The organism is Mycobacterium ulcerans subsp. shinshuense (genome assembly GCF_002355775.1).
GTDB lineage: Bacteria > Actinomycetota > Actinomycetes > Mycobacteriales > Mycobacteriaceae > Mycobacterium > Mycobacterium marinum.
Genome location: NZ_AP017624.1, coordinates 229,981 through 460,666 on the forward strand (window position 1 = coordinate 229,981; position 230,686 = coordinate 460,666).

Here is a 230,686-nt window from a genome sequence, read left to right on the forward strand (position 1 = left end):
TCGTCGGATGGCGACGGCCGGCCCACCCGGCTGTGGGCCGCCCACAGCGCGGCATAGCGTCCGCCGGCGGCCAGTAGCTCGACGTGGGTGCCGTCCTCGACAATGGTTCCCTGCTCGAGAACCACGATCCGATCTACGAATTCGGCAATTGCCAACTCGTGGGCAATGATCAACGTGGTCCGGTCGGCTGCCAGGCCCAGGGTCGCCCAGTGCACCAAGGCCTCGGTAGCGGGGTCCAGGGCGACGGTGGCCTCGTCGAGCAGCAAGATGTCGGAATCGACCAGCCGCGCCCGAGCCAACGCCAGCAATTGCAGCTGGCCGGCGGACAGATTCCGGCCACCTGCGGCCACCTCATGCTGGTACCCGCCATCGAGCGCGGCGATCATGGGGTGTGCACCCACCTCGCGCGCGGCCCGTTCGACCTGCGCGTCGGTGGCATCGGGACGCCCGTATGCGATGGCATCACGGACCGTCCCGGCAAATAGGTAGGGTTCCTGCGCCACGATGCTGAGCCGGCTGCGGTAGCCGTCGATATCGAATTCCCGCAAGTCGCACCCATCGATCCGGATGATTCCGTCCGTCGGGTCGTAGAACCTGGACACCAACTTCATCAGGGTCGATTTCCCTGACCCGGTGGAGCCGACGAACACCACCGTTTGGCCGGCGGGAATCCGCAGATTGATCCCGGCCAGTGCGGGCGCATCCCGGGTCGAGTACCGGAAGTGAACGGCGTCGAACTCGATCTCACCGCGCAGCGTTCCCACCGGCGCCGCCGACGGCGAAAATGCGGTCGGTGTGCTCAGCAGCGACCGGATCCGTCCGACGGCAACCGCCGCGCGCTGATACTCGTCAAACATTTGGGACAGCTTGTCGACCGGCGCGAACAACATTTCGACATAGAGCAGGTAGGTCACCAGCGCGCCGACCGAGAGCACGCCCGCCTGTACGTCGCGGCCCCCTTCGAACAGCACCAGTGTCGTTGCCAGGCTGCAGGTTAACGGTACGAGCGGAAAATACAGCGCCAGCAGCCGTTGACCACGGACGCGGAGTCGTCGGTAGTCGTCGCTGTGCGCGAAATACGTTTGAAATCCTACGTATTCGGCACGGTAGGCCTGTGCGATTCGCAGCCCCGCGGAGTACTCCCGCAGGGTGGCGGTCACGGTCCCAAGCCGCTGCCGCGCCTGCCGGTAGGTCCAGCTCGACGCCCGGCGGAATTGCCAGGTCGCCAGGCCCAGCATCGGCAAGGTGGCGAAGATGAGCAACGCCAACTTGGCGTTGATGGCCAGCAGTGCCGCCAGAATGCCCACCGCCGTCATCAGGCTGACGATGGCGATGACCAGGCCCGTGCGCAGGAACGCCACGATGGCGTCTACGTCGGCGGTGACCGCGGTAATGATCTGGGAATCACCGTTGTCTTCGAAGGTGTCTAGGTCCAGACGCTGCGCATGGGCAAATACCAGGGAGCGCAATCGGAACAGCGCCTTCTCCCCGGCGGTTCCGGCGACCACGGCGCTGCCCCACTGTGCGACCAGGCGGATGGCCACGATGGCGGCGCCGGCCAGTGCCGCCCACCACAGCGCCGTTAGCACGTGCTGACGGATGCCGACATCGATACCGTGCCTGATGAGCAGGGGCGGCAACAATCCCGCACCGGTCTCGAGGGCTACCAGCAACAGGCTCACGATCAGTGGCCCGCGGAAGTCGTGCAGCAGCCGGCGCAACAGGTCGGGCTTGGGCGAGTGGTCGCTGGGTCCGGTCGCGTCAGCGGCGACGTCGATGGCCTCCGGTTCCGATTCCGGCTCGGGCACACCGTCTTCGAACGCGAGACTACGCAGGGGATCTGTTGCGGGCGAGAGTAGTTCGCGATAACGCGAACAACGTCCCCATAGCTGTTCCGGGGTGCCGATATCGAGCAGATGCCCGGAATCGAGCACCGCGACGCGGTCGGCCAAGGACAGCATGGAGCGGCGGCGGGTGAAGATGACCGCGGTCCGGTCTGCGAGGACCTCCCGCAACACGTCCTGGATCGAAGCTTCGATGACCGCGGCTACGGCCGAGGTCGGCTCGTCCATGATCAACAATCGGGGATTGCCAACGAGCGCCCGGGCCAGCGCGATGCGTTGCCGCTGCCCGCCGGACAAGGCCGCGGCGGTGATCTGCTCCAGCGTCACGTTCGAGCGGCCGTAGGAGATGTTCTCACCGATAGTTCCGGAAAACAGGATGGCCTGTTCGGGCACCAGGCCGATAGCCGAGCGCAACGAATCCAGAGTCAGGTCGCGCACATCATGGCCGCCGACGCGGACCGCTCCCGCGGTGACGTCATAGCAGCGCATCGCCAGCAGCGCCAAGGTGGATTTGCCGCTGCCTGGCGGGCCGACCACGGCAAGGGTTTCCCCGGGCCGAACGGAGAGGTCTATGCCGGGCAGGACGGGGTGTTCGGCCGCATAGCCGAACGATGCCTGCTCGAAGGCGAGGGATACCGGAGTCGACGAGGGCAGCTGCTTGGTGCCATCGACCAGAGTCGGCCGGCTGTCGATGAGTTCGAACACCCGCATGGCGCCCGTCCGCGCCTGCTGCGCGATGGTGAGCATCCCCTGCCAGATCACACGCCGGGCGCGACACCAGGGTCAGGCAAGACCAGAAGGCAACGAAGGTGCCCACCGTGATCGTGCCCTGCGCCGCCATCCATCCGCCGACCGCGAGGACCGCCATCTGCCCGAAGGCGGGCAGGCTTTGCAGCAGCGGGCCGAAGTATGCGTTGAGCCGGGCTACCCGCACGCGTGCTGCATAGAGCGCGCGGCCGGCAGTCGTGAGTTTCACCGTCTCCTGGGACTGCTGCCCGAAGGCCTTGACGACATGAATCCCGCTGACCGCGGCGTCGACCACACCGGTGACCACGGCATTGCGTTCTTGCGCGGCCTCGGTGGCTACCGCCAGCAGGCGGCGGCTGCGATGGGCGACCAGGCCGATCAGCGGGACAAGTAGCACCACGAGCAAAGCCAGTGGTAAGGACAGCCAGGCCATCACCGCGAGGCAGAGCAGCAGCGTAAGCAGATGCCGGATCACATTGGGCAGGTCGAACAGCAGCGTCTGCACCAGTTCCAGGTCATTGGTGGTCCGGACGATGAGCTGGCCGCTGCTCCAGCGGTCCTGCTGCCGGCCGTCCCAGCGCATCAGCGTCGCAAACGCGTCCACGCGGAGGTCATGCTGCACCAAATGGGCGATTCGACCGCCGTAATGCCGGCGCACGAAGGTCATGAAGTAGATCGCAACCGCAGCAGCAACCAGCACCAGAGCCCACGGCGCCAGAGGTCTGTGATCCGGCGCGATCGCATTGTCTATGACGCGTTTGGTGACCAGCGGAACCATGACCGTGATCGCGGTGCCGACCGCCGACGCGAACAATCCCAGCAGCAGGTCACGCCGGTACCGGAGAACGTATCGGGACAACCGTCCCCACCAGTTCGTCCGCATCCCGCGAACAGCCCTTTCCCGCGAACCCGGACGACCGCCAGCCCAAATGCGCTGGTGGCCGCCGCAGGCATTCTCCCACGCTGCCCGGATCACCTGCACATCTGCGAAATTTGTCCGGGGCCGCCACCCGGAACGAGTGAACTTGGCCTCGCCTCGTGATGAACCCCGCCGGTTGCTGGTCACCAGCGGGCGGCGTACCTGCGTCTTCGGGTGATGCCCGGCGCGCGCCGCCCTCGACGGCCGAACCGTGGCCCCGCGGCATCGAAATTAATTGAGATGCGCCGACACGTATCCTGTTGTGGACTTATACCACCAGTGGTGGTTGCGCAGCTTCGGTATGGGAAGGGAAACAGTGGCGCTCGTCGTGCAGAAGTACGGCGGATCCTCGGTGGGCAGTGCCGAACGGATTCGCCGCGTCGCCGAACGCATTGTCGAAACCAAGAAGCAGGGCAACGACGTCGTCGTCGTGGTCTCTGCGATGGGCGACACCACCGACGACCTGATGGACCTGGCGCTGCAGGTGTGTCCGGTACCGCCGCCGCGCGAACTTGACATGCTGCTGACCGCGGGCGAGCGCATCTCCAACGCGCTGGTGGCGATGGCGATCGAATCACTGGGTGCGCATGCACGGTCCTTCACGGGTTCACAAGCCGGCGTGATCACCACCGGCACCCACGGCAACGCGAAGATCATCGAGGTCACGCCGGGACGGCTGCAGGCCGCGCTCGACGAAGGCCGGATCGTGCTGGTCGCCGGCTTCCAGGGGGTGAGCCAAGACAGCAAGGACGTCACCACCTTGGGCCGCGGCGGATCGGACACCACCGCGGTCGCGCTGGCCGCCGCGCTGGGCGCTGACGTCTGTGAGATCTACACCGACGTGGACGGCATCTTCAGCGCGGACCCGCGCATCGTGCACAACGCCCGCAAGCTGGACACCGTCACTTTCGAGGAAATGCTCGAGATGGCGGCCTGCGGCGCCAAGGTGTTGATGCTGCGCTGTGTGGAATACGCGCGCCGGCACAACATTCCCGTGCACGTCCGCTCTTCTTATTCGGACAAACCGGGCACCCTCGTTGTCGGATCGATCAAGGACATAGCTATGGAAGACCCCATCCTGACCGGCGTCGCGCACGACCGCAGCGAGGCCAAGGTGACCATTGTCGGGATACCCGACATCCCGGGCTATGCGGCCAAGGTCTTCCGGGCCGTCGCCGAGGCCGACGTGAACATCGACATGGTGTTGCAGAACGTGTCCAAGGTCGAGGACGGCAGGACCGACATCACCTTCACCTGTTCGCGAGACAGTGGCCCCACGGCGGTGGCCAAGCTGGACTTGCTCAAAGACGAAGTCGGCTTCACCCAACTGCTCTACGACGACCACATCGGCAAGCTGTCGCTGATCGGCGCGGGCATGCGCAGCCATCCCGGTGTCACCGCGACGTTCTGTGAGGCGCTGGCAGCGGTCGGCGTGAACATCGAGCTGATCTCCACCTCCGAGATCCGGATCTCGGTGCTGTGCCGCGACACCGAGCTGGACAAGGCGGTTGTCGCCCTGCATGAGGCGTTCGGTCTCGGCGGGGAGGAGACGGCCACGGTCTACGCGGGGACGGGGCGCTGAGATGGGTGCCACCGGCTTGTCGATCGGGATAGTGGGGGCCACCGGCCAGGTCGGTCAGGTCATGCGCGCGCTGCTCGATGAGCGTGACTTTCCGGCGACCTCCGTCCGGTTCTTCGCATCCGCTCGGTCGCAGGGCCGCAAGCTGCCCTTCCGCGGCCAGGAGATCGAGGTCGAAGACGCCGAGACCGCCGATCCCAGTGGGCTGGACATCGCGCTGTTCTCGGCCGGTGGGGCCATGTCGAAGGTGCAGGCGCCGCGGTTCGCCGCCGCCGGCGTGACGGTGATCGACAACTCGTCGGCCTGGCGTAAAGACCCCGACGTGCCGTTGGTGGTGTCGGAGGTCAACTTCGAGCGCGATGTCGCGAACCGCGCTGGGCCTCTCACGAAGGGCATCATCGCCAACCCGAACTGCACCACGATGGCGGCGATGCCGGTGCTCAAGGTGCTGCACGACGAGGCTGGGCTGGTCCGCATCGTGGTCTCGTCGTATCAAGCCGTGTCCGGTAGCGGGGTGGCGGGCGTCGAGGAACTGGCGACCCAGGTGCGCGAGGTGATCGACGGCGCCGAGCAATTGGTGCACGACGGTGCGGCCCTGCAGTTCCCGGCGCCGGTGAAGTATGTGGCGCCGATCGCGTTCAATGTGGTGCCGCTGGCCGGATCGTTGGTGGACGACGGCTCCGGCGAGACCGACGAGGACCAGAAGCTGCGTTTCGAGAGCCGCAAGATTCTGGGCATTCCCGACTTGTCGGTCAGCGGTACCTGCGTGCGGGTACCGGTGTTCACCGGACACTCGTTGTCGATCAATGCCGAATTCGGGCGGCCGCTCTCGCCGGAGCGGGCGCGCGAACTTCTCGACGGGGCCCCGGGCGTCAAAGTCGTCGACGTGCCGACGCCGTTGGCCGCGGCAGGAGTCGACGAGTCGCTGGTCGGTCGCATCCGCCAAGACCCGGGTGTGCCAGACGGGCGCGGCCTGGCGCTGTTCGTGTCGGGGGACAACCTGCGCAAGGGGGCGGCGCTGAACACCATCCAGATCGCCGAACTGCTGGCCGCTGACCGGTGACCTAAGGGTGAGCTCCGCCCTGGTCGTGCGGTGCTCCCTGCTTGTCGTGCTGGTTATCGTTGCCTCGCAATGTTTTTGGATCGCCCACGCCGATCCGCCGGCGCCGGGGCCCGCGCCCATTCTACCGCCGTTGGCGCCCGGCCAAGTGTTGCGCATGGGGCCAACCGCCGGCACCGGAACGCCGACCGGCGACTACGGCATTGGCGCCACCGATCTGTGCGAGTTCGTCGAATTCCCCACCGAGCTGTTGCAGGTGTGCGGCGATAGCTTCGCCGGCCAGGGTGTCGGGTTCGGCGGCTGGTACTCGCCGATCGCATTGCGTGTCGACACCGCGTCCGTCGACGACCCGGCAGGGGTGCGCTACACCGGAGTCACGGGCATCGGCAGCCCGCTGCTTGCCGATCCCACACCTGCCGGGAACTCGCAGCTGCCCGCCGGAGTGGTGCAGATCAACCGGCACAACTACCTGATGGTGACCACGACCAAAGACCTGGAGCCGCAGAGTTCGAGGCTGGTGTTGGCGGTGCCGGAGCGTGCGGGCTGGCAGACCATCGCGGGCACCCAGCGCGCGGCCCGGTATCAGGACGGGTCACAGACTCAGATCAGCGGGTACTACGACCCCATTCCCACCCCCGATTCGCCCGGCGGCTGGGTGTACATCGTGGCCGACAATTTCACCCGCAGAGATCCGGTGCTGCTGTATCGGGCGACGCCGCAGACCTTCATCGACCGGTCCAAGTGGCAAGGCTGGGCCGGCGGGCCCGGCGGCGGTTGGAACAAGCCGCCGACACCGCTCTGGCGCGATCAGGTCGGCGAAATGAGCATTCGGCAGATCGATGGCATGACCGTGTTGTCGTATTTCAACGCGACCACTCTCAACATGGAAGTGCGAGTGGCCGCCAATCCGATGTTGCTGGGAGATGCGCCGGTCACGACGGTGGTGCAGCACGACGAGTGGCCGGAACCCGCGGAGAGTCTGCCGCCGCCATTCGACAACCGGCTCGCCCAGCCCTACGGCGGCTACATCTCGCCCGGCTCCACCCTCGACGAACTGCGGATATTCGTCAGCCAGTGGGACACCCGCGCGCGGATGAGCGGGCCGTATCGGGTGATCCAATTCGCGGTGAACCCGTTCAAGCCCTGAGCGGGGTTGGGGACGCATTCGGGTCCGCGAGCAGCTCGGACCTAAACGCCCCCGCGCCGCCGGCGCCGCCGGTGCCGCCGTCGCCGCCGGTCACCCCACTGGGAACACCACCCAAATCTCCGGTGTCGCCGGGGTCGCCGCTGCCGCCGTTGGTGCCCACCCCACCGTGGCCGCCGGTCCCGCCCTGGCCGCCTTGGGCGCCGGACCCGTCGGTAGTGCCGGTGCCGCCATCACCGCCTTGACCGCCGGTACCACCCTGGCCGCGGACGCCCCCGTCGAAGCCCGAACTGGCGGCGTTGCCCCCACCGCCGCCCATGCCGCCCATCCCACCCATGGCGCCGTTTCCGCCGGTGGCCCCCGCGCCGCTGGCGGTGCCGCCGGTCCCGCCGATGCCCCCGTTGCCGCCCGTTCCGCCGGTGCCTGCCGGTAGCCCCACGACGCTGGTGGTGGGCTGGCCCAGGCCACCGGTGCCGCCGGTCCCGCCGACGCCGCCGGCACCTCCGGTGTTGGTGGAAATGCCGCCGGTGCTGGTCCCGCCGACCCCGCCTTGGCCGCCGGCCCCGCCCGCGCCGCCATCGACGGTGGCGCTCAGCGATACCGGCACGGTGATGTTGCTGCCCGTACCCCCATTGCCGCCCTGACCGCCGGCGCCGCCGCTTTCGGCGAGGTCACCGGTGCCCCCGGCGCCGCCGTTGCCGCCGTTGCCGCCGCTGTAGCCGGTATTGGTCACGTGGTTGTAGAAATTGTTGAAGACGTTGCCCCCGTTGCTGCCGGTACCACCGGTGCCGCCGGCGCCGCCGATCGGGCTCGAGAACGTGCCGCCGGTTCCGGCCGTGCCCGCCGCACCGCCGTTGCCGCCGTTGCCGCCGTTGCCGCCGCGGCCACCGGCGCCGCCGTCGCCCGCGGTGGTACCGGAGCCGGCGTTGCCGCCATCGCCACCCGCGCCGCCCGCGCCGCCGAGTTGTCCACCGAAGGTGGACCCGCCATCGGTCCCGCCGTTGCCGCCAGTGCCGCCGGCGCCGCCGACGCCGCCGTCTCCACCGACGGATCCGGCGCCGGAGGCAAGGCCGCCGTCGCCACCCAGACCGCCCTTCCCGCCGGAGCCGCCGATGCCGGGTACGACGCTGGTGCTGCCGGTTGCACCCTTGCCGCCGACGCCGCCGATGCCGCCCACGCCGCCGTCCCCGCCGGTGTTGCTGGACAGGCCTCCGGTGCTGGTACCGCCGTTACCACCGGTGCCGCCGTTACCGCCGGAACCGCCTTGCAGACCTATTCCCTCGGGAGCGTTGAGAACCAGGCCGCCGGCGCCTCCCTTGCCACCGGCGCCGCCGGCCTCGACGAGGTCGCCGGTGCCGCCGTTACCTCCGTTGCCGCCGTTGCCCCCGTTGCCGCCGTTGCCGATCGCGCCGCCAGTGCCGGAGACGGCGCTGAGGCCGCCGGTGCCCCAGGGCTCCGGCGTTGTTGATTAGCAGGCTTGTGAGCTGGGGAATTGTGGATTGAGGAGGTCTAGGCGGCGGTTGGCGGTCAAAGCGGTGATCCGGCAGGCTTCGGCGATGTTGTCGGCGCCGTTGAGGCGGTGCAGATTGATCGCGGTGTTGCGTAGCGTTGCTAGGACCTGTGCGCCGTTTCCGGTATGTGCCCTTTGACGGTCTTCGTCGAAGGTGACGTCGCGTATCCAGTGCAGGCTGTTCTCGATTCTCCAGTGTTGACGCATCCAGGTCATGATCGCGGTAGGGCGGGCGTGCTCGAACGGCAGGCTGCAGATGGCATAGACCACCTCCACGCTGCGCTGGTCGGTGGCGGTGATCAAGCGTTCACGAGTGATCCGGATGATTTGTTTTGCGTAGGGGAAGCCGATTCCTCGTGCAGCGGTGATGATTTGCAGGGTGCGGGTCTCGACACGGCCGTGGCCGCGGGAGTCGTCGGTAGCGGCTGCGGGCACCTCGGCCCAGGGCAGCGCGGTAATACGCGCAAGTATTTTGGCTTGGTTGGACTTGACGATCATCAGGTAGTGCGACTTCAAGGTGGCGCAGATCAACTTCGCGGTGACGACCTGGGTATGCATCGCATCCACGGTGACCAGCCACCGCAAGCTACCCGGCAGCAGCGTGAGCAGGGCACGTACGCAGGGAATTTCATTGCTTTTCTCGGCGACAGCGAGTTGACCGAGCACCAATCGGGCACGGTGGGCGAACACCGACACGAGATGCGTGGCTGTCGCTTTGGCGCGTAAAGCACCACGCAGCATCTTGCCGTCCAACGCGATCGGCACCAATCCACTGGGGTCGCTGCTGGCCACGTGTGCAGTGAAGTAACTGCCCATCCTGGCGTTGAGGTCGGCGGGGTCTAGCCGAGACAAAACAGCGCGGAAGGTCTTCTCACTGGGCCGCCGGAACCGGACCCCTAATTGGGCCAACACATCATCGGGAGCGGTGGCCGCCCATGTGGCAAAATCAGCATAGCCGCGCATCCCCGCGGCAGTGGTCAGAACCGCGATCGCCAACAAAGCCATCAGCGAATACCTCCGACCGCGTGGGTCCCTCGGGTCTGGCACCGAGGCCAACACATCGAGAAACTCCGATCCGATGAGCTCGCTGCGCTCACCAGGACTCCAGCGGTCGAACACCTCTGGAACCGACGACACAGGCAATACTGAAACGGTAGGCACGGGCAACTCCAGACCAACGACGAACAGTAACCAACTCGATCGTTCTCCAGATAGCCCGTGCCTACACTCCGGCCCCAATAGCGCGGCACCAAAGATCATCAACCCAGCTCACAAGCCTGCTAATCAACAACGCCGGAGCCCTGGCCGGTGCCCCCGTTGCCTCCGGCGCCGCCGGTGCCGCCGACGGAGCTGAGCACGCTGCCGCCGGTGCCGGCGGTACCGGCGTCCCCGCCAATGCCGCCGTTACCGCCGTTGCCGCCGTTGCCGGTCCTGGCATTGCTGCCGCCGGTGCCGCCGTCGCCGCCGCTGCCACCGGCCCCGCTGGTGCCGTTGGTGCCGCCGGCGAAGGAATTGCCGCCGTCGCCGCCCTTGCCGCCGTTGCCGCCGCCGCCGCCATCGCCGCCGGCGGGGCCGCTGGCGGTAACAGTGCCGCCACCGTCGCCGCCGGTGCCGCCAGCACCGCCGGCACCGCCGTGACGCGCAACGAAGCCGCTACCCGCATCCCCAACGTCGCCGCCCTTGCCGCCCGCGCCACCGATGCTGCCGCCGGAGCCGTTGTCATTGCCGCCGGTGCCACCGCCGCCGCCCTTGCCGCCTTGGCCGCCGGCGCCGCCGGTGCCGCTGAAGCCCAGGCCGCCGTTGCCGCCGTTGCCGCCTTGGCCACCGTTGCCGCCGTTGTCGCCGAAGAGGCCTGGGTCGCCGTCGTTGCCCAAGGCGCCGGCGCCGCCGTTGCCGCCGTCGCCGCCAGTGTTCCCGGCGCCGGTGGTGGCGCCCGCGCCGGCGGTTCCGGCGTCACCGCCGTTGCCGGCGTTGCCACCGAACGGGGCGGTCAGGGTGGTGAATCCGCCGTGGTTGGGGTCGGCGCCGCCGTTGCCGCCGTTGCCGCCCTGGCCACCGCTGCCGGCGTTGCCCCCTACACTGCCGGTCCCGGTGGCGTTGCCGCCGTTGCCGCCCTGGCCGCCGCTGCCGGCGTTGCCCCCTACACTGCCGGTCCCGGTGGCGTTGCCGCCGTTGCCGCCGCGCCCACCGTCGCCGCCCATGTCACCCGCGGCGCCGGTATCGCCAGTGTTGCCGTGGCTTCCGGGCCCGCCGTTGCCGCCGTCGCCGCCGACCCCGCCGGCGCCGAGCCCGGCGCTGCCGCTGCCGGAGGTACCGGCGTCACCGCCATCGCCGCCGGCGCCGCCGGCGGGGGCAACCCCTGCGCCGACTCCGGTGTCATCACCGCCGGATCCGCCGTGCCCGCCGGCGCCGCCGCTACCGGCCTTGCCGCCGACCCCGCTGAACCCGGCTCCGCCGTTGCCGCCGTCACCGCCCCTGCCGCCGATGTCGCCGGACAGGCCGGGGTCACCGGCATTGCCGGCGCTACCTGCCCCGCCTTTACCGCCGTCACCCCCGGTGCCGCCGCTGCCCGTGGTCACGCCGGCGCCGACGATGCCGGCGTCGCCGCCGTCGCCGCCGACCCCGCCAGCGGGTGCGACGGCTGCGCCGGTCCCAGTGTCGATACCGCCGGTGCCCCCTTCTCCGCCCGCTCCGCCGCTGCCCGCGTTGCCGCTCACGCTGCCGGTGCCGGTGGCGTTGCCGCCGTTACCGCCTTGACCACCCGCGCCGCCGGCGTCGCCGGTAAGGCCGGGGTCAGCAATGTTGCCGGTGCTGCCCGCCCCGCCGTCACCGGCGTTGCCGCCGGTGCCGCCGCCGCCCGCGCCGGCTGCGCCAGTGCCGACCGCACCCGCGTCACCGCCGGCGCCGCCGTTGCCGCCGGCGGGCGCCACGGTGCCGCCGGTTCCGGTGTCGGCGCCGCCGTGACCGCCGTGACCGCCGGCCCCGCCGGCCCCGCCGCTGCCGGCGTTGCCGCCGTTGCCGCTGAACCCGGCGCCGCCGTTGCCGCCGTCACCGCCCCTGCCGCCGCCATCACCCGCGAGGCCGGCATGGCCGGTGCTGCCCTCGCTGCCTCCTCCACCGGCTCCGCCGTCGCCGCCGACTCCGCCGGTGCCCGCGGTGGCGCCGGCGCCGGCGATGCCCGCATCCCCGCCGCTGCCGCCGGCGCCCCCGCCCGGGGCAGCGGTGGCGCCGGTTCCGGTGTCGGCGCCGCCGGCGCCACCCAGGCCGCCTTTGCCGCCGTTGCCGGCATGACCGCCGACGCTGCCGGCGCCGGTGGCATCGCCGCCGTTGCCGCCTTGGCCGCCGTGGCCGCCGGTGTCGCCGTCGAGGCCGGGGTCCCCGGGGTTGCCGATGCTGCCGGCCCCTCCGTGACCGGCGGCGCCACCGGTGCCGCCCCTACCCGAGCCGGCGCTGCCGCTGCCGGCTACCCCGGCGTTGCCGCCGTCCCCGCCGGCACCACCGGCCGGGGCGAGGGTTGCGCCGGTACCGGTGTCCGCGCCGCCGGCCCCACCGTCACCGCCGGCTCCGCCGCTACCGGCATTGCCGCCGACGCCGCTGAGGCCGGTTCCACCGTTGCCGCCGGCGCCGCCCTTGCCGCCGGCGAAGCCGGCGTTGCCGGCCGTGCCCACATCACCGTTGCCGCCGTGGCCGCCACCGCCGCCGGCGCCGCCGGTCCCCACACCTGCGCTGCCGGTGCTGCCGAACAACAACCCGCCGGCACCGCCGGCTCCGCCGGCACCGGCCGCCCCGCCCATCCCGCCGGCGCCACCGTCGCCCCCCACCGTGCCAAAGGTCACCCCGGTGCCGCCGGTGCCGCCGTTGCCGCCGATGCCGCCCACTCCGCCCGCGCCGCCGGCACCTCCGGCACCGAACAGCAGGACCTTGTCGGCACCGCCGGCCCCGCCCGCGCCACCAGCTCCACCCGCGCCACCAACGCCGCCGGTCACGAACGGACCGGTGCCGCTTCCTCCGTTGCCGCCGATCCCGCCGGCGAAGCCTGCCGCCCCGAGACCGCCGGCCCCGCCGGCGCCGCCGGCCCCCACGAAGAGCCCACCGTTACCGCCGATCCCGCCGGCGCCGCCCACTCCGGCCACCCCGGCCCCGCCGGCGCCGCCGACCCCGCCATTGCCGAACAGGCCGGCCGACCCGCCCGCCCCGCCATTACCGCCGGGCGCACCGGACCCGCCGTTTCCCCCGTTGCCCCACAGCAGCCCACCATCGCCGCCGGCTTGCCCGGTCCCCGGCAAGCCATCGGCACCGTTGCCGATCAACGGGCGGTCGAACAGCGACTGGGCGGGCGCGTTGATCACACCCAGCAGGGCCTGCAGCGGTGCGGCGTTGGTGGCCTCGGCCGCCACATAGGCGCCGGCACCGGTGGTCGACGCCCGCACAAAATCGGCGTGAAACTGCGCGGCCTGGGAGCTGAGTGCCTGATAGTCCAGCGCGAAGGTGCCAAATAGCCTGGCAATGGCCGCAGAAACCTCATCCTGAGCCGCGGGCAGTAACTGCGTCGTGGTCGCCGCTGCCGCCGCGTTGGCCTCGCTGATCGTGGAGCGGATCCCGGCCAAGCTCTCGGCTGCCGTCGTGATCAGCTCAGGTGAAGCGAACAGATAGGACATCCCGTGGCTCCCTGGAGCGTCTGTGCGAATCGCTTACGTCTGCGTAAATCGCTTAACCGCATATGGTTCGCCGAGGTCACGGGGCGTTAGTAGGGTCTTTAGGCCCAATCCTGGGCGCCGCGGATCAACGGTCGGGGCACGGCTCATAGCTGTTACATAAGTAGTCCATAGCCGCCACTATTGTTTCCTTAGGCATCATTCGTGTCATGAGTGAAACGTCCGAAACTTCTGCCGCACCAACTTCGACCGTGGTCGCGCCGCCGCCACCACCGCAGCACCAGACTCCCAAGGTCTTCAAGGCCGCGGCGTGGGTGGCCATCGTTGCCGGGATCGTGTTCATCGTCTCGGTGATCTTCTTCACCGGATTCCGACTCGGTATGCACAGCGGTCACGGTGGTTTTCACCGCGGCCACCACCACAAGCACCACCCCGCGATGATGCTGCGCCCGGGAATGCACCACGGTGGAGCCCCGGCGGTCAGCCCCGGCTCCGGCCCGGGTGGGCCCGGCGAGGTCCCGACCTCGGTTGCGCCTTCCACCACACCAGGGCGCTAGACGACACCTTGACCCGGTAGCCCGGAGCTCGGCCCCCGAGCTCCGGGCTACATCAATTCATGGCAACTTTGCGGCTCAGACTCTTTACGGTTCCTGCAGGTTGAGCAATATTCGAAGGATGAGTGAAACATCCGAACCCGCAACTCCGCCGCCTGCGGTCGCTACCGCTGCGCCACCCCCACCGCCGCCGGTGGAAAAGGTGCCCGCTCTCTATCGGGTCGCGGCGTGGGTCGTCATCGTCGCGGGAATCACCTTCATCGCCTCGACCCTGTTCTTCGCCGGCGCCCTGGTCTTCGGGCACGGCGCCTGCCATCATCATCGCCACCACCATCACGGCATGTTCAAGCCCGGCGGTAGCGGTGGTCCGGGCGGTCCCGGCGGCCCCGGCGGGATGTTCTTTCTGCCCGGTCCGCCTCCTCCGGGGATGGGGCCGGGCATGGGTCCGGGCATGGGGCCCGGGATGAGCCCCGGCCCGCACGGGGGCGCCACCGGCCCCGTCCAAACACCGAGCGCACCCGCTCCCAGCACCCCACCGGCTCGCCCCTAGCGCCGCGCCGCCCGGTGATTCGGGCGCCAGAAATTGGGTATGGGCAACTAGGTGCCGGTACTGCGCGCGGTGCCAGGTGATAGCTGGCAGCGGTATCGGCAGATGTCCCATAGCTTTTCGCGGACCAGCCCAAACAGCACAATCACGCAAGGAGGTGCCGAAATGGCGGAACGCTACACCACCACCGACGCCGGCAATCCCGCGCCCAGTGACGACCAATCGCTGACCATCGGCCCCGACGGACCGATCCTGCTGCAGGATCACTACCTGATCGAACAGATGGCGATGTTCAACCGGGAACGCATCCCGGAACGCCAGCCACACGCCAAAGGTGGCGGCGCGCACGGCCACTTCGAGGTGACCCACGACGTCAGCAAGTACACCCGGGCGGCGGTGTTCGCGCCAGGTGCCAAGACGGACACGCTGATCCGCTTCTCCACCGTTGCCGGCGAGCGCGGCAGCCCGGACACCTGGCGGGACCCGCGTGGTTTCGCGTTGAAGTTCTATACCTCAGAGGGAAACTTCGACATGGTCGGCAACAACACGCCGGTCTTCTTCATGCGCGACCCGTTGAAATTCCAGCACTTCATCCGGTCCCAGAAGCGCATGCAGGCAACGAATCTGCGTGACCACAACATGCAATGGGACTTCTGGAGCCTGTCGCCGGAGTCCGCGCACCAGGTGACCTGGCTGATGGGTGATCGGGGGATTCCCAAGAGCTGGCGACAGATGAACGGCTACAGCAGCCACACCTACAGCTGGATCAATGCCGCCGACGAGATCTTCTGGGTGAAGTACCACTTCATCACCGATCAGGGCATCGACTTCCTCACCCAAGAGGACGCCGACCGGTTGGCCGGTACGGACGGCGACTACCACCAGCGCGACCTCTACGAAGCGATCGAGCGCGGTGACTTTCCCAGTTGGACACTCAAAATGCAGATCATGGGGTTCGAAGAGGCCAAGAGCTATCGGTTCAATCCCTTCGATCTGACCAAGGTCTGGCCACACAGCGACTATCCGTTGATCGATGTCGGCAAGTTGACCTTGGACCGCAACGTCACCGACTACCACACCGAGATCGAGCAAGCGGCGTTCGAGCCCAACAACATCGTGCCCGGTACCGGGCTGAGCCCGGACAAGATGCTCTTGGCCCGAGGGTTCTCCTACTCCGACGCGCACCGGGCCCGGTTGGGCACCAATTACCGCCAGATCCCGGTGAATTCGCCGATAGTGCAGGTCAATAGCTACTCCAAGGATGGCGCGATGCGGGTGCGCAACGCGTCGGATCCGGTATACGCGCCCAACTCCTATGGTGGCCCCCAGGCCGATCCGGCCCGCGCCGCGGAGGTGCGCTGGCACGCCGATGGGCAGATGATGCGCGCCGCGTACACGCCGCACCCCGAAGACGACGACTGGGGCCAGGCCGGCACCATGGTCCGCGAAGTTCTCGACGATTCAGCACGGGATCGGTTGGCCAGCAACATCATTGGGCATATTTGCAAAGGTGTGAAGGAGCCGGTGCTCTCGCGCGTCTTCGAGTATTGGCGCAATGTCGATCCCGATCTGGGCAAGGCGGTTGAGGAAGGGGTGCGGGCCAATTCCAGTTGAGCGCGGCCTCGCCTGGCATGATCGGCCTCATGACCAGTCCGACCCTCATGCGCCCCGCACTGGCGGCAGCGCTGCTCGGGCTGGGAGTGACTGCCTCGTTGGTGGCTTCGCCCGCGTTGGCCAACCCGTCGGATCCGGGCGTGGTGTCCTACGCGGTCCTCGGCAAGGGGTCGGTGGGCAATATCGTCGGCGCGCCGATGGGGTGGGAGTCGGTGTTCACCGAGCCGTTCCAGGCGTACTCGGTTGACCTACCGGTGTGCAATAACTGGGCTGACATCGGGCTACCCGAGGTATTCAACGATCCCGACCTCGCCTCGTTCAACGGGGCTACCACGCAGACCTCTGCCACTGACCAGACTCACTACGTCAAGCAGGCGGTCGGTGTATTCGCCACCACCGATGCCGCGAGCCGGGCGTTCCATCGCGTCGTCGACCGAACCGTGGGTTGTTCGGGGCAGACCACAGCCATGCATCTGGACAACGGCACCACCCAGGTTTGGTCGTTCGACGGTCCCGCGCCCACGGCTACCGACGCGGCGTGGACCAAGCAGGAAGCCGACACCGACCGGCGCTGCTTCAATCAAACCCGGCTGCGTGAAAATGTGTTGTTGCAGGCCAAAGTCTGCCAGTCTAGCAACGGCGGTCCCGCGGTCAACGTGCTGGCTGGGGCAATGCAGAACACCCTGGGCCAGTAATCCCCACGGATGTGGGTACCCGTCTGACCCGTGCAACCAAAACGTGCGGGAATATGTCGGGACGGTCTGGAAGATGACCTGGAAGATGGCATGTGGCGGTTATCGTTGCCGATAGCCGCGCAGCATCCGGCCCGGAGGGATCGTGATATGACGTTCGCCCCCAGTCCTGCGGCGACGTCGCAGCTGGACAGCTCTCGTGCGGCCGATGCCGACATCGCCGGTTCGGCGGTCGCGGCGCAGTACATCGCCAATGGGCGGCTGGTCGACGGCCCCATTGGGCGAGTCGGTCTGGAGATCGAAGCGCACTGCTACGACCCAGCCGATCCGCATCGCCGCCCGAGCTGGGAGGAGATCGGCGACGTTCTCGAGGGGCTGGGAAAGCCGCCGGGCGGGAGTGCGGTCACCGTCGAACCCGGCGGGGCCGTGGAATTATCGGGTCCACCGTGCGACGGCATCCTGGCCGCCATCGACGCGATGCACCGGGACCAAGCCGTGCTGCGGTCGGCCTTTGCCGACGCCGGGTTGGGCCTGGTCTGTCTGGGCGCCGACCCGATCCGTCCGACCATGCGGATCAATCCGGGTGCGCGCTACCAGGCCATGGAGCAGTTCTTCACCGCCAGCCAATCCGGGATGGCCGGCGCCGCAATGATGACGTCGACCGCCTCGATCCAGGTCAACCTGGACGCCGGACCGCAGTCGGGATGGGCGTCTCGGGTGCGGTTGGCGCACGCCCTGGGGCCCACGATGATCGCGATCGCCGCGAACTCGCCGATGCTGGGCGGCGAGTTCTCTGGCTGGAGATCAACGCGGCAGCGGGTGTGGGGGCAGATGGACGACGGCCGATGCGGGCCGATCCTCGGGGCCAGCGCGGATGATCCCGCCACCGACTGGGCGCACTACGCGCTCAAGGCCCCGGTGATGCTGGTGCACAATCCGGATGCCGTGGCGGTGACCCACCATGTGCCCTTCGCCGACTGGGTGGACGGTCGGGTCTTGCTGGGCGATCGGCGGCCGACCTACGCCGATCTCGACTACCACCTGACCACGCTGTTCCCGCCGGTGCGGCCACGCCAGTGGCTGGAGATCCGCTATCTGGACAGTCTTTCCAACGTGTTCTGGCCCGCCGTGGTGTTCACGCTGGTGACGCTGCTGGATGATCCCGGCGCCGCAGAGCTGGCCTTCGAGGCCGTCCAGCCGGTCGCCACCGAGTGGGACACGGCGGCGCGCGCGGGCCTGGGGGATCCGCGGCTGCATGCGGCGGCCAGCCGGTGTGTGGCCATCGCGGCCGAACGGGCGCCGGCCGAGCTTGCCGACGCCCTGCAGTCGCTGCTGGCCTACGTGCAGCGGGGCCGCTGCCCCGGTGACGACTTTGGCGATCAGGTGACCGAGCATGGCGTCGCGCCGGCGATCGCGCGGCTGGCCCGAGGGGAACAGTGACCTCACGAGAACGACTTGCCGAGGACCTGGATCGGGTCCGGACCCAAACGTTGCGGCTGGTCGATTTCGACGACGCCGAACTTCGTCGCCAGTACGACCCCCTGATGAGCCCGCTGGTGTGGGACCTGGCCCATATCGGTCAGCAGGAGGAGCTGTGGCTGCTACGTGAGGGCGACCCGGATCGGCCGGGGATGCTGCCGCGGGCGGTCGAGGGTCTCTACGACGCCTTCGTGCACAACCGGGCCAGTCGGGTCGAGCTTCCGCTGCTGTCCCCGGCGCAGGCGGACTCATATTGCCGGACGGTCCGCGGGGCCGTCCTGGATGCTCTCGACGCCCTGGACGGACAGGGCGATGACTTCACGTTCGGCATGGTGATCAGCCACGAAAGCCAGCACAACGAGACGATGTTGCAGGCACTGAATCTGCGATCCGGCCCGCCGTTGCTGGGGCAGACCCCCGCCTTGCCTCCCGGACGGGCGGGCCTGGCCGGAACGTCGGTAGAGGTCCCCGCCGGGCCGTTCGTGCTGGGTGTGGACGGTAGCGCCGAGCCGTACTCACTGGACAATGAGCGTCCCGCCCACCCGGTCGACGTTGCGGCGTTCCGGATCGGCCGGGTGCCGGTCACCAATGCCGAATGGCAGCACTTCATCGACGACGGCGGCTACCAACAGTCGCGGTGGTGGTCACCGCGCGGCTGGGCGCACCGCCAGAGCGCCGGCCTGAGCGCGCCGCAATTCTGGAACGCCGATGGACGAACCCGCACCCGATTCGGCTACCAGGAAGACATCCCGGCCGATGAGCCGGTGCAGCATGTCACCTACTTCGAGGCCGAGGCCTACGCGGCCTGGGCCGGAGCCCGGCTACCCACCGAGATCGAGTGGGAGAAGGCGTGCGCGTGGGACCCGGTGACCAATTCGCGCCGCCGCTATCCGTGGGGGGACTCCGCGGGGCCGGTCGGCAACTTCGCCGCCCACGCCAACCTGGGTGCCGCGGCGTTGCGTCCGGCACCGGTCGGTGCGTATCCGGCCGGCGCTTCGGCGTACGGAGCCGAGCAGATGCTCGGTGATGTCTGGGAATGGACCGCGTCGCCGCTGCGGCCCTGGCCGGGCTTCGCCCCGATGATCTACCAGCGCTACTCGCAGCCGTTCTTCGACGGCGACTATCGGGTGCTGCGCGGTGGATCTTGGGCGGTCGAGCCGGCCATCCTGCGGCCCAGCTTCCGGAACTGGGACCATCCGTATCGACGCCAGATCTTCGCGGGCGTTCGGTTGGCGTGGTCCATTGAGGATGCCGCCTGATGTGTCGTCATCTCGGTTGGCTCGGCAGCGAGGTCACGCTTTCCTCGCTGATCCTGGATCCGCCTTACGGTCTGCGGGTGCAGTCGTATGCGCCGCGCCGCCAGAAACACTGCCTGATGAACGCCGACGGCTGGGGTGCCGGCTTCTTCGACAGCCGTTACGACGACCCCGCACCCAGGCGCTGGCGTAGCCCGGCTCCGCTGTGGGGTGATGCGTCCTTTGATTCGGTGGCGCCGGCATTGCGCAGCTCGTGCGTGGTGGCCGCGGTGCGTTCCGCAACCGTCGGAATGCCAATCGACATCAGCGCGACCGCCCCATTCACCGACGGCCGCTGGCTGTTGTCGCACAACGGTATCGTCGACCGGGCCGTGTTGCCGCGCAGCGATTCAGCCGAATCGGTATGTGACAGCGCATTGCTCGCGGCGGCCATCTTCGAGCGCGGTCTGGATGCGCTGGGCGACACGATCCGCGAGATCGGGGCCGCCGATCCAGGTGCCCGGCTTAATGTGCTGGCCGCGAACAGGTCTCGCTTGCTTGCCACTACCTGGAACGAAACCCTTTCCATCCTGCGTCGCCCCGATGGGGTGGTGGTGGCCAGTGAGCCCTATGACAACGACACCGACTGGGAAGATGTGCCGGACCGGCACCTGGTCGAGGTCACCGCGGAAGGGGTTACCTTGACCGCATTGGAGCCCACGAAAGGAACGCGATGACGCTGTCGCTATCCAACCGCCTAGCCGAGGACTCGGTCTATCTCGCGTTGCGTCGCGACGTGTTCGACGGGCTGCAGAAGAGCCCAAAGTCGCTGCCGCCCAAATGGTTCTATGATGCCGTCGGCAGTGAGCTGTTCGATCGGATCACCCGATTGCCGGAGTACTATCCGACCCGCGCCGAGGCGCAGATTCTGCGTGCCCGGTCGGCCGACATCGCGGCAGCCAGCTCGGCCGACACCCTGGTCGAGCTCGGCAGCGGTACTTCGGAAAAGACGCGGCTGTTGTTGAATGCGCTACGAGACGGCGGCCTGCTGCAAAGATTCGTTCCCTTCGATGTCGACGAAAGTGTGCTGTCGGCGGCCGCAAGCGCGATTCAAAGCGAATATGCCGGCATCGAAATCAACGCCGTCTGCGGTGATTTCGAGGAACACCTGGCCGAGATCCCGACCGGCGGGCGTCGGCTGTTCGTCTTCTTGGGCTCGACGATCGGCAACCTCACGCCCGGGCCCCGAGCGGAGTTCCTGGCCGGCCTGGCCGCGGTGATGCGGCCCGGAGACAGTCTGTTGCTGGGCACCGACCTGGTCAAGGACACCGACCGGCTGATCCGCGCGTATGACGATGCCGCGGGAGTGACGGCGCGGTTCAACCGCAACGTGCTCGCCGTGGTCAACCGAGAACTCGATGCGGATTTCAACGTGGACGCCTACCAGCACATCGCCCGCTGGAACAGCGTGGAGGAGCGCATCGAGATGTGGCTGCGGGCCGAGGGCCGGCAGCTGGTGCGGGTGCGTGCGTTGGGATTGACCGTCGATTTTGCTGCCGGTGAGGAGATGCTCACCGAGGTTTCCTGCAAGTTCCGGCCGGAAGGTGTCAGTGCCGAGCTGGACGCGGCTGGCCTGCGTCGCATCCAGTGGTGGACCGACGAGGCCGGCGACTTCGGACTGTCCCTGGCCACCAAGTGACCGACACCCTGGCCGACCGGTGGCGGGCGGCACGTCCTCCGGCGGCGGGACTGCACTTGGACAGTGCCGCCTGCTCGCGACAAAGTCTCGAGGTGCTGCGGGCCGTCGCCGCCCATGGTCTACACGAGGCGGAGGTCGGTGGATACGTGGCCGCCGAGGCTGCCGCACCCGTGCTTGATGCGGGGCGCGCCGCGGTTGCGACCTTGTGTGGCGTGCCTGACGCGCGGGTGGTGTTCACCACCGGCTCGCTGCACGCACTGGATCTGCTGTTGGGCAGCTGGCCGCGGGAGAGCCGGACGCTGGCCTGCCTGCCCGGCGAGTACGGTCCCAACCTGGCGGTCATGGCCGCGCACGGATTCGAGGTTCGCCTGCTGCCGACGCTGGACGACGGCCGGCTCGCCCTTGACGATGCGGCCTACGAACTCGAGGAAGACCCACCGGAGCTGGTGCACCTGACGCCGGTGGCCAGCCACCGGGGCACCGTGCAGCCGCTGGCCATGATGGCCGAGCTCTGCCGCGAGCTGGGGCTGCCCCTGGTCGTCGACGCCGCTCAGGGGATGGGCCAGATAGATTGCGCCGTGGGCGCCGATGTCACGTATTCGTCGTCGCGCAAGTGGCTTGCCGGGCCGCGCGGTGTCGGAGTGCTGGCCATGCGCCCGGAGGTGCTGGATCGGTTGACGCCGCGCCTGGCGCCCCCGGATTGGTCCCCGGATTCACCGTCCACGTCGGTCGCCCAGATCCTGGAGTTCGGCGAAGCCAATATCGCGGCGCGAGTTGGTTTTTCACTAGCGGTGGGGGAGCATCTGGAATATGGGCCGGCGTTGATCCGGGCGCGCCTGGCCGAGCTGGGCGCCGCGGCCCGTCGGGTGCTGGCGGACGTGGACGGCTGGCTGGTGGTCGAAGAGGTCGACGAGCCCAGTGCGATTACCACTTTGGCGCCAATCGACGGCGCCGACCCGGCGGCGGTGCGGGAGTGGCTACTCGAGCAGCGCCGGATCTTGACCACCTACGCCGGAATTGCGCGGGCGCCCCAAGAGCTGACGGCCCCGGTGCTACGCGTCGCGCCACACGTCGATACCACGGCCGAGGATCTGGAAAACTTCGCTGAAGCGCTGATCGAGGCGACCGCGGCGACCACCGCTACCTGACGTTGCGGGGCTTGCTCACGCCTTGTGCGCGGTGAGCAAGTAGGCCGGAAACTTCATCCGACCCTTCTCGTCTCGTTGGTGCGGCGGAAACTCGATTGGCGATCCAGCTGGCAGCGGCGGGATGACCGGCACGTTGGCGTGGATGAATGCCGGCCGGATCTCGTCGATCTCCCAGTACTTGCCCACCGCGGCCCGCAGCTCGTCCTCGTCGACCTCACTGGGCTTGGTCTCCAACGCGGCCGGGAAGGCGCCCTTGGCGAACACCAGCACGAAATAGCTGGCCCCGGGGGCCGCGGCGCGGTGCACCGATTTCAGGTAATCGTCGCGCCCCGACACCGGCAGCGAGTGAAACAGGGTGCTGTCGATCACCGTGGCGAATCGGCCGGCGGAGCCGGCCGGATAGGCGTTGAAGTCGGTGATGTCGGCCTGCACGAAACTGGTGTTGCCCAATCCGCGTTCGGCCGCGGCCTTGGTAGCCGCCGCGATGGCGGTGGGTGTGATGTCGATGCCCACCACCGTGTACCCCTCGGCGGCCAGTGCCAGCGACAACTCGGCGTACCCACAGCCGGCATCGAGCACGTCGCTGTGGATCTTTCCGGCCGCGATCAACGCCGCCAGTTCGGGCTGTGGTTCACCGATATTCCACGGCGGCGGACCCTCGAACGCCCCTTGCTGCTGGTATGCGTCGTCCCAGTCCATCACCGGAGAAGTCATGATTGCCAACCTACTCGCGCTCTATCGGCCAGCTATGTACCGGCTCGTTGGCATGCATGTGTTCGCAATAGCGGCGCAGCATTTCGGCCAGCGCATCATCGCGGTTCATCCCCCGGTCCTGCAGCGCGGCCACGGTGGCCACCTGCCAGCTCGCTCCGTTGCGGCGGCTCTCGGCGCGGGCTTCGATGACGCCCAAGAACCGCTCCCGCACCTCGTCGGCGACACCGGATCGCTGCAGTCCTTCATGTGCCATCGGCAGCAACGTGCCCAACACCAGTTGCTGTGTCGTCACCTCACCCAATCCCGGCCAGTGCAGCCGGGCGTCGATCCCATAGCGGGCCGCGGTCAAGAAACTGTCTTGTGCGGTAGCAAAACTCATCTTGGTCCACGGTTGGGGGTCGGCCTCGGCCAAGGTGCGCAGCGCACCGTAGTAGAACGCCGAATTGGCCAGCATGTCGATGACGGTCGGTCCGGCGGGCAACACGCGGTTCTCCAACCGCAGATGTGGCCGCCCGTCGGCGACGTCATACACCGGCCGATTCCAGCGGTAGACCGTGCCGTTGTGCAGGCGCAATTCGGCCAGTTGCGGGGCCCGGCCGGCCGCAAGCTCGGCGACCGGACCCTCGTCGGACACCTCGGGCAGCAGCGACGGAAAGTAGCGGACGTTCTCCTTGAACAAGTCAAGGATCGAGGTGATCCACTGTTCCCCGAACCACACCGGGGGCGCACCCCCTGCGTCTTGAGCTCCTCCGGCCGGGTGTCGGTGGATTGGGTAAAAACCTCGATCCGCGTCTCCGCCCACAGCTGGTGGCCGAAAAAATAGGGTGAATTGGCGCCCAGCGCCAGCTGCGGCCCGGCCAGCATCTGGGCCGCATTCCAGTTGGGCGCGAAATCGTCGGGCGACACCTGCAGATGCAATTGCATACTGGTGCAAGCGGATTCGGGGGCAATGGATGCCGCCCGCCAGCTCAATGGCTCCGGGCCCGAGATATTGATCGGGATGTCCTCGCCGCGGGCATCGAAGATGGAGTCGTTGAGTGCGCTGTAGCGGGTCGATTCGCTCATCCAGTCTTGCGCGAAGTGCCGGGGCATCAGCGTGGGCAGAATGCCGATCATCACGATGTGGGCGCCGCCGGAGTTCGCCTTCTGCTCGGCAGCGTTGAGGCTGGCCCTTACCTCCTTTTCCAGCTGCAGGCCGGTATCGCCGGGAAGCGGCCGGGGCGGCACATTGAACTCGATATTGAACGCGCCCAATTCGGTTTGATAGGCCGGGTCGGCGATCGCGTCCAGCACATACCGATTCGACATGGCGGGCTGATAGTCGCCGTCGACCAGGTTGCACTCGATCTCCATGCCGGTGAGCGCTTCGTCGTCATCGAAGCCGCTCTGTGCCAGCATCGTCTCGACGACGTCGACACATAGTTGCAGTTTGCGCCGGTATTTCCGCCGGTGTGCGCGGTCATACGTGGTGCGCTTGACCTCTTCGCCCACTAGGCCGATGCAACCGGTTTAGCGTCTGCAGCGCAAGTGTCAGCCCGTTTACCACCGGTCTTCGGCCGGGCCGAGGCCCCGATAGACCATCATGGACGATTACATCCAGTGTTCGATGTCACCCGAGGAGAGCAGTGGCCGATTCCCCCGACTTTGTAGCAGCCATCGACCAGGGCACCACCAGCACTCGCTGCATGATCTTCGACCACCAAGGCGCCGAGATCGCCCGTCACCAACTCGAGCACGAGCAGATCCTGCCCCGCGCCGGCTGGGTGGAACACAACCCGGTGGAAATCTGGGAACGCACCGCCTCGGTGCTGATGTCGGTGCTCAACGCCACCGATTTGTCGCCGAAAAATATTGCCGCACTGGGAATCACGAATCAACGTGAAACCACGCTGGTGTGGAACAAGCGAACCGGCAGGCCCTACTACAACGCGATCGTCTGGCAGGACACCCGCACCGATCGCATCGCCTCAGCGCTAGACCGTGACGGTCGCGGTGACGTGATCCGCCGCAAAGCGGGATTGCCCCCGGCGACCTATTTTTCGGGCGGCAAGCTGCAGTGGATTCTGGCGAACGTCGACGGGGTGCGCGCCGCCGCCGAACGCGGTGATGCCCTCTTCGGTACCCCGGACACCTGGGTGCTGTGGAACTTGACCGGCGGCCCGCGCGGCGGCGTGCACGTCACCGATGTGACCAACGCCAGCCGGACCATGCTGATGAACCTGGAAACCCTGGACTGGGACGACGAGCTGCTGTCATTCTTTTCCATCCCCCGCGCGATGCTGCCCGCGATCGAGCTGTCGTCGCCGCTGCAGCCCTACGGCATCACCCAGGACACCGGTCCGGTCGGCGGTGAGGTACCCATCACCGGCATGCTCGGCGACCAGCACGCGGCCATGGTCGGCCAGGTGTGTCTGGACGCGGGCGAGGCGAAAAACACCTACGGCACCGGCAACTTTCTCCTGCTGAACACCGGCGAGACCATCGTGCGATCCAGCAACGGCCTGCTGACCACCCTGTGCTACCAATTCGGCGATGCCAAACCCGTGTACGCGCTGGAAGGGTCGATAGCCGTAACCGGCTCCGCGGTGCAGTGGCTACGCGATCAGTTGGGCATCATCAGTGGCGCCTCGCAGAGCGAGGCGCTGGCCCGGCAGGTCTCCGACAACGGCGGGGTGTACTTCGTGCCGGCATTCTCGGGCCTGTTCGCACCGTATTGGCGCTCCGATGCGCGCGGGGCGATCGTGGGGCTGTCGCGGTTCAACAACAACGCCCACTTGGCTCGCGCGACGCTGGAAGCGATCTGCTACCAGAGCCGCGATGTGGTGGACGCCATGGAAGCCGACTCGGGCGTGCGACTCGAGGTGCTCAAGGTCGACGGCGGCATCACCAGCAATGACTTGTGCATGCAGATCCAGGCCGACGTGCTCGGGGTGGACGTGGTGCGGCCGGTGGTCGCCGAGACCACCGCGCTGGGCGCCGCCTATGCGGCGGGGCTGGCCGTCGGTTTCTGGGCCGATCCGTCGGACCTGCGGGCCAACTGGCAAGAGGACAAGCGCTGGACGCCGCAGTGGACCGATGACCAGCGCGCCGCCGGATATGCCGGTTGGCGCAAGGCCGTGCAGCGGACCATGGACTGGGTCGACGTGTCCTAGCGGCCGGTTACGGCGAGCCGTCGAGCCCGTCTTGGCCAATCAGCGCTCCGCCGGTGCCGCCGCCGCCGGGACTGCCCGGGGTGCCGCCGCTGCCGCCGTTGCCACCGTCACCGGTCAATCCGGCGTTGCCGCCGGCCCCACCGGCCCCGCCGCTGTCGGCGCCGCCGACGTAGTCGCCCTCGCCACCGGTGCCTCCGCTGCCGCCGTTGCCTGACAACTGCCCACTGGTGCCGCCCGCCCCGCCTTGGCCTCCGGCACCGGTAAAGCTGATTCCGCCGGCACCGCCGGCTCCGCCGCCGCCCAGCAACACGGCGTTGCCCCCGGTCCCGCCGGTCCCGCCGGCCGTGGACCCGAATCCGCCGAACCCGCCGGCGCCGGCGTCGGAGAACACCAGCCCGGCACTGCCGCCGGTCCCGCCGGCCCCGCCGATTCCGCTGTAGCCGGATCCGCCGTTCCCGCCGCCGCCGCCGCTGCCGAACAACGTCCCGGCGTTGCCGCCGGACCCACCGTTGCCCCCGGGTCCGCTGGTGTTGTAGCCGCCCGCCCCACCGGTCCCGCCCGGTCCGCCGAGCAGGCCGGCATCGCCGCCGGCCCCACCGTTACCGGGGGTGCCGCCAAAGCCGGCCCCGCCGTTGCCGCCGGCGCCACCGCCGGCACCGACCAGCCCGCCGACCAGCCCGCCGCTTCCTCCGGCTCCGCCGTCGCCCCCGTCGTTGAACCCGGCCCCACCGACCCCACCGGCGCCGCCGGCGCTCAATAGTCCGCCGGCCCCACCGGTTCCGCCGGTACCTACCGAAGCGCCGCCGCCTCCGCCGCTTCCGCCGGCTCCGCCGCCTCCGCCGGCTCCGCCGCCTCCGCCGTCACCGAGTAGCCAGCCGCCGGCTCCGCCGGCCCCTCCGGTCCCGCCCGCGCCACCCGCGAGGCGCGCGCCCGCCCCGCCCGTACCGCCGGTGCCCAGCAAACCGGCGGCGCCGCCGTCGCCGAGTAGCCAGCCGCCGGGTGCGCCGTCGGTCCCGCTTCCGGCCGCACCCGGGGTGCCGTTGCCGATCAGTGGGCGCCCGGTGAGCGCCTGGGTGGGCTCGTTGATCACGCCGAGGGCTTGTTGCTGCAGGTTGTGTAGTGCCGAAGTGCTTGCCGGTGCGTTGAAGCCGTCCAGTCCCAGCAGCAGGCCGCTGATCCCGCCGGCGCCCGTGCTGCCGGTACTCAGGCCGGTGCCGCCGGTGCCGGCGTTGCCGCCGTTGCCGATCAGCACGCCGTTGCCGCCGTTGCCGCCGGCTCCACCGACGCCCGCACCGAAACCGAAGCTCTCGCCACCGGCGCAACCGGCGCCGCCGTTGCCGATCACCAGGCCGGCCCGGCCCCCGGCCCCGCCGTCGCCGGCGCCGACGCCACCGACTCCGCCGACCCCACCGTTGCCGAACAGCCCGGCGTTGCCGCCGGCTCCTCCGGCACCTCCGACGTCGTTGAGGGCGACGGCCGCGCCGCCCGCCCCGCCGGCCCCGCCGCTGCCGAACAGCAGCCCGGCATTGCCGCCGGCCCCGCCGGTGCCCCCACTGTCAGACATGTCGGTGCCGCCTGTTCCGCCGGTCCCGCCGGCCCCGCCTCGGCTGTATGCGTCGGTGCCGCCGGCCCCACCGTTGCCGCCAGTACCGGCGATCAGTCCGCCCGCCCCGCCAGCGCCGCCGGCGCCGCCCTCGTGATTGACGCCGGTCCCGCCGGCACCACCGTCGCCGCCGCCGGCGCCGAGAAACCCGGCCAACGCCCCGCCGGCGCCACCGGCGCCACCGGCCCCACCGCTCGCATTGACACCGGCGCCGCCGGCCCCGCCGAGCCCGCCGCCGCCGAAGAGCCCGCCGGCCCCGCCAACACCTCCGGCGCCGCCGGCGCTGCTGGAGCTGCCGCCGGCCCCACCGACCCCGCCCGGGCCGAATAGCCATCCGCCGGCGCCACCCGCGCCGCCGGTGCCGCCGGCGCCACCCGTTGAGCTGCCGCCGGCCCCGCCGGCGCCACCGGCGCCGATCAGCCCGGCCGCCCCGCCGGCCCCGCCGGCGGAACCCGCGGCGCCCGACCCGCCGGCCCCGTCGTTACCGATCAGCCAGCCGCCAGGCGCCCCATCGGTACCCAGGCCAGGGGTCCCATTGGCGCCGTTGCCGATCAAGGGACGGCCGGTCAACGCCGCAATGGGCTCGTTCACCGCGGCGAGCAATCCGGCGCTGCTGGCCTCCGCTCCGGAATAGGCGCCCGCGCCTGCGGACAGCGCTTGGGCCAACCGGGTATGGAATTCCAGAGCCCGCGCGCTGAGCACCTGATAGCCCTGGCCGTGGCTGGAGAGCACGGTCGCGATAGCCGCGGACACCTCGTCCTCGGCTGCCGCCACGATCTGCGTGGTTTGAGAGGCCGCGGCCGTGCTGGCCGCGCTGAGCGTTGAGCGCAGCGCGGCCAGGTCCGTGGCCGCGGCCTCGATGATCTCGGGAACCGCCATCACGTAGGACAAGTGAATCCCTCCCCAAACGGGCGCACGACCTAACTGGCGCCCAATCATTCGCGTTACAGTCAGCGAATCAGACGTAATCCGATCTGGGTTGGGAATCCCGGTTTTCATAGATGTTTGCGATATTTAAGTTGATTGAGTAACCAACCGGATGGTAGTGATCACTCCTCGCCGAGAATGCCGTAGATCTCCCGGCGCGCGTTGTTGATGATGTCGATGACGCGTTGCTGCTGCTCGGGGCTGGCGGCGTGGGCCGTTTGCATAACCGCGCCGATCAGCTGGCGCATCGCCGTGCGCAGGTTGATGTGTGCCGGGGCGACACCTTCGGCGATTTCATCCCACGGTGGGGTTTCGATCTTGTCGGCGGCCTCGCGTCCCTGTTCGGTCAGCTCGAAAAGTTTCTTGCTGCCATCGGATGCGCTGGCCGCGATCAGGCCCTCGTCATCGAGCAACTGCAGGGTGGGATACACCGAGCCGGGGCTGGGGCGCCACAGGCCGTTGCTGCGGTCGGCGATCCGCTGGATCATCTCGTAGCCGTGCATGGGCTGTTCGCTCAACAGCACCAAGATGGCCGCGCGCACGTCACCGCGCCGTCCACGGCCGGGGCCGCCGCGGCGCCCACCGCCTCGTGCGGCACCGGGGCCGAAGCCGAAACCGAGCCCGGGGCCAAAGCCGGGGCCGAACCCGCCGCCGAACGCGAGCGGTCCGTCATGGTCGGCGTCGTGGTCGCGGAGGTGTTCGAAGAATTCGCGCCGGGCGTGCCGCCTGGCGCTGTGTAGGGCACGCCGCTGTGCCGGTCCGGGTCCGAAGCCGAACCCGGGTCGCGGGCCGAACGGTCCGCCGGGGGGTGTGAACAGGTTGTTCATGTTGTGTTCCTTACGTGTCTTTTGGAAGGTCGCCACGATGGACGACTGGTATATCGAATACACATCACGATATATCGGGATCGAACGTAAGACAATGCCCGGATCGGCCGGTCGATCTGGATTGCGCGCGTCGTCAGCTCGGTGGCGAGAACCCGCCGCCGACGGGGCCCTGCGGCGGGCTCGGGGCCGGGTTGGGTGCGAACGGGGGCTGGATTAGGGGCTGGGGCGCGGGCTGGCCGGGCCACCAGACCGGAGCCGGCGGGGTCTGCGGCGGCCATCCCGGGGGTGCGCCTGCTCCCGCGGGGCGCAGCCGGGCCAGCTCGCGGCGGTGTCGCTCGGCGAGTACCGCGGCAAGCACGAGCTGTGGAGGCGTGCCCGGAGGCGGTGGTGGGGCGATGTGGGACAGCACGTCCCCGGCGATGCGATAGGCCATCTGGTGGCGCAACCGCAGATCCAGTTGTGGCGCTCGGGAAAGGAATTGGCGCGCGACCTCGGCCTGGCCCGCGCTGAGGCCGGAGAGCTGCAGCGACGATGCCCACCAGGCCAGGGTCGGTGGCATGGCCGGCGGTGGCGCCAGCCGGGGGCCGCGCTCGCTGACGACGATTGTGCCGGCGAAGATGTCACCGACACGTTTGGCTTTCGGCGATAGCATGCTGCAGATCACGGCCGGGCTGCCCAGCAGCATCCAGATCTCCACCACCGCCGCCAGCGCGCGAAACAGTGCCTGGCGGAAGCGTTCTGGGCCGCCGTCATCGGACACCACGCGTAGGCCCATGGCAATCTTGCCCAACGAACGGCCCCGGGTCGCCGTCTCCATGATCACGGGATAACTGACGAGCATCAGCACCGTGAAGATGATCAGGAACGCGATGGTCAATGCTTCGTCGAGTTCGCTCAGCGAGGCTGCCCACAGCGTCAACCCCATGATGTAGCCGATGAACATCACGGTCATGTCGATGATCGCGCTCACCGCGCGTACCGGCAGCTGGGCGATCTGCACGTCCAGCACCACCGCGTCCCCGGTTACCACCTCCGACATACCTGGGAACGGTACAGGCAGCCCGATCCCGCGGGATGGCTGCCGGTGTCGCGCCGGATGCCCGCCGTGACCTGGGCGAACCCCCGGCGGGATAGGCTGCGCAGGTGGATGTCGACGCGTTCTTGCTGACCCACCGCGCCACCTGGGACCGGCTCGACCACCTAGTCAAAAAACGTCGCTCGCTGACCGGCGCCGAGATCGATGAACTCGTTGAGCTCTATCAGCGGGTATCCACGCACCTGTCGATACTGCGGTCGGTGTCGTCGGATCCGTTGGTGACCGGCCGGCTCCCGAGTCTGGTTGCGCGTGCCCGCGCCGCGGTCACCGGTGCGCACTCGCCGCTGAGCAGCACGTTTGTTCGGTTCTGGACGGTGTCCTTACCGGTGGTGGCCTACCGTGCCTGGCGCTGGTGGTTGGCGACGGCGGTGGCATTCTTCGCGGTGGCGGCGCTCGTCGGGTTCTGGGTTGCCGGTAGCCCCGAGGTGCAGTCCGTCATCGGAACCCCCGCTGAGATCCACGAATTGGTCACCCACGACGTCGAGTCCTACTACAGCGACCACCCCGCGACCGCGTTTGCGCTGCAGGTCTGGGTGAACAACTCCTGGGTGGCCGCCAAGTGCATTGCGATGTCGGTGGTGTTGGGGGTGCCCATCCCGCTGGTGCTGTTTCAGAATGCGGCAAACGTGGGAATGATCGCGGGCCTGATGTTTGCGGCCGGCAAGGGCGGGGTGCTGTTGGGCCTGCTGATTCCGCACGGATTGCTGGAGTTGACGGCGGTCTTCCTGGCCGGTGCGGTTGGGATGCGGCTGGGCTGGTCGGTGATTGCGCCCGGCGACCGGCCGCGCGGGCAGGTTCTTGCCGAGCAGGGCCGCGGGGTGGTGTCGGTTGCCGTGGGTCTGGTGGGTGTGCTGCTGGTATCCGGGCTGATTGAGGCCATGGTGACGCCGGCGCCGTTGCCGACCTTCGTCCGGATCGCCATCGGCGTCATGGCCGAGGCGGCGTTCTTGGGCTACATCGTCTACTTCGGCCGCCGCGCGGCCAAAGCCGGAGAGACCGGTGATATCGAGGACGCACCCGACGTGGTGCCCACCAGCTGAACCCCTACAGCCGGCCGGTCGCTTTCATCGCCAGGTAGCGATCGGCGAGTGCCGGCGCAATTTCGGTGGGCGGCGCGTCGACGACCTCCACGCCGCTGCGGCGCAGGCGAGCGGCGATTGTGCCCCGGTCATTTCGGGCGCGTTCGGCGGCGGCCGCGTCATACACTGCCGCCGCGTCGGAACGCCCGATGGCCAGTTGATCGACCCGAGGGTCGGCGACCGCGGCCACCACGACCTGATGTTTGGCCGATAGCTGCGGCAGCACCGGCAGCAGGCCTTCGTCGAGGGCCGTCGCGTTGAGGTCGGTCAGCAACACCACCAAGGAGCGCCGGCGAGTCCGCCGCGCAATCGTGGCAACCATTGACCGCCAGTCGGATTCGACCAGCGCCGGCTGCAGCGGGGCCATCGCGTCGACCAGCTGGGCCAACAGTTCGGTGCGCGATGCGCCGAACACCGCCGCGCGGCTCACCCGGTCATGGGCGAGGAAGTCGACGTGATCGCCGGCGCGCGACGCCAGTGCGGCCAACAGCAGCGCGGCATCCATGGACCAATCCAGTCGCGGCCACCCCGCGGGATCGGCGTCGGTCGGGTCCACGCCAACCCGGCCCGCCGCCATGCGCCCGGTGTCGAGCACCAGCACCACGCGTCGATCGCGCTCCGGGCGCCAGGTGCGGACCATGACGTCGGCGCGGCGTGCGGAGGCGCGCCAGTCGATCGACCGCACGTCATCGCCGACGACGTATTCACGCAGCGAATCGAATTCGGTGCCCTGCCCGCGGATCAGCGTGGGCAACAATCCGTCGATCTCACGCAGCTTGGCCAGCCGCGACGGCAGGTGTTTACGGGACAGGAACGGCGGCAGCACCCGGACCTGGCCCGGCACCACCTGGGAACGCTGCCGCCCGGCCAGGCCCAGCGGCCCGATCGAGCGGGCTGTGACGGCGGCGCAGTGTTGGTCACCGCGGCGCACCGGTTGCAGCGCGGTGTTCACCTGCTGGCGCTCACCGGCGGCGATATTGATCGGGTGGGTGCGGGGCTGGGCACGCGCACTGGGCGGCCAGGCGTCGCGGACCAGGCCGCGAAACCGGCGGCGCCCCACATTGTGGATCACCAGGGCGGCATCGGCGGGCTGGCCCAACCGGATCGAGCTGTTTGCGCCGCGCGTGTAGCTCAACTTGCGGGGGCTGGCCGCCAGCGCGACGTCGATGGCCACCGCCACCGCCAATGCCAGCAGCAGCATTCCGAAAGCCCGTGGCGGCCAGGGGGACAGCGCGATCGGCAGCACGCCGATCAGCGCCATCAGTCCGGTTCGTCCGGTCAGGATCACTAGCGGGGCACCGGAACCGAGGCCAGAATTCCGGCTAGGACCCCGTCGGGGGTGGCGCCTTCGAGCTCGGCCTCCGGGCGCAACATGATCCGGTGGCGCAACGTCGGGCGAGCCATGGCCTTCACGTCATCGGGGGTCACGTAGTTGCGTCCGGATAGCCACGCCCAAGATCGGGCGGTGCCCAGCAGTGCGGTCGCGCCACGCGGTGACACACCCAGTTGTAGGGCGGGGGAGGACCTGGTGGCTCCCACGATGTCCACGATGTAGCCCAGCACCTCGTCGGCGATCAGCACCCGGCTGACGGCCTCGCGCCCGGCGGCCAGCTCGGCCGGGCCGGCCACCGGTTTGATCGCGGACAGGTCGCGGGGATCGAAGCCGTGTGCGTGGCGGCCGAGAATGGCGATCTCGGACTCCCGCGAGGGCAGACCCACGTTCAGCTTCAGCAGAAAACGGTCGAGCTGGGCTTCGGGCAGCTGATAGGTGCCCTCGTATTCGATGGGGTTCTGCGTCGCGGCCACGATGAACGGGTCCGGCAGCGGCTTGGCCTGGCCCTCCACACTGACTTGGCGCTCTTCCATCGCCTCCAACAGCGCCGCCTGCGTCTTGGGCGGGGTGCGGTTGATCTCGTCGGCGAGCATCAGATTGGTGAACACCGGGCCAGGGCGGAAGGCGAACTCCGCACTGTGCGCGTCGTAGACCAGGGAACCGGTGACGTCGCCGGGCATCAAGTCGGGAGTGAACTGCACCCGCTTGAATTCCAGCTGCAGTGCGGCGGCCAGGGCGCGGACCATCAGCGTCTTCGCCACCCCGGGGACGCCTTCCAGGAGCACGTGGCCCCGGCACAGCAGCGCGATCACCAAGCCGCTGATCACCCCCTCCTGGCCGACCACGGCCTTGGCGATCTCGGCACGTAATCCCAGCAATGCTTCGCGGGCCGGATCCGTGGTCGGGGACTGGGTGGGAGCCGGATGTGTCACGAGTGAGTGACCTGCCTTTCGATGTCGTCGAGTGCGCGGGCAAGCTGCAGTAGATCGTGGTCGTCCGCCGGTGGGGGGCCAAACAGGTGATACCAGACGTATCCCGCGTCGGCGCCGCTGCGCTGGGCAACGGTGATCGCGACCGCTTGCGGGTCCGCGCTGGAGCCGATGCCGAGTCGGGGTAGTAGCCGCTGCAATGTCGCGGTGCGCAGCGCATCCGCGGCGCGATCGCGGGCCCGACGGGACCGGTACAGCCGGCCGCGCCCCTCGACCGTCTCCGATGCCCGCACCACCACGGGCATCTCCTCGGCCACCAGGGGGCCCATCCGGCGGCCCTTCCACAGCGCCACCAAGATCACGGCCAGCCACAGCTGCCAGACGATCCAGCTGACGTTGGCCGGGATGAGATCGGAAAGCGAACTGGGAGATGATGTTTCACCCTCGACGAGGTGAGGTGCGTACCAGATGAGACGGGGCCGGGCGCCCGCCAGGTTCATCGCCAGCGCCGCATTGCCCTGCTCCAGCAATCCGTCGTTGGTCATGAAGTGATTGCTGCCCACCACGGTGACGGTTCGCCCGACGTCCTGGTAGCGAACCAATGCCCCGCCGTAGCAACTGATCATCGCGAGTTCGCCCTTGCCCCGATACGCGTCGCTCGGCCCAAAACGCACCGTGCCGGCTCGATCAGCTTCACGCAGTGGGCAATCTGGCCGGATGGCGAGCGTCTCTGCGGCACCGACGCGCAGCTTCGGCGTCAGCACCCTGCGGGTGCGCGCCGTGGGTTCCACCAGCAAGAGGTCGCCGGGGACGCGTGAGAGCCGGTTGAGTAGGGCGTTGTTGGCCAGATACTGGGTTTGCGCCACCAGTAGCAGCGTGTCGGCGCGGGCGGCGTTCTCGACGTCGGCGACGGTGTTGGCGACCACCACCTCGACCCCACCTTCGCGCAGCAATGTCACCAGCGCACGAGCACCCGAGCCGCTGGTCGATTCCGGGTCCATCGTGCCGCCGGGGCGCGGCGCGGTCAGGTAGGTGGCAATCGAGGCGATGACGGTGACCGCGGCCAGGGTGAGCAGCACGCCACGCCATGGTTTGCGTTTCCGGCTGGGGGTGTGCGCCGACTCGGCGCGTGCGGGCATCACCGGACCTGCGCCCAGGAGTCGCTGGGGGCGGGTCGCCCCACGCTCGGCGATGCGGTGGAACGTGAGCGCAAGTGGTCGTCGAGGTCGGCGATCAGCTGGTAGGCGGCTTCGGTGCCGGGCCGCTCACCGTAGGTCACGTCATTGAAGGCGGCCGCCGCCTGCGCCAATTCGCCGGCCAGATACGGCAACACATCGCCGGCATCGTTGGCCAACTCGTTGGCGGTGCGCCCGGGCGCGGGGTTGAGCACACCGGTCTCCTCCAATTCGCGGGCGACCGCGCGCAGCCGGTGCCGGATCGCCGCGGCCCAATTGCCGTCGGCGGCATAACCTTGCGCCGTGGCCCGGTGCTGGGCGGCGGTGAGTTGGCCGGCATCGAAGAGCTGGTAATCGCCGCCGCGATTGGTACGTAGGGTGCGACGTGCGATGTTGATCGCGACAACCACGGCGATCACCAGCAGGATTACCAATACGGTGATGGTGAACCAGCCGCCGGACACCGACGAGCCCTTCTCCAGCAGCCGATACAGCAACTCGTTGATCCAGTCGTTGAGATGCTGGGACAACGAACTCTTGGGATAGATGGGTTTATCGAGTTCGCGCTGTGCGGCCTGGTGCGCGGCATCGCGGTCGATGTCGATGGAAGGCACTGTCCGTCCTCACGAGTCCATTAGAGCGGCCGGGTGAGCCAGAGGGTGTCGGTGGACTCCACGGCGGCGGGGCCGCCGGCGGCCCCGGTTTGCAGAACCAGATCGAATGCCTCGGCCCGCATCCGCCGGTCGGTGTAAAGCAGCACGACAACCCCGGCGGTGAATGGCGCGGTAATGATCTGGCTGATCGCCGAGCCGATGGACGACAGGGTCATGCCCACCAGAAACATACCGGTGGAACCCTCGCTCGCGGTGGCGCCCAGCAGTATCTGGCCGACGATGCCAAACGGCGCCGAGATCGCGCCACCAACCAGGCCGACCACGATCGCGGTCAGCAGTCGGATGCCCAGAACCCGCCAGAAGCCGCCGGTTACCAGCGCAAACGATCTCGTGATCGCGTCGACCAGCGGCAGCCTCTCCAGCACGATCAGCACGGGCGCGAACATCAGCACCGTGTACAGGTAGGCCACCAGCAACCCGACCAGCAGCACCAGCGGGAAGCCCAGCAGTGCCGCGGTCGCTCCGTTGGCGGCGGCGGCCACCCCGACCAGGATGACGACCACCAGGCCCGCGAGCGCAACGAGTCCGGCGCCTTCCAGCAGCGCCAGGCCGATCAGCGCCAGGATCCGCCCACGGACCCTGGCCCAGGCTTCGCTGATGGTGATCGGCGACCCGAATACGGCCCGCCCGACGACGACGGTGAGTATTCCGCTGAGCAGCATGCCACCCAACCAGCTCACCAGCAGGCCGGCCGCCGCGGAGCCGGTCCACGCGCCCACCACGCCCCAGCTCAGTTCGGACGGGTGAGTGTCGAAGCGACTGGCGGCTTCCAGCGGGCCGATCGTGGCGAGCAATGTGATGACCTGCATGACCACCACGACGATGGCGGTCAGGCCGAGCGTCGCTTTCGGATTGGCCCGGATGTAGCCGACCGCGCCGTTGAAGATGTCGCTCAACGTCAAGGGGCGCAGCGGGATGATCCCGGGTTTTACGGCGCCGGGAACCAGCGGCGGCCCGTAGCCCGGAGGCGGCGGCCCGTAGCCGGGCGGTGGCCCGTAACCGGGGGGCGGCCCGTAGCCGGGTGGTGGTCCGTAGGCGGGTGGTGGTCCGTAGGCCGGCGGTGGGTCGGCATACCCCGATGGCGGGTAGCCGGCTGCTTCGTACCCGGGAGCTCCCGAATTCGGCTCGACCGGATATCCCGGCGGCGGCAGCGTGCTCACCGGGTGCAGCGGCTGTCGTCGATGGTCATGTGCTCCATCCTGTCGGCGGTTGGGATAATTCTCAATGTAGGCATGTAGTGTCGGGCGCCCCGCCCATTGGCGCGTAGCGTTTCTCCCATGGCGGAACTTAAATCCCGGCTAATCCCGGCTCCGGTCGGATCTGACCAAGGCGATGAAGTCGCAGGACAAGTTGCGTACAGCGACGTTGCGTATGGTGCTGGCCGCGATTCAAACCGAGGAAGTCTCCGGCAAGCAGGCCAAAGAGCTCACCGATGACGAGGTGCTCAAGGTGCTGGCCCGCGAGTCCCGCAAACGCGGTGAGGCCGCCGAGATCTATACCCAGAACGGGCGTGGCGAGATGGCCGGCAACGAGCATGCCGAGGCACGAATCATCGACGAATACCTGCCGACTCCGCTCACCGAGGCGGAATTGGCCGATGTCGTCGACACCGCAATTGCTCAGGTGGCCGAGCAATTGGGACAACGGCCCCACATGAAGCAGATGGGGATGGTCATGAAGGTCGCCACCGAGATCGCCGAGGGCAAGGCCGACGGCGCCCGGCTCTCCACCGCGGTCAAAGAACGCCTGTAGCGCGCCTGGCTCAACTCCCGCCGCGCGCGGCCCGGCCGGTGTCGACCCGCTCGCGCTGGGGCACCACCACGTACTTGGGATCGCGGGTGGATTCCACCCCGGCCTCAAACACCCCGAACCGCTGCAGCGCACTGCCGGTGAGCAGGGCCAGGCCGCACAGCGCGACGCCAAGGCGGTTGCGGCCCGCGGCGAGCGTGCCCAGCGCCCCGCCGACGGTCAGGTATTCGGCCCACTTGCGGGTCCGGTGCGCCGGCCCTGTCGTATAGGCCTCGCCGACCAGGCCGAGCCGCCGCTCGAGCAGCCGCGACGCCGCCACCTCCAGCGCCGCACCCGCGACGCTCATCCGCCGTGCCGGAGCGGCTTCGGCGACCGGTGCCAGCAGCATGCCCAATCCGCCGCCGCTGGCCGCGGCCGAGCCGGTGAAGACGAAGGGCAGGTACGGATGGGCTTCGTGCCAGGCCGGGACTGCCGTCTGGGACAGCAGCACGGCGGTATAGGACGCGACACCGGGAGCCACCGCGGCCGCCGACAGGCCCGCGGGCCGGGCCAACCGGGCCAGCAGCGCGCCGAGCCAGGTGCGCCGTAGCCGCGCCGGCATCAGTTCGGCGGCCCCGGCCAGCCCGGCGCCGGGCCCGTAGGTGGCCAGGATCCAGGTCCCCACGCTCATCGGCGAACTCGGCTTGGCCACCCGCAGCATGTGGTGAAACCGTTCCGGGCGGCCCAGATCGGCGATCAGGAAGTAGGAGCCGGTCGCGATGCTGGCCAGGGCGCCGACCCTGCTCACCCGGCGCAGTGCCGGTTGGCCGTTGAGATCGGCTCCCGCGGCCAGCAGCGCCGAACCCGCCGACAGGCCTCCGGAGAACAGGTAGGCGGCGATCTTCCACTCCCAGGCGGGTGTTTTGAGTACTGGGCGCCCGTAGTAGGAACGGAATTGCGCCCGCGGCACCGCGAGCTGCTCCCGGCTGCCCCGGCCGCCCGTCATGGCCGCCCTCGCCCGGCGAACGCCGACACGGCGATGGCAACCAGGGCCGACGCCGCCATTCCGGCGTAGCGCCACATCGCCGGCGTGTCCCGGGTGGGCACCACCGGGTCCGGGGGTAACCCGTAGACCTCCGGCTCGTCAAGCAGCAGAAAGAAGGCGCCGTTGCCGCCGACCCCGTCGTTGGGGTCATGGCCGTAGAGCCGGGCTTCGGGCACCCCGCGGTCGTGTAGCTGCTCGACGCGGTGTGCGGCGCGCTCGCGCAGTTCCTCTAGCGGGCCGAACTGAATCGAGTTGGTGGGGCAGGCCTTAGCGCATGCCGGTTCCAGACCGTCGCGCAGCCGGTCGTAGCACAGCGTGCACTTCCAGGCCCGTCCGTCGCCCTCGCGCCGCTCGATGACTCCATACGGGCAGCCCGACACGCAGTAGCCCCATCCATTGCAAATATCTCGCTGCACAACGACCGTGCCGAACTCGGTGCGGAACAACGCGCCCGTCGGGCACGCGTCCAGACAACCCGCGTGGGTGCAGTGCTTGCACACATCCGAGCTCATCAACCAGCGGAAATCGGCGCGGTCCTGCGGGCCGCTCGCCTGCCCGGGCCGCTCGAACTTCGGAACCCCGAGATCTACCGGGGGGCGGGCCTGTTCGATGAATGCGAGGTGGCGCCAGGTGCTGGCCCCCAGCATCCCGGTGTTGTCGAAGGACATCCCCAACAGATTGAAGCCGTCGTCGGGAACCTCGTTCCATTCCTTGCAAGCCACCTCGCAGGCCTTGCAGCCAATGCAAATCGAGGTGTCGGTGAAGAATCCCACTCGGGGTGGATGGTCGGTGTACCCGGCGTCGCCGGCGGGATCATCGAGCGGGCCGTAGAAGCTGTTGCTGCTCATGGGATTTCCTCCGGATCCGGGTGCGCGATCCCGTCGTCGCGGGTGGTGTCCAGATGCGTGCCGGTTTCCGTGGTAATCCCGGCCCGGCGGCGGTATTCGGCGATGTAGTCCAGTAATGCCGGTCCGCGGGGGTGCCAGCCGGGCTGGACATCGCAGGTGGCGACCTTGCTCTCCTGGATGAAAACGTTGGGGTCCAAGACCACTCCGAGCAGATCGTTGACCACGTCACCTTCGACCAGCCCGGTGTATCCCCAGTGGTATGGCATCCAAACCTGTTGCACTACATGGTCTTCAATGCGCAGCGGGCGCATCCGGTCGGTGACGAACACCCGAGCGTCCACCGCGGTGCGGCTGGTGATCACGTGCGCCCAGCCCATATGGGTCAGCCCGCGCATGCGTGCCAACTCCGGTGACACCTCCATGAACAGCGCGGGCTGCAGCTCGGTGAGGTAGGGCAGCTGACGACTCATCCCCCCGGCGGTGTGGTGCTCGGTCAGCCGGGCCGCGGTGAAGACGAACGGGAACACCTCGCCGCGTGCTTCCGGTGGGGAAGGGTTGGACGGGTTGTCCTCGCGCCCGAACACGATTCGCGTCGGGTTGCCCTGCTGGGCATACAGTGCGTTGCGTACCGGCGATTCGTGCGGCTCGTAGTGCGCCGGCAGCGGGCCGTCGGCCAGGCCGCTGGGGGCGAACAGCCAGCCCTTGCCGTCGGCCTGCATGACGAAGGTGTCATCACCGCGCAGCGCCTCGACGCCGACGGCACCCTCGGGTGGGCGGTAGCCCGGCGGCTTGTGCTTTTCGAAATCGGGCACATCGTGGCCCGTCCACTCGCCCAGCTCGGCATCCCACCACACCAGCTTCTTACGCTCGCTCCACGGCCGGCCCTGCGGGTCGGCGGATGCCCGGTTGTAGAGCACCCGGCGGTTCAACGGCCAGGTCCAACCCCACTCGTTCTCATAGGGGCGCTGCTCGTCGCGCGGTTTGCGCCGCGCCGCCTGGTTCACCTCGTCGGCGTAGACACCGGAGTAGATCCAGCAACCGCAGGCGGTGCTGCCGTCGGCCTTCAGACTCGGGTAGCCGTCGATGGTCCGGCCGGTGCCCAGATCGATCCCGTTCATGTGACGCAGCACATCTGCACCGGACGGCTCGTCGCCTTCGGTGGCGTAGTCCCAGGCCAGCTGAAGCAGTGGCCGGTCGCGCTCATCGGTTGAGCCGGAGAGCTTTTCGCGCAGCTTGCGGCCCAGATGGTAGAAGAACCACAGCTCCGAGCGGGCGTCGCCGGGCGGATCGACGGCCTTCTCCCGCCACTGCAGCATCCGCTGGGTCTGGGTGAAGGTGCCCGCCTTCTCGACGTGGGAGGCCGCCGGGAAGAAGAACACCTCGGTGCGGCAGGTCTGCGGCGAGATCTCACCGGTCTCCACCTCCGGCGCCTCCTTCCAGAAGGTGGCGCTTTCGATCATCACCAGGTCACGCACCACCAGCCAGTCCAGGTTGGCCATTCCCAGCCGCTGCATGCGGCCGTGGGCGGATCCGACGGCCGGATTTTGGCCGAGCAGGAAATAGCCGAACACCTTGCCGTCGATCATGTCCATCACCGTGCGGTAGGTGCTGTGGTCGCCGTTGATCCTGGGCAGTTAGTCGAAGCAGTAGTCGTTGTCGGCGGTTGCGTGCTCGCCCCAGTACTCCTTGAGCAGGGACACCATGTACGCATCGGCGTTGTGCCAGAAGCCCTTTTGGTTTCGGCTCTTGATGTTGTCCAGGTAGTCCGACAGGGTGGCCTGGCCGGCATAGGGCATGTCCAGGTAGCCCGGCAGCAGGTTGAACAGAGTCGGCACATCCGTGGAACCCTGGATGCTCGCGTGTCCGCGCAGGGCGAATATGCCCCCGCCGGGCCGGCCGATGTTGCCCAGCAGCAGCTGGATGATCGACCCGGCGCGGATGAACTGGGCGCCCATCGAGTGCTGGGTCCACCCCACGCTGTACACCAGTGCGGTGGTGCGCTCCCGGCCGGAGTTTTCCGTCCAGGCCCGGGCTACTTGTAGGAAACTCTGGGCTGGCACCCCGCAGACCCGCTCGACCATCTCGGGGGTGTAGCGGGCGTAGTGCCGCTTGAGGATCTGGTAGACGCAGCGCGGGTGCTGCAGCGTCGGATCGGCGTGATCGCCCGGTTGGTACCGCCAGGTGGCCGGATCGTAGGAGGCGCTGGCGTGGTCGTAACCGCTGAAAAGACCGTCGAGATCCTCGGCGTCGCAGTAGTCCTCGTCGACCAGGAACGGCGCGTTGGTATAGGCGGTCACGTATTCGCGGAAGTCCAGATCGTTGGACAGGATGTAGTCGATCACCCCGCCGAGGAACGCGATGTCACTGCCGGCGCGCAGCGGCACGTGCCGGTCGGCGACCGCGCTGGTGCGAGTGAAGCGCGGGTCGATGTGGATGACCTGGGCGCCGCGTGTCTTGGCTTCTATCACCCACTGGAACCCCACCGGATGGGCTTCGGCCATGTTCGAACCCATGATGACGATGAAGTCCGAAGTGGCGAGGTTTTGCTGGTAGTCCGTCGCCCCGCCGCGACCGAAGGAGGCTCCCAGACCGGGAACCGTGGCGCTGTGTCAAATACGGGCTTGGTTCTCGATCTGCAGCACGCCCAGCGCGGTGAAGAGTTTCTTGATCAGGTAGTTCTCTTCGTTGTCCAGGGTGGCACCACCGAGGCTGGCGATTCCCAGGGTGCGGCGCAGGGTGTGCCGGTCGGCATCGAAGTCCTGCCAGCCCTTGCTGCGGGCGTCCAGCACCCGGTCGGCCACCATGTCCATGGCGGTTCCGAGGTCGAGGTCTTGCCACTCGGTGGCGTACGGCGCCGGTAGCGCACCGTGGTTTCCCGTTGCGCACCGGTGACGAGCTGCTTGCTGGCGGATCCCTTGGGGCACAGCCGCCCTCGGCTGATGGGGCTATCCGGATTGCCCTCGATCTGAACGACTTTTCCGTCCTTGACATACACCTTTTGCGCACAGCCGACCGCGCAGAACGGGCACACCGAATGCGCGACCTCGTCGGCGGATGCGGTTCGTGGTTGCAGCTGCGCGGACCGTTTGGACTGGGCGGCCTGGCCGCGCCCCAGCGGATCGGCGCCGGTGAGCTGCCGGTAGATCGGCCAGGACTGGATCAACTTGCCGACGTCCTTGTTTCGGCTCATCAGCGTCACCTTTCTCCGGCCCGGGCTCTGCTGAGACTACGCGATGGGACCCGGTGTCGCCTACCTTCGGCGGCGCTGCCAACTATCGTCCGGTTGTATTGCCGGACAGTGTGTTTGGCGCAGGCCGGCGGGCGTTCGCAGTGGTTGATCTCAACGCAAGGTGCAGCAAGGGTGCGTACTGGCGAATTATTTCATCGTGGGTCATCGAGCAGGCGGGTTCCAGGCACAGGATGTAGCGGGTCACGATCAGACCGGCAATCTGACTGCAGAACATCGAGGCGCGTTTGCGCGCGTCTGTTCCGCCGAGCTGTGCCGCGATCTTGTCGATCAGCTCGCGCTCGACCATTTCCTTCACCCGGTTTGCCAGCGCCGGATCGTGGGCGGCGCCGGCCACCAACGTCCGCAGCGATGCGCCGCTGGCCGGGTCTTCCCACAATGCCAGTAGCCCGGCCAGGACACGCTGGGGAAATGTCGTCGGGTCGCCTTTGGCGACCGCCCGATCGAGCACATCGGCGGGGTTTGCCGACAAGGCAAGAGCCTCGCCGACGAGCCCCCGTTTCGACCCGAAGTAGTAGCTGATCAGTGCGAGGTCGACGCCGGCCTCGGCCGCCACCGACCGCAGCTTCACCCCTTGGTAGCCGCCTGCTAGGAAACGTCGCCGCGCGACCTCGAGGATCTTGGCCCGCGTATCGGGCTTGCCGGCCCTGCGCCCCCTGGCCCTCGAATAATTCATCACCGTTGAAATATTACCGGCGCGCGGGTCACGGTGGGCGGATGCTCACCACGTTGCCAACCCCGCCGCAGACCCCGCTGGTTCGCAGGCCCAGGCATCAGGGTCTGGTCTTGACCGTCACCTGCCTGGCCTTGGGAACGGTGGTCGCGGCGATGGCCTCGCTGAATGTGGCGCTGCCCGATATCGCCCGGCAGACCCATGCCGACCAGACCCAGCAGGCTTGGATTGTGGACGCCTACAGCCTGGTGTTCGCATCCTTGCTGCTGCCCGCCGGCGCGGTGGGGGACCGCTACGGCAGACGGTTGGCGCTGCTGGTCGGCCTGGTTGTGTTCGGCGCCGGATCCGGGGTGGCCACCCTGACCACCGACCCCACCGCGCTGGCCGGGCTGCGTGCCTTGCTGGGAGTCGGCGCCGCGCTGATCATGCCCGCCACGCTGTCGACCATCACCAGCAGCTTTCCGGCGCAGCGACGCGCCGCTGCGGTCAGCATCTGGACCGCCGTCGCCGGTGCCAGCGGGGTGGTGGGCTTGCTCGCCTCGGGGCTGTTGTTGCAGTGGTGGTCCTGGCAGTCGATTTTTTGGCTGAACGTGGTGCTGGCCGCGGTGGCGCTGACCGGCACGCTGCTCTTTGTGCCGGAGTCGGCCGAGCGCGATCCGCTCCCGCTTGACGTGGTTGGCGCGGTGCTGGCGGCCGCGGGCATCGCGGTGCTGGTCTACGCGGTGATCGAGGCTCCGGCGTACGGCTGGACCGATCCGGTCACGGTCGGCGGTATCGCGCTGGGCCTGCTCATCCTGGCCGGTTTCGTCGTCATCGAGATGGGGCGCCGCTACCCGTTGCTCGACCCGCGGCTGTTCACCAACAGCCGCTTTGCGGCCGGCTCGCTCGCGATCACCCTGCAGTTCTTCGCGCTGTTCGGCTTTCTGTTCGTGATCATGCAGTACCTGCAATCGGTTCGTCACTACAGCGCGCTGACCGCCGCACTGGGCCTGTTGACCATGCCGATCGGGATGATTCCCAGTTCCCGGCTCAGCCCCTACCTGACGGAAAGATTCGGCATCCGGCTTCCCTGGGTCGCCGGCCTGCTCATTGTGGCGGAGGGGCTGATGGTGCTGGCGCACCTGGACAGCGCCGACCCCTACTGGCACATCGCCAGCGGATTGATCCCGCTGGGGGCCGGGCTGGGGCTGGCGATGCCTCCGGCCACGACCGCGATCACCGGCGCGCTGCCCTCGCGTCTGCAAAACGTCGGCACGGCCGTCAACGACTTGGCTCGTGAGCTCGGCGGCGCGCTGGGTATTGCCGTGCTGGGCAGCCTGCTGACCGCGACGTATCGCAATCATCTCCCCACCGCCGGGGCCGTCTCGGCGTTCTGCACCGGCCTGCACGTCTCCCTGACCGGCGCCGCCCTGACCATCGTTGCCACCGCGATAGCGGTGGCCGCGCTGTTACGCCGGCCCCACCGGCCCGGCCGCCACCGGCGGTCCCGCTCAGCCTGGCGTGGTCGGCAACGTGCGCGTGCCGGCTTCACCGCGGCGAGTGATCCGAAGCGCGTCGAGCTGTTCCAGCAACGGCACCGCGACTCGGCGGGTGGTTCCCAGGACCCGACGCGCCTGGCTCACCGTGAACGGCTGGGGCAGTGTCGCGAGGATCTCGGCCGCCCGCTCGAACGCGTCCGGACCGAGCATGACCGCGTCGGCGACCCGGGTCAGCCGGCCGGCGCGTACCGCCGCGGCCAGCTCACGCGCTCCGAGCCCCAGCTCACCCAATTCGTCGGCTTCCGGGGCGCGAAACGGTTCGGCGGCCAGCCGTCCTTCGAGGGTGCGCACCGCCGCGTCGACCCGCGCTGGCAGGCCCGTGCCGGGCGGTCGCACCAGCCCGTCGGCCACGTCCAGCCCGGTTCCCACCAGCAGCGGGGGAACCAGCTCGGCGGCAGGTAGTCCCACTTGCTGGCGCAGCGTTTCCAATGGCATCCCCGCCGCGACATCGTGGTCGGCGGCCCAGTGGGTGACCGTTGCCGCGGCGTGTTCGCGTCTGGCGGCCCACCACTGCGGATCGACCAGCCAATCGCCCACCCGCAATCCGGCGAGCGGCAGCCCCATCGCGCGCAGCACCGCGGCCCGCGCACACTGTGGCGGCCGGATCCGCCCGCCCGTCAGCTCCTGGGCCCGCTCGCGCGCCGCACCGCGCCGGCGCAGGCTGGGCGGGGCGACGTCGAGGACCTCGATTCCGGCCGCGATCCGATGTTGCCCGGGGTCGCGCAGCAGTCCGATGTCGCCGACCCGCAACGGCAGCGGCCGGCTCAGCCGCAACTGTGCCGCTTCGGCTCCCAGCGCGCGCACGTACACCGGCACCGCCGCCGAGCCGAGGTGCGCCACCAGCTCACGGTGCAGCTTGACCGCGGACCGCAGGGACACGTCGATCTCGGTGGTGTCCAGCCAGGCCCCCGGAGTGCGCACGGTATCGCCGCGAGCGATGTGCCGGCGATCGACGCCTCGCAGGTTCAGCGCGACCCGGGCCACCGCCGCGACCTCGGTGTGATCGCGGCCCAGCGATTGCAGGCCGCGGACGGTGACGCGCTGTCCGGCGTGTTCGAGTTCGTCGCCCACCCGGATGGTGCCGGCGCTCAGCGTCCCGGTGACCACCGTGCCCGCACCGCGGACCGTGAAGGCGCGATCGACCCACAGCCGCACATCGGCGTCGCGGTCGGGTTCGGGGAGCCGATCGGTGAGCGCGAGCAGTTTGGTGCGCACCTGGTCTAACTCGGTGCCCAGCGCGACAAATGGGTCAGCCATCGATGTGGTGGCGAACCGTTCGGATGCCGCTCGAATGGCCGGACCGAGGTCGGCCAGATCGGCCTTGCTGATGACCAGCAGCGCGTGCCGAACCCGCAGCGCATCGAGGGCGGTCAGATGCTCCTCGGACTGCGGCATCCAGCCCTCGGTGGCGGCCACCACGAACAAGACCGGGCTATCCGGCGGCATCGCCCCCGAGCCGCCGAGCATGTTGGTGACGAATCGTTCATGGCCCGGTACGTCGACGAATGTCAGCTGGCGCCCATCCAGCTCGGTCCAGGCAAAACCCAGATCGATGGTCAGCCCACGGCGCTGTTCCTCGGCCAGCCGGTCCGGCCACATGCCGGTGAGCCGGTGCACCAACGTCGACTTACCGTGGTCGACGTGCCCGGCGGTGGCTATGACAAACACGCCCGCACCGCTGCCAACAGCAGCTCGTCCTCCTCGGGAGCCACGGTACGCAGATCCAGCAGGCACCGGCCGGCCTCGAGGCGGCCGACGACCGGCGGGCTACCGGTGCGCAATGTCGCCGCATAGGACTCGGGCAGGCTCAGCCCGGCGCTGGGCAACTCGACACCGGGGGCCCCACCTCCGCCGACGGCCGCGATGCAGTCCACCGCCGTCGCCCCCACGCTCTGGGGCAGCTGCGCGATGATCCGCTGGACCCGCGCGCGCAGATCGGTCAGGTCGGCGCCCAGCGCTTGGGCGACCGGCGTCGGCGGGCCCACCACGGTGGCTTCCAGGGCCGCGGGCGTGAGTTTGTCCACTCGCAGGGCCCGCGCCGCCGGATGGCGGCGTAGCCGTTCGATCAGGTCGGCATCGCCGAACAGCAGGCCGGCCTGTGGGCCGCCGAGCAATTTGTCACCGCTGGCGGTGACCAGGTTGGCGCCGTCGCGCAGCATCGTTGTCGCATCCGGCTCGTCGGGCAGCAGTGGATGTGGCGCCAACAGCCCTGACCCGATGTCGACCACCAGCGGGGCGTCCAGCTGCGCGAGTTCGCCGACGCCGACCGCCGAGGTGAACCCGGTGACGTGGAAGTTGGACGGATGAACCTTGAGTACAAAGCCGGTGTTCGGGCCGATCGCCTCGGCATAGTCGCGCAGGCTGGTGCGGTTGGTGGTGCCGACCTCACGCAGCCGCGAACCCGTGGACGCCAGCAGTTCCGGGATGCGGAAGCCGTCACCGATTTCGACCAGCTCGCCGCGGCTGAGCACGATTTCCTTACCCGGGGCCGCCAGCGTGAGGGCGGTCAGCAGCAGGGCGGCGGCGTTGTTGTTCACCACGTGCACGCCCGCCGCGCTGGGCACCGTGCGGGCCAAAGCGGCCAGCGCGCTGCGGCCGCGGCGGGCACGCCGGCCGGTGGCCAGATCGAACTCGACGTCGGTGGCCCGGCCGGCGGTCACCACCGCGTCCAGTGCGGCCCGCGATAGCGGCGCTCGCCCGAGGTTCGTGTGGACCACGACGCCGGTGGCGTTGATGGCCGGCCGCAAGCTCGATGCCGTGCCGGGAAGCGCGTCGATCGCGTGCTCGGCGACTTGGTCCGGCTCGATCTCGCCGGCGCGGGCGCGCTGCTGGGCCTGCAGAATCACCGATTTCACCAGGGTGCGCCCGAGCGTGCGCTGGGCCTCGGCCAGCTTGGGATGGGCGAGCAGCACGTCGGTGCGCGGCACCGCGCGGCGCCGGTCGCTGCCGTCACCCATGGCGATCGGCGCGGTGGCGGAGGCGGACGGGAATCGAACCCGCCAACGGCAGCAGCTGTCGCTCGACGGTTTTGAAGACCGCGCCGGTCACCAGACCGGAGACGCCTCCCTGGGCCATAGCGACAATTATGGGAATGGTGACAGACCAAGGGACTTACCGACTGACTCAGTACGCCCATGGCGGCGGGTGCGCCTGCAAGATTCCGCCTGGCGAGCTGGAGGAGGTGGTTCGGGGCCTGGGCGCGGCCGCGCCACGTGATCCGGTCGGCGAGCTATTGGTCGGGCTGGAAAGCGGTGACGACGCGGCCGCGGTGCTGATTGCCGAGGGCACCGCGCTGATCGCCACCACCGACTTCTTCACCCCGGTCGTCGACGATCCCTACGACTGGGGCCGAATCGCCGCCACCAACGCGCTTTCGGACGTGTACGCGATGGGCGGACGGCCGGTGGTAGCGGTGAAGCTGTTGGGATGGCCGCGCGATGTGCTGCCCTTCGAGTTGGCGACCGAGACACTGCGCGGTGGCCGCGACGTCTGCGCCAGCGCGGGTTGTCATCTCGCCGGTGGGCACAGTGTCGATGACCCGGAACCCAAGTACGGGCTTGCCGTGACCGGGATCGCAGACCCGAATCGTCTGTTGCGCAACGACTCCGGTAGGCCAGGAACTCCGCTTTCGCTGACCAAACCACTCGGAATCGGGGTGCTGAACAGTCGGCACAAGGCCACCGGGGAGCGCTTTGCGCAAGCCATTGACGCGATGACCACTCTCAACGCCGACGCGGCCGCCGCCGCGGTGGCCGCCGGCATCGAATGTGCAACCGACATTACGGGTTTCGGGTTGCTCGGGCATCTGCACAAGCTGGCGCGGGCGAGCGGGGTCACCGCAGTGATCGACTCGACCGCGGTGCCCTACCTGGACGGGGCGCGCCAGGCGCTGGCCGCCGGATACGTCAGCGGCGGCACGCGCCGCAATCTCGAGTGGGTGGGCCCACACGTCGACCTGTCCGCGGTCGATGAGTCCGAGGCGTTGCTGCTCGCCGACGCGCAGACCTCCGGTGGGCTCCTGATCGCGGGGGAGATCCCCGGTGCACCCGTCATCGGGGAGCTGGTCGCCCGCGCCGACCACACCATTGTGGTGCGCTGAGTTTGCGCGCCTGACGCTAGTTTGCCCGGTGCCGACCTGGGTAACCCGGTATGTGGTTTCGGCCGAAACAGTGCGGTCTTGACGTCTTGGTCTGCAGCGGCCACTTCTCGCCAACCGTTGCTGCACGCATTACGGGCGGCCTCGGGCTGACAACCAGGGCAAGGCCATGACCTATGAAACCTATGAAGGAGTATTCACATATGTCCGACGAATTGAACGGCAAGAGTATTGCCATGCTGGCCGCCGACGGAGTCGAGAAAGTCGAACTCGAGCAACCGCGCGCCGCCCTGCTGCAAGAAGGCGTGCGGGTCGAGGTGCTGTCGCTGCAAGAAGGTGACATCCAGGCCCGTGACCACGATCTCGAACCGGCGGGCAGATTCGCGGTTGACCGTCCGGTGCGGACCGCGTCGGTCGCCGAATTCGACGGTTTGGTGCTACCGGGCGGAACGGTGAACCCGGACAAGCTTCGGATGGACAAAGCTGCGGTCGATTTCGTCCGCGACTTTGTGGAATCCGGAAAGCCTGTTGCGGCAATCTGTCACGGTCCCGTGATGCTGGTGGAGGCCGGTGTGGTCCGAGGGCGAACGATCACCTCATATCCGAGTATTCGCACCGACCTGCGCAATGCGGGTGCCAACGTGGTCGACGAAGAGGTCGTGGTTGACGGCAATCTGATGACCAGTCGCTCACCGCCGGATCTACCGGTGTTCTGCGCGGCGATCGTCAAGCAATTCGCGGCCGGGGCATGCCACTGAAATTGGGTGCGCGAGTGTCGGACACCGCCGCTAGTATCGAATGTATGTTCGAATCGATGGGGGCGGCCACGCGCACCGACCACCCCTGTGATGCGCTCGCCGAGCGGCGCCAGTTGCGCACCCCGACGGCAGAGTCGGTGGGTTGGGTGCAGCGGATCGGTGCGGCCGCGCGGGCCGAGAACCGCGCCGCGGCCGCGCAGCTGATCGAGATCGGGCAATTGTTTGCCTACCGGCTGTCGCGGTGTTCGGAGACCGAGGACTGGGCGGTCGACACCATGGAGGCGGTGGCGGCGGAGGTGGCCGCGGGGCTGCGGATCAGTCAGGGTTTGGCGGCCAGCCGGCTGCGCTATGCCCGGGCCCTGCGTGAGCGGCTGCCCAAGACCGGCGCGGTATTCGCGGCGGGTCAGATCGACCTGCGGGCGTTTCAGACCATCGTGTTCCGCACCGATCTGATCGTTGACCCGCAGGTGATGGCCGCCGTGGATGAGCTGGTGGCCCTCAACGTGGGGCGGTGGCCATCGATGACGAAGGCCCGTCTGTCCGGACAGGTCGACGCCATCGTGGCCCGCGCCGATGCCGATGCGGTGCGCCGCCGTAAGGAACGCCACGCCGACCGGGAGATCTGGATAGGGCAGGACGCGGATGGAATCTCTCGCATCGACGGCAGCATGTTCACCATCGACGCGCACGCCTTGGACCGGCGGCTGTCGGCGCTGGCGGCCACGGTGTGCGCGCAGGATCCCCGCAGCCGGGAACAGCGGCGCGCGGGTGCGCTCGGGGTGCTGGCCGCCGGTGGAGACCGGTTGGGATGTCGCTGCGGGCTCCCGGACTGTGCGGCCGGTGCCCGGCCCGCTGCCCAGTCGGTGGTGATCCATGTGATCGCCGAACGGGCCACACTCGACGGCGACGGCGGGGCTCCGGCCTGGGAGGTGGGGGCTGACGGACTTGTCACTCCGGAATTGGTTGCCGAGCTGGCGAAGTCGGCCAAGCTGGTGCCGCTGCGTCACCCCGGCGATGTCCCGCCGGAACCGGGATATGTGCCCTCGAAGGCGTTGGCGGACTTCGTGCGGTGCCGGGATCTGACCTGCCGTTGGCCCGGCTGCGACCAGCCCGCGCTGAACTGCGATCTGGACCACACGATCCCGTACGCGCAGGGCGGGCCCACTCACGCCTCGAACCTGAAGTGCTACTGCCGCACCCACCATCTGGTCAAGACCTTTTGGGGCTGGCATGACCAGCAACTGCCCGACGGAACCCTGATCCTCACCTCGCCGGCCGGACACACCTACGTCACCACCCCGGGTAGCGCCCTGCTATTCCCCAGCCTGTGCCGTTCCACCGGCGGACTGCCGGCAGCCGAGGTCGACCCACCATCGGACTACTGCGACCAGCGCAGCGCGATGATGCCTCGACGTCAGCGCACCCGGGCACAAGACCGCGCCCGCCGCGTCGCCACCGAACGTCGTCAGAACCACCACGCCCGCAGCACCCAGCCGGGCGGGCAAGCCAGATCCGCCGCGCCGCCGACGCCGCCGCAGCCCGAGCCCCAGTCCCATCCACCGCCATTCTGAAACCCCCGGCTGCGGTGCGTCAGTCCTCCGCGGGCAACCGAAATGTCATGTCGATGGCGGTGCCGCCCGGACTGTTGTCGATTTCCACTTCATCGCTGATGGCCCTGATCAGCGTCATGCCTCGACCGCCGTTGCCCGGGCCGGCCGCGGGCTTCTTCCAGGAACCGGAGTCGACGACCCGGGCGTGAATTGCCCCGTCGGCGGCTTCAACGTCGAGCAGCATCGTCCCCACGCTCTGCCCGCGATAGGCGTGCTCGATGCAGTTGGTGCACGCCTCGCTGACCACCAGCACAATGTCACCCGCCTGCTCGTCGGGAACTTCGGCGGCCTGCAGCCACGACAGCAACTGGCGCCGAACAATAACCAATTGGTCTGGGGTAGCACTGGTTTCAATCCGCAGCGGCCCGTGCTGGTACCGATAGGCCACCATCGCGACATCGTCGTCGTAAGCCCCGGTGGGGGCCAGCTGACTCAGCACCGCGTCGGCGACGGCATCGATCGGCAGCATCACGGAGTCGGCCACCACATCGGCCACCCGGCCCAGCCCCTCGTCAATCGACTCGTACCTTCGCTCGACCAAGCCGTCGGTAAACAGCAGCAGCGTCGACCCTGGCGGCAGCACCTGAGTCGCTTCGGGTCTGGGCTCCACCCGGCGCACCGCCAGCGGCACGGACCGGGCATCGGTCAGCAGGACGGGCCCGGACTTCGGCTCGGCCAGCACCGCGGGCATATGGCCGGCATTGCTGTAGTCGAGGATGCCCGATTCGGTGTCCAGGATGGCCAGGAACACCGTCGTGCAATAGGCATCGGGAATCAGCGATGCCGCCGCGTCGAGTTGTTCGAGCAACAGCGCCGGTTGTGCACCGGTGAGCAAGAGTGCGCGCGCCGAACTGCGCAGCTGGCCCATGATCGCGGCGGCCGGCAACCCGCGCCCCACGCAGTCGCCGACGACAATGCCGATGCGGTGCTCACCGATCGGCAATACGTCGTACCAGTCACCGCCGATCTCGCGCGGCGGCACCGCGGGCTCATAGCGCACCGCAAAACCGGGCGGTGGTTTCACCGGCGGCAGCATGGCCCGTTGCAAGGTCAACGATGTTTCCCGGGCGCTCTCGAACTGCCGGACGTGCCCGATCGCCAGGCTGAGGTGAGCGACGAGGACCGTGACCAGCAGCCGATCCTCGGCGGTCACCCAGCGCGGTGCCCCAAGTTCCAGCCACAAAGCGACGTCCGCGGTGCCGGAGAGCACCGCGACCAGCCCCTGTGCCCTGCCCGGGGAGTTTGGCCACTCGATCGGTCTGGCGGTCAGCGGGAGTTGGGCACGGGCGCCCAGGAACGTCTCGCGCAGCTGCGGATCCAGGGCACGCCAGGACGATTCCGCCGGCTCCCCGGCGACCTGCACGGTAGGTTCGCCGTCACTTGGTGGCCACATCACCGCGACCACACGTTGCACGTCGACCGCGGTACGGCACTCGTCCAGGGTGATCGAGAGCACCTCGGAAACGCTCTTGGCTACGCTCACCGATGTTGCCAATCGCAGAACCGCGCTTTCCCGGGCGGCGAAGGCGCGTTCGGTCGTGATGTCGCGAACGGTGCCGACGTAGACGTCCCGGTCCGAGCCGGATCCGTGAACCGCGTTGATACTCACCGCAACCCAGGACAGATGGCCATCTTGATGGCGAATCGGTGTTTCGTAGTCGGCGCTGCCCTCATGTCGAACCCGCTCTTGCTGTTGTGCCGCGGATTTGCGGTCCACCAGCCACGGGTGTGGCCACCGGTAGGGCAAGCCTTCCGCCGGATAGCCCAGGATCTCGGCGAAGGCGTTGTTCATGTCGATCACGGCGCCCTCATGGTCGGCGACGAAGAACCCTTCCTGTAACGAGTTCACCAGGGCGCTGCGGAACTTGTCGCGGTGCGCGAGATCCTCGGCGCGGGCCCGCTGCTCCTCGTAGCGTTTGGTGCCGTCCAGAAATCCGCGCGTCGCAACGTCCAGCGCGGCCAATGTCTGCAGCAAGAACTCCAGCGCGACCGACCGGTCGGACCCAGGGTTCGGCGAGATTTCGTCGAGCAGCCGGAAGTGGTTCTCGATGATGTCGAGAATGCTGATCTGTTCCTGCAGGGCCCGGCGGCCGAACTCATGCCCGACGGCCAGACTGTTCTCGTCGCGGGTGTCCAGATACGCGCGCAGCGCGTCGGCGTACTGGGTCTGGAACGCATCGACGGCGCTGAAGTCTCCGGTCTCGGTCATGTCGATACGCCCCGGTGGCGTGCGGCGAGGACAAGGGCGTCGTCGTTTTCTTTGGCGTGCTTGACCAGAATCTGTTCGGCGATCACCGGGGCGGACGCCGCAAAATCGATGTGATCCAGGTAGTCCTCGGCGACGCCGCCGCTGGCTATGACCAGGAGATCGCCCGCGCGCATGGGAACCATTTTGGCCGGGGTGATCTCCGGGATCCGGTAGCCGACAATGCCGGGGGTCAGTCGCACGCTGGATCGGACCTGCACGCCGCTTACCGCCTTGGCGACCAGGTTGGCGCTGACATTTCCCACCCCCGTCCACACCAGTTTGCCGGTGGGCAGATCAATCCTGGCCAGGGTCATCGCGACCCCCCTGCTGCCGGTCAGGACCCGATGACAGAGCTGGATCAACACCTCGAGACGTTCGCCGCGCGCATTCTTGACCACCTCGACGGCCCGCAACGCGGCGCTTTCGGCGGCCGAGCCGTGCCCCAGCCCGTCCATCACCCCGAAGAGTGCGGAGTCGTCCTCGGTCTCGACGGCGATCGGCTGGTCGCCGAGAGCGTGCTCACCGGGCCGCGGGCGACCGGCCGTCGCCCACTCGATTGGCCCGAATCGGCCACTATCACGCACGAGGCGGAACCCATTTCCACATCTCGACGATCGTTCCGCGGCCTACCACAGACTCCACGATCAACCGGTCCATCAGGCGCCGCGCTCCCGGCAAGCCCATGCCCAGCCCGCGCCCGGTCGAGTAGCCGTCCTCCATCGCGCGCTCGATGTCAGCGATGCCGGGACCGTCGTCTTCGGCGCGCACCACCAGGGCCTTGCGGCCCTCCCGGTCCTGCACGGCCACCCGAACCGCGCAGCGACCGGCATAGCTGGTGATATTGCGCGCGATTTCGGAGATCGCGGTGGCGATCATGGTGACGTCGGTCAGCGAGAATCCGAGGTCGAGGGCGAGTTGATGACCGGCTTTTCGGGCGGTGACGATGTCGTCGGGATGGTTGATCCCGACCACGCTCTCATCCGCCACCGTCGGGCCCGATCGTCGACTTCCGTAGTCCCAGTTGCTTGTTCAGCAGCGCCACGCCCTCTTCGAGGTCCAGGGCGGTTTTCATGTCGTCGAAGGTCAGGCCCAATTGGACCATTGAAAACGCGACTTCTGGCTGCAGGCCCACGATCACGGTGGTAGCACTACGCAATCGGGTCATGTGGGCGATGGTCTGCAACGAACGCGCCGCGAACGAATCCATCACGTCGATGGCGGTCACGTCGACCACAATGCCCTGGGCGCGAAAGCGGCTGACCCGCTCCATGAGGTCATGCCGGAGGCGTTCGGTGTCGCTGTCGGTCAGTGCGGACTGAACCGTCGCGATCAGAATCGGACCCTGTTTCAAGATCGGTACTGGCATGACAAACCCTCGATGGCTCGACCTGTGCGGACTAGTCGTCGGTGCGAGTGACTGCGTAGCCCAGCAGCCGCTCGGCTTCCTCTATTCCCCCTTGTAAATCGCCCACGGCATTCATCTTCGAAAGGTCGAGTCCGATGGTCACCAGCGTCAGTGCGATCTCGGAGGACAAGCCGGTGATGATCACGTTCGCGCCCATCAATCCGGATGCGTCGACGGTTTGGACCAGGTGGTTGGCCACCGTCGAGTCGATGGCGGGCACCCCGGTCACGTCGATGACCACGACCTTGGCGCGGTTGGCCCGGATGGCCCGCAGCAGTTGCTCGGTGACCTGTCGGGCGCGCTGACTGTCCAGCACTCCGATGATCGGCAGAATCAGCAGTTGCTCGCGCACCTGCAGCACGGGCGTGGACAGCTCCCGGATCGCCTCCTGCTGCTGTCGGATGATGCGCTCATGCTCCTGCACGAAGCTCACCGCGACGGTGTTGGCGATGCGGTTGGCCGCCGGTTCGTAAGCGTCCAGAACTCGGCTGAGCATCTCGAAGTCCGTCTGATACTTCTCGAACAGCGAGCGGGCCAGCACGTCGCGCAGCAACAGGACGATGCCGACGACCTCATCGGTTTCCACGCCCCTGGGAATGATGCGTTCGGAGAGATCACGTGCGTAGGCCTGCAACGCCTCGACGCTTCCGGTCTCGAGCACCTCGACGTAGTTGTCGTACACCGCGGTCGCTTCGGAAAAGATCTCGTCGGGCGTCATCGCCGTGAGCAGCCGCGCCTCGGTGATGCTGCGGGCCCATTTCTCGCGCAACGCGGTTCGATTTTGCCGCAGATGCTCGACCAGCTGCGGCAGCAAACCTTCGCTAGACACGCCGATCGGCCCAGAGCTGGTACTGATGCTGCTGCTGAAGACGGACGGCGAATCTGACATTTGGCCTCCCAAGTGCCGCGCCGCGCTCCGCAGGGCGCTGGTCATATGGCGAGACTAGCCTGGAGGCCGCTGTGGAACGCGTTGAGGTCTTCTTCTTCTCGCAGTTCGTGAGGCAGGTTAGGCTTGCAGCACACCGAAGGCTCGGACAAAGGACCGCCATTGTCAGCTCCCGATTCGATCACCGCCGTGGTCACCGATCACGATGGAGTCACCGTGCTCAGTATCGGCGGCGAAATTGATTTGGTTACTGCTCCGGCCCTCGAAGAAGCCATCGGCGCTGTCGTTGCCGATAACCCGACGGCGCTGGTCATCGACCTTTCCGGGGTGGAGTTCCTCGGCTCGGTGGGGCTGAAGATCCTGGCCGCGACCTACGAGAAGCTCGGCACTGCGGCCGAGTTCGGCGTGGTCGCGCAGGGGCCCGCGACCAGGCGGCCGATTCACCTGACCGGTCTGGACAAGACTTTCCCGCTCTACCCCGCCCTCGATGACGCATTGACCGGCGTGCGGGACGGCAAGCTCAACCGCTAGCGCCTGCTTTTCGCTTCGGCTACTTGCGTTTTCGGGCACCGAGGGTTCCCTCAGGTGCGATGATCACGAACATGGATGTCGATCATCCGGAACGAGATCAACGCTGGGATTACCGTCGGCGGCGGGAAACCGAACTGGAACGGCTCGACCGCAACTGGACCAGCCTGCTGCAGGAGCTGCGGGTGGTGCAGACCGGGGTTCAGCTGCTGACCGGGTTCCTGCTGATGCTGCCGTTCCAGCAGCGCTTCGAGGTTCTGGGGCTACACACGGTGTATTTGGCGACGGTGGCGTTCTCGGTGGGCGCGACGATCTTGTTGGTCGCCCCGGTGGGCATGCACCGGTTACTGTTCCGGCGACACCGTCTTGTGGTGCTGGTTTCGGCGGCACATCGCTGCGCCTATGCCGGGTTGGTCCTGCTGGGGCTGGCTTTGACCGGGGTTACCGCCCTCATCTTCGATGCGGTGTCAGGACGTACCGCGGCCATCATCGCCGGGTCGTGCGCGCTGGTACTTTTTGCGCTCTTCTGGGTGCTGGTCCCGCTGCTGCTGCGCACCCGCGACGTGCAGCTTCCCGACTACTGATCGTTTCCTTGCGTGTGAGTTGTCGCCTTGGTGGGTAATTTCCGGTTGAGCTACCGGTCTCAGGGGGAATAGAAGAAGCAAGGGCAAGATCCGGGGAACGGCCAGTTTGGGGCTTGGCTGGCCGAATGGAGAAGGGGGAGCGACCATCTGGGGCGCAGACGCCGGCGGGGCCGGAATGAAAAATGCGGAGGGCGCAGCAGTCCAGCGATGTGGGCCGCTGATGGCGCGCTCCGGAATGGATTGAGCCGGTGCGCGCGGGTACGTCGTTACGGTGGAATCGCTGGTCAAGGGTGGGGCGCTTCCGCTACATCGCTCGTGATGATCGCTGGGAATGGTCAGATGAGCTGGCTCGGATGCACGGGTATGAGCCGGGTCGGGTCAGGCCGACCGCCGATCTGCTGGTTGCGCACAAACATCCCGATGACAAAGCGGTCGTCGCTGAACTGGTAGACCAGGTGTGTCGTTATGGAAAGCCATGCAGCAATCGGTTTCGCATTATCGATACGGGTGGCGTCGTACACATCGTCGTGGTGCTGGCGAATCCGCTCTATGACGGTCACGGGTCGCTGGCCGGCACTGCCGGGTTCTATGTCGACATCACCGAACAATATGAGGTCGACATGCAAAAGCGGTTGACCCAAGCGGTCACCGCGGTCAACGCCCGAAGGGCGGTCATCAATCAGGCCATCGGGATGCTGATGCATGAGTACCGGCTGGATGCCGAGTCCGCTTTCCAGGTGCTGGCCAAGTGGTCGCAGAAATCCAACACCAAGCTGCGGCTGTTGGCCGAGCGTGTCGTCGGCGACCCCGACGGGCGAAACGTGCTGCTCAACGAGGCCGCGGACACGGTCGGGGAACTGCTGCGCGCCGCCCGCAACGGGCATGGTTAACCTGTTGCAGTTCAGCGACATCACAGCCGGCGTATAGACCAGTCTCAGATTGGACTATGCGGCTATAGTGTCCATAGGATATGTAAGCTGCCCGTCGATGTGCGCTGCCCATGGTCCGCGTTTGATCGTCCCTGCTGGGAGTGAGCATGATTTGCACCGGGAATAGCGTTGTGCGGGTTGATGACCGGCTGGAGTCGGCCCCCGGCGAGACCGCCACGAGCGTGTCGGGCTTGGTTGCGGCAGGTGTTTGGGTGATCGGCCTGGTGATCGGCCTGATCGCGTTGGGAATCGGGCAGGTGGGGATCGCGTCCACAACGCTCGGCGTTGCGATTGTGGCCCCCTGGCTCGGGCTGGCTGCGGCGTCGCGCAGCCGCCGCACTCCGGCGCGCGTACGCGCCTAGGTGTGGCCCGCGGCCGATCGGGGTACTGCATGTGCCACGGGTAATCACATCCGGTGTGTAGCCCGGTCACTCTGCAGGAAGGACCGCCGATGCCGGCCGCCAGCGATTACGATGCCCGCCGCATACCCGATTCCGACGCCGCCGATCCGTCCGGCCTGCGCGAGCTGGCACCCACTTTGCCGAGGTCGTCGACCGCGACCATCGATGCCGTCGACGACGACCCCAATGCGGCGCCCGTCTTCGAACCCCCGGGTGCGGATCTGTCCGGCGAGGAACTGTCGGTCGCGGTGATTCCGCAACGCAGCGACGAGTTCATCTGCTCATGCTGCTAATTGGTGCAGCATCGCAGCCGGTTGCGCAGTTCGATCGGTCAGCTCCCGGTCTGCGCCGACTGTGTGTGATTCTTGACCCCGCGGTAGGCGCCGTGTTGGGTCGTTAGGGTGCCTGCATCCGCTCCCTCGGCGCGCACACCGCCGGCTCTGCGCCGACCGCCCGGCCTACCTGCCCCGCGCCGCTTGCGTACGGTGTTCGCCGCCGCCTACGCGGTCGCATATCTGGTTGGTGGCGAGCGGCGAATGCTGCGATTGATCCGGCGCTACGGGCCGATCATGACGATGCCCATCCTGAGCCTGGGAGACGTGGCGATCGTCTCGGACCCGGCACTGGTCAAAGAAGTCCTCACCGCGCCGCCCGACGTGCTCCTGGGCGGTGAGGGAGTGGGACCCGCGGCGGCGATCTACGGGGCGGGTTCGATGTTCGTCCAGGAAGAGCCCGAACACCTGCGGCGGCGCAAGCTCCTGACGCCGCCACTGCACGGCACGACGCTGGGCCGTTACGTGCCGATCATCGAGGAGTCCACCCGCGCGGCGATGCGCGATTGGCCCGTCGATCGTCCCTTTGAGCTGCTTGGGGCGGCCCGGGCGCTGATGTTGGATGTGATCGTCAAGGTCATCTTCGGTGTCGACGATCCCGACGAGGTGCGGCGGCTGGGCCGGCCTTTCGAACGCCTCCTGGACCTTGGGGTTTCCGAGCAACTGACCGTCCGCTATGCGCTGCGCCGAGCGGGAGCGTTGCGGGTATGGCCACAGCGGGCGCGCGCCTACCGGGAGATCGAGGACGTCGTCATGCCGCTGATCGCGCAGCGGCGCAGTGACCTTGGCCGCACCGAACAGCGCGACATCCTGGGGCTGCTGATCAGCGCCCGGGGCGATGACGGTGAGCAACTGTCTGACCAAGAGATACGTGACGACCTCATCACGTTGATGCTGGCGGGCCACGAAACCACCGCGACGACGCTGGCATGGGTTTTCGACCTGCTGCTACACCATCCCGATGCGCTGCGGCGCGTCCAGGAGGAGGCCGAGGGCGGCACGGAAACCTTCACCACCGCGGTGATCAACGAGACGCTGCGGGTCCGGCCGCCAGCCCCTTTCACGGCCCGCGTTGCTGCGCGCCCGTTCCGGCTCGGGGGCTACCTCATCGACCCCGGCACCCGAATCGTCGTCCACATGATCGCAATCAACCGCAACCCCGACGTGTATGAGCAGCCGAACCGGTTTCGTCCCGAGCGGTTTCTGGGCACGCGGCCGCAAACCTATGCCTGGGTTCCGTTCGGCGGGGGCGCCAAACGCTGTCTGGGCGCCGCTTTCTCCATGCGGGAGTTGGTGACCGTGCTGCACGTGTTGTTGCGGGAGGGGCAGTTCACGGCCGTTGACGAGGCGCCCGAGCGCATCGTGCGGCGCTCCATCATGCTGGCCCCCCGCCACGGCACCCGAGTGCGCTTCCGGCCCCGGCTCCAAGAATCCTTTTAGAACCCTCCAAGCGCGGGCCCCGAGTCTGGTGAAGCAACGGAACCGTCCGCCATGAAGGGAACAGCAGCCATGACCACCATCGACCTGCAGTCCGCATCCGCTTCGCCGGCGGCGCCGGTCCGCGAGACGAACGTCTATGCTTCGGCCGCGCTGGCTTTCGGCATGGTCGGTGCGGTCGTTTTGAGCGTCATCTGCGCGATCGCCGCGCTGGTCGACAGCAAGAAATCGGATCAGGGCCGAGCCGAGGCGATCGCCGGCCTGGTCATGTCGGCAGGCTGGGTCGCGGTGCTATTCGCACTGGCCCACTGGCATGTCGTCTAGCGGCTAAGAGCCGAGACAGACCTGCGATGACCTGAGTCGGGGTGGCGGGATTCGAACCCACGGCCTCTTCGTCCCGAACGAAGCGCGCTACCAAGCTGCGCCACACCCCGCTTGAAGCCACGACAGCCTATCGCACCGGCCCACCAACTCACTAAACAGCTGGCCAGAGGCTAGTTCCAGGCGCACGAGCGCTCGAACTCGACCAAGGCCTGGGCCGGATCGGTCGGATCCAGCCCCTGAGCGCTGACCCATTCGTCGTTGAAATAGGTCTCGGCGTAGCGATCGCCACTGTCGGCGAGCAAGGTGACCACCGAGCCGCTGCGGCCGTCGGCGACCATCTCGGCCAGCAGGCCGAACGCGCCCCACAGATTGGTGCCCGTGGACGGACCCACCCGACGGCCCAGAACGGCGCTCACGTGGCGTGCTGCCGCGATTGAGGCGGCATCGGGGACAGAGACCATACAGTCGACCACACCGGGCAGAAACGACGGCTCAACCCGCGGGCGGCCGATGCCCTCGATCCGAGAAGACTTGGGCATCACGATGTCGTAGCGGTCCTCGGCGTAGGCGGGGAAGAACGCGGAGTTCTCCGGGTCCACCACGCACAGTCGGGTCGTGTGCCGGCGGTAGCGGATGTAGCGCCCGATCGTCGCGCTGGTGCCGCCGGTGCCCGCCCCCACCACGATCCATTCCGGAATGGGGTGCTGCTCCTCGCCCATTTGGGCGAAGATGGACTCGGCGATGTTGTTGTTGCCGCGCCAGTCGGTGGCACGCTCGGCGTTGGTGAACTGGTCCAGGTAGTGGCCGCCGGTTTCCTTGGCGACCCGCTCGGCCTCGGCGTAGACCTGGCTGGAGTTCTCCACGAAATGGCACCGGCCGCCTTGCGCCTCGATCAGCGCAATCTTGGAGGCGCTGGTCGCGGCCGGCATCACGGCGACGAACGGCAGACCCAGCAGGGCCGCGAAATACGCCTCGGAGACGGCCGTGGAACCCGAGGACGCCTCGACGACCGTGGTGCCCTCGCCGATCCAGCCGTTGCACAACGCGTACAGGAACAGCGACCGAGCCAGCCGGTGTTTGAGGCTGCCGGTGATGTGAGTCGTCTCGTCCTTGAGATACAACTCGACGTTCGCGTCGTTGCTCCACGCCGAGGGCAGCGGGTAGCGCAGCAGGTGTGTGTCGGCGCTGCGGCGGGCGTCTGCCTCGATCAGCCGGACAGCATTGTCCGTCCAATCCCGGGCCAGACTGCGGACCGCAACGCGAGCCTGCCCGCTCAACGGATCGACATGGTTGGTTGGGAGCGGTCCAGGTTGCTGCTGGAATCTCGGCCGCCCATCGGGGCGGCGATCAGCGTCAGCAGGGTCGCCTCGGGCCGGCAGCAGAAGCGAACCGGGGCAAACGGGGACGTGCCGATCCCGGCCGAGACGTGTAGGCGCATGTTCGCGCCCCACTGGGATGCGCCCTTGGCCCGGGTGCGATCCAGCCCGCAGTTGGTTACCAGGGCCCCGTAGAACGGCAGGCACAGCTGCCCGCCGTGGGTGTGGCCCGCCATCACCAGCTGGTAGCCGTCGGCGGCGAAGCGGTCCAGCACCCGGGGCTCCGGAGAGTGGGTGAGCCCCAGCCGCAGGTTGGCGGCCGGGCTCGCCGGGCCCGCGATCGCGTCGTAGCGGTCCCGATTGATGTGCGGGTCATCCACCCCCGCCGCCGCGATGTGCAGGCCGGCCACCTCGAACTCGCGCCGGGTGTGGGTGAGGTCGAGCCAGCCGCGCTCGGTGAACGCCGCGCGCAGATCCTGCCAGGGCAGGGGTTCGCCGCGAACCCGGTGGCCGGGGTTGATCAAGTAGTTCGCGGGGTTCTTCAGGCGCGGCCCGAAGTAGTCGTTGCTGCCGAAAACGAACACCCCCGGCCGGGACAGCAGGTCGCCCAGGGTTTGCACGACCGCGGGCACCGCCTTGGGGTGGGCCAGGTTGTCTCCAGTGTTGACCACCAGATCGGGCTCCCAGCTGGCCAGCTCGCGCAACCAGGCTTGTTTGCGTCGCTGGTTGGGCAGCATATGAAGGTCACTGAGGTGCAGCACGCGCAGCGGCGTGGAGCCCGGGCTCAGGACCGGCATCGTGACCTCGCGCAGCACGAACGCGTTGCGTTCGATGAGCGAGGCATAGCCGATCCCGGCGACCGTCGTGCCGAGTGCTACGGCACTGCCGCGCAGTAGGACGGATGCGGCCCGGTGCCGGCCGCTAAGCGGCCCGGGGAGCAGCTTGGTGATCGGTGGTTGGGCATAAGCCATGCAGGCAGGATACTGCCGGTTGCCGACTGCTCGCTCGTGCCGCCACCAGATCCCCCGGGGAGGCCCTCGGGAGGCCCTTAGGGAGGCGGCGGTGCCAGCAGCGGAATCGTGATCGGCGGCAAGCCGGGAATCTCCACGACCTGCGACCCGACCGGGGGCGGCGGTTCACCTTCCGGCGGCGGCGGCGGTGCCGGCGGGATGCCGTTGCTGATTTGGATCGTGATGATCGACCCGGGGATGGTCTGGCCGCTCGGGGAGGTGCCGACCACCTCGCCGTATCGGGCGCTGCTGTTGACCGCGTTGGGTTGATCGGCGACCTGGAATCCCGCGTCCTTGAGGCGCTGGCGTGCCTGGTCCACGTCCAGACCCGCCACGCTGGGTACCCGAGAGCCGGGCGCGCCGTCCACATAGCGCGGATCGGTGGGCGGCAGCTGCACCTCGCCGAAGTCGGTGGCGATCGGCTTCAGCGCGGTGAACCAGGTACGGGCCGGCTCTTTGCCGCCGTACAGGTCGCCGTTGCCGCAATGGCGCAGCGGCCCCGAACACAGATCCGTCGGATTGGTCGAGTCGTCGTAGATGTAGTTCGCGGCCGCGTACCGGTTGGTGAAGCCGACGAATCCGGCCGACCGGTGGGCCTCGGTGGTGCCGGTCTTACCGGACACCGGCAGGCTCCAGCCGGCCGCGCCGGCCGAACCCGACGCCGTGCCGCCGCCCACCGCGTCCTTGCTCATCGCGTTGGCCAGCGTGTTGGCCAGGCCCTCGGGCACCACCTGGTCACATGTTTCGGTGGTGACGGCAACCTCGTTGCCGTTGCGGTCGATCAGCTTGTCGACCGGGTTGGGTGGGCACCACACGCCACCCGAGGCCAAGGTGGCCGCGACGTTGGACAGTTCCAGCGCGTTGACCTCGATCGGGCCCAGGGTGAAGGAACCGATGTTCTGGCGCTTGACGAAGTCGGCCAGACTCTCGTTGCTGTCCGGGTTGTAGTCGCGGGCGGTGCCGGGATTGGCGTAGGAGCGCAGTCCGAGCTTGATGGCCATGTCCACGGTGCGCGACACACCGACCTGCGAGATTAGCTTGGCGAAGGCGGTGTTGGGCGAGGTGGCCAGCGCGTCGGTCACGCTCATGGAACCTCGGTAGTTACCGGCGTTGATCACGCACCAGGTGTCCTTGGGGCAGCCCTTGGCCCCACCGCTGCCCATGCCCTTGCCCTGGAACCGGCCCGGTACGTCGAGTTGGGCATTGATGCCCATGCCCATGTCCAGGGCGGCGGCCGTGGTGAAGATCTTGAAGATCGACCCGGCGCCATCGCCGACCAGGGAGAACGGCTGCGGTCGCATGGTTTCGCCGGCGTTGATGTCCAGGCCGTACTTACGGTTGCTGGCCATCGCGAGCACCTGGTGAGACTCCTTGCCAGGCTTGATGACGTTCATCACGCTGGAGATGCCGGGCAGGGTCGGGCTGGCGAACTTGTCGATGGCCGCCTTGACCGGGACCTGGACGTCGGGGTCCAGCGTGGTGCGGATCAGGTAGCCGCCCCTGGCCAGCTGTTCCTTACTGATTCCGGCGCGCGATAGGTACTCCTGGACGTAATCGCAGAAGAAGGCGCGATCGCCCGCGGCGATGCAGCCCCGGGGCAGCTCATTGGGTTGCGGCAGGATCCCCAGCGGCTCGGCCTTGGCGGCGCGCAGTGCGTCGGCCTCCGACGGGATGTTTTGGATCATGGTGTCGAGGACCAGGTTGCGCCGTGCCAGCGCACCGTCGGGGTTGGTGTAGGGATTGAGCGTGCTGGTGGACTGCACCATGCCCGCCAGCAGCGCGGATTGCTGCCAGTTCAGCTCCGAAGCGTTGATGCCGAAGTAGGTCTGGGCTGCGTCCTGCACGCCGAATGAGTTGTTCCCGAAGGACACCAGATTCAGGTAGCGGGTCAGGATCTCGGGCTTGGTGAAGGTCTTGTCGAGGGTGAGGGCCATGCGGATCTCGCGCAGCTTGCGCGCCGGGGTGGTTTCGACGGCCGCCCGCTTCTCGGCGTCGGTCTGGGCCGTCACCAACAACTGGTAGTTCTTGATGTACTGCTGCTCGATCGTGGACCCACCCCGGGTGTCGAGGTCGCCCGAGGCGTAGCCGGCCAACCCGGTCAGGGTGCCTTTCCAGTCGACGCCGTTGTGTTCGGCGAAGCGCTTGTCCTCGATCGAGACGATCGCCAGCTTCATGGTGTTGGCGATCTTGTCGCTGGGGACCTCGAAGCGGCGTTGCGAATACAGCCACGCGATCGTGTTGCCCTTCGCGTCGACCATGGTCGATACCGCGGGGACTTCGCCCTGCAGCAGCTGCGCCGACCCGTTGGCCACTACTTCGGAGGCCCGGTTGGACATCAGACCGATGCCGCCGGCAAAGGGAAACATCAGCGCCGCGGCGACGATGCTGGCGAGCAGACAGAACCCTGAGAGCTTGAGCAGGGTGAGTGCGGCCGGGGGACGCTCGGACATGCGTACTACAGTAGCGGCCCCCTTGTCACGCCTCCGCGCCGCGCGATCGAAAAAAACTTTTTGCCCGAGGTGGGCCGGCGTGTCGCCGGGTGGAGAGCCAATATTTGCGCTCGCGTCACAGGTCAGGGGCAAAAACGGGGACCAAGGCGGACTGTTTCCCCCGGCCGATTGGCACAACTCGGGACGATCGTCCCAAAAAATCCGTTATCGGACTGTTGCGCAATTGCCAGCTGACCACCTAACTTACATACGCAGTGAGATTCAGGTAACACCGATGTGGACAGTGTGTCGTTCGTCGCAACATCGGCTGGTACCCGAGGTGGGCGGTCGCGTAAGCGGCTGGGAGGAAGGGATCAGCTCGTGTCGGGAATTCGTCCTGTTGATGGAAGGGCAAACCTAACGTCGGCTCAGAACCTACTGAGCACTGGCGAGGCTGAAGAACGGATCAACTGGGTATCAAAGGCGCTCTGCCGGGCTACCGACCCGGACGAACTCTTTGTTCGTGGTGTCGCACAGCGCAAGGCCGCGGTGATTTGCCGGCACTGTCCGGTGATGCAGGAATGCGGCGCCGACGCGCTCGACAACAAGGTCGAGTTCGGCGTCTGGGGCGGCATGACCGAGCGGCAACGCCGGGTGCTGCTCAAGCAGCATCCCGAGGTGGTCTCGTGGTCGGACTACTTCGAGAAGCGCAAGCGCCGCAGCGTCGGATAGAGCGCACGTGACCGGGGGGTCAGCGCAACGGCGGGCAGTCCCTTCCTGATTACTTTTTTGTTACACGCGCCGGTTGGATGCACTCTAATTGTCTTGTGCCCAATAGGAACTGGCTTGTGCCCAATTGGCCCGACCGTCGCGGTCGGTCCTAACGGGCTGGCGTAGCGCCCCCGCCATTGCCGGCGGCGGTGATCTGATCGGCGAGTGCGCGCAGGGCGTCCAAGTCGGAAACGTCGAATGGCAGCGACGGCACGCCGATGATCGGCACATGCGGATTGGCCCCGGTGAATCGGGACAGCAACCGAATCTCGCGCTTGGCTGTCTGTGCCCGGTCGGCGTGGATGCGCAGCACCGCCGCCGTCAGCGCGGCCGTCTCCGAATCGGCGTGCTCCTCGTCCAAAGTTTCGGTTGCGTCGATGGCCCGTTCGACCGGCAGCCCGCACAGGGTCGGATGGGTGCGGTTCAACACCAGTCCGGCCAGCGGCATGCTTTCTTCCGAGAGTCGGTCCACAAAGAACGACGCCTCGCGCAGCGCGTCGGGTTCGGCCGCCGACACCACCACAAACTGGGTGCCGCGGCGCTTCAGCAGGGCGTAGGTCCGGTCGGCCTTCTCCCGAAAGCCGCCAAAGGTCGCATCCAGTGACTGCACAAAATCGGCCGCATCGCCGAGCATCCTCGAACCGAGCACCGTCGACATGGCCTTCATGGCCAGGCCCATCACGCCCGTCAACAAGCGGCCAATGCCTCGGCCGGGAGCGAGCAGTAGCCGCCACAGGCGGCTGTCCATGAAGCTGCCCAGGCGCTTGGGTGCATCCAGGAAATCAAGAGCATTGCGCGACGGCGGGGTGTCCACCACCACCAGGTCCCACCGGTCCTGGGCCAGCAGCTGTCCCAGCTTTTCCATTGCCATGTATTCCTGCGTGCCGGCAAGGGACGTAGCGACGGTTTGATAGAACTGGTTATCCAGAATCGATTGTGCCCGTTCGGATCCGGAGTACTGGATCACCATTTCGTCGAACGTTCGGCGCATGTCGAGCATCATCGCGTGCAGCTCACCGGAGACCTCGGGGGCCAACGGCACTCGTTGGGGCACGTTGCCGAGATCATTGACGCCCAGCGCCTGTGCCAGTCGCTTGGCGGGGTCGATGGTCAGGACGACCACGGTGCGGCCATATTCGGCCGCTCGCAACGCGATCGCCGCAGCGGTGGTGGTCTTGCCGACGCCTCCGGCCCCGCAGCACACCACCACACGGTTGGCGGTGTCGGCCAAGATGGCCGCCATGTCAAGAGTTTTCGGCACGCTACTCATCGAACCCCCTGCTGTGCAAGTGATTCCGAAAGCTCGTACAAGCTGCCCAAGTCGACTCCATCGGAGATTGTCGGTAGTTCCAGTCGCGCCACTTGCAGGGCGTCGAGTTGCTGCGCCGTCTCGGCACGCGCGGTGATTCGGGTCGCGTGTTCGATGGTTTCGGTCAGCAGCCCGGCGAAATCGGCATCCGCGAGCTCAATTCCGGCCATTGCCAGCCCGGACCGCACCGAGTCCGCGTCAACGTCTCCCTCGGCGGCCTTGGCGAGGTCCCCGGGATCCAGATAGGCCGGAATATTTCGGTTCACGATCACGCTGCCGATCGGCAATTCCATCTCGGCCAGTTCTTCGATGGCTTCCAGCGTCTCCTGCACGGGCAGCGCTTCCAGCAGGGTCACCAAATGGATGGCGGTCTGGTCGGAGTGCAGCAGGTTCACCACGCCCTCGGCCTGCGAATGCACCGGCCCGCCCTTGGCCAGGTCGGAGACGGCCTTGGTGACGTCGAGGAAGCGCGCGATCCGGCCGGTCGGGGGCGAATCGACAACGATCGCGTCATAGACCGGCAGCCTGTTTTTGTCGACGCGGACCACCGTCTCTTTGATCTTTCCGGTGAGTAGCACGTCACGCAGGCCGGGTGCGATCGTGGTGGCGAATTCGATGGCACCGATCCGGCGCATTGCCCGGCCCGCGATGCCCAGGTTGTAGAACATCTCGAGGTACTCCAGGAAGGCGGCCTCGATGTCAATCGCCAGTGCATTGACCTGACCGCCACGTTCGGCGGTCGCGATCTTGACTTCTTGGTATGGCAGCGGCGGAACGTCGAAGAGCTGCGCAATGCCTTGGCGCCCTTCGACTTCGACGAGAAGGACCTTGCGGCCCCCCGCTGCTAGGGTAAGTGCGAGAGCCGCCGCGATCGTGGACTTTCCGGTGCCGCCCTTGCCGGTTACAAAGTGCAAGCGGGCCTTCGACAAGCGCGATGGCCACCCGACGGAACCGCTGCCGCTAGATGTGTTTGCCACCATCGCATGCTAGCCCTACCGGCCCGTATGGGAACCGGCCTGGCCGAAGGTTTTCAAGTTCGACCGATAAGCTCGCGCTATGACCCAATCCACCACATGGGAGTACGCGACGGTTCCGCTGCTCACGCACGCCACAAAACAGATCCTCGATCAATGGGGAGCCGATGGCTGGGAGCTGGTGGCGGTGCTGCCCGGCCCAACCGGTGAGCAGCACGTCGCCTACCTGAAGCGTCCGAAGTAGAAGTAAAGGGTCTTGATTCTGATGAACGCTACATCCCGGCTCGCCGAACTGGGTATCACGCTTCCGCAGGTGGCGGCGCCGCTGGCGGCCTACGTCCCCGCGGTACGAACCGGCAATCTCATCTACACCGCGGGGCAGCTGCCCTTGGAAGCCGGAAAGCTCCTCGGCACCGGCAAGGTTGGCGCCAACGTCACACCGGAGGAAGGTAAGGCGCTGGCGCGTGTCTGCGCGCTCAACGCGCTGGCCGCGGTGAACTCCCTGGTGGACATCGATTCGGTGACCCGGGTGGTCAAGGTCGTCGGGTTCGTCGCCTCCGCGCCGGGCTTTCACGGTCAGCCCAACGTCATCAACGGTGCCTCGGATCTGCTTGCCGAGGTGTTTGGCGACAAGGGCGTGCACACGCGTTCGGCGGTCGGTGTCGCGGAGTTGCCGTTGGACGCCCCGGTGGAGGTCGAGCTGATCGTGGAGGTCGGCTAGCCGCCGTGTCCGAGACAGCCGGGTCGCTGACGCATCCTGCATACGGCCGGTTACGGCCGGTCACCGACCTTGCCTCGGTCCTGGTTGCCGATAACCCGGGTCTGCTGACCCTGGAGGGCACCAACACCTGGGTGCTCCGCGGCCCACGCAGTGACGAACTGGTTGTCGTCGATCCCGGCCCGGCCGACGACGAGCACATTGCCCGAATCGCCGCGCTGGGCCGCATCGCGCTGGTGCTGATCAGTCACCGCCATGGCGATCACACCGACGGCATCGACAAGCTGTTCGAGCGCACCGGTGCGCCCGTGCGCGCCGCCGATCCCCAGTTCCTGCGCGGTGACCCGGTGGCGTTGAGCGACGGCGAGGTCATCGATGCCGGCGGGCTGAAAATCACCGTGTTGGCCACCCCGGGACACACCGCGGACTCGCTGTCGTTCGTGCTCGAGGATGCCGTGCTCACCGCCGACAGCGTGTTGGGGCGGGGGACGACCGTCCTGGACAAGCAGGACGGCAGCCTGTCCGAATACCTGGAATCGCTGCATCGGCTCCGCGGTCTGGGGCCGCGCATGGTCCTGCCCGGCCATGGGCCGGACCTGGCCGACATTCGGATCGTCGCGCAGGGATACCTGGCGCACCGCCAGGAGCGGCTCGAGCAGGTTCGCTCGGCGCTACGGGAACTCGGCGAGCAAGCCAGCGCTCGCCAGATCGTCGAACACGTCTACGTCGACGTCGACGAGAAGCTCTGGGATGCCGCCGAGTGGTCGGTTCAGGTGCAGCTGAACCATCTGCACCAAGCCGGGAGCCAGTCCTAGCGGGCTCGGCGGGCCAGCCGTTCGGAGTCCGAGATGAGCACGCTCTTGCCCTCCAGGCGGATCCAGCCCCGATGTGCGAAGTCGGCCAGCGCCTTGTTGACCGTTTCCCGGGAAGCGCCCACCAGCTGGGCGATCTCCTCCTGAGTCAAGTCGTGGGTGACCCGCATGGCGCCGCCCTCTTGGGTGCCGAAGCGCTGCGCGAGCTGCAACAGCTGCTTGGCCACCCGGCCGGGCACGTCGGTGAAGATGAGGTCGGCCAGGTTGTTGCTGGTCCGGCGCAGCCGGCGGGCCAGAACCCGCAGCAGCTGCTCGGCGATCTCCGGCCGATCGGCGATCCATACCCGCAGCGCGTCGCGGTCCATTGACACCGCCCGCACCTCGGTGATTGTGGTCGCGCTGGAGGTCCGAGGTCCGGGGTCGAAGATCGACAGCTCACCGAACATGTCGGACGGTCCCATAATGGTCAGCAGGTTCTCCCTGCCGTCCGGCGACCTACGTCCGATTTTCACTTTGCCGGCGACGATGATGTACAGCCGATCACCGGGCTCACCTTCAGCGAAAACCGTGTGTCCGCGGGGGAAGTCAACGGGCTGCAGTTGTTTGGTTAATGCTGCGACTGCGCCGGGTTCAACCCCTTGGAAGATTCCTGCCCTTGCCAGGATCTCGTCCACGTTGCCTCTTCAGCTTTCCAACGAAGTGATATGGGCGGGCCAATCTGTTGACCGTTGCCGAGTCTAAAGGTTATGCCAATCAGTACGACGTGCCAACGCTACACACGATTCACGTGTCGGGTCGACGTAAACTGCGGATTGGTCCGCAACTGGGCGTGCAGGTGGTTGAACGCGCCTTCCACCCCAGGTACGGCGTGATGCTTCCCGGTCAGGGCCCTTGGCGCCGAGGCGTCGCTGAGAGCCAGCGCTTGGCGTCGATGCAGATATTCCAATGCTTCGGGCATCCCCTCGCGGGCCAACGTGCGTACGTCGACGGCCCGAGCGTGGTCGAGAAACTCGGCGACGTCGGAAGCGCTCACGGTGTCGTCGGACAGCGCTACCTCCAGCCGACCCAGACCGAGCGTCGTCAGAATCAGCAACGCCGGAATACCCGCGACCAGCAACCATGACACAAGGGGAGTAAACACGGCTTCGAATCAACACCAGGTCTCAGCGAGATCACGAAATCAGTACTCTGTCGTAGGTGAGCGTGGCAAAGGTGTCTGGGGGGTCCAAGCCCACCGCGAATGCGTCCACCCCCAAGCTACCCAAGCGCTGGTCCGAAGAGACCCGGACAGCCTTGGTGCGGCGGGCGCGTCGGATGAATCGCAAACTGGCACAAGCGTTTCCCCACGTGTACTGCGAGCTGGACTTCACCTCGCCGCTGGAGTTGGCGGTGGCCACGATTCTTTCGGCGCAGAGCACGGACAAGCGGGTGAATTTGACGACGCCGGACTTGTTCGTGAAATACCAGACGGCGCTGGATTACGCCCAGGCCGATCGCCCCGAATTGGAAAACCTCATCCGCCCCACTGGTTTCTATCGTAACAAGGCGAACTCTCTCATCGGCCTCGGGCAAGCTCTCGTCGAGCGGTTCGACGGCCAGGTCCCGGCCACCATGGAGGAGCTGGTGACGCTGCCCGGGGTCGGGCGCAAGACGGCCAACGTCATCTTGGGCAATGCCTTCGACGTTCCCGGGATCACCGTGGACACTCACTTCGGCCGACTGGCGCGACGGTGGCGCTGGACCGCCGAAGAAGACCCGGTCAAGGTGGAACACGCGGTCGGCGAGCTGATCGAGCGCAAGGAGTGGACGCTGTTGAGCCACCGGGTGATCTTCCACGGCCGCCGCGTCTGCCACGCTCGCAAACCGGCGTGCGGCGTGTGCGTGCTGGCCAAGGATTGCCCCTCCTATGGGCTCGGTCCCACGGAGCCGCTGCTCGCCGCACCACTCGTGCAGGGTCCGGAGACCGAGCACCTACTGGCCATGGCCGGGCTGTGACCGCGCGCTAGTGCCGGAGCTGACGCGGCTGACACCTGGGGCTCGCTGGACCATTGCGGTGCTGGCGGTAGTGGTCGCGCTGATAATCGCGTTGGCCGCCCAGCTGCGAGAGGGTTCCGGGCCGGCGGGGCACACCGGTGCGCCGGTCGCGCGCGAACATCGTGATGCTGACACGCCGGCTGCCCTGGCCGGGCCACGACGGCGCTCGAACCTGCCGCCCTGTCCGGCCGGCGGCGCTGGTCCCGGCCCGGCCCGGTTGCAGGGCGTGGTGGTGGAATGTGCGGCCAACGGTGCGCCCGTCGATGTCGCCTCCGCCGTGGCCGGCCGCCGGGTGCTGCTCAATCTGTGGGCGTATTGGTGCGCGGAGTGCACGGCCGAATTGCCGGCGTTGGCCGAGTACCAACGACGCGTTGGATCCGAGGTGACCGTGCTGACCGTTCACCAGGACGAGAATGAAGCCGCCGCACTGGTGGAATTGGCCGACCTCGGCGTTCGGTTGCCGACCCTGCAAGATGGCCGCCGCAAGGTGGCGGCCGCGCTGGGGGTCGCGAATGTGATGCCCGCGACTGTGCTCCTGCGGCCGGACGGTAGCGTGGCCCAAACCCTGCCGCGAGCTTTCGGCAGCGCCGACGAGATTGCGGCTGCGGTCGGAAACCCGGCGTGACGAGCGCTTGGCCTAACTTGCCCGACCGGCCCGACCAGCCCGACAAGGAGGCACCGGTGAACGCGACCGTTGCCCTGACTCCCGAGGTCGGTCCGTCCTGGCTGCGCCCACTGGTCGACAACATCGATCGGGTGCCCGATGCGGTTCGGCGGCGGCTGCCGGCCGACGTGTTGGCGATGGTGACCGCAGCCAGCTCGACCGCATCGTTGCGTCGCGACGAGCGCGATGCCGCGGTTCTGGTGCTGTTCTCGGGTCCGGAGTCGGCCGACGGCCGGGTGCCCACCGATGCCGACCTGCTGCTGACGGTGCGAGCGTCGACGTTGCGCCACCATGCCGGTCAGGCGGCCTTTCCCGGAGGTGCGTCCGATCCCGGCGACGACGGGCCGGTTGCCACCGCCTTGCGTGAGGCCCACGAAGAAACCGGGCTCGACGTCAGCAGGCTTCATCCCCTGGTCACCATGGAGCGGACCTTCATTGCGCCCTCGCGCTTCCACGTCGTTCCGGTCCTGGCCTACTCGGCCGATCCCGGTCCGGTGAACGTCATCAACGAGGCCGAAACGGCGATCGTGGCGCGAGTTCCGGTCCGAGCCTTCATCAATCCGGCCAACCGGCTGATGGTGTACCGGCGTACGTTGAGCCGGCGCTGGGCCGGACCGGCGTTTCTGCTGAATCAAATGCTGGTTTGGGGATTCACTGGCCAGGTGATTTCGGCAGTGCTTGATGTTGCGGGGTGGTCGGAGCCCTGGGATACCAGCGACCTGCGTGAGCTGGATGACGCGATGGCGCTGGTCGGCGAGCAGGGTGGGCTGCGATGAACTCGATGACCCCGTCACAGTGGCTGGACATCGCCGTCTTGGCGGTCGCCTTCATCGCCGCTGTCTCCGGCTGGCGCTCCGGCGCGCTGGGCTCGATGCTGTCCTTCGCCGGTGTGCTGCTGGGTGCGATCGCGGGTGTGTTGCTGGCGCCCCATATCGTCAGCCACATCAACGCCCCGCGGGCCAAACTTTTCGCCGCGCTGTTCCTGATCTTGGGGCTGGTGGTGGTCGGCGAGGTCGCCGGCGTGGTGCTGGGACGGGCCGTCCGCGGCGCGATCCGTAACCGGCCGATTCGAGTGATCGACTCCGTCATCGGGGTCGGAGTGCAGCTCGTTGTGGTGCTGACCGCGGCGTGGTTGTTGGCGACGCCATTGACACAGTCCAAGGATCAACCGGAGCTGGCGGCGGCGGTTCGTGGTTCGCGGGTACTGGCTCAGGTCAACGAGGTGGCGCCCACCTGGCTCAAGACGGTGCCCAAGCGACTCTCGGGGTTGCTGAACACGTCGGGTCTGCCGGCCGTCTTGGAGCCGTTCAGTCGCACCCCGGTCATTCCGGTCGCCTCGCCAGATCCGGCGCTGGCGCGAAATCCGGTGGTCGAGGCCACCGCGCCAAGCGTGCTCAAGATCCGCAGCCTGGCGCCGAGTTGCCAGAAGGTGCTCGAAGGCAGCGGCTTCGTGATCGCGCCGGACCGGGTGATGACCAATGCCCACGTGGTGGCGGGGGCCAACAGTGTGCAGGTGTTTGCCAGCGGCAAGCCGCTGGATGCCACGGTGGTCTCCTATGACCCCTCGGTGGACATCGCGATCCTGGCCGTGCCGGGTTTGCCGCCGCCACCACTGATCTTCGCCGAGCGGGAAGCGCCAACCGGTACCAACGTGGTGGTGCTGGGTTATCCCGGCGGCGGGAATTTCACCGCGACTCCGGCCAGGATTCGCGAGGCCATCCGACTCAGCGGCCCCGACATCTACCGCAACCTGCAGCCGGTGACCCGCGACGTCTACACCATCAGGGCCAACGTGGAGCAAGGTGATTCGGGCGGGCCGCTGATTGATCTCAACGGCCAAGTGCTTGGCGTGGTGTTCGGCGCGGCGGTCGACGACCCGGACACCGGGTTTGTCCTCACCTCCGGCGAGGTGGCCAGTCAGCTGGCCAGGATCGGCGCTACCGAGCGCGTCGCCACCGGATCCTGCGTCAGCTGAGCCGCGCGTCGCGGGTCTGCTCGAAAAACCGCATCAGGTGCCGGTTGATCTCTTCGGGCGCTTCCTCATGGCTGTAATGGCCCACGCCGGCGACCGACACGTAGCGTCCGTGCGGTGCATAACGTTGGGTGCGCTCCACCGGGGCGGCCAGGACGTAGGGATCGGCGTCGCCGCGTAGGTGCAAGATGGGGACGCCGGGGCGTTGATTCATGGAGCGCATGAATCGGTGGCCTTCCCCGCGTAGCTGGCTGCGCACCGCCCAGCGCTGGTACTCCAGTGCGCAGTGCGCGGCGGCCGGGATCTGGATGGCCCGCCGCAGATAGCCGATGCTCTGCGAGAAATCTTCCGAGGCCGCCCATTTGGCGCTGGTGCGGCTGCGGATCAGCCGTTCGATTTCCTCGGCGTTATCCCGGGTCAGCAAACGTTCGGGCCACAGCGGCACCTGGTAGCGCAACAACGTCGGCAACAGCGCGCGCCCCTGATCGCGCCTGGTCAGGGTGGATCGCCGCAGCGCGGCCGGGTGCGGTGAGCTGATCAACGCGATGGCACGCACCAATCGGGGATGCAGTAGCGCGGTGGTCCAGCAAGCCAGCCCGCCGTCAGCGTGGCCGACCAGGGTGGCCGAGGAATGTCCGAGCGCACGGATCAGTCCGGCCGTATCGCCGGCCAGGGTCCAGCCGTCATAGCCGCGGGGCGGTTTGTCGCTGCCGCCGTAACCGCGCAGGTCGACGGCGACCACCCGGGCACCGGTGAGCCCGCGCAGCTGATGACGCCAGGACCACCAGAACGACCCGAACCCGTGCAACAGCATCACCAGGGGCTGGGTGGTGCTCGGTGCGTTATCGCGCTGGCCGGCCGGGACGGCCTCGACCACATGAAACCGGATGCCGTTGGCGTGGATGTCCAGATGGCGCCATGGCCCGTCGATGCGGGTGATCGACGGATCTGGTGCGGGCATTTACCAACCCGAAGGATCAGTGACCGGCTTGCCGGGCGCGGGGGCGGAGGGTTCGACCGCGGTGGACTTGTCGTGGCCCGGGATCAGCGCGGTGCGGGTCTCCTTGACCGACTCGATGGTTTGTCGTGGTCCTCGGATCCGGCGGACTTTCAAGAAACCCAGCAAGGCGAGCATGCCAGTGGTCAAAACCATGAGGCCGAACACAATGAGAAACGCCACCCAACGCCATAGCCAGGTGTCGAGCAGCTCGGCGAGGAAAAAGAACAAGAAAAAGGTGGAGTAGAACAGCACCACCAGGGCGGCAATGAAGAAAACGCTGCCCGTCAGGCCCTTCTTGACATCACGCGTGATCTCGGCGCGCGCCAGTTCCACCTCGGCCCGCACCAGCGTCGACATCTGAGTTGTCGCGTCTTTGATCAGGTCGCCGATCGACGGCTCAGCCGGCATCGCATGCGGGTCCGCCAACGGAATCGTGGTCAGCGTGCTGGGCACGCCGTTCTTGCGATCAGGTTTGCTCACAGACGGTCCTCTCGATTTGACGGCCGCGGTTTGGCGGTCGTCGCGGATTATGTTGCCATGCGCTTCGGTGCCGTACGAGGCGAGTCGATCACCGCGCGGGACGGGGCCGGATCAAGCCGGTTAATTGACGCTTGCGCACCATTCCAACAGCAACGGGGCAGGTCCCGCGATCATCTACACTGGCGCATCTGTTCTGATGTTTGACCAGCCGACGGGAGTACCACTTTGCAGACGGCACACCGCCGCATTTCGTCGGCGATCGTGACCGTGCTCTTGGCCCTTGTGTTCGGGCCCGCCAACGCTGCGGCTGCCGACGACAAGGTTCCGTTGGGTGGCGGTGCCGGCATCGTCGTCAACGGGGGCACTTTGTGCACCCTGACCACCATCGGGCACGACAAGAACGGCGATCTCATCGGTTTCAGCTCCGCGCACTGCGGGGGTCCCGGCGCCCCGGTCGCCGCCGAAGGGGCCGAAGACAAGGGCGTGGTGGGCACCATGGTTGCCGGCAACGACAGCCTTGACTATGCGGTGATCAAGTTCGATCCGGCCAAGGTGACACCGGTGGCCAACTTCAACGACTTTGCGATCAACGGCATCGGCCCGGACCCCACCTTCGGGCAGATCGCGTGCAAGCAGGGCCGCACTACGGGCAACTCCTGCGGGGTGACCTGGGGGCCGGGCCAGGATCCCGGAACCATCCTGATGCAGGTCTGTGGCGGCCCCGGCGACTCCGGGGCGCCGGTGACGGTCAACAACATGCTGGTCGGGATGATTCATGGCGCGTTTAGTGACAGCCTGCCCACCTGCATCACCAAATACATCCCGCTGCACACCCCCGCCGTGGTGATGTCGATGAACGCCGACCTGGACGACATCGCGGCCAAGAACCGGCCCGGATCGGGGTTCGTCTCAGTACCGGGCTGAGGCCTCAGCTATTTGGCGGCGTTGCGAATCGCGTCGAACACCGTGGGATCGAGCAGTGTCGAGGTGTCGCCGAGTTCGCGCTTTTCGGCGATGTCACGCAGCAGCCGCCGCATGATCTTGCCGCTGCGGGTCTTGGGCAGCTCCGGCACCACGTGGACCTCCCGTGGGCGGGCGATGGGCGAGATCGCCTCGGCCACCTCGGCGCGCAACTCCTCGCTGGTCCCGTCGTGCTGCTCGTAGTTGCCGCGTAGCACGACGAACGCGCAGATGGCCTGCGTGGTGGTGTCGTCGACCACCCCGACGACCGCCGCCTCAGCCACACCCGGGTGACCGACGAGTGCCGATTCCACCTCCGCGGTGGAGATGCGGTGCCCGGACACGTTCATCACGTCATCGATACGGCCCAGCACCCAGATCGCCCCGTCGGAGTCGAGGCGGGCCCCGTCCCCGGCGAAGTAGTAGCCCTTGTCCTCGAACTTCGACCAGTAGGCGTAGTGGAATCGCGCGGGGTCGCCCCAGATGCCGCGCAGCATCGATGGCCATGGCTGGTCCAGGACCAGGTAGCCGGTGACGTGCGTGCCCTCATCGGTCTCCGGCGCCAGCGGATCGCCATGATCGTCGACCACCTTGGCCGAAATGCCGGGCAGCGGAGTCATCGCCGACCCGGGTTTGGCCGCCGCGATCCCGGGCAGCGGTGAGATCATCGCCGAGCCGGTCTCGGTCTGCCACCAGGTGTCCACAATCGGCGTGTGTCCGGCGCCGACGACGTCGCGGTACCAGCGCCAGGCCTCGGGGTTGATCGGTTCGCCGACCGAGCCCAGCAGCCGCAGGCTGGACAGGTCATGCGCGTCCGGGATCGCGCGGCCCCATTTCATGAAGGTGCGAATCAGCGTCGGGACGGTGTAATAGATTGTGACACCGTATTTTTCGATGATCTGGAAGTGACGGTGTTCGTCGGGCGTATTGGGTGTGCCCTCGTAGAGGACCTCGGTGATGCCGTTGGCCAGCGGACCGTACACGCCATAGGTGTGGCCGGTGACCCAGCCGATGTCGGCGGTGCACCAGAACACGTCGGTCTCGGGCTTGACGTCGAAGATGGTGTGCACCGTGTAACAGCACTGGGTGAGGTAGCCGCCGCTGGTGTGCACGATGCCCTTGGGCTTGCCCGTGGTCCCCGAGGTGTACAGCAGAAACAAGGGCTGCTCGGCGTCGAAGGGCTCCGGTGTGTGTTCGGGTGACGCCGAGTCGACGACGTCATGCCACCACAGGTCGCGTTCGTCGTTCCAGGACACGTCGATTCCGGTGCGCCGCACCACCAGGACATGCTCGACGGGGCTGTCCGGCTGACTGACCGCCTCGTCGGCCGCGTCCTTGAGCGGAGCCGGATGGCCGCGACGGAACTGCCCGTCGTTGGTGATCAGCAGCTTGGCCTGGGCGTCGACGATCCGGGCGTGCAGAGCGTTGGCGGTAAAACCGCCAAAGACCACGCTGTGCATGATTCCCAGCCGCGCGCAGGCCAGCATCGCGATCACGGCCTCGGGGATCAACGGCAGATAGATGGCGACCCGGTCGCCGGCCACCAGGCCGAGGCCGGTCAGCGCGTTGGCCGCCTTGGATACTTCGGCCTGCAGATCGGCGTAGGTCAGCGTGCGGCTGTCCTCGATCGGCTCGCCCACCCAGTGGATCGCGACGCGATCCCCGTTGCCGGCCTCGACATGGCGATCCACGCAGTTGTAAGCGACGTTGAGTTTGCCGCCGACAAACCAATTGGCGAACGGCGCATCCGACCAGTCCAACACCTCACCGAATGGGGTGGCCCAGGACAACCGGTCGGCCTGTTTGGCCCAGAATGCGAGCCGGTCCTCTTCGGCCTCGCGGTACAACTCGGCGCGGGCGTTCGCCTGCTCGATGAATTCGGCCGGGGGAGGGTAGGACGACGGTTCTTCAGCACTGGTGGCGGTCACTGGCGTGTCTCCTATGTTGAGCTTCATCGAGCTCTTCTTCGCTCGGCGTGAGCCTAACTCGCCAGGATGTAAATGCCACTGATGGCCTGGGGGGAACGTCGCCGCGATATCGCCAACGCGCCGATCGCCATCAGGACGGCACCGATGACACTGAGCCGGGTGCCCGGCGCTCTACTCGGCGGCGCCGCGGGGGCCAGTATGGTCGCTGTCATGCGGCGGATGCGGGCCACCCTGGCAGTCGTCGCCGTGTTGCTGGCGGTCTCACCGGTGGCGGCCTGCGGCGGCGGCGTGCTCAGCCCCGATCTGGTGCTGGTCAACGGTGGGGAGCCGCCGAACCCCCTGATCCCGACCGGCACCAACGACAGCTACGGCGGTCGCATCATCGACCGCCTGTTCGCCGGCCTGGTGTCCTATGACGCCAAGGGCAAGCCGTCGCTGGAGGTGGCGCAGTCGATCGACACCACCGACAACGTCAACTACCGGATCCTTCTCAAACCCGGCTGGAGATTCACCGACGGCTCACCGGTAACCGCGCATTCATTTGTCGACGCCTGGAACTATGGGGCGCTGAGCACGAATGCACAACTGCAACAACACTTCTTCAGCCCGATCGAGGGATACGAGGAGGTGGCCGGTGAGCCGGGGGAAGGAAAGCCGACCACGATGTCGGGATTGCATGTGGTCAACAACCGGGAGTTCACCGTGCGGCTGCGCGCGCCGACCATCGATTTCATGTTGAGCCTGGGACATAGCTCGTTCTATCCACTGCCCGAGGCCGCCTTCAAGGACATGGCCGCGTTTGGCCGCAACCCGATCGGCAACGGCCCATACCGGCTGGACAGTGGCGGCGAGGAACCGGCGTGGGAACACAACGTCAAGATCGACCTGGTGCCCAATCCGGATTACCGGGGCAATCGCAAACCCCGCAACAAAGGTCTGCGCTTCGAGTTCTACGCCAACCTCGAAACCGCCTACTCCGATCTGTTGTCCGGCAATCTCGATGTCCTGGACACGATTCCGTCCAGCGCGCTCACCGTCTATGGGCGCGACCTCGGGGACAACGCCACCAGCGGCCCTGCCGCGATAAATCAGACCCTGGATACCCCGTTGCGGTTGGCACATTTTGGTGGGGAGGAGGGGCGGTTGCGCAGGTTGGCGCTGTCGGCGGCCATCGACCGGCCCCAGATCTGCCAGCAGATCTTCAACGGAACCCGCAGCGCCGCGCGCGATTTCACGGCCCGGTCACTGCCCGGATTCGACCCCCACATTCCGGGTAACGAGGCCCTGGACTTCAACCCGCAGCGGGCGCGGCAACTTTGGGCGCAGGCCAACGCGATCTCACCGTGGAGCGGCAGCTACGCCATCGCCTACAACGCCGACAGCGGCCATCAGGAATGGGTGGACGCGGTGGCCAACAGCATCAAGAATGTGCTGGGAATCGAGGCGATGGGTGCGCCGCAGCCCACCTTCGCGGGTTTGCGCACCCAGATCACCAACCGAACCATCGACACCGCATTTCGCGCGGGGTGGCAGGGCGACTTTCCCTCGATGATCGAGTTCCTGGCTCCGCTGTACGGAACCGGTGCGGGATCCAATGATGTCGGCTATTCCAACCAGGAGTTTGACGACGCCCTGGCGGCTGCCGCGGCCGCGCCCACCCTTCAGGAGGCCGATCGGCTGGCCAACGTCGCGCAGCGAATCGTGTTTCACGACATGCCAACGATCCCGCTGTGGGACTACATCGCCGTTGTCGGGTGGTCCACCGAGGTCAGCAATGTGCAGGTGACGTGGAACGGTCTGCCCGACTACGAGAACCTCGTCAAGGCCTGACATGGTTTGGTACGTAGCTCGCCGGATCTTGGCGATGGTGCCGGTGTTTCTCGGCGCGACACTGCTGATCTACGGCATGGTGTTCCTGCTGCCCGGGGATCCGTTGGCGGCCATCGCCGGCGATCGGCCGTTGACGCCCGCGGTGGCGCAGCAGCTGCGCGCGCGCTATCACCTCGACGACCCATTTCTGGTGCAGTATGCCCACTACCTGGGTGGTGTCCTGCACGGCGACCTGGGCCGCGCATATTCCGGGCTGCCGGTCAGTGCTGTTCTGGCGCATGCATTCCCGGTGACCATTCGGCTGGCCTTGATCGCGCTCGCGGTCGAGGCCGTGCTGGGGATCGGCTTCGGGGTGATCGCCGGATTGCGCCAAGGCGGCATCTTCGACGCCACGGTGCTGCTTACCGGGCTGATCATCATCGCGGTGCCGATCTTCGTGCTGGGCTTCCTGGCGCAATACCTCTTCGGTGTGCGACTGGGGCTGGCGCCGGTCACGGTCGGGGCCAGGACGACTTTGGACCGGTTGCTGTTACCCGGGATGGTGTTGGGCGCGGTGTCATTCGCCTACGTGGTGCGGCTGACGCGGTCCGCGGTGGCCGCCAACGCCCATGCCGACTACGTCCGCACCGCGACGGCCAAGGGGTTGTCGCGGCCCCGGGTGGTGACGGTGCACATTCTGCGCAACTCACTGATCCCGGTGGTGACGTTTCTGGGCGCGGATTTGGGCGCGCTGATGGGCGGCGCGGTGGTGACCGAAGGCATTTTCAACATCCACGGTGTCGGCGGGGTGCTGTATCAGGCGGTCACCCGGCAGGAGGCGCCGACGGTGGTGTCGATCGTGACGGTGCTTGTCATGGTTTATCTGCTCACCAATCTGCTGGTGGATCTGCTCTACGCGGCGCTGGACCCACGGATCAGATATGGCTGAGCTCGGGGGCTTTTGGTTCGATATCCTCGGCGGCTTGCGGCGGCGGCCCAAGTTCGTCATCGCGGCCGTCCTGATCGTGTTCATTCTCTTCGTCGCCGCGTTTCCGTCCCTGTTCACCGGGATCGACCCCAGCTACGCCGATCCCAGCCAGAGCATGTTGAGCCCCTCTACGGCGCATTGGTTCGGCACCGACCTGCAGGGCCATGACATCTACGCACGCACCGTCTACGGAGCCCGCGCCTCGGTCGTGGTGGGACTGGGTGCGACGGCGGCCGCGTTCATTGCCGGCGTGACGTTGGGGGCCCTGGCCGGCTACTACGGAGGCTGGCTGGACGCCGTGGTTTCGCGCATCACCGATATCTTCTTCGGTCTGCCTCTGCTGCTGGCCGCGATCGTGCTCATGCAGGTGATGCATCACCGCACGGTGTGGACCGTGATCGCCATCCTGGCGTTGTTCGGTTGGCCGCAGATAGCCCGGATCGCCCGCAGTTCGGTGCTCGAGGTGCGCGGCAGCGACTTCGTTCTGGCCGCCAAAGCATTGGGTATGAGCCGGTTTCAGATCCTGTTGCGCCACGCGCTGCCCAACGCGATCGGGCCGGTGATCGCGGTAGCCACGGTGGCCCTGGGCATCTTCATCGTCACCGAAGCCACGCTGTCATACCTCGGGGTGGGTCTGCCGCCGACGGTGGTGTCCTGGGGTGGCGACATCAACGTGGCGCAGATGCGACTGCGGGCCGGCTCGCCCATCCTGTTCTATCCCGCCGGTGCGCTGGCGGTGACCGTGCTGGCCTTCATGATGATGGGTGACGCGTTACGCGACGCCCTGGATCCGGCATCACGGGCGTGGCGGGCATGAGCACCGCGGCGGCCCCGCTGTTGTCGGTGCACGGCCTGCAGGTCCGGTTCGGCACCGACGAACCCGTGGTTGCCGGCATGGATCTGAGCGTTTATCGCGGGCAAACCGTTGCGGTGGTGGGAGAGTCGGGATCCGGTAAGTCCACCGCGGCCGCGGCCATCCTGGGGCTGCTGGCCCCCGGTGGCCGAATTACCGCTGGCCGCATCATTTTCGACGGACGTGACATCACCTCGGCGGACCGGCGCGTGATGCGCACCATTCGGGGCCGCGAGATCGGCTACGTTCCCCAGGACCCGATGACCAATCTCAACCCGGTTTGGAAGGTCGGCTTTCAGATCCGGGAGGCATTGCGGGCCAACACCGATGGGCGCGACGCGCGACGGCGCACGGTAGAGCTGCTGGCCCAGGCCGGGATGCCGGACCCGGACAAGCACGCCCAGCGCTACCCACATCAACTGTCCGGCGGCATGTGCCAGCGCGCCTTGATCGCCATCGGGCTGGCCGGCCGGCCCGCTTTGCTCATCGCTGACGAGCCGACGTCGGCACTGGACGTCATCGTGCAGCGTCAGGTGCTCGACCATTTGCAGCGCCGAACCGACGAGCTCGGCACCGCGCTGCTGCTGATCACCCACGACCTGGCGCTGGCGGCTGAACGGGCCGAGTCGGTGCTGGTTGTCCATCACGGCGTGGTGGTGGAAGCCGGTACCGCAAGCGACATTCTGCGCAGTCCGCAGCACGAATACACCAAGCGACTGGTGGCCGCCGCACCGTCGTTGACGGTGCGTGACCCGCGCCGAGCGCCGGCGAGGGGCCCGGTTCCTGGCGGGGCGGACCAGCCCGCCGGTGGTTGCGGCGACATCCTGAGCGTCTCGGAATTGACCAAGATCTATCGGGAGTCCCGGGGCGCGCCCTGGCGGCGCGGCGAGTTTCGGGCCGTCGATAGCGTGTCGTTCCGATTGCGGCGGGCGAGCACCTTGGCCATCGTGGGCGAGTCGGGATCGGGTAAATCAACGGTCGCGCGCATGGTGCTGGGTCTGCTGCAACCGACCTCGGGCACGGTGTCCTTCGACGGAGCCCGAATCCAGCCGGACAAGTTGGATCGCGACGCGCAGCTGGCCTTTCGGCGCCGGATACAGCCGGTGTTCCAGAACCCGTACAGCAGCCTGGATCCGATGTACTCGGTGTTTCGCGCCATCGAGGAACCGCTGCGCATCCACCGCGTCGGCGACCGTGCGCAGCGCCGGCAGATGGTGGCCGAGCTCGTCGACCAGGTGGCGCTGCCGTCGTCGGTGTTGGGTCGGCTGCCCCGGGAGCTGTCGGGTGGCCAGCGGCAACGCGTGGCGATCGCCCGAGCGCTCGCGCTGCGCCCCGACGTGCTGGTGTGCGATGAGGCGGTCTCGGCGCTCGATGTGCTGGTGCAGGCCCAGATTCTGGATCTGCTGGCCGAATTGCAGGCGGACCTGGGCCTGGCGCACCTGTTCATCAGCCATGATCTGGCGGTCGTGCGGCAAATCTCCGACGACGTCCTGGTCATGCGCGCCGGTCAGGTGGTGGAACATGCCCCGACGGAGGAAGTGTTCACCCGGCCCGGCGCGCAGTACACGCAGCGCCTGCTGGAGGCCATTCCAGGTGGCCCGGTGGCTCCCCGCTAGGTTGACATGCTGTGACTGCTGACCCGCTGGCCGCGCTGATGGAGCTCCCCGGCGTCGGTGACGCCAGCGACCGCGCCCGCGAGGCGCTGGGGCAGGCGCACCGGCATCGGGCCAACCTGCGTGGCTGGCCGGTGACCGCTGCCGAGGCCGCGCTGCGCGGGGCCCGCGCCTCCTCGGTGCTCGACGGTGGCCCCACGCGACTGGAAGATTTGGTGGACGCGTCCGCCGGTGACCCCGTTGTCAACGATCCGGTCTTCGGGGGCGCGCTGCGAGTGGCGCAGGCGCTCGAAGGCGGCGCGGGGCCGTTGGTCGGCGTGTGGCAGAAGGCGCCGCTGCAGGCGCTGGCGCGTCTGCACATGCTGGCCGCCGCTGACCTGGCGGCCGACGGCGGGTTGGGCCGCCCGCGCGCCGACGCGGGCATCGGGCCTCGTCTGGAACTGCTTGCGGATCTGGTGACACGACCGACGCGAGCGTCGGCGCCCGTTATCGCCGCGGTCGCCCATGGAGAGCTGTTGACGCTGAGGCCGTTTGGCACCGCCGACGGCGTCGTCGCCCGCGGGGTGTCGCGGCTGGTGACCATTGCGACCGGACTGGATCCGCACGGACTCGGGGTGCCCGAGGTGAGTTGGATGCGACAGCCCGTTGGCTACCGCGATGCCGCGGATCGATTCGCCGAGGGCACGCCCGCCGGGCTGGCGGCCTGGTTGGTGCTGTGTTGCCGAGCGATGGAGGCCGGGGCGCAGGAGGCTCTGGCGATCGCAAACTCGGTGCCGCGTAGCTAGCCGTTGATAGCTGGCGCCCCGCATTTGCGTCGCAATCGCACCGAAATAGGAATTGTTCCAGAAATGCAATGCGGGCGGCGACCGAAAGGATTTTCGAGTCGCCGCCCGCCAACACGGATCTCGGTTACCAAGCGTGCATTTGTGGGCTGCGTGGGTTGGCCTCGGCGCTTTTGCGACCCTTCTGGCTGCAGTCCCACCCAAAGGGCCGTCGGTACCATCTGAATTTCGCGATTACGCAGGCCCGCAACACTTCTGACATTATCGCGGCTATGACTCCGCGTGGGTTCCGGGGGCCGTGCTGGGTGCCCGGGTCGGGAGGACGAACCTTCTCTTCCGGTTCGACCTTGGCTTCACCGGGCTGCCGTGACTCCATTTCTACTACCGGAGCCTGGGCGCAGCAAGGCCTAATTCATGAAAGTTCTGCAACGACTTATTTTTCGGGCGCGCAAAACGTTTGCTCGAGAGGTAGTTGTTGGCGCCGGGACGTCGGTGCTAGAAAGCGAAGCGGCGCAGCAACAGGTAGCTGACCGCTCCGGCGGCCAGTGCGCTGATTCCGACCGCGGCGCTAGTGGCGATCGCGGCGCCCGACGGTGCCGGGATGCGATCACGCAAAGACACTGGGCGAGAGAAGGACAACACCGGCCAACCCCGCTCCATGGCTTCCTTGCGCAAGCCGCGGTCGGGGTTGACCACCGAGGGGTGGCCGACGGCCTCGAGCATGGGCAGATCGGTGATCGAGTCGGAGTAGGCGTAGCAGTGTTCCAGCGGATAGCCCTCACGGGCGGCCAGCTCGCGAATCGCCTGAACCTTGCCTTCGCCGTAGCAATAGAAGGCGACCTCGCCGGTGTACTTACCGTCCGCCACGACCATCCGGGTCGCCATCGCGTGGGTGGCGCCCAACGCGCGGGCGATCGGGCCCACAATCTCCTCGCCGGAGGCGGAGACCACCACGACGTCACGTCCACACAGTTTGTGGCCGGCTATGAGGTCTGCGGCTTCGGCGAACACCAGCGGCGTCAGGATGTCGTGCAGCGTCTCGTTGACTATCGACTTCACCTGTTCCGCGTCCCAGCCGGTGCACATGTTGGTCATGTGGGTGCGCATCCGGTCCATCTGGTCATGGTCGGCGCCGGAAAGCAGAAAGATGAACTGCGCATAGCTGGATTTGAGCACGGCTCGTCGGTTCATCAGGCCCTGCGCGAAGAAAGGTTTGCTGAACGCCAGCGTGCTGGATTTGGCGATGATCGTCTTGTCCAGGTCGAAAAACGCCGCGGTGCGGGCGCGCGCAGGAGGCTTTTTCGGTGACTGCGGTGAGTCTTGCTGCTGCGCGGCCGGGTCGGAGACGGTCGCCAGACCAGCATAGGTGTGCGGTCTGTCGAGCCGTGATCGCGCCGTCCGCGACGGCGATTGACAATGAATGTTGTCGACGTGTTGTCCTTATTTGTACGGCTCAAGCCGTATTTTTCGATTTGCACCGATACTTGCGTTAATCCAGTCTGGCATGTGTATAGTAAGCATTACTCGGCCATGAGCCGAGGGTGCATCAGTCCGACCCCCGGGGCTGAAGCACGACGACCTCCGCCTCCTCCCCCCCTGGCGGGGGTCGTCCCTTTTGTGGGGTAAAAAATTTTCGCCTCCGTCACTCCAATGCCTTGCGGCACCCGTTTTGGCGCCCTCCGGGGAGTTGCGGAGATTCTCGAAGTCCTGGTGGTCCGGGCCGACTCGGAGCCGGGCGGCCCGCGCGATTGTGCACAGCTGCGTCTCTTTCCACAAATTCGCGATTGACCCTGGTGGGCACGGGCGCTCGGCCGGCACGGTAGCTGGGTGACCAAGCCACTTCATACCGCGACCGACAGCGCCGGCGTGTTGTCGATGCTTGTCGACCCGAAGCTGCGTGACGAGCTGGATCGAGTCGCCGCGGCCGTGGGCGTTCGGATCGTCCATGGCGACGGTCGCAAACCGGTGACGCGAAAGGCATGGTCGGCCGCTGGAGCCGTGGTGCTCGATCCCGCGGCAGCGCGGGGTTTGAGCCAAGCCGCCTTGCCCCGGCGCGCCCACGTCTGCCTGCTGACCGGAGCTGAGGCCGGGACCGATACCTGGGTGACCGCCGTCGCGATCGGCGCCGGCGCCGTGTTGCAGATGCCCGAACAAGAGGGTGAATTGATCCGCGAACTCGCCGAAGCGGTCGAGGCAGCGCGGGACGAGGGTCTTGGCGGCGAGGTCGGCCAGGTGATTGCCGTCATCGGAGGCAGTGGCGGAGCGGGGGTTTCGTTGTTCGCGGCCGCCCTGGCCCAAAGTGCCGCCGATGCTCTGCTGGTTGACCTGGACCCCTGGGGTGGGGGCATCGATCTGCTGATGGGTTGCGAAAACCTCCCCGGCCTACGCTGGCCGGACCTGTCCTTGCAGGGCGGACGGTTGGCCTGGTCGGCCGTGCGCGATGGCCTGCCGCGGCACCGGGGGATAAGCCTGCTGTCGGGTACCCGGCGCGGCCAGGAGTTGGATTGCGGTGCGGTTGGCGCGCTCATCGACGCCGGTCGCCGTGGTGCAGTGACCGTGGTCTGTGATCTTCCCCGACGGCTGACCGACGCCGTGCAGGTCGCACTGGACCGCGCCGATCTCGTCGTGCTGGTCTGTCCCTGCGACGTACGCTCCTGCGCTGCCACCGCAACGATCGTTCCGGTGCTTGCCGCGATCAATCCCCACCTGGGACTGGTGGTGCGCGGGCCGTCGCCGGGCGGGTTGCGGGCGGCGGAGGTGGCCGATATTGCCGGGGTGCCTTTGCTCGCATCGATGCGAGTGCAGCCTCGGTTGGTCGAGCAACTCGAACACGGCGGACTGCGATTGCGGAGGCGATCGCCGCTGGCCGCCGCGGCCCGCCGGGTGCTCGCGCTACTGCCGAATTCGACGGCGGTACCGGGCGGTCGGGCCGCATGAACGGACCACTGATCGAACGTGTCCGTGAGCGGCTGACGACCGAACCCGGGCCGCCGAGACCCAGCGTGGTGGCGGCGGCGATCCGCGCCGAGTCCGGCGGGATGCTTGGCGACACGGAGGTGCTCGCCAATCTTCGGGTGCTGCAGACCGAGCTGACCGGTGCCGGCATTCTCGAGCCTCTGTTGTGTGCCGACGGCACCACGGACGTCCTTGTCATCGCGCCCGACGCGGTGTGGGTTGACGATGGAAACGGGCTGCGCCGCAGCGAGGTTCGATTCGCCGACGAGGCGGCGGTGCGGCGGCTGGCGCAACGGCTGGCGTTGGCGGCGGGACGCCGGCTCGATGACGCGCAACCCTGGGTGGACGGACATCTCGGTGGGATCGGTACCGGTGGACTGACGGTGCGGCTGCACGCCGTGCTGCCACCGGTGGCCGCCGCCGGCACCTGCCTGTCGCTGCGCGTGCTGCGGCCCACCACAGTGGATCTGGCGGCGCTCATCGCCGCCGGCGCGATCGCCGAGCAAGCCGCCGAGCTGGTCGGTGAAATCCTTGCCGCGCGTCTGGCATTCCTGGTGTGCGGGGGTACCGGTGCCGGAAAGACGACCCTGCTCGCCGCGATGTTGGGAGCCGTCGGCGGCTCGGAGCGGATCGTGTGCGTCGAAGACGCTGCGGAATTGGCTCCGAGGCACCCACACCTGGTCAAACTGGTGGCCCGCTGCGCGAATGTCGAAGGCGCCGGCAAAGTCACGCTGCGCCAACTCGTCCGCCAGGCGCTGCGGATGCGGCCCGACCGCATCGTCGTCGGCGAGGTTCGGGGAGCCGAAGTGGTGGACCTGCTCGCGGCGCTGAACACCGGACACGAGGGCGGCGCGGGCACCGTGCACGCCAACAGCCCCGGTGAGGTTCCGGCTCGGCTGGAGGCGCTGGGCGCCCTGGGGGGCTTGGACCGCGCGGCGCTGCACAGCCAGCTTGCCGCGGCGGTGCAGGTGCTGCTGCACGTCACCCGCGATCAGGGTGGGCGGCGCCGGCTCAGCGAGATTGCCGTTCTACACAGGGCCGAAGACGGTCTCGTTGCGGCGCTGACCGCGTGGCACGCGGACCGGGGCATGGAGCAAGACGGCGGCGCCGTGTTGCGCGGCCTGCTCAGCGGGCGGGGGACGCCATGACCGGTCTGGTGCTGGCCGCGCTGATGGTTGCGGCCGCGATCGCCGTGCTGTCGGTTCCGGTGCGGCGCCGGATCAGCGTCAACGATGTTCGTGGGCACTCGAATTGGCTATCCGCAACGCGATGGCTCGGCTGTCTGCTCGCCTGCGCGCTGGCGGGCGCCGTCCTGGTGATGCCACTGACAACCGTGCTTGCGGTCGCGGTGGTGGCGGGGACCGCGAGCCGGCGTCGTCGCCGGCGCTGGGTCCGTGCCCGCGGCGTGCGGGAGGGGTGGGCGTTGGAGGCGGCACTCGAGATTTTGGTCGGTGAGCTGCGCGTGGGTGCCCATCCGGTGCGCGCATTCGGCGTCGCCGCCGACGAAACCGATGGTCCGGTGGCTGCGGCCATGCGTGGTGTGGCGGCACACGCCCGATTGGGTGCTGACGTCACCGGTGGCCTGCGTGCGGCCGCCCGGCGGTCGGCCCTGCCCGCGCATTGGGAACGACTAGCCGTGTACTGGCAATTGGCCAGTGACCACGGTCTGGCCATCGCCACCCTGATGCGGGCCGCCCAACGTGATGTCGCGCAACGTCAACGATTTACGGCAAAGGTTTCGGCGGGACTGGCCGGCGCCCGCGCCAGCGCGGGCATTCTGGCTGGGCTGCCGGTACTCGGGGTAGTGCTGGGGCAGCTCATCGGAGCCCAGCCGTTGGCCTTCTTGCTCGGCGGGCATCTGGGCGGCTGGCTGCTGGTGGTCGGCCTGGCCCTGGCGGCCGGTGGTCTGTGGTGGTCGGACCGGATCACCGACCGGGTGATGCCATGAGCAGGCCCCGATTGGCAGCGCGCCCATGAGCGTTGCCGCAATCTTGTTGGCCATGGCCCTATCGGTGGGGGGCCGGCGCGCGGTGGTGCGGGCACGGCCCAGGACGCCGTCGCACCCGGGTGCGCTTGGGGTGGAACAGCCAACCCGGCCAGCGCGTGGTGAGGATCCACTGGCGTTCGCATCGTGCCTGGATGTGTTCGCCACTTGTCTGGCCTCGGGCATGGCGGTGCCGGCCGCCGCCGCGGCGACCGCCCGATCGGCGCCACCGGGGCTCGCGCGGGTGCTGTCGCGCGCGGCCGAGTTGCTGATGTTGGGCGCCGACCCGTCCGTAGCCTGGTCGGCCCCGCCGGAGTTGCCGCTGAGTTCGGTCGACGGCCACGTAGATGCGTTGCTGCGCTTGGCGCGGCGCTCGGCTTGCTCCGGTGCCGCACTCTCCGATGCTGTCGGCGAACTGGCCGCGCAGTCACGCCACGATGCGACGCACGCGGCCACGGCGGCCGCCGAACGTGCCGGTGTGCTCATTGCCGGCCCCCTCGGGTTGTGTTTTCTACCGGCCTTCGTGTGTCTGGGCATTGTTCCGGTGCTGGCCGGGTTGGCCGCCAAGGTGCTGGATTCCGGTCTGCTGTGACGATCCGGGGAAGGGAAGACATTGATGAACAACATTTTTCGGGTGATGCTGGCTCGCCTGACACTTCTGGTGACCGACGACTCGGGCATGTCCACCGTCGAATATGCTTTGGGCACAATCGCAGCGGCCGCTTTCGGCGCCATCCTGTACACGGTTGTGACCGGAGATTCGGTCGTGTCCGCGTTGACCCGCATCATCACCCGGGCGCTGAGCACCAAGGTCTAGGTACCGATGCCGGGTTCAGCAGTGTTGAAGCGGCCCTGGCGATCGCCTCGCTGGTCGTGGTGCTGGCGCTGTGTCTGGCCGGGATCTGTGCGTTGTCAATGCAATTGCGCTGCGTGGATGCCGCTCGCGAGGCGGCCCGGTTGGCCGCGCGTGGCGACACTGGCACGGCCCTGCGGGTCGCTCGAGCGATTGCGCCGCCGGCCGCGCGGGTTCGGCTGCGAAGAGACGGTGAGCTGGTGCTCGTCTCGGTGGTTGCACGTTCAAAGCTATTGCCGGAATTGGCTATATCCGCTGAGGTGGTCGCCGTCGCAGAGCCGGGATGACCGCGGTTCGGCTACCTTGCTCGCGGCCTCGATGATTGCCGTCTTGCTGTGCATTGCCGGCACCGGTGTGTACCTGGGTGCGGCGATGGTGGCCCGGCACCGGGCTCAGACGTCGGCGGATCTTGCCGCACTGGCCGGCGCGGCACGGCTAAGCTCCGGTGCGGCGCAGGCCTGCGCGCGTGCAGCGGCGGTGGCCCGGGCGATGCGGGTCGGTGACGTCGAATGTGTGGTGCGTGAGCTTGACGTGGTCGTCACGGTCGAGGTGCCGATCGGCATTGCGGGCGCCGCGCGCGCGGTTGCCAGGGCCGGGCCGATCGATACGCCAGAGCGGGCCCACTCAATTCATCGACAGTGAAATCGGGTCTACTCTGCGGCCGCCGGAAAGCCGGCCTCGGCGAGTTCTTCCTCGCTGGGCAATCGCAGCGAAATCAGTCCGGCGAACGTCTCCGGTTCGAGTTCGATTCGGTTGACCGTGACGTGGACCGGCACCCATTCGTCAGCACCGCGCCCGGGTAGCCGTAGCACCGCGCTGGCCGCCCCTTTCGCGAATTTATCTGTCATGGAAGTGATCACAGGCCTGTCGTCGGGATGAACCCGCGGCCCGTCTTCCTCGCTTCGCCTCCAGTCGTAGAAGGAGCACGGCTCATCGAGCCACTTGAGCAGCGACCAATTGTTCAGGTCAACCAGTGCGCGGTGAACTCCGACTTGCGCAAGTCCGTTCAGTATCCGCCGGGCCAGATCGTCGATCGGCACCACCGGTTCTTTCTGCTCGGCCCGCCAATTGATCGCTCGTGCGACCAGGTGTTCACGGCCGTCTGGGCCCTCTTCCAGGGCGCTGTGTACGGCAAATCCGATTCGGATCGGCTTCCCGCGCCAGTCGGTTAGATCCCATGTGCTGCACAAAGTTTGACCTGGCTCCGGTTTGACGACCATGGCCAGGAACTTGGTCTCGTTCGGGTTGAGCTCCCGGGACGGCAGATCTTCGGCGAAGGCCCGGCCGTAGGTGACTTCGAGGTCCGGATTCTTGCCGCTGTTGGCCAACGACTCCCGGGTGTCGGTTGCCACTCCCAGGGTCAGATTCCACTTGAGGGGGCCTGGCGTTGGCCGTTCGGGCGGCTCCTCGTTGGCGGGACCGGTCCACACGTGCACACCATGAATGCGGCCGTCTGACATCACGACTGGTTCGGTGCGGATCACCCGGTCACTCTTGGGAGTGATGCTGGTCAGGCTCTGCCCAGTCTGTAGCGATTCGGCGATCGCGGTGCGAACTGCGGAAAGGTAGGGGCTGCGGCGCAGGAACTTGGTGATCGGAACGAGACTTTTGAGTTGACGCCCCTGCGCCACCACCGCGGGTTCGTCCCCCAGGGTCTCCACGAGCAGCCAGTCGTGGGTCATAGGCGCAGTCTACTGTTCGCTAGAGGCGGCCACGAGTCGGTGGGTATCCAACGATATTGGAATCCCGTTGCCGCACAGCGCATACCTGCTGACATATCCGGGCAAACGCTACCACGCTGTCCCGGTTGCCCCCGGACGTGCCCAGCCGGCCTTTGACCAGCGCGAAACTGCAACGTATGCCGCTACCCGGCAATGCAACTCGCCGATGCTGAGCGGCTCGTTGGCCGCGGCGCCGCACGGCCGCAACGAAGGAAGCCGCTGCGCGTGGTGATTTGCGCGCCTAGTGACATCCGGGTAGTTTTCTGCTGCACCCGCACCGTCGGGGGTGTGAGCGGATTGTGTACGTCCAGCCGTTCGCTGCACGGGATGATGGCTCATCATCCAGATCGGTGGAGGTCGACCGTCGAGGGGTCGGTCGCCGTCCGCCGGGTGTGCAAGATGACTCGCGAACAGCCGGTATGCCAGTCCTGCCTGGCCGGGCCCCGGTGTTCCTAGAGTAAATCGTCACCCACTTGTGACAGCACCAGTCGCAGTACCTGCATGGCGCCCGCCTTGTCGAGGGGATCGTTGCCGTTGCCGCATTTGGGGGACTGCACGCAGGACGGGCATCCGCTCGGGCATTCGCAGGCCTCGATCGCCGACGCAGTGGCTCCCAGCCAGGTGCGCGCCCGTCGAAAGCCGCGTTCGGCGAATCCCGCCCCACCCGGATAGCCGTCATAGACGAAGACACTGGGCAGTCCTTCGGGCCCGATAGCGGTGGAAATGCCGCCGATGTCGCCGCGGTCGCAGCTGGCCACCAGTGGCAGCAGCCCGATCGCCGCATGCTCGGCGGCGTGCAGCGAACCGGGAATCGCGACGGCGTCGACACCATTTCGCAACAGCTCTTCTGCGGTGATGGTATACATGACCGCGGTCGTGGGCAGCACGTGTTCGGGCATATCCAGCTCGACGAAATCGATCACCTCACCGGAAAGCCGGCGCCGTAGGTAGCCCACCACCTGGTGGGTGACGGTCACCGGCACCAAGCCGACGGTGACGGGCCCGAACTCCAAGCGCTCGCCGGATCCGGTTACCGCGATGTCGGTGAGCTCGCGCGCAAAGGTCGCATAGCCGGGATCGGCGGCGTGGACGAAGGCGAGCCCTTCTTCGGTGTCCAGGGAGTCGACGACGTAGCTTTCGCCCTGATGCAGATAAACGGCACCCGCATGCACCGATGCCGGCGCCTGATCGGCTCCGACGTTGCCCAATAGCCGGCCGGTGTCGGCCTCCACGATGACGACCTGCCCACCGATGGAACCCCGGATGTCCACCGCGGCGTGCGGTTGCACCCCCGGTGCCGGAAAGTACTTGTCGCCGCGCCGGCGCAGCAGACCGTCATCGACGAGCGTTTCGACCACCTCGACGGCGCGAAGCTCGTGGACTTCTACCGCATCGAGCGGAAGTTCTGTTGCCGCGCAGAGCAACTGTGGCCCCAGCAAGTAGGGATTGCCGGGATCTATCACCACCCGCTCCACCGGCTTGTCCAGGAGCGCCGCGGGATGGTGCACCAGATACGTGTCGAGCGGATCATCGCGCGCGATCAACACCACCAGCGCACCCTGGCCACGCCGGCCGGACCGCCCCGCCTGCTGCCAGAAGGATGCGACGGTTGCGGGGAATCCGGCCAGCACCACCGCATCCAGCCCGGCGATGTCGACGCCCAACTCCAGCGCATTGGTGGTGGCCAGACCGCGCAGCCGGCCCTCCGTCAATGCGTGTTCGAGACAGTTGCGGTCCTCGGGCAGATAACCGGCCCGATACGACGCCACCGTGTGCGACAACTGGGGCGCAATGTCTTGCAGCCGCGCCTGCGCGCCCAGCGCGGTGAGCTCAGCGGCCCGCCGTGACCGGACGAAGGTCAAGGTCTGCGCTCCCTCGACGATCAGATCGGCCATCACTCGCGCCGCCTCGGTGCCGGCGGAGCGCCGCACCGGGGCGCCGTTTTCGCCGGTCAGGTCGGTCCGCAGCGCGGGTTCCCACAGTGCCACGGTGCGGGCCCCCTGGGGCGACCCATCCTCGGTGACCTCCGCAACCGGCTGGCCGATCAATTCGGCGGCGGTGGCACCCGGTGAGTCCGTCGTCGCGCTGGCGAAGATGACCGTCGGGTGCGCCGAGTAGCGTGCGCACAATCGCAGCAGACGGCGTAGCACCATTGCCACATTCGAGCCGAAAACACCCCGATAGTAATGACATTCGTCGACGATCAGATATCGAAGATTTCGCAACAGGACCGCCCAGCGGGCATGGTTGCGCAATATCGACAGATGGATCATGTCCGGGTTGGAGAACAACCATCGGGAACGCTCGCGGGCAAAGCGGCGCACTTCATCGGAACTGTCGCCGTCATAAGCCGTGGGCGCGACATCCCTAAGTCGTTCAACGTTGGCAACCAGCGCCTGCGCGGTGCGCAACTGGTCGTGGCCCAGCGCTTTGGTCGGAGACAGATATAACACCCGGGCGCGGGGGTCGGCCGCCAGCGCCGCGAGGACGGGAAGTTGATAGGCTAGCGACTTGCCGGACGCGGTACCTGTGCTCACCACCACGTGACGGCCGTCATGGGCCAACTCCGCGGCCGTGGACTGGTGTGACCAGGGGGCGGTGATGCCACGTTGGGTGAAGGTGCGCACGACGTCTGGCTCGGCCCATTGCGGCCAGGCGCTCGGCTGACCCGCACGCGGCGGCAGCTCGGCGACATGGTGTAAAGGATGTTCTCCGGTCGGGGTACCGGCGAGCGCGACGGCAAGCAATTCGCGCCCGAAACTTATCATTTGCAAACCCTTCACAATTCATCGACGACAACGGGCTGTCGCCGACGCCATGAACATGATTGACTAATCGCGGTCGTAGCTTCTGTGTTCGTGTCAAACTTTCGCAGGATCGACGTTGCGGCCGCGGTTCCTGCGAGGTTATCGGTCGGGTGAAGTTCCGGCGACTCTGCGAGGTATGGCGGTCGCGGCTTGGCCCGGGGCACCGAGAGGCGGTGCACCGCACCCAGAAGAAAAGGAAAGATCGAGAGATGCCACAGGGAACTGTGAAGTGGTTCAACGCGGAGAAGGGGTTCGGCTTCATCGCCCCCGAGGATGGCTCCGCGGATGTTTTTGTCCACTACACGGAGATCCAGGGTTCGGGCTTCCGCACCCTTGAAGAGAACCAGAAAGTCGAGTTTGAGATCGGCCACAGCCCTAAGGGCCCCCAGGCCACCGGAGTCCGCTCGGTCTGATCCGAGCAGATTCTGACGAATCCCCCCGACGTGATCCCGCTGAGCGGGTCCGGCGGGGGGTTTTCGTTTCTGCCGTGAGCGCCTTGGTCGCCGCGCCGGACGGGGAGAACCCGCGGACCGGGTTACTGGCCTACTGTCGGTGGCGTGAGTCAGCTGTCCTTCTTTGCCACGGAGTCGGTGCCGCCCGCGGTCGAGGACCTATCCGGAGTGTTGGCAGCATCCGGCCAGGTCGTGATGGTTGGTGCTGGTGCGCGGCTGTCGGTGGTGGTCGGGGAGTCCTGGCGAGCCGAAGCTCTCGCCGAGATGATGCGGGAGGCGGGCCTGGTGCCTGAGATCACCCACACCGACGAGGACACGCCGCTGGTGCGTACCGCCGTAGACCCCAGATTGCGCGCAATCGCCGCGGAGTGGACCCGTGGCGCGGTCAAGACGGTTCCGCCGCGATGGCTGCCAGGTCCGCGAGAGCTGCGCGCCTGGGCGCTGGCCGCCGGCAGTCCCGAGGCCGACCGATATCTGCTGGGGCTTGATCCGCACGCACCCGATACACATTCGCCGTTGGCGTCGGCTCTGATGCGAGTGGGCATTGCACCCACTTTGATCGGCACCCGAGGGAGCCACCCGGCGCTGCGGATAAGCGGGCGACGAAGGCTATCGCGCCTGGTAGAGAACGTGGGGGAACCCCCGCCCGGTGCCGAAGCGTTGGCTCAATGGCCCCGGGGCTAGGCGCCTGTGGACCCCGGTTTTCCGAGGAGCTGAATTGCAGCCAGTTTGCGCAGGCCCGCCTTAGGGTGCGAAATTGTCTGTTGCCCGCAGGTGGGAATGTCGGGCTATTGGATTTCGCCTGAAATTCAGCAGCCGGCCTGGCACCCTTCTGCAAGGGTGGCCCCGCCAGCGGGGCTGGGATGAGAGATGGAGCGTAACCGCAGTTGGCTGACCCGAAAACGAAGGGCCCTGGAAGCCGTAGCAGCGGCGGAAATGGGAGCGGCCGGCGACTTGTCATAGTCGAGTCGCCCACCAAGGCGCGCAAACTTGCTGGTTACCTGGGGCCCAGGTACATAGTCGAATCCTCGCGTGGCCACATCCGCGACCTGCCGCGGGCCGCCGCGGATGTGCCCGCCAAGTTCAAGTCCGAGCCGTGGGCGCGCCTCGGCGTCAATGTCGACGCGGACTTCGAACCGCTCTACATCATCAGCCCGGAGAAGAAGAGCGCAGTCAGCGAGCTCAAAGACCTGCTCAAAGACGTCGACGAGCTCTACCTGGCCACTGATGGTGACCGCGAGGGCGAGGCGATCGCCTGGCACTTGCTGGAAACCCTCAATCCGCGCGTGCCGGTCAAACGGATGGTCTTCCACGAGATCACCGAACCGGCCATCCTCGAAGCCGCGGAAAACCCCCGTGACCTGGACATGGACCTCGTCGATGCGCAGGAGACCCGGCGCATCCTGGACCGGCTGTACGGCTACGAGGTCAGTCCGGTGCTGTGGAAAAAGGTCGCGCCCAAGCTGTCGGCCGGCCGGGTGCAGTCGGTGGCCACGCGGATGATCGTGCAGCGAGAGCGCGACCGGATGGCGTTCCGCAGCGTGTCCTACTGGGACATCGTCGCCACGCTGGACGCCAGCGTGTCCGACCCGAAGGCCGCGCCGCCCACCTTTGTCGCCCGACTGACCAGTGTGGACGGCTTGCGGGTGGCCACCGGTCGCGATTTCGACTCGCTGGGCACGTTGCGCAAGGCCGACGAGGTCACCGTGCTCGACGAGGCCCGGGCGGCCGCGCTGGCCACCGGCCTACACGGCGCGCAGCTGAGCGTGGCCTCGGTCGAGGAAAAGCCCTACAGCCGCCGTCCGTACCCACCGTTTATGACCTCGACGCTGCAGCAGGAGGCCGGCCGCAAGTTGCGGTTTTCCGGTGAGCGGACGATGAGCATCGCTCAGCGGCTCTACGAAAACGGTTACATCACCTACATGCGAACCGACTCGACGACCCTGTCGGAGTCGGCGATCAACGCCGCGTGCACCCAGGCGCGCCAGCTCTACGGCGAAGAGTATGTGGCCTCATCTCCGCGCCAGTACACCCGCAAGGTGAAGAACGCGCAGGAGGCGCACGAGGCCATCCGCCCCGCGGGTGAGACGTTCGCAACCCCCGACGCCGTGCGTCGTGAACTCGACGGCGACGAATTCCGGCTCTACGAGCTGATCTGGCAGCGCACGGTGGCCTCCCAGATGGCGGATGCCCGCGGCACCACGCTGAGCCTGCGGATCGGTGGTAGCGCGGGTGAGCAGCAGGTGGTGTTCTCGGCGAGCGGTCGCACCCTGACCTTCCCCGGGTTCCTCAAGGCCTACGTGGAGACGGTGGACGAACTGGTCGGTGGCGAGGCCGATGACGCCGAGCGGCGCCTGCCGAATCTGACGCCGGGCCAGCGGCTCGACGCGGTCGAGCTGACCCCGGACGGGCACACCACCAACCCGCCCGCCCGCTACACCGAGGCCTCGCTGGTCAAGGCCTTCGAGGAGCTGGGAATCGGACGCCCGTCCACCTACACCCCGATCATCAAGACGATCCAGGACCGCGGCTACGTACACAAGAAGGGCAGCGCCCTGGTGCCGTCGTGGGTGGCGTTCGCGGTCACCGGATTGTTGGAGCAACATTTCGGGCACCTCGTCGACTACGGCTTCACCGCGGCGATGGAAGACGAGCTCGATGCCATCGCATCTGGTCAGGAGCGGCGCACCGACTGGCTCAACAACTTCTACTTCGGTGGCGACCACGGCGTGTCTGATTCGGTGGCGCGCGCCGGGGGGCTCAAGAAGCTCGTCGGTGTCAACCTCGAAGGCATTGATGCGCGAGAAGTCAATTCCATCAAGCTGTTTGACGATGAGCAGGGGCGTCCCATCTACGTTCGGGTGGGCAAGAATGGTCCCTACCTGGAACGCACCATAACCGGCGAAGACGGTGAGCCGACCCCGCAGCGCGCCAACCTCAATGACTCGCTGACACCCGACGAGCTGACCCTGGTGCTGGCCGAAGAGCTATTCGCCACGCCGCAGGAAGGTCGCGTGCTGGGCATCGACCCGGAATCCGGCCACGAGATCGTCGCCAAGGACGGGCGCTACGGGCCGTATGTGACCGAGATTCTTCCCGAACCTCCCGCACCCGAAGCCGGGGCCGAGGCCCCCGCCAAGAAGAGCAAGAAGGCCACCGGGCCCAAACCCCGCAGCGGTTCGCTGCTGCGCAGCATGGACCTGCAGACGGTCACCCTCGAGGACGCGCTCAAGCTGCTCTCGCTGCCGCGCGTGGTGGGCACGGATCCCGCTTCCGGCGAAGAGATCACCGCGCAGAACGGGCGCTATGGGCCATATCTGAAGCGCGGCACCGATTCTCGCTCGCTGGCCACCGAATACCAGATTTTCTCCATCACCCTTGACGAAGCGCTCAAGATCTACGCCGAACCCAAGCGTTCTGGCCGGCAGAGCGCTTCGGCTCCGCCGCTTCGTGAGCTGGGGACCGATGCCGCGTCGGGCAAGCCGATGGTGATCAAGGACGGGCGGTTCGGTCCGTACGTCACCGACGGTGAAACCAATGCCAGTCTGCGCAAGGGCGACGAGGTCGCGTCGATCACCGACGAGCGGGCCTCGGAATTGCTGGCTGACCGCCGGGCCCGAGGGCCGGTGAAGCGAGCCGCCAAGAAGACCACCCGCAAATCGCCGGCGAAAAAGGCCGTCAAACGCGCGTGACCGGGGCCGGTTAGCTACCGCTTTTGGTGGAGACCTTTTGGGCTACAGCGAGGTTCAGCGGGCGGGCCAGCTGGGTCGGTGCGGTCCGTCCGCGTAGTTCGACGACTTCGGCGACGTCCCAGCACAAGGCTTCGGCGTCTAGCGCCCCGCTGATCGCGATCGCCGAGGCCAGCACGTGGCCTTCCTCGAGCTTGGCCAGCTCGGTGAGTCGGGCGGCCTCATTGACCGGGTCGCCGATCACGGTGTATTCGAAGCGGGCCTGCGCGCCGATGTGGCCGGCGATGGCCCTGCCGGCCGACACCCCGATGCCGAACTCCGCAGATCCCAGCACCGGAATGAGTTCGTCGTGCAACTCGCGCGCGGCGCGCAGCGCGGCGCCGGCGCCGTCGGGGTGTTCGATCGGTGCGCCGAAAATCGCCAGGGCGGCATCGCCCTGGAACTTGTTGACGAATCCGCCGTGGCGCGCGACGGTGTCGACCACCACCCGGAAGAATTCGTTGAGCAGGCCGACCACCTCGACCGGTGGTCGGGTCGCCGCCAGCTGGGTCGAGCCCACCAGGTCGACGAACAGCACCGCGACATCGCGTTCCTGCCCGCCAAGCTCGGTACCGCGTTCGATGGCGCGCCGGGCCACGTCCTCGCCGACATATCGACCGAACAGGTCGCGCAGGCGTTGCCGCTCGGACAGGTCGCGGACCATGTCGTTGAACCCGGCCTGCAGCAGGCCCAGCTCGCTGGCGTCGTAGATCTGCATGTGCGCGTTGTAGTTGCCGCGCTGCACCTCCGACAGCGCCCAACGCAGCTGGCGCAGCGGATCGGCGATCGACATGGACACCAGCAGCGTGCTGGCCGAACCGATCGCCAACGCTGCCAGCGCGAGCAGCAGGATGGGATTGAACAGCTTGTCCGGGGTGGCGTGCAGAATCGCCATCTTGTCGGCCACCACGGCCAGCACGATCGCCAACAGCGGTACCGCGGTGGACAGCACCCAGGCCAGCATCAACCGCGAGATGACCCCGGGCGACCGCAAGTTCTCCGGTACCCCACTGCGTAGCGCGGCCACCGCGACCGGCCGCAGCACCCGCTCAGACTGCAGGTAGCCGATGATCGCGGTGGCGATGGCGCCCAGGGCGGTGGCAATCGCCACCACGGGCGCCGCATAGCGAGCCACCGACCAGCTGGCGACGATGAAGATCACGCTGCCGATCGCCCACGACCCGACGCTGATCAAGGTGCGATAGAACGGCATGCGCAGCACCCGGCTGCGGGCCAGCTCGGTGGCGGACGGGTCGGCCGCCGCAACCAGATTGTCGCGGCGCTGCCACCGGAAGACCGGCACCAGCAGCTTGAGGTTCAATGCGAACCCGGCGAGGAACAAGGTAATCACGGAGGTGAGGAAGATCGCCAGATTCAGTGGTGGTAGATCCTGCAGCTGGATGCGATCGTTGGGTGGCAAGCCATAGCGCAGAAAGCCCAGAACGAATAGGCCGCCGATGATGTCGGCCTGCAACATACTCAGCGAAAACACCGGCCACGGAGTGCGCACTACCCACCGGGCGAACCCGTTGATCCGCCCGGGCAGGGTTGCCACGGTAGCCACCAGCCCACCGTATCCGGATGGGGGGACTCGCCGGAAACCTACGTGGGACTCGGCAAGTCGTTACCGAGTCGACTCGAGACGGGAAAGATAACGGAAATGTCGCGAAACGGTAGCCAATCGGTATCTGTCGGCGGGGACTAATAGTGTCCACGGTGATGTCTGGGGTATTCGCGCGGCTGGTAGGCCAGGGGGCGGTGGAATCGGAGCTGCTCGCGGCCGCGAGGTCAGCTCGCAGTGATTCGACTCACAGTTCGGGGTATGACGGGGATATGACACATGCGTGGCTGATCACCGGGCCCCCGGGCTCGGGGCGGTCAATCGCCGCATTGTGCTTCGCCGCGGCGCTGCAGTGCACGTCAGACGGCGATCCGGGGTGCGGACGTTGTCGGTCCTGTTTGACCACCATGGCGGGGACTCACGCGGACGTGCGGCGGGTGATTCCCGAAGGCCTCTCTATCGGAGTTGACGACATGCGCGCGATCGTGCAGATCGCATCGCGCCGCCCAACCACCGGGCGCCATCAGATCGTGCTGATCGAAGACGCCGATCGGTTGACCGAAGGTGCGGCCAATGCCCTGCTCAAGGTGGTCGAGGAGCCGCCCGCATCGACGGTGTTTCTGTTGTGCGCACCATCGGTGGATCCCGAGGACATCGCGGTCACGTTGCGGTCCCGGTGTCGCCATGTCGCGCTGGTGACGCCGCCGACCACCGCGATTGCCCAGGTACTGATCGACAACGATGGGTTGGCGGCCGAGACGGCGAATTGGGCGGCTTCGGTCAGCGGTGGCCATGTGGGCCGGGCGCGGCGGCTGGCCACCGACCCGGAGGCGCGGCAGCGACGCGAGCGAGCGTTGGGGCTGGTTCGTGACGCCGCGACGCCGGCGCGGGCCTACGCCGCGGCCGAGGAGTTGGTCGCCGCCGCCGAGGCCGAGGCGCTGGCGCTGACTTCCGATCGCGCCGAGGCCGAAACCGAGGAGCTGCGTACCGCACTGGGGGCTGGTGGCACCGGGAAAGGGACTGCCGGCACGATGCGTGGCTCCGCCGGCGCGATCAAGGACCTGGAACGGCGGCAGAAGTCCCGCCACACCCGGGCCGCGCGCGATGCGCTGGACCGGGCCCTGATCGACCTGGCCACCTATTTTCGGGATGCGCTGCTGGTTTCGGCGAAGGCCGACCAGCCGCGGGCCAACCATCCGGACATGGCTGACCGGGTCGCTGCGCTGGCCGCACACGCGACTCCGGAGCGGCTGTTGCGTTGCATCGAGGCCGTGCTGAACTGCCGTGAAGCGCTGTCGATCAACGTAAAGCCAAAATTTGCGGTTGACGCCATGGTGGCAGCCATTGGGCAACAACTGCAGTAGCGGGGTGCCGGTCGGTCGATCCGGACTTGGGCGGACCTGCCCGCCTGCCGTAGACTCGTGCCGCCCGGAATGAGGGCACGCCGCCTTAGCTCAGTCGGTAGAGCGATTCACTCGTAATGAATAGGTCAGGAGTTCGATTCTCCTAGGCGGCTCCACCTGTACAGGTCAGGCTGGGTAATTACCCTGCCTGTTCGTGTTCGACGGCTTGAAGGGCGCGGATAGGGCGCGAATACGCATCTAGGCGGCGGTGTAGTCGGGCACCGGCACGGACTGCTCGACGTAGTGCCGCCGGGTGATTTCGCTGCTGCTGTGTCCGGCCTGCCGGGCCGAGGCTTCCAGCCCTATCGCGCGTTCTACCGCGGTGACGACGGACTTGTGGATCGAGTGCGGAACAACCTACTTGAAGTCCTCGCCGCGGATCGCCCGCCAGCGGGTGCGGACATTGGCCTCTGGCTGGTGCGTGCCTCGGCGGGGCGTGCTCTCGCAGCGTCGCGGCTCCGAACTCCGGGGTCGTGACGGTGTAGGGCTCGCCGCCGGCCTTGTGCCCGGTGGGATTTCTTGTCGAGTCGGTTACCGATGTACACGGTGACGGGACCGTCACCGTCGAGGCCGTGGATGTCGTCCCAGGTGAGTGCGAGCACTTCGCCGATGCGGGCGCCGGTGGCCAGCAGTACGTCGAAGATGCGCAGCCGGTCATACCCGCGCGCCGGTCCGCGATTCGATCGACCGCTCTGCCATGCAGCGATCCTCCGCCGCATCTCCACGGCGTCGTCGGGGGTGGGGGCGCGCGGTTTGGTCGCTGACCGTGGTGGTGTGTACGCGGGCGTCGACGGGGGAGTAGCCGAGCGCAGGTACCGGTCGACCCGTTGTGTGGTGAGTTCACGCAGTCGGACGGTCCGCAGGGCTGGGATGAGCAGCTTGCCGATTACCCCGGCGTAGGCGTCGAACGTGTCCTCGGTTTTGCGCGGCCCGGCGCCGTTGGTGTGGGCCGGAGCAGTGTCGGCCCGGTACGTGTTGCGGGACGCCGTCGATTACATGGCCAACGAGACATGATGTTCGTACATCAGCGGTGGAGAACCGTGCTGTGTTTCCTTGGTGGGCAAGCCTCTCTGCAATGTCAGCGCTGTCGACTATGCTGGTCAGAACCGCAAAATCAGATGAGGTGTTTGTCCAGGTGACCGAGTTGCAGAAGGCGAAGCGGCGCATCAGGACTGTCAGGGCAACCCGCCGCAACACCGAGCTGGAGGGCACCCGCAGCACCGCCGCTACCCGTGCCGATCAGGACGACTACGCCCGCGGCAAGATTACGGCAGCCGAGTTAGGTGAGCGCGTCCGCCGCCGGTACAACATCCAGTAACCGGGCCTGGAGTGCCGCTTCCATGGGACACCGGCGATCACGAACGGAACTGGCAGGGCTACTTCATCCCCGGTACTTCCGTCTTACGGAACCGGGTCGGCGCCCGAACGCATGCCGAACTGCGTGACGCCGAGAACGACCTCGTTGAGGCCCGGGTGATCGAACTCCGCGAGGAACCCAATCTGCTGGGCGACCGCACCTACGATCTTGCATACCTGCGGGCGATTCACCGCCAGCTGTTCCAGGACGTTTACGTCTGGGCGGGAGACCTGCGGACAGTCGGCATCGAGAAGGAAGACGAGTCTTTCTGCCCGCCGGGTAGCATCAGTCGGCCCATGGAGCATGTCGCCGCGGAGATCCACCATCTCGACCGGCTCAGAGCGATCGACGACGGCGATCTCGCTGGCAAGGTCGCATACCTATACGACCACGTGAACTATGCCCACCCGTTCCGCGAGGGCAACGGCCGCTCCACCCGCGAGTTCTTCGATCTCCTGTTGTCCGAACGCGGTTCTGGCTTCGACTGGGGGAAGACTGACCTGGAAGAGTTGTACGGCGCTTGTCACGCAGCGCGCGCCCACTCTGATCTCACAGGCATGGTCGCGATGTTCACGAAGATCCTCGACGCCGAACCCGCTTACGACTTCTGATCGCACTGTACCTCCTGCTGTCAGCTGGTAACGGTGCGTGTTCAATCGGTGCGAGTTGGTCGGCGGCCCGCCGGGGAGTGGCTCCTGGGTGGGAATGACCTGTTCGACTACTTCCTTGGGCCACGGTTCGAAGCCTTTCCAAAGACTTCCCACCTGGTTGGGGATGGTGTCAGACTTCCTCATGGCCACCGACAAGACGGCGTTGGTGCTCCTGCACGGCGGGGCTGGGTCGGGCAGGGCATGGCAAGACGTGGTACCCGTCGTTTCGAGATATCACCAGGTGCATGCGCCGACGGCTCCCGGCCACCGAGGCGGACCCCCAGTGCAGAGGCGGCCAGCGACCGCGGCGGATGAGCGCTACCTCGACGAGCAAGGACTTCAACGCCCGCATCTGGTCGGCCATGCGATGGGCGGCTATTTGGCGATCGAATTGGCTCGGCGCGGCCGCGCAGCAACAGTGTGTGTGTTTGCGCCAGGTGGCTTCTGGGTGTCGGGTGACGGGCTGCGAGAAAGGACGCTGTCACGAGCGCTGGGAGGCGCCGGAATCGCTCGCCTGATGCGACCCATCATGCCGCTGGTGTTGAAGTCGCCGAGGGTCCGCCGACTTATGTTCCAGGATGGCGCGTGCCACGGCGATCGGATAAGCGCGCACCGGGGTGTTGAGATCTTTGACGACTTCCTCGGATGCACGGTCGCCAACGAAGTATTCTCAATCGACGAGGAGCAGATTGCCCCTTTGGACCCGTTGCCCTGCCCCGTCACGGTGGCGTGGTCGGAGAAAGACGAAATTGTTCCCGTCACGTCTTACGGCCCTAATGCGCGTGCGCGCCTGCCGCAGGCGACGTTCGTAACTCTGCCTGATGTTGGGCATGACCCTATGGTCGACGATCCCGAACTATTCGCACGGACGATTCTGAGCGTGACGACAGCGAATGCACCCCAGGTGTAACGCCGCAACAACAGTGGCGGCCAACGGGCGGCTTCCGGTTCCGCGACACTTCAGGCGCTGCGCATCGGCCAGTGCCCGTCTCGAAGGAAGCCGTGAAGTACAAGATCGGCCTTGTCTTGACTCTGGCAGGTATGGCAAGTCCTATCGCTCTCGCGCCCTGCGGCCTTGCAGGCCGCGTGCGCTCGCGGTCTACCGGCGTCCGCGGCTCCGGCCCGTGTTCCGGCTGGCCGTTCGTGTGGGTTGCGTGAGGTGGGTGGGTCGCTTTGTGGTGGTGGGGGTTGGTTGTCGTGCTCACTGCCGGCCTGATTGTGCCGGGCATTGGGGCGATTGTTCTCGGGGACACGCGGCGTGCATCCGTGCGTGAGAGAGGGCGGGAGAACTCGGTTCCGGGGCGCGAAAACCTTGCGCTCGCCTGCACTCAGAGGCGCACTCGAACATGCATGTGATGCTCTGAGCTGCGCGGATCTGAAATCCCTGGGAACGAGACAACGCCTGATCCCGCTTTAACCATCATGAATAGGTCAGGAGTTCGATTCTCCTAGGCGGCTCGTTTGTTTGTGGTGGTCAGCCGTGCGGGCCGGTCGCGCCCGCCGTGCCGGCGTTGCCCGCTTTGCCGTCTGCGCCCGCGGTGGCCCCGCTGCCGCCGGCACCGAAGCCGCCGGCGGCGCCGCCAGCACCACCCGCGCCCCCAGCGCCAGGGGCCCCCGTCGAGCCGTCGGCGCCGGCGTGGCTGAACAAGATGCCTCCCTGACTGCCGATGCCACCCACCGAGCCGGTGGCGCCGCCCTCGCCGCCCTCGCCGCCCTGGGCGCCGTCACCGCCGTTGCCGTCGTCGCCGCCGAAGGCGATTTGAGTGGATCCGTTGCCGCCGGCACCACCCGCGGCACCTGCGCCGCCCGCGCCGCCGGTCCCGCCGTTGCCGCCGCTGCCGATCAATAGCCCGCCACGGCCACCGTCCCCGCCGGTCCCGCCGCCACCGGCGGTACCCCCGGAGACGTCGGTGGCAAAGCCGCGGCCGCCATCGCCGCCATCGCCGCCGATGCCACTCGCCAAACCGGTGGCCTTGCCGCCATCGCCACCCGCGCCACCCGAGCCGCCGGGGATTCCGCCTTGACTGCCGTCGCCGCCGGCGCCCCCGTGGGCTTGCCCCGAGAAGCTCTCGGCGTCCCCGCCGGCACCACCGGCCCCGCCATTGGCGCCGCCACCGGGATCACCGCCGGCCCCGCCCTTGCCCCCGGTGGCCGACCCCGACGAGGCAGTGGCGCTTCCGTCGGCGCCTCCGGTACCGCCGGTCTCGCCGGTCCCACCGGTATCACCGGTATCGCCGTTTCCCCCGGTCAGGGGGCCATTGCCGCTAACGTTGCCGCCGGCGGCACCGGTTCCGGCCGTCCCGGTGGGGGTGGGGTTGACACCGTCTGCCCCGGCCAGGCCGGTCCCACCCTGGCCCCCGGTACCGCCATCGCCGAACAGGAACGCGTTGCCACCGTTTCCGCCATGCCCGGGACTACCGCCGTTGACGCCCGCCATGGCGGTCCCGCCTTGGCCGCCGATGCCGCCGTTGCCCCACAAAAGGCCGCCGGTGCCGCCGGTGCCGCCGGTGGCACCAGCCCCACCGACACCTCCGGTGCCGCCGCTACCGAGCAACCCCGCGTTGCCGCCGGCGCCGCCATTTTGGCCGGGCGCACCGGAGCCGCCGGTGCCGCCGGTGCCGATCAAGATGCCGCCGTCGGCGCCGTTGGCCCCGCTGCCGGGTGCGCCGTCGGCGCCGTTGCCGATGATGGGACGGCTCAACAGCGCCTGGGCGGGTGTGTTGACCAGTCCCAGCACGTCGCGTTCGAGGACCTGCAAGGGCGAGACATTGGCGGCTTCGGCACTGGCATAGGCCAGTCCAGCGCCGCTCAACGTTTGGGTGAACCACTGATGAAACTGCCCGGCTTGGACACTGAGTGCCTGATAGGCGCGGGCATGCGAGGAGAACAGGGCGGCCACCGCCGCCGAAACCTCATCCGCGCCGGCGGCCTGCAGCACGGTCGTCGGCAGCACCGCCGCGGCATTGGCTGTGTTGAGCGCGGCGTCGATACGTGCCAATTCAGTCGCCGTCGATGCCAGTAGGTCTGACGCCGCCACCACGTATGACACCGCTGTACTCCTAGATATGAAAGGTATGAAAACCGTTGTTGACTTTGCGGGCCAACGCTACCGCCAAATTTCGCTGAAAGTTATTGTCTTGGCGAAAACTTCGAGACAACTAATTCATCCGGAAGGGAATTATCGCGCCGCTTATTCGGGAGCCAGAAAACCCACCGGACCGGAGGCGACACACACCGCCAATGCGGTGGTATTGGCTCGCACGGTGATCACATCGCCGGCGCCTGGCAGCCGGGCGTAGACCCGGTTGAGGCCCGGATGCACCGGAACTTTGCGCTCGGGTCCCTCCGGCAGCGCCAGCGTTATCGACCCGTCGCTGTTGGCAAGATAATTGAGTTCAACGGTCCAGTCGGCGGGCAGCAACGGGCCGTCCAGGACCAGCCGTGCGGGCTGGTCTGGCTGCGCGAAATAGCCGCATTGGGGCATGGGGCCGGGAACAATCGTCCGTATCCAGGTAACTCGCGCATCGACCAAATTTCCAGAGCTGGTAAACATTCTCAGTTTGGTTGTCGCCGTCGCGAAATCGGGGCGGTTCGGCAACAGTGCGAACATATGGCTGGCCAGGTTTTCCGGCCAGGCCACCCGTTGCAGCACCAGTGGATCGACTTCTTGATCCAGTAGCGGGGCATTCGAATTTATCTGGGCGCCAGCCAAGCTCGCTTCCGCATTCTGCAGGTATGACTTGGTCGGGTTGTCGCGCCAGCTGGTCAGAAAGGTCGCCGTCGAGTAGAGGCTGCTGGCCAGGAATAGCATCGCCGCGGCGGTGATCGTGCTGGCCCGGACGCGCGAGGCATTCAACCAATCTGACGGCCGATTCGCCGCGGTCAAGGCGACGGCGGCCAACAGCGCCAACACCACCACCAGATCGGGGAAATAGCGCAGCGTCTGCGCCAATTCCAGGGCGGTGAACCGCGATGAGCGCATCAGGTAGATCGGCACCTGGCAGGCGACGGCGTAGCCGGCCGCGGTCAGCCACACCGCGCCGATGCGTCGTTTACGGATCAGCGACAAGCCGAGTAGCCCGGCCAGCACCAGCCATCCGAGCGCCATCACCGTCGGCGGCGGCGTCGCCCACGGGGACGCCGGGGCCCAGCGATCCCAGCGCCACGGTCCGCCGGCCAGGCCCCCCACGATGCCGTGCGTGATCGATCGACACAGCAGGTCCCAGGTCATTGCCAGATCCCCACTCCAGCGCTTCTGGTCAACCACGGCCAGATAGAGCACCATCCAGCCGGCGATCAGCGCCAGCGCCGCCGTCCACAACCGGATCCCGGCCTGCCAGGCCGTGCGCAGCGGACGCTTGTCGCCGCCGACATGGCAGACCAGGGCGCTGACCGCGAAGGCGACGAACGGGACCACCGCCGCCTTTTCGAAGAACAGCAGGCCGGCGAAGTAGGCGAGCACCGCGCTCACCGCGTATCGCTGGTTACCGGTGCGGATCAGCAGGATCGCGTCACCGCACACCCAGGCCAGCGCCGCCAGCAGCGGCAGCGAGTTCAGTGCCGCCGCCCACCACGCGAATCCGGGCACCCCCAGCGGGGTGAACAGCGCGAACGTCAGCGGGATGAGCAAGACCCGGCGCCAGCCCAGGATCACGTAGAGCGCTCGCAGCAGCGCTAGCGATGCCAGCAGCTGCAGCACCACCAGGCTGATCGCGGGTCCGGTCCAATCCAGCGGCATCAGCCGGATGATGATGCCGGCAACCAGAAATGCGCCGGGCATGACGTGGCCGTCATGGTCGTCGAACAGGTAGGTCGCCGAGAGCAGGTCCTGGGTGCCGGCCCGGCCGACCAGGATCAAATCGTCCCAATAGAAATACCCCCGGAACGCCAGCACGGCGCGGACCCCCAGCTGAATCATGATCAGCGCGATGGCGGCCACCGCGACCTTGGGCACGGGCCTGGTCCGGGTGGGCATGGTTATTTCTTACCGGTCGGTATTGTGGGCCGGTGCGTGCACTGGTCACCGGCGCGGCCGGTTTCATCGGATCGACACTGGTCGACCGTCTCCTGGCAGACGGTCACACGGTGGTCGGACTGGATAATTTCGCAACTGGCCGGGCGACCAATCTCGAGCATCTGGTCGACAACCTTGCGCATGTCTTCGTCGAAGCCGACATCGTGGACGCCGACCTGCAGGCAATTTTCGAGCAGCACCGGCCCGAAGTGATTTTTCATCTGGCGGCGCAAATCGACGTCCGCCATTCGGTGGCCGATCCGCAATTCGACGCCTCGGTCAATGTCATCGGTACCCTGCGGCTGGCCGAAGCGGCCCGGCTCACCGGCGTCCGCAAGGTGGTGCATACCTCCTCGGGCGGATCCATCTATGGCACCCCGCCGCAGTACCCGACCAGCGAGCGGGTGCCCACCGACCCGGCATCGCCGTATGCCGCCGGCAAGGTGGCCGGGGAGATCTACCTCAACACATTTCGGCATCTGTACGGCCTGGAGTGTTCCCACATCGCCCCGGCCAATGTGTACGGCCCGCGCCAAGACCCGCACGGCGAGGCGGGGGTGGTGGCGATCTTCGCCCAGGCGCTGCTGTCGGGTAAGCCCACCAAGGTGTTCGGCGACGGCACCAACACCCGCGACTACGTGTTTGTCGACGACGTCGTCGATGCCTTCGTCAAGGCGGGCAGCGACGTGGGCGGCGGCCAACGGTTCAACATCGGCACCGGCGTGGAAACCTCGGACCGCCAACTGCACTCAGCTGTGGCCGCGGCCGTCGGCGGCCCCGACGACCCGGAGTTTCACCCGCCGCGGCTGGGCGACCTGAAACGGTCCTGCCTCGACATCAGCCGGGCCGAAGAGGTGCTGGGCTGGCGTCCGCAAGTCGAACTGGCAGACGGGGTGCGGCGCACCGTCGACTACTTCCGGCGAACCCACGGCAGCTGATTGGCTGGGCCGGCCTCAGCGTGGCTCCGGTGTCTGAGCTCCTTCGAGCGCTATGGCGCGGGCCAGCCGCGCGTAGCGCAGCTCCAGGTCTTTGAACCGCATGTAGGTGCTCAGCGTGGTGAAGCTGAACGCCATGATCAGTGCGTAGAGCATCAGATCGGTGCCCCGGCGCACTCCGAACCAGTGTGCGACCACCGTGGTGTCGTCCGGTCGCAGCACCGCGTAGATACCGGCCAGGACGAATAGGACGTAGCCGACTTTGACCCATGCCCGCGACCGGGCGCTGCGGCGGGAGCGCAGCAGATAGAACAGCAACGCGATGATCGACCCGATCAACAGCACCTGGATCCAGTTCATCGTCGTATCCTCCCTCGCAAAAACCCGTCGAAAATGATGTTGACGCCGTTGAGCAGGGGCTGCCCTTTCGACTTCGAGTAGTCGGTGTAGAGCACCTCGACGGGTTCTTCGGCAACGCGCCAATGGTTTTCGGCGATCAGCATGACGAACTCGGTGGCGTGGCTCATCCCGCTCATGGTGATGTTCAGCCCATCGGCCACGGTCTTGTTGAACACCCGCAGGCCGTTGTTGGTATCGGTCAGGCCCAACCGGCGACCGCGCGGACTCAGGCGCGCCGCGGTCTGCAGCACAATTCGCTTCAGCAGGGGTGGGCGGCTCCCGACGGGCCGCCCGAAGCGGGTTCCGATCACCACGTCGACATCGCCGACCGACAACCGATGCACCATGGCGGCCAGGTCCTTGACGCGGTGCTGGCCGTCGGCGTCGAACGTGGCGAAGATCTGGGCTCCCGGCTGCTTACGGGCGTATTCGACCCCGGTCTGGATGGCCGCGCCCTGGCCCAGATTGATCGGATGAGCCGCAACGTGAGCCCCGGCCCGCAGGGCGATATCGCCGGTGCCGTCGGTACTGCCGTCGTCCACGCACACCACATGGCCGAAGGTCGACCGCAGTTGCGCGATCACCTCGCCGATGACGGTGGCTTCGTTGAAGGCGGGAACGACGATCCAGACGTCGGGGTGATGCGTATCAATATCCATTTTCACGGCCATCTAGGCCCACAAATTACACGCCTGGCCAGGGCCCATCATCTGCTCGCGTATCCGGCGCGCGCCAGCGCGAGCAGATGAACACCGATCCCTACCAATGGGCCACACAACAGCGCCACCACCGTGCGGGCTTCCAGCGGCAGCGGCAACAGCAGCAGCAACCCTGATGCCGCTGTCGCGCTCACCCAGCCTAGTGAGTAAGCCCGGTGCAATGCGGCCGCCACCGCCGCGGCTCCGGTGAGCGTCAACATGGCGATCGCCACGGCGGCCGCGGTCAGCCAGGCCAGCAGGGCGCCGCTGGCCTGATGTTGCTGCCCGAAGGCCGAACGCAGTAGCCACGGGCCCACCGCTCCCGCGGCCAGCACCCCGATCACGCCGATACCGCCGATGAGTGCGGCCGGTGAGATCAGTGCCCGCAGTCGCTGCGCGCTCTCGTCGACGAAATGGGCGATGAGGTTTCCCTGCATCGCGGTCAGCGGCACCAGCAGCGGCGCACGGGTCAAAGTCACCGCCAAGATGATCACCCCGCCCTGGGGGCCGAGCTCGTTGGAGGTCAGCTTCAGCAGGACCGGAAAACCCATCACCAGAATCGCGCTGGCACCGGCGGCGGTGATCGAATGCGCGGCACCCCGCAGGAACGTTGCCGTGTTGCGCGGCGTCAGCAAGCGTGCCGTCGCGCGCGCGACGGGCGAAGCCAGCAGCAGAATCAGCCAGGAGACCGAGCCCGCCACCGTCGCCCACAGGAAGCCGACCAGACCCCACCCGATGGCAAACGTTGCCGCCGAGACCGCCACTCGGATTATCGCGTCGGTCACCATCAACGATCCGTAGTGCGACCACCGGTTGGTGCCGGCCAGCATGCCCAAAAGCGTGGCATGCAGACAGAATCCGGCCAGTCCCACACTGAGCAGTCCCACCGACAACCAGCGGTCCTCCACGAACACCCGCCCGCTCCACAGCGGCGAGCTGCCCGCGATCACCACGGCCGAGGCCAGTCCGACCATCCCGGCGATCCGCAGGGGATGAGTGCGGCCTCCTTCCGGCACGATGTCCAGGTACTGCGCGGAGCGGACTTCGCGCGTGGCTTCTTGCAGCAGCCCGTTGGCGGCGCCGGAAACCAGGCCGAATGCGCCCCAGAACACCCCGAACACGGAGAAGCCGCTGGGGGCCAAGTCCCGGGCGGCCAGATAGATCACCGTGTAACCGCACAGCGCGGTGACCGCGGTGGCGGTGCCGACGCGCGCCACGCTGCCTCGCGCGATCGCCCCCCCAGAGGCGCCCGCCGCTCCCGTTGTTCCCCCTACTTCGGTCACCCTGGCAGCACTAACGGCCAACCGACCTGATGCTGGGCACGTTTGCAGCCACGCTTGCAAATACTAAGCGTGCGGGGCGTGGGTGCTCGCCAGGCCGGTTCGGCGTTGTTTTGGCTTGCCCTGAGGGGCTCTCGGGTATAGATGAAATGCACTGGAAAGGACCCATGACAACGATCCGCGTGTTCGGGTTGTCGCTGCTGGTAACCGCGGCGGCTTTGGTTGCCGGGTATTGGCACGGCGGAGTGACCGCGCTGTTCCTGCTGGTGGTGCTGGCGATCCTGGAGATATCGCTGTCGTTCGACAACGCCATCATCAACGCCACGATCCTCAAGCAGATGAGCCAGTTCTGGCAGCAGATGTTCCTGACCATCGGGATCGTGATTGCCGTCTTCGGAATGCGGCTGGTGTTCCCGCTGACTATCGTCTGGGTTACCGCGGGTCTCGATCCGGTCCGCGCGATGAGGTTGGCGCTGAACCCGCCGCCCGGCGGCGCGCTGGACTTCCCGGACGGCTCACCCAGCTACGAGAAACTGATCAGCGCGGCCCACCCCCAGATCGCGGCGTTCGGCGGGATGTTCTTGTTGACGCTGTTTCTGGACTTCGTGTTCAACGACCGTGAGATCAAGTGGCTGAAGTGGATTGAGGTGCCGTTCGCCCGAATCGGGCGGCTGGGTCAGGTCCACGTGATGGTGGCGTGCGTGACGCTGATCTTCGCTGGTCCCGGGTTGACGGATTCCAGCGACGACCTGGGCGCCGTGATGGTCGCCGGGCTGCTGGGTCTGGTGACCTACCTCGTGGTCAACGGCTTGAGCCGGGCGTTGCAGCCGCCTCGGGTCGGTGCCGGACCTGGCGAACTCGCCGCCCAGGGGGCGGTGGGCAAGGCCGGGTTCATGCTCTTCATGTACCTCGAGGTGCTCGACGCCTCGTTCTCCTTCGACGGGGTCACCGGGGCATTCGCGATCACGAGCGACCCGATCGTCATCGCGTTAGGGCTCGGCTTGGTGGGCGCCATGTTCGTTCGGTCGATCACGATCTATCTGGTCCGACAGGACGCCCTGGACCGCTACGTCTACCTCGAACACGGCGCGCACTGGGCGATCGGTGCGCTCGCGGTGATCATGCTGATGTCCATCGACCACCACCTGCAGATCCCCGAGTGGATCACGGCATCGATCGGCGTGGTGTTCATCGGGGCGGCGTTCACCAACAGCGTGGTGCGCAACCGGCGGGCCGGCGGCTAAGCTGGAAATCAGTGGCCGTCGGTCTTGAACCGCTCCACCGACCGCAACACCTCGGCCTCGGCCTCTTCGCGACCCACCCAGTCGGCCGCCTTGACGAACTTGCCCGGTTCGAGGTCCTTGTAGTGGACAAAGAAGTGCTTAATGGCTTCCAGCTCGAACGCCGGAACGTTGTCGATGTCCTGGATGTGGTCCCAACGATGGTCGCCGGCCGGGGCGCACAGCACCTTGTCGTCGCCACCCTTTTCGTCGACCATCCGGAACATTCCGACCGGCCGAGCCTCCACCAGCACACCCGGGAACAGCGGCTCCGGCAGCAGTACCAGGGCGTCCAGCGGGTCGCCATCTTCGCCGAGGGTGTCCTCGATGAAGCCGTAGTCGGTGGGGTAGGCCATCGGGGTGTACAGGTAGCGGTCCAGTTTGACCCTGCCGGTCTCGTGATCGACCTCGTACTTGTTGCGCTGGCCCTTGGGAATCTCGATAGTCACGTCGAATTGCATCGCGTGGCTCCTTTGACTTAGTGAGGCCAGACGAGGCCTGGGATTAGGTCAAATGCGTCCGGGGACACCCTAGTGCAGCGGTCCTGTGGGCCTGCTGGGTGGCCGGTTGGGCACAATGGGACCGGAAAGACAGGAGAGTTATGGGTCCCAAACGTTGGCGGAAATCCACCCAGGTGTTCCTTGGGGTGGCCGTGCTGGCGTTTGTCGCCGCCGTCGTTGCCGCCGCAGCGTTCTTCACCGTCGGTGGCCGCGCGGCCAGTGCGCGGTTGGTGGTGCCGCCGCCGCGTCCACCGACGGTCAAGCCCGCGGTCACCGCCGTGGCCGACACCGGTGTGGTGCCCAACTCGGGCGCGATGGCCGCCGCGCTGGCGCAGGCCGCGGCCGATCCGAACTTGGGCAAGCTGGGCGGTCGGGTCAGCGATGCGCTGACCGGGCAGGTGCTTTGGCAGCAACTCGCCGACGTACCCCTGGTGCCGGCATCGACAAACAAGGTCCTGACCGCCACCGCGGCGCTGCTCACCTTGGACCGTCAGGCCCGGATCAGCACCCGCGTGGTGGCCGGTAGCCCCAGCGGCCAGGGGTCGGTGGTGTTGGTCGGAGCCGGGGATCCGACGCTGTCGGCGGCGCCGCCCGGCGTCGAAACCTGGTACCGGGGCGCGGCGCGCATCAGCGACTTGGTCGATCAGATCCGCCGCAGTGGCATGACGCCGACATCGGTGCAAGTCGACATCTCCGCCTTTACCGGGCCGACGATGGCCCCGGGCTGGGATCCGGCTGACGTCGGCAACGGTGACATCGCCCCGATCGAGGCGGCGATGATCGATGCCGGTCGCGTCCAGCCGACCACGGTCAACTCCCGACGGTCGCTGACCCCGGCGTTGGACGCCGGATGCGAACTGGCCAGGGCCCTTGGTCTGGATCCCGCAACGGTCAGTATCGCCTCGGCTCCCGCTGGGGCGCGCCAGCTGGCCGTGGTGCAGTCGGCGCCGTTGATCGAACGGCTCTCCCAGATGATGAACGCCTCGGACAACGTGATGGCCGAGTGCATCGCCCGCGAGGTCGCGGCCGCCATCAACCGTCCGCGCAGCTTCAGCGGCGCGGTCGATGCGGTGACCACCCGGCTGAACACCGCCCACATCAACACCACCGGCGCGGGGCTGGTGGATTCCAGTGGGCTTTCGGTTGACGACCGGCTGACAGCCCGGGCGCTCGACGACGCGATACAGGCCGCGGCGGGGCCGGATCAGCCCGCGTTGCGCCCGCTACTGGATCTGCTGCCGATCGCCGGTGGTAGCGGCACTCTCGGGGAACGCTTCCTGGACCGGGCCACCAACCTGGGCCCGGCGGGCTGGTTGCGGGCCAAGACCGGCTCGCTGACCGCCATCAACTCCTTGGTCGGTGTGGTCACCGATAGCAGCGGACGCGTGCTCACGTTTGCGTTCATCTCCAACGATGCCGGGCCGAACGGACGCAACGCGATGGACGCGTTGGCCACCACGCTGTGGTCTTGCGGGTGCACAACATGACCGCGGCCTCGGATGTGACCCTGGGCAACACCGTCGACTGGCAGTTTGCGGCCACGGTGGGGGAGCGGCTGGCCCGCCCCGGTCCGCCGTCCAGTGACTACACCCGACGCCAGGCGGTCGACGAATTGATGCGCGCGGCCGAGCAAGCGGAGCCGCCGGTGCGCGACGTCACCGGTTTGATCACCACCGGTGATGTGCCCGCGGCCCGCGTTGTGGACCGGCCGGAGTGGATACGGGCCGCCGCGGAGTCGATGCGGGCCATGACCAACGGGGCCGAGAAGCCGCGCGGGCTGCTCACCGGGCGTATCACCGGTGCGCAGACGGGTGCGGTGCTGGCGTTCGTGGCCTCGGGAATTCTCGGTCAGTACGATCCGTTCGCCGCCGCGGACGGGGCCGGCATGGGCGGTCTGCTGCTGGTGTCTCCCAACGTCATCGCCGTTGAGCGACAACTGCGGGTCGACCCATCCGATTTCCGGCTGTGGGTCTGCCTGCACGAGGTCGCCCACCGGGTCCAGTTCACCGCCAACCCGTGGTTGGCCGGCTACATGCAGCAGGCGCTCGGTCTGCTCACCACCGAACCCGCCGACGACATCGGACAGGTGGTGAGCCGGCTGGCGAACTTCGTGCGCAACCGCGACGATCCTGGCGACGATTCGGGCAATGTGACGGGGATTCTCGGTGTGGTGCGTGCCGTGCAGTCCGAGCCGCAGCGTCAGGCGCTGGATCAGCTGCTGGCGCTGGGCACGCTGTTGGAGGGCCATGCCGAACACGTGATGGATGCGGTGGGGCCGATGGTGGTGCCCTCGGTTGCCGTCATCCGTCGTCGCTTCGACGAGCGCCGGCAACGCAAGCAGCCGCCACTGCAGCGGTTGTTGCGCGCGTTGTTGGGCTTCGACGCCAAACTCAACCAGTACACGCGCGGCAAAGCGTTTGTCGACGACGTGGTGGCCCGGGTCGGGATGAAGCGGTTCAACACCATCTGGACGAGTCCGCAGACGCTGCCCCTGCCGGCTGAGCTGGAGAATCCGCGGCGATGGATCGACAGGGTGCTGTAGCGCAACTGCGCAGGGCCGTCGAGAAGTTCGCGTCGACCCATCTCGACGCCACCGACCGATGGAGTATCGGGCTGTCCGGCGGTCCGGATTCGCTGGCGCTCACCGCCGTGGCGGCGCGGCTGCGGCCCACCACCGCGCTGATCGTCGACCACGGCCTGCAGCCGGATTCGGCCGCGGTCAGCGAAACCGCCCGGGCCCAGGCCGTCTCGTTGGGTTGCGTGGCCGCACGGGTGCTTCGGGTCCAGGTGGGCAATCCGGCCGGGGCCGGGGGTGGGCTGGAGGCGGCGGCGCGCACCGCCCGCTACGGCGCGCTGGACGCCCACCGCGATGGCCCGGTGCTGCTGGCCCACACCCTCGACGACCAGGCCGAGACGGTGTTGCTGGGGCTCGGCCGCGGTTCGGGCGCTCGCTCGATCGCCGGCATGCGTCCGCACGATCCACCATGGTGTCGGCCCCTGCTGGGGGTGCGTCGCGGGGTGACCCATGACGCGTGCCGGGAACTGGGTCTGACCGCATGGCAGGACCCGCACAACAGCGACCGGCGCTTCACCCGGACGCGGTTACGTGCCGAAGTGCTGCCGCTGTTGGAGGAAGTGCTGGGTGGGGGTGTGGCCGCGGCGTTGGCGCGCACCGCGACCGCGCTGCGCGCGGACACCGAGCTGCTCGACGCCATCGCCGCCGAGGCGCTGCCCACCGCCGTCGTCGATTTCGGCCTGGACACCAGCGTGCTGGCTACGCTGCCCGACCCAGTGCGTCGGCGAGTGATCCGCAGTTGGCTGCTGGCCGGCGGGGCGATCGGGCTGACCGACAAGCAGATCAGGGGCGTGGACGCGCTGGTCACGGCCTGGCGAGGCCAGGGCGGGGTGGCGGTCGGATCGAATTTGAAGGCGCGGCGTCTGGTCGCCGGACGAGGTGGCGGCCTGCTGACTTTGCGGTCCGAGCCAATCTGAGTCGGTGAAGATGGGGACTGGCGTTGGTTGTTCGGGCGCGGACATGGCACGCTGTGCACGTGGCCCAGAGCTCCTCGGCGATCACCCCCGGACATGCAGGCGAGTTGTACCCAGGTGATATCAAATCCGTGCTGCTCACTGAGGAGCAGATTCAGCGTCGAATAGACGAGCTCGCGGCCCAGATCGGCAACGACTATCGCGAGCTGGCCGACACCAGCGATCAGGACCTGCTGTTGATCACGGTGCTCAAGGGCGCCGTGCTGTTCGTCACAGATCTCGCCCGTGCGATTCCGTTGCCTACGCAATTTGAGTTCATGGCGGTCAGCTCCTACGGGTCCTCGACGTCGTCGTCGGGAGTGGTGCGGATTCTCAAGGACCTGGACCGCGACATCGCCGGTCGCGACGTGCTGATCGTCGAGGATGTCGTCGACTCCGGCCTGACGCTGTCCTGGCTGTTGCGCAACCTCAAGAGCCGGCAACCCAAGTCGTTGCGGGTGTGCACCTTGCTGCGCAAGCCCGAGGCGGTGGGGGCCAACGTCGACATCACCTACGTGGGCTTCGACATTTCGAATGACTTCGTGGTGGGTTACGGCTTGGACTACGACGAGCGCTATCGCGACCTGTCCTACATCGGCACCCTCGATCCCAGGGTCTACCAGTAGCGAGCGCGCTCTGCCGACCTGAAACTCAGGTCAGCTCCCACACCGCGGTCACCGAGAAGCTCACCGTCTGCTGGCCTGGTTCCAGCGGCACCATCGAGGTGCGTGGCGCCGGCGTGTTCATCTCGCCGGGCGAGGGCCTGGTGCCGACTCCTTCGGATATGGAAAGCACCGTGCCCAGCCGCAGCCCGGACAACTGGGCGTATTGCTGCGCGCGGCTCTTGGCGTCCTCGAATGCCCGGGCGCGCGCGTCCTTGACCAGTTGCGAGTCGTCCTCGATCGAGTAGCTCACCGAACTGATCCGGGTGGCGTCGCCGCCGGTGTTGACGATCAGTTCCAGTAGGCGTGATGCGGCATCGGGTGGACGGGTCTTGACTTCGATCGCATTATCGGCGCGATAGCTGCTGATCGCCGCCGCTGCGCCGGGCTCTGGGCTGGTGTACTGGGGCTGTAGCGACACCTCGGTGGTGCGAATGTCCTTACGGTCCACCCCGGCGTTCGCCAGGGCGTCGATGACCGCCTGCTGCCGAGCGTTGGCCTGGCTCATCGCGCCGGTGACGTCCTGAGAAGTGAACTCAATGCCGACCTGCGCGGTCAGGGTGTCCGGGATGCCCTGCACCTGCCCGGACCCGAACACGGTCACCTGACGTGGATTTGCGCCGGGCGCCGCCGCGGTGTGGGAGTCGCACCCGCTCAGGCAGCCGGCGGCCGCACCGGCCACGGCCAAGGCGATCAATCTGCGGGCGAATCCCGGTGTGCTCCATTGGATTGGCATGCCTGGCACCCTAGTCGCCGCGCGGAGTCGACCGGCGGGTGCGCCGTTGTCGGCTCCCAGATGTTCTCAATTCACTTCTTGTTCATCTTTGATTCCTGGGAAAGCGCCGGCCCCCGTGACCGGACATTGGTGCCCGAAAGACTGTCAGCAAATGTCATATTGACGACCTTTACGTTGAAAAATTCCAATCCAACCCAGGGCTCCGGCGTTGTTGATTAGCAGGCTTGTGAGCTGGGTTGATGATCTTTGGTGCCGCGCTATTGGGGCCGGAGTGTAGGCACGGACTATCTGGAGAACGATCGAGTTGGTTACTGTTCGTCGTTGGTCTGGAGTTGCCCGTGCCTACCGTTTCAGTATTGCCTGTGTCGTCGGTTCCAGAGGTGTTCGACCGCTGGAGTCCTGGTGAGCGCAGCGAGCTCATCGGATCGGAGTTTCTCGATGTGTTGGCCTCGGTGCCAGACCCGAGGGACCCACGCGGTCGGAGGTATTCGCTGATGGCTTTGTTGGCGATCGCGGTTCTGGCCACTGCCGCGGGGATGCGCGGCTATGCTGGTTTTGCCACATGGGCGGCCACCGCTCCCGATGATGTGTTGGCCCAATTAGGGGTCCGGTTCCGGCGGCCCAGTGAGAAGACCTTCCGCGCTGTTTTGTCTCGGCTAGACCCCGCCGACCTCAACGCCAGGATGGGCAGTTACTTCACTGCACACGTGGCCAGCAGCGACCCCAGTGGATTGGTGCCGATCGCGTTGGACGGCAAGATGCTGCGTGGTGCTTTACGCGCCAAAGCGACAGCCACGCATCTCGTGTCGGTGTTCGCCCACCGTGCCCGATTGGTGCTCGGTCAACTCGCTGTCGCCGAGAAAAGCAATGAAATTCCCTGCGTACGTGCCCTGCTCACGCTGCTGCCGGGTAGCTTGCGGTGGCTGGTCACCGTGGATGCGATGCATACCCAGGTCGTCACCGCGAAGTTGATCTGCGCCACCTTGAAGTCGCACTACCTGATGATCGTCAAGTCCAACCAAGCCAAAATACTTGCGCGTATCACCGCGCTGCCCTGGGCCGAGGTGCCCGCAGCCGCTACCGACGACTCCCGCGGCCACGGCCGTGTCGAGACCCGCACCCTGCAAATCATCACCGCTGCACGAGGAATCGGCTTCCCCTACGCAAAACAAATCATCCGGATCACTCGTGAACGCTTGATCACCGCCACCGACCAGCGCAGCGTGGAGGTGGTCTATGCCATCTGCAGCCTGCCGTTCGAGCACGCCCGCCCTACCGCGATCATGACCTGGATGCGTCAACACTGGAGAATCGAGAACAGCCTGCACTGGATACGCGACGTCACCTTCGACGAAGACCGTCAAAGGGCACATACCGGAAACGGCGCACAGGTCCTAGCAACGCTACGCAACACCGCGATCAATCTGCACCGCCTCAACGGCGCCGACAACATCGCCGAAGCCTGCCGGATCACCGCTTTGACCGCCAACCGCCGCCTAGACCTCCTCAATCCACAATTCCCCAGCTCACAAGCCTGCTAATCAACAACGCCGGAGCCCTGCTGCTCAGCCGGAGATTGTGGCTGGAGTCGCATTGGAGCTGCAGGCCATCAACTCGGCGGCGCGCGCCGGGGACGAGGTCGCGGTAGCTCCGACGACAGGAGTGGTCCCCCCCGGCGGCAGACCTGGTGTCGATGTTGGCGGCAGCCCAGTTCGCCGCGCATGCAAGGGTGTATCAGGCGATCAGCGCTCAGGCCGCGGCGGTACAGGATCAGCTGGTGACCGTGCTGGGTATCTCCGCTGGTTCGTATGCGGCAACCGAGGCCGCCAACACCGTCGCGGTCAGCTAGGCGAGGCCGCACATGCTGGATTTCGCGCTCCTACCGCCAAAAGTCAACTCCACGTTGATGTATTCCGGACCGGGTTCAGGATCGATGTTGGCCGCCGCGGCGGCTTGGCAGGCGCTGGGCGCCGAGTTGCAGTGCACTGCGGACTCTTATCGTTCACTGCTGTCCGGGCTGGTTTCCGGACCATGGTCGGGGCCCGCCGCCGCGGCCATGTCGGCTGCTGCCGCGCCGCATCTGGCCTGGCTGAGCGCAACCGCCGCGCAGGCTGAACAGGTCGTGAGGCAAGCGGCGGCGGCGGCGAGTGCCTACGAGGCGGCGTTTGCCGGGATGGTGCCGCCCGCGGTGGTAGCCGCCAATCGGGCGATGTTGGCGACGCTGGTGGCGACCAACCTCTTCGGTCAGAACACCCCGGCCATCGCGGTAGTGGAAGCCGAGTACGCCGAAATGTGGGCTCAGGACGCGAATGCGATGTACCAATATGCGGCGACGGCCGCGGCGGCGGCCGACCTGACCTCGTTCGTTCCGCCTCGGCCCGCTACCACCGCGAACGGACCGGCCGCTCAGGCCGCCGCAGTCGGCCGGGCCACCGGCGATCTCCTCGCGGGGGATGCGCAATCGTTGCAGCAATTGGTGGAACAGCTGCCCAACGCGCTGCGGGGACTCTCGGAGGCGGCGTTGGTGCCCTCACTGGAACGGATCTTGCGTGCGCTCGGCCTGATCGGCTGGAAGTGGACGCCCAACGGCGACGGGATCGTGTTAAGCGGCGCACTCGGCGCACTGATAGCGGGTCTCACCGGGTCGTCGACGCTGGATGCCAGCACGCTATCGAACACCTATATCAGGCTGGTTTCGCCCTTCCGGCTCACCACCACGGCGTTGAAAGACATCGACGGTTTGTCCCACAGTCTCTTCCCGGCTGCCGCGCACGCGGGCCAGGAAGCCGGGAAGGCGGTCGAGGCCCTGCCACAAGCGCTGCCGAAACTGCCGTTGTCGGGCGTGTCGAGTGGTCTCGGGGGGATTGGCAGGGCCGCCCAGATCGGGGGTCTGTCGGTACCCAACGCTTGGGCGAGTTCGATGCCCGGGTTGGGCCGCGTTGCAACCGTTCCGCTCAGCTCCGTTGCCGCTGCCGCCGCGGCCGCCGACCCCAGCCAACATGTCTTTGGCGGCTTGCCGGCTCATGGCACACCCGCGCGCGGCTTCGCCGCCTCGGCGGCCCCTCCCCGATATGGGTTTCATCCCAGGGTGATGACGCGCCCGCCGGCCGCCGGCTAGGCCAACGCGCCGCGACGTCGGGGTAACCGGGCTACGGAGTGACGAGAACCTTGCCACGTGTTCGGTAATTGCCGCTACCACGGCTTGACCGGCGCGGCCGATCAAGTCCTCACGCTTGTCCCTGGCCCATTCGTGCGAGGCGCGCGGCGCCTCGAGTTGTCCCTTGAAATACGGAATCACCTTGCGGGCAAACAGATCATAGGAATGGAAGGTCGCTTGCGGTGATGCCCAGTCATGCCCGAGTAGCAGCAGAGTCCCGAAGCCGCCCGAGCGATTGAGCAAATCTTCGATGTATGCGATCGCGTCCTCGGGGGTTCCGATGCGGCAATTTCCCTTGGCCGCATAGTCTTCCACGAACTCGCGAGTGCCTTCGGCGCCGTCCGTCGCGTTGGACAGCGGAACGAACCCGGCCGCGCCGAAGTACTTCGAGAAATCCGGCAGCCCGTAGATGCAGTCTTGGATCGCCTGGTCGCGGGTATCCGACAGGTGCATGATGGACAGCACGCGCCAGTCGCGGCGGTTGGGCTCCGCCCGGCCGACCTTGGCGGCCTGCTCGCACACCACCTGCCAGGTGTTCTCGAGCGCCGCATAGCCGCCGGGCACCGACATCGACAGCGACAGCAGCGACGTACCCAGGCTGCCGGCCAGCCGTGGACCCGACGGCGAGATCATGGCTGCCGTCGAGATCTCGGGATAGAGCCAGGTGTACGGGCGGATGTGCAACTGCGCGTCGCGCAGGGTGAACCAATCGGAGTGGCGGTCGATGCGTTAACCCGGTGCGGCGCGCAGCAGAGCCAGGATCGCTTCCAGGGATTCCTGCATCATCCGGCGCTGGTCGATCGGATCGATGCCCATCATGTAGGCGTCCGATGGCAGCGCCCCCGGGCCCGTGCCGAACATGACCCGGCCCCGGGTGAGGTGATCGAGCAGCACCCATCGGTCGGCCACCATGAGCGGGTGGTGATACGGCAGCGGCACCACCCCGGTGCCCAGCCGGATGTGCTTGGTCCGCTCGGCGGCGGCCGCAATGAATACCTCCGGGCAGGCGATCAGCTCGTAGCCGCCGAATGGTGTTCACCAAACCAGGCCTCGTCGTAGCCGAGGCGGTCCAGGGCGACAACTCGCTCCATGTCGTATTCCAGAGCCACCGTCGGCGATTGGCCAGTCGGGTGAAACGGTGTGATGAAGACTCCGAATTTCAGCGGCGCATCGGTCACCATTGCACTCCTTTGAGGAAGTCGAGAAGTGTGGCGTTGACCTCGTCCGGCCGTTCCTGCTGCAGCCAGTGCCCGGCGCCCTCAACCATCACTTCGCGGTATGGACCGGTGATCACTTCCGATGCCCGATCGCTACGGGCGAAAGACAATACCGGATCCTTTGTGTCGGCCATGAACAACGACGGAACCGTGATGGTGGCGCCCTCGAGATCGGCGGTGGTTTCCCAGTTGCGGTCGAAATTGCGGTACCAGTTGAGCCCGCCGGTGAATCCGGTGCGGGTGAACTCGCTGATGTAATGATCCAGCTCGTCGCGACTGATCCAGCTGGGCGGCGCGTCGGGCTCCGGCAGTCGGTCGATGAAGCCCTCGGGGCCGGGGGCGACCATCCGCAGGGCCGCGCCCTGATCGGTCGGGGATCGTTGGCCGCCGATCATCCGGCGCATCGTGCGAGCCGGGTCACCATTGAGTTCGGCGTCGGCCACCCCGGGCTGCTGGAAATAGAGGATGTAGAAGAAGTGCTCGCCGAAGCGCTGGCGGAATGCCTGGATTGGCGGCACCTGGGCGCGGGGCAACACCGGAACGCTGAGGCCGGCGACCGCGGCGACGCGGTCGGGGTGCAGCAAGGGCGCATTCCACACCACGACAGCACCCCAGTCATGGCCCACCCAGGCGGCACGCTCGGCGCCGACGTCGTCGAGCAGTCCTACCAGGTCCGCGGTCAGCTGGTGGATGTCGTAGTCCTCGATCGCTTCGGGGCGAGAGGAACCCCCGTAGCCGCGTTGATCGGGGGCCAGCACGTGGTAGCCGGCCTCGGCAAGCACCGGGATCTGGTGCCGCCAGGAATAGGCCAGTTCGGGGAAGCCGTGGGCCAATATCACCACCGGCGCACCCCGCTCGCCGGCCTCGGTCACGCGCAACCGCACGCCGTTGGTGTCGACTAACCGCTCGGTTGATGTAGCCACCATTTCACCAAAGCACAACGCCACATCGGTGAGAAGGGCTTGTTGTTGAGGGTGGCCGCCGCCCGGCCGCGGTCCGCTTTGCCCGATCGTGCCCGCTGCGCAACCCGCCGGTGTGAGCCATGCCTTTCGCCGGATTGCCGTGTTACTGCAACCATCCGGAACTACCGGTCGTTGGTCTAGCGGTAGCCTTGACATTTCCAGCTGCGTATTTGGAAGGACCAGGCCGGCACGGCCGAAGATTGATGAACCGAAAAAACGTGATCCGCACCGTGACGGCGGTCGCCGTGGTGGTGGTGCTCGGCTGGTCGTTCTTCTACTTCAGTGACGACACCCGCGGTTACAAGCCGGTCGACACCTCGGTGGCGATGTCACAGATCAACGCCGACAACGTCAAGAGCGCGCAAATCGATGACCGTGAGCAGCAGCTGCGGCTGGTCTTGAAGAAGAGCAGCAGCGACACCGACGGTTCCGACAAGGTCATCACCAAGTACCCCACCGGTTACGCGGTCGACCTATTCAATGCCTTGACCGCCAAGAACGCCAAGGTCAGCACGGTGGTCAACCAGGGCAGCATCCTGGGCGAGCTGTTGGTTTACGTGCTGCCGCTGCTGCTGCTGGTGGGCCTTTTCGTGATGTTCTCCCGCATGCAGGGCGGCGCCCGGATGGGCTTCGGCTTCGGGAAATCGCGTGCCAAGCAACTGTCCAAGGACATGCCCAAGACCACATTCGCCGACGTCGCCGGCGTCGATGAAGCGGTCGAGGAGCTCTACGAGATCAAGGATTTCCTGCAGAATCCGTCCCGCTACCAGGCGCTGGGCGCCAAGATCCCCAAGGGCGTGTTGCTCTACGGCCCGCCGGGAACCGGTAAGACGTTGCTGGCTCGCGCCGTGGCGGGCGAGGCCGGGGTGCCGTTTTTCACCATTTCCGGATCCGACTTCGTCGAGATGTTCGTCGGGGTGGGTGCATCCCGGGTGCGGGACCTGTTTGAGCAGGCCAAACAGAACAGCCCATGCATCATCTTCGTTGACGAGATCGACGCGGTCGGCCGCCAACGCGGCGCCGGCCTCGGTGGCGGCCACGACGAGCGGGAACAGACCCTCAACCAGCTGCTGGTCGAAATGGACGGGTTCGGCGATCGCGCCGGCGTGATCCTGATTGCGGCCACCAACCGGCCCGACATTCTGGACCCGGCGTTGCTGCGTCCCGGTCGCTTTGACCGCCAGATCCCGGTCACCAATCCTGACCTCGCCGGACGCCGGGCGGTCCTGCGGGTGCATTCCAAAGGCAAGCCGATCGCTGACGGCGCTGACCTGGACGGGCTGGCAAAACGGACTGTCGGCATGACCGGGGCCGATCTGGCCAACGTCATCAACGAGGCGGCGCTGCTCACCGCCCGCGAGAACGGCACCGTCATTACCGGTCCCGCCTTGGAGGAGGCGGTAGACCGGGTCATCGGCGGCCCACGCCGCAAAGGGCGGATCATCAGCGAGCACGAGAAGAAGATCACCGCCTATCACGAGGGCGGTCACACCCTGGCGGCCTGGGCGATGCCCGACATCGATCCCGTTTACAAGGTCACCATCCTGGCCCGGGGACGAACCGGTGGTCATGCGGTAGCGGTGCCCGAGGAGGACAAGGGGCTGCGGACCCGTTCGGAGATGATCGCGCAGCTGGTCTTTGCGATGGGCGGGCGCGCCGCCGAGGAATTGGTGTTCCGGGAGCCGACCACGGGTGCGGTGTCCGATATCGAGCAGGCGACCAAGGTCGCTCGGGCGATGGTCACCGAGTACGGCATGAGCGCGCGGCTGGGCGCGGTCAAGTACGGCACCGAGCACGGTGACCCGTTCTTGGGCCGCTCCATGGGCACCCAGTCGGACTACTCGCACGAAGTCGCCCGCGAAATCGACGAAGAGGTGCGCAAGCTCATCGAGGCGGCCCACACCGAAGCGTGGGAGATTCTCACCGAATATCGCGATGTGCTCGACACCCTGGCCGGCCAGCTGCTGGAAAAGGAAACACTGCACCGGCCGGAGCTGGAGTCGATCTTCTCCGACGTGGAAAAGCGGCCCCGACTCACCATGTTCGACGATTTCGGCGGCCGGATTCCGTCGGACAAGCCGCCGATCAAGACACCGGGCGAACTGGCCATCGAGCGCGGTGAGCCCTGGCCGCAGCCGATGCCGGAGCCGGCGTTCAAGCAAGCCATCGCGCAGGCTACCCAGGCGGCGCAGTCGGCCAGCGAAGGGACCGGCCGCGGCCCCAACGGCTCTCGAGGCGCCGACGCGAACCCCGGCAGCCATCCCGACTACGGCGCCCCGGCGGGCTGGCGCGCTCCCGGGTGGCCCCCGCCGTCGGAGCGGCCGCAACCATCGGGCTATTCCCCCGATCAGCCATCGGACACCGACGAGTCGTCCGAGCAGCAGGACAGGGACGTAAGCCGGTCCAACCCCCCGGCCCACGGCTGACGAACGGAGAGTTGCAATGACGCAGCTGGATTCCCGAACCGAGGCAACGACCACCCGGGCGTTCGACCAGCCGCGTGCCGAGGCCGCCGTCCGCGAGTTGTTGCTTGCGATCGGCGAGGACCCGGACCGGGGCGGTTTGCGCGACACCCCGGCCCGCGTGGCCCGTGCCTATCGCGAGATCTTCGCGGGGCTTTACACCGACCCCGACGCGGTACTGAACACCATGTTCGACGAAGACCACGACGAGCTGGTGCTGATCAAAGAGATTCCGTTGTACTCGACGTGCGAGCACCACCTGGTCTCGTTCCATGGGGTGGCCCATGTCGGCTATATCCCGGGCCGGGATGGCCGGGTGACCGGGCTGTCCAAGATCGCCCGGCTGGTGGACCTCTACGCCAAGCGTCCTCAGGTGCAGGAGCGGCTCACCAGCCAGATCGCCGACGCCCTGGTCAAAAGGCTCGGACCGCGCGGGGTGATCGTGGTGGTCGAAGCCGAGCACCTGTGCATGGCGATGCGCGGGGTCCGCAAGCCCGGTGCGGTCACCACGACCTCGGCGGTGCGTGGGCAGTTCAAGACCGATGCCGCTTCTCGGGCCGAGGCGCTGGACCTCATCCTGCGTAAGTGAGTTCGCGGCCTGTGCAGGTTATGGGCGTATTGAATGTCACGAACGACTCGTTCTCCGACGGTGGGCGCTACTGCGACGAGGCCAAGGCCATCGAGCACGGTCTGGCGCTGGCGGCCGAAGGTGCGGACATCATCGACGTCGGGGGGGAGTCGACTCGGCCGGGCGCCGCGCGGGTTGACCCGGCCGTCGAGGCGTCCCGCGTCTTGCCCGTCATCAAAGAACTGGCCGCGCGCGGTATCAAGGTCAGCATCGACACCACCCGCGCGGCCGTAGCGTGCGAGGCGCTGCACAACGGCGCGCAGATCGTCAACGACGTGTCCGGAGGGCGGGCCGATCCGGCAATGGCCCCGCTGGTCGCCGAAGCCGGTGTGCCGTGGGTGCTGATGCACTGGCGGCCGGTGTCCGACGACAACCCACATCAGGTGCCGAACTACCGCGATGTGGTGGCCGAGGTGCGCGCCGAGCTGCTCACCGCAGTGGATGATGCGATAGCCGCGGGCGTTGGCCCATCGAATCTGATGATCGATCCCGGCCTGGGCTTCGCCAAGGCCGGACAGTACAATTGGACGCTGCTGCACGCCCTGCCGGAGTTGGTCGCCACCGGGATCCCGGTGCTGGTGGGAGCGTCTCGAAAGCGCTTCCTCGGGTCGTTGCTGGCCGGCCCGGATGGTGCGGTACGGCCGCCGGACGGGCGGGAAACGGCGACCGCGGTGATTTCCGCATTGGCGGCGCTGCACGGCGCATGGGGTGTGCGGGTGCATGATGTGCGGGCATCCGTCGACGCCCTCAAGGTCGTCGACGCGTGGCAGCGGGCTGAAAGGACTGGGCGCGATGGCTGACCGAATCGAGTTGCGGGACTTGATTGTTCATGGCCGCCATGGGGTCTACGACCATGAGCGGGTAGCCGGGCAACGGTTCGTCGTCGACATCACCATGTGGATCGACTTGGCCGACGGCGCCCGCAGCGACGATCTGGCTGACACCTATGACTATGCCCAATTGGCGCAGCGCGCGGCCGAGATCGTCGGCGGGCCGCCGCGCAACCTGATCGAGACGGTCGGTGCCGAGATCGCCGACGAGGTGATGAACGACGAACGGGTACATGCCGTCGAGGTGGTCCTGCACAAGCCGCAGGCCGCCATCGCGCAACCGCTGGCTGACGTGGCGGTGGTGACCCGGCGGTCGCGGCGCGGGGGGCGTGGTTCGGTGATCCCCGCGGACCGAGCGGTATGAGTTCGGTAGTGCTGTCGGTCGGTTCCAACCTGGGCGACCGCCTGGCGAACCTGCGTTCGGTGGTCGACGGACTCGGCGACACGTTGGTCGGGGCGTCGCGTGTCTATGAGACCGATCCGTGGGGTGGGGTGGCCCAGGAGCCGTTCCTCAACGTGGTGCTGATCGCAGACGATCCCGCTCGCGACGGCCATGCCTGGTTGCACCAAGCTCAGGAGTACGAACGGGCGGCCGGCCGGCAGCGTCTGCAGCGGTGGGGGCCGCGCACGCTCGACGTGGATCTGGTCGCCTGTTACCAGGCCGGCCCGGCCGGTCGTACCGAAGTGCGCTGCAACGACAGCATCCTGACGCTGCCACACCCATTGGCGCATCAGCGGGCCTTTGTCATGGTCCCTTGGCTCGACGTTGACCCCGCGGCCGAACTGACCGGACCGGAGGGCCCGCGCCCGGTCGCCGCGCTGCTGGCCGGGCTGCCGCCGGCCGATCGGGCAAGCGTGCGGTTGACCTCGCTGACCGTGGCAGCCTGATGGGACCGACCCGTAGGCGCGACCTGGCCGCCGCCGCGATCGGGGCGGCGGTCGCCGGCTATCCGATGGTGCTGGTGTTGTTCCGGTCGTTTCCCCCGCTCACGGTGTGGACCGGGCTGTCACTGCTGGGGGTTGCGATCGCCGAGGCGCTATGGGCCCGCTTCGTAAGAGCCAAGATCAACGATGGCGAGATAGGGGATGGATCCGGACAGCTGCATCCTCTGGCGGTGGCTCGCAGCCTGATGGTCGCCAAGGCATCGGCCTGGGTGGGTGCGCTGGTGCTGGGCTGGTGGATTGCGGTCTTGGTGTATCTGTTGCCGCGGCGGTCCTGGCTGCGGGTGGCGGCCGAAGATATGACCGGCGCCCTGGTGGCGGCCGCAAGCGCGCTGGCGTTGATCGCTGCCGCTTTGTGGCTGCAAAATTGCTGCAAGTCGCCGCAGGAGCCGCCCGAGCGGGGCGAGGGCGCGGAAGGCTGACCACTCCCGCGGCCCGGCCCGCCGGCGTTGCTGGCTGCGGCACGGACTTTCCGGGAGAATCGCCGGACCGGCGCGACACGTGGATGCAGGTCGCGCGGGTACAGTCAGGCCATGACCGTTCTGTCCCGCGGCGCCCGGGTCCGGCGCGGCGGCCGCAGGCCGGGTTGGGTGCTATGGACGACGTTGCTGGTTCTGGCAATTGGAGCTAGTTCGGCACTGGTTTTCACCAATCGGGTGGAACTGCTCAAGCTCGCCGTGGTCCTCGCGCTGTGGGCCGCGTTCGCTGGTGCGTTTGTGTCCGTGCTCTATCGTCGCCAGGCCGAAGCGGATCAGGCGCGGGCGCGCGACATGAAGCTCGTCTACGACCTGCAACTGGATCGCGAGATCTCGGCCCGCCGCGAATACGAGCTGGCGGTGGAGTCGCAGTTGCGTCGCGAGCTCGCCGCCGAGTTGCGGGGCGCGGCCGCCGACGAGGTGGCAGCGTTGCGCGCCGAATTAGCTTCGCTGCGAACCAGTCTGGGAATCTTGTTCGATGCGGACCTAGAACAGCGCCCGGCGCTGGAGACGGTGGACAGGGAGTCGCGCACCGCCCGCGCTGTCGCCGATCGGCTCCAAAACGGCGAGAGTCCAGCCACCGACTGGCTGCCCAGTGACCGGATTGCCATGGCCCGTCGAGACGAAAATCTCAACCGCGCCGAGGAAGCGATCATCGATGTGCCGGAGGTAGGCGTGCCGCCTCTGGACGAGCGTGACGTGCAGCCGGGTAGGGGACCGTTTCTGCAGCCCCCGCCGCCCGCGCCTCCGGGCCCCGAACACCCCGCCGAATGGGTCGGGCCGCCCCAGGAGGCTGCGCCGGTTCAGCCTGACCTGCACTACGAGCCGCATCGTCGACCGCCGCCCGCGCCACCAGTACCCAATGCCGAACCCTCGCCTTGGCGACCGGTTGCCGCGGACGGACAGTGGTTGCCCCCCGGCGCTCCGGGCAGCCACTGGGTGGCCGAGGAGGCGGCTGGCGCCGAAACGCAGGACCGGTCTTCGGGTCGACGCCGCCGTGCCCGGCATTACGATTCCGACGAGGACCAAGGTGACATCGGTGAGTTCGACCGGGAATACGGCGGCAGACGGTCGCGATCTCGTCATTCCACCGACTACCGCGACTATGGGGTGGGCCGCCTGGGAGCGGGGCCGCCTCCAGGCCCCGGACCAGCCCAACCGCCACCAATGGCACCCGCTGCACCGCCGTGGCCGGGCCCCCAGCCCGCCGAGCCCGCGGCGCCCCGGTTGGCCCCGCCGCCCGCACCCGACCTTGCCTCCCGTCATCGCCGCCCGGAAGAAGAACGCCCCGATGTGGCGGGCTCGCATGACTCTGACTCGCAAAGCGGTGGTCAGTCCGTCGCTGACCTGATGGCACGGTTGCAGGTGCAGCCTTCCGGCGGCGGCCGGCGCCGGCGCCGTGACGGCTGAAATGGGTGTCGACCAACAAATCGACTACAGTCTTAGTGACCGTCCGGTACCCGGTCATCCACGGGACTGGAACGAACGAAGAAACCTGTGAGGTCGTCTGCGATGGTGCAGCTCGACGGTTTGCGCCCGGCCAGGCTCAAGGTGGGGATCATCTCGGCCGGCCGGGTAGGCACCGCCCTGGGGATCGCGCTAGAGCGCGCCGATCATGTCGTGGTGGCATGCAGCGCCATTTCGCACGCGTCGCTGCAGCGGGCGCAGCGCCGGTTGCCCGATACCCCGGTGCTGCCGCCGCCGGATGTCGCCGCATCGGCCGAGTTGCTGATGCTGGCCGTCACCGACAGTGAACTGGCGGGTCTGATATCGGGTCTGGCCGCCACGTCGGCGGTGCGGCCGGGCACCATCGTGGCGCACACATCCGGCGCCAACGGGATTGGCATCTTGGAGCCCCTGACTGCGCAGGGTTGCATACCGCTGGCCATTCATCCGGCGATGACCTTCACCGGCTCCGACGAAGACATCAATCGGCTGCCCGATACCTGCTTCGGAATCACCGCGGCTGACGACGTCGGGTATGCGATCGCCCAATCGCTGGTGCTGGAGATGGGCGGCGAACCGTTCTGCGTGCGCGAGGAAAGCCGCGTGCTCTACCACGCGGCCCTCGCACATGCGAGTAACCACCTCGTCACCGTGCTCGCCGATGCCCTCGAGGGCTTGCGCACCGCCTTGCGTGGACAAGAACTGCTCGGCCAGCAATGCGTCGACAACCAGCCCGGCGGTATCGCGGAACGCATCGTCGGACCGCTAGCCCGAGCGGCCCTGGAAAACACGCTGCAGCGGGGTCAGGCCGCGCTGACCGGGCCGGTCGCGCGCGGTGACGCCGCCGCGGTCGCCGGCCACCTGGCCGCGCTCACCGAAGCGGACCCGCAACTGGCGCAGGCGTATCGGGTGAACGCCCTGCGCACCGCCATGCGGGCCCATGCACCGGGGGATGTGGTGGAGGTCTTGACGCCATGAGAGCGAATGCCGGCCGGGCGCCCGTCTTCAAGCCGGGCGAACTCAACATCTACTCGGCGCCGCGTGACGTCGGCGAGGTCAGCCGGGCGCTGCGCCACACCGGCCGCCGGGTGATGTTGGTCCCCACGATGGGGGCCCTGCACGAGGGCCATCTGGCGCTGGTGCGGGCGGCCAAACGCACGCCCGGTGCGGTGGTCGTGGTGTCGATTTTCGTCAACCCGCTGCAGTTCGGTGCCGGCGAGGATCTGGACGCCTACCCACGAACCCTCGATCAGGATCTGGCGAAACTGCGGGCCGAAGGTGTGGAAATCGCGTTCACCCCGACCGCGGCGAGCATGTACCCCAACGGCCTACGCACCACCGTGCAACCCGGCCCACTGGCTGCCGAACTCGAAGGCGGTTCGCGACCAACCCATTTCGCCGGGGTGCTGACCGTGGTGCTCAAGCTGCTACAGATCGTGGCTCCCGACCGGGCGTTCTTCGGTGAGAAGGATTATCAGCAGCTGGTGCTCATCCGGCAGATGGTTGCCGACCTCAACGTCAACGTGCAGGTGATCGGCGTGCCGATCGTGCGTGAACACGACGGACTGGCGATGTCGTCGCGCAATCGCTATCTGGACCCGGCGCAACGGGAAGCGGCCATCGCGCTCTCGGCGGCGCTGACGGCCGGGGCACATGCGGCGACCGCCGATGTCCAGGCTGCGCTGGATGCGGCGCGCGGTGTGCTCGAGGCCGTCCCCGGGATCGTCGTCGACTATGTGGAACTGCGCGACGGCGAGCTCGGCCCGGTTTCCCCCAGCGGATCTGGCCGGTTGCTGGTCGCCGTCCGGTTCGGCGCCACCCGGCTGCTCGACAACGTGGCAATTGAGATCGAAAGTATCGCCGGCACCGACGGGCAGCCTGTCGGGCCGGACGGGCGTGTCCAATCACCTTGGAGGAATTGATGTTACGGACAATGTTGAAGTCGAAGATTCACCGCGCCACCGTCACGCAGGCCGACCTGCACTACGTCGGGTCGGTGACCATCGATGCCGACTTGATGGACGCCGCGGATCTGCTCGAAGGTGAACAGGTGACCATCGTCGACATCGATAACGGTGCTCGCTTGGTCACGTATGCGATCACCGGCGAACGCGGTAGTGGCGTAATCGGGATCAACGGTGCCGCGGCGCATCTCGTACACTGCGGCGATCTGGTGATCCTGATCGCCTACGGGACCATGCAGGATGCCGAGGCACGCGCCTACCAGCCGCGGATCGTGTTCGTCGACGCTGACAACAAGCAGATCGACGTGGGCCACGACCCGGCTTTTGTGCCCGCATTCGACATTCCCGGGGCGGAGGAGCTGTTGAATCCGCGGATCGGTGCGCGGTAACCGTGCTGCTGGCGATCGACGTCCGCAACACCCACACCGTTGTCGGTCTGCTATCGGGGGCCAAACAGCACGCAAAGGTCGTGCAGCAATGGCGGATACGGACCGAATCCGAAGTCACCGCCGATGAATTGGCACTGACGATCGACGGGTTGATCGGCGAGGATTCCGAGCGGCTCACCGGTGCGACCGGGTTGTCCACGGTCCCGTCGGTGTTGCATGAGGTGCGGATCATGCTGGAGCAGTATTGGCCGTCGGTCCCGCACGTGCTGATCGAACCTGGGGTACGCACCGGTATTCCGCTGCTGGTCGACAACCCCAAAGAAGTGGGTGCCGACCGGATCGTCAACTGCCTGGCGGCATATCAGCAGTTCGCAAAGGCGGCCATTGTCGTCGATTTCGGATCATCGATATGCGTGGACGTGGTGTCGGCCAAAGGCGAATTCCTGGGCGGGGCGATCGCACCCGGCGTTCAGGTTTCTTCGGATGCCGCCGCGGCCCGTTCGGCGGCACTTCGGCGCGTCGAGTTGGCCCGGCCGCGCTCGGTGGTGGGTAAGAACACGGTGGAATGCATGCAGGCTGGTGCGGTATTCGGTTTTGCCGGGCTGGTTGACGGCCTGGTGGCGCGGATTCGTGAGGACGTTAAGGGTTTTTCAGCCGACGACGATGTCGCGGTGGTGGCGACCGGGCACACCGCGCCGCTGCTGCTGCCCGAACTGCACAGCGTCGAACACTTCGACGAGCACCTGACCCTGCATGGATTACGGCTGGTCTTCGAGCGCAATCGGGAGGCTCAGCGCGGTCGGCTGAAGCCGGCGCGCTAGCCGCCACCCGGCGACCATGCGTCCCGGCCGATTCCGGTCGGGAGCAATCTTTAGGGCGGGTTTCGCGCGCCCGGTGCCCGCGCGATGAGTGCTCAGGCGAGTTCATTTAAGCTGGCACGTCGTGAGCTCCGCCGAGTCAGACATTCCCGAGCAGTTCCGAATCCGTCGGGACAAGCGTGCTCGGTTATTGGCAGAGGGGTATGACCCCTATCCGGTAGCCATCGAACGCACTCACACGTTGGCCGAGATTCGTGCCACCTATGCCGACCTACCGACAGATTCGGCGACCGAGGACATCGTCGGTGTCGCGGGTCGAGTGGTGTTCGCGCGTAACACCGGGAAACTGTGTTTTGCGACACTGCAGGACGGCGACGGCACCCAGCTGCAGGCGATGATCAGCCTCGACAAGGTGGGCCGCGAATCGCTGGACAGGTGGAAGGCCGACGTCGACATCGGTGACGTCGTCTACGTGCACGGCACCGTGATCAGCTCCCGTCGGGGTGAACTATCGGTGCTCGCCGATTCCTGGCGGATGGCTGCCAAGGCCTTGCGGCCGCTGCCGGTCGCACACAAGGAGATGAGCGAGGAGTCGCGGGTTCGTCAGCGCTACGTCGATTTGATCGTGCGTCCGCAGGCGCGGGAGGTCGCGCGACAGCGGATTGCGGTAATCCGTGCGGTGCGTAATGCGCTGGAGCGGCGCGGGTTTCTCGAAGTCGAAACGCCAATGTTGCAGACCTTGGCCGGCGGCGCTGCGGCGCGGCCGTTCGTCACCCAGTCCAATGCCCTCGATATCGATCTTTACCTGCGTATCGCGCCGGAACTGTTCCTCAAGCGTTGCATCGTGGGCGGTTTCGACAGGGTCTTTGAACTAAATCGGGTGTTCCGAAACGAAGGGTCTGATTCCACCCATTCCCCGGAATTCTCCATGCTGGAGACGTATCAGACCTATGGAACCTATGACGATTCGGCCCTGATCACCAGAGAGCTTATTCAAGAAGTTGCTGACGAGGCGATCGGAACCAGACAACTCTCGATGCCTGACGGCAGCGTGTACGACATCGACGGAGAATGGGCAACTATCGAGATGTATTCCTCCTTGTCGGAGGCACTGGGGGAACAGATCACGCCAGAGACGACGGTTGCTCGCTTACGTGACATCGCAAGCGGACTTGACGTAGAGATTGACAACAGTGTTTTTGGTCACGGCAAACTTGTCGAGGAACTCTGGGAACATGCTGTCGGCAACAAGTTGACGGCGCCCACATTTGTCAAGGATTTCCCAGTCGAGACAACGCCATTGACTCGTCAGCACCGCAGTATCCCCGGAGTAACCGAGAAGTGGGATCTCTACGTGCGCGGAGTCGAACTGGCTACCGGGTACTCGGAATTAAACGATCCCGTCGTCCAGCGGGACAGATTCGCTGATCAGGCCCGTGCGGCGGCCGCGGGTGACGACGAGGCGATGGAACTTGACGAAGATTTTCTGACGGCTCTGGAGTACGGGATGCCCCCGTGTACTGGAACTGGAATGGGCATCGATCGGTTGTTGATGTGTTTGACCGGACTGTCAATTAGGGAGACAGTTTTGTTCCCGATTGTTCGCCCTCACTCCAACTGAACTGCCGGTGGTTGTGTCTGGATTGAGAATTTTGCTTACTTATGGCACATTGGTGCGCGGGGAGACTATCCATCCTGTATTGCGACGCATAGGAAGAAACGCGAGGGTAAGCCAATGGCTAAGAAAGTTACCGTCACCTTGGTCGACGATTTCGACGGTGCCGGTGCTGCTGACGAAACGGTTGAATTCGGGCTTGACGGGGTGACCTACGAGATTGACCTTTCTTCCAAGAATGCCGCGAAACTGCGCGGTGATCTGAAGCAATGGGTTGCGGCGGGTCGGCGCGTCGGTGGCCGGCGACGTGGGCGTTCGGGATCCGGACGTGGCCGCGGCGCTATCGACCGCGAGCAAAGCGCGGCCATCCGGGAATGGGCACGCCGTAATGGGCACAATGTGTCGACCCGTGGCCGTATCCCGGCCGACGTCATCGACGCATTCCACGCTGCCGGTTCATAGCGATCTCGATCTATTACCGTCGCCCAGGCTAAGCCTAGGCGACGGTGCTATGTCATTTTCGCTCGTGGCGAAACCGATCTTCGGCCGACACGGGAAACACTTCGGCGGTTTTCCTCGTTAACGTGTTGCGGTTCTGTTGTAGCAGGAAGAAAACGAGGCCGGCGCGGCTTCTCGGGCGCCGGGTCTGGGTCACGGGTGTATCTGATTCGGGTGATTCGGGCCCCACACCGGAGTTGCAGCCGGGAACCGCACGGCACTGCAAGGTTGTTATGAAGCCTGGCAGGCCGACCATTACAGTGGACTGCAGGTACGCGGGGCCGAGCTGGACTGGTTCAGGACCGACCAAAGTACCGATGAGGGAGAGCAGGTAACCGCCGATGTTCGAACGTTTTACCGACCGTGCCCGCCGGGTCGTTGTCCTGGCGCAAGAAGAGGCCCGGATGCTGAACCACAACTACATCGGCACCGAGCACATTCTGCTGGGGCTAATCCATGAAGGCGAAGGCGTTGCGGCCAAGTCGCTGGAGTCGCTCGGGATCTCGCTGGAAGGTGTGCGCAGCCAGGTCGAAGAGATCATCGGCCAGGGCCAGCAGGCACCGTCCGGGCACATCCCGTTCACTCCGCGCGCCAAGAAGGTGCTCGAACTCAGCCTGCGCGAGGCGCTGCAGCTCGGCCACAACTACATCGGTACCGAGCACATCCTGCTCGGCCTGATTCGCGAGGGCGAGGGTGTGGCCGCCCAGGTGCTGGTCAAGCTGGGCGCCGAACTGACCCGGGTGCGCCAGCAGGTGATCCAGCTGCTGAGCGGCTACCAGGGCAAGGAGGCCGCCGAGGCAGGCACCGGCGGCCGGGGAGGGGAGTCCGGCTCTCCCTCCACGTCGCTGGTTCTCGACCAGTTCGGCCGCAACCTGACCGCGGCTGCCATGGAAGGCAAGCTGGACCCGGTCATCGGCCGCGAGAAGGAAATCGAGCGGGTCATGCAGGTGCTCTCCCGGCGCACCAAGAACAACCCGGTGCTCATCGGCGAGCCCGGCGTGGGCAAGACCGCTGTGGTCGAGGGCCTGGCGCAGGCCATCGTGCACGGCGAGGTGCCCGAGACGCTGAAGGACAAGCAGCTCTACACGCTGGACCTCGGCTCGCTGGTCGCGGGTTCGCGCTACCGTGGTGACTTCGAGGAACGCCTGAAGAAGGTGCTCAAGGAGACAAATACCCGCGGCGACATCATCCTGTTCATCGACGAGCTGCACACGCTGGTCGGGGCGGGTGCCGCCGAGGGCGCGATCGATGCCGCAAGCATCCTCAAGCCCAAGCTGGCTCGCGGCGAGCTGCAGACGATCGGTGCCACCACCCTCGACGAGTACCGCAAGTACATCGAGAAGGACGCCGCGCTGGAGCGCCGTTTCCAGCCGGTGCAGGTGGGGGAGCCGACGGTCGAGCACACCATCGAGATCCTCAAGGGCCTGCGGGACCGCTACGAGGCGCACCACCGCGTGTCGATCACCGATTCCGCGATGGTGGCCGCCGCGACGCTGGCCGACCGCTACATCAACGACCGGTTCCTGCCGGACAAGGCGATCGACCTGATCGACGAGGCGGGCGCCCGGATGCGGATCCGTCGCATGACCGCGCCGCCAGACCTGCGCGAGTTCGACGAGAAGATCGCCGACGCGCGCCGGGAGAAGGAATCGGCGATCGACGCCCAGGACTTCGAGAAGGCGGCGAGCCTGCGCGACCGGGAGAAGCAACTGGTGGCGCAGCGTGCCGAGCGTGAAAAGCAATGGCGTTCGGGCGATCTCGACGTGGTCGCCGAAGTCGATGACGAACAAATCGCCGAAGTGCTGGGCAACTGGACTGGCATCCCGGTGTTCAAGCTCACCGAGGCGGAAACCACCCGCCTGCTGCGGATGGAAGATGAGCTGCACAAGCGGATTATCGGCCAGGAAGACGCGGTCAAGGCGGTCTCCAAGGCGATCCGCCGCACCCGCGCCGGGCTGAAGGACCCGAAGCGCCCGTCGGGATCGTTCATCTTCGCCGGCCCGTCCGGTGTCGGTAAGACCGAGCTGTCCAAGGCGCTGGCCAACTTCTTGTTCGGTGACGACGACGCGCTCATCCAGATCGACATGGGCGAGTTCCACGACCGGTTCACCGCGTCCCGGCTCTTCGGTGCTCCGCCCGGATATGTCGGCTACGAAGAGGGCGGCCAGCTCACCGAGAAGGTGCGGCGCAAGCCGTTCAGCGTGGTGCTCTTCGATGAGATCGAGAAGGCACACCAGGAGATCTACAACAGTCTGTTGCAGGTCCTCGAGGACGGCCGGCTCACCGACGGCCAGGGCCGCACGGTCGACTTCAACAACACCGTGCTGATCTTCACGTCGAATCTGGGGACATCCGATATTTCCAAGCCCGTCGGCCTCGGGTTCAGCCAGACTGGCGGCGAGAACGACTACGAGCGGATGAAGCAGAAGGTCAACGACGAGCTCAAGAAGCACTTCCGGCCGGAGTTCCTCAACCGCATCGACGACATCATCGTCTTCCACCAGCTGACTCGCGACGAGATCATGCGGATGGTCGACCTGATGATCGGCCGCGTCGCCAACCAGCTCAAGAGCAAGGACATGGCGCTCGAGCTGACCGACAAGGCAAAGTCGCTGCTGGCCAAGCGCGGTTTCGACCCGGTCTTGGGTGCTCGTCCGCTGCGGCGAACCATTCAGCGTGAGATCGAGGACCAGCTCTCGGAGAAGATCCTCTTTGAGGAGGTCGGTCCGGGACAGGTCGTCACCGTCGACGTCGACAACTGGGACGGCGAGGGCGCCGGTGAGGACGCGAAATTTACGTTCACCGGTACCCGCAAGCCGCCGAGTGAGCCGGACCTGGCAAAGGCCGGAGCACACAGCGCCGGGGGACCTGGGCCCACCGAGCAGTAACCGAACACTCTGAAAACATGTGACGGGCTTGCCCCTGGCAGGCCCGTCACATGTTAAGCGGACGTTGCGAGCTGCTTCCGATTTCCTGAAAGTTCGTTGAAGCTCCGCATGTCGCGGCGGGACATGCCGATACGTTTCTATTGATCTATCCGGCAGTGATCAGGCCGATGCTGGGTTGCGTCATGTGCCGAGGAGGCGAGCCATGCCGCTAGTTTTTGCCACACCGGAGATCATCGCGGCCGCAGCAACGGACTTGGCGCAGATTGGGTCGGCGATCAGCGGGGCCAACACCCCGGCGGCGGCTCCGACCACCGAAGTGCTTGCCGCCGGTGCCGATGAGGTCTCGACGGTCGTTGCGTCCCTGTTCTCCCGCTACGCCCAGGCTTATCAGGTGCTGGGCGCCGACATGGCGGCCATTCATGACCAGTTCGTGCAGGCCTTGAACGCCGGCGCAAATTGGTGCCGGTGTGGAGTCGGCCAACAGTTCGACGCTACAAACCGTGCAGCAGGACGTGTTGGGGTTGATCAACGCACCCACGCAGGCCCTGCTGGGGCGAGGGCTGATCGGCGACGGTGCCGCGGGAACCGCATCGCACCCCGATGGGTATGACGGGGGGTTCTTGTACGGCAGCGGCGGTAGCGGCTACAACAGCGCCACCTCCGGAGTGGGCGGCGGTGCCGGCGGGGCCGCGGGCCTGATCGGCAATGGCGGTGCCGGAGGGGCGGGCGGAGCCGCGGCGGCCGGCGGGTCCGGCGGTCAAGGCGGCTGGCTGTACGGCAACGGCGGCGTTGGCGGGGCCGGCGGGGCCGCCAGCACGGCCGGCGGTAGCGGCGGTCTGGGCGGCGCCGGCGGCAACGCCGGGCTCTGGGGCAACGGCGGTGCCGGCGGTGCGGGCGGGGACGGCACGGCCGGCGCGGCCGGTGTCAACCCCACGACCATGCCGGCCGGCAACGGAACCCCAGGTCTTACCGGACGTGACACCGGCGGTCCTGGCGGTCCCGGCGCCGACGGCACCGAGTACGGGCAGACCGGCGGCACCGGCGGTACCGGCGGCTACGGCCGTGTGGAGGGGGGCGACGGCGGCGTAGGCGGGGTCGGTGGGCAGGGCGCTCCAGGCGGCGTCGGGGGTAGCGGCGGCGCCGGGGGTGGTGGAGGCCATGGCGGGCTACTCGTCGGCAACGGTGGCGGCGGCGGTGCCGGGGGCATCGGCGGCGGCGGTGGCACCGGTGCGGTCGGCGGTACCGGCGGCGCCGGCGGTGCCGGCGGAGACTCGGAATTTGCCGGCGGCAATGGCAATACCGGTGGCGACGGCGGCACTGGCGGGACCGGCGGAGCCGGCGGCGATGGCGGCAACGGTGGTGCGGGCGGCGCGGGAGGTCTGCTAGGGCACTCGGGTAACCCCGGGCTTGGCGGCGAGGGCGGTACCGGTGGCGGTGGTGGCGACGGCGGTCATTGGGGCGACGGTGGGGGCCCCGGAAGTGGATCGCGCAGGGGCATGTCTGGATCCCATGGCAGTTACGGACAACCCGGGGGTTCAGGCGCGGACGGGGCGCACGGCCAGCCGGGCTGATTTTGTCGATCGACCCCTGGGAACTACCGGTTTACACTGGCCGGTGTTGTTTCATTGTTGTTGATGGGCGACGGAATCTGGTGAAATTCCAGAACGGTCGCGCCACTGTCTAGTCAGACCCGGCGCCCGTCATCGGCTACCCAAGTGGGGCGCGAGATCCCCAGAAGGAGTTGACCGTGGCGAACTCTCAGGCCGCCCAGGCCGGTTCGGTTGACCTATCGGCGGCAAGCGCAGCGCTGTGGCTGGCCGCCACGGCTGTCCTGGCGCTGTTGGCGATCTATTTCGTCGGCATCGATCAAGGGGCGGTATCGCTGGTGGGCGGCGATACCCACGTTCATGAGTTCTTCCACGACGCCAGGCATTTGCTCGGCTTCCCGTGCCACTGAGCCGGGCGGCTAACGTGGAGCGGTGGCTGATCGCGCGAGGTCTGCTGGCGGGCGCGGTGGGTGCCGTGTTGGCGTTCGTGTTCGCCCGGCTGTTCGCCGAACCCATCATCGGCCGGGCTGTCGAATTCGAAGACGCCCGCACCGAAGCTGCGCACGCTCACGGGGTGCACGAGCACGGTTCGGAATTGTTCAGCCGCGGCGTGCAGGCCAACGCTGGATTGGGTTTCGGAGTCCTGATTTTCGGCCTCGCGGTGGGAGCCCTTTTCGCCGTTGTGTTTTGTCTGGTGTACGGACGCGCGGGAAACCCGTCGGCAAGCCCCGCACCGCGGGTGCTTTCGATTCGGCTAGCGGCGCTGGCCTTCACCGTGGTGTATCTGGTCCCGTTCGTGAAGTATCCGCCCAACCCGCCGGCGGTCGGTCAAGCGGACACCATCGGTGCACGCACCCTGTGGTACCTGGTCATGGTGGTGGCGTCGGTGATGTTGTCAATCGTGGCCGTCTATCTGGTGCGGTGGCTCTCGATGCGGATGGACATGTTCAATGCCGGGTTGCTTGCGGCCGGTGCGTACCTGGTTGCGGTTACGGTGGTCATGGCGATCCTGCCGACTGTTGCCGAGATACCCCAGGGCTTTCCCGCCGATGTCCTCTACGAGTTCAGGTTGGTCTCGCTGGGAACCCAACTGGTGTTGTGGGCATCCATCGGACTGGTCTTCTCGGTGCTGGTAGGGCGAGGGCTGGACGAGCGAGCCGATAGCGGACGGGTGCAAAGCGCCGCGGCGTGACTGTTCGATGACCGATGTCACGCGGTTGATCCTGGTGTCGCATGGGATGACCGACGCGATGGCCGTCGGCCGCTTTCCCGACGACGAGCCGCTCGACCACACTGGTCGCCGATGGGCGGCGCCATTGGAGAGCAACCGCGACTCGCGGCAATACGCCGGGCCCGAGCGGCGTTGCTGTCAAAGCGCGGAGCTGCTGGGACTGCGAGCGGTCACCGAGCCGCGGCTGGCCGATCTGGATTGTGGGCATTGGCGCGGTTCGAGGCTGGCCGACATTGCGCCCGCTGACCTTACGGCGTGGCTGAGTGATCCCGGGCAAGCGCCGCACGGCGGTGAGTCGATTCTCGACTTGATTGATCGGGTCGCCGGATGGTTGGCGTCGTTACAAGGAAATACGGTCGCGGTGACCCATCCCGCCGTAATCAGGGCAGCAATTCTAGTTGCCCTCGACGGCTGCCCGAAGTCGTTCTGGCGCATCGATGTTGCACCGTTAAGTCGGATAGCGCTGCATTACCGCGATCGGCGCTGGACACTGCGCCTTTAGCGGGTTGGAAAGTCCCCGATCTACCCGCCCTGCGCAATTGGCCACTCCAACAATCGGTTCGGAGCTGTGGCTGCGGTTGCGCGGCCGGATTTCGTGCGTCGCGACCATCCAAGGTTGGTTGGAAAGCGCGGGTGAATAGACCGTGGTAGCTTATCGACACTGTTGTAAATTTTAGGCTTGTTAATGGGCCGATTGGGCCCCTTCTGAGATCAATCCAGGAGGGCGGTGGCGATGTCGCAAATGGCGCGTCCGGTTCGGGCTTCGACAATTCCCGCGCGGATTACGTTATTGCTGAACGATATTCGACTGCTTATTGAACCGGAGCAGCGAGCTGTGATCGATAATCTCTCGCCTGAGCTGCGGCTTTGCGCAGGGTTTCATATCGGCTGGTGGGAACCCGATGGGCGCGATAGTTCGGTGCGCCATGGCAAGGCTGTTCGGCCGGCCCTGTCGATTACCTGCGTGCGCGCAGCTGGCGGGGCAATGGATGCCGCGATTCCAGCTGCGGTAGCGGTCGAGTTGGTGCACGATTGTTCGTTGCTGCACGACGACATCATGGATGGTGACGTAACTCGGCGGCATCGCCCGGCGGCGTGGGTGGTCTACGGCGTACCGATGGCGATACTCACCGGTGACGCGCTGCTGGTGCTGGCGTTGGACTTGGTTCACGAGGGGGCCTCGGGCTCGGCGTTACGCAAAGCGGCACTGGAGTTGTGCGCCGGCCAATCCGCCGACCTCGCCTTCGAGCAACGCACCAAAGTCTGGTTGCCCGAATGTCTTCAAATGGCACAACAGAAGACGGGCGCTCTGTTCGGCGTGGCGTGTCAATTGGGTGCGCTTGCGGCCGGCGGCGACAGTCTTGTTGCCGACCAGTACGCGCAGTTCGGTCGCCACTTGGGACTCTCTTTTCAGCTGGTCGACGACATTCTCGGAATCTGGGGCAGTGAATCGGTTACCGGCAAACCCGTGTTCTCCGATCTGCAGTCGAGAAAAAAGTCGTTGCCGGTGGTAGCCGCGCTGTCCTCTGGTACGGCGGCGGGCGCCAAGCTGGAAACCCTGCTTGGCGGCACTGAGGCCCTCAGCGATCATGAGCTGTCCTACGCCGCTGACTTGATTGAGGATGCGGGTGGCCGGGCTTGGGCGGAGGGCGAGGCGCTGCGGCATCGCGGCCTGGCTCTTGACGCTCTGGCTGCCGCCGAACCAGAGCCGACCGCGGCGGAGGATTTGCTGGCCCTGGCTGAGCTGATGACCGTGCGGGCGGCGTGATGCCCCGAGCGTGCGGCCGTTTCGCGGGGCTGTCCCCGACGAAGTGTCCGGGATTCGGGTATCCATGAACCGCGGCAATGTTCGTCCGAAGTTGGTACTGGGTGTCATCGTTTTGGGCAGCTTCATCGCATCTATCGATTTGACCATCGTCAATGTCGCGCTGCCCACGTTGTCTCGTGCGTTGCAGGCCAGCAACGCCGAACTGCAGTGGATCGTCGATTCATATGCGATTGCTGCGGCCGGATTGCTCTTGGCGGCAGGCAATCTAGGCGATCGCTATGGCAGGCGCGGCTGGCTCACAATCGGCCTTGTCATTGTCGGCGCCTCGTCTGCGGTGGCCGCCAGTGCCGGCTCGGCGCAAGCGGTCATCGGGGCACGCGCGGTGATGGGGGTCGGTGCCGCGATCATCTTTCCGACATCGCTGGCGCTGGTCACAAATGTATTCGTTGATTCGACGCACCGTGCCAGAGCAATTGGAGTCTGGTCGGCGGTCACTGGCATCGCGGTGGTTATTGGGCCGATTCTGGGCGGATGGCTGATAGAGCACTTCTCGGTGGGCTCGATCTTTTGGGTAAATGTACCGATCGCGGTCGTCGCCATAGTCAGCGTAAATATGTTTGTACCAACTTCGCGCAACCCCGATCGCCCACCACTTGACCTGCCGGGTCTGCTCGTATCGACCGTCGGCGTCACCGTCTTGACCTACACGCTCATCGAGACGCCCAACATCGGCTGGGCCAGTGCGAGAACCGCTGCGGGCTTTGCGCTCGCGGTCGTCTTGCTCGCGGTGTTCCTCTGGTTGGAGCGAAGAACGTGGCACCCAATTCTTGATCTGTCGATCTTCGCGAACCGCCGGTTCTCCGGAGGGACCGCGGCTGTCACAACCGCCTATCTGGTGATGTGCGGCTTCATCTTCGTTGCCACGCAGTACCTCCAATTTGTGGCTGCCTACCGCGCGTTCGATACGGGAATGCGGCTGGTGCCGCTTGCGTTCTCCTATGCGGGCCTCAGTGTCATCGCTCCGCGCATTGTCGAACGGGTGGGTACCACCGCAGTGGTCACCAGTGGCCTTGTGATGGTGGCGGTTTCCGTGGCCTGCGCGGGTGGCTTCGACGCCGGCACGCCGTATTGGCTGATCGCGGCGGTGATGGCCGCGCTCGGCAGCGGACTGGGCCTCACCATGGCCCCGGCCAGTGAGGCGATCATGGGTTCATTGAGCCCGACCGCCGCCGGTGTCGGGTCGGCGGTGACCGGGGTGGCTCGCCAACTCGGGGCATGCCTGGGAGTGGCCATCGTGGGCAGCGTCTTCGCATCGGTCTACCTGAGGTCGATGAGCAGTAATGCGGCGTTACATGGCCTCGATCCGGTGGCGCGTGCCGCGATGCGGCAGTCGATGGCGGCAGCCAAGCAGGTGCTCGACCAACTCCCCGCCGGGGAGGCGCCAGCCATCCGGCATGCCGTCGAATCGGCATTCCTGGAAAGCTTTGGCGTCGGTTGTCTGGCGTGTGCGGTTTTCGCCGCGGTCGGCGCGGTCGTGGTCGCATTCCTGTTGCCCGCGCGCGGTGAGGTCCGCGACGACGTTGCGGTGTCGGTGGCGGCCTCGGCCATCGGGCCAGCTGAAGGAGGCAAATGACCCACGAGCGAGACCCGCATGAGAATTCGGGCACTGGTCGGAGCCGGCGGGTCCTGGTGATAATCCCGACGTACAACGAGCGGGAGAACCTGCCCCTGATCCACCGGCGCGTCAAGGATGCCTGCCCAGACGTGCATGTTCTTGTCGTTGATGACGAAAATCCGGATGGCACTGGCCAACTCGCTGACGAGCTGGCCGCCGCCGACCCCGGCTGCACATACGTGTTGCACCGCAACGTCAAGGACGGTCTGGCCGCGGCCTACCTGCAGGGTTTCGTCTGGGGTATGCAGCGCAATTACTCGGTGCTAGTCGAGATGGAAGCCGATGGTAACCACGCTCCCGAACAGCTGCACCGACTGTTGGAGGCTGTTGAGGCGGGCGCCGATCTGGCCATCGGGTCCCGATATGTGCGCGGCGGGACGGTACGCAGCTGGCCACGGCGACGGCGCGTGTTGTCCAAGGCGGCCAATACGTACTCGCGGTTGATACTGGGCGTCGGTGTCTATGACATCACCGGTGGTTATCGGGCCTATCGCCGCGAGGTGCTCGAGGCACTCGACCTCGACACTCTCGAATCCAGGGGCTATTGCTTCCAAGTTGAAATGACTTGGCGCAGCCTCAATGCCGGCTTCGCCGTGGTGGAGGTGCCGATTACCTTCACCGAGCGGGAGGTCGGTGCCTCAGGGATGAGCGGATCCAACATCGGCGAGGGAATAGTCCAGGTCGCCCGATGGGGCGTCAAAGACCGACTGCGGGGTCTGCGAACCGCCCGAATTTCGCTTGCCGCCCAACGGTTCGCAGCCGCGGTATGGACCGCTATTCGGGAGCGACGAGCGCGAAGACCTGCTTGGCGACCTGCAGCATCCATCCGGTCACATTCGGTCCATGGTCACGCGGCCAGTTCAGCTGGAAGCTCACCACCCACGGTTGCCCGGTCTTGTCCTCCGCATACCAGCTGAAGGTCAAGTCTCCCGGCAGACCACCGGCTTTCGCGCCGATGTAGGGCCAGTAGTTGCGGTCTAGCGCAATGCCCGCGACGGCGGACAGGATCTTTCGCACCGGTGCGGCGGGACCGACCGCATCGGCCTGCAGTGCCAGGTGGACCCGGCAGATGTCCTCGGCGCTGCCATACCATTCGGCACCGTAGTTTGAGGCCGGGGTGTGGGCACGAGTCGGATCGGGGCGGTACGGAGTCGAATCGGCCTGTTCGAGTAATGCCGCTCGCTGTTGCGCAGACGCCTGCTTCCATTGCTCCCGCAGATCGGGTTGACCCCAACCCACCGAGAACAGCTCATACATGGTGGGGAAAGGAGTCATGCTGGCCGGATCGTGATGGCCGGCGGTGGCCAGCGCCTGCTCGATGGCGTGCTTGCCCAGCCGCCCGATCAGCAAGTCGGTGGCCATGTTGTCGCTATTGGCGATCATTTTCTCGGCCGCCCGGCGTACCGAAACATGGTCGCCGGGAGATAATTCCAGGCCAGAGGAGCCGACGGCCTTGCTCTTGGCGGTAACGGTCAGCTGGTCGTCCCAGGATGCGGTGCCGCTCTTGATTGCATCCGCCAGGGCATGCAGCACGTACAACTTGAAAATCGATGCCAGGGGTAGAGGTTGGTTGGTGTTGGTGCCCGCGACTCGAGTGCACTGTCCCTTTTCGACCTTGGACACCTGGTGGGAGTATCGGGCGCCGGTCTTGCTCAATACGGCATCGACGTCGCGCCAGGCGGTGATTGTCGGTGGGGGAAGCGTCTCGAGTTCGAACCGGTCCACCCAGCCGCCGTCATCGGTGTGCAGGCGGATGTCCTGTCGCGCGCCGTAGGAGGAGGTCAGGTGTAGCGTTGCCGCGCTGGCGCTGATGTCCACACTGTCGAGGGCGAACGGCCGGTCCCACCAGAGTCCCTCCATGGTGGCTTCGACCGAGTCGACCTTGCTGGGCGCGGCCAGCGTGGCCACTCCGGCCGGGCCGATCGGCCAGTCCGAATTGAGCATGTCCATGGTCTGCTGGGCGCGCAGACCCGGTGGAGTCACGGTGTCGATCCGGCGCTGCGGGTTGGCCGCGTTGGCCGATGGGGTTGGCGAGGACGAGCACCCAGGTGTCAGCGTCAGCACCAGCGCCGCGGCGGCGGTGAGCACCGTCGCGCGGCGCAGCCGGTTGCGGCGCCGGCTAGTCAGCCGGCGTGTTCCCTGCAACGTCGAGCACAACCTCGAATTCCAATAGCGAGGCGCCGGTTGACACGGGATTGGCCCGTTCGCCGGCATGAGCTTCTTTGGCGGGCCCGTTCGCCCAAGCCTAGAACGCTTCATCAGACTCCCAGTGTGTCACCACGAAGTAGCGGTCTTCACCCTTGACTGGACGCAGTAATTGAAAGCCGAGAAAGCCCGGAGAGTTATCCACCGCGTGCGCGCGGTGGGCGAAGCGCTTTTCCAGTTCGGGGCCAGCGCCGGCCGGCACCGAGATTGCATTGATCTTCACCACTGGCATTCGGCTAGGTTACCGCGCCTGGCTCAAGCGTCGGCACGCCGCGCAAGATAGGTCTATGCCCACCGATCTGTTGACCTATCACGGCGGAGAGGGAGAGCCGTTGGTCCTGGTGCACGGGCTGATGGGCCGGGGCAGCACTTGGTCGCGTCAGCTGCCGTGGCTGACTCGCCTCGGTGCCGTGTATACCTACGACGCGCCCTGGCACCGCGGCCGCGACGTCGACGATCCGTATCCGATCAGCACCGAACGTTTCGTGGCCGACCTGGGTGAGGCGGTGGCCGAGCTGGGCGGGCCGGCCAGGCTGGTCGGACATTCGATGGGTGCCCTGCATTCGTGGTGTTTGGCCGCTGAGCGTCCCGGGCTGGTGTCGGCGTTGGTGGTCGAGGACATGGCGCCGGATTTCGTCGGCCGCACCACCGGCCCGTGGGAGCCGTGGTTGCACGCACTTCCCGTTGAATTCGATTCGGCCGATCAGGTATTCGCGGAATTCGGGCCGCTTGCCGGGCAGTACTTTCTGGAAGCCTTCGACCGCACGGCCACGGGGTGGCGCCTGCATGGGCACACCTCGCGGTGGATCCAGATCGCCGCTGAATGGGGTACGCGCGGCTACTGGGCACAATGGCGGGCGGTGCGGCAGCCGGCGCTTCTGATCGAGGCCGGAAACTCCGTGACGCCGCCGGGCCAGATGCTTGCGATGGCCGAAGTCGACCGGTCAACTAAATATCTGCATGTTCCCGAGGCTGGACATCTGGTCCACGACGAGGCGCAGCTGGCGTATCGGCAGGCTGTCGAGGCGTTCCTGGCCGCCGAGCGCGTTCGGTAACGAGCTCCTACTCTTCGCCGGCCAGGGCGAAGAGCCCATCGGCAGTTTGGGTGACCAGGCCATCGGCCAGCAGCGAGTACAGCGCCCGGTCCCGCTGCGCGGTATCGGTCAGCCACGCCACGTCCAGCTGCGCACGAGTGACCGGCCCATTGTTGTCGCGCAACACATCTAGCAGCCGTCCGCGCACTTGACGATCGGTTCCGGCGTAGGTCTGAACGCGCCGGGCCGGGCCGGTTGCGGGCGGATAGCCGGCCCGCCGCCAGGCGCACTCGGCAAGCGGGCACTGTCCGCATCGCGGCGCCCGGGCGGTACACGCCGTCGCACCCAGCTCCATCAGGGCCACCGAAAACCGCGGCGCCAGCTCGTCGTCGGGCAGCAGTGCGGACACCTCGGCATGGTCGCGGGTGGCCGACGGTGAACCCGCTTCGGCGCGGCCATGGACGGCTCGGGCCATCACCCGCCGGACATTGGTGTCCACCACCGGAACCCGCTGCCGGTACGCGAAGCAGGCCACCGCTCGTGCGGTGTAGCTCCCGACGCCGGGCAGGGTCAGCAGGGTATCGACGTCGTCGGGAACCACGTCGTCGTGGTCACCGGCGATGACCATGGCGCATTCATGCAAGCGCTTGGCCCGCCGTGGATAACCCAACTTGCCCCAGGCGCGCAGCACATCGGCGGCCGTCGCCGTCGCCGTCGCCGATGCGGTGGGCCAGCGCCGCACCCAGTCCGGCCAGATCGACAGCACCCGCGATACCGGGGTTTGCTGCAGCATGAACTCGCTGACCAGGATCTGCCACGGGCTCACGTCGGGCGCCCGCCAGGGCAGGTCGCGGCAACAACGCTCATACCAGGCGACAAGATTAGTGGCCGGTATGTGTTCGGGGCAGGTCATCGAAGGTTGCGGCACAATGGCTGGCATGCCCAACACCAATCCGATAACCGCCTGGAAAGCACTCAGTGAGGGTAACGAGCGATTCGTCGCCGGCAAGCCCCTGCACCCCAGTCAAAGCGTCGATCACCGTGCCAGCCTGGCTTCCGGGCAGAAGCCGACGGCGGTCATCTTCGGGTGCGCGGACAGCCGCGTGGCCGCCGAGATCATCTTCGACCAGGGCCTGGGCGACATGTTCGTGGTCCGCACCGCCGGTCACGTCATCGACTCGGCCGTGTTGGGCTCCATCGAGTACGCGGTTACGGTGCTCAACGTGCCGCTTGTGGTCGTGCTCGGCCATGACAGCTGCGGGGCCGTCAACGCGGCTTTGACGGCGATCAACGAGGGCAGCGTGCCCGGTGGTTACGTGCGGGACGTGGTGGAGCGGGTGGCTCCGTCGATTCTGATGGGTCGGCGGGACGGCCTGAAGCGGGTCGACGAGTTCGAACAGCGCCACATTCAGGAGACGGTTGCCCAGCTGATGGCGCGGTCGACGGCGATATCGAATCGAGTCGCAGCGGGCACGCTGGCCATCGTGGGGGTCACCTACCAGCTTTCCGACGGACAGGCGGTGCTGCGCGACCATGTCGGTGATATCGGCGCATAGGGGCGGTTAGGGCACGTCTTGGAGAGCCCCTAACACGGCCGTTCCCCAGCTAACCCGGCGACACGCCGAGTCGGGTCAAACGAGTCGGCGTGACCTGGGCCTACGGTGTGAATGTGCTGGATCTGGAACCGCGTGGCCCGCTACCCACCGAGATCTACTGGCGGCGCAGGGGACTGGCCCTGGGCATCGCGGTCGTAGTGATCGGGGTGGCCGTCGCCGCTGTGATCGCCTTCGTCGGGAGTAATGCGGGCGCCAAGCCTGCCAAAGCCGATAAACCGGCGGGTGCGCAAGACCATCCGGGGTCAAGTGCGCCGCAAGCGCCGCAACCGGCCGGGCAGACCGAAGGTAATGCTCCGGGCGCGCCGCTGCAGGGGCAGAATCCGGAGACACCCACCCCCACCGCCGCGGTACAACCGCCGCCGGTGCTCAAGGAGGGCGACGACTGCCCGGATTCCACGTTGGCCGTCAAGGGTCTGACGAACGCGCCCCAGTACTACATCGGTGACCAGCCGAAGTTTACCATGGTCGTCACCAATATCGGGCTGGTGGCCTGCAAGCGGGACGTGGGCGCCGCGGTGCTCGCGGCCTACGTGTACTCGCTGGACAGCAAGCGGTTGTGGTCCAACCTGGACTGCGCGCCATCCAATGAGACCTTGGTCAAGACATTTGCCCCCGGCGAGCAGGTGACTACCGCGGTGACGTGGACCGGGATGGGATCGGCGCCCAAGTGCCCATTGCCGAGGCCCGCGATTGGGCCCGGAACCTACAACCTGGTCGTGCAGCTGGGTAACCTGCGGTCGCAGCCGGTTCCATTCATCTTGAATCCTGCGCCGCAGCCTCCCGGTCCGTTACCGGCTCCCGGCCCGGCTTTGGCGCCACCGCCCGAGGCGCCGCCCGCCCAGGGCGGGTAGGCGGGCGCACGTCACTGGTCGGCGATCGTCGACTCGGCCAGCTGCGATAGCCCCTCTCGGACGTGAGGGGCCCACGTCGAGCCGATGCCTTCCACCGATTGCAGGTCGCTGGCGCTGGCCGCGAGCAAGCCCTGCAGGCTGCCAAAGGCCCGGACCAGCAGGTCGGTATGGCTGAACTGCAGCCGCGGGATGCCCGACATGGCGCGGTAGCCGCGCGGGCTCAGCGCCGAGTCCTGCGCCTCGGTGGTGGACGGATATCCGAAGATCTTCGCCAGCGCGTTGAAATCGAGTAGCTCGGTGTCGGTGATGGCATCCAGCTCGTCGAGGGTCGCGGTGATCTGTGCGGTGGCCAGCGGTTCGTGGTTGGCGTAGTAATCCCGGACAATCAACTCCCGGGCGGTTTCGTTGTCGCCGAGCAACTCTTCGAGCTGCAGCCGCAGTTGTCGCCCATCGGTGCCGAGTTCGACCACGTCGTTGTCGATCTCGATGCCGATTCGCCGCACCAACTCGAGTCGCTGCACCACCGTCATCACGTCGCGCAGCGTCACGAAATCCTCGATCTCCGCGCGGGATAGCTGCCGGCTGACCTCGTCGAGCCTGGTCTTGTACCGCTCCAGGGTCGCGATAGCCTGGTTGGCGTGCGACAGGATGGTGGCCGAATCGCTCAGCACGTGTCGCTCACCGCCGACGTAGACGGTCACGATGTTCATCGAGTGGCTCACCGAAATCACCGGATAGCCGGTCTGGATGGCGGCCCGTTCCGCCGAACGGTGGCGGGTGCCCGATTCGTCGGTGGGTATCGACGGGTCCGGAACTAGCTGCACGTTGGCCCGGATGAACCGGCTGCCATCGGTGGACAGCACCACGGCGCCGTCCATTTTGCACAGTTCCCGTAACCGGGTGGGCGCATAGCGCACATCGAGGGGGAACCCGCCGTCGCAGACGGCCTCGACGTTCTCATCGTGGCCCAGCACGATCAGGGCTCCGGTGCGGCCGCGCAGAATGCGCTCTAGGCCGTCCCGTAGCCCCGTGCCGGGCGCCAGCCGGGCAACAGCCTCACGAAGTGTCGGACGATTCACAGCGTGCATTTTGCTATGCGTCCGCCGCTAGTGGGAGGTGTCTAGCCGATGCACCTTCGCCGAAGGGGCGCTGCGGTGGTCGGCGATGTCGATCATGTGCTCGAGTGCGGCCACGATTGTGGGCGCGCAGAGCGTGCGCAGGCCCGCCGGCACCGCCTCGCAGCCGGGCGGGACCAGTGCGATGTTGAATCCCTGCCGGGAGGCCTCGGCCAGGCGCCGGTCCATCCCGTTGACCCGCCGCAGGTCGCCCGCCAGGCCGACCTCGCCGATCATCACCGCGGTGGTGGGTAGCGGCAGGTTCGCATACGCCGAGGCCAGTGCGATCGCGACGGCCAGATCCGATGAGGGATCGGTCAACCGCATCCCGCCGACGGTGGACAGATACATGTCGTTGACGGCCAGTGACAGCCGCGCGTGTTTTTCCAGGACGGCGCTGATCATGGCGGCCCGGGCATGGTCGATCCCGCTGACAGCGCGTCTGGGTGCCCCGCCGTTCGGCGTCGCCAGCAACGCCTGGACTTCCCCGATAAGGGGGCGCTTTCCATCCAGGGTCACCGTGATCGCGGTGCCGGGAACCGGTGTGGGGCGTTGATCCAGGAACAGGTTGGACGGATCGGCTACGCCCTCGATCCCGTTATCGTGCAGCAGGAAGCAACCCACCTCGTCAGCCGCGCCGAACCGATTCTTGACGCCACGGACCATTCGCAACCCGCCGTTGCGGTCGCCTTCGAAGTGCAGCACGACGTCGACCAGGTGTTCTAGCGAGCGGGGGCCGGCGATGGCTCCATCCTTGGTGACGTGCCCGACGAGAATCAGCGCGAAGCCATTGGACTTGGCCGCCGCGGTGAGCGCGGCGGTGACGGCGCGCACCTGTGTCACCCCGCCGGTAACGCCGTCGACCTCGCTGGTGGACATCGTCTGTACCGAGTCGACGATCACCAATGCCGACCCAACCGTGTCGATGTGGTCCAAGACCGCGTGCAGGTCGGATTCGGCGGCCAGATAGATCTCCGCGCTGTTGTCGATCGCTGAGACCTCGGAGATATCGGGGGCCGCCGGGCCGCCGCAGCCGATCCGGTCGGCGCGCAGCCGGATCTGCCCCGCGGACTCTTCGCCGGAGATGTACAAAACGCGTTGCCCCGACTGCGCCCAGCGGTGGGCCACTTCGAGCAGCAGCGTCGACTTGCCGACACCGGGCTCGCCGGCCAGCAGCGTCACCGAACCCGGCACCACACCGCCGCCGAGCACCCGGTCGAGTTCGTCGATGCCGGTAGGGCGGTGCCGGCTGAGATTGGGCTGGACGGAACTTATCGGAACGGCCTGCGACGTCGGTACCGCCGGACCGTGCGCCCGGCGACCCAGGCGACTGCCTCCGCCGACTGCGCTGAGAACGGACACTTCTTCGACGGTGCCCCAGCTGCTGCACTCCGGGCATCGCCCCACCCACTTGGCGGTGAGATACCGGCAGTCCGCGCAGCGGTATTGCAAACGTGCGTTGGCCACGCGGTGACCGTATCGGCTGGGTCTGACAGCCGGCCGGACGCTTAGTGCTTGTCTGGCTCGGCGGCTTCCACGTGCGGCTCGGCCAACGGCGCGGAAATGGGCACCATCACCGAGCCCTGCCCGGCCTTCTCGAAGTTGAAGGTGAAGTTGTACATCAGACCGTTGGTGATCGGCTTGGCCAACGCGACGGTGGCCTTGGCCGATTCATTCGAGTCCAGCGGACCCGGTGCGACGAGCTGGCCGTCCGGTGTGCCGATGAACAACATGCCGCCCGCCGGTAGTTGAGCGTCGCCGGTCATCGTGACCTTGCCGATGTCGCTGGTGATGCTGACGAGCCGATCCGACAAATCCGGTGACTGGTTCACTGCCACCAGCACCAAGTCCACATTGTGGCCGGGACGCAGGAAATCACTGGTCCGTTGGAGGGCCTGGATGCGGATGTCGCGCAGCGCGACGTTGTTGATGGTGAGCCTGTTGCCGTTGACCGCCGACTCCTGCGACGCGGTTTGCGAGATCTGACCCGCTCCACAACCGCTGAGCAGGGTGGCAGTCAGAGCGACCAGGCCGACCGATACGAGGCGGATTTTGAACAGGTTCACTCGAAGCCTCCCGCTGGGTTCGGAGCATCGTCGATCACATGACGGCGTGCTGACACCGATTCGACTATGCACAGTAGTAGGTAGCCGCCGCGGACGGTAGCGCAGGCGGCCTCGGCGCCGTCGTGGCGTCGCGATGGTTGGCGCCAGACCCGCGTGATCGGCGCCCCGACCAGGGCCGTCGGGGTGGTGAGCCTCGGCTTGGTCCAGCCGTAGTGAGACGGGATGTCTTCCCGGTTGTCGGGTTTGGGTGGGCGGTCACATGTTCGCTGGCTGTGGGCGTGTCGGGGGTCGTCGAAGCGGCTGCGAACAGGGCTGGACGATGCACGTCTTGCACCTCCTGTCAACCCCCAATGTTGAGCCGCGATGCCCCTGACCTGCACCGTTGGACCGCAGTCGTTAGGGGGGCGTGTTAGCATGGAGTGACGAAAGGGGCCTAAATCAGATGATCTTCAAGGTCGGTGACACCGTTGTCTACCCACACCACGGTGCTGCGTTAGTCGAGGCGATCGAAACCCGGACCATCAAAGGGGAACAAAAAGAGTATCTCGTCTTGAAGGTGGCGCAGGGCGACCTGACGGTTCGAGTGCCCGCTGAGAACGCTGAGTACGTCGGAGTTCGCGATGTCGTCGGTCAGGAAGGTCTCGACAAAGTCTTCCAGGTGCTGCGCGCCCCGCACACCGAAGAGCCGACCAACTGGTCCCGTCGTTACAAGGCCAACCTGGAGAAACTCGCTTCGGGCGATGTAAACAAGGTGGCCGAGGTGGTTCGCGATCTGTGGCGTCGCGACCAGGAGCGCGGCCTGTCGGCCGGCGAGAAGCGCATGCTGGCAAAAGCCCGCCAGATTCTGGTCGGCGAACTGGCTCTGGCCGAAAGCACCGATGACGCTAAAGCGGAAACAATCCTCGACGAGGTTTTGGCCGCCGCTTCCTGATATCCCGAGTCGTTAGGTGGCCGGGGGAACCCAGGGCGTCGCCGCGATTGTTCCGGCCGCAGGGTCGGGTCAGCGGCTCGCGGCTGGCGTGCCTAAGGCGTTCTATCAACTCGAAGGTCAAACTCTGGTTGAGCGAGCCGTCAGGGGCTTGTTCGAATCCGGGGTGGTGGACACCGTCGTGGTGGCGGTACCCCCAGATCGCACCGACGAGGCAAAGCTGATCCTGGGCCGCGAGGCCACCATTGTGGCCGGCGGCGCCGATCGCACCGAAAGTGTGAGCCGGGCCTTGTCCGCCTTGTCTGCCGGCGTCTCGCCGGAATTCGTACTTGTCCATGACGCTGCGCGGGCGCTGACGCCGCCGGCACTGGTCGTGCGGTTGGTCGACATGTTGCGGGCTGGCCATGCCGCGGTCGTACCGGTGCTGCCGCTCACTGACACAATCAAGGCTGTGGATGCCAATGGGGTGGTTCTGGGTACGCCGGAACGCGCGGGGCTGAGGGCGGTGCAGACCCCGCAGGGGTTCTCCACCGAACTGCTGCTGCGCGCCTACCGACACGCGGGCGTCTCCGCCTTCACCGATGACGCATCGCTGGTTGAGCATGTCGGTGGGCAGGTGCACGTGGTTGCCGGCGACCCGCTGGCGTTCAAGATCACCAACCGTCTCGATCTGTTGCTGGCCCACGCGGTTGTGCGCGGGTGAACGGCCTACCCCGAGTGGGCCTGGGTGTTGACGTTCACCCGATCGAGCCCGGAAGACCATGCTGGCTGGTGGGGCTGCTGTTCCCGAGCGCCGACGGCTGCGCCGGGCATTCCGACGGGGACGTCGCCGCGCATGCGCTGTGTGATGCCGTGTTGTCGGCGGCCGGGCTGGGCGACATCGGTGACGTGTTCGGCGTCGGTGATCCACGCTGGGAAGGGGTCAGCGGCGCCACCATGCTGCGTCATGTGGTCGAGCTGATCACGCAGCACGGCTATCGGGTCGGCAACGCCTCCGTGCAGGTGGTCGGCAACCGGCCGAAGATCGGCTGGCGACGTTACGAGGCCCAGGCGGTGTTGTCCCGATTGCTCAACGCCCCGGTGTCGGTATCGGCCACCACCACTGACGGACTTGGCCTGACCGGACGCGGCGAAGGTTTGGCCGCGATCGCGACGGCATTGGTGGTTTCCCTGCGTGATCCGCTGGGATCCCAGTAGGGCTCAGCGCGACGCTTGCCGCCATCGCATATCGCGCAGGCGGTAAGCTGGCACGCCGTGACCGAACGTGCCGGCTTGCGGTTACATGACACGGCGGCAGGTGCCGTGCGTGATTTCGTTCCGCTGCGCGAGGGCCACGTCTCCATCTACCTCTGCGGAGCGACGGTGCAGGGTCTTCCCCACATCGGTCACGTCCGCAGCGGGGTTGCCTTCGACATCCTGCGGCGCTGGCTGATGGCGCGGGGTTTTGACGTCGCCTTCATCCGCAATGTGACCGACATCGACGACAAGATCCTCAACAAGGCCGCCGCTGCCGAGCGCCCGTGGTGGGAATGGGCCGCCACCTACGAGCGTGCGTTTACCGCGGCCTACGACGCGCTGGACGTCCTTCCGCCGTCAGCGGAGCCCAGGGCCACCGGCCACGTGACTCAGATGGTTGAGCTGATCGAGCGGCTGATCGAACGGGGCCACGCCTATGCCGGTGGTGGCGACGTCTATTTCGATGTCCTGAGCTATCCCGATTACGGCCAGCTGTCCGGGCACAAGGTCGACGACGTCCATCAGGGCGAGGGGGTGGCGACCGGTAAGCGTGACCAGCGCGATTTCACCTTGTGGAAGGGTGCGAAACCGGGCGAGCCGTCCTGGCCGACGCCATGGGGCCGCGGGCGCCCGGGCTGGCACCTGGAATGCTCCGCCATGGCTCGCACTTACCTCGGCGCACAGTTCGACATCCATTGCGGTGGGATGGATTTGATCTTTCCCCATCACGAGAATGAGATTGCGCAGAGCCGGGCCGCCGGCGACGGGTTCGCCCGCTATTGGTTGCACAACGGGTGGGTGACCATGGGCGGGGAAAAGATGAGCAAGTCGCTGGGCAACGTGTTGGCGATTCCGACCATGCTGCAGCGGGTCCGCCCGGCCGAATTGCGCTACTACCTGGGTAGCGCTCACTATCGGTCGATGCTCGAGTTCTCCGATATCGCCCTGCAGGACGCGGTGAACGCCTACGTCGGGGTTGAGGAGTTCCTGCACCGGGTGCGCAGCCGGGTCGGTGCCGTCGTTGTGGGTGATTGGACGCCGCGATTCGCCGCAGCGCTCGACGACGATCTTTCGGTCCCGATCGCGCTGGCCGAAATTCACCACATCCGCGCCGAAGGCAACCGCGCGCTCGACGCCGGGGACCACGATGCAGCGCTGCAAAGCGCAAGCTCAATTCGCGCGATGATGGGCATCCTGGGCTGCGACCCGCTCGACGAACGCTGGGAATCTCGGGACGAGACGTCGGCCGCGTTGGCGGCCGTCGACGTGCTGGTCCAGGCCGAGTTGGAGAACCGCCAGAAGGCGCGCGAAGAGCGCAACTGGGCGCTGGCCGATGAGATTCGCAACCGCCTCAAGAACGCCGGTATCGAGGTCACCGATACCGCCGACGGACCGCAGTGGCTGTTGGGTGGTGACGGTAAGTAGATGGCTGGTAATTCTCAGCGCCGGGGAGCGATACGCAAGTCGGGCACCAAGAAGGGCACCAGCGTCGGGTCCGGCGGCCAGCGCCGTCGTGGTCTGGAAGGGCGCGGTCCCACGCCGTCGGCACACATGCGGCCCAACCACCCCGCCGCGAAGCGGGCCAAAGCGCAGCAGCGCCGGCCGGCCCGAGGCCGCACTGACGAAACCGAAACCGTGCTGGGCCGCAACCCGGTGCTGGAATGCCTGCGGGCCGGCGTGCCGTCGACGGCGCTCTACGTCGCGCTTGGTGTCGAAGCGGACGAGCGACTGACCGAGTCCGTCTCTCGAGCCGCCGACTCCGGAATTCCGATTCTCGAAGTGCCCCGGACCGATTTGGACCGGATGACCGCCAACCATCTTCATCAGGGCATCGCGCTGCAGGTGCCGCCGTACAACTACGCCCATCCCGATGATCTGCTGGCTGCCGCATTGGATACGCCGCCAGCGCTTCTGGTCGCGTTGGACAACATCTCCGACCCGCGCAACCTCGGCGCCATCGTGCGTTCGGTGGCGGCCTTCGGCGGCCACGGCGTGCTAATCCCACAACGTCGTTCGGCTTCGGTGACGGCGGTAGCGTGGCGCACCAGCGCCGGGGCGGCTGCCCGGATGCCGGTCGCGCGGGCCACCAATCTCACCCGAGCCCTGAAGGATTGGGCCGATCGCGGCGTGCGGGTGGTGGGCCTGGATGCCGGCGGCGACACCGCCATCGACGACCTGGACGGCAGCGACCCGATCGTGGTGGTCGTCGGTTCGGAAGGCAAGGGGCTGTCCCGGCTGGTGCGGCAGACCTGCGATGAGGTGGTATCGGTGCCGATGGCCGGCCCGACCGAATCGCTGAACGCCTCCGTGGCCGCCGGTGTGGTGCTCGCCGAAATCGCCCGTCAGCGCAGAACCTGACGCCGGCCGCGCACCAGCTCGATCACAGGCCCAGCAGTCGCACGCTGACCCACAACCCGATCACCGCGGCTACCAGCGCAACCGGGACTGTGCACAACCCGAGTCGGGTGTACTCGCTGACCCCGGCCTCGACGTTGTGCTGGCGCAGTACCCGCCGCCACAGCAGATTCGAGAGCGAACCTACATAGGTCAGGTTAGGTCCGATGTTGACCCCGATCAGCACCGCCAGTACGGCAGCCGGACCGTTGCCCGCCACCAACGGCATCAATACCAGCGTCGCGGGCAGGTTGTTGACCACGTTGGCCAGCAGCGCGGCCACCGTGGCGATCACCAGGAGCGCCGTCAGCCCCGATCCCGATGGCACCACCGCGGACATCTTGTCAGCGATTCCGCTGAGCATGACGGCCTGAACGACCACCCCCAGCGCCAGCACGAACACCAGGAACGACACATTGGCCGAGCGGGCAATCTCGATTACCGAGGTGTGGCGATGGCGCAGGCTGCGCACCGCCAGTACGGAGGCACCGGCCAGGGCCGCCCATGCGGGCGCCACGCCCAGCGACTCGGCGGTGGCGAACCCGACCAGCGTCAGCGCCACGACCACCAAAACAAACACCGGCGGCCGCGGTGGTGGCCCCACATGCTCACGATTGGGCTCTGCGACCAGATCCCGTGCGAAGAACCAGCGGAAGATCACGTACACCGCAGCTATCGCCAACAGCCACGGCAACGTCATCACCAGGGTGAATTTGGTGAACGAGATGTCGGCCCCACGGTAGGCGAGCAGGTTGGTCAGGTTTGACACCGGCAGCAACAGCGAGGCGGCATTGGCCAAGTGGGCCGTGGCGTAGGCATATGGCCGAACGGGTGTTCGCAATCTGCGCACGGTGGCCAGGACCACCGGCGTCAACAGCACCACGGTGGCATCCAGACTCAGCGCCGCGGTGATCAGCGCGGCTACCGCGAAAACCTGGCCTAGCAGCCCGTGTGAACTGCGGCTGGACCGCGCCATCGCGGCACCCGCGGCCTCGAACAGGCCTTCGTCGTCGCAGAGTTTGGCCAGGACCAGCACCGCGCCGAGGAAGGCGACCATTCCGGCCAACCCGGAAACCTGTGCCGCCGCCTGCTGCGGCGAGATGGCGCCCATCGCGATCAAGATGCCGGCCGCCGGAACCGCGGCCACCGCCTCGGGCCACCCGCGCGGACGTGCTACCGCAAACGCGAGGACTACCGCTAGCAGTAGCAGCGCAACCGTTAGTGTCAAGTTTCAGCAGCTCTTTACGTCTTTACACCCAGGGATCCTCGCGTTGCCACACGGTCGGCATCTGCAACGGGATGCCGTCTTGTGCAGCCAACTCATCGAGAATACGGATGGACATATCCAGATCGTCGGCCGCATAAGGAAAGGCCCGCATCGGCTTTGACAGCGGGCGGAAGAAGTCGTCCCAGTGGACAAGGACCACGCGGCGTGCCGCGACCGCGCGCACCACTTCGTTCCAATAGTCGATCAGGTATGACCGCCGTTGCAGCCCCAGCTGGCCGACGCCGAGGTAGACGACCTCGGCGCGGTAGCCGTCCAGCGCGCCGGCGACGAATCCGGCGCTGCCCTGGATCAGCAGCCGCCGCCCCGACGGTCGGTGGTGGATGTGCGTCGACCAGGCTTCACCGCAGCGGTAGGCCGACGCCTTTACCGGTGGGACCACCGGCTCGCTGATCAACCCGGGAAATCGGTCCGGGGGGCAGTGGTGCGACTCGATCAGGGTGACGTCGTAGGCGCCCAACTCCATCGACTGGCCGGGGACAGCCACCACCAGGCGATCCTCGGCCAGCCCGTAGCCGGGCCCGATATTGGCCGCCGATTCGCCACCGACCAACAGCGCGCCGGTACGGTCGGCCACCAGTGCGGAGTCCATCGCGTGGTCGATATGGGTGTGCACCGGTATGACGGCCGCCAGTTCCGACGCCTTGGCTTGGGCCAGGCAGCCGTCGACGCGCGCCGCCGATGGCGCCAGCTTGCCGGCAGGGACCTGCGCCAGGCTCGGCCGGGAGAAGTATCCGTCGGTCATCAGCGCCGATGAGCCGTCGTCGAGTAGCATTGTCGACACACCGATCCACATCGCCGAGAGCGGAGCATCGGGCTTGGCAGCGGGAACGCCAAACCGATGTGAATAGCGCTTGAGGTCGGGCCGCCCGAATCGAAGACGCATCAGCAAAACGCCCTTATCTCGTTGCCGGCCGCCGTCAGCCGGTCCCGCACCGCCGTCGCGATCTGCACCGCGCCGGGCGAATCCCCGTGCACACAAATCGATTCCATGGTGATCGGGACTTGCGTGCCGTCGACCGCGGTGACCTTGCCCGAGGCCACCATGGACACCGCCCGCTGCGCGATCGCCGCGGCATCGGCCAGCACCGCACCGTGCTCGCGACGCGAGACCAGTTGTCCGTCGGACCGGTAGGCGCGATCGGCGAACGCCTCGGCGACCGTGCGTAGCCCAAGGTCGGTCGCTTGTTGGAAAAACACCGAGCCCGTCATCCCCAGCACCGGCAGCGTGGCGTCCACCATCCGTACCGCCTCGGCGACGGCGGCCGCCTGGTCCCGGTGGGTCACGATGGTGTTGTACAGGGCGCCATGGGGTTTGACGTAGGACACCGTGGATCCACAAGACTGGGCTATGGCCTGCAATGCGCCGATCTGGTACACGACTTCGGCGACCAGATCTTCCGGGTCCACATCGATGAAACGCCTGCCGAAGCCAGCAAGATCGCGATAGCCCACCTGGGCTCCGATCCGCACCCCCCGCTCGGCGGCCGCCCGGCACACGCGAAGCAGGCCGGCAGGTTCTCCGGCGTGAAAGCCGCACGCCACGTTGGCGCTGGTGACTATTCCAAGCATGGCGTCGTCGTCGCCCAACTGCCAAATGCCGAAGCCTTCGCCCAAGTCGGCGTTGAGGTCGATATAGGGCACGTGCCTAGCTTATGGGGACTATTGGGGTATCCGGGAGATCACCTGGTCGATGAGGTTTTCCAGCGCCGAGGTCGTGTTTTTGCTCATCAGGCAGACCCGCGCCTCGGCGAGCACGCTGTCCTGCAACGCCATCGCGTGTGAACACGTCCATCGGGGGTCTTCCTGTTGGCGCAGCAACACCTCGATGCGCGAGCCGCTGGCGATCTCAGGTCCGGTGTTGAAGTAGCTGTGGTTGCCGTTGGAAGAGTGAAAGCCGTATCGCCGATTCGCGCAGCCCTGCCAGTCCTGGCGCGCGCGTTGCAGCAATGCGGCGGCATCGGCGGCGACGGGAAACGATGTGAGTAGCTGTGTGACGTCGGCCTGTACGACATTGGGGCTGGTCATCTGGTTGCCGCGCATCGCGACCCAGCCGCTGTTGGCGTAGACGGACGTGTCGGCGATCGACGCCAGCCCCAGGCAGGTGGGATCGTCGACGACCTTGGACCCGTCGGCTGTGCCGGTAATCGCGCCGACCAGCGACATGTTGGTTCCACCGACTAGCGCCACCACTTGTTGCTGAGTCAGCAGTGCTCCCTCCAGTGCGGCCGCCGCCACAATGCGTGGCGCTGCTCTGGTGGTTGTGGTGGGGGCATGGCCCAGGTTGGCGGCCGGCAAGGCGGTGCCCGCCACGGTGGTGCTACAGCCGGCCAGCGCCAGAGCGGCCGTCGCTGCCAGCGTCATCGCGCCCCGCGCCAGCCTCAGGTGGGGAACCCAGCCGGTTACCTGCATGGCCCGCTGCGGGCCTACTGTTTGGCGGCTTTGGCCGCGATCTGTTGCGCAACATCGGCCGCCACCGAACCCGATTGGCTGTAGGCGCACGTCACCACATCGATGGCGACGTTGTTGCGCACGGTCAGAGCCCGTTGGCAGGTCCATCCGTCGCCGGCTTCCTGGACCTGGGAGGTGCTCAGCATGCCGTTGTCATTGACGACGTCGGAGACCGTCCAGATGGTGTCGGGTTGGTCCGTGCTGACGTCGGTGAAACGGCGATTCGAGCAGTTGCCCCAACTGTGTACCGAGGAGTTGTAGAAAGCGCTGGCATCGTGGGCGCTGGGAAAGGCCACAACGGCCTGAATGGCGTAGTGCTTGCGTCGCTTGGAATCATCGACGCTGTCGTCCATCCGCTGGCCTCGCATCGCGGTCCAACCGGTGCCGGCGTACACCTCGTCCTGGGCGGGGCCATCGACTGCCAAGCAGTTCTTGTCCGAGATGTTCTTGCTCCAGTCCCACATCGCCTTGGCGTTGAACCAGACTTTCATCGAGGTCGCGCCCAGTGCGCTGTCGATCTGGCTGACGTCGAGCAGGAGATCGTCCAGCGCTGAAACGGCGATCGGAGTCTGGTTCAACGGCCCCGACATATCCGCGGCCACTGCATTGCCATCGACGATGTTGGTGCAACCGGTGACGAGCATGCCCGCACCTCCCACCAGCGCGGCTAGCGCGGCGACTCGCTGGCGCACTATTCCCTCCCCTCACGACCCCCAACGACGGCCGCAAGTCGGTGCACCCGGCTTGACGACCGTGTGCGACCAGGATAAACGCTGCCTCAGCGGTGGCGCCCCAGCAGTCGACAAATCAGATAGATCAGGAAGGAGATGGTGGCCACAAACACCGACACCGGTACCCCGGGGGGTCAGGGACAACACGATGCCACCCACGGCCGCCACCTCCGCGAAAACCACCGAGGTCAGGATCGCCGCGGCCGGTGCGGTGACCACTCGCGCGGCCGCGGCGGCCGGGGTGATCAGCAAGGACATCACCAGCAGGGCTCCGACGATCTGGACCGCCTGAGCCGCCACCACACCGACCAGGGCGGCAAAAACGATGCTCAGGGTGCGCACCGGGACGCCGCGGGCCGCGGCGACCTCGGGGTCGACGGTGGCGAACAGCAGCGGCCGGTAACAGATCGCCAGCGCCGCGACGACAAGAACGCAGATCAGCGCCAGCATGGTCAGGCCGGAATAGCCGACGCCGACGATCTGGCCGGTCAGTAGCGCGAAGCTGGTTCCGGTCCGTCCCGGGTAGAGGTGGATGAACAGGACTGCCAAGCCCATCCCGAACGCCAGCACGACGCCGATCACCGAGTCACGCTCGCGGGCACGCTGGCCCAGAATGCCGAACAGTGCCGCCGCCAACGCGCTGCCCACCAGCGCGCCGACGCCCACCGGCAACCCGGACAGCAGTGCGAACGCCGCTCCGGTCAGCGATAACTCGCTCGAGCCGTGAACGGCGAACGACATCTGGCGCATCACGACGAACGGCCCGATCAATCCGGCCACCAGCCCGAGCAACGCGGCGGCTATCAGCGCCTGCTGGACGAAGTCGTGTCTGAGTAGGTGGGCGGTGATGTCGAACGCGAACAGATGGTCCAGCATGTCGACGAGCCGGTCGTTGGTCATCGGAGCCCGTCCTGGGCGTCGACTACCAGATAGCGGGTGTGGGGACCCTTGACGACTTTGATCACCTCGATATCGGCGCGGTACAGCGTCGAGAGGGTCTGGTTGGTCATCACCTGCTCGACGGTGCCGATCAGGAATCGCCCGTCGACCAGGTAGAGCACCCGGTCCACGTACGGCAAGATCGGGTTGACCTCGTGGGTGACCACCATGACCGCGGTTGCGGCCTCCCGGCGACGGCGATCGAGCAGGGTGGCGACCAGGTTGGCGTTGGCCGGGTCGAGGGCCAGTAGCGGTTCATCGCACAGCAGCAACGACGGGTCGCTTGCCAGTGCCTGGGCGACGCGTATCCGCTGCAGCTCGCCCCCCGACATCAGCCCCACCCGGACGTCGGCAAGCCGCTCACCGTCGACCTGCTGCAGCGCCCGCTGCACGGCTTCGCGGCGACGGGCCCGCTCGCCCGAGCGCAACGCAACCGCACCCCACCGGCATCCGTCGACACCCAGCCCGACCAGGTCGCGCCCGCGCAGCATCACCTCCCGGTCGATCGGATGGTGCTGTGGGACATAGCCGATATGGCCGCGGCGCGTTCGACCGGTGTCGAGCCTGGCGCCGTCCACCAGCGCCACACCTGCGCTCAACGCGAGTTCGCCGAGCAACACCTTGAGCAACGAGGTCTTGCCGGTGCCGTTGGGCCCGAGCACGGCGATGAATTCGCCGCGTGACACCGACAGATCGAGGTCCTCCCACAGGACCCGATCGCCGAATGCCAGCCGCGCACCGCGCAGCGCAATTGCCGGGTGGTTCGACTGGTTCAAGGACGTGCCTAGCGGCCGGACCGCAACGCCGCCGCCAGCTGGTCGACGGTGTTGCGCTGCCAGGTCAGGTAGTCGGTGTCGATCGGCATGGTCTCGGACACTTCGGCCACGGGCACCCCGGCCCGGTGCGCGGCGGCCTGCAGACCGGCGGTCGTGGCGGTGGCGGTCTGCGGGTTGACCAATAACGCCGCGACCTCCCGGCGGTCGATCAGGGTCAGCACCGAGGCGAGGTCGGCGGGTGCCGGATCGCTGTCGTTCTCATTGGCCTGAGCGAATGCGGCCGGGGTGCGATTGACCAGTCCGGAGGCCGCTAGCAGGTAGTGCACCACGGGTTCGGTCGCGATGACCCCTACGGCCGGGTGCTCGGCACCGATGGCGCGTTCGGAATCGACGATGGCGTCCGCGTTGCGGCCGAACTCGACCGCGTTGGTCCGGTATTCGGCGGCATGGGCCGGGTCGATGATCGCCAGCCGTTCGGCGATCGTGGCGGCGACGGACTTGGCGACGTGCAGGTTGTAGAAGACGTGCTCGTCGGGTGGGCGTGCCGCATCGGTTCCCAGCAGGGAGTAGGCGTCGATTGCGTTGATGGCCGGATGGTTGGCCAGCATGTTGTCCACCCACGGGTCGTAGCCGCCGCCGTTGTAGATCAGCAGGCTGGAGTCGGCGATCATGGCGGCGTCGACCGGACTGGCCTGATACGAGTGCGGGTCCGAAGCCGCGCCCGTGAGGATTGACTTCACCGCGAGATGTCCTCCGGCGACGGCGCGCGCCACGCTGCCCCAGACATCGGTTGATGCCACCACCGCGGCCGCGCCGGGGTGCGCGTCGTGGTCGGTTCCGGACGTCGCAACACCGGTTGCGCCGAGCACGGATAGCAGGATGGCCGAGAACCCGTGTGCCACCCTGACCCGCAACATACCACTAATAGTAATGACAACCGTTTCCATTAGAAACTCGACTGGTCGCGTCGCGTGGCCGTGCGGCCGGGGGCGTTGTAGCCTCACCGAACGTGAGTCCCACTCCGCGGCGGCGTGCGACTCTGGCGTCGTTGGCAGCCGAACTCAAGGTGTCGCGCAGCACCATCTCGAATGCCTTCAACCGGCCGGACCAGTTCTCCGCCGAACTGCGTGAACGGGTGCTGGCCACGGCCAAGCGGATGGGCTATCCGGGGCCTGATCCGGTGGCCCGCTCGTTGCGGACTCGAAAAGCGGGCGCCGTCGGTTTGGTGATGGCCGAGCCGCTGACCTACTTCTTCAGCGACCCCGCGGCACGCGACTTCGTAACCGGTGTGGCGCAATCCTGCGAGGAGCTGGGGCAGGGGCTGTTGTTGGTGGCCGTCGGTGCCAGCCGGAGCCTCGAAGATGGCACCGCGGCAGTGCTCAATGCCGGGGTGGACGGTTTCGTCGTGTACTCGGTCCGCGACGACGACCCCTACCTGCAGGTGGTTCTGCAGCGCCGGCTACCGGTGGTGGTGGTCGACCAGCCCAAGGAGCTGGCCGGGGTGTCCAGGGTGGGCATCGACGACCGGGCGGCGATGCGCAAGATCGCCGATTACGTGCTGAGCTTGGGGCATCGTCAGATCGGGCTGTTGACCATGCGCCTGGGCCGGGACCGGCGCCAAGATCTGGTCGATGCCGAGCGGCTCAAGTCGCCGACTTTCGATGTGCAGCGTGAGCGCATCACGGGCGTGTGGGAGGCGATGACCGCCGCCGGTGTCGATCCGGAATCGCTGACCGTGGTGGAAAGCTACGAGCACCTGCCGACCTCGGGTGGCGACGCGGCCAAGGTGGCGCTGGAAGCCAACCCGCGGATCACGGCCTTGATGTGCACGGCGGATATCTTGGCCTTATCGGCCATGGATTACCTGCGCGGGCACGGCATTTATGTTCCGGGGCAGATGACCGTGACCGGGTTCGACGGCGTGCCCGAAGCGATCAGCCGGGGATTGACGACGGTGTCGCAGCCGAGCCTGCAAAAGGGCCGCCGCGCCGGGGAGCTGCTGCAGAACCCGCCGCGATCCGGTCTGCCGGTCGTCGAGCTGCTCGATACCGAGCTGATCCGGGGCCGCACCGCGGGCCCGCCGGCTTGACCGGTGTTAGGCGGTCGCCTCCTGATCGCCGATCAGCAGCCGTACCGCCAAATCCAGCCGCTTGCTGACGTCGGTGGCCGAGGCGCGCCGGGTCAGCCACGCGAGCAGGTTCGAGAGCCACACGTCGGAAATCACCCGGGCGATGTGGTACTGGTCCTCGGTGGGCTCGCCGTCGGCCATCGCCCGGGCAAACATGCTGTCGATGAGCTTTTCCACCTGGTCGACCTCGGTGGCCGCAGATGCGTCGGCGAACACGTAGGCGCGTGTCATCGCCTCGGTGAGCAGCGGATTGCGCTGCATCGCCCGGTTGAGTTTTCCGACCATGAAGTTGAGCCGCTGAAACGGCGTGCCGCCGGTCATCGCCGACCGGTCCGTCTTGGCGTCGATGCGGCTGAACTCGCGGCCCAGCGCCGACACCAGCAGATGAACCTTCGACGGGAAGTACCGGTACAGCGTGCCGACCGCGACGTCGGCCCGGTCGGCCACGGCACGCATCTGCACGGCCTCGTAGCCGCCCTTCGAGGCGATGGCCATGGTGGCGTCCAGGATGCGCTTGCGGCGCTCCCGCTGTGCCTCCGAGCCCAGCTCTGATTCAGCCAGTACTGCCACCTTCACGACCTCACGAGGTTGTGCGTCGGCAGCACGGCCAGGGTTGGTGTTCGCTGGCGACATCTGGCGGGCAACTCCTCTCCCGGGCGGATCGCTGCAAAACGATACGCATGTTGTGCGTAAATTTCTCACCTCCGCGTAGCCGGGACAACGACGTGTACTGGCCTAATGGCCACCAACTTGACGTTGGTCGTCTGCACTATTAGAACACGTTCTAGTAAGTATGAACGGTTCTCGGACATGTTCGAGCAATGTGAATTTGATGACGCGGAGGACTGCAGGTGGTAGCGATTCTCTCCGACCAACAGTTGGCGGCGCGCGAGTTGGTGCGCGACTGGGCCCGAACTGCGGCCGCGGGGGAGATTCCGACCGCCGCGAGCCGTGAAATTGAGCGGGGAAACGCCGACGCTTGGCGCCCGGTGTTCACCGGCCTGGCCGAACTGGGTCTGTTCGGCGTTGCGGTTCCGGAGGACCACGGCGGTGCCGGCGGCACCATCGAGGACCTGTGCGCCATGATCGAGGAAGCGGCCAAGGCGCTGGTGCCGGGGCCGGTGGCCAGCACCGCCGTGGCCACCGCGATGCTGGCCGCGGGCGGCGCCGAACCCCAGTTGCTGGCCGCACTGGCGTCGGGCGACCGGTTCGCCGGGCTGGCGCTCGAGGGTGAGCTGCAGTTCGACCAGAACACCTCCCTCGCCTCGGGTAGCGCCCCGCTGGTACTGGGCGCTATCGCCGGCGGCGTGGTGCTGCTGCCGGCCGGGGCGAGTTGGCTGCTCGTCGACACCACCGCCGAGGGGGTGGCGGTGGAGCCATTGGCGGCCACGGACTTTTCCCGGCCGCTGGCCCGGGTGGTACTGGCCGCGGCGCCGGCGCTGTCGCTGGGCGAGTTGGGGCAGCGGGTCGAGGATCTGACCGCGACCGTGCTGGCGGCCGAGGCGGCCGGGGTCACCCGGTGGGCGTTGGAAACCGCGGTGGCCTACGCCAAGGTGCGCGAGCAGTTCGGCAAGCCGATCGGTAGCTTCCAGGCCATCAAGCACCTCTGCGCCGAGATGCTCTGCCGGGCCGAGCAGGCCGACGTGGCCGCCGCCGACGCGGCCCGGGCGGCCGCGGAGTCCGACGACCAACAATTCGCACTCGCGGCGGCGCTGGCCGCCGGCATCGGCATTTCGGCCGCGAAGGCCAATGTCAAAGACTGCATTCAGGTGCTCGGCGGTATCGGCTGCACCTGGGAGCACGACGCTCATCTGTATCTGCGCCGGGCCCACAGCATCGGCCGATTCCTCGGCGGCGCCGAGCGCTGGCTGCGCCGCGTCGCCGCGTTGACCCAGGCCGGTGTGCGTCGTCGCCTCGACATCGACCTTTCTGAGGTGGCCGACCTGCGTCCCGAGATCGCCGCGGCCGTCGCAGACGTTGCCGCGCTGCCCGAGCAAAAGCGTCAGGTCGCCCTGGCCGAAGCCGGCCTGCTGGCACCGCATTGGCCGGCGCCCTACGGGCGCGGCGCATCCCCGGCCGAGCAATTGCTGATCGACCAGGAGCTGGCGGCGGCCGGCGTGGTGCGGCCGGATCTGGTGATCGGGTGGTGGGCGGCGCCCACCATCCTCGAACACGGCACGCCCGAACAGATCGCGCGCTTTGTACCGAGCACCCTGCGTGGTGACTTCCTTTGGTGTCAGCTGTTTTCCGAGCCGGGTGCCGGTTCGGACCTGGCGTCACTGCGCACCAAGGCGGTCCGCGGTGACGGCGGCTGGCTGCTGACCGGACAGAAGGTATGGACCTCCGCGGCGCACAAAGCCCGGTGGGGCGTGTGCCTGGCCCGGACCGACCCGGACGCCCCGAAACACAAGGGCATCACCTACTTCCTGCTGGACATGACCGCGCCGGGGATCGAGATCCGGCCGCTGCGTGAGATCACCGGCGACTCGTTGTTCAACGAGGTCTTTCTGGAGAACGTGTTCATTCCCGACCAGATGGTGGTCGGAGCGGTCAACGACGGCTGGCGGCTGGCCCGCACCACACTGGCCAACGAGCGGGTCGCGATGGCCACCGGGACGGCGCTGGGCAACCCGATGGAAGAGCTGCTCGAGGTGCTGGCCGAGCTGGAACTCGACACCGGCCAGCAGGATCGGCTGGCCAGGTTGATCGTTGCCACCCAAACCGGTGCACTGCTCGATCAGCGCATCGCCCAACTGGTCATGGGCGGGCGGGATCCGGGAGCGCAATCCAGCGTGCGCAAGCTGATCGGAGTGCGTTATCGCCAGGCGCTGGCCGAATACATGATGGATGTGTCCGCCTGCGGCGGTCTGGTGGAGAACCGTGCCGTGTTCGATTTCCTCAACACCCGGTGTCTCACGATTGCCGGTGGCACCGAACAGATCCTGCTGACCGTGGCGGCCGAACGGCTGCTGGGTCTGCCGCGCTAGCTGCCGCCGGGAGCGCTAGGAGAAGTTGGTCTGCGCGCAGGTGCTGGGGGAGGTGAGGTTGACCCCGGGGTAGACCACCTGCATGTGCGTGCACACGTAGACATTCACGTTGGTCATCGGCTGGCCGGTTTCCCAGCTGGCGGAGTCGATCACGCCGGTCGTCTGGTACTTGTCGGGTGGGCCCTCGCCGAAGTAGACGGTGGTGATCACGTCGGAGCCGGCCTGCTTCATCACCCGTTCGAACTGGCTGGTGGCGTGCGCGTCCAGGTAAGCCAATCGATTCGACGACCTGATCTCGGTGGTTTGACGTGCCCACAACCCGGGCGGAAAGCCGGTCGGGCCTTCTGGGGTGCGCAGGTTTGCTCCGGCGACGAAGTCGCAGCTGCCGTTGGGGTGGCAGTCGACGAACGAGTGCGTCTCGAGTTGGGTGGTCTCATCGACCGGGAACAGGGTGGTGGCGGTATTGCTGGCCGCGGCCGAGGTGGGACTGGGCAAGAAGGTGAGCATCAGCGCGGGAATCGCCAGGCCTGTCATCAGCCGCCTCATCGTGCGTCCTCTCGTCGACCCGTCTGGGTGAACTTAACGCCGCGACTATTCGTCGTAGGTCACTTCCACCGAATCAGATTCCGGGTGAGATTGACAGGCCAAAATCAGTCCATCGTCGAGATCCTGCTGCTCGAGCACGTCGTTGACTTCCATGTTCACCTTGCCGCTGCGCAGGGTGGCCGCGCAGGCGCCGCAGTGCCCTTCCCGGCACGAGAACGGTGCGTCCAAACCGGCGGCCAGCAGCACGTCGAGCAGCTTGGCGCTGCGCGGCCAGGACACGGTGTGGGTTTGTCCGTCCAGTTCCACCACCGCCGTGGCCGGTGGTTCGGCCGCGGAGTCCTCGACCGTCACCGCCGCGAACGGATCCGACTCCAGCGACTTGAACACCTCGATATGCACTTGCCCGGCAGGCACATCCAGGGTCTGCAGGGCGACGCGCGCGGCCTCCATGAACGGGCCGGGGCCGCAGATGAAGGCGGTTCGGCCGGTGAAGGGCGCGGCCAGCTGTGCCAGTGCGGTCGCGCTGGGCAGTCCCTGCAGCGACTCGAGCCAATGCACCACCGTGAGCCGGTCCGGATACTTGGCGGACAGCTCGCGCAGTGCGTCGGCGAATATCACCGAGCGTTCGTCGCGGTTGGCGTAGAGCAGCGTCACCTGCCCGCTGCCCTCGGCCAGCGCCGACTTGCAGATCGACATGATCGGGGTGATCCCGCTTCCCGCCGCCAGCAGCAGAAAGTCGTCATCGAGCGTCTTGGGTACGAAGTTGCCCGACGGCGCCAGCACATGGATGCGCATCCCCTGATGGGCGTTGTCGCACAGCCAGTTGGACGCATAACCGTCGGCGGTGCGCTTGACCGTCACGGTCGGCGCGTCATCGGTAAACGGCGAGCTGCACAGCGAGTAGCAACGCGCCACCGAACCGGTGCGCTCGCTGGGAACCCGAAGCGTCAGAAACTGGCCGGGCGCGTAGCGTAGGCGCTCCGGTGGGATCCGAGGGTCATCGGAACCGTCCGGAACGGCGAACACCAGCGACCGGGCGTCGTCGGTTTCGGCGACGACCTCGGCGATCTGCAGTTCCAGGACATGGCTGCCAAGTGGCTCGTCAGGAATTGCGTCGGTCAATAGCCGCCCTCTCCTTGGTCTCGACTAGAACATGTTATAGAAAACTCGATTCACATCGCTACCAGGTGCAGGAATACCCTGCTCGACACAAATCGGAACGTGTTCTAGTCTTGCTCTAGGTTCCATGCCCGGCTGTTCCGTGGGTCCGCATCGGCCGCGGTGCCCAGTCCGCACTCGCAGGAGGCAAAGGTAAGTGACGACGATTCAACAGCGCGATGCGCAGTCGGTGCTGGCTGCCATCGATGATCTGCTCCCGCAGCTTCGGGAGCGGGCTCAAGCGACTGAGGATCTGCGCAGGCTGCCGGACGAGACCGTCCAGGCACTCGAAGATGTCGGCTTCTTCACCCTGCTGCAACCCGAGCAGTGGGGCGGCCTGCAGTGCGATCCCACGCTGTTCTACGAGGCGACGCGGCGGCTGGCGAGCGCGTGCGGTTCCACCGGCTGGGTGAGCTCGATCATCGGCGTGCACAACTGGCATCTGGCACTGTTTGATCAGCTTGCCCAGGAAGAGGTCTGGGGCAGTGACCCCAAGACGCGGATCTCCTCGTCCTATGCGCCGATGGGCGCGGGCGTCGTGGTCGACGGCGGCTACCTGGTCAACGGCTCATGGAACTGGTCATCCGGCTGTGATCACGCGACCTGGTGTTTCGCGGGTGGTCCGGTGATCAAGGACGGCCGCCCGGTCGACTTCGGTAGCTTCCTGATTCCCCGTACCGAGTACCGCATCGACGATGTCTGGCATGTGGTCGGTCTGCGAGGCACCGGCAGCAACACCGTGGTGGTCAAAGATGTTTTCGTGCCACGGCACCGGTTCCTGTCTTACAAGGCGATGAACGACTACACCGCGGGCGGGCTGCAGACCAACACCGCACCCGTCTACAAAATGCCATGGGGCACAATGCACCCCACCACGATCACGGCCCCCATCGTCGGGATGGCCTACGGCGCCTACGACGCGCACGTCGAGCACCAGGGCAAGCGCGTGCGTGCCGCATTCGCCGGCGAGAAGGCCAAGGATGACCCGTTCGCAAAGGTCCGCATCGCCGAAGCGGCCAGCGACATCGACGCCGCCTGGCGACAGCTGATGGGCAACGTCGGTGACGAGTACGCGTTGTTGTCCGCCGGCAAAGAGATTCCCTTCGACCTGCGGACGCGGGCGCGTCGTGATCAGGTGCGCGCCACCGGCCGGTCGATCGCCTCGATTGACCGGTTGTTTGAGGCCTCCGGTGCTACCGCCCTGGCCAATGACGCTCCTATTCAGCGGTTCTGGCGCGACGCGCACGCCGGCCGGGTGCATGCGGCCAACGACCCCGAGCGTGCTTACGTGATATTCGGGAACAACGAATTCGGGTTGCCGGCCGGCGACACCATGGTCTGATGACAGTGACCCAGTCCAAGACTGCAGAGCACACATTCGAATCCACCTCGCGCTATGCCGAGGTCGACGTCGACGGACCGCTGAAGCTGCACTATCACGAAGCGGGCGTCGGCAACGATCAGACCGTGGTGCTGTTGCACGGCGGCGGACCCGGGGCGTCGAGCTGGTCGAACTTCGCCCGCAATATCGAGGTGCTGGCCCAGCAGTTCCACGTGCTGGCCGTCGACCAGCCCGGATACGGTCACTCCGACAAGCGGGCCGAGCACGGCCAGTTCAATCATTATGCGGCTAGGGCGCTCAAGGAATTGTTCGACCAATTGGGGCTGGGACGCGTTCCGTTGGTGGGCAATTCGCTGGGCGGCGGCACCGCGGTGCGCTTTGCGCTCGACTACCCGGACCGGGCCGGACGTTTGGTGTTGATGGGACCGGGCGGGTTGAGCATCAACCTGTTTGCGCCTGACCCGACCGAAGGGGTGAAACGGCTGGGGAAGTTCTCGGTCGCACCCACTCGGGAGAACCTCGAGGCGTTCCTGCGGGTCATGGTCTACGACCAGAAGCTGATCACCCCCGAGCTGGTGGACCAGCGTTTTGAACTGGCCCGCACACCTGAGTCGCTGGCCGCCACGCGGGCAATGGGAAAGTCTTTTGCCGCAGCGGATTTCGAGCTCGGCATGATGTGGCGCGAAGTTTACAAGCTGCGTCAGCCGGTACTGCTGATCTGGGGTCGTGAGGATCGGGTGAATCCGCTCGACGGAGCGCTGGTGGCGCTGAAAACGATCCCGCGCGCCCAGCTGCACGTCTTCGGGCAGTGCGGACATTGGGCGCAGGTGGAGAAGTTTGACGAGTTCAACCGGTTGACCATTGATTTCTTAGGAGGTGCGAGATGAGCATCCGTTCGCTGGGCTATCTGCGCATCGAAGCCACCGATATGGCTGCCTGGCGCGAGTACGGGCTCAAGGTGCTCGGCATGGTCGAGGGAAAAGGCAGTACCGAGGGTGCGCTGTATCTGCGCATGGATGACTTTCCGGCCCGGCTGGTGATCGTGCCCGGCACCCAGGACCGGCTAGCCGAGGCCGGCTGGGAATGTGCGGATGCCCAAGGGCTGCAAGAAATCCGGAATCGGCTCGACGTGGAAGGCACGCCCTACAAGGAAGCTACCGCCGCCGAACTGGCGGACCGCCGCGTCGACGAGATGATCTTGTTGTCCGACCCATCGGGAAACCCGCTGGCGGTGTTCCACGGCGCCGCGCTGGAGCACCGGCGGGTGGTGAGCCCGTATGGGCACAAGTTTGTCACCGGTGAGCAGGGGCTGGGGCACGTCGTGCTGACCACCCGCGACGACGCCGAGGCGCTGCACTTCTATCGGGATGTGTTGGGCTTCAAGCTGCGTGACTCGATGCGGATGCCGCCGCAGGTGGTTGGCCGTCCCGCTGACGGAGCGCCGGCCTGGTTGCGCTTCTTCGGCTGCAATCCCCGCCACCATTCGCTGGCTTTCCTGCCGCTACCGACGCCCAGCGGCATCGTGCATTTGATGGTCGAGGTGCAGAATTCCGACGACGTGGGTCTGTGCCTGGACCGCGCGTTGCGTCGCAAAGTACCCATGTCGGCCACCCTGGGCCGGCATGTCAACGACCTGATGCTGTCGTTCTACATGAAGACGCCCGGCGGGTTCGATGTTGAATTCGGTTGTGAGGGAAGACAGGTCGATGACCACGATTGGATCGCCCGGGAAAGTACAGCGGTCAGTCTGTGGGGCCATGACTTCACGGTCGGCGCTCGCGGCTAGCTCGGACGACAATGGCGGCTGACCCGGTCGACCCGCGCACATTTCGCCACGTGCTCGGACAGTTCTGCACCGGGATCACCATCATCACCACGGTGCATGACGACGTGCCGAGTGGGTTTGCGTGTCAGTCTTTTGCGGCGCTGTCGCTGGACCCGCCGCTGGTGTTGTTCTGTCCGACCAAGGTGTCGCGTTCCTGGAAAGCCATCGAGGCCAGCGGCCGGTTCTGCGTGAACGTGCTCACCGAGAAACAAAAGTCCGTGTCGGCGCGGTTCGGGTCCAAGGAGTCCGACAAGTTCGCCGGTATCGATTGGCACCCTTCTGAACTCGGTTCGCCGATCATTGATGGGTCGCTGGCCTACATCGATTGCACGGTGGCCTCGGTGCATGACGGCGGAGATCACTTCGTGGTCTTCGGCGCGGTTCATTCGCTATCGGAAGTGCCCAAGATCAAGCCTCGGCCGCTGCTGTTCTACCGGGGCGACTACACGGGCATCGAACCGGACAAGACCACGCCCGCTCAGTGGCGTGACGACCTGGAAGCGTTTTTGACCGCAACGACCCAGGACACCTGGCTCTAGCGGGCTGCCTCCCTCTTCCCGCGAACGCAACGCCACGGCGAAAATCAAGGGGAAAATTTCGCCGTGGCGCTACGCCCGCCTTCGGTTACCGGCTGCTACCGGTGTCCACGGCGTCGCTTTGCGAAGCGGTCTGCGATGATTGCGCCCCGGCTTCTGGGGCCAGGTCCTCGGCGCGTTGCCACTGCTCGTCTAGTTGCGTCCGGGTCGCTTCGGCCTCGCTTTGGTGTTGGGCCGCGCGTTCCTGCAACCGCGCGGCTTCGGCGGCCTTCACCTCGGCCTCGGCTTGGGCGGCGCGCGCCTTGGCTGCGGTTTCGTCGGCGAGTGCCCGACGTCGTTCCAGTTGGGCGGCCTGAAGTCGGGCCTGCTCGCGAATCTCTTCGGCCTGCTGTTGCCGGCGGTGGCGCCGCGTCCTGCTGGCCACGACGATCAGGCCGCCGAGCACGACTATCGCTGCTACTACCCCGACAACGATCCAAATCATGCTGCTGTTCATGAGGGCTCCGGTGCTAGTCGGTGGTGCTGTGGTCGTCTGTACCGGGTTCCCCGTATTTGACAGAAATCAAACAAGCGCGAATCGGCTGCATATCGCGGTTGTTCGGCACCGGAATAGCGATCGGCGCGAACGTGCGAGAGAGTAGAGCCGTGCAGGTTCGGCGCTTCGGCGAACTCGAGACGGTCGTCATGGACCGCGTATGGGACCACGGCGGGGCCGTGACGGTACGCGGCGTCTTCGATGACCTGGCTCACGACCGCCAGATTGCCTACACCACGGTGATGTCCACCATGGACAATCTGCACCGCAAGGGCTGGTTGCAGCGCGAACGGGTGGGCAAGGCGTTCAGTTACTGGCCGACCATGACTCGCGAAGAGCATTCCGCCCGCCTGATGCACGATGCCTTCGACGTCGGCGGCGATTCGGACCTGGTCTTGGCGTTTTTTCTGAAACAGATGGATGAACACGATGCTGTGCGGGTCCGCGACGCGCTGCGCCGGATCATCGACGACCAGGAAGAGTCATGAACGCGGCTTTGCTCTTATTTGCGTACGCATCCGCCCTGATCTGGGTAGGGCCGGTGCTGCTGCGACGGGTTACCGGCACCGGGGTGCACCCGCGGCTGGCGGTGGCGTCATGGCTGAGCGCGGTGTTCGCCGCTATTGCCGCATGGGTGGGCGCTCTGGTGTTCCTCGGCGCGGCGGTATTGGACAGCATATGGCACCACCGGACCCTGGCCCTGTGCCTCAAAGAGCTGGGCCTTGCCGGCGAACTGGGCCTGCCGCGCGGGATCGCCTCGGCGCTTGCGGTGGGTGTGCTGTCGACCGGAGCGGTGGCCACCGTCATCGTGTGTTGGCGCATGGGCCGGCAGTTGCGGCGCCAGCGATCCGCCAGTCGGCTGCACGCGGCGACCGCCCGAACGATCGGAGGAGCCAGCGACTGGCCCGGCGTGGTTGTGGTCCCGGCGCCACAGCCCGCGGCCTACTGCGTGACCGGCCGTCCGAACTCGGTCATCGTGGTCACCAGCGGCGCGCTCGGCCGCCTCGATGAGCCGCAGCTGGCGGCCGTGCTGGCACACGAATACGCGCACCTGGCCAGCCGCCACCACGACTTGCTCATGGCGCTGCGGGCGCTGGCGTCGAGCCTGCCGCGGCTACCACTGTTCGCCGCGGCAGCAAAGGTGGTGGCCGACCTTCTCGAGATGTGCGCCGACGACGTCGCGGTGCGCAGCCACGGCAAGATGGCGTTACTGCGCGGCCTGTTGGCGCTGACCGAGGGGCCAGCCATGGCGCCGGCCGCATTGGGCGCGGCCAATACCGCCACGGTGGCTCGTGCCGAACGGCTGGCCATCTCGGTGTCGCGCCGCAGTTGGTGGCAGGAGCGGTTGATGCTCTGGGCGACCATCGGTCTCGCGGTGGTTTCGCCGATGTTCCTTGGACTGGCTTGTCGGCTATGACGTTGGGTCGGGCAGCGATTGCGCGGCGGGATTGCTGGCGCGCCGTCGCGCCAGGGTGTGCCAGCCCACGGCGACGGCGACAAGTGCTGCCGCGACGCCCAGTAGCAGCCACGGGCTGAGCCCGTCTACCAGCCGAATCAAGCTGTCCTGCAGCGTGCTTGCGGCCTGGATCACCGGGTCGTCGGTTTCGGCGCTGGTGAAATACAGCCGGATTTCGTAGTAGCCGTAGTAGGCGACGTAAAGGCCGGTGATGAGGACGATCACGCCCGCGATCCGGCCCACGAAAGGCAAGATGCGCCGAAACGCTGCGGTGGCAGATGAACCGGCCAGCGCAACGGTGAGCGCCGCTACGCCCACCGTGAGGGTCATTCCGACGGCATAGGCGACGAAGGCCAGCACCCCCGACAGTACGGAGCCCTGTTTGAAGGTGGTGCTGATCACCGCGGGAAACGGCGCAACGGTGCAAGATAGCGAGGCGACGGCGTAGCCCACGCCGTAGCCGTACATGGAACCGAGCCGAGTTGTCGGCGTACCCCCCCATGCTCTTGGGCAAGATGATGCTGAGTTCCTTGCCGGCCAGTAGCCAGATGGCAAGACCGACAAGCAGCACCCCGATGACCACCGTCGCGAACGGCAGGTATCTCTGGGCCGACGCTATGACCGGTGAAATCAGCAGTCCGAAAACACCGAACACCGTGAGGAAGCCGAGCGACATTCCCGCGGTGGCCGCTCCGGCGCGCAGCACCGCTCGTGGTCGGGAGGTGCCTTGGCTGCCGGCGATCACCAAGCCCAGATAACCGGGGAGAAAGGCAAAGCCGCACGGATTGAGGGCGGCCACCAGCCCGGCGCCCAAGGCAAAGCTCAGGGCCGCGGTATTGATCATTTCCCGGTGAGCCCGTTGACCCGTTCGGTCAACGGGGCTTCGCTCAGTCCACCCTTGACCACCTCGACCTCGCCGTTGGCGGAGATGAACGCCCATGCCGGTTGCTGTGTGACACCGAAGTTGGACCACACCTGGCCGTCGCTGTCGGCGAGTTGGATCACGTCGCCCAACTGGTATTTGTCGACGAAGGCCTGCATCGCGGAGGCTTCCTCGCGGGCGGCCACCCCGACGAATGTCGCCTCCGGGTTGGCGGCCGCGGCTTTAGCCACGATCGGTGCTTCCTGTTGGCACTTGGGGCACCACGGTGTCCAGAACCACAACACCGTGGCCTTTCCCGCCAGGCTCTCTCCCGAGAAGGGCTTCCCATCAATGGTTTTGGTGGTGAACTGCATTTGGGCCGGGACATGCGCGGCCCGGTTGGCCACCGCGTTCGATGACGACGCGGGGGCGCCCGCTGGTGAGGCCGTTCCGGACGAACCGCATGCTGCGATGGTCAATGCGGCGGCGATGCCGGCGAGCGAGGCGATCAGGCGGCGGGGCATGGTGATTCCCTTCCCGTCGAGTTCGAGGGTTCGGTGACGATGGCCAACAAAATACTATCTACGTACGTAGATAGTATTTTGTTCACCGGGCGGCGCGAGACGCCGCCTGCCCGCTACCTCAAATACCGGGAAATCCCGTCGTCAGGGGCGCCGCGGCGGCCAAAATCGTTTCGAGGTGTCCTTGGGGTGGCCGGGGCACCACTGGGATTCCGGCACCATCGCGCGAACCTGATCCACGTGCGCCCCGCAGCCCGACCAGGTCACCTTTCCGCGGGTTCGGCATTTGACTGGGCTACACATCAGCGGGCCGTCCCATCGAGAACCGGCGGCCCCTGGTAGGGCCGCTGCAAGACCGCGAATTCGGGGGTTTTTGCGGCGGTGAGCACCGCTTCGAGTAACCGCACGCCATCCGCACCGCTGGGCATCCGGGTGAGTACCGGTCCAAAAAAGCCTTGTCCGTCGACCGCGATGATCGGGCTGCCCGCGGTGCCGCCGAGGGCATCCTGGCTGGCCTGGTGTGCATGCCTGGCCTCGTCGTCGAGCCCGCTGTCGTCGAGGGTCTCGGACAGCGACTCGTCCAGGCCGGTCTCGGCGAGGGCTTCGCGGATGCCGCCTTGGGTGATCTCTTCGCGGCGAAGATGGATGCGGGTGCCGATCGAGTCATAGAGCCGGGCGAACGCGTCCGCTCCATACATGGTCGTCACCGCGGCGAACAGCCGTCCCAGTTGCCGTGATCGCTGCATCATCTGTTGCTGCTTGGCGTCGAGGTCCTTGCCTTCGTTGAGAACGGCCAGGTTCATCTGGCGCAAGGTGACGGGGGTGTGCGTGCTTTGCGCGGCTTCGAGTAGCCAGCGCGAGGTGACCCACGCAAACGGACAAATCGGGTCGAGGTATAGCTCGACGTCGGCCACGGTTCCTCCTTCTCGCGACTGCTGCGGCGATGTCGCGGACGCTTCACCCTGGTTGGGTAGGGCGCTCCCGATAATACCCCCTTGGGTATTTCCTGTCGAAGTTCGCCGCTGGGCAGTCGCGCGGCGATTGGCGCGCCTAGCACAATGGCGCTATGGCGCTGGATCTGACCGGATACCTCGACCGCATCAACTATCGCGGTGCAACCGACCCGACGCTGGACGTATTGCGGGATTTAGTGAGCGCACACACTGGCGCGATCGCGTTCGAGAACCTGGACCCGTTGATGGGAGTGCCGGTCGATGACGTAAGTCCCGAAGCTGTGGCCGACAAGCTGGTGGACCGCCGTCGCGGTGGCTACTGCTACGAACACAATGGGCTGATCGGTTATGTGTTAGCCGAACTCGGATATCGGGTAAGGCGGCTAGCCGGACGTGTGGTGTGGCTGGCCCCGCCGGATGCGCCGACTCCAGCGCAAACACACACCGTATTGGCGGTGACCTTCCCGGGCTGCCAAGGGCCGTACCTGGTCGATGTCGGCTTCGGTGGGATGACGCCGACCGCTCCGTTGCGGCTCGAAACCGGCACCGTTCAGCAAACAGCTCTGGAACCGTATCGCCTCGACGATCGTGGCGACGGGCTGGTCCTGCAGGCGATGGTCCGCGACGAGTGGCAGGCGCTCTATGAGTTCAGCACGCTGACGCGGCCGCAAGTCGACCTCAGGGTTGGCAGCTGGTTCGTCTCAACGCACCCAACGTCGCACTTTGTCACCGGGTTGATGGCCGCGACCGTCGCCGACGATGCCCGGTGGAACTTGATGGGCCGCAACTTGGCCATCCACCGACGCGGCGGGACCGAGAAGATCCTGTTGGAAGACGCTGCCGCGGTAGTCGACACGCTGGGCGACCGGTTCGGCATCAACGTTGCCGACGTCGGAGAACGCGGCCGGCTCGAGGCCCGCATCGACAAAGTTTGTTTTGGAGCCGAAGACCGGTGACGCCTCTGGCCGGTTAGCGCTCCGGCAGCCAGGACTCGATCCTGCGCAGGGCCTCTCGGATGTCTTCGCTCGGTCCCGCGAATGACAGCCGGACGAACGAATTTCCGCCTGCGGTGTCGAAGTCAATACCAGGGGCGATGGCAACGCCGGTGTCGGCCAGCAACTTTGAGCAGAACTTGAGCGAGTCGTCGGTGAAGTCGGAGACATCGGCATAGACGTAGAAGGCGCCGTCGGTGGGGGCCAGCCGGTCGATGCCGATGCGGCGCAGCCCGTCGAGCAGCGTCGAGCGGTTGCTGGCGTAGTGGCGCAGATTGTCGTCGGCTTCCTTGGTTGCCTCGGGGGTGAACGCCGACACCGCGCCAACCTGGGACAGCACCGGTGGGCAGACGGTGAAATTGCCGGTCAGGCAATCCACGGCGCGACGCAGCTCGGTTGGTACCAGCAGCCAGCCCAGCCGCCAGCCCGTCATCGCGTAGTACTTGGAAAAGCTGTTTACTACCACCGCGTTTCGCGACGTCTGCCAGGCGCAGCTGGTCGGCGGCGCGCCCTGATAGACCAGGCCATGGTAGACCTCATCGCTGATCAGTCGGGCGCCCGAGGCATCACACCACGACGCGATCGCGGCGAGTTCCTCCGGCGGAATGACCGTTCCGGTCGGATTGGCCGGACTGGCGACGATGACGCCCTGCACCGGCGGAACGATCTGGGCGAGCATGTCCGCGGTGGGTTGAAACCGGGTCTCGGGCCCGCACGGGATTTCCACGACTTCGCAGCCCAGCGCCGACAGGATGTTCCGGTAGCACGGATAGCCAGGACTGGCCAGCGCTACCCGGTCGCCCACATCGAAACACGCCAGGAAGGTGAGCAAGAAGCCACCGGAGGAGCCGGTGGTTATCACTACCGCCTCCGGTTCGACCGAGATTCCATGTTGGCGGTGGTAGTCCGCGGCGATTGCCGCACGCAACTCCGGAATACCCAGCGCAACCGTGTAACCGAGCTCGTTGAGGTGCAGGGCGGCGGCCGCGGCGGCACGTATCGGCTCTGGTGCGCCGACGCTGGGCTGGCCCGCCGAAAGGTTCACCAGATCGCCGTGGGTGCGTTGGCGTTCGGCGGCCGCCAGCCAGACGTCCATCACATAAAACGGTGGGATGCCCGCTCTACGGGCGATGTGGGTGTTCACGGCATTCATGGTATTGATGGCCCGGCTCCTAGTGCTTCCGATTCCAATCGGCGCAGCAGCTCTGGCGGTGAAGCAAGTAGGTGGGTGCTGCCGTGTGCTCGCTTGAAATACAGATGCATGTCGTGTTCCCAGGTGATCGCGATGCCGCCGTGCAACTGTATGCCCTCGGCGGCCACCGCGCACAGCGCTTCACAGGCCGCTAGCCGCGCGGTGGCGGCGCTGGTGGGCGTCGGCGCAGTGCAGGCCTCGGTGACCACGGCCCGAGCCGCGGCCACCTCGACGTACAGGTCGGCCATCCGGTGCTTGAGCGCCTGGAAGCTGCCGATCGGGCGGCCGAACTGCACCCGGCTCTTCGCGTACTCGACGGTTAGCTCCAAGCAGCGTTCGGCGGCGCCGATTTGTTCGGCCGCCAGCAGAATTCCCGCGGCATCTGCCAGGCCAGGGTCTTCACCCAGAAAAGCCGTCTCCTCGGCGCGCAGTTGGGCCAGTCTGCGGGTCGGATCCATGGTGGCCATCCGATGGGCGCTGAAACGGGTCCACCTGCTCAGTTGTCCCTCGGTGCTGGCGACGACGACATCCGCAGTATCCCCGTTGAGCACGTAGTCGGGGTCGAGCACCAGTGCCCCGATCGAGCTGCCCTCGGCCAGCCCGGCCAGCGTCTTGGCATCGGGTTCGGCAGCGGCCAGCAGGGCCAACTCCGCGAGCGTCGTGCCGAGCAGGGGAGAAGGTACCAGTGCCCGACCCAGCTCCTGCAAAACTATTGCGGCATCGGCCAGTTCGCCGCCCGCGCCGCCGAGCTCCTCGGGTATCACCAGGGCCGCGGCGCCAACCTGCTCACACAGCAGCCGCCATAACGTCTCGTCGTAGCCTCGTTCGGACTCCATTGCGCTGCGAACCGCCGCGGGGCTTGCGTGTTTGTTCACCAAGGCGGCGACGGTTTCCCGCAGCATCTCGCGCTCTTCGGTCATCGCCGCCGCTCCTTCTCATCGCTGCGCTGCCCATCGTCGCCGGCGGGGATCATAGCGCCTCGAGCACCCGCCGCCGGTGTACTTCTGGTGTACCCCACGCCGAACGCAACGCCTGCACTCGCAGCAGCCACAGCGACAGGTCGTGTTCCTGGGTAAACCCGATAGCACCGTGGGTCTGCAACGCGTTGCGAGCCGCCAGCAGGGCCGCGTCGCCAGCGGCGACCTTGGCGGCGCTGACATCGCGGGGTTGCAGCGACAATGCCGCGCCGTGTACCAGCGGACGGGCCAGCTCGATCGCGATATGGACATCGGCAAGCTTGTGCTTGATCGCTTGGTAGGAGCCGATCACCCGGCCGAATTGGGTGCGCTGCTTGGCATAGTCGACGGTGGCGTCCAACAAGGCTTCGGCGGCACCGATCAGCTGGGCCGCGGTGGCAAGCGCCCCGAACTCATAGGCGCGCTTGACATCTGCCTGCCACGCAGCACCAGTGGCCGTCACGTCGTAACTGCGGCGGCTGGGGTCGATGGACTCGTGGCAGTCCGCCACCGCCGCTTCGCAGACACCGCTTTCGCCAGCCACCAGCACCAGGCCCGCGGTATCGGCATCGACGGCTCGGGGTGCGTGCGGCGGCAGTGCGACGGTGGCGATCAACTCACCGCAGGCCAAACCGGCGCTGCGGTCATCGTCGGCGAGCAATACGGGTGCCACCGCAATCGACTCCGCCACCGGTCCTGGCACACACCAGCGGCCCAGGCGCTCGAGCGCGACCACCAGGTCGATCGGGTGGGCGCCCAGGCCGTCGAACTTCTCCGACACGGTCAGCGCGGTGACGCCAAGGTTGGCCAACTGCTCCCACACCTTGTGGCCGGGCGCGACGTCACCGGCGGACCACGCCCGAACTGCCGCGGGCAGGTCGGCGGCCGCGAGGGCAGCGTCGATGCTGGCCGCGAAGTCGCGCTGCTGTTCGTCTAGTGCAAATTCCACGGATCACTTCTTCTCTCGTGGCAGGCCCAGCAGCCGCTCCGAAATGATATTGCGCTGGATTTCATTGGTACCGGCATAAATTGGACCACCAAGGGCAAAGAGTAGACCTTCGGTCCACGGGCTGACCAACTCGGCGTCGGCGCCGCGGATGTCGAGCGCGGTCTGATGGATATCCACGTCCAGGTCGGACCAGAACACCTTGGTGACCGACGATTCGGCGCCCAACTCACCGCCGGCCGCCAGCCTGGTCACGGTGCCGAAGGTCTGCAGCCGATAGGCCTGCGCCTTGATCCAGGCATCGGCCACTCGGTTGGCGAACTCGGGGGGCGAGCCGGCGTCCTTCCACAGCTGAACCAGCTTCTGGGCAGCCGCCATGAAGCGAGCCGGACTGCGCAGCGACATGCCTCGCTCGTTGCTCGACGTGCTCATCGCCGCGCGCCAACCGTCATTGGGTGCACCGATGACGTCCTGGTCGGGCACGAACACGTCATCGAGGAAGATTTCACCAAAGCCGGTGTCGCCGCCGAGTTGGACGATCGGGCGGACGGTAATCCCTTTGGCCTTCAGGTCGAACATGAAGTACGTCAGCCCACGATGGCGCTGTGCTGACGGGTCGGAGCGGAACAGTCCGAATCCCATGTCGGCGAATGGTGCGCGCGAGCTCCAGATCTTCTGGCCGTTGAGTAGCCAGCCTCCGTCGGTCTTGGTGGCAGTGGATCGCAGTGACGCCAGATCGCTGCCGGATTCGGGCTCCGACCAGGCTTGTGCCCAGATCTGTTCGCCACTGGACATTTTGAGCAGGATGCGGTCTAGCTGCTCGGCGGTACCGTGCGCGAACAGGGTGGGGGCCAGCATCGAGGTGCCGTTGGCGCTGGCCCGGCCCGGTGCTCCGGCGCGGAAGTACTCCTCTTCGAAGATCACCCAGTGCAGCAGGGGCGCGTCGCGGCCGCCGTACTGTTTCGGCCAGGTGATCACCGACAGGCCCGCGTCGAAGAGCACTCGGTCCCAAACTCGATGCTGGGCGAAGCCTTGCGCATTGTCGTATGACTTGGTCGGCATGACCTCGGCGTTGGCCGCCAGGAACTCGCGCACTTCGCCCTGGAAAGCCAGGGTCTCTTCGTCAAGATCCAAATCCATTTAGGCCAGCTCTCGCAGTTGCGGTTTGACTACTTTGCCGCCCGCGTTGCGGGGCAACGTATCGACGAAGCGAACCGAGCGCGGTGCCTTGAAGTTCGCCAAATGTTCACGGGTGTAATCGATCACCGATTTCTCATCGAGATTGAAGCCGGGTCGGGCGACGATGAACGCCCGGCCCACTTCGCCCAGTCGGTGGTCCGGAATCCCGATCACCGCGACGTCGGCGACACCGTCGAGCCGGGCCAGTACCTGCTCGACCTCGGCGGGATAGACGTTGAACCCGCCGCAGATGTACATGTCCTTGAGCCGGTCGGTGATCCGCAGGTTGCCCGCCTCATCGAGGACTCCGATGTCTCCGGTGTGTAACCAGCCGTCGGCGTCGATCGCGGCGGCGGTGGCCCGCGGGTCGTCGAGATAGCCGAGCATGACGTTGGGGCCCCGCAGCAGCACTTCCCCGGTGTCGGGGCCAATCCGCAATTCGAAGTCCGCGAAGGGCCGCCCGCAGGTGGTGGCGACCGTCAGCGCATCGTCGTCGGCTCGGCACATGGTTCCCATGCCGTTTGCCTCGGTCAGGCCGTAAGCGGTCAGCACGATGTCGATATCGAGTTCTGACTGCATGCGTTCCACCAGCACGACGGGTACGGTGGCCGCTCCGGTCACCGCGAATCGCAGCGAACTCTGGTCGTAGTCGTCGCGCGCGGGGTGGTCGAGCAGGGTCTGATAGATGGTCGGCGGGCCGGGCAGCACGGTGATGCGGTGTCGTTCGATCGCCTGCAGGGTGCGCAGTGGATCAAACGTCAAATGCGGGAACAATGTTGCGCCGGTTTGTAGGCAGGCCAGGATGCCGGCCTTGTAGCCGAAGTTGTGGAAGAACGGGTTGATGCACAGGTAACGGTCGTCGGCGGTGATCTTTCCGTTGGCTGCCCAAGACGCCGAGGCCGATAGCGACTGCCGGTGCGCGCACAGGACGCCCTTGCCCCGCCCGGTGGTGCCGGAGGTGAAGAGAATGTCGCTCACGTCGTCGGGGCTGACCGCGGCGGCGCGGGCGGTCACCGCGCCGGTGTCGGTGCCGGTCTCGATGAACTCGTCCCAAGTGCCGTCGGGTTCTTCGATCGGTATCCGCACGATGTGCCGCAGTGCGGGCAACGCTTTGCGGTCAAGGCCTGCCACCCGGTCGCTGCCGAGGAAGTGTCCCATCGCGAACAGCACGGGCGCCTCGGTCCGGGCCAGGATGTCGGCGGCCTCGTCGGCGGTGTAGCGGGTGTTGAGCGGGACCATTGCCGCGCCGACGTGGTGGATCGCCAGGCAAGCCACCACCCAGTGCCAGGTGTTGGGCGACCAGATGCCCACCCGAGCCGCAGGCTTGACGCCCAGCTCGATCAGCGCGGCCGCCGCTCGATAAACCTCGTCATTCAGCTCGGAAACCGTGAAGCTGCGCTCGTCGGTAACCAGTGCATCGTGGTTGGGTAACCGGCGCACGAGCCGATCCAGCGCCGTGGGCACGGTGCGGGGATCGCTGGTCATCGACGCTCCTCCTCACGCGGCGACCGCCGGGGCTAACAAAGCAAGTGCTTGGTAGGTTAGCCTACAGGGCATGCAGGACGTCGAGGAGTTTCGGGCGGAGGTCCGCGGCTGGCTCGCGGCCAATCTGGTCGGAGAATTCGCAACGCTCAAGGGGCTCGGCGGGCCGGGACGTGAACACGAGGCTTTCGAGGAACGCCGGGCCTGGAACCAGCATCTGGCCGCGGCCGGGCTGACCTGCCTGGGGTGGCCGGTCGAGCATGGCGGCCGGGGGCTCTCGACCGCCCACCGCGTGGCTTTCTACGAGGAATACGCGCGCGCGGATGCGCCGGACAAGGTCAACCACTTCGGTGAAGAGCTGCTCGGGCCAACGCTGATCGCCTTCGGGACACCCGAACAACAGCAGCGCTTCCTGCCGCGCATCCTCGACGTCACCGAGCTGTGGTGCCAGGGGTATTCCGAGCCCGGCGCCGGTAGTGACCTGGCCAATGTGGCGACCACCGCCGAACTCGACGGTGATCAATGGGTAATCAACGGCCAGAAGGTATGGACGTCGCTGGCTCATCTTTCGCAGTGGTGCTTCGTGGTCGCGCGAACCGAGAAGGGCTCCAAACGCCATGCCGGGCTGTCGTATCTGCTGGTCCCGCTGGATCAGCCCGGCGTGCAGATCCGGCCGATCGTCCAGATCACCGGTACCGCGGAGTTCAATGAGGTGTTCTTCGACGACGCCCGCACCGATGCTGACTTGGTGGTCGGCGCACCGGGTGACGGCTGGCGCGTCGCGATGGGCACGCTGACCTTCGAGCGGGGCGTCTCGACGCTGGGGCAGCAGATCGTCTATGCCCGTGAGCTTTCCGATCTGGCCGCTCTCGCGCGGCGCACCGGCGCCGCCGACGATCCGTTCATCCGGGAACGCCTGACCCGGGCGTGGACCGGACTACGGGCAATGCGTTCGTATGCCCTGGCCACCATGGATGTTGAGCAGCCCGGCCAGGACAACGTTTCGAAGTTGCTGTGGGCCAACTGGCATCGCAGTCTCGGCGAACTGGCGATGGATGTGATCGGCAAGCCGGGCTTGACGCTGGCCGACGGCGAGTTCGATGAATGGCAGCGGCTGTTCTTGTTCACCCGCGCTGACACGATCTACGGCGGATCCAACGAGATTCAGCGCAACATCATTGCCGAGCGGGTGCTCGGCCTGCCCCGGGAGGCCAAGGGATGAGCTTGTCTGAAGCACCGAAAGAAATTGCCGGACACGGCCTTTTGGCTGACAAGGTCGTGGTGGTGACCGCGGCGGCCGGCACCGGCATCGGTTCGGCGACGGCGCGCCGTGCCCTGGCCGAAGGCGCCGACGTGGTGATTTCCGACCACCACGAGCGACGGCTCGGCGAAACCGCCGCCGAACTGTCCGCGCTGGGACTGGGCCGGGTCGAAAGCGTGCTGTGCGACGTGAGTTCCACCGCACAGGTCGACGCGCTGATCGACTCGACCACCGCCCGCATGGGCCGCCTTGACGTGTTGGTCAACAACGCCGGGTTGGGCGGGCAGACCCCGGTGGCCGATATGACCGACGACGAGTGGGATCGCGTCCTGGACGTGACGCTCACATCGGTGTTCCGGGCCACTCGAGCCGCACTTCGCTACTTCCGTGAGGCGCCGCATGGTGGAGTGATCGTCAACAATGCCAGCGTGTTGGGCTGGCGGGCACAGCACTCGCAGTCGCACTACGCCGCGGCGAAGGCCGGCGTCATGGCGTTAACTCGCTGTAGCGCAATAGAAGCCGCGGAGTATGGGGTGCGGATCAATGCGGTGTCACCTAGCATCGCCCGGCACAAGTTCCTGGACAAGACCACCTCTGCCGAGCTGCTCGACCGGCTGTCCGCCGGCGAGGCGTTCGGACGCGCCGCCGAACCGTGGGAAGTGGCGGCCACCATCGCGTTTCTGGCCAGCGAGTACTCGAGCTATCTGACCGGAGAGGTGATTTCGGTCTCCAGTCAGCACCCCTGATCGGGTTGTCGCGGCCGCATCACTGGCAAATGTGCCCGAAGCCCGATCTTGGGCGCCGGGACGGCCGGATCGGTTACCCCGCTAGCTGTTTCAGCAGTTCTTCCAGGCTGAACACGCCCGACATATTGCTGCCCGTGTTGAACAACCCCGTGAGGTTGCCGGCAATCCCGGGGAGGCTGTCCGCGACGCCGGTATTCCCGATGCCGGAGATGATGCCGTTTACGGTGCCGCCGCTGGCCTGGTTGAACATGCCCGAGATGTCGCCGGCAAACGTTCCGGTGGCAGTGTTGAAGAAGCCCGAGACATTGCTCCCGGTATTGTTGAAGCCCGAGTTCGTGTCGCCGGTGTCGGCGGTGGAACCGATGTCGGTGTTCACGTCGCCCGAATTCAGGAAGCCCGTGTTGGTGCTGCCCGCGTTGCCGAAGCCGGTGTTGCCACTGGCCGAGTTGAAGAAGCCGGTGTTGAGGACACCCGAGTTCCCGACGCCGAAGTTGCCGATGTCGGAGTTGCCGAAACCGACGTTGCCGGTGCCCGAGTTCCCGACGCCGAAGTTGCCGAAGGCGCTAGTGGACGAGAGGCCCGCATTGAAGACGCCGAAGTTTCCATTACCGGAGTTGAAGAAGCCGATATTGTTCGTACCCGAGTTGCCGATTCCGAAATTCCCGGTGCCCGAGTTCAGTCCATTGAACGTGAACTGACCGGTTGTCGAGTCGTAGTAGGCATTCCCGAAGCCGACCAGATTGTCGCCGGTAAGTCCAAAGCCCAGGTTCCCGTCACCGCTGTTGCCGGCGCCAACGTTGAGGTCGCCGCGGTTACCGATGCCGAAGTTCCCGTTGCCCCAGTTGCCCAACCCGAAGTTGATGCCCGGATTAGAGCTGGTGAGCGGGTTGCCAGTGTTTCCGAAACCGATGTTTTCGTTGCCGAGGTTGCCGCTGCCCCAGTTGCCGCTGCCCAGGTTCCCATCGCCGATGTTGTTGCTGCCGACGTTGCCGCCGCCGAAGTTGGAGCTGCCGGTGTTTCCGTTGCCGATGTTGGTGCTGCCGGTGTTTCCGCTGCCGATGTTCCCGGTGCCGCCCTTATTGCCGAGCCCTATGTTCGGCAGCGCCTGCAACAACTGCTGGAAGGGATTCAAACTTGCCGCCGCCGCCGACACGCCGGAGTGGTAGCCGGTCATCGCGGCCACGTCTGCGGCCCACATCTCTTCGTACTGTGACTCGGCTGCCATGATCGCCGGCGCATTGAACCCGAAGAAGTTCGACCGCACCAACTGCACAAACACATTCCGGTTGGCCGCCACGGCCAGCGGATGGATCATCGCCATCCGCGCCGCCTCGAATGCGCTGGCTACCGCCTGGGCTTGGCCGGCCGCGCCGGCGGCCCGCGCCGCCGCCGCACTCAACCACCCCGCATAGGGGCTGGCCGCGGCCGTCATAGCCGCCGATGCCGCGCCTTGCCAAGCCTGTCCGGCCAGGCCGGAGGTCACAGCGGAAAACGAATCCGCCGCGGCGCCCAACTCCTCGGCGAGGCCATTCCAGGCCGCCGACGCCTGCAGCATCGGCGTAGAACCCGCACCGTTGAACATTCGCAGCGAATTGATCTCCGGGGGCAACATCGGAAAACTGACCATGGCTGACCTCCTGCCAGTGGCCTCGCCGCCCCCCGATGCGGCCAGTGCCGAAATCGAATTGGAGTGTTCCGGCGCAGATGCTACGACGGTGGTCAGGCGGGGATAGTGCGTTTCGCTGATATTGAGGTCTTTAGTCACATTGGCCGAGCAAGCGCTTGGTTGATACGCTGATCGGGTGGAACGAATGACCGGTCAGGCTAACAGCCGCCGAGGAGAGTTATTGGGGCTCGCCGCGGTGATGTTCGCCGAGCGCGGTCTGCGCGCCACCACCGTCCGTGACATCGCCGACGGAGCCGGCATCCTGTCCGGCAGCCTCTATCACCATTTCGCCTCCAAAGAGGAAATGGTCGACGAGCTGTTGCGCGAGTTTCTGGACTGGCTCTTCGCTCGCTACCTCGAGATCGTCGATGGTGAACCCAACCCGCTGGAGCGGCTCAAGGGCCTGTTCCTGGCGTCGTTCGAGGCCATCGAACATCGGCACGCTCAAGTGGTCATCTACCAGGACGAGGCCCAACGGCTGTCTTCACAGCCCCGGTTTTCCTACCTGGAGGATCGCAACAAAGAGCAGCGCAAGATGTGGGTAGACGTGCTCAATCAGGGCATTGAGGAGGGCTACTTCCGGCCCGACCTCGACGTGGACCTGGTCTACCGGTTCATCCGCGACACCACCTGGGTGTCGGTGCGCTGGTACAAACCTGGCGGAGCGCTGACCGCGCAGCAGGTCGGGCAGAAGTATCTCGCCATTGTGCTGGGCGGGATCCAGAAAGAAGGAGTCTGAAAATGCCGGAGGCCTACGTCATCGACGCTGTACGTACCGCGGTGGGCAAGCGTGGCGGAGCGTTGGCGGGGGTACATCCCGTCGACCTGGGTGCCTTGGGGTGGCGGGGACTGCTGGATCGAGTTGACGTCGACCCGGCCGCGGTCGACGACGTGATCGCGGGCTGTGTCGATGCCATCGGCGGTCAGGCCGGCAATATCGCACGGTTGTCCTGGCTTGCGGCGGGATATCCCGAAGAAGTGCCAGGTGTCACCGTGGACCGCCAATGCGGCTCCAGCCAGCAGGCGATCTCCTTTGGTGCGCAAGCGATCATGTCCGGAACGGCCGACCTCATCGTTGCCGGTGGCATGCAGAACATGAGCCAGATCCCGATCTCGTCGGCAATGATCGTCGGTGAACAATTCGGCTTTAGCTCGCCGACCAACGAATCCAAGCAGTGGCTGCACCGGTACGGGGATCAGGAGATCTCTCAGTTCCGCGGTTCGGAGATGATCGCCGAGAAGTGGAATTTGTCGCGTGAAGAGATGGAGCAGTATGCGCTGACCAGCCACGCGCGTGCGTTCGCGGCGATCAGGGGTGGCCGCTTCGATAACGAAATCCTTAGTGTGGAAACGGAATCCGGGCCCTTCCGGGTCGACGAAGGGCCGCGCGAGTCATCGCTGGAGAAGATGGCTGGCTTGAAGACCCTGGTCGAGGGGGGACGGCTTACCGCCGCGATGGCCAGCCAGATCTCCGACGGTGCCAGCGCGGTGCTGCTGGCTTCCGAACAGGCGGTCAAGGATCACGGCCTGACTCCGCGCGCTCGCATCCACCACATCAGTGCGCGCGCCGCCGACCCGGTGTTCATGCTCACCGGCCCCATCCCGGCGACCCGCCATGCGCTGGAAAAGACCGGCCTGTCCATCGATGACATCGCCACGGTAGAGATCAATGAGGCATTCGCGCCGGTGGTTTTGGCGTGGCTCAAGGAAATCAAGGCCGATCCCGAGAAGGTCAACCCCAACGGCGGTGCCATCGCTCTCGGTCATCCGCTGGGTGCCACCGGGGCCAAGCTGTTCACCACCATGCTCAATGAACTCGACCGGGTCGGTGGGCGTTACGGGCTACAGACGATGTGTGAAGGCGGGGGCACCGCCAACGTCACGATCATCGAGCGGCTATAGCGGCCGGCGTTTCGGGCTGCGAAGGGTGGACCTCTGCGGCTCGCGCGGTGAGTCCTCTGGCATCGGGATTTTCGGTGTGGCGCGTCCTGCGCAATACCAGACGATTATTCATGCCTGTTGCTACTGTTTTTCTGTCCAATTGACGTGACTGCGCGATCGTCGGATGGAAGAGCGCGTGTGTCGACACGTATTGGGAGGCTCAGATGTCCTATCTCATCGCAGCGCCCGAGCTCATGCAGTCGGCGGCCGCGGACTTGGCGGGCATCGAGTCCGCGCTCAGCGCCGCTAACGTATCGGCGGCGGTTCCCACGACCCAGATACTGGCGGCAGGTGCCGATGAGGTGTCGGCGGCCATCGCAGCGTTGTTCGGTGCGCACGCCCAGGCGTATCAGGCGCTCGGCTCCCATGTGACGGCGTTTCATCAAGAGTTCGTGCAGGCGCTGAATTCGGGTGCGGCGTCATACGCGAACGCCGAGGCGGCGAGCATCGCTCCGCTCCAAGCCCTATACGACCTGGTAAATGCGCCCACCCAGGCGCTGCTGGGGCGCCCGTTGATCGGCAACGGCGCCAACGGGGCCCCGGGGACCGGCCAGAACGGCGGCGACGGTGGGCTGTTGTTCGGTAATGGTGGTGCCGGGGGTCGGGCGCGGATGGTCAAAACGGTGGGGCCGGTGGCAATGCGGGACTGATCGGTAATGGTGGTGCCGGGGGTGCTGGTGGTAACACCGATCTGTTTGGGAATAACGGTACCGTGGGTGGGGCTGGTGGGGCTGGGGGATGGCTGATCGGTAGCGGTGGTGCTGGTGGTATCGGGGGCATCGGGGCCTTTAACGGGGGTGCTGGCGGGGCTGGTGGGAGCGCGTGGCTGTTTGGCACCGGTGGTGTTGGTGGCACGGGTGGTATCGGCACTTTGGGTGTTGGCGGTGCCGGTGGTGCGGGCGGTGGCTCGGGCGTCTTGTCCTTCGCCGATGGTGGGGCCGGTGGTTTTGGTGGTTCGGGCGCCAATGCCGGTGGGGTCGGCGGTAGTGGTGGTGCTGCCGGGATATTCGGCACCGGTGGTGCTGGTGGCACCGGTGGTGCGGGCGGCACGAATGGCTTGGAGATTGGCCAGGTCAGCGTGGGCGGGGCCGGCGGAGACGGCGGGCGCGGCGGGTGGTTGTTGGGGATCGGCGGCAGCGGCGGGTTCGGCGGGTTTGGTCAGGGCCCCTCGGGTGGGATCGGCGGCGACGGCGGTGATGCCGGATTGTTCGGTGTTGGTGGCATAGGCGGGACTGGTGGCACCGGCTTCTCCGGTGTTGGCGGCAATGCTGGTGCCGGCGGTGATGGTGGTTTGTTGTGGGGGTCCGGTGGGGCCGGTGCGCGGGGCGGGCAAGGTGGGGCCGGTGCCGGTGGGATCGGCGGTGCTGGTGGTGGTGGCGGCCTGTTCGGCGGGGATGGCGGCGCCGGCGGGGTCGGTGGTACCGGGGCGGGTGGGCCTGGTGGTGCCGGCGGTGTTGGTGGCGATACGGGGCTGTTCGGTGTCGGTGGGGCTGGTGGCGTGGGTGGTACCGGCGTCGGGTTCCCGACCGACCCTGGTCTGTCGTTTGGTGGTCAGGGTGGTGCCGGGGGGCGTGGCGGTCTGCTGATCGGTCTTGGCGGCAATGGTGGTACGGGAGGGTTTAGTGGCCCGTTGTCTGCGGGTGCTGGCGGCGGTGACGGTGGTGCTGGTGGTGGGGTTGGGTTGATCGGTTTCGGCGGGGCCGGTGGGTTCGGTGGCGCTAGTGGGTTCGGCACGGGTGGGGCCGGTGGTGTTGGTGGGGCCGGTGGCGCGTTGTTCGGTGTTGGTGGTGTTGGCGGTAATGGTGCATGGGGTGCCGGCGGTATTGGCGGCGATGGTGGTGTTGGCGGTGCTGGTAGTGCCCTCGGGTTTGGTCTTGGTGGTGCCGGTGGTGCCGGCGGTGCCAGTGGTCTCGGTGATGGGGGTGCCGGTGGGACTGGTGGTGCCGGTGGGCTGCTGGGCGGTAATGGTGGGGGCGGTGGGGCCGGCGGGGCTGGCGCTGTCGGCTTTTTGGACAACACCGCCGACGGCGCTGGTGGTGCCGGTGGGGCTGGCGGTAGTGGGGGCTTGCTGTTCGGTGGTGGCGGTGGCGCCGGTGGTGCTGGCGGGATTTCGACGTCCAGCAGCGTTAACAACGGTGGTGCCGGTGGTGCCGGTGGTAACGCGGGTGGCCTGTTCGGCAGCGGTGGTGCCGGCGGTATCGGTGGTGCCGTCGGTACCGGGGGCACGGTCGCGGGTGCCGGCGGCGACGGCGGCGGGGCCGGATGGGTGGGCAACGCCGGCAACGGTGGTGCCGGCGGGGACGGTTGGACCAACGGCGACGGCGGCGACGGCGGCGACGTGGGGTTGTTCGGCGCTGGCGGTAACGGCGGCAACGGCGGAACCGGCGTGACAGCCGGCACCGGTGGCACCGGCGGCAGCGGTGGTCTACTCGGCCCGGACGGGATTAACGGGACGTAGCCCGCTGGCGTCCGGGTGTGGACCACCCGACCGACGGCCCGCCGCGGTGTCCTATCGCGCCGGTTGCGTCCGGCGCGATGGGCGCCTTAGCTGTCGTAGTCGACTGCCACGAACGGTGTGGTCGGGTGCGACTGACACGTCAAGATGTAACCCGCGTCGAGTTCGGCCTGACCAAGCGCGAAGTTGTGGTCCATCTCCACGTTGCCTTCGATGAGTTTGGCTCGGCAGGTGCCGCACGCTCCGCCCATGCAGGCGTAGGGTGCATCGCTGCGCCGCTGTAGCGCGCCCTCCAGGATCGAGTCTCCGGGGGTCAGATCGAAGGTGTCCTGCCGCCCGGACAGGGTGAAGGTCACGGTTGCGCCCTCGTACCCGTGATCGGTCGCCGGTGCTGTGTTGTAACCGAAGAACAGCTCCAGGTGAATGTGCTCCGTGTCGACCCCGTGCTCGATCAACGAGTCACGCACCGTGGTGGTCATTTCCATTGGTCCGCAGATGAACCACTCATCCACCGTTTCTGGGGACAGGTTGCTCGTCAGCCACCTGTTGAGCTTCTCCGTGTCGATGCGTCCGCGTAGCTCTGGGGTGTGCAGCGGCTCGTTGGACATCACGTGCAGGATCTCCAGCCGGTCGGCATAGCGTGACTCGAGACGGTCCAGCTCGGCCCGGAACATCGTGGATTCCTTGGTGCGATTCCCGTAGATCAGGGTGAACCGGCTTTCGGCTTCGATCTCGAGCGTGGTCGCAAGGATCGACAACACCGGTGTGATCCCGCTGCCGGCCACCAGTCCGACGTAGTGCTTGCGCTCCAACGGATTCAATGGCGTGCCGAACTGGCCGGTCGGCGTCATCAGCTCCAGCACATCGCCGGCCTTGAGGTCGCTGGCCACAAAAGTCGAAAACGCGCCGCCCGGAATGTGTTTGACGGCGATCCTCAGCTGGGCCCGAGTGGCCGGAGCGCAGATCGAGTAGTTGCGACGGACGCCCTGCCCGCCAAGATCGGTGCGGACCGTCACGTGTTGGCCCGGCTCGAAGCGGAAGGCGTCCTGCAGGTCTTCGGGCACCGCAAACGTCACCAGCGTGCTGTCGGTGGTGATGGGGTCCACCGATGCGACCGGGATGCGGTGCAGCACCGCGTGCGGCGAACTCGACCTGGCCGGCATCCGCACCGGCAACAGCTTGGCGAGCCTGCCGTTGAGTTCCTTCCACTCCCGGTACTCGTCCGGATTCAATTGCTGGCCAAAGACCGTGGAGATCGCGGCGTTGCGTTCCAGGTAAGCCTCTTCGTTGCGCTTCCAGGTGCGCACGTACCGGTAGAACGGCACCGACGGGTGCAGATGGTGTACCAGGTGGTAGTTCTGCGACAGCAGCACCGGCGTGAACAGCCATTCCGCACCGACGCGGTTGCGGGTCGCGCGATAGCGGTTGGTGCGCTGGGTGTCCTCCAGCCCGTGATGAGGCAGCCAGTCGAACCACCATGCCAGCACCGTGAGTCCGATGCGCTGCGGGATCAAGAAGACCACCGCCAACGTCCAGAAATTGCCGGTGACGATCGCAATGGTCAAGCCGGTGATGCTCAACGCAAACATGAACAGCGTCTCGGCAAACTCGACGACCGGTCGGCTACGAGCACGCGGGATGTAGTACTTGAGGTAGTAGTACTCCACCAGCGACCAGCGCAACGGCAGCAGCCACGGCGAACCATGAGAGGCGAAGGTGTCGGGGTCTTCGACGTCGTCATTGGAGTGGCGGTGATGCTGGATGTGGATGTATCCGAAGGCCGGGAAGGCGACCACCGGACCGACGAAGAGAAAAGCCAGCCGCCCGAACAACCCGTTCACCCAGCGCACCGCGCTGACCGAGTAATGCGAGGCGTCGTGCACGACGGTGAACATCACAAAGGTCACCGCGGCGTTGACCGGAATCGTCACCCAGGACGGGACCCAACCGTCGATGTAGCCGACCGTCGTCAGGACAAAGGACCCGAGTGCGGCCAGGAAGATCCCAAGGGTGGGAAGGGCCAGCTTGGGCACCGTCTCGCCAGGATCGGGCAGAGTGTGATGCGCAGACGAATCCGGTGCCGCTCGGTTCACGGCGTCGATGGTCGACATAGCTGAAGAAGCGTAGTCGACACGCGTCAACTACTCCACCAGCGCTGCGGCGGCCCGTAGATGTTCGATGGCGTCGTGCACGATCGACTCGACCAATTGCGCACACGACGGCAGGTCATCGAGTATTCCGGCGACCTGACCCGATGCCAGTACCCCCGCCTCGGGGTTGCCGTCGACCAGACCGGCCTTCAACAACATCGGGGTATTGGCCGCCATCAGCACCTGTGACCAGGTCAGTTCTTTGCCGTGTCGCATGGCGAGGCCGTCTTTGATCATCGACGCCCAGCTCATCTGCGACATCTGTTTGAACTTCGCGGCGTTGCGGATCGCGGCGGTAAAGCCCCGCGCTCGCGATCCGCCTTCCAATTTCTCGACCAGTCCGGTGCGCAGCACCCGGTGTGGCATCCCGTCGACCCGGGTGGTGACGACGGTGCCATCCAGCGCGGCCTGAAGATAGCGTCGCTTCACCGCGTCGGGCACGGTGGAGTCCGAGGTGAGCAGGAAACGGGTGCCCATTGCCACGCCTGCCGCGCCATAGGAAAGCGCGGCGGCCAGCCCGCGTCCATCGAAGAAACCGCCTGCCGCGATCACCGGGATGCCGGTGCCCTTGACGGCGTCCAGCACTGAGGGCAACAGCAGTGTCGTCGCGACCGGTCCGGTGTGTCCGCCGCCCTCACCGCCTTGGACGATCATGGCGTCCGCGCCCCAGCCCGCAACCTTGCGGGCGTGCTTGGCCGCGCCGATCGATGGTATGACGACGGCTCCGGCTTCCTTGAGCCGCGCGATCAGCTCGGGCTTGGGGGCCAGGGCAAAGGATGCGACTTTGACACCCTCGCGGATCATCAACTCGACCCGGTCCGACGCATCGGCGGCGTCGGCGCGGATGTTCACGCCGAAAGGCTTGTCGGTGGTGGCTTTGACTTTGCCTATGGCAGTGGCCAATTCGTCCAAGGTCATGGTGGCCGAAGCCAGGATTCCCAGGCCCCCCGCGTTCGCTGTGGCCGAGACCAGCCGCGCACCGGCCACCCAACCCATCCCGGTCTGCACCACCGGGTGCTCGACGCCGACCAGATCGGTCAGCGGCGTGCGCAATCTCATGAACGAATCTCTCTATCGCGCAGCTCTTTCGGATCGATGACTTCGCGGATCAGCTGCAGTTCCCCGTCGGTGGGAGTCCTGGTTTGTTCGGCGTCCTCGAGGCCGTGTACCTCGAATGAGGTGGCTTCCCGAACGTCGTCGGGGGACACTCCGGGATGCAAACTCAGGGCCCGCATCGTTTGCTCGGGTCCGCCGAAGTCGAACACTCCCAGGTTGGACACCACCCGGTAGACGTTGACGAACCGAAACGCGGGGTTGTCGGGATCGACCTTGTCGTAGCCGATTCCGGAGACGATGTCGACGGCCTCGCAGAACACTCGTTTGGAATGGCTGCCGACCCAGTAGCTGGTTGCGTGGTTGATGGTATTGCCGGGCGATCCCCGGACGCCGAACATCTGCCGGGTCGGATGCTGCAGCGGGCCGAACGCCGAGATGTTCTGATTGCCGTAACGGTCAACCTGATTGGCGCCCATCACAACATGCCGGCGTCCCCAGGCCAGTGTCTCGAAGACCCGGCCAAAGGGCATCCAGCCCTCGACCGGTCCGGTCTTGCCCAAAGGTGGCGTGTCGGCCAGCAACTGGGCTTCCCCGTCGGTCAGCAGGATGTCGGGTGAGAAGGTGAGTCGGGCCAACCTCGCTCCGACCGACGCCATGCTCGTCATCGGGCTGACCATGATTTCACCGGCGTTGCGGAACAATTCGGCGCAGGCGACGGCGCATACCTCGGCCCGGGTACTCACGATGACGCTCCAAACTCGCGCACCGCTGCCTGATAGTCGGCCTCGGTGCCGGACAAATATGTGGCCACGAACTGTTGCCACCCCTGGTCGGTCGACGCCGCTTCGGCGTAGTGGCGCTGGAATTTCTCGTCCCGGCCATAGTCGGGCGCGGCGGTGGTGAAGTGGGCGCCGCCGGGGGCCTCCACCACCGCGTCGACCATCATCCGGTTCACCAGCATCGCTTGGGGCGGTATGGATTTGACTAGTTCCTCGGTGGTGACAATGCGCTCCACCGAGAGGAAGCGCTGCTCGGCGGCCATCAGGAAAAGGTCGTCGAAGTACGGGTCGATCCCGGTGTAGGCGGCATTGCCACGGCAGTCGCCGAGATTGAGGTGCGCAAAGGCCGCGTCCAAGCGCAGCGCCGGCATGGCGATCAGGGTCTCGTGGCCGCCTTCCGGGGCCGGGTAGGGACTGGTGACCGTGGCCAGCTCGCCGTCCCAGAAGTCCGGAACCGAACTGCCCAGCCCGGCGCGGATCGGCAGGAACGGCAGGCGTTGTGCGGCCGCTTGTAGCCCGCAGCGCAGCATGCCCTCGTCCATTTCGCGGGCCTCGATGGCACCACTGGTGCGGGCCTTGGCGAACCACGGGTCGTAGAAGGGGGGTGAGTCCAATGAGACGAACCCGTAATAGACCCGCTTGACCTTGCCGGCCGAACACAGCAGTCCGACGTCGGGGCCGCCGCAGCTGACCACCGTCAGGTCGGTGACGTCAGAGCGCAGGATGGCCCGCACGAAGGCCATGGGCTTGCGCCGTGAACCCCAGCCGGCGATGCCGATGGTCATTCCACTGCGCAAATGCCCGACTGCGTCATCGAGGGTGGTTGTCTTGTTGCTCATGACTTTTTCACGAACGCGTCGCGGTGCTCGTCGGCGACTCCGGCGAGGTTGAGCTCGAACGTAAATCCTTGCTCCATGCGGTAGCTGGAGTTAACCCGTTGCACATCAATCAAGTTCAGCGCCTCCTTGGCGGCACGGATAACGCGGGTGTCCTTGGCGGCGATGTCACGGGCCACGCGTAAAGCGGATTCGTCGAGTTCGGCGCGGGGCACCACCTCGTGCACCGAGCCAAAGTGGTGCAAGGTGGCGGCATCCACGGTGGCGGCGGTGAAGAACAGCCGCCGCATCAAATGTTGTGGAACCAACCTGGAGAGGTGGGTTGCGGCGCCGAGCGCGCCCCGCTCCACCTCCGGCAAACCGAAGGTGGCGTCCTCGGAGGCGACGATGACATCGGAGTTGCCGACCAATCCGATGCCCCCGCCAACGCAGAACCCATTGACCGCGGCGATCACCGGCACCGCGCATTCGTATACCGCGCGGAAGGCCGCAAAGCAGCCACGGTTCGCGTCGATCAGCGCCGTGAAGCCTTCGGTGCGCTGCATTTCCTTGATGTCTACGCCGGCGTTGAAGCCGCGGCCCTCGGCCCGCAGGATCACCGCTCGGGTTTCCAGGTCGGCTACGGCGGCCGTCAGGGCGGCGGCGAGTTCGAACCAACCGCGCGATGGGATGGCGTTGACCGGCGGATAGTCGACGGTGATCGCAACGATCCCCGGTTCAGCGGTGGTGGACGTGATTGTCACTGGGGACTTCCTGATGGGGTGGGCTACCTAAGCAAGCACTTGCTTGGGACGATAGCACAGCGACACGCTTCGCAGCGGCCAAGGCCATCGACAGGGGGCCAAGCGGGTGCTCGTGTTTCTCATGGGTGAGACGTTGTGGGGTGTGGTTGGGGGGTGGTGGTGCAGTCGGTGGTGGGTGGGCTGCGACGGGGGGCGCGGTGGTGCGCCGGTGGGTGTTTTTCGTGTTGTGGTGATCTTGGTGATTCGTGGATAGGTCGTTGACCTGCGTCGATATCGTCGGCCGATCGGTGTTGGGTGTGGTGGGCTGAAGGGGCGGTGGGTGTGGTGTCGTTGGTCAGGGTGGCCCCGCAGGTGGTGGCCGACGGGGTGGGGAATTTAGCGCGTATCGGGTCCTCGATCGGGGTGGCCAACGCGGCCGCGGCGGCGGCGACCACCACGATGGTGCCCGCCGGTGGTGATGAGGTGTCGGTGGCGGTGGTGGGGTTGTTCCGCGGTCTGGGGCAGGACTACCAGCTCTTCGGCGCCCAGTTGGAGCAGTTCCATCAGCGTTTCGTGCAGATCCTGGATGCGGCCAGGACCGCCTATCTGGAGACCGAGACCGCCGCGGCGGCGGCGGCGGTGGCCGATGGGCAGTTTCAGGTGTTGGCGGAGCCGGTGCAAACGCTGGGGCAGGCCTGGCTGGCCAGTCCGGCGGGTGAGCTGCTCGATCCGTTGGTCAATGCGCCGTTTGAGTCGTTGACCGGCCGGGAGTTGATCGGCAACGGGGCGGCGGGGGTCGCGGGTGTCGATGGTGGTGCCGAACAGGCCGGGGGGTGGTTGTTCGGTGATGGCGGCCCGGGGGCGGCGGCCACGGCCACCAGTGCGGCCGGCCGTGGTGGGGATGCGGGGTTGATCGGTGCTGGTGGTGCCGGTGGGGCCGGGTGGGCTAACTCGGGTGTGGCCATGATGGCCGGCGGGGCCGGTGGTGATGGGGGTTTGGTGTTCGGTGATGGCGGGCCGGGTAGTCCCGGGGCGGCTTCGTTTGACCCCACCGTGGCCGGTGGCGCGGGTGGTCCGGGTGGGGATGCCCGCGGGATCGGTGACGGTGGCCGTGGCGGCGATGGTGGCCCCGGGGCCACCGGAGCGCCCGGCGGGCGGGGCAGCGATGGCGGGCCCGGCGGCAAGGGCGGCAATGCCGGGGACTACGGCAACGGCGGTACCGGCGGAACCGGCGGCATCGGCGGGGCCGGCGGCCCCGGCTCACCCGGCGGAACCCCGGGCGCGCAAGGGTTTAGGGCCGGCGATGCCGGTAATGGCGGTGTGGGCGGGATCGGCGGCGATGGCGGACACATCAAAGGCCACGGTGGTGCCGGCGGAATCGGCGGCACCGGCGGCGCCGGCGGAAACGGTGGCAACGGCTCCACCACCGACCATGGAGTTATCCCACAAGGTTGGGGCGGTAACGGTGGCAATGGTGGTCGCGGTTTCAACGGTGGTGACGGCGGTGACGGTGGCAACGGCGGGAGCGGCCCAACAACACTTCGGCTTTTCGGCAGAGTGGGCGGTGACGGCGGTGACGGTGGTCGCGGCGGCGACGCCTACGGCGGCAACGCCGGGTGGGGTGGCGACGGCGGCAACGGGGGCCGAGGCGCATACGGATCCGGTCTCATCCCACCGGCGCGGGGTGGCGATGGCGGTAACGGCGGCGACGGCGGTGACCTCTACATCAATAGCGTGATGTACCAACACGGCGGGGCCGGATTCGACGGTCTGCCCGGCGAGCCACCCGACATCCCGCCGATCGGTGGTTTGGGCGGCAAAGGCGGCAGCGGCGGGCTTGGCCCCCACGCGCCGTAGGGCTCGGCGGTGGTGGACCTGACCGCCACTCGAGTCTTCCCGCACGGGGTTGGGTACCTAAGCAAGCACTTGCTTGGTACGATTGCGCAGTGACCCGCGCCGAAGCAGCCCAAGCCATCAACCTCGGACTGGTCGGCCGGGTAGTTCTGGTAACCGGCGGCGTGCGCGGCGTAGGCGCCGGTATCAGCTCGGTCTTTGCGGAGCAGGGCGCGACGGTGATCACCTGTGCGCGCCGGGCTGTCGAGAACTCGCCTCATGAGTTTCACTGTTGCGATATCCGCGACGAAGACTCGGTCAAGCGGCTGATGGGGTCCATCGCCGAACGGCACGGACGGCTCGATGTGCTGGTCAACAACGCGGGAGGGTCGCCCTACGCGTTGGCGGCCGAGGCCACCCCCAGGTTCCACAGCAAAATAGTTGAACTCAATCTACTTGCGCCGCTACTGGTTTCGCAGCATGCCTATGGGCTGATGCAAGAACAGCCAACTGGCGGGTCGATCGTCAACGTCTGCAGCGTCAGCGGGCGTCGTCCGACGCCGGGCACGGCCGCCTACGGCGCGGCCAAGGCCGGCTTTGAGAGCCTCACCAGCACGCTGGCGGTCGAATGGGCGCCCAAGATCCGGGTGAACGCGCTGGTGGTCGGCATGGTGGCGACCGAGCAGTCGGAATTGTTCTACGGCGACGCCGAATCGATCGCCCGGGTGGCCGCCACCGTCCCGTTGGGGCGGCTGGCGCAACCGGCGGACATCGGCTGGGCCGCAGCGTTTCTGGCTTCCGATCTGGCATCCCATATTAGTGGCGCCACGCTCGAGGTGCACGGCGGCGGCGAGCCGCCGCCGTATCTGGCTGCATCCAGCGCCAACAAATAACGAGAAGAGGAGCAACGAGTATGGGCCTGCTCGACGGACGGGTCGTCATCGTCACCGGAGCGGGTGGCGGGATTGGGCGCGCACACGCGCTCGCTTTCGCGGCCGAAGGTGCGCGTGTGGTGGTCAACGACATCGGGGTGGGCCTGGACGGTTCGCCCGCCGGTGGCGGCAGCGCGGCTCACGGTGTGGTCGACGAGATCACCGCGGCCGGTGGCGAAGCCGTCGCGAATGGATCCGACGTATCGAACTGGCAGCAGGCGGCCGACCTGATTTCGACCGCCGTCGATACGTTCGGTGGCCTGGACGTTCTGGTCAACAACGCCGGCATCGTGCGCGACAGGATGATGGCCAACACCAGCGAGGAAGAATTCGACGCCGTCATCGCCGTGCACCTCAAGGGCCACTTTGCCACCATGCGACATGCGGCGTCGTATTGGCGCGGGCTTTCCAAGGCGGGCAAGGCCGTTGACGCACGGATCATCAACACCAGTTCCGGTGCGGGACTGCAAGGCAGTGTCGGGCAGGCCAACTACAGCGCCGCCAAGGCCGGTATCGCGGCGTTGACGCTCGTCGGCGCGGCCGAGATGGGGCGCTACGGGGTCACCGTCAACGCGATCGCGCCCGCGGCCCGCACCCGCATGACCGAAACGGTCTTTGCGGAGATGATGGCCAAACCCGACGAGGGTTTTGACGCGATGGCTCCGGAGAACGTCTCCCCGCTGGTGGTATGGCTGGCCAGCGCCGAAGCCGGTGCCGTGACGGGGAAGGTCTTCGAGGTCGAGGGCGGCGTGATCCGGGTAGCCGAAGGCTGGGCGCACGGACCCGAGGTCGACAAAGGTGCCAAGTGGGATCCCGCCGAGCTGCGCCTTGTGGTGGCCGACCTGCTGGCCAAGTCAAGGCCATCGGTTCCGGTGTACGGCGCCTAGTCATCGCCGGCCACACCGATTCAAGCGTCGGGCGTTCTTCTCGGGCTAGGGCTCGCAGACGACGATCGGAATCGTCCGGTCGGTCCAGGACTGGTAGTCCTCATAGGAGGGATACATGTCCACCAACTTCGGCCAGTACCGGGCGCGCTCCTCGTCGGTGGCGTCTCGCGCGGTCAGGTCGAGCACTTCCTTTTTGATCTGCACCCCCACCTTGGGGTTGGCCTTGAGGTTGAGGTACCACATCGGGTTTTTTGCCGAACCACCTTTGGACGCAGCGACAATCACCCGATCGCCGTCGCGGTGAAAATACAGCGGGCTAACCCGCGGCTCGCCGGTCTTGCGGCCGGTAGTGGTCAGTAGCGCGACGGGAATCTTCTGGAAGGCGCCGCCCAGGCCCTCACCGCCGTTGCGGCGGTACATGAAGGTGTTGATGCGCGACATCCACTTGATGAAGAAGTCGGTGTAGGGCGAATTCAGAAACCGCGGAGGTGATTTCGGCATGACAACATCCTAAGGTCGCTGGTGGCTGACGGCGCGGGTCATTCGGCGGCCGGTGCCCTCACGCTATCGCTGAATGAATGGGCGGAAACGGACGTTGATGTGCTGGATCTCGGCCTTGCCGCTCGGACTCTCAGCGGGAATGACGAAGGTTTCGTTTACCCGTGAGGCGATACGGCGGCTCCCGAAAACGGCCTTGGTCAACACGTCGTACTCCGCATGCACCCGATCGCCGACGATGCGGTAGTCCGGCGGCGTCGTATCGGCGATCACCCGGTACTGCGGTCCACGATTGAGGCCGCGCCGCGGGTGATTGCCGGAGAACCCGTTTCGAATGCCTTGTTCGATCCGGGTGCAGCCGGCCGCGAACGGCACCACCGCGGCGTCATGGGTGACCAGCGCGTCGATGTAGGCCTGCGCGGCCTCGATGCGACGATCGTCGGAGACACGCACCGAACGGCTAGATTCGCTCGAGAATGGTGCCGGTGGACAGGGCTCCGCCCGCGCACATGGTGATCAGCGCGGTGCTCTGGTCGGTGCGTTCCAGCTCGTGCAGTGCGGTGGTGATCAACCGGCTGCCGGTGCATCCCACCGGGTGGCCCAGGGCGATCGCGCCGCCGTTGACGTTGACCTTGGCCATCTCGGGTTCGTGAACCCGCGCCCAGGACAGCACCACCGATGCGAAAGCCTCGTTGATCTCCACGATGTCGATGTCGCCCATCTTCATCCCGGCCTTCTCGAGCACCTTTGCCGTCGACTGCACCGGCCCGTCCAGGTGGTAGTACGGCTCGGCGCCCACGAGCGCCTGACTGACGATGCGGGCGCGTGGGCGCAAACCGAGTGCCCTGGCCTTTTCCTCGTCCATCCACAACACGGCGGCCGCGCCGTCAGAAATCTGCGATGACGTGCCCGCGGTGTGAATGCCGCCCTCCATTACCGGCTTGAGCTCACTCAAGCCCGCCATGGTGGTGTCGCGCAGACCCTGGTCCCGAGAGACCATGTGCAGCTCGCTGGTGGGCTGCTTCTCCTCATCGAGCACTGGGGCCTCGATCGGTGAGATTTCGCGATCAAAGCGGTGTTCGTCCCAGGCGCGCTTGGCGCGCAACTGGGATTCGAGTCCGAACGCGTCGATGTCTTCGCGGGTGATCCCGCGGCGCTTGGCGATGCGCTCGGCGGCCTCGAACTGGTTCGGCATGTCGATGTCCCAGGACTTGGCCCGGATTGCGGAGCGGTCCGGCCCGGCGTTGGCGCCCAGGCCCACCCGGCTCATCGCCTCGATCCCGCAGGCAATGCCGATGTCGATGGCCCCGATCGCGATCAGGCCGGCGATCAAATGGTTGGCTTGCTGGCCGCTGCCGCACTGGCAGTCGACAGTGGTGGCGCCGACATGATCGGGAAGGCCGGCGGTCAGCCACGCCACTCGGCTGATGTTGTTGGACTGCTCCCCGAAGTGCGTCACGCAACCGCCGATGACCTGTTCGACATCTCCGGGTTGTAGACCCGACGAGAGCCCGGCCTTGTGCACCAATGCCTTCTGAACCGCCCCCAACAACTCGGTGGCGTGCAGGCCTGACAGCCATCCGTTGCGCTTGCCGATTGGACTGCGCGTCGCCTCTACGATTACCGGGTTACCCATGTGGTCAGGCTAGAACACGTTTCATTACTCTGACAAGCGACGATGGTTCGCTGCCTTTTGTCAGCGGTGAAGCCATGTTTTACTGGCAATAGAGCATCACTAGGACAACTAGTGTCCTGGGGGCGCCAGACGCGCCCCGCAAGAGGGATTCGTCACTAAGGAGAACTAGCGTGCCTTGCCCCAGCCTTCCGCCTGGGTTCGACTTCACCGACCCCGACATTTACGCCGAGCGGTTGCCTGTCGAAGAGTTTGCCGAGCTGCGATCCTCTGAGCCCATCTGGTGGGACGAACAACTTCCTGGCCAGGGCGGCGGTTTTCACGACGGCGGCTTCTGGGCGATTACCAAGCTCAAGGACGTCAAGGAAGTGTCTCGGCGCAGCGACGTGTTCTCGAGCTACGAAAACGGGGTGATCCCCAGGTTCAAGAACGACATCGCGCGTGAGGACATCGACGTCCAGCGCTTCGTCATGCTGAACATGGATGCGCCGCACCACACCCGGCTGCGCAAGATCATCTCGCGTGGTTTCACCCCCCGGGCGATCGGACGTCTGCACGACGAGCTCAACGACCGCGCCCAGAACATCGCGAAGGCGGCGGCGGCCGCGGGGTCGGGCGACTTTGTCGAGCAGGTGTCGTGTGAGCTGCCCCTGCAGGCGATCGCGGGTTTGCTCGGCATTCCACAGGAAGATCGCGGCAAGCTGTTCGACTGGTCCAACGAAATGACCGGCACCGAGGACCCCGAGTTCGCGCATATCGACGCGAAGGCCTCCTCGGTGGAGTTGATCGGCTACGCGATGAAGATGGCCGAAGAAAAGGCCAAGAACCCCGGCGACGACATCGTGACTCAGCTGATCCAGGCCGACATCGACGGTGAAAAGCTTTCCGACGATGAGTTCGGGTTCTTCGTGGTGATGCTGGCCGTTGCCGGCAACGAGACCACCCGCAACTCGATTACCCAGGGGATGATGGCGTTCGCCGACAACCCCGAGCAGTGGGAGCTCTACAAGCGGGAGCGTCCGGAGACCGCGGCCGACGAGATCGTGCGATGGGCGACTCCGGTGACCTCGTTCCAGCGCACCGCGCTGGAGGACTACGAGCTCAGCGGCGTGCAGATCAAGAAGGGCCAGCGGGTGCTGATGTTCTACCGTTCGGCCAACTTCGATGAAGAGGTGTTCGAAGACCCGTTCAGCTTCAACATCCTGCGCAACCCGAACCCACACGTCGGATTCGGCGGTACGGGTGCGCACTACTGCATCGGCGCTAACTTGGCTCGGATGACCATCAACCTGATCTTCAACGCTGTCGCCGATCACATGCCGGACCTGAAGCCGATCGCGGCGCCGGAGCGGCTACGGTCGGGCTGGCTCAACGGAATCAAGCATTGGCAGGTTGACTACACCGGCAAGTGCCCGGTTTCACATTGACGGAGTTGATACCAACGATGGACTTCGAGCCCACCGCAGAACAACAAGCCGTGGCCGACGTCGTTACGTCGGTCCTGGCGCGTGACCTGACCTGGACTGCGCTGGTCGACGGGGGTGTGACGGCGCTTGCCGTGCCCGAACGCCTCGGTGGCGATGGGGTAGGCCTGCTGGAGGTCTCCACGGTGCTCGCCGAGGTGGGACGCCACGGCGCCGTCACGCCCGCGCTGGCAACCCTGGGCCTGGGCGTGGTGCCGCTGCTCGCCCTGGCTTCCGAGGCTCAGCAGGATCGGATCCTGGCCGGTGTCGCCAAGGGCGCGGTGTTGAGCGCCGCGCTCAACGAGCCCGGGGTCGCGTTACCCGACCGGCCCGCGACCAGGTTCGCCAATGGGCGGTTGTCCGGGACCAAACTCGGCGTCGCCTACGCCGGGCAGGCCGACTGGCTGATCGTGACCGCTGACGGTGCGGTCGTGGTGGTATCATCGAAAGCCGATGGGGTGCAGCTGGTCCAGACGCCGACATCGAACGGATCCGTCGAATACACGGTGTCGTTTCATGACGTGGTGGTATCCGAATCCGACGTCCTGGCCGGCGCTGCCGCGCCCAGGGTCAATCAGTTGGCGTTGGCGATGCTGGGCGCCTACGCCGACGGGCTGGTGGCGGGAGCGCTGCGCCTGACCGCTGACTATGTGGCCAACCGCAAGCAGTTCGGCAAGCCGTTATCGACATTCCAGACGGTTGCCGCGCAGCTTGCTGAGGTATACATCGCTTCGCGCACCATCGATTTGGCGGCGAAATCGGTGATCTGGCGACTGGCCGCAGGGCGGGAAAACGATCCGCAGACCGGCGATGACCTTGATGTCCTCGGGTACTGGGTGACCTCGCAGGCGCCGCCGGTCATGCAGATCTGTCACCACTTGCATGGCGGGATGGGGATGGACGTCACCTATCCGATGCACCGGTACTACTCCACGATCAAAGACCTGTCCCGGCTCCTGGGCGGGCCCGCTCATCGTCTAGACCTGGTGGGAGCGCAATGTTCATCGACCTGACCCCCGAACAGCGTCAGCTGCAAGCCGAACTACGACAATACTTTTCCAACCTGATCTCCTCCGATGAGATGAAGGCGATGGAGAAGGACCGGCACAACGCGGCATACCGCGCGGTGATCCGCCGAATGGGCAAAGACGGCAAGCTCGGAGTCGGGTGGCCAAAAGAATTTGGTGGCCTTGGGTTTGGTCCCATCGAGCAACAGATCTTCGTCAACGAAGCCCATCGGGCCGACGTGCCGCTGCCCGCGGTGACGCTGCAGACGGTGGGACCCACCCTGCAGGCATACGGCAGCGACGCGCAGAAAAAGAAATTCCTGCCGGCCATCCTGGCGGGTGAGGTGCACTTCGCGATCGGCTACACCGAGCCGGAAGCCGGCACCGACCTGGCATCCCTGCGAACCACGGCGGTACGTCAGGGTGACGAGTACATCGTCAACGGCCAGAAGATCTTCACCACCGGCGCCCACGATGCCGACTACATCTGGCTCGCCTGCCGCACCGATCCGGAAGCGGTGAAACACAAAGGCATCTCGATTCTGATCGTCGACACCAAGGATCCCGGCTACTCGTGGACGCCGATAATCCTGTCCGACGGCGCGCACCACACCAACGCCACGTACTACAACGACGTGCGCGTGCCGGCAGACATGTTGGTCGGTGAACCCAACGGCGGCTGGCGCCTGATCACCACGCAACTCAACAACGAGCGGGTGATGCTGGGCCCGGCCGGCCGATTCGCCAGCATCTATGACAGGGTGCGGGCATGGGCGGCCAAACCGGGTGGGGACGGTGTCACGCCGATCGACCACGACGACGTCAGGCGGGCTCTCGGTGAGATCCACGCGACCTGGCGGATCAACGAGTTGCTCAATTGGCAGGTGGCCGCCGCGGGTGAGAACATCAACGTCGCTGATGCTGCGGCAACGAAAGTTTTTGGCACCGAGCGTGTTCAGCGAGTTGGCCGGCTCGCCGAAGAAATCGTCGGCAAGTACGGCAACCCTGCCGAGTCTGATACGGCCGAGCTGCTCGAGTGGCTGGACGCGCAGACCAAACGCAATCTGGTCATCACCTTCGGCGGAGGGGTTAACGAAGTCATGCGGGAGATGATCGCGGCCGCCGGCCTCAAAGTGCCCCGGGTGCCGCGATGAGCGACATTCGCGAGATCGTCGCGCAGGTCAAGGCGGCGGGGCCCAGTAAACCGCGGGCGGGCCGGGATCCGGTGAACCAGCCGATGATCAACAACTGGGTCGAGGCCATCGGCGACCAAAACCCCATATATGCCGATGATCCCGCTGCCCGCGCGGTCGGGCACCCGGGAATTGTGGCGCCGCCGGCGATGATCCAGGTGTGGACGATGATGGGACTCAGCGGAGTTCGCGCCGACGATGATCCATTGCCGCCGATCATCAAGCTGTTCGACGACGCCGGCTATATCGGGGTGGTCGCCACCAATTGTGAGCAGACCTACCACCGCTATCTGCAAGTTGGCGAGTTGGTCAGCATCAGCGCCGAATTGGGTGACGTAGTCGGTCCCAAACAGACCGCGCTGGGTGAGGGCTGGTTCATCAACCAGCACATCATCTGGCAGGTTGGTGACGAAGACGTCGCTGAAATGAACTGGCGCATTCTCAAATTCAAGCCCCGCACTGAGTCGGCGCCGACCAACGTTCCCGACGATCTGGACCCCGATGCGATGATGCGTCCGTCGTCGTCGCGTGACACCGCGTTCTTCTGGGACGGGGTGAAAGCCCACGAGCTGCGGATCCAACGGCGTCCGGACGGCAGCCTGCAGCATCCGCCGGTGCCGGCGGTATGGCAGGACAAGGCCGAGCCCATCGACTATGTGGTGTCCACCGGAACGGGCACGGTGTTCAGTTTCGTGGTGCATCACGCTCCGAAGGTCCCTGGCCGCACACTGCCTTTCGTGATCGCTTTGGTTGAGCTCGACGAGGGCGTGCGCATGTTGGGCGAGCTGCGCAACGTCGAGCCCGAGCAGGTCGAGATCGGAATGCCGGTTCGCACCGTCTACATCGATTTCCCCGCCGGTGCCAGTGGACCGGAATGGACCCTCTACGCATGGGAGCCTGACGCATGAGCGCCCCAACAATGGATGTCGGTACCAAGCTGCCCGAGCTCAAACTCCACGGCGATCCCACCTTCATTGTCTCGACGGCCCTGGCCACCAGGGACTTTCAGGATGTGCATCACGATCGTGACAAGGCGCAGGCAAAGGGATCGAAGGATATCTTCGTCAACATCCTCACCGACACCGGCTTGGTGCAGCGCTATGTGACCGACTGGGCGGGCCCCTCGGCGTTGATCAAGTCGATCGGACTGCGGTTGGGGTTGCCGTGGTACGCCTACGACACGGTGACCTTCTCCGGCGAGGTGACCGCGATCGAGGACGGCCTGATAACGGTAAAGGTTGTGGGTAGCAACAGCCTTGGCAACCATGTGATCGCGACAGTGACGTTGACGGTTGGGGGTGCCTGATGCTCTCGGGCAAGGCCGCCATCGTTGGTATCGGCGCCACGGACTTTTCCAAGAACTCTGGTCGTAGTGAGCTGAGGCTGGCGGCCGAGGCGGTACGGGATGCTCTCGACGATGCCGGGCTGAGTCCGGCCGATGTCGACGGGCTGACCACCTTCACCATGGACACGAACACCGAAATCGCGGTGGTACGCGCGGCCGGGATCGGCGAGCTGAAGTTCTTCTCCAAGATCCACTATGGCGGCGGCGCGGCGTGCGCGACCGTGCAGCATGCGGCGATGGCGGTGGCCACCGGGATAGCCGACGTCGTGGTGGCATACCGGGCTTTCAACGAACGATCCGACATGCGTTTCGGCCAGGTGCAGACGCGGTTGACGGAGAACGCCGACTCGACGGGTGTGGACAATTCCTTCTCCTATCCACACGGTCTTTCGACGCCGGCCGCGCAGGTCGCGATGATCGCCAAGCGCTACATGCACCTGTCCGGCGCCAGCAGCCGCGATTTCGGGGCGGTGTCGGTGGCCGACCGTAAGCACGCTGCCAAGAACCCAAAGGCGTACTTCTACCAGAAGCCGATAACCATTGACGATCACCAGAATTCGCGGTGGATCGCCGAGCCGCTGCGGCTGCTGGACTGTTGTCAGGAGACTGACGGCGCGGTGGCGATCGTGGTGACATCGGCCGAGCGCGCGCGGGATCTCCAGCAGCGTCCGGCGATCATCGAGGCGGCGTCACAGGGTTCCAGCCCGGACCAGTACACGATGGTCAGCTATTACCGCCCGGAGCTGGACGGGTTGCCGGAGATGGGTTTGGTGGGCCAGCAGCTGTGGCAGCAGTCGGGGCTCAAGCCGACCGATATCCAGACCGCGGTGCTCTACGACCACTTCACCCCCTTCACTCTGATTCAGTTGGAGGAGTTGGGATTCTGCGGCAAAGGCGAAGCCAAGGACTTCATCGCCGACGGTGCGATCGAGCTAGGCGGGCGGCTACCGATCAACACACACGGTGGCCAGTTGGGTGAGGCGTATATCCACGGCATGAACGGCATCGCCGAGGGCGTGCGGCAGTTGCGGGGCACCTCGGTGAACCCGGTGCCCGACGTCGAACATGTGCTGGTTACCGCGGGTACGGGCGTCCCCACGTCCGGCCTGATCCTGGGTTAGTTCGCCATCGCAGGCCGCCCAGCGTCACGCTAGGGTGGCTGGGGCTGTCGAACGTCACTATAGAGTGACGCTGTGGATGGTTGAGGTGCGCTGAGGTGACGGCTGCGGCCGTCCGTGCAACGCTGCCGCCATGGCAGTGCCGTTTCTGGGAAGTGAAGCCGTCGCCAGCGGTGAGGTCCGCAAGAGCGCGCTGCGAACGCGGTACCACAGGCTGTTTCCGGACGTCTATATCCGCTGCGACGCCGAGCTGAGTCCCCAGGCCCGGGCCAGGGCGGGCTGGCTGTGGTCACGACGCCGGGGCATTGTCGCCGGACTGTCGGCCTCCGCGCTGCACGGAGCCAGATGGGTCGATCCCGATGCGCCGTTGGACATTCTGCACGTCAACCGAAACCCGAGGCCGGGCATTCGAGCCCGCGGCGACCGGATCGCCACTGACGAAGTCATGCAGATCGGCGGCATACCCGTGACAACGCCGGCCCGCACCGCGCTGGACCTGGGCTGCTGGTACCCGACGGGCGAAGCTGTGGCCGCAATCGATTCCCTGATGCGCGCCGCCGATGTGGGACGGGCCCAGATGGAGACGCTCCTGCACCGCTATCCGACCCGGCGGTGGATCCGCCGGGCGCGCAGGGCGGTCGAGCGGGCGGATCCTGGAGCTCAGTCGCCCAAAGAGACCTGGCTGCGACTGTTGCTGCTCGACGATGGTCTTCCTCGACCGCAAACTCAGATCCGCGTCGCCGACGAATGGGGTGAGCTTGTCGCTTATCTCGACATGGGATGGGAGGAGCTGATGGTCGCCGTTGAGTACGACGGTGAACAGCACCGCAACGACCGGCGGCAATATAGCTGGGACATAAGGCGAAAGGAGATCCTCGAGCGACTCGGATGGACGGTCATCCGAGTGCTTGCGGGCGATCGGCCCACCGACATCCTGCGGCGGGTACGGGCCGCGCTGGTGCGCCGAGCGTTACGCTAGCGTGGCCCTGGCACGCGACCGCCACGCCAGCGTGACACTCGGGCGTGGCGAACTGGGCGGGCGCGAGACCGCGAGACCGCTTGACGGCTAGACCGGGGTCAGCTCCACTCCGCTGAGCACCACAGCGTTGTCGCGCCCGGGCGCGACAACGCTAGCCAGGAAGCGTTCGTTGTCCTTCCAGACGTTGACGGTGAGCGTCTCGCCGGGGAAGGCCACACCCGCAAAGCGGGCACCGTAGCCGGCGACCGCGGTCGCGTCCGCGTCGAGCAGTGCGTCGGTGATCGCCTTGCAGGTCATACCGTAGGTGCACAGCCCATGCAGAATGGGCTTGGGAAAGCCCGCGGCCGCGGCGAATTCGGGATCCGAATGCAACGGGTTGCGATCGCCGCAGAGTCGGTACAGCAGGGCCTGGTGCGGCAGGATCGGCATCGCGAGCTCCAGATCGGGCGCCCGTTGTGGTGCCGCATCAGCGGCCCCGCCACCGGAAGGCCCACGGTCGCCACCGAATCCCCCTTCGCCGCGGGCATAGATCGATCGCCGTTGCGTCCATAGTGGCGCACCGTCGAGTGTGGTCACGGTCGTCTCGCTCCAGATGACCGCGGCCTTACCCTTATCCCAGATATCGGTGAACCGGGTGATGGCCCGCGCGGAGCCCGCCGGCGGCAGTGGCGCGGGCACTTGCACCCGCTCGCTGGCATGTAGCACCTTGCTCAGCTCGATATCGATGCCGGGAAATTGGACCGTTGGCGCCTTGGTGGCGTGGAAGGTTGCCGCCACATTGCCGAAGGTCGGCAACACCTGCGGTGTGTCATCAACCAGATAACGCAGTTCCCGGGGGTCCATCGCATCCGCCCCAGCGCCCAGGCCCAGGTGATAGAGCTGCACATCACTGCTGGCCCAAGAGAACTCGATCGGGTCAAGCTCAGCACTCAGCGCGACGGCTACGTCAATCGGCATCTCAACGGTCTCCCGCGATGTGTAGCGCGGCCAGGTAGCCGAATGTCATCGCCGGCCCGATGGTGCCGCCCGGTCCGGGATAGGTATGCCCCATCACCGGCGCGCTGACGTTGCCGGCGGCGTAAAGGCCGTCGATGATGCTGCCGTCGTCGCGCAGCGCCCGTCCGTTGACATCGGTGCGGATACCGCCCTTGGTGCCCAGGTCGCCGGGCACCATCTTGGCGGCGTAGTACGGGGCGTGGTTGATCTCGCCCAGGTTCGGATTGGGCTTGTTGGTCGGGTCGCCGTAGTACCGGTCGTAGGCGCTCTCGCCACGGTGGTAGTCCTCGTCGACCCCGGAGCGCGCAAAGCCGTTGAAACGCGACACGGTCGAGGTGAGTTCATCGACCGGAAGTCCCGCCTTGGCGGCCAGCTCTTCAAGCGTGTCGGCCATGACGATCACCCCGGAATCCAGCCACTTGCGTGGAATACGTTGGCCGGGTTGCAGTCCCGCGAAGATGTAGCGGTCGCGGTAACGCTGATCGAATACCAGCCAGGCGGGAATGTTCTCACCGGGTCCCGGGCCTTGACCGTACTGGCCGCCGTACATGTGGTGGCAGGCCTCCACATAGGGCATCGACTCATTCATGAATCGCTGTCCTGACATGTTGACGATGATCGAGCCCGGAGAATTGCGCTCGGACAGCGCGAACCACGGCCTGCCGACCAGCGGCACCGTTGGCCCCCACCAGGCGTCTTCCATCAGGTCCAGTGCGGCGCCCAGCTTTTCGGCGGCGACGATGCCATCGCCGGTATTGGCCTTGGCGCCCACGGTCCAGTCTGTGGTGATCGGCGCACGCTGGTACTTCACCCGCATCTGCTCGTTGTGGTCAAAGCCGCCGCAAGCCAGGATGACCCCCTTGCGGGCCCGAATCAGTTGCGGCTCCTCCGATTCCTGCGCGTCTGTACTGCGGACGTAGATCCCGCGCACCACGCCGTCTTCGAGGTAGAGGTCGGTGAGTGCGGTGTTCAGCTGCACCGGAACGCCTTTGCGCTGCAGCCCGATGCGCAGCGGCCCGATCAGCGCCCGTCCCATGCCGACCAGGTTCTTGCCGGTTGCCTTGGCCCACATCGTGCGGGCGCCCACCTTCATGCTGCGCAGCACCCCCCGGGGGTGACGCTTGAGCTGGTTGAGGCGCACGTAGTCCTGTTGCATCACAACGACATTGAGTGGAATCTTGCCGTATGCCGGCTCTAGCTCGGCCATGTCGGCGCCCAGCTTGCGGGCATCGAAGGGCTTCGGCTCGATGGAGCGGCCGCCGGAGCGTCCGCCCGGTGCTTCGGGGTAGTAGTCGGAATAGCCGGGCACCCAGCACATTTTCAATGGCGTGTGCTCGAGCACAAAGGACAACATCTCGGGCCCACGCTCGAGATAGGTGTCGATGCGCTCCGGTTCGACCCCGCTGACCGATGAGTCGCCGATGATGCCGTGCAGATAGGTGCGTGCCGCCTCGGTCGTGTCCGAGACGCGGGCGCATTTGAGGATCTGGTTGTTGGGAATCCATACCCCGCCGCCCGAGCGTGCGGTCGAGCCACCGTAGTGCGCGGCCTTCTCGATGACTACTGTCGAGAGGCCCTTGTGTGCGGCGGCAAGGGCAGCCACCATGCCGGCGCCGCCGCTTCCGACCACGACGACGTCGTAGTCCTGTGATGTCATGTAGAACACGTTATAGAATTGCCAGGGTCGGGCGCTACTGGCCCGGTCATCACGATGCCAGAAAGACGAGGGGACTTCGGGAGATGCTGGCTGATTCGACCCGGGACAAGATTGCCGCCGACTTGGCGCAAGCCGAACGGAGCCGTCAGCCGATAACCCCGTTGACGCCGTCCTACCCGGATATCGACGTGGTCGACGCCTACCAGATCCAGCTGATCAACATTCGTCGGCGGGTCGCCGAAGGAGGCCGAGTGGTGGGCCACAAGGTCGGCCTGTCCTCGCCGGTGATGCAGCAGATGATGGGTGTCGACGAGCCTGACTACGGGCACCTGCTCGACAACATGCGGGTGTTCGAGGACGCCCCGGTGCGGACGGCGAACTACCTGTATCCCCGGGTGGAGGTCGAGGTCGGCTTCATCCTGGCCGCCGACCTGCCGGGCGCCGACTGCACCGAGGACGACGTGCTGGCGGCCACCGAGGCCCTGGTTCCCTCGATCGAGTTGATCGACACCAGGATCAAGGATTGGCAGATCAAGATCTGCGACACCATCGCTGACAACGCATCGGCCGCGGGCTTCGTGCTGGGTGCGGCGCGGGTGTCCCCGGCGGAGGTGGACGTGAAGGCGATCGACGCGGTCCTGACTCGCAACGGCGAGCTGGCCGCCGAGGGGCGCAGCGACGCGGTGCTGGGCAACCCGGCCACCGCGGTGGCGTGGTTGGCCCGCAAGGTCGAGGGGTTTGGCGTGCGGTTACGCAAGGGCGACATCGTGCTGCCGGGGTCGTGCACGTTCGCCGTCGACGCGAACGCCGGTGACGAGTTCGTCGCCGATTTCACGGGCCTGGGTTCGGTTCGCTTGTCGTTCCAATAGTGCCGAACTAGTGTCGAACATCGAGAGCGGTAAAAGGAGCAACATGCCGTCGAAGGCAAGTGTGGCCATTGTTGGGTCCGGAAATATCAGCACCGACCTGCTCTACAAACTGCTGCGATCCGACTGGCTGGAACCGCGCTGGATGGTGGGGATCGACCCGCAGAGTGAGGGTTTGGCGCGGGCCCGCAAGTTGGGCCTGGAGACCACCCACGAGGGCGTGGATTGGCTGTTGGCCCAGTCGGACAAGCCCGATCTGGTGTTCGAGGCGACCAGTGCCTATGTGCACAAGGCGGCGGCGCCGAAGTATGTGGCCGCCGGAATCCGGGCGATTGACTTGACGCCGGCGGCGGTGGGTCCCGCGGTGGTTCCGCCGGCCAACCTGCGCGAGCACCTGGATGCCCCCAACGTCAACATGATCACCTGTGGGGGACAGGCGACCATTCCGATCGTGTACGCGGTGTCGCGAGCGGTTGCCGATCTGGGCGGGGTTCCCTACGCCGAGATCGTGGCGTCGGTGGCCTCGGTCTCGGCAGGGCCCGGGACCCGGGCCAACATCGACGAGTTCACCAAGACCACCAGCAAAGGTGTCGAGACGATCGGCGGCGCCCGGCGCGGTAAGGCGATCATCATTTTGAACCCGGCCGATCCGCCGATGATCATGCGGGACACGATCTTTTGCGCCATCCCCGAAGACGCCGACCGCGACGCGATCGCGGCCTCGATTCATGAGGTCGTGGCCCAGGTGCAGACCTATGTGCCCGGGTACCGGTTGCTCAACGAGCCGCAGTTCGACGAGCCGTCGATCAACTCCGGTGGCCAGGCGGTGGTGACCACGTTCGTCGAGGTCGAAGGCGCTGGCGATTATCTGCCGCCCTACGCGGGCAATCTGGACATCATGACCGCGGCGGCGACCAAGGTCGGCGAGGAGATCGCCAAGGAGACGCTGGCCGTGTCAGGAGGAAAGCGATGACCGGGATCTGGGATGTGCGCATCACCGACACGTCGTTGCGCGACGGGTCGCACCACAAACGCCACCAGTTCATCAAGGAGGAGGTCGGCGCCATCGTGGCGGCCCTGGATGCCGCCGGGGTGCCGGTGATCGAGGTGACCCACGGCGACGGGCTGGGCGGGTCGAGCTTCAACTACGGCTTCTCCAAAACCCCCGAGCAGGAACTGATCAAGCTGGCCGCCCAGACGGCCAAGGAAGCCAAGATCGCGTTTTTGATGCTGCCCGGGGTCGGCACCAAAGAAGACATCAAAGAAGCGCAAGACAACGGTGGATCCATCTGCCGGATTGCCACCCACTGCACCGAGGCCGACGTCTCGATCCAGCATTTCGGGCTGGCCCGCGAGCTGGGCCTGGAAACCGTCGGGTTCTTGATGATGGCGCACACGATTGCGCCCGAGAAACTGGCCGCCCAGGCTCGCATCATGGCCGACGCCGGCTGCCAGTGCGTCTATGTCGTCGACTCCGCCGGCGCCCTGGTGCTCGACGGCGTCGCCGACCGGGTTGCCGCGCTGGTCGCCGAACTCGGCGAGGACGCCCAGGTGGGTTTTCACGGGCATGAGAACCTCGGCCTGGGGGTGGCCAACTCGGTAGAGGCGGTGCGTGCCGGTGCCAAGCAGATCGACGGCAGCGTGCGCCGGTTCGGCGCGGGCGCGGGCAATGCGCCGGTCGAAGCCCTGATCGGGGTGTTCGACAAGATCGGCGTCAAGACCGGTATCGACTTCTTCGACATCGCCGACGCCGCCGAAGACGTGGTGCGCCCGGCCATGCCCGCCGAATGCCTGCTCGACCGCAATGCGCTGATCATGGGCTACTCCGGGGTGTATTCCAGCTTCCTCAAGCACGCCGTTCGCCAATCCGAGCGCTACGGTGTTCCCGCGCATCAGCTCTTGCACCGGGCCGGTCAGCGCAAGCTCATCGGTGGCCAGGAAGATCAGCTCATCGACATCGCACTGGAAATCAAGCGTGAGCAGGAAAGCGGCCAGGTCGCTAGCCGTCGGTGAAGATCCAGGTGTCCTTGCTGCCGGCGCCCGACGACGAGTTCGCTATCCGCGACCCTCGGCTGGCCACTCGGGTCAGGGCGGCGGGCAGGACTTTCGCCGTCACCGGGCCGCGGGGTGCCTGTCGTAGGTGGACGAACGCGCGCAGGTCGACGTGGTGCGGGTAGAGCCCATCGTCATCGAAGGTTGGGTGCGTTGAGAGTGCCACCAGCTGCTGGGCGACGAACCGCTCCGGTTGGATGAGCAGCTCGCGCCGGCGCGCCTCGATCGCGGCGTCGGTGGCTTCCGGGCCGATCAGCACGCCGCTGCCGCTGAGCCCGTCGGTCTGCTTGACCACCAGCTCGCCCAGATGATCCAGCACGTTATCGCGCTGCTCGCGTTCGGCGCAGACCCACGTCGGCACCTGCGCCAGCGCCGGCTTCTCCCCGAGGTAGTACTCGATCATGGCGGGGACGAACGGGTAGACCGCCTTGTCCTCGGCGACGCCGTTACCCAGCGCGTTGACGATGGTGAGGTTGCCGGCGTCCAGCGCCTCGAGCAGTCCGGACCGCAGCGGCGCGCCATCGTGGCCGGTCGATGAAAGCAGCATGTCCTCGTACATCCGCGAATAGATGACGTCGACCGGAGAACCGCCGGAACCGCCGTGGCGGAACACCCTGCGATCGCGCACCGACAGGTCCGATGGCGCGACCAGTGCAACGCCCATCTCCTCGGCGAGGAATCCGTTCGAACCAGCCCGGGTCGTCGCGGCCGGCCGACAACAGGGTGACCGTCGGCTGATCGGGAGTGTGCGGTGGGGACGCCGCCCGCAGCGTCTCCAGCAGCAGGTGCGCGACCCGGTCCAGATCGGCGACCCCGCCCGGCGGTGGCAGCTCGGGCAGGTACTTGCCAAGCAGCCGGCGGTTGACGATCGCGTACGCCACACCGGACGGGATGCGCAGGTTGTCTTCCAGCACCATCCAGTTACCCGCGCGGTCGCACACCAGGTCGATGCCGCTGATGTGCGCACGCACGCCGTCGCCGGCCAGTCGGCCGGTCGAACGGAAACCGGGCGAGCGGTCGAGAACCTGCGCGCTGAGCACGCCGTCCGCCAGGATCGCCTGCTCGGAGTAGACGTCTCGCAGGAAGGCGTCCAGCGCCCTGGCTCGTTGCGCGAGGCCCTGGGACAGCTGTGCCCACTCGTCGGCGGTCACGATTCGCGGCACCAGATCAAGCGGGTTCACCTGCACACGGCTGTGCCCGGCGGCCCGGAACGTGACGTTGCCGGCACTGCGTTCCTGCTCGATGTCGCGGTCGCGGGCGCGCAACACATCGACGCCGAGGCCCTCGATCGTCTTCAGTGCCGTCTTGTAGTTCGGGCGTGCCCGCCCGTCGGCATCGACGGCTTCGTCGTAGCTGGCGAACATGTCGTCGGCGGGTTTGCCGGCCTCGCCGGTGGGCTGATATGCCGCGAGCAGGTCACCATCGTGCGATACCGCCGCGGTGGTGGGCTTGACGCGCCCAGCGGTCTCGGCGATGAGTTGATCTACGACGTCGGTGAGGCGGCCGCGGCGGCGCAGCGCCCGCCGCTGCCGAGCCGAGGACGTACCGGAGAGCAGGGTCTGGCGGGTCAGTTCGCCGATCATCTCCCAGTCGCCGCTGGCTTCGAGCTGCGGTCGCAGCGAGGACACCAGATCGTTGACCACGTCCCCGGCCGGTCGGCTCGCCGGGACGGGCCCGGTGAGGTCGACGAGGTCGCCCTCGAGCCCCGAGCGGGCAGCACGCCAGAGCGCCGCGCTGCCCACCGTCGAGGGAAACGCCGGCGCGGGGGTGCCGGCGCGGATCGCTTCGGCCTCCCGAGCGACGGCGGCCCGGTACAGTCCGGCGACCAGCACGATGGTGTCCACCGACGGGCAGCTGTCGCACACTCGCAGTTCTAGCGTGGGCGCGTGGCTGGACGGCCGGAGATCGAAGTAGATCATGCCGTAGTCGGTGATCACCTGGCTGGCGATCAATGCCTTGACCAGCGCGTCGTACTCGGTTGCCGACTGCACCGGGGCGGCCAGGCCGGTCGTCGGCCATCGTCGCCATACCAGCGTGCGCATGCTGGCATAGCCGGTGTCCGACCCGTCGGCCCAGAACGGCGAGCTGGCCGACAGGGCCAGCAGCGTCGGCAGACAGGGGAGCAGGCGGTTGGCGATGGCGATCGCTTCGTCGCGGTCATCGATGCCGACGTGCACATGGGTGGCGCAGATCAGCTGTTCGCGGGCGAGTAGCTGGTAGTCGGCGAGCATATGCAGGTAGCGGGGAGTCTGGGTGATCTGAAGCTCGGCGGGTACCGACAGTGGCACGGCGCCGGCGGCCACCACGCCCACGCCGATTTCGTCGGCCGCGTCCACCAACAACCGCCGGTGCCGAAGCAGGTCGGCGCGCAGCGCGTCCAGGCTGTCGACGATGCCGCTGTTGGTCTCGACGACGCAGCTTTGAAGTTCGGCGACGTAGTCCTCCGGAAGCTTCGCGAGCAGGTCCGGGGCGCGTGTCGTCAGGCGCCTGGACCTCAGGTCGACAAGGTGAAACTCCTCCTCGACGCCCATCGTTCGCGGCGGGTCGCGGCGCATGCAGCCACGGTACGCAGCGGTCAATTGCGGGTGTGTTAAACAAAGCTTCCGATGTTGTTGCCGCCAGGCGCGACGCGCTGGGGGCGGCGATCGAGCCCGAAAATCGATGGTCGGTGAGGTGAGCTGGCTTCGTTGGTGGGCAGCGCCGCTACGCCGCAAAATGTTCGCCATTGACTCAAAATAGGAACACGTTCTAGCGTCGAAGTCGTGTCCTCCCATCCCGTCTCGCAACCTGTCTTGCAACCTGTCTCGCAACCGCTGACCGTGGCGATTGCCGAAGCCGAGAAGTTGGTCACGGCGGCACCACACATCGAAACCGAAGCCGACCTGCTCGAAGGACTGCAATATCTGGCCGGCTGCATCGCTGGCTGCCTGCATTTGGCCTTCGACTACGAGCGTGATCACCCCTTCCTGCAGTCGGGTACCGGTCCGTTCACCAAGATGGGCCTCGATAACCCCGACACCCTCTACTTCGGCACGCGGGTGCATGCCGACCGTGACTACGTCGTCATCGGCAACCGGGGCACCACCACCGACCTGAGTTTCCAGCTGCTCGGGGGTGAGTACACCGACGACAACGTGCCGGTCAGTCAGGCCGCTTTCGACGACCGTGAACTCGAAATCGCGTCGGACGGCAGCTTTCAATGGCGACTCCGGCCGACCAGCAACGGGCAACTGGTGATCCGGGAGGTCTATGCGGACTGGTCCGCGCAGCGCGGCACGCTAGCCATTTCCAGGCTGGATACCGCCGGCACCGCGCCGCCCCCGCTGACCCGGGAGACCGTGCAAAAGCGCTACACCGTCGCGGGAAAGCAGCTGGTGGACCGGGTGAAGACGTGGTTGCAGTTTCCGCAGTGGTTTTATCTCAACATCCCGGTCAACACCATGGTGGCGCCCCGGTTGACCCCTGGGGGGCTGGCCACGCAGTATTCCTCGGCCGGACACTTCGACCTTCGCCCCGACCAGGCGCTGGTGATCACGGTGCCGGTGAGTGATGCCCCCTATCTGGGCTTTCAGCTCGGCAGCATGTGGTACATCTCGTTGGACTACATCAACCATCAGACCTCCCTGAACAACTCTCAAGCCCAGGCGGATCCGGACGGCAAGGTTCGCATTGTGGTGGCCGACCGCAATCCCGGCGTAACCAACTGGGTGGAAACCCTCGGTCACCGGCGCGGGTTCCTGCAGTTGCGTTGGCAGCGGGTGTCGCGGCAGCTCACTGACGGTGACGGGCCGAGTGTGGAGTTGGTGGACTTCGACGCGGTCGGATCCGTGCTGCCGTATCTGGAGCACAACAAGATTTCCGAAGAAGACTGGCGCGCGCGAATTGCGCTGCGCCAAAAACAAATTGCAGCCAGGATGCTGGGTTGAATAGGAAACGGTGATGCCAGGTTTACTTGACGGAAAGACCCTTGTCATCAGCGGAGTGGGGCCGGGACTGGGGACCACCCTGGCGCATCGGTGCGCGGCCGAGGGGGCCGACCTCGTGCTGGCCGCCCGCAGTGGCGATCGCCTCGATGAACTTGCCAAGCAGATCATCGACAAGGGGCGACAAGCCATCGCGGTTCGCGCCGACATCACCGACGACGATCAGGTGAGCAACCTGGTCGATGCCACGCTCGAGGCATACGGGAAGATCGACGTGCTGGTCAACAACGCGTTTCGGGTGCCATCGATGAAACCGTTGGCCGAGACCACATTTCAACATATTCGGGATGCGATCGAGCTGAGCGCGCTGGGGGCGCTGCGCGTCATTGCGGGCTTCACCCGGGCGCTGGCCGAAACCAATGGTTCGATCGTCAACGTCAACTCGATGGTGCTACGGCACTCGCAGCCCAAGTTCGGCGCCTACAAGATGGCCAAGTCGACATTGCTGGCGATGTCACACTCGCTAGCAGCGGAACTCGGTGTGAAGGGCATTCGGGTAAATTCCGTTGCGCCGGGCAACATCTGGGGTGACACGCTGCAGGGCTACTTCGAGCACCAGGCCGGCAAGTACGGAACCACGGTGGAGCAGATCTACCAAGCCACGGCCGCGCAGAGTGATCTCAAGCGACTCCCGACCGAGGACGAGGTGGCGTCGGCGATCCTGTTCATGGCCAGCGACCTGTCCAGCGGCATCACCGGGCAGACCCTGGACGTCAACTGCGGGGAGTACCACACCTGATGGCCGATCGCACCGATGTCGGAACCGTCGACGAGCTGCATGCATCGGCTACCAAACTGGTCGGGCTGGACGATTTTGGCAGTGAGCAGGACAACTATCGTGAAGCGCTGGAGGTGCTGCTGGACTCCTATCGGCGCGAGGCCGGACTCACCGTGCTGGGCAGCAAGATGAACCGATTCTTCCTGCGCGGCGCCCTGGTTGCCCGGCTGCTGTCCGAAGCCGCATGGAAGCAGTACCCGCAATATGTCGAAGTGCCGATCCAGCGGCCCATCTTCGTGACCGGCCTGGTGCGGACCGGCATTACGGCGTTGCACCGACTGCTTGGTGCCGACCCGGCCCACCAGGGTCTACACATGTGGCTGGCCGAGTTCCCGCAGCCGCGCCCGCCCCGCGAGACATGGGAGACAAACCCGTTCTACCGCCAGCTCGACGCCCAGTTCACCCAGCACCACAAGGACAATCCCGGCTATACCGGCCTGCACTTCATGGCCGCCTACGAGCTGGAGGAGTGCTGGCAGCTACTGCGGCAGTCGTTGCATTCGGTGTCGTATGAGACCCTCGCCCACCTGCCCAGCTATGCGCAGTGGCTGGCAAAGCAAGACTGGACACCGTCGTATCAACGGCACCGGAAAAACCTTCAGCTCATCGGGCTCAACGATGCCGAAAAACGCTGGGTGCTAAAGAATCCCAGTCATCTGTTCGCATTGGATGCGTTGATGGCCAGCTATCCCGACGCGCTGGTGATACAGACCCACCGCCCGGTCGAGACGATCATGGCCTCGATGTGCTCGTTGGCCCGGCACACTTCCGAAGGCTGGTCGACGAACTTCGTCGGCGCCCAGATCGGTGCCGACGCAATGGAGACCTGGTCGCGCGGCCTGCAGCGGTTCGATTCCGCCCGAACCAATTACGACCCAGCGCAGTTCTACGACGTCGACTATCGGGATCTGATTGCCGACCCGATGGGGACGGTGGCCGACATCTATCGGCATTTTGGCCTGACACTGACCGATGAGGCTCGAGCGGCGATGGCAAAGATCCACGCCGAGAGTCAGACCGGTGAGCGCGCGCCCAAGCATAGGTACTCGCTGGCCGACTACGGCCTGACCGCCGAAGCTGTCAAGGAGCGGTTCGCCGGGTTCTGACGATTAGTCTGGATCATGTTGCACCAGCACGCCTTCGGCGATGGCGTGCTGGATGCTGTCGGTCATCTTAGGGCAGGCCTTGGTGCGCGCGGTATCCCCGCCGGATCGCCGGACTTCGGCGAAATGAGCGCACCGCTGTGCTGCCTCGGTGTTCCACTGCACCGCGGTATGGCCCGGACCGAGTTGCTTGACGGTGACGGTAACGTGGCAGAACCGGCAATCCACCGGCTGCAATCCGGCCGTGAGATAGCGTTCGCGATCGGCGAGACTGGCTTGGCGAACCGCCGCGCCGCGCTGCGGGTCGTTGGTGAAATCCCTTGACTTCGACCAGGGCTGACGCCCATGGTGCTGTTCGGAGGATTCCTGGTGATCATGATGGTCACCGAGGAGCAGCAGCATCGACCTGGCGAGTTGATCGACGTCGGGGACCTCTTGATCGTCCGGTGCTGCCATGGCCGTCAGTGTTGCTCGGCGGGCACGTCGTCGGGCACCGATTCGGCCTGCTGCTCCTGGAGTTTCTTTGTCTCCAGATTCTGTTGGACCTCGGCTCGCCAGAACTCGTTGGCGCGGGTGGTGTCGACTTCCATCTCGAAGCGTTCCACCATCTCCGGGGTGACGTCGGCGGCATCCACGTAGAACTGCTCATACCAGCGCCGCATCTGATAGACGGCGCCGTCTTCTTCGACCAGCAGGGGATTGTCGATGCGGGTCTTGTGCTTCCAGATCTCGACGTCCTGCAAGAAGCCCTTGCTGACACCTTCGGTAAACACCCGCGACAGCTTGTCGGTTATCTTTTCGTCCATGCCCTTGGGCTTTTCGACGATGACACCCCACTGCAGCACGAATGAGTCCTGGGTCACCGGGTAGTGGCAGTTGATCAGAATCGACTCGGACTTGTACCCGCCGTAGCTGTTGTGCAGCCAGTTGATCATGAACGACGGCCCGAAATACGACGCTTCCGAATCCAAGTGTGCTTCACCGTAAGCGGTCCCGAGATCGTCAACATCGGGGCGCCCGACGTTGTGCAGATACTGCGAAGCGATGTGGCCTTCGAAGACGTTCTTGAAGTAGGTCGGCAGCCCGAAGTGGATGTAGAAGAAGTGCGCCATGTCAGTGACGTTGTCGATGATGTCGCGGCAGTTGGAGCCTTCGATGAGAATCCGGTTCCACCGCCACTGGGTCCAGTCATCGCTCGCGGCCTCGGGAATGTCGGGGATGCGGACCGCGGGGTCGGGTGGGTTGCCTTCGTGGTCGTGCCAGACGAAGAGCAGCCCACCACGGACATCCGTCGTCCACGACCGGGTGCGCGCCATCCGGGGCGTGCGCTTCGCGTAGGGCACCAACTTGCAGGGGCCGTCACCGCCCCAGCGCCAATCGTGGAACGGGCAGGCCACCTCGTCGCCCTTGATGGTGCCCTCCGACAGGTCACCACCCATGTGCCGGCAATAGCTGTCGAGGATCTTCAGGTCCCCGTGCGAGTCGGTGAACACCACCAGCTTGGTGCCGAACGCCTCCACTCCATGGGGCTTACCGTCCATGAAGTCCTTGGCAACGCCCAGGCAATGCCAGCCGCGTGCATACCTGTTCGGCAAGATGCCGGCGTCGATCTCCCGGACGCCGACGGCAGTTGTGTCGGTACTCACCCGTAACCTCCAGATCGCTGTCTCTAACTAGAACACGTTACAGTTTTGGGGTGGGAGAGTGCAACGACGGCGAGTCTGGCCACGACATATGCATGTTGCGGTATATGTAAACGATGCCGCTATTTTCGTTTGAGGGTCGCTCCCCGCGCGTTGATCCCACCGCGTTCGTAGCGCCAACCGCGACGCTGATCGGCGACGTCACCGTCGAGGCGGGCGCGTCGGTGTGGTTCAACGCCGTGCTTCGAGGCGACTACGCGCCCGTCGTGATACGGGAGGGCGCCAATGTGCAAGACGGGTCCGTGTTGCATGCACCGCCAGGCATCCCGGTCGACATCGGCCCGGGCGCAACGGTGGCGCACCTGTGCGTGATTCATGGCGTTCACGTCGGAGCTGAGGCGCTAATCGCCAACCACGCAACGGTTCTCGACGGTGCCGTGATCGGCGCGCGCTGTCTGGTCGCCGCGCATTCGTTGGTGGTGGGCGGCACTCAGATTCCGGAGGGAATGCTGGTCACCGGGGCACCGGCCAAGGTGAAGGGACCGATTGCCGGAACCGGCGCGGAGATGTGGGTCAATGTCAATCCGCAGGCCTATCGCGACCTGGCGGCGCGACACATGGCCGGGCTGGAGCCGCTCTAACCCCGGTTAGTTCAGCCCCGGTGTCCCGTTGAGGCCGGCCAACAGGCCACCGGCCCCGGCCGCGCCGGCGTTGCCGTTATCCGGTTGGCCCGACCCGCCATTGCCACCGTTGCCACCGTTGCCGATCAACTGTGCGTTACCGCCGGCCCCGCCGGTGCCGCCGGTGCTCCCAGGCTGCAGGGCCTGCCCACCGGCGCCGCCCGAACCACCGGAGCCGATCAGCCCGGCCTTGCCGCCATTGCCGCCGTCCCCGCCGGCATTGCCGGACAGCGCGGTAATCCCGCCGCCACCGCCGGCACCGCCGTCGCCGACAAGTGCACCGCCGGCACCGCCGTTGCCGCCGGCACCGCCAATCAGGTCACCGAACCCGCCGACACCGCCCGCGCCACCGGCGCCGACCAGCCAGGCAGCGCCGCCGGCGCCACCGGTCCCGGCGATGTTGACCGAGTCTCCGCCGGTCCCGCCGGCGCCACCGTCACCGAACACGCCAGACTGGCCGCCGGCCCCACCCATCCCGCCACCGGTCCCGAGCGAATTCCCGCCGGTGCCGCCCACCCGACCATTACCGGCGAACAACGCGCCGGCGCCACCGGCGCCGCCGGCACCGCCAGATCCGGCGTTGGCGTTTATCGCACTTCCGCCGTGGCCGCCGGCCCCGCCGGCACCGAAGACCAAGCCCGCGGCACCGCCGGCCCCGCCCGCGCCGCCGACCCCGTCGACCCCGGCGTCGTTGTCCAGTAGATTCCCGCCGATTCCACCGACCCCGCCGTCGCCGAACAGTCATCCGCCGCCGCCACCGACGCCGCCGTCACCGCCCGCCCCTCCGCCCGCCAGGGAGAGCCCGCCGGCGCCGCCCGCGCCGCCAGTGCCGAACAGTCCGGCATGGCCGCCGTCCCCACCGGTGCCGGCAACCAGCTGGGCGACGCCACCGGCCCCGCCGGACCCGCCGGTGCCGAACAGCATGCCGCCGAGGCCACCGGCCCCGCCTGCCCCACCGTTGGCCGTCAATGAGCCTCCGACCGCGGTGCCGCCGGCGCCACCCGCGCCGCCAGCGCCTCCTGTTCCGAAAAGTCCTGCGGCGCCGCCGATCCCGCCAGCACCGCCGGTTCCGGAGTTGGCGCTACCACCGGCGCCGCCGGCTCCGGCGGTGCCCCAGAGCAGCCCCGCCGCACCGCCGTTTCCGCCCACCGAGCCGGCCGCGCCGGACCCGCCGCTGCCGCCATTGCCGATCAATATCCCACCGTCGCCACCGTTTGCGCCCGTGCCCGGCGCGCCGTTAGCGCCGTTGCCGATGAGCGGGCGCCCCAATAGCGTCTGGGCGGGTGCGTTCACCGTGTTCAGCAGGTCGTGAGCGAGCGAGACGTTGGTGGCCTCGGCGCTGGCATAGGACGTCGCGGCCGCGCGCAGGTTGCCCACGAACTCGTCGTGAAACCTCGCGGCCGCGATGCCGAGCGTTTGATACGTCTGGCCGTAACAGGCGAACAATGTCGCAACTGCTGCCGAGATCTCGTCACCGGCCGCGGGCGCAAGCTGGGTGGTGGCGAATTCCGCCAGTCTGTTGGCTTCGCGGATCAGTGACCCGATGGTCAGCGCCTTGTCGCTCGTCGTTGCCAGGATCGCCGGGCTGACAACGACCGCCATGATTTACCTCCTGCGCCTGCAACGAGTATCACAGATACGGTTGGTACAGGACGCCAATTCGCGCGGTGCGTGGCTAATGGGCTCTGTAGGCCAATCGAATTCGTCAGCGAGCGTGGCGGCTGTTGGACTGCGCAGGCAGTTTCAGCACCCGGTCGCGATAGTCGATGATATAGACCGACCCCTGACTATCGACTGCCACGTCGGTCGGGGAAAAGAGATCCTTGAAAGGCAGCACGGACTGTTCGTGTGTGGCGGCATCCATCCGCACCACCCGGTTGTTGTTCAGGTCGGCCACATAGACGTTGCCGCTCAGGTCCACGGTCACCCCAGCGGGGAAGTTGAGGCCGGTGAACGGGAGTTCTACCGGCTGTGTCGCGCCTGCGGCCAGCGCCACCACCCGGTTGTGTCCGCTGTCGGTGACATAGACGGTGTAGGCGTTGTCGGCTGCCACATCGTAGGGACGGTCAAGGCCGGTGAAGCCGAGTTCGCTGGGGGTGGTCGAGCCAGCGGGCAGTTTCAGCACGTTGTTGTTGACGTGGTCGACGACGTAGCAGGTGTCGACGCTGTCGAAGGCCAAACCGTGTGGGTCGGCAAGGCCCGTGAACGGGAGTTCGACCGGGGTTGTGGAGCCGGCCGGCACCTTCAATACCCGGTTGGCGGCTTCATCGATCACATAGACGACGTCGTGGCGGTCGACCGCAACACCGCCCGGCGTTATCGGCTCGCCGATCCGAACCGTGACCGGTTTGCTGGATCCGGTGGTGAGTTTCTGCACCAGCCTATTGCCCGAGTCGGCGACGTACACCGTGTCGAGACTGTCCACGGCCACCGCAGCGGGGCCGGACGGGTTGAAATGCAGGGTGGTCTGGGTGGGTTGGGCCGCGACACTGGCGGCCGACCGGTCGAGCTGATCGGAGGGCGTTTTGCCGGATGGTTTGACGATCAAATAGGCGCTGACCGCGAGAATCGCCACGACTATTACCGCGCCACCACCGGCCATCGCGGCTCTTGCCCATTTGCGCGGCGACATTCTGAACCCGACACCCGCCATGGGGCGACTCCTTCACCACCTTCGGTGATCGCAACCCCAAGACCGTACCTCAGTCGGCATACCCGGTGCGATGCCTAAATGGGGGCGCTGGCGCGGCCGGCTAAGCCTTTCTGGTGGTCGCGGCGGCCCGGTCCATCTCCCAGTAGGCGCGCAGGGCCACCAATTGTCCCGCGTCGTTGGCCTTGTAGGTGAACACACCTTCCGCCGTGACCTGGTAGTCACCGGTGGTGATCAGGATGTGGCCGACGTTGGCCTCCTCGTTGCCGCACTGGTAAGTGTCGCGGAAGAAAAACTCGATTCTGGTGGTGGGCTCGATCGCCTTGTCCCAAAAGGCTGATATCGCGGCACGGCCCCGGTGACCCTTTCCCTCGGGATCGAAGGCGGACGGGCCGATGGGGTCTTCGACGACCGCGTCGTCGGCGAACACTGCCAGCCAGGCTTGCTTGTCGCGGGCCGTGACCGCTTCCCGGGATCTGCGGCCGGCTTCGTGGGCGGGATGTGTGGAACTCACGCGGCTTGCCACCCGGAGTGGATATACGTATCGGCAAAGCGCTTCATCGAG

At 66.7% G+C, this 230,686-nt stretch carries 201 protein-coding genes, 3 tRNA genes and 17 pseudogenes (2 of these 221 running past the window's edge); 125 read left to right on the top strand and 96 right to left on the bottom strand.

Features of this window, described 5'->3' with window-relative positions; genetic code table 11:
- Window positions 1-3,474 (bottom strand): annotated as a pseudogene (locus SHTP_RS01060) (ABC transporter ATP-binding protein) (it extends 55 nt beyond the left edge of the window).
- A gap of 352 nt (window positions 3,475-3,826) precedes the next feature.
- Between SHTP_RS01060 and SHTP_RS01065 the strand changes: the two are divergent.
- Genes SHTP_RS01065 through SHTP_RS01075 form a run of 3 tightly spaced genes read left to right on the top strand, consistent with a single transcriptional unit; the run spans window position 3,827 to window position 7,296 of the window.
- On the top strand, window positions 3,827-5,092 hold the full coding sequence (locus SHTP_RS01065; RefSeq protein WP_096372251.1) for an aspartate kinase: 1,266 nt from the start codon (window positions 3,827-3,829) through the stop codon (window positions 5,090-5,092).
- Window position 5,093: 1 nt separating this feature from the next.
- Complete coding sequence (locus SHTP_RS01070; RefSeq protein WP_096369520.1) at window positions 5,094-6,152, top strand: aspartate-semialdehyde dehydrogenase; 1,059 nt, start codon at window positions 5,094-5,096, stop codon at window positions 6,150-6,152.
- 7 nt (window positions 6,153-6,159) lie between these two features.
- Window positions 6,160-7,296, top strand: a complete 1,137-nt coding sequence (locus tag SHTP_RS01075; protein WP_096369521.1) for a DUF4185 domain-containing protein — start codon at window positions 6,160-6,162, stop codon at window positions 7,294-7,296.
- Here the strand turns inward: SHTP_RS01075 and SHTP_RS29590 are convergent.
- On the bottom strand, window positions 7,286-8,470 hold the full coding sequence (locus SHTP_RS29590; protein WP_265338862.1) for a hypothetical protein: 1,185 nt from the start codon (window positions 8,468-8,470) through the stop codon (window positions 7,286-7,288). The two genes, SHTP_RS01075 and SHTP_RS29590, sit on opposite strands and share 11 nt — an antisense overlap.
- 87 nt (window positions 8,471-8,557) lie before the next feature.
- Here SHTP_RS29590 and SHTP_RS26605 point away from each other — a divergent pair, with 87 nt between their 5' ends.
- On the top strand, window positions 8,558-8,761 hold the full coding sequence (locus tag SHTP_RS26605) for a hypothetical protein (protein ID WP_157756258.1): 204 nt from the start codon (window positions 8,558-8,560) through the stop codon (window positions 8,759-8,761).
- Here SHTP_RS26605 and SHTP_RS01090 read toward each other — a convergent pair whose 3' ends face one another.
- Both SHTP_RS01090 and SHTP_RS01095 read right to left on the bottom strand, forming a co-directional pair.
- Window positions 8,762-9,964 (bottom strand): ISAs1-like element IS2404/ISMul1 family transposase, encoded by a 1,203-nt coding sequence (locus SHTP_RS01090; RefSeq protein WP_420872926.1) that lies wholly within the window; start codon window positions 9,962-9,964, stop codon window positions 8,762-8,764.
- Window positions 9,965-10,083: 119 nt separating this feature from the next.
- Window positions 10,084-13,461, bottom strand: coding sequence for a PE family protein (locus SHTP_RS01095; RefSeq protein ID WP_096369524.1), 3,378 nt, complete (start codon window positions 13,459-13,461; stop codon window positions 10,084-10,086).
- A 197-nt stretch (window positions 13,462-13,658) separates the two neighbouring features.
- Between SHTP_RS01095 and SHTP_RS01100 the strand changes: the two genes are divergently transcribed.
- The 9 genes from SHTP_RS01100 (at window position 13,659) to egtE (ending at window position 22,426) form a co-directional block, all read left to right on the top strand.
- Window positions 13,659-14,015: a hypothetical protein gene (locus SHTP_RS01100; RefSeq protein ID WP_373120945.1), complete on the top strand. Its 357-nt coding sequence runs from the start codon at window positions 13,659-13,661 to the stop codon at window positions 14,013-14,015.
- A 118-nt stretch (window positions 14,016-14,133) separates the two neighbouring features.
- Entirely contained in the window at window positions 14,134-14,562 is a 429-nt protein-coding gene (locus SHTP_RS01105) for a hypothetical protein (RefSeq protein WP_020785275.1), read from the top strand.
- A gap of 162 nt (window positions 14,563-14,724) precedes the next feature.
- Complete coding sequence (locus tag SHTP_RS01110; protein WP_011741910.1) at window positions 14,725-16,173, top strand: catalase; 1,449 nt, start codon at window positions 14,725-14,727, stop codon at window positions 16,171-16,173.
- 47 nt (window positions 16,174-16,220) lie between these two features.
- Window positions 16,221-16,868, top strand: coding sequence for a sensor domain-containing protein (locus SHTP_RS01115; protein WP_071498215.1), 648 nt, complete (start codon window positions 16,221-16,223; stop codon window positions 16,866-16,868).
- A gap of 147 nt (window positions 16,869-17,015) precedes the next feature.
- Entirely contained in the window at window positions 17,016-18,305 is a 1,290-nt protein-coding gene (egtA, locus tag SHTP_RS01120) for an ergothioneine biosynthesis glutamate--cysteine ligase EgtA (protein WP_096369525.1), read from the top strand.
- Window positions 18,302-19,603 carry an ergothioneine biosynthesis protein EgtB gene (gene egtB, locus SHTP_RS01125; protein WP_096369526.1) on the top strand — a complete coding sequence of 434 codons (1,302 nt, stop codon included), beginning with the start codon at window positions 18,302-18,304 and terminating at the stop codon, window positions 19,601-19,603. The genes egtA and egtB overlap by 4 nt, the downstream gene beginning before the upstream one ends.
- On the top strand, window positions 19,603-20,316 hold the full coding sequence (egtC, locus tag SHTP_RS01130) for an ergothioneine biosynthesis protein EgtC (RefSeq protein ID WP_096369527.1): 714 nt from the start codon (window positions 19,603-19,605) through the stop codon (window positions 20,314-20,316). Before egtB ends, egtC begins: the two co-directional genes overlap by 1 nt.
- The gene (egtD, locus tag SHTP_RS01135) at window positions 20,313-21,278 is read left to right on the top strand and encodes an L-histidine N(alpha)-methyltransferase (RefSeq protein ID WP_096369528.1); all 966 of its coding nucleotides are present in this window, start codon (window positions 20,313-20,315) and stop codon (window positions 21,276-21,278) included. Before egtC ends, egtD begins: the two co-directional genes overlap by 4 nt.
- Window positions 21,275-22,426, top strand: a complete 1,152-nt coding sequence (egtE, locus tag SHTP_RS01140; protein WP_096369529.1) for an ergothioneine biosynthesis PLP-dependent enzyme EgtE — start codon at window positions 21,275-21,277, stop codon at window positions 22,424-22,426. The genes egtD and egtE overlap by 4 nt, the downstream gene beginning before the upstream one ends.
- 15 nt (window positions 22,427-22,441) lie before the next feature.
- On the opposite strand, the gene SHTP_RS01145 is transcribed toward egtE, so the two are convergent.
- Together SHTP_RS01145 and SHTP_RS01150 are read right to left on the bottom strand one after the other, a co-directional pair.
- A complete protein-coding gene (locus SHTP_RS01145; RefSeq protein WP_096372253.1) occupies window positions 22,442-23,140 on the bottom strand; it encodes a class I SAM-dependent methyltransferase in 699 nt (232 codons plus the stop codon).
- A gap of 10 nt (window positions 23,141-23,150) precedes the next feature.
- Window positions 23,151-24,631, bottom strand: a pseudogene (locus SHTP_RS01150) (glutamate-cysteine ligase family protein).
- 134 nt (window positions 24,632-24,765) lie between these two features.
- Between SHTP_RS01150 and glpK the strand changes: the two are divergent.
- A complete protein-coding gene (glpK, locus tag SHTP_RS01155) occupies window positions 24,766-26,292 on the top strand; it encodes a glycerol kinase GlpK (RefSeq protein WP_096369530.1) in 1,527 nt (508 codons plus the stop codon).
- A 7-nt stretch (window positions 26,293-26,299) separates the two neighbouring features.
- Here glpK and SHTP_RS01160 read toward each other — a convergent pair whose 3' ends face one another.
- The 3 genes from SHTP_RS01160 to SHTP_RS01170 form a co-directional block, all read right to left on the bottom strand.
- Window positions 26,300-28,786, bottom strand: a complete 2,487-nt coding sequence (locus SHTP_RS01160) for a PE family protein (protein WP_096369531.1) — start codon at window positions 28,784-28,786, stop codon at window positions 26,300-26,302.
- Between the two features lie 158 nt (window positions 28,787-28,944).
- Window positions 28,945-29,649 carry a PadR family transcriptional regulator gene (locus SHTP_RS01165; RefSeq protein WP_096372254.1) on the bottom strand — a complete coding sequence of 235 codons (705 nt, stop codon included), beginning with the start codon at window positions 29,647-29,649 and terminating at the stop codon, window positions 28,945-28,947.
- 133 nt (window positions 29,650-29,782) lie between these two features.
- Window positions 29,783-30,688, bottom strand: coding sequence for an RDD family protein (locus tag SHTP_RS01170; RefSeq protein WP_096369532.1), 906 nt, complete (start codon window positions 30,686-30,688; stop codon window positions 29,783-29,785).
- 104 nt (window positions 30,689-30,792) lie between these two features.
- On the opposite strand from SHTP_RS01170, the gene SHTP_RS01175 reads away from it, so the two are divergent.
- A complete protein-coding gene (locus SHTP_RS01175) occupies window positions 30,793-31,785 on the top strand; it encodes a stage II sporulation protein M (protein ID WP_096369533.1) in 993 nt (330 codons plus the stop codon).
- A 4-nt stretch (window positions 31,786-31,789) separates the two neighbouring features.
- Here SHTP_RS01175 and SHTP_RS01180 read toward each other — a convergent pair whose 3' ends face one another.
- The 5 genes from SHTP_RS01180 to SHTP_RS01200 are packed head-to-tail and all read right to left on the bottom strand — an operon-like array spanning window position 31,790 to window position 37,095.
- Window positions 31,790-33,112 carry a DUF58 domain-containing protein gene (locus SHTP_RS01180; protein ID WP_011741899.1) on the bottom strand — a complete coding sequence of 441 codons (1,323 nt, stop codon included), beginning with the start codon at window positions 33,110-33,112 and terminating at the stop codon, window positions 31,790-31,792.
- A complete protein-coding gene (locus SHTP_RS01185) occupies window positions 33,112-34,089 on the bottom strand; it encodes an AAA family ATPase (RefSeq protein ID WP_096369534.1) in 978 nt (325 codons plus the stop codon). The genes SHTP_RS01180 and SHTP_RS01185 overlap by 1 nt, the downstream gene beginning before the upstream one ends.
- The gene (locus SHTP_RS01190) at window positions 34,086-35,225 is read right to left on the bottom strand and encodes a DUF4350 domain-containing protein (RefSeq protein WP_020726868.1); all 1,140 of its coding nucleotides are present in this window, start codon (window positions 35,223-35,225) and stop codon (window positions 34,086-34,088) included. The genes SHTP_RS01185 and SHTP_RS01190 overlap by 4 nt, the downstream gene beginning before the upstream one ends.
- Window positions 35,225-35,875 (bottom strand): DUF4129 domain-containing protein, encoded by a 651-nt coding sequence (locus SHTP_RS01195; protein ID WP_011741896.1) that lies wholly within the window; start codon window positions 35,873-35,875, stop codon window positions 35,225-35,227. Before SHTP_RS01195 ends, SHTP_RS01190 begins: the two co-directional genes overlap by 1 nt.
- Window positions 35,876-35,895: 20 nt before the next feature.
- On the bottom strand, window positions 35,896-37,095 hold the full coding sequence (locus tag SHTP_RS01200; RefSeq protein WP_096369535.1) for a hypothetical protein: 1,200 nt from the start codon (window positions 37,093-37,095) through the stop codon (window positions 35,896-35,898).
- Window positions 37,096-37,237: 142 nt separating this feature from the next.
- Between SHTP_RS01200 and SHTP_RS01205 the strand changes: the two are divergent.
- Window positions 37,238-37,687 (top strand): annotated as a pseudogene (locus SHTP_RS01205) (GatB/YqeY domain-containing protein); the annotation flags it as partial.
- 10 nt (window positions 37,688-37,697) lie between these two features.
- Here the strand turns inward: SHTP_RS01205 and nrfD are convergent.
- The 4 genes and pseudogenes from nrfD to SHTP_RS01230 all read right to left on the bottom strand — a co-directional run bounded on the left by nrfD (window position 37,698) and on the right by SHTP_RS01230 (window position 43,479).
- Window positions 37,698-38,669, bottom strand: coding sequence for an NrfD/PsrC family molybdoenzyme membrane anchor subunit (gene nrfD / locus SHTP_RS01210; RefSeq protein WP_096369537.1), 972 nt, complete (start codon window positions 38,667-38,669; stop codon window positions 37,698-37,700).
- Window positions 38,666-39,556, bottom strand: coding sequence for a 4Fe-4S dicluster domain-containing protein (locus SHTP_RS01215; RefSeq protein WP_096369538.1), 891 nt, complete (start codon window positions 39,554-39,556; stop codon window positions 38,666-38,668). The genes nrfD and SHTP_RS01215 overlap by 4 nt, the downstream gene beginning before the upstream one ends.
- Window positions 39,553-42,746 (bottom strand): annotated as a pseudogene (fdnG, locus tag SHTP_RS01220) (formate dehydrogenase-N subunit alpha). The gene SHTP_RS01215 and the pseudogene fdnG overlap by 4 nt, the downstream one beginning before the upstream one ends.
- Before the next feature lie 82 nt (window positions 42,747-42,828).
- A complete protein-coding gene (locus tag SHTP_RS01230; RefSeq protein ID WP_096369539.1) occupies window positions 42,829-43,479 on the bottom strand; it encodes a TetR/AcrR family transcriptional regulator in 651 nt (216 codons plus the stop codon).
- 152 nt (window positions 43,480-43,631) lie between these two features.
- Here SHTP_RS01230 and SHTP_RS01235 point away from each other — a divergent pair.
- Window positions 43,632-44,714, top strand: a pseudogene (locus SHTP_RS01235) (MFS transporter); the annotation flags it as partial.
- Window positions 44,715-44,966: 252 nt separating this feature from the next.
- Here SHTP_RS01235 and SHTP_RS01240 read toward each other — a convergent pair.
- The 3 genes from SHTP_RS01240 to SHTP_RS01250 all read right to left on the bottom strand — a co-directional run bounded on the left by SHTP_RS01240 (window position 44,967) and on the right by SHTP_RS01250 (window position 48,080).
- Window positions 44,967-46,682 (bottom strand): selenocysteine-specific translation elongation factor, encoded by a 1,716-nt coding sequence (locus tag SHTP_RS01240; RefSeq protein ID WP_096369540.1) that lies wholly within the window; start codon window positions 46,680-46,682, stop codon window positions 44,967-44,969.
- Window positions 46,670-47,971: an L-seryl-tRNA(Sec) selenium transferase gene (gene selA, locus SHTP_RS01245; RefSeq protein ID WP_096369541.1), complete on the bottom strand. Its 1,302-nt coding sequence runs from the start codon at window positions 47,969-47,971 to the stop codon at window positions 46,670-46,672. The genes SHTP_RS01240 and selA overlap by 13 nt, the downstream gene beginning before the upstream one ends.
- Window positions 47,972-47,985: 14 nt before the next feature.
- A tRNA-Sec gene (locus SHTP_RS01250) sits at window positions 47,986-48,080 on the bottom strand.
- Window positions 48,081-48,099: 19 nt separating this feature from the next.
- Here SHTP_RS01250 and selD point away from each other — a divergent pair.
- The 3 genes from selD (at window position 48,100) to SHTP_RS01265 (ending at window position 51,439) form a co-directional block, all read left to right on the top strand.
- Window positions 48,100-49,113, top strand: coding sequence for a selenide, water dikinase SelD (selD, locus tag SHTP_RS01255; protein ID WP_096369542.1), 1,014 nt, complete (start codon window positions 48,100-48,102; stop codon window positions 49,111-49,113).
- Window positions 49,114-49,313: 200 nt separating this feature from the next.
- Window positions 49,314-49,868 (top strand): type 1 glutamine amidotransferase domain-containing protein, encoded by a 555-nt coding sequence (locus SHTP_RS01260; protein ID WP_096369543.1) that lies wholly within the window; start codon window positions 49,314-49,316, stop codon window positions 49,866-49,868.
- A gap of 44 nt (window positions 49,869-49,912) precedes the next feature.
- Entirely contained in the window at window positions 49,913-51,439 is a 1,527-nt protein-coding gene (locus SHTP_RS01265) for an HNH endonuclease signature motif containing protein (protein ID WP_096372255.1), read from the top strand.
- A 19-nt stretch (window positions 51,440-51,458) separates the two neighbouring features.
- Here SHTP_RS01265 and SHTP_RS01270 read toward each other — a convergent pair whose 3' ends face one another.
- Genes SHTP_RS01270 through SHTP_RS01290 form a run of 5 tightly spaced genes read right to left on the bottom strand, consistent with a single transcriptional unit; the run spans window position 51,459 to window position 56,020 of the window.
- Window positions 51,459-53,687, bottom strand: a complete 2,229-nt coding sequence (locus SHTP_RS01270) for a SpoIIE family protein phosphatase (RefSeq protein ID WP_096369544.1) — start codon at window positions 53,685-53,687, stop codon at window positions 51,459-51,461.
- Window positions 53,684-54,310: a SpoIIE family protein phosphatase gene (locus tag SHTP_RS01275; protein WP_096369545.1), complete on the bottom strand. Its 627-nt coding sequence runs from the start codon at window positions 54,308-54,310 to the stop codon at window positions 53,684-53,686. The genes SHTP_RS01270 and SHTP_RS01275 overlap by 4 nt, the downstream gene beginning before the upstream one ends.
- On the bottom strand, window positions 54,303-54,713 hold the full coding sequence (locus SHTP_RS01280; protein ID WP_096369546.1) for an anti-sigma regulatory factor: 411 nt from the start codon (window positions 54,711-54,713) through the stop codon (window positions 54,303-54,305). Before SHTP_RS01280 ends, SHTP_RS01275 begins: the two co-directional genes overlap by 8 nt.
- Window positions 54,703-55,092, bottom strand: coding sequence for an STAS domain-containing protein (locus SHTP_RS01285; protein ID WP_096369547.1), 390 nt, complete (start codon window positions 55,090-55,092; stop codon window positions 54,703-54,705). The genes SHTP_RS01280 and SHTP_RS01285 overlap by 11 nt, the downstream gene beginning before the upstream one ends.
- 31 nt (window positions 55,093-55,123) lie before the next feature.
- Window positions 55,124-56,020: an STAS domain-containing protein gene (locus SHTP_RS01290; protein ID WP_096372256.1), complete on the bottom strand. Its 897-nt coding sequence runs from the start codon at window positions 56,018-56,020 to the stop codon at window positions 55,124-55,126.
- Window positions 56,021-56,179: 159 nt separating this feature from the next.
- Between SHTP_RS01290 and SHTP_RS01295 the strand changes: the two genes are divergently transcribed.
- The 7 genes and pseudogenes from SHTP_RS01295 to SHTP_RS01325 all read left to right on the top strand — a co-directional run bounded on the left by SHTP_RS01295 (window position 56,180) and on the right by SHTP_RS01325 (window position 60,552).
- Complete coding sequence (locus tag SHTP_RS01295) at window positions 56,180-56,548, top strand: STAS domain-containing protein (RefSeq protein ID WP_085981947.1); 369 nt, start codon at window positions 56,180-56,182, stop codon at window positions 56,546-56,548.
- Between the two features lie 71 nt (window positions 56,549-56,619).
- Window positions 56,620-57,129 carry a DUF6328 family protein gene (locus SHTP_RS01300; protein WP_012396694.1) on the top strand — a complete coding sequence of 170 codons (510 nt, stop codon included), beginning with the start codon at window positions 56,620-56,622 and terminating at the stop codon, window positions 57,127-57,129.
- A 353-nt stretch (window positions 57,130-57,482) separates the two neighbouring features.
- Window positions 57,483-58,019: a PAS and ANTAR domain-containing protein gene (locus SHTP_RS01305; RefSeq protein WP_231991687.1), complete on the top strand. Its 537-nt coding sequence runs from the start codon at window positions 57,483-57,485 to the stop codon at window positions 58,017-58,019.
- Window positions 58,020-58,270: 251 nt separating this feature from the next.
- Window positions 58,271-58,420 carry a hypothetical protein gene (locus tag SHTP_RS28270; protein ID WP_231991688.1) on the top strand — a complete coding sequence of 50 codons (150 nt, stop codon included), beginning with the start codon at window positions 58,271-58,273 and terminating at the stop codon, window positions 58,418-58,420.
- 89 nt (window positions 58,421-58,509) lie between these two features.
- Window positions 58,510-58,821, top strand: a pseudogene (locus tag SHTP_RS01315) (DUF4193 domain-containing protein).
- Between the two features lie 39 nt (window positions 58,822-58,860).
- Complete coding sequence (locus SHTP_RS01320; protein WP_096369548.1) at window positions 58,861-60,231, top strand: cytochrome P450; 1,371 nt, start codon at window positions 58,861-58,863, stop codon at window positions 60,229-60,231.
- 69 nt (window positions 60,232-60,300) lie between these two features.
- On the top strand, window positions 60,301-60,552 hold the full coding sequence (locus SHTP_RS01325; RefSeq protein ID WP_020726850.1) for a hypothetical protein: 252 nt from the start codon (window positions 60,301-60,303) through the stop codon (window positions 60,550-60,552).
- 36 nt (window positions 60,553-60,588) lie between these two features.
- Here SHTP_RS01325 and SHTP_RS01330 read toward each other — a convergent pair.
- From SHTP_RS01330 to ponA2, 4 genes are all read right to left on the bottom strand, one after another.
- Window positions 60,589-60,662, bottom strand: a tRNA-Pro gene (locus SHTP_RS01330).
- A gap of 60 nt (window positions 60,663-60,722) precedes the next feature.
- Window positions 60,723-61,829: an L-cysteine desulfhydrase Cds1 gene (gene cds1, locus SHTP_RS01335; protein ID WP_012396688.1), complete on the bottom strand. Its 1,107-nt coding sequence runs from the start codon at window positions 61,827-61,829 to the stop codon at window positions 60,723-60,725.
- Window positions 61,826-62,839, bottom strand: coding sequence for a metallophosphoesterase (locus tag SHTP_RS01340; protein ID WP_011741888.1), 1,014 nt, complete (start codon window positions 62,837-62,839; stop codon window positions 61,826-61,828). The genes cds1 and SHTP_RS01340 overlap by 4 nt, the downstream gene beginning before the upstream one ends.
- A gap of 77 nt (window positions 62,840-62,916) precedes the next feature.
- The gene (gene ponA2, locus SHTP_RS01345) at window positions 62,917-65,328 is read right to left on the bottom strand and encodes a transglycosylase/D,D-transpeptidase PonA2 (protein WP_096369549.1); all 2,412 of its coding nucleotides are present in this window, start codon (window positions 65,326-65,328) and stop codon (window positions 62,917-62,919) included.
- A 360-nt stretch (window positions 65,329-65,688) separates the two neighbouring features.
- Here ponA2 and SHTP_RS01350 point away from each other — a divergent pair, with 360 nt between their 5' ends.
- Entirely contained in the window at window positions 65,689-66,039 is a 351-nt protein-coding gene (locus tag SHTP_RS01350) for a WhiB family transcriptional regulator (protein WP_096369550.1), read from the top strand.
- Between the two features lie 148 nt (window positions 66,040-66,187).
- Here SHTP_RS01350 and bagB read toward each other — a convergent pair whose 3' ends face one another.
- Together bagB and bagA are read right to left on the bottom strand one after the other, a co-directional pair.
- Entirely contained in the window at window positions 66,188-67,348 is a 1,161-nt protein-coding gene (gene bagB, locus SHTP_RS01355; protein ID WP_096369551.1) for an ATPase BagB, read from the bottom strand.
- Window positions 67,345-68,367, bottom strand: a complete 1,023-nt coding sequence (gene bagA / locus SHTP_RS01360; RefSeq protein WP_012396684.1) for an ATPase BagA — start codon at window positions 68,365-68,367, stop codon at window positions 67,345-67,347. The genes bagB and bagA overlap by 4 nt, the downstream gene beginning before the upstream one ends.
- Window positions 68,368-68,443: 76 nt before the next feature.
- On the opposite strand from bagA, the gene SHTP_RS01365 reads away from it, so the two are divergent.
- Genes SHTP_RS01365 through SHTP_RS01375 form a run of 3 tightly spaced genes read left to right on the top strand, consistent with a single transcriptional unit; the run spans window position 68,444 to window position 69,894 of the window.
- Window positions 68,444-68,605 (top strand): Sp36 family protein, encoded by a 162-nt coding sequence (locus SHTP_RS01365; RefSeq protein WP_012396683.1) that lies wholly within the window; start codon window positions 68,444-68,446, stop codon window positions 68,603-68,605.
- Between the two features lie 21 nt (window positions 68,606-68,626).
- Window positions 68,627-69,082: a RidA family protein gene (locus SHTP_RS01370; RefSeq protein WP_096369552.1), complete on the top strand. Its 456-nt coding sequence runs from the start codon at window positions 68,627-68,629 to the stop codon at window positions 69,080-69,082.
- Between the two features lie 5 nt (window positions 69,083-69,087).
- The gene (locus SHTP_RS01375) at window positions 69,088-69,894 is read left to right on the top strand and encodes an MBL fold metallo-hydrolase (protein ID WP_011741881.1); all 807 of its coding nucleotides are present in this window, start codon (window positions 69,088-69,090) and stop codon (window positions 69,892-69,894) included.
- Here SHTP_RS01375 and crp read toward each other — a convergent pair.
- Window positions 69,891-70,565 (bottom strand): cAMP-activated global transcriptional regulator CRP, encoded by a 675-nt coding sequence (crp, locus tag SHTP_RS01380; protein WP_096369553.1) that lies wholly within the window; start codon window positions 70,563-70,565, stop codon window positions 69,891-69,893. The two genes, SHTP_RS01375 and crp, sit on opposite strands and share 4 nt — an antisense overlap.
- Window positions 70,566-70,663: 98 nt before the next feature.
- Complete coding sequence (locus SHTP_RS01385) at window positions 70,664-71,032, bottom strand: hypothetical protein (RefSeq protein ID WP_231991255.1); 369 nt, start codon at window positions 71,030-71,032, stop codon at window positions 70,664-70,666.
- Between the two features lie 173 nt (window positions 71,033-71,205).
- On the opposite strand from SHTP_RS01385, the gene nth reads away from it, so the two are divergent.
- From nth to marP, 4 genes are read left to right on the top strand one after another with little or no spacing between them, the layout of a single operon-like run.
- Window positions 71,206-71,886, top strand: coding sequence for an endonuclease III (gene nth, locus SHTP_RS01390; RefSeq protein WP_096369554.1), 681 nt, complete (start codon window positions 71,206-71,208; stop codon window positions 71,884-71,886).
- 10 nt (window positions 71,887-71,896) lie between these two features.
- A complete protein-coding gene (locus SHTP_RS01395) occupies window positions 71,897-72,550 on the top strand; it encodes a TlpA family protein disulfide reductase (protein WP_020785231.1) in 654 nt (217 codons plus the stop codon).
- A 17-nt stretch (window positions 72,551-72,567) separates the two neighbouring features.
- Window positions 72,568-73,365: an NUDIX hydrolase gene (locus SHTP_RS01400; RefSeq protein WP_036451171.1), complete on the top strand. Its 798-nt coding sequence runs from the start codon at window positions 72,568-72,570 to the stop codon at window positions 73,363-73,365.
- Between the two features lie 5 nt (window positions 73,366-73,370).
- On the top strand, window positions 73,371-74,564 hold the full coding sequence (marP, locus tag SHTP_RS01405; protein ID WP_096372258.1) for an acid resistance serine protease MarP: 1,194 nt from the start codon (window positions 73,371-73,373) through the stop codon (window positions 74,562-74,564).
- Here marP and SHTP_RS01410 read toward each other — a convergent pair.
- On the bottom strand, window positions 74,557-75,522 hold the full coding sequence (locus SHTP_RS01410) for an alpha/beta fold hydrolase (RefSeq protein ID WP_015357497.1): 966 nt from the start codon (window positions 75,520-75,522) through the stop codon (window positions 74,557-74,559). The two genes, marP and SHTP_RS01410, sit on opposite strands and share 8 nt — an antisense overlap.
- Window positions 75,523-76,041, bottom strand: coding sequence for a phage holin family protein (locus SHTP_RS01415; protein ID WP_011741874.1), 519 nt, complete (start codon window positions 76,039-76,041; stop codon window positions 75,523-75,525).
- A 225-nt stretch (window positions 76,042-76,266) separates the two neighbouring features.
- Here SHTP_RS01415 and SHTP_RS01420 point away from each other — a divergent pair, with 225 nt between their 5' ends.
- Window positions 76,267-76,965 carry a chymotrypsin family serine protease gene (locus SHTP_RS01420; RefSeq protein WP_011741873.1) on the top strand — a complete coding sequence of 233 codons (699 nt, stop codon included), beginning with the start codon at window positions 76,267-76,269 and terminating at the stop codon, window positions 76,963-76,965.
- Between the two features lie 8 nt (window positions 76,966-76,973).
- On the opposite strand, the gene acs is transcribed toward SHTP_RS01420, so the two are convergent.
- Window positions 76,974-78,956 carry an acetate--CoA ligase gene (gene acs, locus SHTP_RS01425; protein ID WP_420866642.1) on the bottom strand — a complete coding sequence of 661 codons (1,983 nt, stop codon included), beginning with the start codon at window positions 78,954-78,956 and terminating at the stop codon, window positions 76,974-76,976.
- Window positions 78,957-79,127: 171 nt separating this feature from the next.
- On the opposite strand from acs, the gene SHTP_RS01430 reads away from it, so the two are divergent.
- The 5 genes from SHTP_RS01430 to SHTP_RS01450 are packed head-to-tail and all read left to right on the top strand — an operon-like array spanning window position 79,128 to window position 84,977.
- Window positions 79,128-80,759: a peptide ABC transporter substrate-binding protein gene (locus SHTP_RS01430; protein ID WP_096372260.1), complete on the top strand. Its 1,632-nt coding sequence runs from the start codon at window positions 79,128-79,130 to the stop codon at window positions 80,757-80,759.
- A 1-nt stretch (window position 80,760) separates the two neighbouring features.
- Window positions 80,761-81,687 carry an ABC transporter permease gene (locus SHTP_RS01435; RefSeq protein WP_012396670.1) on the top strand — a complete coding sequence of 309 codons (927 nt, stop codon included), beginning with the start codon at window positions 80,761-80,763 and terminating at the stop codon, window positions 81,685-81,687.
- On the top strand, window positions 81,680-82,543 hold the full coding sequence (locus SHTP_RS01440) for an ABC transporter permease (protein ID WP_197706210.1): 864 nt from the start codon (window positions 81,680-81,682) through the stop codon (window positions 82,541-82,543). Before SHTP_RS01435 ends, SHTP_RS01440 begins: the two co-directional genes overlap by 8 nt.
- A complete protein-coding gene (locus tag SHTP_RS01445; protein WP_096372261.1) occupies window positions 82,540-84,195 on the top strand; it encodes a dipeptide ABC transporter ATP-binding protein in 1,656 nt (551 codons plus the stop codon). The genes SHTP_RS01440 and SHTP_RS01445 overlap by 4 nt, the downstream gene beginning before the upstream one ends.
- A gap of 11 nt (window positions 84,196-84,206) precedes the next feature.
- On the top strand, window positions 84,207-84,977 hold the full coding sequence (locus SHTP_RS01450; RefSeq protein WP_012396667.1) for a hypothetical protein: 771 nt from the start codon (window positions 84,207-84,209) through the stop codon (window positions 84,975-84,977).
- A 492-nt stretch (window positions 84,978-85,469) separates the two neighbouring features.
- Here SHTP_RS01450 and SHTP_RS01460 read toward each other — a convergent pair whose 3' ends face one another.
- On the bottom strand, window positions 85,470-86,330 hold the full coding sequence (locus SHTP_RS01460; protein WP_096369555.1) for an HAD-IB family hydrolase: 861 nt from the start codon (window positions 86,328-86,330) through the stop codon (window positions 85,470-85,472).
- Between the two features lie 519 nt (window positions 86,331-86,849).
- On the opposite strand from SHTP_RS01460, the gene ssd reads away from it, so the two are divergent.
- The 7 genes from ssd to SHTP_RS01495 are packed head-to-tail and all read left to right on the top strand — an operon-like array spanning window position 86,850 to window position 91,408.
- Window positions 86,850-87,911: a septum site-determining protein Ssd gene (gene ssd, locus SHTP_RS01465; protein WP_085981944.1), complete on the top strand. Its 1,062-nt coding sequence runs from the start codon at window positions 86,850-86,852 to the stop codon at window positions 87,909-87,911.
- Window positions 87,908-89,077, top strand: a complete 1,170-nt coding sequence (locus tag SHTP_RS01470; RefSeq protein ID WP_096369556.1) for a TadA family conjugal transfer-associated ATPase — start codon at window positions 87,908-87,910, stop codon at window positions 89,075-89,077. Before ssd ends, SHTP_RS01470 begins: the two co-directional genes overlap by 4 nt.
- Window positions 89,074-89,877 (top strand): type II secretion system F family protein, encoded by an 804-nt coding sequence (locus SHTP_RS01475; RefSeq protein ID WP_096369557.1) that lies wholly within the window; start codon window positions 89,074-89,076, stop codon window positions 89,875-89,877. The genes SHTP_RS01470 and SHTP_RS01475 overlap by 4 nt, the downstream gene beginning before the upstream one ends.
- Window positions 89,878-89,902: 25 nt before the next feature.
- Entirely contained in the window at window positions 89,903-90,505 is a 603-nt protein-coding gene (locus SHTP_RS01480; protein ID WP_096369558.1) for a type II secretion system F family protein, read from the top strand.
- A gap of 24 nt (window positions 90,506-90,529) precedes the next feature.
- Window positions 90,530-90,730, top strand: coding sequence for a DUF4244 domain-containing protein (locus SHTP_RS01485; protein ID WP_096369559.1), 201 nt, complete (start codon window positions 90,530-90,532; stop codon window positions 90,728-90,730).
- A 35-nt stretch (window positions 90,731-90,765) separates the two neighbouring features.
- A complete protein-coding gene (locus tag SHTP_RS28275) occupies window positions 90,766-91,053 on the top strand; it encodes a TadE family type IV pilus minor pilin (RefSeq protein ID WP_276527073.1) in 288 nt (95 codons plus the stop codon).
- Window positions 91,054-91,084: 31 nt separating this feature from the next.
- Window positions 91,085-91,408, top strand: coding sequence for an Rv3654c family TadE-like protein (locus SHTP_RS01495; protein WP_231991256.1), 324 nt, complete (start codon window positions 91,085-91,087; stop codon window positions 91,406-91,408).
- A gap of 8 nt (window positions 91,409-91,416) precedes the next feature.
- On the opposite strand, the gene SHTP_RS01500 is transcribed toward SHTP_RS01495, so the two are convergent.
- Both SHTP_RS01500 and SHTP_RS01510 read right to left on the bottom strand, forming a co-directional pair.
- The gene (locus SHTP_RS01500) at window positions 91,417-92,448 is read right to left on the bottom strand and encodes a PAS domain-containing protein (RefSeq protein WP_096369561.1); all 1,032 of its coding nucleotides are present in this window, start codon (window positions 92,446-92,448) and stop codon (window positions 91,417-91,419) included.
- Window positions 92,449-92,939: 491 nt separating this feature from the next.
- A complete protein-coding gene (locus SHTP_RS01510; protein ID WP_096369563.1) occupies window positions 92,940-95,255 on the bottom strand; it encodes a DEAD/DEAH box helicase in 2,316 nt (771 codons plus the stop codon).
- A 248-nt stretch (window positions 95,256-95,503) separates the two neighbouring features.
- On the opposite strand from SHTP_RS01510, the gene cspA reads away from it, so the two are divergent.
- From cspA to topA, 3 genes are all read left to right on the top strand, one after another.
- Window positions 95,504-95,707 carry a cold shock protein CspA gene (gene cspA, locus SHTP_RS01515; RefSeq protein ID WP_007166602.1) on the top strand — a complete coding sequence of 68 codons (204 nt, stop codon included), beginning with the start codon at window positions 95,504-95,506 and terminating at the stop codon, window positions 95,705-95,707.
- Window positions 95,708-95,851: 144 nt separating this feature from the next.
- Window positions 95,852-96,430, top strand: a complete 579-nt coding sequence (locus SHTP_RS01520; protein ID WP_096369564.1) for a hypothetical protein — start codon at window positions 95,852-95,854, stop codon at window positions 96,428-96,430.
- A gap of 203 nt (window positions 96,431-96,633) precedes the next feature.
- Entirely contained in the window at window positions 96,634-99,438 is a 2,805-nt protein-coding gene (gene topA, locus SHTP_RS01525; RefSeq protein ID WP_096369565.1) for a type I DNA topoisomerase, read from the top strand.
- 10 nt (window positions 99,439-99,448) lie between these two features.
- Here the strand turns inward: topA and SHTP_RS01530 are convergent, their stop codons facing one another.
- Entirely contained in the window at window positions 99,449-101,038 is a 1,590-nt protein-coding gene (locus SHTP_RS01530) for an adenylate/guanylate cyclase domain-containing protein (RefSeq protein WP_096369566.1), read from the bottom strand.
- 155 nt (window positions 101,039-101,193) lie between these two features.
- Here SHTP_RS01530 and SHTP_RS01535 point away from each other — a divergent pair, with 155 nt between their 5' ends.
- From SHTP_RS01535 to SHTP_RS01560, 5 genes are all read left to right on the top strand, one after another.
- On the top strand, window positions 101,194-102,399 hold the full coding sequence (locus SHTP_RS01535) for a DNA polymerase III subunit delta' (protein ID WP_096372264.1): 1,206 nt from the start codon (window positions 101,194-101,196) through the stop codon (window positions 102,397-102,399).
- Window positions 102,400-102,478: 79 nt separating this feature from the next.
- A tRNA-Thr gene (locus SHTP_RS01540) sits at window positions 102,479-102,554 on the top strand.
- Between the two features lie 1,007 nt (window positions 102,555-103,561).
- On the top strand, window positions 103,562-103,756 hold the full coding sequence (locus SHTP_RS01550; RefSeq protein ID WP_036427006.1) for an antitoxin VbhA family protein: 195 nt from the start codon (window positions 103,562-103,564) through the stop codon (window positions 103,754-103,756).
- 11 nt (window positions 103,757-103,767) lie between these two features.
- Window positions 103,768-104,406 (top strand): Fic/DOC family protein, encoded by a 639-nt coding sequence (locus tag SHTP_RS01555; RefSeq protein WP_096369568.1) that lies wholly within the window; start codon window positions 103,768-103,770, stop codon window positions 104,404-104,406.
- Between the two features lie 181 nt (window positions 104,407-104,587).
- Complete coding sequence (locus tag SHTP_RS01560; RefSeq protein WP_231991571.1) at window positions 104,588-105,355, top strand: alpha/beta fold hydrolase; 768 nt, start codon at window positions 104,588-104,590, stop codon at window positions 105,353-105,355.
- A gap of 564 nt (window positions 105,356-105,919) precedes the next feature.
- On the opposite strand, the gene SHTP_RS01565 is transcribed toward SHTP_RS01560, so the two are convergent.
- Window positions 105,920-107,494 (bottom strand): PE family protein, encoded by a 1,575-nt coding sequence (locus tag SHTP_RS01565; RefSeq protein ID WP_096369570.1) that lies wholly within the window; start codon window positions 107,492-107,494, stop codon window positions 105,920-105,922.
- Between the two features lie 141 nt (window positions 107,495-107,635).
- Entirely contained in the window at window positions 107,636-109,420 is a 1,785-nt protein-coding gene (locus tag SHTP_RS01570; protein WP_096369571.1) for a hypothetical protein, read from the bottom strand.
- 32 nt (window positions 109,421-109,452) lie between these two features.
- Between SHTP_RS01570 and SHTP_RS01575 the strand changes: the two genes are divergently transcribed.
- Entirely contained in the window at window positions 109,453-110,397 is a 945-nt protein-coding gene (locus tag SHTP_RS01575) for an NAD-dependent epimerase/dehydratase family protein (protein ID WP_011741847.1), read from the top strand.
- 15 nt (window positions 110,398-110,412) lie between these two features.
- Here SHTP_RS01575 and SHTP_RS01580 read toward each other — a convergent pair whose 3' ends face one another.
- The 3 genes from SHTP_RS01580 to SHTP_RS01590 are packed head-to-tail and all read right to left on the bottom strand — an operon-like array spanning window position 110,413 to window position 112,795.
- The gene (locus SHTP_RS01580; protein WP_011741846.1) at window positions 110,413-110,754 is read right to left on the bottom strand and encodes a DUF2304 domain-containing protein; all 342 of its coding nucleotides are present in this window, start codon (window positions 110,752-110,754) and stop codon (window positions 110,413-110,415) included.
- Window positions 110,751-111,464 (bottom strand): polyprenyl-phospho-N-acetylgalactosaminyl synthase PpgS, encoded by a 714-nt coding sequence (locus SHTP_RS01585; RefSeq protein WP_096369572.1) that lies wholly within the window; start codon window positions 111,462-111,464, stop codon window positions 110,751-110,753. The genes SHTP_RS01580 and SHTP_RS01585 overlap by 4 nt, the downstream gene beginning before the upstream one ends.
- Window positions 111,465-111,499: 35 nt before the next feature.
- The gene (locus SHTP_RS01590) at window positions 111,500-112,795 is read right to left on the bottom strand and encodes a hypothetical protein (protein WP_096369573.1); all 1,296 of its coding nucleotides are present in this window, start codon (window positions 112,793-112,795) and stop codon (window positions 111,500-111,502) included.
- A 143-nt stretch (window positions 112,796-112,938) separates the two neighbouring features.
- Between SHTP_RS01590 and SHTP_RS01595 the strand changes: the two genes are divergently transcribed.
- Entirely contained in the window at window positions 112,939-114,015 is a 1,077-nt protein-coding gene (locus SHTP_RS01595) for a DUF475 domain-containing protein (protein WP_096372265.1), read from the top strand.
- An 8-nt stretch (window positions 114,016-114,023) separates the two neighbouring features.
- Here the strand turns inward: SHTP_RS01595 and SHTP_RS01600 are convergent, their stop codons facing one another.
- Window positions 114,024-114,512, bottom strand: a complete 489-nt coding sequence (locus SHTP_RS01600; RefSeq protein ID WP_096369574.1) for an inorganic diphosphatase — start codon at window positions 114,510-114,512, stop codon at window positions 114,024-114,026.
- A 140-nt stretch (window positions 114,513-114,652) separates the two neighbouring features.
- Here SHTP_RS01600 and dacB point away from each other — a divergent pair, with 140 nt between their 5' ends.
- From dacB to hpt, 4 genes are read left to right on the top strand one after another with little or no spacing between them, the layout of a single operon-like run.
- A complete protein-coding gene (dacB, locus tag SHTP_RS01605; RefSeq protein ID WP_096369575.1) occupies window positions 114,653-116,038 on the top strand; it encodes a D-alanyl-D-alanine carboxypeptidase/D-alanyl-D-alanine endopeptidase in 1,386 nt (461 codons plus the stop codon).
- A complete protein-coding gene (locus SHTP_RS01610) occupies window positions 116,035-117,093 on the top strand; it encodes a zinc-dependent metalloprotease (protein WP_096369576.1) in 1,059 nt (352 codons plus the stop codon). Before dacB ends, SHTP_RS01610 begins: the two co-directional genes overlap by 4 nt.
- Window positions 117,072-118,043: a tRNA lysidine(34) synthetase TilS gene (tilS, locus tag SHTP_RS01615; RefSeq protein ID WP_086084791.1), complete on the top strand. Its 972-nt coding sequence runs from the start codon at window positions 117,072-117,074 to the stop codon at window positions 118,041-118,043. Before SHTP_RS01610 ends, tilS begins: the two co-directional genes overlap by 22 nt.
- A gap of 53 nt (window positions 118,044-118,096) precedes the next feature.
- Window positions 118,097-118,705 (top strand): hypoxanthine phosphoribosyltransferase, encoded by a 609-nt coding sequence (hpt, locus tag SHTP_RS01620; protein ID WP_012396643.1) that lies wholly within the window; start codon window positions 118,097-118,099, stop codon window positions 118,703-118,705.
- Window positions 118,706-118,730: 25 nt separating this feature from the next.
- Here hpt and SHTP_RS01625 read toward each other — a convergent pair whose 3' ends face one another.
- Window positions 118,731-119,477: an SIMPL domain-containing protein gene (locus SHTP_RS01625; protein ID WP_096369577.1), complete on the bottom strand. Its 747-nt coding sequence runs from the start codon at window positions 119,475-119,477 to the stop codon at window positions 118,731-118,733.
- Window positions 119,478-119,815: 338 nt separating this feature from the next.
- Here SHTP_RS01625 and SHTP_RS01630 point away from each other — a divergent pair, with 338 nt between their 5' ends.
- From SHTP_RS01630 to SHTP_RS01640, 3 genes and pseudogenes are all read left to right on the top strand, one after another.
- Complete coding sequence (locus tag SHTP_RS01630; protein WP_420872927.1) at window positions 119,816-121,018, top strand: ISAs1-like element IS2404/ISMul1 family transposase; 1,203 nt, start codon at window positions 119,816-119,818, stop codon at window positions 121,016-121,018.
- Window positions 120,987-121,326: pseudogene (locus tag SHTP_RS01635) on the top strand (PE family protein). Before SHTP_RS01630 ends, SHTP_RS01635 begins: the two are co-directional and overlap by 32 nt.
- Window positions 121,327-121,338: 12 nt before the next feature.
- The gene (locus tag SHTP_RS01640; protein ID WP_096369579.1) at window positions 121,339-122,595 is read left to right on the top strand and encodes a PPE family protein; all 1,257 of its coding nucleotides are present in this window, start codon (window positions 121,339-121,341) and stop codon (window positions 122,593-122,595) included.
- Between the two features lie 51 nt (window positions 122,596-122,646).
- On the opposite strand, the pseudogene SHTP_RS29595 reads toward SHTP_RS01640, so the two are convergent.
- Both SHTP_RS29595 and SHTP_RS01650 read right to left on the bottom strand, forming a co-directional pair.
- Window positions 122,647-123,815, bottom strand: a pseudogene (locus SHTP_RS29595) (LLM class flavin-dependent oxidoreductase); the annotation flags it as partial.
- A complete protein-coding gene (locus SHTP_RS01650; RefSeq protein ID WP_096372266.1) occupies window positions 123,809-124,774 on the bottom strand; it encodes an alpha/beta fold hydrolase in 966 nt (321 codons plus the stop codon). The gene SHTP_RS01650 and the pseudogene SHTP_RS29595, both read right to left, overlap by 7 nt.
- Before the next feature lie 242 nt (window positions 124,775-125,016).
- Here SHTP_RS01650 and ftsH point away from each other — a divergent pair, with 242 nt between their 5' ends.
- The 14 genes from ftsH to clpC1 all read left to right on the top strand — a co-directional run bounded on the left by ftsH (window position 125,017) and on the right by clpC1 (window position 139,769).
- Window positions 125,017-127,239 carry an ATP-dependent zinc metalloprotease FtsH gene (gene ftsH / locus SHTP_RS01655; RefSeq protein WP_096369580.1) on the top strand — a complete coding sequence of 741 codons (2,223 nt, stop codon included), beginning with the start codon at window positions 125,017-125,019 and terminating at the stop codon, window positions 127,237-127,239.
- 16 nt (window positions 127,240-127,255) lie between these two features.
- Window positions 127,256-127,864 carry a GTP cyclohydrolase I FolE gene (folE, locus tag SHTP_RS01660; protein WP_012396632.1) on the top strand — a complete coding sequence of 203 codons (609 nt, stop codon included), beginning with the start codon at window positions 127,256-127,258 and terminating at the stop codon, window positions 127,862-127,864.
- The gene (gene folP / locus SHTP_RS01665) at window positions 127,861-128,703 is read left to right on the top strand and encodes a dihydropteroate synthase (protein WP_096369581.1); all 843 of its coding nucleotides are present in this window, start codon (window positions 127,861-127,863) and stop codon (window positions 128,701-128,703) included. The genes folE and folP overlap by 4 nt, the downstream gene beginning before the upstream one ends.
- Window positions 128,696-129,097: a dihydroneopterin aldolase gene (gene folB, locus SHTP_RS01670; protein WP_011741827.1), complete on the top strand. Its 402-nt coding sequence runs from the start codon at window positions 128,696-128,698 to the stop codon at window positions 129,095-129,097. Before folP ends, folB begins: the two co-directional genes overlap by 8 nt.
- On the top strand, window positions 129,094-129,621 hold the full coding sequence (folK, locus tag SHTP_RS01675; RefSeq protein ID WP_011741826.1) for a 2-amino-4-hydroxy-6-hydroxymethyldihydropteridine diphosphokinase: 528 nt from the start codon (window positions 129,094-129,096) through the stop codon (window positions 129,619-129,621). The genes folB and folK overlap by 4 nt, the downstream gene beginning before the upstream one ends.
- Window positions 129,621-130,097, top strand: a complete 477-nt coding sequence (locus tag SHTP_RS01680) for a DUF3180 domain-containing protein (RefSeq protein ID WP_096369582.1) — start codon at window positions 129,621-129,623, stop codon at window positions 130,095-130,097. Before folK ends, SHTP_RS01680 begins: the two co-directional genes overlap by 1 nt.
- Window positions 130,098-130,208: 111 nt before the next feature.
- Entirely contained in the window at window positions 130,209-131,561 is a 1,353-nt protein-coding gene (locus SHTP_RS01685; RefSeq protein WP_096369583.1) for a DUF6779 domain-containing protein, read from the top strand.
- 102 nt (window positions 131,562-131,663) lie between these two features.
- On the top strand, window positions 131,664-132,575 hold the full coding sequence (locus SHTP_RS01690) for a Rossmann-like and DUF2520 domain-containing protein (RefSeq protein WP_096369584.1): 912 nt from the start codon (window positions 131,664-131,666) through the stop codon (window positions 132,573-132,575).
- Entirely contained in the window at window positions 132,572-133,519 is a 948-nt protein-coding gene (gene panC, locus SHTP_RS01695) for a pantoate--beta-alanine ligase (protein ID WP_096369585.1), read from the top strand. The genes SHTP_RS01690 and panC overlap by 4 nt, the downstream gene beginning before the upstream one ends.
- On the top strand, window positions 133,519-133,950 hold the full coding sequence (gene panD / locus SHTP_RS01700; RefSeq protein WP_096369586.1) for an aspartate 1-decarboxylase: 432 nt from the start codon (window positions 133,519-133,521) through the stop codon (window positions 133,948-133,950). Before panC ends, panD begins: the two co-directional genes overlap by 1 nt.
- Before the next feature lie 2 nt (window positions 133,951-133,952).
- On the top strand, window positions 133,953-134,771 hold the full coding sequence (locus tag SHTP_RS01705; RefSeq protein ID WP_012396623.1) for a type III pantothenate kinase: 819 nt from the start codon (window positions 133,953-133,955) through the stop codon (window positions 134,769-134,771).
- 121 nt (window positions 134,772-134,892) lie between these two features.
- Complete coding sequence (lysS, locus tag SHTP_RS01710) at window positions 134,893-136,389, top strand: lysine--tRNA ligase (protein ID WP_096369587.1); 1,497 nt, start codon at window positions 134,893-134,895, stop codon at window positions 136,387-136,389.
- A gap of 114 nt (window positions 136,390-136,503) precedes the next feature.
- On the top strand, window positions 136,504-136,845 hold the full coding sequence (gene lsr2, locus SHTP_RS01715) for a histone-like nucleoid-structuring protein Lsr2 (protein ID WP_011741818.1): 342 nt from the start codon (window positions 136,504-136,506) through the stop codon (window positions 136,843-136,845).
- A 377-nt stretch (window positions 136,846-137,222) separates the two neighbouring features.
- Window positions 137,223-139,769 (top strand): ATP-dependent protease ATP-binding subunit ClpC, encoded by a 2,547-nt coding sequence (gene clpC1 / locus SHTP_RS01720; RefSeq protein ID WP_096369588.1) that lies wholly within the window; start codon window positions 137,223-137,225, stop codon window positions 139,767-139,769.
- Between the two features lie 180 nt (window positions 139,770-139,949).
- Here the strand turns inward: clpC1 and SHTP_RS29600 are convergent, their stop codons facing one another.
- Window positions 139,950-140,081 carry a hypothetical protein gene (locus SHTP_RS29600; RefSeq protein WP_265338872.1) on the bottom strand — a complete coding sequence of 44 codons (132 nt, stop codon included), beginning with the start codon at window positions 140,079-140,081 and terminating at the stop codon, window positions 139,950-139,952.
- Between SHTP_RS29600 and SHTP_RS01725 the strand changes: the two are divergent.
- The 7 genes and pseudogenes from SHTP_RS01725 to SHTP_RS01755 form a co-directional block, all read left to right on the top strand.
- A pseudogene (locus tag SHTP_RS01725) lies at window positions 140,023-141,340 on the top strand (PE family protein). The gene SHTP_RS29600 and the pseudogene SHTP_RS01725 overlap by 59 nt on opposite strands.
- 176 nt (window positions 141,341-141,516) lie before the next feature.
- On the top strand, window positions 141,517-141,726 hold the full coding sequence (locus SHTP_RS01730; protein ID WP_012396619.1) for a CbtB domain-containing protein: 210 nt from the start codon (window positions 141,517-141,519) through the stop codon (window positions 141,724-141,726).
- Between the two features lie 14 nt (window positions 141,727-141,740).
- Window positions 141,741-142,508, top strand: a complete 768-nt coding sequence (locus SHTP_RS01735) for a CbtA family protein (RefSeq protein ID WP_096372267.1) — start codon at window positions 141,741-141,743, stop codon at window positions 142,506-142,508.
- A 7-nt stretch (window positions 142,509-142,515) separates the two neighbouring features.
- A complete protein-coding gene (locus SHTP_RS01740; RefSeq protein WP_096369589.1) occupies window positions 142,516-143,049 on the top strand; it encodes a histidine phosphatase family protein in 534 nt (177 codons plus the stop codon).
- A 231-nt stretch (window positions 143,050-143,280) separates the two neighbouring features.
- A complete protein-coding gene (locus SHTP_RS01745; RefSeq protein ID WP_231991690.1) occupies window positions 143,281-144,315 on the top strand; it encodes a polyprenyl synthetase family protein in 1,035 nt (344 codons plus the stop codon).
- A 64-nt stretch (window positions 144,316-144,379) separates the two neighbouring features.
- Window positions 144,380-145,948, top strand: a complete 1,569-nt coding sequence (locus SHTP_RS01750; RefSeq protein ID WP_096369591.1) for a DHA2 family efflux MFS transporter permease subunit — start codon at window positions 144,380-144,382, stop codon at window positions 145,946-145,948.
- A 38-nt stretch (window positions 145,949-145,986) separates the two neighbouring features.
- Window positions 145,987-146,700 (top strand): annotated as a pseudogene (locus SHTP_RS01755) (polyprenol monophosphomannose synthase); the annotation flags it as partial.
- Window positions 146,701-146,764: 64 nt separating this feature from the next.
- On the opposite strand, the gene SHTP_RS28290 reads toward SHTP_RS01755, so the two are convergent.
- A complete protein-coding gene (locus SHTP_RS28290; protein WP_157756259.1) occupies window positions 146,765-148,135 on the bottom strand; it encodes a serine hydrolase in 1,371 nt (456 codons plus the stop codon).
- Window positions 148,110-148,427 (bottom strand): annotated as a pseudogene (mhuD, locus tag SHTP_RS01765) (mycobilin-forming heme oxygenase MhuD). Before mhuD ends, SHTP_RS28290 begins: the two are co-directional and overlap by 26 nt.
- Before the next feature lie 55 nt (window positions 148,428-148,482).
- Here mhuD and SHTP_RS01770 point away from each other — a divergent pair.
- A complete protein-coding gene (locus tag SHTP_RS01770) occupies window positions 148,483-149,250 on the top strand; it encodes an alpha/beta fold hydrolase (protein WP_096369594.1) in 768 nt (255 codons plus the stop codon).
- A gap of 7 nt (window positions 149,251-149,257) precedes the next feature.
- Here SHTP_RS01770 and SHTP_RS01775 read toward each other — a convergent pair whose 3' ends face one another.
- On the bottom strand, window positions 149,258-150,169 hold the full coding sequence (locus SHTP_RS01775; RefSeq protein WP_096369595.1) for an HhH-GPD family protein: 912 nt from the start codon (window positions 150,167-150,169) through the stop codon (window positions 149,258-149,260).
- Here SHTP_RS01775 and SHTP_RS01780 point away from each other — a divergent pair.
- Complete coding sequence (locus SHTP_RS01780; protein ID WP_036426185.1) at window positions 150,168-150,785, top strand: carbonic anhydrase; 618 nt, start codon at window positions 150,168-150,170, stop codon at window positions 150,783-150,785. The genes SHTP_RS01775 and SHTP_RS01780 overlap by 2 nt on opposite strands.
- Before the next feature lie 113 nt (window positions 150,786-150,898).
- Complete coding sequence (locus SHTP_RS01785; protein WP_096372268.1) at window positions 150,899-151,696, top strand: hypothetical protein; 798 nt, start codon at window positions 150,899-150,901, stop codon at window positions 151,694-151,696.
- 11 nt (window positions 151,697-151,707) lie between these two features.
- Here SHTP_RS01785 and disA read toward each other — a convergent pair whose 3' ends face one another.
- Genes disA through SHTP_RS01800 form a run of 3 tightly spaced genes read right to left on the bottom strand, consistent with a single transcriptional unit; the run spans window position 151,708 to window position 154,877 of the window.
- Window positions 151,708-152,784 (bottom strand): DNA integrity scanning diadenylate cyclase DisA, encoded by a 1,077-nt coding sequence (disA, locus tag SHTP_RS01790; RefSeq protein WP_096369596.1) that lies wholly within the window; start codon window positions 152,782-152,784, stop codon window positions 151,708-151,710.
- 18 nt (window positions 152,785-152,802) lie between these two features.
- Complete coding sequence (radA, locus tag SHTP_RS01795; protein WP_096369597.1) at window positions 152,803-154,278, bottom strand: DNA repair protein RadA; 1,476 nt, start codon at window positions 154,276-154,278, stop codon at window positions 152,803-152,805.
- 41 nt (window positions 154,279-154,319) lie between these two features.
- Window positions 154,320-154,877, bottom strand: coding sequence for a copper chaperone PCu(A)C domain-containing protein (locus SHTP_RS01800; protein ID WP_012396605.1), 558 nt, complete (start codon window positions 154,875-154,877; stop codon window positions 154,320-154,322).
- Between the two features lie 442 nt (window positions 154,878-155,319).
- On the opposite strand from SHTP_RS01800, the gene carD reads away from it, so the two are divergent.
- The 5 genes from carD to rlmB are packed head-to-tail and all read left to right on the top strand — an operon-like array spanning window position 155,320 to window position 159,399.
- A complete protein-coding gene (carD, locus tag SHTP_RS01805) occupies window positions 155,320-155,808 on the top strand; it encodes an RNA polymerase-binding transcription factor CarD (protein WP_003419482.1) in 489 nt (162 codons plus the stop codon).
- A 16-nt stretch (window positions 155,809-155,824) separates the two neighbouring features.
- Complete coding sequence (ispD, locus tag SHTP_RS01810) at window positions 155,825-156,508, top strand: 2-C-methyl-D-erythritol 4-phosphate cytidylyltransferase (protein ID WP_096369598.1); 684 nt, start codon at window positions 155,825-155,827, stop codon at window positions 156,506-156,508.
- Window positions 156,505-157,002, top strand: coding sequence for a 2-C-methyl-D-erythritol 2,4-cyclodiphosphate synthase (gene ispF / locus SHTP_RS01815; RefSeq protein ID WP_012396603.1), 498 nt, complete (start codon window positions 156,505-156,507; stop codon window positions 157,000-157,002). Before ispD ends, ispF begins: the two co-directional genes overlap by 4 nt.
- Before the next feature lie 57 nt (window positions 157,003-157,059).
- Entirely contained in the window at window positions 157,060-158,466 is a 1,407-nt protein-coding gene (gene cysS, locus SHTP_RS01820) for a cysteine--tRNA ligase (protein ID WP_096369599.1), read from the top strand.
- Entirely contained in the window at window positions 158,467-159,399 is a 933-nt protein-coding gene (gene rlmB, locus SHTP_RS01825) for a 23S rRNA (guanosine(2251)-2'-O)-methyltransferase RlmB (protein WP_011741799.1), read from the top strand.
- Between the two features lie 22 nt (window positions 159,400-159,421).
- On the opposite strand, the gene SHTP_RS01830 is transcribed toward rlmB, so the two are convergent.
- The 8 genes and pseudogenes from SHTP_RS01830 to SHTP_RS01865 all read right to left on the bottom strand — a co-directional run bounded on the left by SHTP_RS01830 (window position 159,422) and on the right by SHTP_RS01865 (window position 166,534).
- The gene (locus SHTP_RS01830) at window positions 159,422-160,663 is read right to left on the bottom strand and encodes an SLC13 family permease (RefSeq protein WP_096369600.1); all 1,242 of its coding nucleotides are present in this window, start codon (window positions 160,661-160,663) and stop codon (window positions 159,422-159,424) included.
- 22 nt (window positions 160,664-160,685) lie between these two features.
- Complete coding sequence (locus SHTP_RS01835; protein WP_096369601.1) at window positions 160,686-161,606, bottom strand: MBL fold metallo-hydrolase; 921 nt, start codon at window positions 161,604-161,606, stop codon at window positions 160,686-160,688.
- Window positions 161,606-162,364 (bottom strand): LamB/YcsF family protein, encoded by a 759-nt coding sequence (locus SHTP_RS01840; RefSeq protein WP_015357436.1) that lies wholly within the window; start codon window positions 162,362-162,364, stop codon window positions 161,606-161,608. The genes SHTP_RS01835 and SHTP_RS01840 overlap by 1 nt, the downstream gene beginning before the upstream one ends.
- 18 nt (window positions 162,365-162,382) lie before the next feature.
- A complete protein-coding gene (locus SHTP_RS01845) occupies window positions 162,383-163,084 on the bottom strand; it encodes a sensor domain-containing protein (protein WP_231991691.1) in 702 nt (233 codons plus the stop codon).
- A gap of 62 nt (window positions 163,085-163,146) precedes the next feature.
- Entirely contained in the window at window positions 163,147-163,815 is a 669-nt protein-coding gene (locus tag SHTP_RS01850; protein ID WP_420866683.1) for a sensor domain-containing protein, read from the bottom strand.
- Window positions 163,816-163,949: 134 nt separating this feature from the next.
- Window positions 163,950-164,802: pseudogene (locus SHTP_RS01855) on the bottom strand (metal ABC transporter permease).
- Entirely contained in the window at window positions 164,799-165,617 is an 819-nt protein-coding gene (locus tag SHTP_RS01860) for a metal ABC transporter ATP-binding protein (RefSeq protein ID WP_096369604.1), read from the bottom strand. Before SHTP_RS01860 ends, SHTP_RS01855 begins: the two are co-directional and overlap by 4 nt.
- Window positions 165,618-165,625: 8 nt before the next feature.
- Entirely contained in the window at window positions 165,626-166,534 is a 909-nt protein-coding gene (locus SHTP_RS01865) for a metal ABC transporter solute-binding protein, Zn/Mn family (RefSeq protein ID WP_096369605.1), read from the bottom strand.
- Between the two features lie 92 nt (window positions 166,535-166,626).
- On the opposite strand from SHTP_RS01865, the gene SHTP_RS01870 reads away from it, so the two are divergent.
- Window positions 166,627-167,706, top strand: coding sequence for an Rv3575c family transcriptional regulator (locus SHTP_RS01870; protein WP_096369606.1), 1,080 nt, complete (start codon window positions 166,627-166,629; stop codon window positions 167,704-167,706).
- 6 nt (window positions 167,707-167,712) lie between these two features.
- On the opposite strand, the gene kstR is transcribed toward SHTP_RS01870, so the two are convergent.
- Window positions 167,713-168,315, bottom strand: coding sequence for a cholesterol catabolism transcriptional regulator KstR (gene kstR / locus SHTP_RS01875; RefSeq protein ID WP_011741789.1), 603 nt, complete (start codon window positions 168,313-168,315; stop codon window positions 167,713-167,715).
- 281 nt (window positions 168,316-168,596) lie between these two features.
- On the opposite strand from kstR, the gene SHTP_RS01880 reads away from it, so the two are divergent.
- Window positions 168,597-170,732 carry an acyl-CoA dehydrogenase family protein gene (locus SHTP_RS01880; RefSeq protein ID WP_096369607.1) on the top strand — a complete coding sequence of 712 codons (2,136 nt, stop codon included), beginning with the start codon at window positions 168,597-168,599 and terminating at the stop codon, window positions 170,730-170,732.
- 15 nt (window positions 170,733-170,747) lie between these two features.
- On the opposite strand, the gene SHTP_RS01885 is transcribed toward SHTP_RS01880, so the two are convergent.
- Both SHTP_RS01885 and SHTP_RS01890 read right to left on the bottom strand, forming a co-directional pair.
- Window positions 170,748-171,278 (bottom strand): hypothetical protein, encoded by a 531-nt coding sequence (locus tag SHTP_RS01885; protein WP_012396590.1) that lies wholly within the window; start codon window positions 171,276-171,278, stop codon window positions 170,748-170,750.
- Window positions 171,279-171,323: 45 nt separating this feature from the next.
- Window positions 171,324-172,400 carry a ferredoxin--NADP reductase gene (locus SHTP_RS01890; RefSeq protein WP_096369608.1) on the bottom strand — a complete coding sequence of 359 codons (1,077 nt, stop codon included), beginning with the start codon at window positions 172,398-172,400 and terminating at the stop codon, window positions 171,324-171,326.
- Between the two features lie 193 nt (window positions 172,401-172,593).
- On the opposite strand from SHTP_RS01890, the gene hsaA reads away from it, so the two are divergent.
- The 4 genes from hsaA to hsaB are packed head-to-tail and all read left to right on the top strand — an operon-like array spanning window position 172,594 to window position 176,142.
- Window positions 172,594-173,778 carry a 3-hydroxy-9,10-secoandrosta-1,3,5(10)-triene-9,17-dione monooxygenase oxygenase subunit gene (gene hsaA / locus SHTP_RS01895; protein WP_096369609.1) on the top strand — a complete coding sequence of 395 codons (1,185 nt, stop codon included), beginning with the start codon at window positions 172,594-172,596 and terminating at the stop codon, window positions 173,776-173,778.
- Window positions 173,778-174,665, top strand: coding sequence for a 4,5:9,10-diseco-3-hydroxy-5,9,17-trioxoandrosta-1(10),2-diene-4-oate hydrolase (hsaD, locus tag SHTP_RS01900; protein WP_012396587.1), 888 nt, complete (start codon window positions 173,778-173,780; stop codon window positions 174,663-174,665). Before hsaA ends, hsaD begins: the two co-directional genes overlap by 1 nt.
- Window positions 174,662-175,564, top strand: coding sequence for an iron-dependent extradiol dioxygenase HsaC (gene hsaC / locus SHTP_RS01905; RefSeq protein WP_096369610.1), 903 nt, complete (start codon window positions 174,662-174,664; stop codon window positions 175,562-175,564). Before hsaD ends, hsaC begins: the two co-directional genes overlap by 4 nt.
- Window positions 175,565-175,575: 11 nt before the next feature.
- A complete protein-coding gene (hsaB, locus tag SHTP_RS01910; protein ID WP_096369611.1) occupies window positions 175,576-176,142 on the top strand; it encodes a 3-hydroxy-9,10-secoandrosta-1,3,5(10)-triene-9,17-dione monooxygenase reductase subunit in 567 nt (188 codons plus the stop codon).
- Between the two features lie 85 nt (window positions 176,143-176,227).
- Here hsaB and SHTP_RS01915 read toward each other — a convergent pair whose 3' ends face one another.
- Window positions 176,228-176,635, bottom strand: coding sequence for a hypothetical protein (locus SHTP_RS01915; protein WP_011741781.1), 408 nt, complete (start codon window positions 176,633-176,635; stop codon window positions 176,228-176,230).
- A gap of 149 nt (window positions 176,636-176,784) precedes the next feature.
- On the opposite strand from SHTP_RS01915, the gene SHTP_RS01920 reads away from it, so the two are divergent.
- Together SHTP_RS01920 and SHTP_RS01925 are read left to right on the top strand one after the other, a co-directional pair.
- Complete coding sequence (locus tag SHTP_RS01920) at window positions 176,785-177,162, top strand: BlaI/MecI/CopY family transcriptional regulator (protein WP_096372269.1); 378 nt, start codon at window positions 176,785-176,787, stop codon at window positions 177,160-177,162.
- Window positions 177,159-178,091, top strand: a complete 933-nt coding sequence (locus SHTP_RS01925; protein WP_096369612.1) for a M56 family metallopeptidase — start codon at window positions 177,159-177,161, stop codon at window positions 178,089-178,091. The genes SHTP_RS01920 and SHTP_RS01925 overlap by 4 nt, the downstream gene beginning before the upstream one ends.
- On the opposite strand, the pseudogene SHTP_RS01930 reads toward SHTP_RS01925, so the two are convergent.
- The 3 genes and pseudogenes from SHTP_RS01930 to SHTP_RS01940 form a co-directional block, all read right to left on the bottom strand.
- Window positions 178,086-178,974: pseudogene (locus tag SHTP_RS01930) on the bottom strand (cytochrome c biogenesis CcdA family protein). The gene SHTP_RS01925 and the pseudogene SHTP_RS01930 overlap by 6 nt on opposite strands.
- Entirely contained in the window at window positions 178,971-179,516 is a 546-nt protein-coding gene (locus tag SHTP_RS01935; protein WP_096369613.1) for a redoxin family protein, read from the bottom strand. Before SHTP_RS01935 ends, SHTP_RS01930 begins: the two are co-directional and overlap by 4 nt.
- Window positions 179,517-179,815: 299 nt before the next feature.
- Complete coding sequence (locus SHTP_RS01940) at window positions 179,816-180,427, bottom strand: mycothiol-dependent nitroreductase Rv2466c family protein (protein WP_096369614.1); 612 nt, start codon at window positions 180,425-180,427, stop codon at window positions 179,816-179,818.
- A gap of 152 nt (window positions 180,428-180,579) precedes the next feature.
- On the opposite strand from SHTP_RS01940, the gene SHTP_RS01945 reads away from it, so the two are divergent.
- On the top strand, window positions 180,580-181,422 hold the full coding sequence (locus tag SHTP_RS01945; RefSeq protein ID WP_096369615.1) for an arylamine N-acetyltransferase family protein: 843 nt from the start codon (window positions 180,580-180,582) through the stop codon (window positions 181,420-181,422).
- A 13-nt stretch (window positions 181,423-181,435) separates the two neighbouring features.
- On the opposite strand, the gene SHTP_RS01950 is transcribed toward SHTP_RS01945, so the two are convergent.
- Genes SHTP_RS01950 through fadD3 form a run of 5 tightly spaced genes read right to left on the bottom strand, consistent with a single transcriptional unit; the run spans window position 181,436 to window position 187,216 of the window.
- Window positions 181,436-182,611 carry a pyridoxal phosphate-dependent aminotransferase gene (locus SHTP_RS01950; protein WP_420866643.1) on the bottom strand — a complete coding sequence of 392 codons (1,176 nt, stop codon included), beginning with the start codon at window positions 182,609-182,611 and terminating at the stop codon, window positions 181,436-181,438.
- Window positions 182,608-183,570 carry an acyl-CoA dehydrogenase IpdE2 gene (gene ipdE2 / locus SHTP_RS01955; protein ID WP_096369616.1) on the bottom strand — a complete coding sequence of 321 codons (963 nt, stop codon included), beginning with the start codon at window positions 183,568-183,570 and terminating at the stop codon, window positions 182,608-182,610. The genes SHTP_RS01950 and ipdE2 overlap by 4 nt, the downstream gene beginning before the upstream one ends.
- Before the next feature lie 49 nt (window positions 183,571-183,619).
- A complete protein-coding gene (locus tag SHTP_RS01960) occupies window positions 183,620-184,555 on the bottom strand; it encodes an acyl-CoA dehydrogenase family protein (protein WP_096369617.1) in 936 nt (311 codons plus the stop codon).
- A gap of 3 nt (window positions 184,556-184,558) precedes the next feature.
- Window positions 184,559-185,692, bottom strand: coding sequence for an acyl-CoA dehydrogenase family protein (locus tag SHTP_RS01965; RefSeq protein ID WP_096369618.1), 1,134 nt, complete (start codon window positions 185,690-185,692; stop codon window positions 184,559-184,561).
- Window positions 185,693-187,216 carry a 3-((3aS,4S,7aS)-7a-methyl-1,5-dioxo-octahydro-1H-inden-4-yl)propanoate--CoA ligase FadD3 gene (gene fadD3 / locus SHTP_RS01970; protein ID WP_096369619.1) on the bottom strand — a complete coding sequence of 508 codons (1,524 nt, stop codon included), beginning with the start codon at window positions 187,214-187,216 and terminating at the stop codon, window positions 185,693-185,695.
- Between the two features lie 70 nt (window positions 187,217-187,286).
- Here fadD3 and ipdE1 point away from each other — a divergent pair, with 70 nt between their 5' ends.
- Window positions 187,287-188,435, top strand: coding sequence for an acyl-CoA dehydrogenase IpdE1 (gene ipdE1, locus SHTP_RS01975; protein ID WP_012396573.1), 1,149 nt, complete (start codon window positions 187,287-187,289; stop codon window positions 188,433-188,435).
- Entirely contained in the window at window positions 188,432-189,220 is a 789-nt protein-coding gene (ipdF, locus tag SHTP_RS01980) for a (5R,7aS)-5-hydroxy-7a-methyl-1-oxo-2,3,5,6,7,7a-hexahydro-1H-indene-carboxyl-CoA reductase (RefSeq protein ID WP_015357411.1), read from the top strand. Before ipdE1 ends, ipdF begins: the two co-directional genes overlap by 4 nt.
- A gap of 73 nt (window positions 189,221-189,293) precedes the next feature.
- Here the strand turns inward: ipdF and SHTP_RS01985 are convergent, their stop codons facing one another.
- A complete protein-coding gene (locus SHTP_RS01985) occupies window positions 189,294-190,847 on the bottom strand; it encodes a PPE family protein (RefSeq protein WP_096369620.1) in 1,554 nt (517 codons plus the stop codon).
- Window positions 190,848-191,022: 175 nt separating this feature from the next.
- Between SHTP_RS01985 and kstR2 the strand changes: the two genes are divergently transcribed.
- The 3 genes and pseudogenes from kstR2 (at window position 191,023) to SHTP_RS29605 (ending at window position 195,285) form a co-directional block, all read left to right on the top strand.
- The gene (gene kstR2, locus SHTP_RS01990) at window positions 191,023-191,625 is read left to right on the top strand and encodes a TetR family transcriptional regulator KstR2 (protein ID WP_012396570.1); all 603 of its coding nucleotides are present in this window, start codon (window positions 191,023-191,025) and stop codon (window positions 191,623-191,625) included.
- Between the two features lie 2 nt (window positions 191,626-191,627).
- Window positions 191,628-192,788 (top strand): steroid 3-ketoacyl-CoA thiolase FadA6, encoded by a 1,161-nt coding sequence (gene fadA6 / locus SHTP_RS01995; RefSeq protein ID WP_012396569.1) that lies wholly within the window; start codon window positions 191,628-191,630, stop codon window positions 192,786-192,788.
- Window positions 192,789-192,991: 203 nt separating this feature from the next.
- Window positions 192,992-195,285: pseudogene (locus tag SHTP_RS29605) on the top strand (PE family protein).
- 86 nt (window positions 195,286-195,371) lie between these two features.
- Here SHTP_RS29605 and SHTP_RS02005 read toward each other — a convergent pair.
- From SHTP_RS02005 to echA20, 5 genes are read right to left on the bottom strand one after another with little or no spacing between them, the layout of a single operon-like run.
- Window positions 195,372-197,393, bottom strand: a complete 2,022-nt coding sequence (locus SHTP_RS02005) for a fatty acid desaturase (RefSeq protein WP_096369621.1) — start codon at window positions 197,391-197,393, stop codon at window positions 195,372-195,374.
- 30 nt (window positions 197,394-197,423) lie between these two features.
- Window positions 197,424-198,491 carry a (3aS,4S,5R,7aS)-5-hydroxy-7a-methyl-1-oxo-octahydro-1H-indene-4-carboxyl-CoA dehydrogenase gene (gene ipdC, locus SHTP_RS02010; RefSeq protein ID WP_015357402.1) on the bottom strand — a complete coding sequence of 356 codons (1,068 nt, stop codon included), beginning with the start codon at window positions 198,489-198,491 and terminating at the stop codon, window positions 197,424-197,426.
- Complete coding sequence (gene ipdB / locus SHTP_RS02015) at window positions 198,488-199,231, bottom strand: cholesterol ring-cleaving hydrolase subunit IpdB (protein ID WP_096369622.1); 744 nt, start codon at window positions 199,229-199,231, stop codon at window positions 198,488-198,490. Before ipdB ends, ipdC begins: the two co-directional genes overlap by 4 nt.
- Window positions 199,228-200,106, bottom strand: coding sequence for a cholesterol ring-cleaving hydrolase subunit IpdA (ipdA, locus tag SHTP_RS02020; RefSeq protein WP_096369623.1), 879 nt, complete (start codon window positions 200,104-200,106; stop codon window positions 199,228-199,230). Before ipdA ends, ipdB begins: the two co-directional genes overlap by 4 nt.
- A complete protein-coding gene (gene echA20, locus SHTP_RS02025; protein ID WP_096369624.1) occupies window positions 200,103-200,846 on the bottom strand; it encodes a (7aS)-7a-methyl-1,5-dioxo-2,3,5,6,7,7a-hexahydro-1H-indene-carboxyl-CoA hydrolase in 744 nt (247 codons plus the stop codon). The genes ipdA and echA20 overlap by 4 nt, the downstream gene beginning before the upstream one ends.
- Before the next feature lie 324 nt (window positions 200,847-201,170).
- Between echA20 and SHTP_RS02030 the strand changes: the two genes are divergently transcribed.
- The 3 genes from SHTP_RS02030 (at window position 201,171) to SHTP_RS02040 (ending at window position 204,477) form a co-directional block, all read left to right on the top strand.
- Window positions 201,171-202,682, top strand: coding sequence for a PE family protein (locus SHTP_RS02030; RefSeq protein ID WP_172900497.1), 1,512 nt, complete (start codon window positions 201,171-201,173; stop codon window positions 202,680-202,682).
- Window positions 202,683-202,771: 89 nt separating this feature from the next.
- Entirely contained in the window at window positions 202,772-203,551 is a 780-nt protein-coding gene (locus SHTP_RS02035) for an SDR family oxidoreductase (protein WP_096369625.1), read from the top strand.
- 20 nt (window positions 203,552-203,571) lie between these two features.
- Entirely contained in the window at window positions 203,572-204,477 is a 906-nt protein-coding gene (locus tag SHTP_RS02040; RefSeq protein WP_012396560.1) for an SDR family oxidoreductase, read from the top strand.
- 45 nt (window positions 204,478-204,522) lie between these two features.
- On the opposite strand, the gene SHTP_RS02045 is transcribed toward SHTP_RS02040, so the two are convergent.
- From SHTP_RS02045 to SHTP_RS02055, 3 genes are all read right to left on the bottom strand, one after another.
- Window positions 204,523-204,978 (bottom strand): nitroreductase family deazaflavin-dependent oxidoreductase, encoded by a 456-nt coding sequence (locus SHTP_RS02045; RefSeq protein WP_096369626.1) that lies wholly within the window; start codon window positions 204,976-204,978, stop codon window positions 204,523-204,525.
- A gap of 63 nt (window positions 204,979-205,041) precedes the next feature.
- Window positions 205,042-205,428, bottom strand: a complete 387-nt coding sequence (locus SHTP_RS02050) for a DUF8021 domain-containing protein (protein ID WP_096369627.1) — start codon at window positions 205,426-205,428, stop codon at window positions 205,042-205,044.
- Window positions 205,429-205,435: 7 nt separating this feature from the next.
- Window positions 205,436-206,611 (bottom strand): steroid 3-ketoacyl-CoA thiolase, encoded by a 1,176-nt coding sequence (locus SHTP_RS02055; RefSeq protein ID WP_096369628.1) that lies wholly within the window; start codon window positions 206,609-206,611, stop codon window positions 205,436-205,438.
- 170 nt (window positions 206,612-206,781) lie between these two features.
- Between SHTP_RS02055 and SHTP_RS02060 the strand changes: the two genes are divergently transcribed.
- The 7 genes from SHTP_RS02060 to SHTP_RS02090 all read left to right on the top strand — a co-directional run bounded on the left by SHTP_RS02060 (window position 206,782) and on the right by SHTP_RS02090 (window position 213,713).
- Window positions 206,782-208,035, top strand: coding sequence for a cytochrome P450 (locus SHTP_RS02060; RefSeq protein ID WP_096369629.1), 1,254 nt, complete (start codon window positions 206,782-206,784; stop codon window positions 208,033-208,035).
- A 17-nt stretch (window positions 208,036-208,052) separates the two neighbouring features.
- Complete coding sequence (locus SHTP_RS02065; protein WP_096369630.1) at window positions 208,053-209,084, top strand: acyl-CoA dehydrogenase family protein; 1,032 nt, start codon at window positions 208,053-208,055, stop codon at window positions 209,082-209,084.
- A complete protein-coding gene (fadE29, locus tag SHTP_RS02070; RefSeq protein ID WP_012396554.1) occupies window positions 209,069-210,232 on the top strand; it encodes an acyl-CoA dehydrogenase FadE29 in 1,164 nt (387 codons plus the stop codon). Before SHTP_RS02065 ends, fadE29 begins: the two co-directional genes overlap by 16 nt.
- A complete protein-coding gene (locus SHTP_RS02075) occupies window positions 210,229-211,179 on the top strand; it encodes a bifunctional MaoC family dehydratase N-terminal/OB-fold nucleic acid binding domain-containing protein (RefSeq protein WP_096369631.1) in 951 nt (316 codons plus the stop codon). The genes fadE29 and SHTP_RS02075 overlap by 4 nt, the downstream gene beginning before the upstream one ends.
- Window positions 211,176-211,577, top strand: coding sequence for a MaoC family dehydratase (locus SHTP_RS02080; protein WP_071497622.1), 402 nt, complete (start codon window positions 211,176-211,178; stop codon window positions 211,575-211,577). Before SHTP_RS02075 ends, SHTP_RS02080 begins: the two co-directional genes overlap by 4 nt.
- Window positions 211,577-212,737, top strand: a complete 1,161-nt coding sequence (locus tag SHTP_RS02085) for a 17-hydroxy-3-oxo-4-pregnene-20-carboxyl-CoA lyase (protein WP_096369632.1) — start codon at window positions 211,577-211,579, stop codon at window positions 212,735-212,737. The genes SHTP_RS02080 and SHTP_RS02085 overlap by 1 nt, the downstream gene beginning before the upstream one ends.
- A gap of 130 nt (window positions 212,738-212,867) precedes the next feature.
- Window positions 212,868-213,713: a type IV toxin-antitoxin system AbiEi family antitoxin gene (locus SHTP_RS02090; protein WP_096369633.1), complete on the top strand. Its 846-nt coding sequence runs from the start codon at window positions 212,868-212,870 to the stop codon at window positions 213,711-213,713.
- An 87-nt stretch (window positions 213,714-213,800) separates the two neighbouring features.
- Here the strand turns inward: SHTP_RS02090 and SHTP_RS02095 are convergent, their stop codons facing one another.
- Both SHTP_RS02095 and kstD read right to left on the bottom strand, forming a co-directional pair.
- On the bottom strand, window positions 213,801-214,670 hold the full coding sequence (locus SHTP_RS02095; protein ID WP_096369634.1) for a MaoC/PaaZ C-terminal domain-containing protein: 870 nt from the start codon (window positions 214,668-214,670) through the stop codon (window positions 213,801-213,803).
- Window position 214,671: 1 nt separating this feature from the next.
- Window positions 214,672-216,366, bottom strand: coding sequence for a 3-oxosteroid 1-dehydrogenase (kstD, locus tag SHTP_RS02100; protein ID WP_096372272.1), 1,695 nt, complete (start codon window positions 216,364-216,366; stop codon window positions 214,672-214,674).
- An 83-nt stretch (window positions 216,367-216,449) separates the two neighbouring features.
- Here kstD and SHTP_RS02105 point away from each other — a divergent pair, with 83 nt between their 5' ends.
- The 3 genes from SHTP_RS02105 to dmpG are packed head-to-tail and all read left to right on the top strand — an operon-like array spanning window position 216,450 to window position 219,245.
- Window positions 216,450-217,235 (top strand): 2-keto-4-pentenoate hydratase, encoded by a 786-nt coding sequence (locus tag SHTP_RS02105; protein ID WP_012396547.1) that lies wholly within the window; start codon window positions 216,450-216,452, stop codon window positions 217,233-217,235.
- 43 nt (window positions 217,236-217,278) lie between these two features.
- On the top strand, window positions 217,279-218,205 hold the full coding sequence (locus SHTP_RS02110; protein ID WP_096369635.1) for an acetaldehyde dehydrogenase (acetylating): 927 nt from the start codon (window positions 217,279-217,281) through the stop codon (window positions 218,203-218,205).
- Window positions 218,202-219,245 carry a 4-hydroxy-2-oxovalerate aldolase gene (gene dmpG, locus SHTP_RS02115; protein WP_012396545.1) on the top strand — a complete coding sequence of 348 codons (1,044 nt, stop codon included), beginning with the start codon at window positions 218,202-218,204 and terminating at the stop codon, window positions 219,243-219,245. The genes SHTP_RS02110 and dmpG overlap by 4 nt, the downstream gene beginning before the upstream one ends.
- Here the strand turns inward: dmpG and SHTP_RS28315 are convergent.
- Together SHTP_RS28315 and SHTP_RS28320 are read right to left on the bottom strand one after the other, a co-directional pair.
- Window positions 219,232-220,648 (bottom strand): annotated as a pseudogene (locus SHTP_RS28315) (circularly permuted type 2 ATP-grasp protein). The gene dmpG and the pseudogene SHTP_RS28315 sit on opposite strands and share 14 nt — an antisense overlap.
- Window positions 220,649-220,744: 96 nt before the next feature.
- Window positions 220,745-221,839: pseudogene (locus SHTP_RS28320) on the bottom strand (carboxylate-amine ligase); the annotation flags it as partial.
- 237 nt (window positions 221,840-222,076) lie between these two features.
- Here SHTP_RS28320 and SHTP_RS02125 point away from each other — a divergent pair.
- Genes SHTP_RS02125 through SHTP_RS02135 form a run of 3 tightly spaced genes read left to right on the top strand, consistent with a single transcriptional unit; the run spans window position 222,077 to window position 225,151 of the window.
- Window positions 222,077-223,210, top strand: coding sequence for a hypothetical protein (locus SHTP_RS02125; RefSeq protein WP_096369636.1), 1,134 nt, complete (start codon window positions 222,077-222,079; stop codon window positions 223,208-223,210).
- 13 nt (window positions 223,211-223,223) lie between these two features.
- Complete coding sequence (locus tag SHTP_RS02130) at window positions 223,224-224,006, top strand: SDR family oxidoreductase (RefSeq protein WP_096369637.1); 783 nt, start codon at window positions 223,224-223,226, stop codon at window positions 224,004-224,006.
- Window positions 224,006-225,151, top strand: coding sequence for a sulfotransferase family protein (locus SHTP_RS02135; RefSeq protein ID WP_096369638.1), 1,146 nt, complete (start codon window positions 224,006-224,008; stop codon window positions 225,149-225,151). The genes SHTP_RS02130 and SHTP_RS02135 overlap by 1 nt, the downstream gene beginning before the upstream one ends.
- A 3-nt stretch (window positions 225,152-225,154) precedes the next feature.
- Here the strand turns inward: SHTP_RS02135 and SHTP_RS02140 are convergent, their stop codons facing one another.
- Both SHTP_RS02140 and SHTP_RS02145 read right to left on the bottom strand, forming a co-directional pair.
- Window positions 225,155-225,604: a hypothetical protein gene (locus tag SHTP_RS02140; RefSeq protein ID WP_038580952.1), complete on the bottom strand. Its 450-nt coding sequence runs from the start codon at window positions 225,602-225,604 to the stop codon at window positions 225,155-225,157.
- A gap of 5 nt (window positions 225,605-225,609) precedes the next feature.
- On the bottom strand, window positions 225,610-226,794 hold the full coding sequence (locus SHTP_RS02145) for a 3-ketosteroid-9-alpha-monooxygenase, oxygenase component (RefSeq protein WP_096369639.1): 1,185 nt from the start codon (window positions 226,792-226,794) through the stop codon (window positions 225,610-225,612).
- Between the two features lie 113 nt (window positions 226,795-226,907).
- Between SHTP_RS02145 and SHTP_RS02150 the strand changes: the two genes are divergently transcribed.
- Entirely contained in the window at window positions 226,908-227,432 is a 525-nt protein-coding gene (locus tag SHTP_RS02150) for a gamma carbonic anhydrase family protein (protein ID WP_015357379.1), read from the top strand.
- A 6-nt stretch (window positions 227,433-227,438) separates the two neighbouring features.
- Here SHTP_RS02150 and SHTP_RS02155 read toward each other — a convergent pair.
- The 4 genes and pseudogenes from SHTP_RS02155 to SHTP_RS02170 form a co-directional block, all read right to left on the bottom strand.
- Window positions 227,439-229,073 (bottom strand): annotated as a pseudogene (locus tag SHTP_RS02155) (PE family protein).
- Window positions 229,074-229,176: 103 nt separating this feature from the next.
- Complete coding sequence (locus SHTP_RS02160) at window positions 229,177-230,124, bottom strand: NHL repeat-containing protein (protein WP_096369640.1); 948 nt, start codon at window positions 230,122-230,124, stop codon at window positions 229,177-229,179.
- Window positions 230,125-230,224: 100 nt separating this feature from the next.
- Window positions 230,225-230,635 carry a nuclear transport factor 2 family protein gene (locus tag SHTP_RS02165; RefSeq protein WP_012396534.1) on the bottom strand — a complete coding sequence of 137 codons (411 nt, stop codon included), beginning with the start codon at window positions 230,633-230,635 and terminating at the stop codon, window positions 230,225-230,227.
- Window positions 230,632-230,686: the final stretch of a TIGR03619 family F420-dependent LLM class oxidoreductase gene (locus tag SHTP_RS02170; RefSeq protein ID WP_096372273.1), read on the bottom strand. 827 nt of this gene lie beyond the right edge of the window; the window shows 55 of its 882 coding nt (coding positions 828-882); its start codon lies off the right edge, out of view; the stop codon is at window positions 230,632-230,634. The genes SHTP_RS02165 and SHTP_RS02170 overlap by 4 nt, the downstream gene beginning before the upstream one ends.

Coding starts and splice junctions, on each gene's coding strand:
- SHTP_RS01070 (WP_096369520.1), top strand. CDS start 5,094: ATGGGTGCCACCGGCTTGTCGATCGGGATAGTGGGGGCCACCGGCCAG.
- SHTP_RS01095 (WP_096369524.1), bottom strand. CDS start 13,461: ATGTCCTATCTGTTCGCTTCACCTGAGCTGATCACGACGGCAGCCGAG.
- SHTP_RS01105 (WP_020785275.1), top strand. CDS start 14,134: ATGAGTGAAACATCCGAACCCGCAACTCCGCCGCCTGCGGTCGCTACC.
- SHTP_RS01110 (WP_011741910.1), top strand. CDS start 14,725: ATGGCGGAACGCTACACCACCACCGACGCCGGCAATCCCGCGCCCAGT.
- SHTP_RS01115 (WP_071498215.1), top strand. CDS start 16,221: ATGCGCCCCGCACTGGCGGCAGCGCTGCTCGGGCTGGGAGTGACTGCC.
- egtA (WP_096369525.1), top strand. CDS start 17,016: ATGACGTTCGCCCCCAGTCCTGCGGCGACGTCGCAGCTGGACAGCTCT.
- egtC (WP_096369527.1), top strand. CDS start 19,603: ATGTGTCGTCATCTCGGTTGGCTCGGCAGCGAGGTCACGCTTTCCTCG.
- egtD (WP_096369528.1), top strand. CDS start 20,313: ATGACGCTGTCGCTATCCAACCGCCTAGCCGAGGACTCGGTCTATCTC.
- SHTP_RS01145 (WP_096372253.1), bottom strand. CDS start 23,140: ATGACTTCTCCGGTGATGGACTGGGACGACGCATACCAGCAGCAAGGG.
- SHTP_RS01165 (WP_096372254.1), bottom strand. CDS start 29,649: ATGAACAACCTGTTCACACCCCCCGGCGGACCGTTCGGCCCGCGACCC.
- SHTP_RS01170 (WP_096369532.1), bottom strand. CDS start 30,688: ATGTCGGAGGTGGTAACCGGGGACGCGGTGGTGCTGGACGTGCAGATC.
- SHTP_RS01190 (WP_020726868.1), bottom strand. CDS start 35,225: ATGCCCGCACGCGCCGAGTCGGCGCACACCCCCAGCCGGAAACGCAAA.
- nrfD (WP_096369537.1), bottom strand. CDS start 38,669: ATGACGGGCGGCCGGGGCAGCCGGGAGCAGCTCGCGGTGCCGCGGGCG.
- SHTP_RS01215 (WP_096369538.1), bottom strand. CDS start 39,556: ATGAGCAGCAACAGCTTCTACGGCCCGCTCGATGATCCCGCCGGCGAC.
- SHTP_RS01230 (WP_096369539.1), bottom strand. CDS start 43,479: ATGAATTATTCGAGGGCCAGGGGGCGCAGGGCCGGCAAGCCCGATACG.
- selA (WP_096369541.1), bottom strand. CDS start 47,971: ATGGGTGACGGCAGCGACCGGCGCCGCGCGGTGCCGCGCACCGACGTG.
- selD (WP_096369542.1), top strand. CDS start 48,100: ATGGGAATGGTGACAGACCAAGGGACTTACCGACTGACTCAGTACGCC.
- SHTP_RS01260 (WP_096369543.1), top strand. CDS start 49,314: ATGTCCGACGAATTGAACGGCAAGAGTATTGCCATGCTGGCCGCCGAC.
- SHTP_RS01265 (WP_096372255.1), top strand. CDS start 49,913: ATGTTCGAATCGATGGGGGCGGCCACGCGCACCGACCACCCCTGTGAT.
- SHTP_RS01270 (WP_096369544.1), bottom strand. CDS start 53,687: ATGACCGAGACCGGAGACTTCAGCGCCGTCGATGCGTTCCAGACCCAG.
- SHTP_RS01285 (WP_096369547.1), bottom strand. CDS start 55,092: ATGCCAGTACCGATCTTGAAACAGGGTCCGATTCTGATCGCGACGGTT.
- SHTP_RS01290 (WP_096372256.1), bottom strand. CDS start 56,020: ATGTCAGATTCGCCGTCCGTCTTCAGCAGCAGCATCAGTACCAGCTCT.
- SHTP_RS01300 (WP_012396694.1), top strand. CDS start 56,620: ATGGATGTCGATCATCCGGAACGAGATCAACGCTGGGATTACCGTCGG.
- SHTP_RS01305 (WP_231991687.1), top strand. CDS start 57,483: ATGCACGGGTATGAGCCGGGTCGGGTCAGGCCGACCGCCGATCTGCTG.
- SHTP_RS01325 (WP_020726850.1), top strand. CDS start 60,301: ATGACCACCATCGACCTGCAGTCCGCATCCGCTTCGCCGGCGGCGCCG.
- SHTP_RS01340 (WP_011741888.1), bottom strand. CDS start 62,839: ATGGCTTATGCCCAACCACCGATCACCAAGCTGCTCCCCGGGCCGCTT.
- ponA2 (WP_096369549.1), bottom strand. CDS start 65,328: ATGTCCGAGCGTCCCCCGGCCGCACTCACCCTGCTCAAGCTCTCAGGG.
- bagB (WP_096369551.1), bottom strand. CDS start 67,348: ATGAGTAGCGTGCCGAAAACTCTTGACATGGCGGCCATCTTGGCCGAC.
- bagA (WP_012396684.1), bottom strand. CDS start 68,367: ATGGTGGCAAACACATCTAGCGGCAGCGGTTCCGTCGGGTGGCCATCG.
- SHTP_RS01365 (WP_012396683.1), top strand. CDS start 68,444: ATGACCCAATCCACCACATGGGAGTACGCGACGGTTCCGCTGCTCACG.
- SHTP_RS01370 (WP_096369552.1), top strand. CDS start 68,627: ATGAACGCTACATCCCGGCTCGCCGAACTGGGTATCACGCTTCCGCAG.
- nth (WP_096369554.1), top strand. CDS start 71,206: ATGAATCGCAAACTGGCACAAGCGTTTCCCCACGTGTACTGCGAGCTG.
- marP (WP_096372258.1), top strand. CDS start 73,371: ATGACCCCGTCACAGTGGCTGGACATCGCCGTCTTGGCGGTCGCCTTC.
- SHTP_RS01410 (WP_015357497.1), bottom strand. CDS start 75,522: ATGCCCGCACCAGATCCGTCGATCACCCGCATCGACGGGCCATGGCGC.
- acs (WP_420866642.1), bottom strand. CDS start 78,956: ATGAAGCTCAACATAGGAGACACGCCAGTGACCGCCACCAGTGCTGAA.
- SHTP_RS01430 (WP_096372260.1), top strand. CDS start 79,128: ATGGTCGCTGTCATGCGGCGGATGCGGGCCACCCTGGCAGTCGTCGCC.
- SHTP_RS01435 (WP_012396670.1), top strand. CDS start 80,761: ATGGTTTGGTACGTAGCTCGCCGGATCTTGGCGATGGTGCCGGTGTTT.
- SHTP_RS01440 (WP_197706210.1), top strand. CDS start 81,680: ATGGCTGAGCTCGGGGGCTTTTGGTTCGATATCCTCGGCGGCTTGCGG.
- SHTP_RS01445 (WP_096372261.1), top strand. CDS start 82,540: ATGAGCACCGCGGCGGCCCCGCTGTTGTCGGTGCACGGCCTGCAGGTC.
- ssd (WP_085981944.1), top strand. CDS start 86,850: ATGCTTGTCGACCCGAAGCTGCGTGACGAGCTGGATCGAGTCGCCGCG.
- SHTP_RS01470 (WP_096369556.1), top strand. CDS start 87,908: ATGAACGGACCACTGATCGAACGTGTCCGTGAGCGGCTGACGACCGAA.
- SHTP_RS01475 (WP_096369557.1), top strand. CDS start 89,074: ATGACCGGTCTGGTGCTGGCCGCGCTGATGGTTGCGGCCGCGATCGCC.
- SHTP_RS01480 (WP_096369558.1), top strand. CDS start 89,903: ATGAGCGTTGCCGCAATCTTGTTGGCCATGGCCCTATCGGTGGGGGGC.
- SHTP_RS01485 (WP_096369559.1), top strand. CDS start 90,530: ATGAACAACATTTTTCGGGTGATGCTGGCTCGCCTGACACTTCTGGTG.
- SHTP_RS01495 (WP_231991256.1), top strand. CDS start 91,085: ATGATTGCCGTCTTGCTGTGCATTGCCGGCACCGGTGTGTACCTGGGT.
- SHTP_RS01500 (WP_096369561.1), bottom strand. CDS start 92,448: ATGACCCACGACTGGCTGCTCGTGGAGACCCTGGGGGACGAACCCGCG.
- SHTP_RS01510 (WP_096369563.1), bottom strand. CDS start 95,255: ATGATAAGTTTCGGGCGCGAATTGCTTGCCGTCGCGCTCGCCGGTACC.
- cspA (WP_007166602.1), top strand. CDS start 95,504: ATGCCACAGGGAACTGTGAAGTGGTTCAACGCGGAGAAGGGGTTCGGC.
- SHTP_RS01535 (WP_096372264.1), top strand. CDS start 101,194: ATGTCTGGGGTATTCGCGCGGCTGGTAGGCCAGGGGGCGGTGGAATCG.
- SHTP_RS01560 (WP_231991571.1), top strand. CDS start 104,588: ATGGCCACCGACAAGACGGCGTTGGTGCTCCTGCACGGCGGGGCTGGG.
- SHTP_RS01570 (WP_096369571.1), bottom strand. CDS start 109,420: ATGCCCACCCGGACCAGGCCCGTGCCCAAGGTCGCGGTGGCCGCCATC.
- SHTP_RS01580 (WP_011741846.1), bottom strand. CDS start 110,754: ATGAACTGGATCCAGGTGCTGTTGATCGGGTCGATCATCGCGTTGCTG.
- SHTP_RS01585 (WP_096369572.1), bottom strand. CDS start 111,464: ATGGCCGTGAAAATGGATATTGATACGCATCACCCCGACGTCTGGATC.
- SHTP_RS01595 (WP_096372265.1), top strand. CDS start 112,939: ATGACAACGATCCGCGTGTTCGGGTTGTCGCTGCTGGTAACCGCGGCG.
- SHTP_RS01600 (WP_096369574.1), bottom strand. CDS start 114,512: ATGCAATTCGACGTGACTATCGAGATTCCCAAGGGCCAGCGCAACAAG.
- dacB (WP_096369575.1), top strand. CDS start 114,653: ATGGGTCCCAAACGTTGGCGGAAATCCACCCAGGTGTTCCTTGGGGTG.
- SHTP_RS01610 (WP_096369576.1), top strand. CDS start 116,035: ATGACCGCGGCCTCGGATGTGACCCTGGGCAACACCGTCGACTGGCAG.
- tilS (WP_086084791.1), top strand. CDS start 117,072: ATGGATCGACAGGGTGCTGTAGCGCAACTGCGCAGGGCCGTCGAGAAG.
- SHTP_RS01625 (WP_096369577.1), bottom strand. CDS start 119,477: ATGCCAATCCAATGGAGCACACCGGGATTCGCCCGCAGATTGATCGCC.
- SHTP_RS01640 (WP_096369579.1), top strand. CDS start 121,339: ATGCTGGATTTCGCGCTCCTACCGCCAAAAGTCAACTCCACGTTGATG.
- ftsH (WP_096369580.1), top strand. CDS start 125,017: ATGAACCGAAAAAACGTGATCCGCACCGTGACGGCGGTCGCCGTGGTG.
- folE (WP_012396632.1), top strand. CDS start 127,256: ATGACGCAGCTGGATTCCCGAACCGAGGCAACGACCACCCGGGCGTTC.
- folB (WP_011741827.1), top strand. CDS start 128,696: ATGGCTGACCGAATCGAGTTGCGGGACTTGATTGTTCATGGCCGCCAT.
- folK (WP_011741826.1), top strand. CDS start 129,094: ATGAGTTCGGTAGTGCTGTCGGTCGGTTCCAACCTGGGCGACCGCCTG.
- SHTP_RS01680 (WP_096369582.1), top strand. CDS start 129,621: ATGGGACCGACCCGTAGGCGCGACCTGGCCGCCGCCGCGATCGGGGCG.
- SHTP_RS01685 (WP_096369583.1), top strand. CDS start 130,209: ATGACCGTTCTGTCCCGCGGCGCCCGGGTCCGGCGCGGCGGCCGCAGG.
- SHTP_RS01690 (WP_096369584.1), top strand. CDS start 131,664: ATGGTGCAGCTCGACGGTTTGCGCCCGGCCAGGCTCAAGGTGGGGATC.
- panC (WP_096369585.1), top strand. CDS start 132,572: ATGAGAGCGAATGCCGGCCGGGCGCCCGTCTTCAAGCCGGGCGAACTC.
- panD (WP_096369586.1), top strand. CDS start 133,519: ATGTTACGGACAATGTTGAAGTCGAAGATTCACCGCGCCACCGTCACG.
- lsr2 (WP_011741818.1), top strand. CDS start 136,504: ATGGCTAAGAAAGTTACCGTCACCTTGGTCGACGATTTCGACGGTGCC.
- clpC1 (WP_096369588.1), top strand. CDS start 137,223: ATGTTCGAACGTTTTACCGACCGTGCCCGCCGGGTCGTTGTCCTGGCG.
- SHTP_RS01740 (WP_096369589.1), top strand. CDS start 142,516: ATGACCGATGTCACGCGGTTGATCCTGGTGTCGCATGGGATGACCGAC.
- SHTP_RS01745 (WP_231991690.1), top strand. CDS start 143,281: ATGTCGCAAATGGCGCGTCCGGTTCGGGCTTCGACAATTCCCGCGCGG.
- SHTP_RS01750 (WP_096369591.1), top strand. CDS start 144,380: ATGAACCGCGGCAATGTTCGTCCGAAGTTGGTACTGGGTGTCATCGTT.
- SHTP_RS01770 (WP_096369594.1), top strand. CDS start 148,483: ATGCCCACCGATCTGTTGACCTATCACGGCGGAGAGGGAGAGCCGTTG.
- SHTP_RS01780 (WP_036426185.1), top strand. CDS start 150,168: ATGCCCAACACCAATCCGATAACCGCCTGGAAAGCACTCAGTGAGGGT.
- SHTP_RS01775 (WP_096369595.1), bottom strand. CDS start 150,169: ATGCCAGCCATTGTGCCGCAACCTTCGATGACCTGCCCCGAACACATA.
- disA (WP_096369596.1), bottom strand. CDS start 152,784: ATGCACGCTGTGAATCGTCCGACACTTCGTGAGGCTGTTGCCCGGCTG.
- carD (WP_003419482.1), top strand. CDS start 155,320: ATGATCTTCAAGGTCGGTGACACCGTTGTCTACCCACACCACGGTGCT.
- rlmB (WP_011741799.1), top strand. CDS start 158,467: ATGGCTGGTAATTCTCAGCGCCGGGGAGCGATACGCAAGTCGGGCACC.
- SHTP_RS01835 (WP_096369601.1), bottom strand. CDS start 161,606: ATGCGTCTTCGATTCGGGCGGCCCGACCTCAAGCGCTATTCACATCGG.
- SHTP_RS01845 (WP_231991691.1), bottom strand. CDS start 163,084: ATGACGCTGGCAGCGACGGCCGCTCTGGCGCTGGCCGGCTGTAGCACC.
- SHTP_RS01850 (WP_420866683.1), bottom strand. CDS start 163,815: ATGCTCGTCACCGGTTGCACCAACATCGTCGATGGCAATGCAGTGGCC.
- SHTP_RS01865 (WP_096369605.1), bottom strand. CDS start 166,534: ATGTTGCGGGTCAGGGTGGCACACGGGTTCTCGGCCATCCTGCTATCC.
- SHTP_RS01885 (WP_012396590.1), bottom strand. CDS start 171,278: ATGAGGCGGCTGATGACAGGCCTGGCGATTCCCGCGCTGATGCTCACC.
- hsaD (WP_012396587.1), top strand. CDS start 173,778: ATGACAGTGACCCAGTCCAAGACTGCAGAGCACACATTCGAATCCACC.
- hsaC (WP_096369610.1), top strand. CDS start 174,662: ATGAGCATCCGTTCGCTGGGCTATCTGCGCATCGAAGCCACCGATATG.
- hsaB (WP_096369611.1), top strand. CDS start 175,576: ATGGCGGCTGACCCGGTCGACCCGCGCACATTTCGCCACGTGCTCGGA.
- SHTP_RS01915 (WP_011741781.1), bottom strand. CDS start 176,635: ATGAACAGCAGCATGATTTGGATCGTTGTCGGGGTAGTAGCAGCGATA.
- SHTP_RS01925 (WP_096369612.1), top strand. CDS start 177,159: ATGAACGCGGCTTTGCTCTTATTTGCGTACGCATCCGCCCTGATCTGG.
- SHTP_RS01935 (WP_096369613.1), bottom strand. CDS start 179,516: ATGCCCCGCCGCCTGATCGCCTCGCTCGCCGGCATCGCCGCCGCATTG.
- SHTP_RS01945 (WP_096369615.1), top strand. CDS start 180,580: ATGGCGCTGGATCTGACCGGATACCTCGACCGCATCAACTATCGCGGT.
- SHTP_RS01950 (WP_420866643.1), bottom strand. CDS start 182,611: ATGAATGCCGTGAACACCCACATCGCCCGTAGAGCGGGCATCCCACCG.
- ipdE2 (WP_096369616.1), bottom strand. CDS start 183,570: ATGACCGAAGAGCGCGAGATGCTGCGGGAAACCGTCGCCGCCTTGGTG.
- SHTP_RS01965 (WP_096369618.1), bottom strand. CDS start 185,692: ATGGATTTGGATCTTGACGAAGAGACCCTGGCTTTCCAGGGCGAAGTG.
- fadD3 (WP_096369619.1), bottom strand. CDS start 187,216: ATGACCAGCGATCCCCGCACCGTGCCCACGGCGCTGGATCGGCTCGTG.
- ipdE1 (WP_012396573.1), top strand. CDS start 187,287: ATGCAGGACGTCGAGGAGTTTCGGGCGGAGGTCCGCGGCTGGCTCGCG.
- ipdF (WP_015357411.1), top strand. CDS start 188,432: ATGAGCTTGTCTGAAGCACCGAAAGAAATTGCCGGACACGGCCTTTTG.
- SHTP_RS01985 (WP_096369620.1), bottom strand. CDS start 190,847: ATGGTCAGTTTTCCGATGTTGCCCCCGGAGATCAATTCGCTGCGAATG.
- fadA6 (WP_012396569.1), top strand. CDS start 191,628: ATGCCGGAGGCCTACGTCATCGACGCTGTACGTACCGCGGTGGGCAAG.
- SHTP_RS02005 (WP_096369621.1), bottom strand. CDS start 197,393: ATGTCGACCATCGACGCCGTGAACCGAGCGGCACCGGATTCGTCTGCG.
- ipdC (WP_015357402.1), bottom strand. CDS start 198,491: ATGAGATTGCGCACGCCGCTGACCGATCTGGTCGGCGTCGAGCACCCG.
- ipdA (WP_096369623.1), bottom strand. CDS start 200,106: ATGAGCAACAAGACAACCACCCTCGATGACGCAGTCGGGCATTTGCGC.
- SHTP_RS02040 (WP_012396560.1), top strand. CDS start 203,572: ATGGGCCTGCTCGACGGACGGGTCGTCATCGTCACCGGAGCGGGTGGC.
- SHTP_RS02045 (WP_096369626.1), bottom strand. CDS start 204,978: ATGCCGAAATCACCTCCGCGGTTTCTGAATTCGCCCTACACCGACTTC.
- SHTP_RS02055 (WP_096369628.1), bottom strand. CDS start 206,611: ATGGGTAACCCGGTAATCGTAGAGGCGACGCGCAGTCCAATCGGCAAG.
- SHTP_RS02065 (WP_096369630.1), top strand. CDS start 208,053: ATGGACTTCGAGCCCACCGCAGAACAACAAGCCGTGGCCGACGTCGTT.
- fadE29 (WP_012396554.1), top strand. CDS start 209,069: ATGTTCATCGACCTGACCCCCGAACAGCGTCAGCTGCAAGCCGAACTA.
- SHTP_RS02075 (WP_096369631.1), top strand. CDS start 210,229: ATGAGCGACATTCGCGAGATCGTCGCGCAGGTCAAGGCGGCGGGGCCC.
- SHTP_RS02080 (WP_071497622.1), top strand. CDS start 211,176: ATGAGCGCCCCAACAATGGATGTCGGTACCAAGCTGCCCGAGCTCAAA.
- SHTP_RS02085 (WP_096369632.1), top strand. CDS start 211,577: ATGCTCTCGGGCAAGGCCGCCATCGTTGGTATCGGCGCCACGGACTTT.
- SHTP_RS02090 (WP_096369633.1), top strand. CDS start 212,868: ATGGCAGTGCCGTTTCTGGGAAGTGAAGCCGTCGCCAGCGGTGAGGTC.
- SHTP_RS02095 (WP_096369634.1), bottom strand. CDS start 214,670: ATGCCGATTGACGTAGCCGTCGCGCTGAGTGCTGAGCTTGACCCGATC.
- kstD (WP_096372272.1), bottom strand. CDS start 216,366: ATGACATCACAGGACTACGACGTCGTCGTGGTCGGAAGCGGCGGCGCC.
- SHTP_RS02105 (WP_012396547.1), top strand. CDS start 216,450: ATGCTGGCTGATTCGACCCGGGACAAGATTGCCGCCGACTTGGCGCAA.
- SHTP_RS02110 (WP_096369635.1), top strand. CDS start 217,279: ATGCCGTCGAAGGCAAGTGTGGCCATTGTTGGGTCCGGAAATATCAGC.
- dmpG (WP_012396545.1), top strand. CDS start 218,202: ATGACCGGGATCTGGGATGTGCGCATCACCGACACGTCGTTGCGCGAC.
- SHTP_RS02130 (WP_096369637.1), top strand. CDS start 223,224: ATGCCAGGTTTACTTGACGGAAAGACCCTTGTCATCAGCGGAGTGGGG.
- SHTP_RS02135 (WP_096369638.1), top strand. CDS start 224,006: ATGGCCGATCGCACCGATGTCGGAACCGTCGACGAGCTGCATGCATCG.
- SHTP_RS02140 (WP_038580952.1), bottom strand. CDS start 225,604: ATGGCAGCACCGGACGATCAAGAGGTCCCCGACGTCGATCAACTCGCC.
- SHTP_RS02150 (WP_015357379.1), top strand. CDS start 226,908: ATGCCGCTATTTTCGTTTGAGGGTCGCTCCCCGCGCGTTGATCCCACC.
- SHTP_RS02160 (WP_096369640.1), bottom strand. CDS start 230,124: ATGGCGGGTGTCGGGTTCAGAATGTCGCCGCGCAAATGGGCAAGAGCC.